Here is a 214,579-nt window from a genome sequence, read left to right as displayed (position 1 = left end):
ATCCGCGCATCCTTTCCGCAGGCAGAGGTGACGATCACCGACCTTGCGGGCGACGGCAACCACTATGCCGCCGAAGTCGTCGATCCCAGCTTCAGGGGCCAGAACCGCGTGCAGCAGCAGCGCGCCGTCTATGCCGCGTTGAAGGGCAAGATGGACGGTCCCGCGGGCGAGTTGCATGCGCTGGCCCTGACGACGCGGGCCCCGGAATGATCGGCGGCCTTGCCACGGCGATCGGCGCGGCGATCCTGGCCATCCTTCTGGCGCGGGCTTTCTGGGTCGTGCGCGCGGAACGTGGCAGGGGACGCGGAAGCGTGCCGGGGCGGGGACATCACCGGCTGCGGTCGGAATACTTCTCGGGCGGCGGCGGGGGCGGACAATCGCGCGACTATACCGTGCCGCGCGACCCACAGGAATATGCACGGCTTTTCGTGCCAGCAGACAAGGACAGGACAAGATGACCGATACGGCCACCGCGCAGGCGGAAATCCGGCAGATCGTCGATGCAAACGACGTGGTGCTTTTCATGAAGGGCACCAGCGCGATGCCGCAATGCGGCTTTTCCAGCAAGGTCGCTGGCGTGCTCAACTATATGGGCGTCGAGTATCGCGATGTGAATGTGCTGGCTGACGAGGGCATTCGACAGGGGATCAAGGAATTCTCGGACTGGCCCACGATTCCGCAGCTTTACGTGAAAGGCGAATTCGTCGGCGGCTGCGATATCGTGACCGAGATGACATTGTCGGGCGAGCTGGATACGCTTCTGGCGGACAAGGGCGTCGCCTTCGACAAAGACGCGGCCGACAAGATCCGGGCCGCGAACGCCTGACCGGCAACGGGCCGGCGCCGTCAGGCGGCGCCGGTTTCCTCGACCCTGTCGGCCAGCGCTTCGGCGCGGGCGGCGAGTTCGGCCATCGAATCGAGGACGGGTGCCGGGATTACCGGCACCTCGACCCGTTCGGGTTTCGGCGGCGGTGCGTTGCGCATCGCCAGCACCGCGCGTTCCAGTTCCGAAATCCGCGCATCGCGCTGACGCAACTGTTCCTCCATCCCCGCCGTGCGGTCGGCCAGCATCAATCCCGCCATCAGCAACATGCGGGCTTCGGGCAGGCGTCCGATCTGCTGCGCCAGCGTCACCGCCTCGGCATCCAGCATCGACGCCGCGCCGTGCAGGTAATGTTCTTCGCCCGGCTGGCAGACGACCTGATAATCGCGGCCCCCGATCGTTACGGTCACGTCAGGCATTGTCTGTTCTCCCCTCGGTTCCGTCCTGAAGCACTGGCGCAAGGGCGGCGATGATCCCGTCCAGTTCCGCCCGGTCGCTGCTGCGCACGGTGCGCAGCGCGTCGAGTTCGGTCAGGATCGCGGTATTCACCAGATGCGGGTCGGACAATCCTTCGGCATTCGCTTCACGCAGCGCCTGATTGCTGTTGCGAAGCGCTTCGTTGGCGGCGCGCAGGCTCTGGCGGTCTTCCTCCATCACCGCGAGCAGCTTGCCGATGCGTTCCACCTCGGACTGCGACGCGGCGTTCTGTTCGTCATGACGGCTCCGTGCCGCGCGCAGACGTTCCTCAAGCTGCGCCGTCGTCGCCCGTTCCGCCTCCAGCTCTGCCCTCAGCGCCTCCAATTCGGGGTTGGTATCGGGCTGCGCGGGCTCGTCCCGTCGAAGGCCGTCCAGTCCCGTGCCGATCCTGTCCAGCGCATGGGCAAGCCGGCGTTGCAGTTCTGCGATGTCGTGCATCGAATCCTCTCTGTCGGCGCCTACAGGCGATTCGCGTTTGGCAGTCTAGGCCGCGGCGCGCGGCGATTGGCACCCTGACGGTGCATCGCCCTGCGGCGCGCTTGATATCGCCTCCATGCCTGCTATCACCCCGCCGACCCTTACGGAAGGACCTGCCGATGGACCTCGACGATCTGCGCAACGCGCATCCCGACCACTGGATGCGCGCCGCCGCCATCCGCTTTCTGGCCATGGATGCGGTCAAGGCGGCTAATTCGGGCCATACCGGCATGCCGATGGGCATGGCGGATGTGGCGACGGTGCTGTTTTCGCGGCATCTGAAGTTCGACGCGTCGCATCCCGATTGGGCCGACCGCGACCGGTTCATCCTGTCGGCCGGCCACGGGTCCATGCTGCTGTATGCGCTGCTCCACCTCACCGGCTATGAGGACATGACACTGGAGGAAATCCGCAATTTCCGCCAATGGGGCTCGAAGACGGCCGGTCATCCCGAATACGGCCATGCCAAGGGGATCGAGACGACGACCGGCCCGCTGGGCCAGGGCATCGGCGCGTCCGTGGGCTTCGCCATCGCCGAGGAAAACCTGCGCGCGCGGTTCGGGTCGAAGATCGTCGATCACCGCACCTGGGTATTCGCCGGCGACGGCTGTCTGATGGAAGGTCTCAGCCAGGAAGCACTGGCGCTGGCCGGACACCTGCGGCTGGGACATCTTACGGTGTTCTTCGACGATAACGACATCACCATCGACGGCCGCGTCAGCCTGACCGACAGCACCGACCAGGCGGCGCGGTTCGCCGCATCCGGCTGGCATGTGCAATCCATCGACGGCCACGATCCCGATGCCATCCACGACGCCATCGAGGCGGCCAAGGCCGACGATCACCCGTCGATGATCGCCTGCAAGACGCATATCGCGCTGGGCACTTCGGCGCAGGATACGGGCAAGGGTCACGGCGCACTGACGGACGACCGGCTGATCGAGGAGGCGCGCCGCGCCTATCGCTGGCCGAGCGCCCCGTTCGAGATCCCGCAGGACATCAAGGCCTGGTGGGAGGAGCAGGGTCGTCGCGGGGCCCCCGCCCGGCGCGAATGGGAAGACCGTGTCGAAGCCCTGGGCGGCAAGTCGCGCGCCCTTTTCGACCGGATGCAGACCGGTGAGCCGCCGCGCAAGCTGACGGCGACGATCCGCGCACTGAAGAAGCAGCTTTCCGAAACCGCGCCCAAGGTGGCTACGCGGGCAAGTTCGGAAACCGTGCTCGAGGTCGTGAACCCGATCATGCCCGAGACCATCGGCGGATCGGCGGACCTGACCGGATCGAACAACACATTGACCCCGGATCTGGGCATCTTCTCGGCCGAGGACCGGAAGGGCCGCTATCTGCATTACGGCATCCGCGAACACGGCATGGCCGCGGCGATGAACGGGCTGGCCCTGCATGGCGGGCTGCGGCCCTATGGCGGCACGTTCATGTGCTTTTCGGATTATTCACGCGGCGCCATTCGCATCGGCGCGTTGATGGGTGCGCCCGTCGTTCATGTGATGACCCATGACAGCATCGGACTGGGCGAAGACGGTCCGACGCACCAGCCGGTCGAACATCTGGCGATGCTGCGCGCCACGCCGAACCTGCACGTGTTCCGCCCCTGCGACGGGGTCGAGACGGCCGAGGCTTGGGAAATCGCCCTGACCGCCGCGCGCCCGTCCGTCCTCGCCCTCAGCCGGCAGGGACTGCCGACCCTGCGCACGGAACACAAGACGAAGAACCTCGTCGCGCAGGGGGCTTACGTGCTGGCTGACGCGGACGGCAAGCGCCAGGCGATCCTGCTGGCGACGGGCAGCGAAGTCGCCGTTGCAATGGGCGCGCGCGATCTGCTGCAAGCGGACGGAATAGGCGTGCGGGTGGTGTCGATGCCAAGCTGGGATCTGTTCGAGGCGCAGGACGAAACCTATCGTCGCCGCGTCCTGCCCGCCGGCCCGGTCCGCGTCGCGGTCGAGGCCGCGTCGCCGATGGGCTGGGATCGCTGGCTTCTGGGTGAACGGGGACGCGAGGCGAAGGCCGCCTTTGTCGGCATGCGCGGTTTCGGCGCGTCGGCCCCCGGCACGTCGTTGTATGAACGGTTCGGGATCACGCCCGAAGCGATGGCCGACAAGGTGCGCGCCCTGCTCTGAGCGGCCCTCGCCGGCACGGGCATCAGGCGCCGTGCCGGCGAAGCCACCTGACCAGCGCGGCGGTGGACGCGTCCTTGTCCGCCGCGTCCGCCTCGCCGGCGATGACGGGTTCGAGCGAGCGGGCAAGCTCCTTGCCCAGTTCGACCCCCCATTGATCGAAGCTGTTGATGCCCAGCAGCACGCCCTCGACGAACACACGGTGCTCGTAAAGCGCCACGATCGCGCCCAGCACGTCCGGAGTCAGCCGGTCGTAAAGCAGCATGACCGAAGGCCGGTTCCCCGGAAAGACGCGGTGCGCGGCCTGACGGTCCAGTTCGGCACCCTCGTACCGGCCCGAAAGCTGCGCCTTCGCCTCGTCCAGGGTGCGGCCCTGCATCAGCGCCTCGGCCTGCGCCAGACAATTGGCGATCAGCAGGCGATGCTGATGCGTCAGTTCCTCCTCGAAGCCGCGCGCGCCGACCATGAATTCGCACGGCACGATCCGCGTGCCCTGGTGGATCAGCTGATAGAAGGCATGCTGCCCGTTGGTTCCCGGCTCGCCCCAGACCACCGGCCCGCTATCCACATTCAGCGGCCGCCCGTCCATCGACACGCGCTTGCCGTTGCTTTCCATTTCGAGCTGCTGAAGATAGGCCGGCAATCGCGCCAGGCGCTGCTCGTAGGGCAGCACCGCGCGGGTGGCATAGCCGCAGCCCTGATTGTGCCAGATGCCCGTCAGGGCCAGCATGACCGGCATGTTCCCGACCGGGTCGGCCGCGCGAAAATGGCGGTCCATCTCGGCGGCGCCGCGCAGGAATGCGCGGAACGCTTCGGTGCCGACGGCCAGCATCAGCGACAAACCGATCGGCCCCCACATGGAATAGCGCCCGCCGACCCAATCCTCGAACCCGAAGACACGCGTTTCGGGGATGCCGAAAGCCGACGTGCGGTCGGGCGCCGAACTCAGCGCGACAAACTGCGCCGTCGGGTCGCGGACATCCTGCGCCATCCATGCCTTCGCCGTTTCCGCGTTGGTCATCGTCTCGGCGGTGGTGAATGTCTTGGATGCGACGACGACCAGCGTCGTACCGGGGTCGAGGGGACGCAGGATATCGGCGATATGCGCGCCATCCACGTTGCTGACGAAATGGCAGCGCGGACCGTCATGCCAGGGTGCCAGCGCCTGGACCGCCATCGCCGGCCCCAGATCGGACCCGCCAATCCCGATATTGACCACATCCGTGATGCGCCCGCCCTGCCCCCGGAACGGTCCTTCCCGCACCGACCGCGCGAACCCTTCCATGCGCGCCAGCGTTCCCAGAACCCGCGGCATCACGTCCTGCCCCGCGACCATCACCCGCCCGCCGTCGAGGTTGCGCAAGGCGGTATGCAGCACGGCGCGGCCTTCGGTGTCGTTGATGGGGCGGCCCGCGAACATCGCGTCGCGGGCGGCGGCCAGACCGGCCGCTTCGGTCATCCCGATCAGAAAATCGCGCGTTTCGGCGTCAATATTGGTTTTCGCATAATCGAAATGCAGCCCGCAGGCTTCGACGGCGAAGTCCCTGGCGCGGTCCTCGTTCAGCAACCCGGCGATACGGCGGTCGCGGACGCCCTCTGCGCGGTTGCGCAGGTCGTCCCACATGGCGGCCCCGACGCTCATGACCGCGCCCAATGCACGTTGGCCTGATCCAGCACAACGGCGATGGGCGCATCCAGCGGGTCGGCGTCCAGCGCCGTATCCAGCGCCGCCCGCTTTGCATCGCCGGTGATCAGCACATGACAGCGCATCGCACCGCGCAGGACGGGGCCGGTCAGCGTGACGCGCCCTTCCAGACCTTCGGGCGGGTCGATCCGCATCACCGGCGGCGCATCGTCGGCAAGTGTCGCCTCAAGCTGGGGCGAGCGCGGGAAAAGCGATGCGGTGTGGCTATCCGCCCCCATTCCGAGCAGCAGGATCGACAGCGGCAATTCATCCGCCAGCGCCTCGGGGTTAGCGGGGTCGAGCGGCACGAAGGTCGCCGCGGCGGCACGGTCGCGCAGAAGGCGTTCGCGCAGCAGGCGTTCGTTGCTGCGCGGATGATCGGCGGGCACCTGCCGTTCGTCGGTCAACATCACATGCACCCGGTCCCAGGGCAGCCGGATGCCCGACAGGATGTCGAAGACCGGCCCCGGCGTCGAACCGCCCGGCACGGCCAGCGTGGCGCGGTCGTGCGCCGCCAGCGTGCCCGAGATTTCGGAGGCCAGGATGTCCGCCACCCGCATCATCATCATCTCGGCATCGGGATATTCGATCAGCTTCATCGCATCATTCCTTGATCTCGCGCCAGCGCCGGTTGGCGCGGTGCATGAGGATCTGCGCTTCTTCCGGCCCCGAGGATCCGGGTTCGTACAAGGCGGGCCGTTCGTCGCGGGCTTCCCACGCATCGACCAGCGGATCGGTCCAGGCCCAGGCCGCCTCGACCTCGTCGCCGCGCATGAACAGGGTCTGGTTGCCCCGGATCACGTCCATGACCAGCCGCTCGTAGGCGTCGGGCACATGCTCGCCCTCGGGGCCGAGCGCATCCGCGAAGGTCATGTCCAGCGGCACATCCACCAGACGCATGCCCCCCGGTCCGGGTTCCTTGATGGTCACGCCCAGCATCATCCCCTCGTTGGGTTGCAGGCGGATGGTCAGGATGTTCCGGTGACGCCCGGCCTCCTCGCCGAAGATGGAATGGGGCGCATCCTTGAAAACCACCGCGATCTCGGATGCGCGGGCGCGCAGGCGCTTGCCCGTGCGCAGATAGAACGGCGTTCCCGCCCACCGCCAGTTGGAAATCCCGACCTTCATGGCGACGAAGCTTTCGGTCTGGCTGTCGGGGTTTTCCACATCCTGCCGATAGGACGGAATGTCGTCCGTCCCCGCATACTGTCCCCGCACGATGTCGTCGGACGGCACGGGGTCGAGCGCGCGGATGACCTTCAGCTTTTCGTCGCGCACGGCGTCCGGTTCGAACCGGCTGGGCGGCTCCATCGCGATGAGGCACAAAAGCTGCATCATGTGGTTCTGCACCATGTCGCGCATGGCGCCCGCCTGGTCGTAGAACGCGCCGCGCCCCGAGACGCCCACGGTCTCGGCCACGGTGATCTGGATGTGATCGACGTATTGCGCGTTCCACAGCGGTTCGAACAACACGTTGCCGAAGCGCACGGCCATCAGGTTCTGGACCGTCTCCTTGCCCAGATAATGGTCGATCCGATAAATCTGCGTCTCGTCGAAATGCCGGGCCAGCGTTTCGTTCAGGGCTTTCGCCGTCTTCAGGTTGCGGCCGAACGGCTTCTCGACCACGATCCGGGATTGCGGCCCGGCAATGTCCTGATCGTGGAGCTTTTGCGCCAGGGCGCCGAAAAGGCTGGGCGCGACCGAGAAGTAGAAGGCCCGGATCACATCGTCGCGCATCAGGTCGCGCAGGTCGGACCAGCCCGCATCGCCGGTCGCATCGATGGACACGAAGTGCAGCCGATCGAGGAACGCCGACACGTCATCCGCGTTCAGATCGCCCGACAGAAACTCGGCCAGCGCGCCGCGCATCTGGTCGCGATAGGCCGCATCGTCCAGATCGCCGCGGGCCGCGCCGATGATTCGCGCCTCGGGCGGCATCTGGCCGGCGATGAACCGGCGATAGAGGGCCGGGATGATCTTGCGGCGCGCAAGATCGCCGGTGCCGCCGAATATGACAAGGTCGAACGGATCGACGGGAATGACGCGGCTGACCATGCATTGGATCCTTCTAGTGCGGTCCCGAGGGGTAGGTCACACGCCGCGGGCTGTCCAGTCGCCGGCGCCTGCCCCTCTTTCGGGTCGCGTCACGCTTCCAGTTCCGCATCCCAGTAAAGGAAATCCGTCCAGCTTTGGTGCAGATGGTTCGGCGGAAAGCGCCGGCCGATATTCTTCAACTCCTCCGCCCCCGGCTCGCGCGGCGGGCGTTGCAGCGACATCTGGCACTGCGCCAGCGCCCGCGCGCCCTTGGCCAGATTGCAGCGCGCGCAGGCGGCGACGACATTCGTCCAGCTCGTCCTGCCGCCGCTCGACCGCGGCACGACATGGTCGAACGTCAGATCGCCGGTGCTGCGGCAATACTGGCAGCAGAATTCGTCGCGCAGGAACAGGTTGAAGCGGGTGAAGGCCACGCGCTTTTGCGGCTTGACGTAATCGCGCAGCACCACGACCGATGGAATGCGGATGCGGGTCGTGGGCGAATGCACGAACTGGTCGTATTCCGCGACGATCTGCACCCGGTCCAACCACGCGGCCTTGATCGCATCCTGCCAGGGCCAGAGCGACAGGGGATAATAGCTGAGCGGGCGGTAATCGGCATTCAGCACCAGTGCCGGATGATGCCTCAGGCTTGTCGGTTCGCGCACGAAGCTGGTTCTGAAGTCGCCTTGCATCGGGTCGGTCCTCGCGCTGCACCCGTCGGGTCCGGTCCGCCGCGGGGCGCAGGCCAGGCCGCGTCGGGTCGCTTCTGCCGCGACTATATATGGGTCCGACCGTCTGGCAAGCGCCTGTCCGTTGTCTGTCCCGCCCGGTTTTCGGTCACTCGGGCGCGCCGATCTCGACCGTGACGGGCGGCAGCCCCTCGATCCGGCCCTCCAGACGGTCGCCCGGAATGACGGCGCCGACGCCCGCCGGCGTTCCCGTCATGATCAGATCACCCGGCCGCAGACGATAGAACTGCGACAGGTGATCGACGATATCCGAAACGGACCAGACCATGTCGGACAGAAGGGCCGATTGCCTTTCCTGCCCGTTGACCGACAGCGTGATCATCTGGCCGCCGATGCCCACGACCTCGGAGGCGGGGACCATCGGCGCCAGCACGGCCGACCCTTCGAAATCCTTGCCCAGATCCCAAGGTTTGCGCCCTTCCTTGGCGGCTGCCTGAAGATCGCGGCGCGTCATGTCCAGCCCGACACCATAGGCCAGCACCGCGTCCTTGCCGCCCAGCCCCTTGAAGACCGGCGCGCCGATGGCAACGACCAGCTCGACCTCGTGGTGCAGATCCTGCGTTCCCGGCGGATAGGGCAGCGTCCGTCCGGTGCGCAGGACGCTGGATGGCGACTTGGTGAAATAGAACGGGGCGTCGCGGTCCACCTCGTTGCCCATCTCGGCGGCATGGGCGGCATAGTTGCGCCCGACGCAGAAAATGCGCCCGACGGGCAGATCGCCCAGCCCCTCGACAGGCAGGGTGGGCGGCGACGGGGGGTCGAAGATCAGCGGCATGGGGGCAGCCTTGCAAAGGGTTTCCGGCCGTGCGTAATACAGGCCCGCGCGACTTGCCAGCATCGGCACGGGGCGATATGTGACGCGTCTGGACCGGCGGGCTTGAACCCTCGGGCCGGGGGGCGTATTGCCGCGCCACACCGATACCCCAGGCCCTGGCCTGCATCTTCCGCAGGGCCGCGGCCCTTGATCCCTCGGGCCAGCGGCCCGCCCACTAGATCGGGCCAGCGGCCCGTCCACAAGCAAGGTCACATCATGGCTGTCCCGCAGAACAAAGTTACCCGGTCGCGCCGCAACATGCGCCGTGCCCATGACGCACTGACGCCCGCCAACCCGGCCGAATGTCCCAATTGCGGCGAACTGAAACGTCCGCACCATGTCTGCGGCGCTTGCGGCCACTATGCCGAACGTGAAGTCGTGGCGCAGACCGACGAAATCGACCTCGACGACGACGCGGCCTGAAGGCTTTTCGCCGGAGGGCGCGATGACCCCGACTGCCGGTTCCGGGCCCGACCGCGTCGTCCTGTCGGTGGATGCGATGGGCGGCGACAAGGGCGCCGCGGCCGTGGTGGCGGGAATGGCGAAGGCCGCGGACAAGAACCGCGGCGTCGCCTTCATCCTGCACGGCCCGGCATCGGAACTGCGTCCGTTGATCGACCGCGCCGGGCTGTCCGACCGGACAGAGATCCGCGATGCGCCCGGCATCGTCGCGATGACCGACAAACCCAGCCAGGTGCTGCGCAAGGGCAAGGACACGTCGATGTGGTCCTGCGTCGAGGCCGTCCGCGCGGGCGAGGCTTCGGTCGCGGTCAGTTGCGGGAATACCGGCGCGCTGATGGCGATCAGCACCATCCGTCTGCGCCGGATCGAGGGGGTCAATCGCCCCGCCATTGCCTGCCTCTGGCCATCGCGCAACGCGGGGGGCTTCAACGTCATGCTGGACGTGGGCGCCGACATCCGCGCCGATCAGGACGATCTGCTGCAATACGCGCTGATGGGGGCATCCTATGCGAAGGCCGGGCTTGGGCTGGACAGGCCGCGCGTCGGGCTGCTGAATGTCGGCACCGAGGAGCATAAGGGCCGCGCCGAATTGAAGGTCGCGCACGACCTGATCGCGCGCATCGCCCCGCGTGCCAATTTCGATTTCGTGGGCTTCGTCGAAGGCGGCGACATTCCCAGCGACCGGGTGGATGTGATCGTGACCGACGGATTTACCGGCAACGTGGCGCTGAAGACCGGCGAAGGCACCGCCACGCTGATCCGCGACCTTCTGGGACAGGCCTTCCGCTATTCGTCGCTGTCGCGGCTTGCCGCCGTGCTGGCGCTGACATCGCTGCGCCGGCTGCAAAAGCGGATCGACCCGAGGCAGGTCAATGGCGGCGTATTCCTGGGTCTTAGCGGAACGGTGGTGAAAAGCCATGGCTCGGCCGACGCGACCGGCATTTCGGCGGCGATCAAGCTGGCATTCCGTCTGGCGGAATCGGGGTTCAACGACCGCGTCGCGGCGCGGGTCGCGGCGGCCAATGCCATGCGCGCCGAAGACGGTTCCGACAACCGGATCGGAGGCGCGGCATGAACGCTTTGTCCCTGCCCCGCGCCGTCGTGGCGGGCGTCGGCCATTACCTGCCCGAGCGCGTGGTCGAGAATGCCGAATTCGAGCAGCGGCTCGATACGACCGACGACTGGATCCGGTCGCGCACCGGGATCGAACGCCGTCACTTCGCGGCGGACGGGCAGACCACCTCGGACCTCGCGGCGCGGGCGGCGCAGGCGGCGCTGGCCGATGCGGGACTGGCGGCCGACGACATCGACGCCATCATCGTCGCCACCTCGACCCCGGACCTGACCTTTCCCAGCGCGGCGACGATGGTGCAATCCGCCCTCGGGCTGACGCATGGGTTCGCTTTCGACATCCAGGCGGTCTGCGCAGGATTCGTCTATGCGCTGTCCACCGCCAATGCGCTGATCGCCAGCGGACAGGCGCGCCGGATCCTGGTGATCGGCGCTGAAACCTTCAGCCGGATCCTCGACTGGACCGACCGCGGCACCTGCGTCCTTTTCGGGGACGGGGCCGGCGCCTTGGTGCTGGAGGCGGCCGACGACACGGATCGCGGCATCCTCGCCGTCGATCTGAACAGCGACGGACGCCACCGCGACATCCTTTATGTGGATGGCGGCGTTTCGACCCAAAGCACCGGCCATCTGCGGATGGAGGGGCGCGAGGTCTTTCGCCACGCGGTCGAGAAGCTGGCCGCGACCGCGCATGCGGCACTGGGCAAGGCGGGGTTGGGCGCCGAAGATGTGGACTGGATCGTGCCGCATCAGGCGAACCTGCGGATCATCCGTGCCACCGCGCAGCGCATGGGGGTGGGGATGGACCGTGTCGTCGTCACGGTCCAGGATCACGGCAATACCTCGGCCGCGTCGATCCCGCTGGCGCTGTCGGTGGCCAAGGCGCGCGGCCAGATCCGCCCCGGCCAGATCGTCGTAACCGAGGCGATCGGCGGCGGGCTGGCCTGGGGATCGGTCGTCCTGCGTTGGTGACAGGCTGACGCCCGCTCATCCATTGCTTGCGCTAGGACCGACAAACCATTGACATTGACATTGAAATCGTCGGCCTGCATCTTTTCGGGATAGTAAAGTTCATTGGGGGACGGCAATGGCGGGCAAGACACTTACACGCATGGATCTGAGCGAGGCCGTCCATGGCGAGGTGGGCCTCAGCCGCAACGAATCCGCCCAACTGGTCGAATCGGTTCTGATGCACGTGTCGGACGCATTGGCGAATGGCGAAACGGTCAAGATTTCGTCTTTCGGAACATTCTCGGTCCGCGAAAAGGCCGCCCGGATCGGTCGCAATCCCAAGACCGGCGAAGAGGTGCCGATACACCCCCGCCGTGTGCTGACATTCCGTCCGTCGCATTTGATGAAGGATCGCGTGGCCGGCGGTAACAAGCGCTAGCGGAATGGCGAAATCCCCCGAAGCGTTCCGCACCATAAGCGAGGTTGCCGAATGGCTGGACGTGCCCACCCATGTCCTGCGCTTCTGGGAATCGCGGTTCACGCAGATCAAGCCGGTCAAGCGCGCGGGGGGACGCCGCTATTACCGGCCCGCCGACATGGAGCTGCTTGGCGGGATCAAGCGGCTGCTGCACGATGACGGCCTGACCATTCGGGGTGTTCAGAAGCTGTTGCGCGAGGAAGGCGTCCGGCGCGTGGCGTCCCTGTCGCCTGCCCTCGACGGTGTCGATGGACGGCCCATTCCAGACCAGGACGGCGACAGCGTGGTGCATCTGCATGTCCGCCCGGCCGTCGGGCCGACGCGATCCGGCGAAAGGACACGGACGTTCGACAACGCCAGGGGGCCGTCCGATGCAGGCCCGGCGCCGCACCCCGAGCGACCCCTCCCGATCGCCGCACTGCTGCGACTGCGCAAGCAGGATCGGTGCGCATCGTCAGACCTGTTGGAACGGACGCTCGACCGGGCACGCGCTTTGGAGCGGGCAATGCTGCGGGACGCCCCGCAATGACCGCAGCCGCGCGCCGGGTCGATCCGGGCTTGCCACTGCCGGCAGGTTCGCTAAAAGCAGCGGCAGTCGGGCTATGGCGCAGCCTGGTAGCGCGTCCGTCTGGGGGACGGAAGGTCGCAGGTTCAAGTCCTGCTAGCCCGACCAACGACCGATTGCCTTCCCCGAGGCATCCGTGAACGCCGGCGTCCTGCCGTGTCAGGCGATCCGTTCCCTTGTCGCTGACGGCAGCATCGCCGCCGACCCCCCCATCACCGACACGCAGATCCAGCCCGCATCGCTCGACCTGCGGCTGGGAAGCTGCGCCTATCGCGTGCGCGCATCGTTTCTTGCCGGAGGCGGGCAGGCAGTGACGGACAGGTTGCGTGAATTTTCCATGCACCAAATCGACCTCGAGTCCGGCGCGGTGCTGGAAAAGGGCTGCGTCTATGTCGTGCCCCTGCAGGAACGGCTCGATCTGCCCGGCGATCTGCGCGCGGTGGCCAACGCCAAATCCTCGACCGGGCGGCTGGATCTGCTGACGCGGACGATCACCGATGGCGGGACCGAGTTCGACCGCGTTCCGCCCGGCTATCGCGGCCCGCTTTATGCCGAGATCTGCCCCCGGTCCTTTTCGGTGCTCGTGCGACCGGGCATGGCGCTGAACCAGATCCGTTTCCGACGCGGCAGCGCGGTTCTGGACGATAGCGAGCTGCGCGCGCTGCACGATGCCGAAGGACTGGTCGATACCGCGCCGGTGATCGAGGACGGTCTGGGGTTTTCCGTCGATCTGGCGCCGCGCGATGGCCCTGTCGGCTATCGCGCGCGGCCGCATACGGGCGTCGTCGATCTGGGCCGGATCGGCGCCTATAAGGCGGCCGATTTCTGGGACGCGCTGCCTGCGGACCGCGAAAGGCTGATCCTCGATCCGGGGGCGTTCTATATCCTCGTCAGCCGCGAATCAGTCACGATACCGCCCGATCATGCGGCGGAAATGGCCCCCTATCTGGCAGTCGCGGGCGAATTTCGCGTTCACTATGCAGGCTTTTTCGATCCGGGCTTCGGTCATTCGGCAGCGGGCGGCACCGGATCGCGCGGCGTGCTGGAAGTGCGCTGTCACGAAGCGCCGTTCGTGCTGGAACACGGCCAGATCGTCGGCCGTCTGGTCTACGAACGCATGACTGAACGGCCCGATGCGCTTTACGGGGCGGCGCTGAAGTCGAATTATCAGGGTCAGCGGCTGAAGCTGGGCAAGCAGTTCTACTAGGTCAGCCGATCCGCAGTTCGGTTTCGGGATCGAACAGCACCGCCTTGTCCATGTTCACCGCCAGATCGGCAATCTGGCCCGCGCGAACCTCGGCATCGGCGCGCAGGCGCCCGATCACATCGCGGCCCGCCAATGTCGTTGTGACGAAAGTGTCGGCGCCGGCGGGTTCGGTCACGTCGATGCGATTGCGCAGCGCCACCACGTCGCGCGCCGCGCGGTCCGCCCCGCCCGGATCGGTCAGCGCCTCGGGCCGGATGCCCAGAACGACCGCCCGGCCGTCCCATCCTGCGAAGTTCCCGCGCACGGGCAGTCGCAGCGGCGCGCCCTCGGCATCCGCGATCTCGGCCACCGCACCCTGCCCCGAGACATGCAGCCGCGCCGGCAGAAGGTTCATCGACGGCGACCCCATGAAGGCGGCGACGAAGATGTTGGCCGGATCGTCGTAGATCTGGCGCGGGGTGCCCAGTTGCTGGATATGCCCGCCGCTCATCACCGCAATGCGGGTGGACAGGGTCATCGCCTCGATCTGGTCATGGGTGACATAGACGATGGTGGTGCCCAGCCGCGCATGCAGCTTCTTGATCTCGGTTCGCATATCGACGCGCAGCTTGGCGTCGAGGTTCGACAGCGGTTCGTCGAACAGGAACACGTCCGGGTCGCGCACCAGCGCCCGCCCCATCGCCACACGCTGCCTCTGGCCGCCCGACAAAGCCGCCGGCTTGCGATCCAGCAGGTTTTCGATCTGAAGCATCCCGGCGACCCGCGCCAGCGCCGCCTCGCGCTGGTCCTTGGGGGTGCCGTGCATTTCCAGCCCGAAGGTGATGTTCTTCGCCACGCTCATGTTGGGGTAAAGCGCGTAGGATTGGAACACCATCGCGATGTTGCGGCGGCTGGGATGGACGCCGTTCATCACCCTGTCGCGGATGCGGATCTCGCCCGAACTGATCTCCTCGAGCCCCGCGATCATGTTGAGCAGCGTGGACTTGCCGCAGCCCGACGGGCCGACGAGGACCAGAAACTCGCCCTCCTCCACCTCGATATCCACGCCGTGCAGAACACGGACCGCGCCATAGGACTTGGTGACGTTGTCGATGCTCAGAAAGCCCATGCCCTATCCCTTGACCGAACCGGACATCAGCCCGCGCACGAAGTACCGCCCGGCGACGACATAGACCAGCAGCGTCGGCAGCGCGGCATAGATCGCCCCGGCGAAATGCACGTTGTATTCCTTCACCCCGGTGGAGGAATTGACCAGGTTGTTCAGCGCCACCGTCACCGGCTGGCTGTCGAAGTCGGCGAAACTGGTCCCGAACAGGAAGTCGTTCCAGATGTTGGTGATCTGCCAGATGACGCTGACCGCGATGATCGGGCCCGATGACGGCAGCAGGATGCGCCAGAAGATGCGGAAGAACCCCGCGCCGTCGATCATCGCGGCGCGCACCAGTTCGGTCGGGAAGGCGGCGTAATAGTTACGGAAATACAGTGTTGTGAAACCGATGCCATAGACGAAATGCACCAGCACCAGCCCCGGCGTCGTCCCGGCCAGCCCGAGGATCCCCAGCGACCGTGCCATCGGGATCAGCACGATCTGGAACGGGATGAAGCACGAAAACAGCATCAACCCGAAGATCAGCGTATCGCCCCTGAACCGCCACTTGGTCAGCACATAGCCGTTTACCGCCCCGAAGATCGTGGACAGCGCCACCGCGGGCACCGCCATTTTGATCGAGTTCCAGAAATAGGGCGCCAGCCCGGTGGGCGAGACGCCGATCTGCGCGGTGGACCAGGCGGCGCGCCAGGGCTCCAGCGTCCAGGTCCGGGGCAGCGCCATCATGTTGCCGCCGGTGATCTCGGACAGCGGCTTGAGCGAGTTGATCACCATGATGCCGAAGGGCAGCAAGTAGAACAGCGCGAACAGCAGCAGCACCAGATAGATCAGCGCGCGGGCCGCATGGCCGGTGCGGCTGGCGCCTTCGACGGTCATGCCTTCTTCTCGCGCAGTTCGGCGTAAAGATAGGGCACCATGATCGCCGCGATGGTCATCAACATGATGACAGCCGACGCCGCGCCGATGCCCATCTGGTTGCGGCTGAACGTATACGAATACATGAACGTCGCCGGCAGCTCGGTCGCCCGTCCCGGCCCGCCCCCCGTCAGCGCGATCACCAGGTCATAGGACTTGACCGCGAGATGCGCCAGGATGACGAAGGCCGACAGGAAGGCCGGGCGCAGCTGCGGCAGGATGATCCGGCGATAGAGGTTCCAGCTGTTGGCGCCGTCCATCTGCGCGGCTTTCAGGATCTCGCCGTCGATGCCCCGCAGGCCCGCCAGGAACATCGCCATGACGAAACCGCTGGTCTGCCAGACCGCCGCGATGACCACGGTGTAGATGGCGAAGTCGCGGTCCTTGATCCAGCCGAAGCGAAAGCTTTCCCACCCCCAAAGATGCATGGTGTGTTCCAGTCCGATGCCCGGATCCAGAAACCACTTCCACGCGGTACCCGTGACGATGAAGGACAGCGCCATCGGATACAGATAGATCGGCCGCAGCACCCCTTCGCCGCGGATCTTCTGATCGAGGAAGATCGCCAGCATCAACCCGATCGCCGTCGAGAACGCCATGTAAAGCGCGGCGAAGACACCGAGATTAACCACCGCCGTCGTCCAGTGCGACAGCCGGAACAGCTTGGAGTAATTCTCGAGCCCGATCCAGTCGTAGCTGGGCAGGATGCGGCTGTCGGTGAAGGACAGGTAGATCGTGAACAGGATGAATCCGTAGACGAACAGAAGAACCAGCGCCGCTGACGGCGCCAGCATCAGGCCCGGCACCAGCGATTGAAGCCGGGTCAGCCGGTCGGGCCGGTGCCGGGCCGCGTTCATGTGCAGAAACGCGGGAGGAAGGCCGCGCCCGGCCGGATCGCGACCGGGACGCGGGCCGTCACTGGGCGATCTCGACCGCCGTGGCCAGTTCCTCGGCCGCCGTCTGCGCATCGAATTCGCCGTTGAAATGCGCCGTCACCACGTCGAAGATCGCGTTCTTCACCGATGCCGGCACCGCATAGCCATGCGCCATCGACCCGTAAAGCGTGCCGTCCGCGGCCGCCTGCGCCAGATCCGCCATGCCCTTCTTGCCGCAGGCGCCGAATTCCTCGTCGCTGACATCGGTGCGTGCGGGGACTGACCCCTTCACCACGTTGAACGCTACCTGAAATTCGGGCGACATGACCGCCTGGGCGAATGCTGCCTGCTGGGGGCTGACTTCGCCGCCCTGGTCGAACATGGCGAACTGGTCGGCATTGAAGGTGACGCTGCCCTGGGTGCCGGGGAACCGGAAGCAGAGGAAATCCTCCCCCTCGGTCATTCCGGCGCCCAGAAACTCGCCCTTGGCCCAGTCCCCCATCATCTGGAACCCGGCCTCGCCGTTGATGACCATGGCCGAAGCCAGGTTCCAGTCCCGCCCCGAGAAGTTGTCGTCGACGAATCCCCGCAGCGTCGCCATCCGCTCGAACGCTTCGACCATCGTATCGGAATTGAGCGCCTCGGGATCGAGGTCGATCAGCGCCGCCTTGTAGAAATCGCCGCCGCCCGTCGACAGCACCACCGCGTCGAACAGCGTCGCGTCCTGCCAGGGCTGGCCGCCATGTGCCAGCGGCGTGATGCCGGCCTCTTGCAGGGTTTCCATCGCAGTCACGAACTCGTCCCACGTCTCGGGCTGCTCGATCCCGTTCTCCTCCAGCACGTCGGCATTGGCCCAGACCCAATTCGTCGAATGGACGTTGACGGGGGCGGCGATCCATTCGCCGTCATACTTGGAAAACGCCTTGATCGCGTCCGGCACGACAGGTTCCCAGCCGTTCTCCTCGGCCACGGGGTTGAGGTTGGCCAGCGCGCCCTCCCTGGCCCAATCGGTGATGTCGAAGCCCAGCATCTGCACGGCCGTGGGCGAATTGCCCGAGGTGACGCGCGCCCGCAGCACCGTCATCGCCTGCTCGCCCCCGCCGCCCGCGACCGGCATGTCTTCCCAGCCGATGCCCTGCGCCGCCAGATCCTCCTTCAGCACGTTCAGCGCCGCAGCCTCGCCGCCCGCCGTCCACCAATGCAGCACCTCGACATCCTGCGCGGCGGCAATACCCGCCGTCAGCGCCAGGATTGCCGTCGATACCTTCAGTCCCCTCGCGATCGCGTTCATGGTCGTCCTCCCCGTTCGTCCGCTTTCCGCGGTCCGGCGTCGAATCGCCGTTTGTGTCGACATCCTGACCGCAAACCGATCAACCACAAAGCTTTTCGATGTCAGGCCGACGCATCATCCATCCCCCGGACAAGGATCGCACGGAAATCGTTGACGTTGGTTCCGGTCGGCCCGGTCACGAACAGCCCGCCCGCCGCGTCATGCGCCGCCCAGGAATCGTGCGCGGCAAGACAAAGGGCAGGATCGACCCCCGCCGCCCGCATCCGTCCCGCGCTGCCACCGTCCACGAAGGCGCCGGCATTGTCCTCGGACCCGTCGATGCCGTCGGTATCGGCGGCCAGCGCCGCGATCCCGCCCTGTCCCTCGACGGCAAGCGCGAATGCCAGCGCGAAGGTGCCGTTCCGCCCGCCACGCCCCGTCTGCCCGCCCAGTGTCACGGTCGTCTCGCCCCCCGACAGCATGACCACCGGCGGAGCGAAAGGGCGGCCGCGCAACGCCGCTTCTCGCGCGATCGCGGCATGGACCAACGCCACGTCCCGCGCCTCGCCCTCGATGGCGTCCGACAGGATGACCGCCCGGATACCACGCGCCTCGGCCGTGCGCGCCGCCGCCTCGAGCGAGACGCGGGCCGATGCGACGATGCGCACCTCGTTGCGCGCGAAGACCGGATCGCCGGGCAAGGGCGGTTCTTCGGCACGGTCCAGATGCGCCATGATCGCAGGCGGCAATGCCAGTCCCCGCGCCCGGATCATCGCACGCGCATCCGCAAGGCGGATGGCGTCCGGCACGGTCGGACCGCTGGCGACCTGCGCGGGATCGTCGCCCGGCACGTCCGACACGATCAGGCTGACGACGCGCGCGGGACAGGCCAGGGCCGCCAGCCGCCCGCCCTTGACCGTGCTGCACATCTTGCGCACCGCGTTCATCACCCCGATGGGCGCGCCCGAAGACAAAAGGACGGCGTTCAGCGCCTGTTCGTCCGCCAGCGTCAGGCCTGGCGCAGGTGCGGCCAGCAGCGACGATCCGCCGCCGCAGATCAGCGCCACCACCAGATCGTCGCGCCCCAGCCCCGTCACCGCATCGACCAGCGCCCGGCTGGCCGACAGACCGGCCACGTCCGGCACCGGATGCGCCGCCTCGATCACCCGAATACGGTCGGTCGGCACGGCATGACCGTGGCGCGTTGCGACCACGCCGGTCAGCGGGCCGTCCCACAGCGCCTCGAACGCCGCGGCCATCTGCGCGGCCCCCTTCCCCGCGCCGATGACCACGGTGCGCCCCTCGGGCCGGTCCGGCAGATGGGCCGCCAGCGCACGCGCCGGATCGGCGGCCCTGACCGCGGCATCGAAAAGCGCCGTCAGGAACGCGCGCGGATCCCTCATGGCATCGCATCGCCGTCGAACAGCCCGTCCTGGACCTTGCTAGGCTCCTCCGACGGCGGCTGATCCAGCAATCCCGCCGCGCGCAGATCGCGCAGCCCCGGCAGATCGCGCGGCGAGGACAGGCCGAAATGATCCAGAAAACCGTCCGTCGTCACGAAGGTCACGGGACGGCCGGGCGTGTCGCGCCGCGGCCCCAGCCTGATCCAGCCCAGTTCCAGCAGTTGATCCAGCGTTCCCCGCCCGGTGCTGACGCCGCGGATCTGCTCGATCCCGGCGCGCGTGACGGGCTGGTGATAGGCGACGATGGCCAGCGTCTCGATCGCAGCGCGGCCCAGTCTACGCGTCTCGACCGTCTCGCGCCGCATGAGGTGCCCGAGGTCCGGCGCCGTCCGCATGGCCCAGGCAGCCCCCACCTGCACCAGCCGCACGCCGCGCCCTGCATAGCGGCGTTCCAGCAACTTCAGCGCCGCCGCCGCATCGCAGCCATGCGGCATCCGCGCGTTGAGTTCCGCCACCGTCACCGGCGCCGCGCTGGCGAACAGGATCGCTTCGACCATCCGTTCCTGTTCGGTCAGGGGCGGCGCAGGGAAAAGCGCAGGCTCATTCATCGCCGCGCCGCCGAATCTCGACCGGGCCGAAGACGGCGGTCTGCCTTATGCTGATCGCGCCGGCCTTGGCCAGTTCCAGCGACGCGGCGAAGTGGCTGGCCATCGCGGATCGTCGCCGCGCCGGATCGCCGATCCAGCCTTGGGGCAGATAGGCGGACAGGTCCGTCCACGTTCCGGCGAACCGCGTCATCGGGCGCAGCCTGTCCAACGCTTCCTCCATGCTCATCATCGCCTCGCGGTCCATGACCAACGGACGGAACTCATCCTTCGTGCGAAGGCGCGCATAAGCCTGCAGCAGTTCCAGCAGCGTCGCGGTACGGCGCACCCGGCGGACCCGTTCCAGCGGCTGCGGGACGCCGCGCGGGAATACGTCGCGCCCCAGCCTGTCGCGCGCCATCAGCCGCGCCGCAGCCTCGCGCATCACCTCCAGACGGCGAAGCTGAAGCGCCAGCTGCGCGGCAAGCGCGTCGCCGGACGGACCGTCCTCTTTCGGGTCGGGCGGCAAAAGCAGGCGGGACTTGAGATAGGCCAGCCAGGCCGCCATCACCAGATAATCCGCCGCAAGCTCGATCCGCAGGCCGCGCGCCGTCTCGACGAAATCGAGGTATTGCCGCGCCAGGGCCAGAACGCTGATCTGCCGCAGATCGACCTTCTGCGACCGCGCCAGCGTCAGCAGCAGGTCGAGCGGACCTTCCCAGCCGTCCACATCGACGATCAACGCTTCGGCGGCCAGCCGTTCGGAAGCATCCGCCTCAGCGATCGGGGTCATCCGGCCTTGCGCGCCCATGCCCGGCAAGCTCGGCCTCGAGCGCGGCGATGTCAACCTCGGCCGAATTTTGGCGGCGGGCCAGCGCGGCATCGGCACGGCGCGTCGCCGCCGGCGACAGCGCGCCGGCTCCCGCCACGCAAGCCGCCGCTTCGGCCCTATCGCCGTTGCAGTGCAGGGCAATGTCGCAACCGGCGGCGATGGCGCGCGCGGCCCTTTCGGCGATGGTCCCGCCCAGCGCGTTCATCGACAGATCGTCGGTCATCAGCAGACCGTCGAACCCGATGCGGTTGCGGACAAGGTCGATCACGGGTTCGGACACGGTGCCGGGCGCATTGTCGAGCGCGGCATACCGGACATGCGCGGTCATCGCCATCGGCATGTCGCGCAGGGCACGAAACGGGGCGAAATCCTCGGCCAAGGCATCAATACCCAGCGTCACGACCGGCAGCGCGTGATGGCTGTCGGCGGTGGCGCGCCCATGGCCCGGAATGTGCTTGAGGATCGGCAGAACGCCGCCGGCCAGCAGCCCCTCGGCCATCGCACAAGCACGTGCCGCAACACTGTCGGCATCCGTCCCCAGACAGCGGTTGCGCAGGAACGGATGGGTATCGAACCGCGCGATGTCGCAGCAGGGCGCGCAATTGGCGTCGATCCCCACCGCCCGCAACTCGTGCGCCAGCAGCCGGCCGCGCAGCCACATCGTGCGGACGGGATCGGCGGCGCTTTCCGCAGCATCCAGCGGCGCTGGCCAGTCGCGCCAATAGGGCGGACGCAGCCGCTGCACCCGGCCGCCCTCCTGATCGACCAGCACCGGCGCGTCCCGACCCACGGTCTCGCGCAGATCGGCGGTCAGACGGGTCAGCTGTGCCGGATCCGCGACATTGCGCGCGAAAAGGATGAAGCCCCAGGGCCGCGCGTCCCGAAAAAAGGCCCGCTCGTCCCGCGAAAGGAGAGGCCCGGCGCATCCCAGGATACAGGCCGCGCCGGTCATGGGATCAGCGCAGTTCGACCGGGATGCAATCGGCCTGTTCGGCCAGCAGCGCGGCACAGAACCGCCGGGCATCGGCCAGATCGGCGAACCCTTCGGCACGCAGGCGATAGAAGACCTGACCGCCCGACTCGGCACGCTGGATCACCCGGCGCTTGCCGACGAAATACTCCTCGAAGCGGCTGCCGATCATACCCCATTGCGCGCGCGCCGTATCCTCGTCGGGATAGGCGCCGAGCTGGGCCAGACCGGTGCCCGGCGGAAGTTCGGTCAGGCTGACCTCGACCGCGCCCGACAGCGGGGCGGAAAGGACGCCCTGCGCCATGCCCGCGCCCGACAGCGCCGCCACCCGCACCGCCGAGGACCGCATCATCGGCCGGGGCGAGCGTTCGAGGATCGCAGCACTCGGAACGGCCAGGGCCGCCGGGGGCACCGCCGTTTCTTCGGCCAGATCCGCAAGATCCAGCGTCGCGCCCAGCGCCTCGGCCACGGCGCGGTCGATGGCCGTGGCGTCGTCCGCCTCGGGCTTGGCCTCGACAATCTCCACGACCTCGGGTTCCACAGCCTCCTCGGGCGCGGGGATGATTTCCGCGACGATCGACGGCGCTTCGGCGATGCCCTCGTCCATGCCTTCCTCGATCAGGTCGCCCAAAACCGACTCGGGCGCGATGTCGGACAGCGGCATCTCGACAGGCGGCACTTCGTCAGCTTCGGCCACAAGCTCGCCCATCGCGACATCGTCGTCGGCCAGCGGCGGCGCGGGCGGGGCCAGATGCACGGCCTCGGCGGTGGCGCCGGCGATGCCCACGGCGGGAATTTCGTTGACGGCCAGACCCTGATGCGCCGCCTGATCGCCGCCCGGATCCTCGGGCTGGATCCGCACCGGACCTTCCAGCGCCAGGATCACCGGGATGCCCGTCACGTCGCGCACCATCAGCTTGTAACCCCAGACGCCCAAACCGGCAATCAGCGCGATCGAGACGATGCCGCCGGACAGGCTGGCCATCCGCTGCATCCGGCCCCCGCGCGCCGTCTGGCTGGCGACGAACGCATCGTCGGCCTCGTAATCAAATTCGGTCATTCTTGCCCCATGACGCCGCCGCACCAAGGCAGGTGCCGCACGACGATCCTCAACGTTTCTGCCCGGACCCGTATCCGCCGCGGCACCGATGTCGAGATCAGCGCATTTCTTCGGCGGGGGTCACGCCAAGAATACGCAAACCGGCCGCGATGACAACGGAAACGGCCAGCGGCAGGCCAATCTTGGCCGCTGTGGCTTCGGTGTCACCCTCCTGAACGAAACGTAAACCATGATCCTCGTTGCCGCGGTTCCACAAGGTGTGAAACTCGCTGGCAAGGTCGTAAAGATAGAAGGCGATGCGATGCGGTTCGTGCGTGCGCGCCGCTATCTCGACCAGACGCGGCCATTCGGCCAGCTTGCGCGCCACGGCCAGTTCCGCCGGATCGTCCAGCGCCGGCGTGGCGGGTTGCAGATCGCCGACCTTGCGCATGACGCTGCGGATGCGGGCATGGGCGTACTGGACGTAGAAAACCGGGTTGTCCTTGGACTGCTCGACCGCCTTGGCGAAGTCGAAATCCAGCGGCGCGTCGTTCTTGCGGGTCAGCATGGTGAACCGCGTCACGTCCGGCCCGACCTCGTCCACCACATCGCGCAAGGTCACGAAGTTGCCGGCGCGCTTGGACATCTTGAAGGGCTCGCCGTTCTTGTAAAGCCGCACAAGCTGGCACAGCTTCACGTCCAGCGGCACGGCGCCGTCCGACAGCGCGCTGACGGCGGCCTTCATCCGCTTGACGTAACCGCCGTGATCGGCCCCGAACACGTCGATCAACTGATCGAAGCCGCGTTCGATCTTGTCGTAATGATACGCGATGTCGGGCGCGAAATAGGTCCAGCCGCCGTCGGACTTGCGCACGGGCCGATCCACGTCGTCGCCATGCGCGGTGGACCGGAACAGCGTCTGTTCGCGCGGCTCCCAGTCCTCGGGCAGCTTGCCCTTAGGCGGCTCCAGCGTGCCGCGATAGATCAGGCCCTTTTCGTCCAGCGCCTCCAGCGCATCCTCGATCCGGCCCGATCCATAAAGCGACTTTTCCGAAAAGAAACGGTCCATGGTCACGCCCAGCGCGGCCAGATCGGCGCGGATCAGATCCATCATCGCGTCGGTCGCGAACTGCCGCAGCTCGGCCAGCCACACGTCCTCGTCCCGGTCCAGCCAGATATCCCCGACCTTGTCCTTCAGTGCCTGGCCGACCTCGACCAGGTAATCGCCCGGATAGGTGCCTTCGGGAAAATCCACGTCGCGGCCGAACGCCTGCAAATACCGCAGATAGACCGACCGCGCCAGCACATCGACCTGCGCGCCGCCATCGTTGATGTAGTATTCGCGCGTCACATCCCAGCCGGCGAAGTCCAGCAGCGATGCCAGCGCGTCGCCGAAGACGGCGCCGCGGACATGGCCGACATGCAGCGGTCCGGTCGGGTTGGTGCTGACGAACTCGACGTTGACCCGCGCGCCCTGCCCCATATCCGACCGGCCGAAATCGGGATCGCTCAGGATATGCGCGACGATGCCCGTCCAGACATCGCGCGACAGCGACAGGTTCAGGAAACCGGGCCCCGCCACCTGCACCTCGGCGATGCGCGGATCGTCCGAAAGGCGCGCGGCCAGCGCCTCGGCGATGGCGCGCGGCGGCGATCCGGCGGGCTTGGCCAGAACCATCGCCGCGTTCGTGGCCATGTCGCCATGCGCGGCGTCGCGCGGCGGCTCGACCGCGACCGCGTCCAGCGTCAGCCCGGCCGGCAGGTCGCCGTCCTGCATCATGCCGTCCAGCGCCGCCAGCACAGCGCCACGGATTTCCGAAAATACGTTCATGCGACCATCCTGCAACTGGCCGTCCTCTAGTCCCGCCTGCCTGCGGGGTCAACGCGGCCCTCAGCCCGGCATGTGGCGTCCGCCCGGCCGGCCTTCGGGGATTCCCGCCATCGCGTCGGGGGCAGTCGCGGCGGCCTTGTCCTTGTCGTCGGGCACGATATCGCCCTCCTTGGCGGGGTCGGCCTTCTTTTCGGCATCGTCGCGCTGCGCTTCCTCGGGCGGCAGCATCGACACCAGCCGAACGCCCGGATCGGTCTTCACCTCGTCGTCCTCGGATACGAAGAAAATCTCTCCGTCCGTGTCGATGAAACCCAGCAACTTGGCCTCGGGCCGCTTCGCGCGCCATTCGGCCATGCCGTATTCCTCGGTCAGGCGGGTGATGCGGAAGGTCCAGCCCTTCCACATCAGCCGGTTCAGCTCGTTATAGGTCGCCTCGCCCGCGAAATTGCGCCCGCCCAGCGATGCGGGCAGCGCATGACGCGCGAAGGCCGCCTTTTCCCGTGCCACCTGATAGATGTTCTCGCGGCCGAATTCGGGCGCCAGTTCGGTGGCGACCAGGGTGTTGTAGGCGTCGTTGTCGGTGGTGGCGATCACGGTCTTGAAGCCCGCGATCTCGATGCGCAACTCGGCCGCCTCGCTCAGCACGTCGCCGAAGAAGGTCGGGATACCCGCATCGCGGGCGCGCCGCAGATGGCCGCGATTGGGGTCGGTGACAAGCACGTCCACATCGGCGCGCTTCAGCGCCTCGGCCAACCCCGACGACCAGTAATTGCCGCCGACGATCAACACCCCCGGCGATTCCGCCGCTAGCAGCCCCATCGCCCGCGCGAAGGGGCCCAGCGTGAAGCCGTGCAACACTACCGTCGCCGCCACCAGCACGAAGGCCAGCGGTCCGATCAGCGCGCCGTCCGCGACGCCCAGACCCAGCAGACGGTCGCCGAACAGGCCCGCCACGGCGACCAGCACCACGCCGCGCGGCCCGGTGAAAGCCACCAGCGCGCGTTCCTTCCAGGGCAGCGTCGTGCTGGCCAGCGCGACCAGCACCGTCACGGGCCGCGCGATCAGCACGACCGCCGCCACGAACAGCGCCGCCCGCCAGTCGAGAGCGGCCAGCGCCGAGAAATCCAGCGACGCCGCCAGCAGGATGAACACCCCCGAGACCAGCAGGACCGTCGCATGTTCCTTGAAGCGGCGCAGTTCCTCGTAGGCGGGAAGGTTGGCGTTGGCGATGACGATCCCCATGATCGTCACCGACAGCAGGCCCGATTCGTGCAGAACCTCGTTCGCGACGGCGAAGACGACCAGCAGCACCGCGAACAGCACCGGCACCTTCATGAATTCGGGCACCCGCGCGCGCCGATAGGCCCAGGTCACGCCATAGCCCCCCGCCGCGCCGATCAGCGTCGCGACGCCGATGCCCGTCCCCAGATCGACGGCGGCTTCGAACCACGTCTCGGCGGTGCGCAGCACCAGCACCGCCTCGAATGCCAGGACGGCGGCCAGCGCGCCCAGCGGATCGTTGGCGATCGCCTCCCATTGCAGCAACGCGGCGGGGCGGCGCGACAGGCGTGCGGTGCGCAGCAGCGGCGCGATAACGGTGGGGCCGGTGACGATCATGATGCCGCCGAACACGGCCGAGGATTCCCAGCTCAGCCCCGCGCCCCATCGCAGGGCCAGCGCACTGGTCAGCCATCCCAGCGGCGCGCCGATGAAGATCAGCCGCCGCACCCCCTGCGTCGCGTCGCGCAGGGTGTGGAAGTTCAGCGTCAGACCCCCCTCGAACAGGATCACCGCGACGGCGAGCGAGATCAGCGGCTTGTAGATCGGCCCGATATCGCGTTCGGGGTCGAAGACGCCCGTCACCGGCCCCGCCAGCAGACCCGCCAGCAGCATCAGCACGATGGCCGGCATCCGCAGCCGCCAGGCCAGCCATTGCGACCCGACGCCCAGCGCGCCCACAAGCGCGATCGCCGTCACCGGGCTGAGAGCGCCGGCCAGTTCCGTTGCCATTCGTGTCCCCTATCCCAGGCGGGTGGCAATTAGCACGGACCCGAATGACCGCCAACCCTCAGCCCAGCAATCTGTCGTGCTGTTGCAACGCGAACCTGTCGGTCATGCCCGCGATATAGTCGGCAACGATCCGCGCCAGCGCGGTTTCGTCCGCGGCCGCGTCCACATCCCGGCGCCATTGTCGCGGCAGAAGGTCGGGCCGCGCCATGTAAAGCGGAAAGAGGTCGCGCACCACGGCGCCCACCCGTTCGCGCATCACCACGACGCTGGGCGCGCGATACATCCGCTGGAACAGGAACTGCCGGATCGTCTGCAAGTCGCGCCAAAGGTCGTCCGAGAAGCGAACAACCGGATGCCCCGCCATTCTGATGTCCTGCGGGGATCGCGGATTCAGATCGGCCAGCGCCGCGCGGGCGGAACCGATCACGTCCTCGACCAGCACGCCGAAAAAGCGGCGCAGCGCCTCGTGCCGCCGGCGGTAAAGGTCGAGGTCCGGCCATTCGGCGTCCACACGCGCGAAACAGGCATCCAGGACCGGCAGCGCGGCCAGATCGGCGGTGCCGAACAGCTCGGCCCGCAGACCGTCATGCAGGTCGTGGTTGTTATAGGCGATGTCGTCGGCCAGCGCGGCGACCTGCGCCTCGGCGCTGGCATGGCTGCCCAGTTCCAGATCGTGCCGCGCATCATATTCGGCCAAGGCATAGGGCACGGTGCCGGTGACGGGGCCGTTATGCTTGGCGATGCCCTCCAGCGTCTCCCATGTCAAGTTCAGCCCGTCGAATCCCGCATAATGGCGTTCGAGCGACGTAACGATGCGGATCGCCTGCGCGTTGTGATCGAACCCGCCATAGGGCGCCATCAGCTCCGACAGCGCTTCCTCGCCCGTATGGCCGAAAGGCGGATGGCCCAGATCGTGCGCCAGCGCGACGGCCTCGGTCAGCTCGCCGTTGAGACCCAGAACGCCGGCAACGGTGCGGGCGACCTGCGCGACCTCGATCGAATGGGTCAGCCGGGTGCGGAAATAATCGCCCTCGTGCTCGACGAAGACCTGCGTCTTGTGCTTGAGCCGCCGGAACGCGCTGGAATGGATGATGCGGTCGCGGTCGCGCTGGAAGGCGCTGCGAAAGGCGCTGCGAAAGGCGCTTTCTTCCTCTGGATGAAGCCGCCCGCGGCTGTCCTCGGGCCGCGCGGCATAGATCGCCTGCATGGCGCCTCACTTGTCGTTGCAAGGCCCCAGCCATATATTCCCCGTGCCGCCTGTCATACGGGAACGCACCATGAACCTGCCCCCCAAAGTCACCGATCGCGCGTTCGAGCGTCTGGCCGAGATCGACGCCGCCGCCCAGGGCCAGGCCCTGCGTGTCGCGGTCGAGGGCGGCGGCTGTTCGGGATTTCAATACGAGATCAAGCTCGACGCCCCCGAAGACGACGACCTTGTGCTGGAAAAGGACGGCCAGAAGGTCCTGGTCGATTCCGTGTCGCTGCCGTTTCTGGCGGGCGCGGTGATCGACTTTTCGGACGAGCTGATCGGCGCGCGGTTCGTCATCGACAACCCGAACGCCGCGTCGTCCTGCGGATGCGGAACCAGCTTTTCCATGTGACCCGCGTGCCCGTAACGGGCGTCGCATGGGTATTTGAAGAAAGATGAAGGCAGGCGCGGTCCCTTGCCTTTCGCGTCCTGCCCCGTCACCAAGACGCCATGAAGATCGCGACGTTCAACATCAACGGCATCAAGGCCCGCCTTCCGGTCCTGACCGACTGGCTGCGCGACAGCGCGCCGGATGTCGCCGTCCTGCAAGAGATCAAGTCGGTCGATCAGGCCTTTCCGCGCGAACAGATCGAGGATCTGGGCTACACCGTCGAGACGCATGGCCAGAAGGGTTTCAACGGCGTCGCCATCCTGTCGCGGCTGCCGCTGGAGGATGTGACCCGCGGCCTGCCGGGCGATCCCGACGACGAACAGGCCCGCTGGATCGAGGCGACGGCGATGGGCGCGCGGCCGGTGCGGATCTGCGGGCTGTATCTGCCCAACGGCAACCCGGCGCCGGGGCCGAAATACGACTACAAGCTGGCATGGATGGCCCGCCTTCAGGCCCGCGTTCACGACATCCTGCAAACCGAGGAGCCGGCGACGATCTGCGGCGATTACAACGTGATCCCGCAGGACGACGACGCGGCCCGGCCCGAGGCATGGCGCGACGACGCGCTGGGGCTTCCCGCGACGCGCGATGCGTTCCGGCGGCTGGTCAATTTGGGACTGACCGACGCCTTCCGCGCGGTCGACCCGGGCGCGGGGCATTACAGTTTCTGGGACTATCAGGCCGGCGCCTGGGACCGCAATCTCGGGATCCGCATCGACCACCACCTGCTGACGCCCCAGGCCGCGGACCTTCTGCAAGCCGCCTGGATCGAGAAGGATCTGCGCGCGCGCGAAAAACCCAGCGATCACGTTCCTGTCTGGGTGGATCTCGACGCCTGAGGGAACCCGACCTCAGGGGCGGCGATTGCCCGTCCATGACGATGCCGAAGACCTTGGCGATCCTGCTCGCGGCGCTGATGGCATCGCCGCCCGTCCCTGCCGCCGCCTGTGCGACGGCGGCAACCGGGGCCGGATGCGCGACGCCGCTTTCGTCGGGGAAGGCCGGCAAATGGCTGCGCGTTCCGCCCCGGCCCACGGCGTTCGCGGTGGGCGATACGCTTCCGACAGACCGTCACATGACCGTCACCGGCACCGAATATCTCGGCCTGCCGCCGGCGCGCGACGGCTGGCTTTATTACCGCGTCGGGCGCGAAATCTATCGCGTGGATCGCCGCACCGGAACCGTGCTGGAGGTGATGCGCCGCTGAAGGTTGATCGCGATCAAGGACCGGTCGGCCGTCCGTGCCCATGCTGGCGCCATGACCGCCATAATCATGGGATGTATCGACATGCACAAGTTCGACGGACGGACGGCCATCGTCACGGGCGCCGCATCGGGGATCGGTGCCGCCATCGCGCGGGATCTGGCGCAGCGCGGCGCGCGGGTCGTTGCGGCGGATCTGGACGCGGACAAGGCGCGCAGCGTCGCGGACGAGATCGGCAACGGCGCGCTGTCGTGCCGCGTCGATACGGCTGATGCCGATTCGGTCGCGGAGATGGTGGCGCTGGCGATGGATCGCACCGGCGCGCTGCATCACCTGGTCAACAACGCGGGCATCGGCGGACCGCAGGCCATCGTCGGAGAGTATCCGCTGGACGGCTGGCGGCAGGTCATCGACATCAACCTTAACGGCGTCTTCTACGGCATGCGCTTCGCCCTGCCCCGGATCGAGGAATCGGGCGGCGGATCCATCGTCAACATGGGGTCGATCCTGTCCAGCGTCGGCATCGCCGAAAGCGCCGCCTATGTCGCGGCCAAGCACGCGCTGATCGGCCTGACGCGCAGCGCCGCCATCGAATACGGCCAGCGCGGCGTGCGTATCAACGTGGTCGGGCCGGGCTTCATCGACACGCCGCTTCTGTCCGCGCTTCCCGAGGACCGCTATGCCGGCCTGACCGCCCTGCACCCGATCGGGCGGCTGGGCACGTCCGAGGAAGTGTCGGCGCTGACCTGCTTCCTGCTGTCGGATGCCGCGTCGTTCATCACCGGCAGCTATCACCTGGTCGATGGCGGCTATACCGCCCCCTGACGGCCGCTTGGCGCTGGAATGTCGCGCGGGCCTTGCATAGGAACGGCGCGACACCCGGCAGAAGGCGGCCACATGACGCGCATCCTCATCACCTCGGCCATTCCCTATATCAACGGGATCAAGCATCTGGGCAATCTGGTGGGCAGCCAGCTTCCTGCCGATCTTTACGCCCGCTATCAGCGCGCGCGGGGGGCCGAGGTTCTGTTTCTCTGCGCCACCGACGAACACGGCACGCCCGCCGAACTGGCCGCCGCCAAGGCGGGCAAGCCCGTGGCCGAATACTGCGCCGAAATGTGGCAGGTGCAAAAGGATCTGTCGGACGGCTTTAGGCTGTCGTTCGACAGGTTCGGCCGGTCGTCCAGCCCGCAGAACCATGCGCTGACCCAGCATTTCGCCGGCCGTCTGGACGCCGCCGGCCTGATCGAGGAACGCGAGGAAACGCAGATCTATTCCCATGCCGACCACCGCTTCCTGCCCGACCGTTACATCGAGGGGACTTGCCCGAATTGCGGCTATGACCGCGCGCGGGGCGACCAGTGCGAAAACTGCACCAAGCAGCTCGACCCGACCGACCTGATCGACCCGCGCAGCGCCATCTCGGGCTCGACCGACCTGGAAGAACGGCGGACCAAGCACCTCTATCTGCGCCAAAGCGCCATGCGCGACCGCCTGCGCGACTGGATCGACAGCAAGACCGACTGGCCGGTCCTGACGACCTCGATCGCGCGCAAGTGGCTGGACGACGGCGCGGGTTTGCAGGATCGCGGGATCACCCGCGATCTCGACTGGGGCGTGCCCGTGCGCAAGGGGACCGAGCCGTGGCCGGGGATGGAAGGCAAGGTCTTCTATGTCTGGTTCGACGCGCCCATCGAATACATCGCCTGCGCCGCCGAATGGGCCGACGCGAACGGTCTGCCCGACGCCGAGTGGGAACGCTGGTGGCGTACCGACAAGGGCGCGCAGGACGTGCGCTATGTGCAGTTCATGGGCAAGGACAACGTGCCGTTCCACACGCTGTCTTTTCCCGTCACCATCATGGGCGCCAATTTCGACGGGGCCGAGCCCTGGAAGCTGGTCGATTACATCAAGGCGTTCAACTACCTGACCTATGACGGCGGCCAATTCTCGACCAGTCAGGGGCGCGGCGTCTTCATGGATCAGGCGCTGTCGATCCTGCCGGCCGATTATTGGCGCTGGTGGCTGCTGTCCCATTCGCCCGAATCGTCGGATACTGAATTCACCTGGGACAACTTCCAGTCGTCGGTGAACAAGGATCTGGCGGACGTTCTGGGCAACTTCGTGAGCCGCGTCACCAAGTTCTGCCGCTCGAAATTCGGAGAGGCCGTGCCTGACGGCGGCCCCTTTGGCCCGGCCGAGGCCGCGCTGATCGCCGATTTGCAGACCCGGCTCGCCGCTTATCAACGTGCCATGGACGCCATCGAGATCCGCAAGGCGGCGGCCGAACTGCGCGCGATCTGGGTGGCCGGCAACGAATACCTTCAGGCCGCCGCCCCCTGGACGGCGATCAAGACCGATCCCGACCGCGCCGCCGCCATCGTCCGCATGGCGCTGAACCTGATCCGCCTCTACGCCGTCCTGTCCGCGCCGTTCATTCCCGATGCCGCCGACCGCCTGACCGCCGCGCTGCGCACGGACCGCGACTGGCCCGACGACCTGCACGCCGCACTTGCCCGGCTGGAACCCGGTCATTCCTTCGACGTGCCCGAGAACCTTTTCGACAAGATAACGGATGACCAGGCCGCCGAATGGGCGGAACGCTTCGCCGGCAATCGCGGTTAAGGTTTTCGGGCGGCGCCGACGGAAACGTAGGGCCGCTCTGCCGGGCGCTATTCGCCCAGAGCCACGGTCGTCGGAACGTCTACGATCCAGGAACCTGCGATATCGCCGGCGAAGAAGGCCATGAACACGCCGGTCCAGAAGAGCAGCGCAGCGCCGAAGGCAAACAGCTTGCTGCGGCTCTGAAACAGATGGATCGTCGTGCCGGCCGGCGGGAACAGTATCGTCGCGATCACGCTCAGGCGGGTTGCGGGCCGGTCGCGGACGGACGCGTCGGCGCGCAGCCAAAGAATGCACAGGGCGATGATCCCCACCATCTGGGTGAAATCATTCAAAGCGACAAGCCCTGCAGACCCCCAGACGTAATAATCGACGATTCCACCGAAGGCGACGAAAGCGAGAAGCAGGACATAGAACGCGTTCCGGCGTGTGGCGGTATCTCTCAACTTTCCGATTCCCCGTGATTCGGATACTTAACTGGCCATCGGGCGCGTCCGAAACGGGGCGCCGGCATGAATTCGCCATTCTCGAAGAACGGCGGCTGGGCACCCTGCGGCATCGTCATCGGCATGGTGCCGGTGGAGGGGTTCGAACCCCCGACCTTCGGTTTACAAAACCGCTGCTCTACCAGCTGAGCTACACCGGCCGGCGCCCTTTCGCGCGACGGGACTTACCGCCCGCCGCACGGCAAGGCAAGGTTCGGCGAATGGCCCGTCACAGCATGCCCAGCGCGGCCTTGTACATCTCCAGCACCGCCTCCTCCTCGGCGATGTCGTCCTTGTCGCGGCGGCGCAGGGCGATGATCTTGCGCAGAACCTTGGTGTCGTATCCGCGGCCCTTGGCTTCGGCCATCACCTCTTTCTGGGCGTCGGCGATGTCCTTCTTTTCCTGCTCCAGCCGTTCGTATCGCTCGATGAACTGACGCAGCTCCTCGGCCGTGACGCCATAGCCGTCGTCGATCACCTGGGGTTCCGCCATGTCCGCACCTTTCGTCCTGTCCGTGGGCGCCTCTCCTATGGCCGGCCCCTTCGCCGCGCAAGCGGCATCGGCACGATGGACGATCCCGCACGATCCGCGCTAAGCACGTCGCTGACGAATACGGGAATATCGAATGGCGGTTCTGGTCTGGGTCGGCGTCTGCCTGTCGCTGGCGGGTCTGGCGGGGCTGATGTGGTGCATCGTGCAGGCCGCGCGCGCGCGCCGCGCCCGGCTGGACGACGTGGCGCTGCGGGCGCGGTTGCAGCGGCTGGTGGCCTGGAACCTCGGTGCGCTGATGCTGTCGCTGCTGGGACTGCTGGTGGTGATGGCCGGCATATTCCTCGCCCCGTGACCCGCACGACCGCCGCCAACCTTCCGCCCCGAGGCCAAGGAAACCGATTTATGGACATCCGCTATCTCACCCCCGATTTCGCCGTCTCGCCGCAGATCGACCCGGCGCAGATGCCGGCCCTGCGCGAAGCGGGCTTCACCGACATCCTCTGCAATCGCCCCGATGACGAGGTCGATGCCGATCTGTCGTTCGCCGCGATGGGCCGGGCCGCCGAGGCCGAGGGCCTGCGCCTTCACGCGAACCCCATCGTCAACGGGGCCATGACCGAAGACAACATCGCCGCGCAACGCCGTGTCGCCGATGCCGGGACCAAGGTGCTGGCCTATTGCCGCTCGGGCACCCGCTCGACCGTCGCATGGGCGCTGGCGATGGCCGGAACGATGCCGACGGACGCCATCGTGACCGCCGCCGCGCAGAGCGGCTATGACATCCGCCCCCTCGCCGCGCAGATCGACCAGCGGGCACCGGGATGACGCGGCGCTGATTGGCATGGACTGATGCGGGTGCGTGTTGAAAGCCAGTCCGGCGCGCCCCTACGGATCCGCCTGTCCGCTTCGACGCTATCCCCCCTCGCCATCCATCGAGACCTCGCCCGTCGCCTGCCCGACGATCCGAACCGCCTTCCGTCCGTCCGATTGCCCCAGCCGGCCCTCCGCCACCACCTCGCCGATGCCGGTCGTGACCTGCACGCGCCCCAGCGCGCTGCGCGGCAGGGTCAGCACCTGACCGACCCGCAGATCGGTGATCTCGCCGGCCGACAGGCTGATCGAGGCCAGCCGCGCGGTCAGCCCGACCTCGGCCCCCATCACCCGCGTTTGCAGCCGGTCGGGCCAGTTCGACGGGGGCAAGCCCGGCGCGGATCGCGGGGGCGGTTCGGGCAGCACGATGTCGAGATGCCCGTGACGCGCGCCGCCGCCCAGCGCGAGGCCGATGCGGACCCGGCGATGCGCGGTCTCGGCCAGGCGCAATCCGATTTCGCGCGGATCCTCGATCCGGGTCGCGAAGCGATAGCCGCGCCTCATTTCCAGCCCCGTCAGGTCGGCGGCCAAAACCTCCTGCGCGGCAAGGATGCGGTCCAGCGGATCGGCCGCCATCGCCGCATCCAGCGCGGTGACGGGGCGGCTGTCGACCGGCCGGGTGCCGACCCGCGCCATCGTCTGCTGTTCGATCACCGCGGCAAGAAAGCCGGGATCCAGCACCGCCAGCCCCCAGCCGTCCGGTCCGTCCAGCAGGACCGCCAGCGCCCCCGGCACGACAAGCGCGGCGGCCGCCGCGGGAAACAGGCGATCCGTCGCGGCATCCTCGGCCACCGCCGCCAGCCCGATGGAATCGTTCAGCCCGTGCACGACCGCGCGGCCCCAGATCCGTTCGGGGCTGAGCGGCGGCGGCGCGTCGGCGCGCCGCCCTTCGCCGATCTTTCGGCGCAGCGGCGACTGGTCGGTCATGGGCGGGGCGATCCTGGCAGCAACACGGGCCCTTGATGGCGCATCCCCGTTACGAAAATCTGAACGAAACCCGGTTTCCGCGGCAAGACATGCTCGACAATGCCGGAACGCGGGCCGAATATCCGCCCAGCCGAGGGAGAGTGCTTATCATGACAGACGCCACCTATCCGCCCAGCGACGACTTTGCCGCCCAGGCCCATGTGGACCGCGCCGCCTATGACCGGATGTATCGCCAAAGCATCGAGGATCCGGCCGGCTTCTGGGCCGAGCACGGAAAGAACATTGACTGGATCAGGCCCTTCACCAAGGTGAAGGATACCAGCTTCGACTTCGGCAATGTCCATATCAAATGGTTCGAGGACGGGACGCTGAACGTCGCGGCCAATTGCATCGACCGGCATCTGGCCACCCGCGGATCGCAGACCGCCATCATCTTCGAACCCGACGATCCCGATGCCACCGAAGGCGGCGGCGCGCAGCACATCACCTATCAGCAACTGCACAGCCATGTCTGCAAGATGGCCAACGTGCTGAAGAAGATGGGCGTCAAGCGCGGCGACCGCGTCGTCATCTACCTGCCGATGATCCCGCAGGCGGCCTATGCCATGCTGGCCTGCGCGCGGATCGGCGCGATCCATTCCATCGTCTTTGCCGGCTTCTCGCCCGATGCACTGGGCGCGCGGGTGAATGGCTGCGACGCCAAGGTGGTCATCACCTCGGACGGGGCGCCGCGCGGGGGCCGCGTGACCAACCTTAAGGACAACGTCAACAAGGCCCTGCTGCACGACACCGACGACGTGAAATGCCTGGTCGTCAAGCGCACCGGCCAGCAGATCGCCTGGCGGCAGGGGCTCGACTTCTGGCTGCACGAGATGGAGGCCGAGGTCGACGATACCTGCGACCCCGAGGAGATGGGCGCCGAGGATCCGCTGTTCATCCTCTATACGTCCGGCTCGACCGGCCAGCCCAAGGGCGTCGTGCATACCAGCGGCGGCTATCTGTCCTATGCCGCGATGACGCACAAATACGTCTTCGACTATCACGACGGCGACGTGTTCTGGTGCACCGCCGATGTGGGCTGGGTGACGGGCCACAGCTATATCGTCTACGGTCCGCTGGCCAACGGCGCGACCACCGTGATGTTCGAGGGCGTGCCGACCTGGCCCGACGCCGGCCGGTTCTGGCAGGTTTGCGAGAAGCACAAGGTCAACCAGTTCTATACCGCCCCCACCGCGATCCGGGCGCTGATCGGCAAGGGCGACGATTTCGTGCAACCCTACGATCTGTCGTCGCTCAAGGTGCTGGGCACGGTGGGCGAACCGATCAATCCCGAGGCCTGGAACTGGTACAACGACAAGATCGGCAAGGGCCGGATCCCCATCGTCGATACCTGGTGGCAGACGGAAACCGGCGGCCACCTGCTGACCCCCCTGCCCGGCGCCATCCCGACCAAGCCCGGCAGCGCGACGCTGCCCTTCTTCGGCATCAGGCCGGTGGTCCTCGAGGCCGAATCCGGCAAGGTCATCGATACTCCCGAAGCCGAAGGCGTGCTTTGCATCGCCGATAGCTGGCCGGGTCAGATGCGCACCGTCTGGGGCGATCACGACCGGTTCGAGGCGACGTATTTCCAGCAATACAAGGGCTACTACTTCACCGGCGACGGATGCCGCCGCGACGCGGACGGGTATTACTGGATCACCGGCCGCGTCGACGACGTCATTAACGTGTCCGGCCACCGCATGGGCACGGCCGAGGTCGAAAGCGCGCTTGTCGCGCACGAGGCCGTCAGCGAGGCCGCCGTCGTGGGCTATCCCCATCCCGTCAAGGGCCAGGGCATCTATGCTTATGTCACCCTGATGAACGGCGTCGAACCGACCGAAGAGCTGCGCAAGGAACTCAGCGACTGGGTCCGCAGCGAGATCGGGCCGATCGCCAAGCCCGATCTGATCCAGTGGGCGCCGGGTCTGCCCAAGACCCGGTCGGGCAAGATCATGCGCCGCATCCTGCGCAAGGTGGCCGAGAACGAATTCGACGCGCTGGGCGACACATCCACCCTGTCCGACCCCGAAGTCGTGGGCGATCTGATCGAACACCGCATGAACCGCGGCTGATCGACCTGCCTGCGTCCGCCATCGTGTCGGCGGGCGCAGGCCGAAAACTGCCGTCAACGGCGCCTGGCCAATCGAATTTCCCTAAAAATTGACCGTGCGAGAGGTTTTCTGGAACCATTTCCCGTCCTGCGCCCTTGATGGCCCAGAACCTAACACGGGAGAACCACATGACCATCAAGGCCTTTCTTCTCGGCTCGGCCGCGGCGCTGACCCTGTCCACCGGCGCCATCGCCCAGGACACCCCCACCGACATCGACAGTGACGGCACCGCCGAGGTCGAAGTCGACAGCGTGGGCACCACGACCGCCGACACGATGGGCGGCCAAATCGTCGTCGAACAGGCCGATCCCAGCGTGTCCGTCGAAGTGGACGATCCGGTCGTCAGCGTCGATCAGGCCGCGCCCGAAGTGACCGTCGAACAGCCGCAGCCCGAAATCACCGTGACCCAGCAGAAGCCTGTCGTCACCGTGCAGCAGCGCGCGCCGGTCATCACGGTCGAGCAGGCCCAGCCGGTCGTCACCGTCAACATCCCCGAGCCCATCGTCACGATCCGCATGCCGGAACCCGATGTCGACGTGGAAACGACCGAACCCCGTGTCAGCGTCGAGCAGCCGCAGCCGGTCATCCGCTTCGTGCGGCCCGAACCGCGCATCGTCGTGAACGAAAGCGAGCCGGACATTCGCATCGAGGAAGCCGAGGCGCAGGTGAACGTCGATGAAGCCGAACAGGCCCGCGTCATCGTTGATCAGGCCGAAGCCGACGTGAACGTCGAAGGCGGCGGCGAGGCGGATATCCGCGTCGAGGATGCCGAACCGGTCGTGAACGTCGAATCCGCCGAAGGTGCCGATGTCAACGTGACCCAGCAGGACGCGCAGGTGAACATCGAGGAAGCGGATGCCGCCGCGATGGAAACGGACGCCAATGCCGACGCGTCCGCTCTGGTCGTGACCGATGGCACCGCACCCGCGGACCGCGCCATGTCGCCCCTGACGGCGCGCAGCGGCTTCATCGTCGTGCCCTATACCGATATCGACACGGCGACCCTGACCGGGGCCAGCGTCTATGACGCCAACGACCGCCGTGTCGGCGAAGTGGGCGATCTGGTGATGACCGCCGATGGCGATCTCGACCGGGCGGTCGTCGATGTGGGCGGTTTCCTCGGCCTCGGTGCCAAGCCCGTCGCAATTGCGATGGAAGACCTGTCGGTGCAGCAGATGGAAAACGGCGGCGAACTGCGGGTCTATGTGGACATGAGCGAGGACGAGATGGAGGCGATGGAGGCTTATCAGTAAGCCCCTACCGACCCATCACGACGCAAAAGGCGGGCTTCGGCCCGCCTTTTTCGTATCAACCGCGCCCGTGGCTGCGATCGTATCCACTGGTTTCGGGCCGCTGCCAACCGGCCGGCGGACCGCCCGGCGGTGCCAGAACGTCCATCCGCAAGGGGTGGCATCGCGCCGCATCGCTGGAATGAACCGTGCCGCAATCGCCGCCCGGACAGGCGCTCAGCACCGCCAGAAGGTCGATCTCGGCCAGCAGGTCCAGCCGATCGCCCGCCCGCACCGGGCTGGCCTTCATGAAATAACGCCCGTCCTCGCGCGTGAAGCCGGTGCACATGAAGACGTTAAGCACATCGTGCACCGAAAGCTCCGCCTGCGACAGAGGCAAACCCGTCGCATCCGCCAGTGCCCGCGTCAGGTTCGAGTGGCAGCAATGATGATAATCCCCGCCGCCCAGCAGCCGCCCGGTATAGGGGTCGCAGCGCGTGCCGATCACGTCATGCACCCGCCCGCCCCAGTCATCCACGCCATACCAGGCCAGGCTGTCCCCCACGACCGTCGCCATTGGGCGCAGATAGGGCAAACACGACCACAGCCTGTCGCCGATGCCGACATGCGTTCCGTGCAGCGCCCGCGTCTTGCCGCTGTAGAACCGTTCGTTCAGATCGTCGGCAGCGAACAGGTTCAGATCGCCGACCTGCGGTCCTTCGGGGCAGACGATGCGCAGCACATGGCCCGCCGGCACCCGTATCGCCCGCCCGTCACGCGGCGGCACCGTCACCGATGCCGTCGTCGCCGGATTGTCCCGCAGCCACACCGTCCGGCCCATATCCGGCTGGGGCAGCGCGTCGGTCGGATAGCAGATCACCGGCGCTACGGCTCGGCGCGCATCGGCGTCCTCCGGCTCCGTCATTCCCGAAGGGCCGGGACCGGCCGCGTGCCGTCCCGGCCCATCGATCACAGGTCCGCCGCCATGTCGGTGATCTCATGCGTCCAGGCGCCGTCGCCCGGATCGGCGGTAATGACCGGATCGGACCCGCCCGACAGCAGCGACTCGACCGTGCGCCGATACGCCGCCGGATCCAGTGTGCCGTCCGATCCGGCGGTCAGCTTCGACACCTCGCGCATCATCCGCTTCTGATGCTTCTCGGTCTGCGCGCCGGTTTCATCGTTCTCCAGCACGATTTCGGCCGCCTCGTCGGGATTTTCCTCGGCGTATTTCCAGCCCTTCATGGATGCCGCGACGAACCGCGCCAGAACGTCCTTCATCCCCGGCTCGGCCAGCGTCTCCTCGGTGACGTAAAGGCCGTCCTCCAGCGTGGCGACGCCCTGATCCTCGTATCGGAACGTCACCAGATCGTCCTCGGTCAGGCCCGCGTCGATCACCTGCCAGTATTCGTTGTAGGTCATGGTCGAGATGCAGTCGGCCTGCTTTTGCAGCAGCGGATCGACGTTGAATCCCTGTTTCAACACCTCGACCCCGTCCGCGCCGCCCTCGGTCGGGATGCCAAGCTGGCTCATCCACGACAGGAACGGATATTCGTTGCCGAAGAACCACACGCCCAGCGTGCGGCCCGGAAAGTCCTCGGGGCTTTCGACGCCGCTTTCCTTGAGGCAGGTCAGCATCATGCCCGACGCGTTGAAAGGCTGGGCAATGTTGACCAGCGGCAGGCCCTTCTCGCGCGCGGCCAGGGCCGCGGGCATCCATTCCACGACCACATCCGCGCCGCCCCCTGCCAGAACCTGCGTCGGCGCGATGTCGGGACCGCCAGGCCGGATCGTCACGTCCAGCCCGACCTCGTCGTAAAACCCCTTGTCCTTCGCCACGTAATAGCCCGCGAACTGGGCCTGCGTGACCCATTTCAATTGCAGCGTCAGGTCGTCCTGCGCCTGCGCCGCCCCGGCCAGCCCCAGAGCCGCCGTCAGAATCGTCAGATGTCTCATGTCGTCATCCTCCCCGCGAACCGTTTCGTTTTCGTTGCGAGGGATGCCAGAACGTCACCCCCCGTTCGACGGCCGCCACCGCCCCGTAGAAGACCGAGCCCGCGACGGCCGCCACCGCAATCTCGGCCCAGACCAGATCCAGCGCAAGCTGTCCGACGGCGGTCGAGATGCGAAATCCCATTCCACGCGTCGGCGAGCCGAAGAATTCCGCCACAATGGCGCCGATCAGCGCCAGCGTCGTCGCGATCTTCAGCCCGTTGAAGATGAACGGCATCGCCGCCGGCAGCCGCAGCTTGATCAGCGCCTGCCCCCAGCTTGCCCCATAGGTCCGCATCAGGTCGCGCTGCATCGCGTCCGCCGCCGCCAGCCCCGCCACGGTGTTCACCAGCACCGGAAAGAACACCATCACCACCACGACCGCCGCCTTGCTCTGCCAGTCGAAGCCGAACCACATCACCAGGATCGGCGCCGTGCCCACGATGGGCAGCGCCGCGATAAAATTGCCCACCGGCAGCAATCCGCGTTTTAGGAACGCCGAGCGGTCGATGGCCACCGCCGTCAGCAGCGCCGCGCCGCAACCGATGACATAGCCCGACAGCGCGCCCTTCACGAAGGTCTGCACGAAGTCGGTCCACAGGATGTCGGCCGAATCCGCGATCCGCGCGCCGATGGCCGAAGGCGGCGGCAGGATCACCCCCGGCACGCCGAACAGGCGCACCGTCAGTTCCCAAAGCACCAGCAGCGTCAGACCGAAGATTGCCGGAACCAGCAGGCGCGGCACCCGTCCCCGCGCCGCCGACAGGCGCGCATTGGCCCACCACGCCCCCAGCCAGACCGCCAGCACGACGCCCAACGATGCCGCGCCGCTCAACGCGCCAGCCCCATGCGGCCCAGCGTCAGCCGCTGGATAAGCCCGATCAGCCCGACCAGCAGCGCGGCGCAGAAGGCGGCCATCAGCAGCGCCGCCCATATCTGCACCGTCTGCCCGTAATAGCTGCCCGACAGCAGCCGCGCGCCCAGGCCCCGCACGGCCCCGGTCGGCAATTCGCCCACGATCGCCCCCACCAGCGACGCCGCGACGCCCACTTTCAACGATGCAAATAGATAGGGCAGCGAGGCCGGAAACCGCAGCTTCCACAGCGTCTGCGCGCGGCTCGCCGAATAGGTGCGCATCAGGTCCAGTTGCGCCGCATCCGGCGACCGCAGCCCCGTGACCATCCCGACCACCACCGGAAAGAACGACAGATAGGCGCTGATGATCGCCTTGGGCAACAGCCCCTGCACCCCGACCGAGTTCAGCACCACGATGATCATCGGCGCGATGGCCAGGATCGGAATGGTCTGCGACGCGATGGCCCAGGGCATCACGCTCATGTCCATCGCGCGGTTATGGACGATGCCGATGGCCAGCGCGATCCCCAGCACCGTCCCGATGCCGAACCCCGTCAACGTCGCGCTCAGCGTCACCCAGGCGTGCCAGACAAGGCTGCGGCGCGAGGTGACGGGTTGCAGCGCAACCGTGTTCCACAGCTCGGCCGCCACCTGATGGGGCGCGGGCAGGACGGGACGCTCCTGGTTCAGCGTACCGCGCAGGATGTCGCCGAACCCCGCCATCCGGTCGGCGCGCGCGGCCTGATCCAGAACCCATTGCGCGTTCAGCCAGACCGTCGCCGCATACCAGATCGCCAGCAGCGCCAGGATGACGGCCAAAACCGGTCCCGCCGCGCCGCTGATCCGCCAGACCAGCAGCCCGACGCGCCCCGACCGGCCCGTTCCGGCGCCCGGCGCGGCCAGCGGCGGGTCAGACATCGTCGCCCATCCCCGCGCGCAGCCCCTCGCGCACCCGGTGCGCCACTTCGATGAAGGCGGCGCTGTCGCGGATGTCCAGCGGCCTCTCGCGCGGCAGCGGACTGTCGATCACATCGGCAATGCGGCCCGGACGCGGCGACATGACGACGATCCGAGTGCTCAGGTAGACCGCCTCGGGGATGGAATGGGTCACGAAGCAGATCGTCTTTCCCGTCCGCGCCCAGAGGTCCAGCAACTGCTCGTTCAGCCGGTCGCGCACGATCTCGTCCAGCGCGCCGAAGGGTTCGTCCATCAGCAGCAGGGCCGCATCGAAGGCCAGCGCGCGGGCGATGCTGGCGCGTTGCTGCATGCCGCCCGACAATTGCCAGGGATACTTGCGCTCGAACCCTTCCAGTTCGACCAGACGCAGCACGTCGCGCATCCGCCGATCCTGCTCGGCCCGGTCGAAGCCCATGATCTCCAGCGGCAGCTTGACGTTGCGCCCGATGGTCCGCCACGGATAAAGCCCCGCCGCCTGAAAGACATAGCCATAGGCCCGCGCGCGCCGCGCCTCGTCTGGGGTCATCCCGTTGACGCTGACGCTGCCGCCCGTCGCCTCCTCCAGCCCCGCGATCACCCGCAGGAACGTCGTCTTTCCACAGCCCGAAGGCCCGATGAACGACACGAAATCGCCCGCCCGAATATCGAGCGACACATCCGACAACGCCTGAACCGGCCCGTCGGCTGTCTGGAAGGTGAGGTCGAGCCGACGAGCCTCAACAACCATCGGCATCCAGACCTAGCAACATGCTATTAGTCCGAAAGATCTCTTCCGCAGAAAAGTAGCTGACCATCAAATTCTCAGGGGCGACTAATACATAATTGGGCCAACCTTTTGAGCAAGAAAAGACAGCACTCCTAATGATAGCCATGGCTTCCAAAAAATTCTTGAATATTAGAAGTTCCGATACTAGTTCATGTCGCCAAGCCTCTTCTCTCCTCCAGATCAACTCCTGCCTCGTCGCACTAACCCTCTGTGGACGAGATATCTTATCTACTAGAATACAGTAGCCATTGGACCCACGCACGACATCCCTGATGATTCCATGGGCAAGTATATTTCGAAGTCTATTTGCAGAAGACAATGCGGGAATATGCAAAGTACTGGGTACTGCCCTACAACATCTTTCGTGCTTGTTCGTTAACTCTGTAATTCTAGTTAACAGGTCAATTTTCTCTACGAAGTTCGTCGGATAGCAGCGTCTGATATTTCGAGCCCCCAATACATCTCCCGCTAGACAGAAAAGATCATCCAGCACAACTTCGAGATGTGCAAAACTTTGGAGAAAGACGCCGATATCTGAAAATATTATCGGCTTGCATTCCTGTATCGACCGACATCGAACCAAGCGAAGATCTCCGTTCATCAAACCCCGCTCGCCGGGATACCCGACCGTTCCACCTTCCTCGGCGCGGTCAGTTCCTTCCAGGACGACAGCGCGCGGTTCACCGGTCCGTTGGCGGGGCGGGGGACGAAGCGGCCGTGGCCTTCCTGCGTGCGGATCTCGCCATCATCGACGGCGACCGCGCCGCGCGTCAGCGTATAGCGCGGCAGGCCGGTCACATGCTTGCCCTCGAACACGTTGTAATCAATCGAACTTTGCTGCGAGCCCGCGGTGATCGTCTTCTCCTTCGCCGGATCCCACACCACCAGATCGGCGTCGGCGCCAACCAGCACCGCCCCCTTCTTCGGATAGATGTTGAGGATCTTCGCGATATTGGTGCTGGTCACGGCCACGAATTCCTGCGGCGTCAGGCGTCCGGTGCGCACCCCATGCGTCCACAGCATCGGCATCCGGTCCTCCAGCCCGCCGGTGCCGTTCGGGATCTTGGTGAAATCCCCGATCCCGGTGCGTTTCTGCTGGGTGGTGAAGGCGCAATGGTCGGTGGCCACCACACTCAGCGATCCGGCCTGCAATCCGGCCCACAGACTGTCCTGATGCGCCTTGTTGCGGAAGGGCGGCGACATGACCCGCCGCGCGGCATGGTCCCAGTCCTTGTCGAAATATTCGGATTCGTCCAGCGTCAGGTGCTGGATCAGCGGCTCGCCCCAGACGCGCTTGCCCTGCGCGCGCGCCCGGCGGATCGCCTCGTGGCTTTCCTCGCAGGATGTGTGCACGACATAGAGGGGCACGCCCGCCATGTCGGCGATCATGATGGCGCGGTTCGTCGCCTCGCCCTCGACCTGCGGGGGGCGGGAATAGGCGTGGCCCTCTGGCCCGTCATTGCCTTCGGCCAGCAGACGCGCGGACAGATCCGCCACCACATCGCCGTTCTCGGCATGGACCAGTGGCAGCGCGCCCAGTTCGGCGCAGCGCCGGAACGACGCGAACATCTCGTCGTCCTGCACCATCAGCGCGCCCTTGTAGGCCATGAAATGCTTGAACGTGTTGATGCCGCGGTCGCGCACGACGGTTTCCATCTCGTCGAAGACCTGCTGGCCCCACCAGGTGATCGCCATGTGAAAACTGTAGTCGCAATTCGCGCGGGTCGATTTGTTGTCCCACATCTGCAACGCGTCCAGCAGCCCCTGTCCGGGGCTGGGCAGCGCGAAATCGACCACCATCGTCGTGCCGCCCGCCAATGCCGCGCGCGTGCCCGATTCGAAATCGTCGCTGGAATAGGTGCCCATGAACGGCATTTCCAGATGGGTATGCGGGTCGATCCCGCCGGGCATCACCAGGCATCCCGACGCGTCCAGCACCCGCCCCCCCGACAGATCCGGCCCGATCTCGACGATATGCCCGTCCTCGATGGCGACATCCGCGTCATAGGTCAGGTCGGCGGTGACGATCGTGCCGCCCTTGATGACCGTGCGCTCAGACATCGCAGACCTGCACGCCCGCCGAATTCAGCAGCGGCACCCCCATCGGCGGATCGCCCTGTTCCAGCGCTATCAGATAGCACCCGTCGCCGCCCTTGATCAGGAAGTCGGGGTTCATGCCCGCGGGCAGCGCCGCCAACGCGGCGGGCGACGGTTGCGGCGGCGCCCGGCGAAAGGCCGACGCGAAGCCCCTGTCGCTGTCGTAACCCGGACCGAAGCCCGTCTGCCCCGGCACGGCGCAGGCCGCCAGCGGCAGCGCCAGCACCGTCAGCGCGATTGTCCTCAACGCCATCAGGCGTCCTCCTCCACGATCTGCGCGGTCTCGACGACCGCATGAAACAACACGTTCGCGCCGGCGGTGGCCCAGCTTTCGCTGATCTCCTCGGCCTCGTTATGGCTCAGCCCGTTCTTGCACGGCGTCATGATCATTGCCGCCGGGGCCACGCGGTTGATCCAGCACGCATCGTGCCCCGCCCCGGAAACGAGGTTGCGATGGCTCAGCCCCAGCCGGTCGGCCGCCGCGCGCACCGCCGCCACGCACCCCTCGTCAAAGGCCACCGGGTCGAACCCGCCGACCTTCTCCATCTCCACCTCCAACCCCATTGCGGCGCAGATTCGCCGCGCGCCCTCGTCCAGCCGCCGTTCCATATCGGCGATCACGTTGATATCGGGTGAACGGAAATCGACGGTGAAAACCGCGCGGCCCGGTATCACGTTGCGCGAATTGGGATAGACGTCGATCTGCCCCGCCGCGCCCACCGCATCGGGCGCGTGGCTCAGCGCGATCTCGTTGACCAGGTCCAGCACCCGCGCCATGCCCAGCCCCGCATCGCGCCGCATCGGCATCGGCGTCGATCCGGTATGCGCCTCGCGCCCCGTGATCGTCAGCTGCATCCACGACAGGCCCTGCCCGTGCGTGACCACGCCGATATCCTTGCCCTCGGCTTCCAGGATAGGCCCCTGCTCGATATGCAGCTCGAAGAACGCGTGCATCTTCCGCGCGCCCGTCTCCTCGTCGCCCTGCCAGCCGATCCGCTTCAATTCGTCGCCGAAGGTCAGCCCCCTGGCGTCCTTGCGCGCATAGGCCCAATCCTCGTCATGCACGCCCGCGAACACACCCGAGGACAGCATCGCCGGCGCGAACCGGGTGCCTTCCTCGTTGGTGAAGTTCACCGCGACGATGGGATGGCGCGTGCGGATCCTCAGATCGTTCAGCGACCGCATCACTTCCAGCGCGCCCAGCACGCCCAGCACGCCGTCATACTTGCCGCCCGTCGGCTGGGTATCCAGATGGCTGCCCATATAGACCGGCAGCGCGTCGGGATCGGTCCCTTCGCGCCGGGCGAACATGTTGCCCATCCGGTCCAGCCCCATCGTCAGCCCCGCCGCCTCGCACCAGTCGCGAAACAGCGCGCGTCCTTCGGCATCGGCATCGGTCAGCGTCTGGCGGTTGTTGCCGCCCGCCACGCCGGGGCCGATCTTCGCCATTTCCATCAGACTGTCCCAAAGCCGCGCACCGTCGATCTGAAGGTTCTCGCCGGGTGCAGCCATTGGATCCGTCCGCATGTTGCCTGCGCGGTCAAAATGTTTGACCGCCTGGTCAGATCGACGCTAGCAGAGCGTCCTATGCAGTCAAGGCGTCCCCCTTTCCGTCCCGCCGGCCCCTTCGCGTGACCGGCGACGGCCCCGTGACGCGCATCCAGAAGCGCAACCATGCCGCCATCCTGGATGCCGCGCTCGATGTCTTCTCGCGGCAGGGTTTCGCCGGCGCCACGCTCGACGCCATCGCCGCGCAGGCGGGCCTCAGCAAGCCGAACCTGCTTTACTATTTCGCGTCCAAGGAAGCGATCTATACCGGCCTGCTGACCCGACTTCTGGCCGACTGGCTGGCGCCGCTGCGCGCGCTGGACCCGCACGGCGATCCGGTGGACGAGATTCTGGGCTACATGCGCCGCAAACTCGACATGTCGCGCCGCCTGCCCCGCGAAAGCCGCCTTTTCGCCGGTGAAATCCTGTCCGGCGCGCCGCGCTTTCTCGACCGGATCGAGGGCGAGTTGCGCGATCTAGTGCTGGAAAAGGCCGCGCTGATCGACGACTGGTCGCGCGGGGGCCGTCTGGCGCCGCTCGACGGGCGGCACCTGATCTTCTCGATCTGGGCGACCACCCAGCATTATGCGGATTTCGACGTGCAGGTGCGCGGCGTGTTGCGGCCCGAATCGGACGAACACTGGATCCAGGCGCGCGACTTTCTCGACGCGCTCTATCGCGGCGCGCTGACCCCCGCGCGTTAACCCTAACGCCCCGCAAGCCAGTTTCCCGCAAACCGCTTTGCGGCGATGCGCGCCATGCTAGGATTGTGCCGCGTGGGGGCGTCAGGAGGAATCATGTTCTCGAACATATTCGGCGGCCTTTTCCGTCCGCGTCCGCCCTTCGGTGCCGCGCAGCAACCGCCGCAGCCCAAGCCCGAACCCCGACCCGAACCCAAGCCCCAGCCGCCCGCCGCCAAGGATCCGGTGGCGCAGGCCCCGGCAAGCACCGCCCCGGCCGAAACGCGGCCCGTCGATCCGGTCGCCCCGGCGGCACCGCCCGCAGCGGCGACGAACACCGCCCCGCCGGCCGCGCCTACTTCTCCGGTCGTGACAACCGCGACTTCAGCGGACGAGGGACCGCTGGCGCCTGCGCCTGCCGTGGATCGCGAGGCGCTGGCATCCGCCATCGTCCTGATGCAGGCCGCACAGGACGAAGACGCGGCGGCCCGCCTTGCCGCCGAACGCACGCGCGAAGCGATCCGCGTCGATACCCTTTTCGACCGCATCGCAGGGCCGGCAGCGCCGCGCATCGTTCCCGACGGCAAGACATCGCCCTACGATCCGCTGGCGCACGGCCCCGCCGACAGCCGCCCGCCCGCGCCGCCGGTCATGGACCGCACGGCCTGAAGCGGGCGCCCCTACTCCGCCGCCGCGGCGGCGGGGTTGTTGGGGTGCTGCGTCCAGTTGGCGTACTCGTCGCGCACCACAAGACCGGTGCGCGGATCGGTGACGCCCGGTTCCAGCTCGATCATCGAGATGCAGTTCTCGACCGGGCAGACATTGACGCACAGGTTGCAGGCCACGCATTCCGCGTCGATCACCTCGAACGTGCGGCCCGGACCGATGCCGATGGCCTGATGCGACGTGTCCTCGCAGGCGGCATAGCAGCGCCCGCACTTGATGCACAGGTCCTGGTCGATCCGCGCCTTGGTGACATAATTCAGGTTCAGATATCGCCAGTCGGTCACGTTGGGCACCGCCCGCCCGCGCAGATCGTCCAGGCTCATGCCCTTCTCGTCCAGATACTGCGACAGACCCGACACCATTTCCTGCACGATCTTGAAGCCATAGGTCATCGCCGCCGTGCAGACCTGCACCGATCCCGCGCCCAGTGCGATGAACTCGGCCGCGTCGCGCCATGTCGTCACCCCGCCGATGCCGCTGATCGGCAGGCCGAGCGTTTCTGCGTCGCGCGCGATCTCGGCCACCATGTTCAGCGCGATGGGCTTGACCGCCGGTCCGCAATAGCCGCCGTGACTGCCCTTGCCGTCGATGCTTGGCTCGGGGCTCCAATCGTCGAGGTTCACCGACGTGATCGAGCTGATCGTGTTGATCAGGCTCACGCCGTCCGCGCCCCCGGCCTTCGCCGCCCGCGCGGGATAGCGCACATCGGTGATGTTCGGCGTCAGCTTGACCAGAACCGGCATCCGCGTGTTCTGTTTGCACCAGCGCGTGACCATCTCGATATATTCGGGCACCTGCCCCACGGCGCTGCCCATGCCGCGCTCGCTCATCCCGTGGGGGCAGCCGAAATTCAGCTCGATGCCGTCCGCGCCTGTCTCCTCGACCAGCGGCAGGATCTGTTTCCAGGCCCATTCCTCGCAGGGCACCATCAGCGACACGACCATCGCGCGGTCGGGCCAGTCGCGCTTGACCTTCTTGATCTCGCGCAGGTTCACGTCCAGCGGGCGGTCGGTGATCAACTCGATATTGTTCAGCCCCAGTACCCGCCGGTCGGCCCCGTAAACGACGCCATAGCGCGGCCCGTTCACGTTGACGATATGCGGATCCAGCCCCAGCGTCTTCCACACCACGCCGCCCCAACCCGCGCGGAAGGCCCGCACGACGTTGTATTCCTTGTCGGTCGGCGGTGCGCTGGCCAGCCAGAACGGGTTCGGGCTGCGGATGCCGACGAAGTTGGTCGCAAGATCGGCCATGCTGGACCTCCGGTCAGGCTGGGGTGAACTGGGCCGGATCGACACCGGCGGAACTCAGCCGCGCTGCCGCGGCATCGCGGGTCTTGTCGTCGAAATCGTCCGGATGGCGCAGGATGATCGCCTCGCCGGTCAGCTCGGGCATCTGCCGCGCAATCAGCATCTCGAAGCCTTGGGTTTCCTTCGTGGCATCGGCGAAATCGGCCAGCGTGCGCACCTCGCCCACGCGGGCAATCTTCTGGCGCGTGCGGGTCAGGCGGATGGTCTTGCCGCGTTCCTCCTTCAGCATCTGCTCGAAGGCATGGACGGTGCGCCAGAAATCGTGCGCGACGGTGCCCGGCTCGGCCTCGGACTGGACATCGACCAGCCGCCGGAACGCGGCGTTGTAGACCTCGGGCACGTTCAGGCGGCGGGCATTGGCCATCAGCGCGCGGATCCGCTCGGGCTCGGTCATGTCGTGGACGCGGGCCAGCGCATCGGCATCGCGCTTGTCGGTGGTCTCGGCGCTCGGCGGCTTGCGCATCGGCTTCTTCATCGGGTGTCCTTCCCCGCGCCCAGCGCGGTGTGAATATCCTCGGCCGCGTCGCGTCCCTGCGCCACGGCCGCCACGGTCAGTCCGGCATTGCCCGCCACGCAATCGCCGCCCGCCCAGACGCCCGCCATCGTGGTGCGTCCGCGCGCATCGGTGCGCAGCCGCGCGCCGTCCCGTTCCAGCCCGTCCGGCGCGTCTTCCAGCCACTGGCCGATCGCCAGCAGCACCTGGTCGGCCTTCAGCACGAAGGTCTCGCCCGTCGGGGCCAGCCTGCCGTCCGTTTCCGCAGTATACGCGAACTCCACGCCGGTTGCACGGCCCTCGCCCAGAACCGCCACCGGCTGCGCGTTATGCAGGATGCGCACGCCCCTGGCCGTCGCGTGCCGCTGCTCCTTGACCGAGGCGGGCATCCGGTCCGGCCCGCGCCGATAGACGATGGTGACATGCTCGGCCCCCAGCAGGCGCGCCTGCACGGCGGCGTCGATGGCGGTCATGCCGCCGCCGATCACCACCACGTCGCGCCCCACGGGCAGCGCGGACAGATCGTCGGCCTGCCGCAGGTCGGCGATGAAATCCACCGCCGCGCGCACGCCCGCCTGCGCCGCGCCCTCCAGCGCATAGGCGGCCGGCAGACCCAGCCCCAGAAACACCGCGTCGAACTCTTCGCGCAGCGTCTCCAGCGACAGGTCGCGCCCCAGCATCCGCCCGGTCTCGATCCCGATGCCGCCGATTTGCATCAGCCACTCCACCTCGGCCTGCGCGAAGCCGTCCACGGTCTTGTAGCTGGCGATGCCGTATTCGTTCAGCCCGCCCGCCTTGGGCCGCGCCTCGAACAGCGTCACCGCGTGACCGTGCAGCGCCAGCCGGTGCGCGCAGGCCAGCCCGGCGGGCCCCGCGCCCACCACCGCCACCTGCCGCCCCGTCGGCGCCGCGCGCACGAATGGATGCACGCCGCGCGCCATCAGCGTGTCGGTCGCATGGCGTTGCAACGCGCCGATGCGCACCGGCTTGCCTTCCGCCAGCTCGCGCACGCAGGCTTCCTCGCACAGGGTCTCGGTCGGGCAGACGCGCGCGCACATGCCGCCCAGGATGTTCTGATCGAAGATCGTCTTCGCCGCGGCCTCGGGCGTGCCGGTGGCGATCTGGCGGATGAACAGCGGAATGTCGATCTCGGTCGGGCAGGCGGTCACGCAGGGCGCGTCGTGGCAGAAATAGCATCGGTCCGCCGCCACCAGCGCCTCGTGCCGGTCCAGCGGCGGATACGCGTCCGAGAAGTTCAGGGCATAGATCTCGGGGCTCAGGCGTCCCGCCCGCAATCCCGGCATCCGGCTGGCATCGTTCATCGGCCTCGCTCCTCCGCTGATAGCGCCAGACTTGCACAGCCCGGCTTTTTATCAAACGGTAAAATTCGCGCCGCCCATGCCACTTTCCACCTTGCGGCACCTGCCCTATACGGGCGGTTCAACGCGCTGGAACGAGGATGGCATGACCGACACCCCGCACAAATCCGATGTGGCCTTCATTCAGGCCCTGGCGGAGCTTCTGCGCGAGAACGATCTGACCGAACTGCGCGTCAAGCGGGAATACGGCGCCGATGACAGCCTCGACGTGCGCGTCAGCCGCGGCGGCGTCGCGGTCGCGCCTCCGGCCCCGCCGCCCGCCGCCCTGCCCGCCGCGGCCCCGCAGGCGCCCGCCGCCGCCGCGCGTCCCCGACCGGCGACCGAGGATCCGGCGGCGCTGCCCGGCGCCGTCACCTCGCCGATGGTCGGCACGGCCTACATGTCGCCCGAACCCGGCGCGCCCGCCTTCGTCAAGCCCGGCGATACCGTGGCCGAGGGCCAGACCCTGATGATCGTCGAGGCGATGAAGACGATGAACCACATCCCCGCCCCCCGCGCCGGCACCGTGCGCCGCATCCTGATCGAGGACGGCGCGCCGGTCGAATTCGGCGCCCCCCTGATGATCGTCGAGTAGGCCGCATGTTCGACAAGATCCTGGTCGCCAATCGAGGCGAGATCGCGTTGCGCGTCATCCGCGCCGCGCGCGAAATGGGTATCCGCAGCGTCGCCGTCCATTCCACCGCCGACGCCGATGCGATGCATGTCCGCATGGCCGACGAATCGGTCTGCATCGGTCCCGCGCCCGCCGCGCAAAGCTATCTGTCCTTCCCCGCCATCATCTCGGCATGCGAGATAACGGGCGCGCAGGCCATCCATCCCGGCTACGGCTTCCTGTCCGAAAACGCCAGCTTTGTGCAGATCGTCGAGGATCACCAGCTGACCTTCATCGGCCCCTCGGCCGAACATATCCGCATCATGGGCGACAAGATCACCGCCAAGGACACGATGCGCAAGCTGGGCGTGCCTTGCGTTCCGGGCAGCGAGGGCGGCGTGCCCGACCTCGACGCCGCGCGGCGCATCGGCGCCGACATCGGCTATCCGGTCATCGTCAAGGCGACGGCGGGCGGCGGCGGGCGCGGCATGAAGCTGGCCCGCACCGCGGACGAGATGGAAAGCGCCTTCCAGACCGCGCGGGCCGAGGCCAAGGCCGCCTTCGGCAACGACGAGGTCTATATCGAGAAATACCTCGGCGCCCCCCGCCACATCGAGGTTCAGGTTTTCGGCGACGGCAAGGGCCGCGCGGTGCATCTGGGCGAACGCGACTGCTCGCTTCAGCGGCGGCACCAGAAGGTGCTGGAAGAAGCGCCCGGCCCCTCGATCACCCCCGAACAGCGCGCCCGCATCGGCGCCACCTGCGCCGACGCCGTGGCGCGCATCGGCTATTCGGGCGCCGGCACCATCGAATTTCTCTATGAAGACGGGGAATTCTATTTCATCGAGATGAATACCCGCCTTCAGGTCGAACACCCCGTGACCGAGGCGGTGTTCGGCGTCGATCTGGTGCGCGAACAGATCCGCGTCGCCGCCGGCCTGCCGATGTCCTTCACGCAGGACGACCTGACGCTGAACGGCCATGCCATCGAGGTGCGGATCAACGCCGAGAAACTGCCGAAATTCTCGCCCTCGCCGGGCCGCATCAGCCAGTATCACGCGCCGGGCGGCCTTGGCGTGCGGATGGACAGCGCGCTTTACGACGGCTATCGCATCCCGCCCTATTACGACAGCCTGATCGGCAAGCTGATCGTGCACGGCCGCGACCGCCCCGAGGCGCTGGCCCGCCTGTCCCGCGCGCTGGGCGAGCTGATCGTCGATGGCGTCGATACCACGCTGCCGCTTTTCGCCGCGCTGCTGGACGATCCGGCGATCCTGCGCGGCGATTACGACATCCACTGGCTCGAACATTGGTTGCAGACGCATCTGCAATGATGCCGCTGGGGCCCGCGCATCTGCTGCGGGCCTATGCCCAGGGCATCTTTCCGATGGCCGAGGCGCGCGACGATCCCAACCTGTTCTGGGTCGATCCGCGCCGCCGGGGCATCGTGCCGCTCGACAACCTGCATCTGTCGCGCAGCCTGCGCCGCCGGTTGCGCCGCGGCAGCTTCACCGCGACGCTGAACGGCGATTTCGCCGGCACCCTCGCCGGCTGCGCGGACCGGGACGAAACATGGATCAACGCGCCGCTGGCCGACCTCTATCTGGCGCTCGCGCGCGACGGCCACGCCCATTCCGTCGAAATCTGGCAGGACGGCGCGCTGGCGGGCGGCATCTTCGGCATCGCGCAGGGCGGCGCGTTCTTCGGCGAATCGATGTTCTCGCGCCGCACCGACGCGTCCAAGGCGGCGCTGGTCTGGCTGGTCGACCTGCTGTGCCGGTCGGGTTTCGCGCTGTTCGACACGCAGTTCCTGACTCCGCATCTGGCCAGTCTCGGGGCGGTCGAGATTCCCCGCGCCGAATACCGCCGCCGCCTTTCGCGCGCGCTGGCCCTGCCCGTCTCCATCCTTCCCGGCCCGCTGCCGCCCGCCTGTCAGGTGGTGCAGCGCATGACCCAGATGTCATAGCGCGGATGCTCCAGCGCGCTCAGCGCCGGGGCCGACGCGATCATCCATCCCTGGAATACCGGCCGGTCCTCGCCCGCCTGCCGGATCACCAGATAGGCGAATGCGTCGCCCGACGGGTTGTCGCGCGGATAGCGGCATTCGCCCAGCGTCACCTGCAACCGGCCCAGCGCCACCGTGTCGCCCTTGGCCAGCGCCAGATCCGTCACGTCGCCCACCCGCTTGTCCAGCCCGCGCAGGATCGCCGCGGGCGCCTCGGCCACCTGCCCGGCCACCGCGGCATCGACATCGGGAAAGATCTGGACCGGCGGCGCGTTCTCGTCCGGTTCGTCGTCGTATTGCTGCGCCCCCGCCGGCAAAGCCAGCAGGCCGCCCAGCGCCAGCGATGCGGCCAGCGCGCGGATCATTCGGGCGTCCACGCCTCGTAATCCTTGCGAACGACCGGATCGACGCGGCGCAGCGATCCCTCGGGCGCATAGGCCAGATCCGTCCCCGTCAGGTTCGGCAGATGCGGCTTTTCCCACGCCTTGCGCAGCACCGGCGCCGTCGTCGGCGGCTCGTCCCAGGTATGGTGCAGCCAGCCGTGCCATTCGGGACCGATGCGGCTGGCCTCGGACAGACCGTTATAGATGACCCAGCGCCGCTGTCCGTCCTTCGTCTGATAGAAGGTGTTGCCCATCTCGTCCTCGCCGACGCGCGTGCCCTTGCGCCAGGACCACAGCCGCGTGTTCAGCGTCGCGCCGTTCCACCAGGTCACCGCGCCCAGCAGCTTGTGCAGAATACCCATCTCGGCCTCCGGTCGGTTGCGCCGGATATGGCCGATCGCGCGCCCCGCGTCCAGTCCCGCCACCCCCGCGCGACCGGAACATCGCGCCCGCCGCGCCGTTCAAGCCCCCGTAAGGACGGCAGCCGGAAATTCTGACGCATGATCGAAGTCCTCGTCTTCGCGCTCGGCGCCCTGACCGTGGCGTTCGCCTTCTTCGATTTCCTGCGCACCACGATCAGTCTGGACGGGCTGGGCTTCATCAGCCACCGCATTGCCCGCGCGTTGTGGAAGACCGGGGGACGCCTCGTCATCGCGGCCGAACGGCGCGGCAGGCCGTCGCTGCGCGGCCTTCTCGGTCCCGGCATCCTGACCGCGATCGCCGGAACGTGGATCGCGCTGCACCTGCTCGGCTATACGCTGATGTATCTGGCCGGCGCCTCGCTTGTCTCGGCGCAGTCGGGCGACCCCGCCAATCTGGTGCAGACCGTCGCGTTCACCGGCTCGGCCCTGTCCACGCTGGGGGCATCGACGGCCAAGGTCACGAACGGCTGGTGGGATGTCCTGTCGATGGTGGCGGCGGTGAACGGCATGGTCGTGCTGACGCTCGCGGTCAGCTTCATCCTGGACATCCTTCAGACGACCACCACGATGCGCAGCTTCGCCGCCCGCTATCACGCGCTGGTGCGAAAGGACCGCTCCGACCCGGACAGCACCTTGCGTCATATCGCGCCGCTCGGCCCGGACCTGTGCGGGGTCGCGGTGAAACTGACGGCATCGCCCTTGCCCGGCGTTTTCGTGCCGGACGATCCGGCGCTGAACTTCGCCGATACCGTCAAGGCCATCTGTCGCCTGCTGGACAACCGCAATCCGGCGGCTCACGACGCAGACCCCCACATCGCCCAGCTTCATCAGGGGCTAATCCTGCTGGGACGCCGTATGAAAGACTGCGAGGACAGGGACGATCTCGCCGCGGCGCGGGCCTGGGCCGACGGCCATACCCTGCCGGACCGGCCCGCCAAACGCCGAGCGTGACGCCGTCGCCAGCCGGGCCGAAGCGACCGCCCCCCCGTCAGTCAGCGGTCAGTCAGCCGTCAGTCAGCCGTCAGCCCGCCGTCGCCGCGCCCTTCTGCGACTTTTCCGAATGGATCAGCAGCGGCTTGGCGTCGCTCGTGACCGCCTCGACATTCACCACGACCTCCTCGACGCTGGTCTGGCCGGGCAGCTCGAACATGGTATCGAGCAGGATATCCTCCATGATCGACCGCAGGCCGCGCGCGCCGGTCTTGCGCTGGATGGCCCGCTTGGCGATGGCCGTCAGCGCATCCTCGGTAAAGGTCAGCTTGGTATCCTCCAGCTCGAACAGGCGCTGGTATTGCTTGACCAGCGCGTTCTTCGGCTTGGTCAGGATCGTCACCAGCGCGTCCTCGTCCAGATCTTCCAGCGTGGCGATCACTGGCAGACGGCCGACGAATTCGGGGATCAGCCCGAATTTCAGCAGATCCTCCGGCTCCAGCTCCTTGAAGAAGTCGCCGATGGACTTCTCGTCGGGGGCCTTCACCTCGGCGCCGAACCCCATCGAGCTGCCCTTGCCGCGCTGCGCGATGATCCGGTCCAGCCCCGCGAAGGCGCCGCCGCAGACGAACAGGATGTTCGTCGTATCGACTTGCAGGAATTCCTGCTGCGGATGCTTGCGCCCGCCCTGCGGCGGAACGCTGGCGACCGTGCCCTCCATGATCTTCAGCAGCGCCTGCTGCACGCCCTCGCCCGACACGTCGCGGGTGATCGACGGATTGTCCGACTTGCGCGTGATCTTGTCGACCTCGTCGATATAGACGATGCCGCGCTGGGCGCGTTCCACGTTGTATTCGCTGGCCTGCAACAGCTTGAGGATGATGTTCTCCACATCCTCGCCGACATAGCCCGCCTCGGTCAGCGTGGTGGCGTCCGCCATCGTGAACGGCACGTCCAAGATCCGCGCCAGCGTCTGCGCCAGCAAGGTCTTGCCGCAGCCGGTCGGCCCGATCAGCAGGATGTTCGACTTGGCCAGTTCGATGTCCGACTTGCCCGCCTGGTTCAGCCGCTTGTAATGGTTGTGAACCGCCACCGACAGAACCCGCTTGGCGTGCATCTGGCCGATCACGTAATCGTCCAGCACGTCGCAGATTTCGCGCGGGGTCGGCACGCCGTCGCCCGACTTGATGCCGGTCGCCTTGGTTTCCTCGCGGATGATGTCCATGCAAAGCTCGACGCATTCGTCGCAGATGAACACCGTCGGCCCCGCGATCAGCTTGCGAACCTCGTGCTGGCTCTTGCCGCAGAAGGAACAGTAAAGGGTGTTCTTGCTGTCGCCCGAATTGCTCGCCATCGCTTGTCCTTCGGGGGCGCATGGCCCCTCTCCCTGGCGGGTGCGGCCGGTTGCCGGACCCTGCGGTCTGCCTGTTCCTTAACGTAGGGAAGCGCTTTTCCCGCCGCAATCGCAAATCCCCTGTCCGCCGACCACATCCCTGCGAGCGGCGAAAGGGCGTCTAGTCCTCGGTCCGGGGGCGGTTCTCGACGATCTGGTCGATATGGCCCCATTCCAGCGCCTCTTCGGGCATCATCCACTTGTCGCGGTCCAGCGCGCGCTGCACTTCTTCGTAATCCTGACCTGTATGCTTGACGTAAAGCCGATACATCCGTTCGCGCGTGTTCTCGATCGACTTGGCCGAAATCAGGATGTCCGCCGCCGTGCCCTGCGCCCCGCCCGAGGGCTGGTGCACCAGAAACTCGGCATTGGGCAGCGCGAACCGCATCCCCTTCTCGCCGCCCACGGCGATCACCGACCCCATCGACGCCGCCAGCCCGCAGACCAGCGTGCTGACCTTGGGCCGGATATACTGCATCGTGTCATAGATGCTCATCCCCGCCACGACGCTTCCGCCGGGGCTGTTGATGTACATCGAGATTTCCTTTTTCGGATTCTCCGCTTCCAGATGCAGAAGCTGCGCCACGATCAACTGGCTCATGCCGTCATGGATCGGGCCGTTAACGAAGATGATCCGTTCCTTCAGCAGACGGCTGAAGATGTCATAGGCGCGTTCGCCCCGGCTGGTCTGTTCGACCACCATCGGCACGAGATTCGCGGTGAAATAGTCTGTCGGATTGTGCATCTCTTGCCTCGGTTTCGCCGGCACGGGGGATACCACACGGCGGTTGCCAGAGTCTTAGTGTCGCCCGCCCGTGGCCGCAAGATGTGCACTCGCGCCGGTTGCGCAAGCGGGGCGCGGCATCAGACCGCCATCGTCGCGCGCACCGCACGGCCCCAGCGGGCGTATTTCGCCGCGCGCACGTCGTCGTCCATCGCCGGGCGGAAGGTGCGGTCGATGGCCCATTTTTCCGCGAACCCGTCCATGTCGGGCCAGATCCCCGCGCGCATCCCCGCCAGCCACGCCGCCCCCAGCGCCGTCGTTTCCAGCACCCGCGGCCGGTCCACCGGCGCGCCGATGATGTCCGACAGGAACTGCATCGCCCAGTCGCTGGCGCTCATCCCGCCATCGACGCGCAACGTCGCCGCCGCGCCCGTGTCCGTCCCGTCCCAGTCGGCATGCATCGCCTCCAGCAGGTCGCGGGTCTGGTATCCGACCGATTCCAGCGCCGCGCGCGCCAGCTCCTCGGGGCCGGTGCCGCGCGTCAGGCCATAGATCGCGCCCCGGCAATCGGCGTCCCAATAGGGCGCGCCAAGCCCGGTGAAGGCCGGCACCAGCACCACGTCCTGCCCCGGATCGGCGCGTTCGGCCAGGGGATGCGTTTCCGCCGCGCTGCGGATGATCTTCAGCCCGTCGCGCAGCCATTGCACCACGGCCCCCGCGATGAAGATCGACCCTTCCAGCGCGAAGGTCCGCTTGCCGTCAAGCTGGTAAGCCACCGTCGTCAGCAGACGGTTGCCCGACGCCACCGGTGCTTCGCCCGTGTTCAGCAGCGCGAAGCACCCCGTCCCATAGGTCGATTTCAGCATGCCGGGGCGAAAGCACGCCTGCCCCAGCGTCGCCGCCTGCTGGTCGCCCGCCACCCCCAGAACCGGGATCGGCCGCCCGAAAAGATCGGGCCGCGTCATGCCGAAATCCGACGCGCAGTCGCGGATTTCGGGCAGCATCTGCATGGGGATGTCCAGCAACCCCGCCATGGTCGTGGACCAGCGGCCCTTGTGGATGTCGTAAAGCAGCGTGCGGCAGGCGTTGGTAGCATCCGTCACATGCGCCGCCCCGCCCGTCAGCTTCCAGATCAGCCAGGTATCCACCGTCCCGAACAGCAGCTCGCCCCGCCGCGCCCGGTCGCGCGCGCCATCGACATGATCGAGGATCCACGCCAGCTTGGTGCCGCTGAAATACGGATCCAGCAGAAGGCCGGTCCGCTTCGTTACCGTCTCCTCGTGCCCCGCATCGCGCAGCCGGTCGCAAAGCGGCGCGGTGCGGCGGTCCTGCCAGACGATCGCGTTGTGGACGGGGCGGCCGGTCTCGCGGTCCCAGACCACCGTCGTCTCGCGCTGGTTGGTGATGCCGATGGCCGCGATGTCGTCGGGCGCCAGCCCCGCCTTCTCGATCGCCGCGCGGCAGGTGGCGGCGGTGGTGGACCACAGATCCGACGGATCGTGCTCGACCCAGCCCGAGCGCGGATAATGCTGGGCGAACTCCTCCTGCGCGCTGGCCACGATCCCCATATCGGGGCCGAAGATCATGGCGCGGCTCGACGTGGTGCCCTGGTCGATGGCAAGTATGTGGCCCATGATCCCCCCTTTTGCCCCGCAGAGTGACGGGGCCCGCGCCCGACCTCAACCCCCGCCGCGGGGCATCTGCCGGGGATGGGTATTTGTGGAAAGATGAAAGGCTATTCCGCCGCCATCGCCATGGCGCCCTGCATCCACCGTTCCAGCGCCGCGATCTGCCCCTCGTCCATGCGCAGGCCCAGCTTGGTGCGGCGCCAGACGACATCCTCGGCGGTGCGGGCGAATTCATGACGCATCAGCCAGCGCACCTCGGCCTCGGTCAGCAGCGGCATGAAGCGGCGTCCCAGATCCTCGGGCCGGACAGCCCCTTCGCAGATCCGCGCGGCATCGGTGCCATAGGCGCGCACCAGCCGCCTTGTATGGGCGTCCTCCAGAAACGGATGCGCCGCCTTCAGTTCGCCCACCAGCCGGTCGTATCCGCCCTGCACCTCGAAATCGCCGCCGGGCAAGGCGACACCGGCGGTCCAGTCGCCCGTCATGGCCGGATAGAACGGCCGCAGCCGGGCCAGCGCCTGTTCGGCCAGCTTGCGATAGGTGGTGATCTTGCCGCCGAAGACGCTCAGTAGCGGCGGCTCGCTGCCCGCGCCGCCATCGGTCGCCGGCCCCGCATCGAGGCTGAGCACATAGTCCCGCGTCGCCGCCGTCGCCGATTTGGCCCCGTCGTCGTAAAGCGGCCGCACGCCGGAATAGGTCCAGACGACATCTGCGCGCGTGACCGGACGTTTCAGATAGCCGCTGGCGAAACGGCACAGGTAATCGGCCTCCTCGTCGGTGCAGACGGCCGGGCGCGACGGATCGTCGCCGTGGTCCTTGTCGGTGGTGCCGATCAGCGTGAAATCGCCCTCATAGGGAATGGCGAAGATGATCCGCCCGTCCTCGCCCTGAAAGAAATAGGCCTTGTCGTGATCGAAAAGCCGCCGCGTGACGATGTGGCTGCCCCGCACCAGCCGCACGCCTTCGGACGTGTTGCGCCGCAGCGCGCCGCGCAGCACGGTCTCGACCCACGGCCCGCCGGCATTGATCAGGCCGCGCGCCAGGATCTCCTCCTGCGCGCCGCTCTCGTGCTCGACCGTGACGCGCCAGTGATCGCCCGCGCGCTCGGCGGCGGTGACGCGGGCGCGCACCATGATCCGCGCGCCGCGTTCGGCCGCGTCGCGCGCGTTCAGCGCCACCAGGCGCGCATCCTCGACCCAGCAATCGGAATATTCCCACGCCTTGGCGAACCGGTCCTGCAACGGCGCGCCTTCGGGCGTGCCCGCCAGCCGCAGCGTCGCGGTGCCCGGCAGGTATTTCCGCCCGCCCAGCGTGTCGTAAAGCAACAGGCCGAACCGCACCAGCCAGCCGGGCCTGCGGCCCTTCATCCACGGCATCGTCCAGCCCAGCAGCCGCGAGGTCGGCGTATCGCCCTCGAACCGCATGTCGGGGCTGTAGGGCAGCACGAAGCGCATCGGCCAGCTGATATGCGGCATCGCTTCCAGCAGCGTCTCGCGCTCGACCAGCGCCTTCTTCACCAGCCCGATCTCGAAGAATTCCAGATAGCGCAGGCCGCCGTGGAACAGCTTGGTGGATGCGCTGGACGTGGCCTGCGCCAGATCGCCCATCTCGGCCAGCGCGACGGTCAGGCCGCGGCCCGATGCGTCGCGGGCGATGCCGGTGCCGTTCACCCCGCCCCCTATGACGAACAGGTCGTGCACGAACGGGGCGGGCGGGGCGGCGTCGGTCATGGCGTCCTTTCGGGGTTGCCCGACACTCTAGCGCCAATCGCGCGGCGGTCCAGCCTCGGGCCGCCGCGCGCCGTCATGCCGGTCAGATGCTGGCATCCACCTTGCAATTGGCCAGCTCGATCTGCGGGCTGTCGGCGCTGCCGCCCATCCGCAGCGCGCAGGTCGTGGCCGAACTGAACGGCCCGGCCAGCGGGCTGTCCTCCATCCCCTCGGGAGCGTTGAGCGATCCGCTTTCATAGAACGCGACCGCCGCCGACACCTTGCCGTCCGGCAATTGCCACGTGTCCATCACCCGCACCTCCAGCGAATACTCCTCGACCATGTCCTGCCGGTCCGACTGCATCCCCATCAGCGCGGCCTGGCCGAACGCCTTCAGGTCGGCGCCCGTCAGGGACGAGGTGAAGGTCGTGCTGGGACCGCCCGACAGGATCACGTCGCCGGCGAAATGCAGCGGCGCGTCGTCGGCCACATGCTGCGACAGCCAGTCCTGAACGCCGTTCCAGTTGCCGTTCTCGACGGCCTGCTGCGCGTCGTCGGCAAGAGGGTTAAGGAAGTTGCGGACGTCGTCGGTGGTCAGCCCGCCATCCTGCGCATGGGCCGCGGTGGCGCCCAGCAGGGCGGCGGCAAGGGTCAGCTTTTTCATCGGTCTCTCCGTTCGGTTGCCTGCGGATCGTCCCTCCGCATCGCCAGCCGAACGGTGCAACGCGCGCCCCGTTCCCCGCTTCGCCCTCAACCTCTTGTGAGGGCGGCCAAATCCCCTACCCCAACTGCGCCAGCAGCGCATCCAGCGACGCCTTGGCATCGCCGTAGAACATGCGCGTGTTCTCCTTGTAGAACAGCGGATTCTCGATCCCCGAATACCCCGTCCCCTGCCCGCGCTTCGACACGAAGACCTGCTTGGCCTTCCACACCTCCAGCACCGGCATCCCGGCGATGGGGCTGTTGGGGTCGTCCTGCGCGGCCGGGTTCACGATGTCGTTGCTGCCGATGACGATCACCACGTCCGTATCGGGCAGGTCGTCGTTGATCTCGTCCATCTCCAGCACGATGTCGTAAGGCACCTTCGCCTCGGCCAGCAGCACGTTCATGTGCCCCGGCAACCGCCCGGCGACCGGATGGATGGCGAAGCGCACGGTCTTGCCGTCCGCGCGCAGGCGGCGGACCAGTTCGCTGACCGATTGCTGCGCCTGCGCCACCGCCATGCCGTATCCCGGCACGATCACCACCGAATCGGCATCCTCCAGCGCCGACGCCACGCCCGCCGCGTCGATCGCGACCTGTTCGCCCTCGACCGCCATGGCGGGGCCGCTGGTGCCGCCCCATCCGCCCAGGATGACGCTGACGAAGTTGCGGTTCATCGCGCGGCACATGATGTAGGACAGGATCGCGCCCGACGATCCCACCAGCGCGCCCGTCACGATCAGCAGGTCGTTGCCCAGCGTGAAGCCGATCGCCGCCGCCGCCCACCCCGAATAGGAGTTCAGCATCGACACCACCACCGGCATGTCCGCCCCGCCGATCCCCATGATCAGATGCCAGCCGATGAAGCCCGCGATCAGCGCGACCAACAGCATCGTCCACAGGCCCGCGCCGGTGAAATAGGCCAGCCCCAGCAGCACGCACGCCGCCAGCGCCCAGACGTTCAGCCAGTGACCCGAGATATAGGGGTTGGCGTTGCCGCCCGGCGGCAGCGCCAGTTGCCGCGGCTTGCCGTCCACGCGCCCCGACAGCTTGGCGAAGGCCACCACCGACCCGGTGAAGGTGATGGCGCCGATGAAGATCCCCAGAAAGACCTCGACCCGCAGGATGTTCACCTCGACATAGGTCTTGGCCCACAGCAATTCGCCGAAGCCGGTCAGCGAAACCTCGCCCGGCGTCAGCCCGCTGGCGCGCAGCGCGTTGACGGTGCCCAGCATGATGTCGGCGTTCAGCCCGATGAACACCGCCGCAAGCCCGACGAACGAATGCAGCGCCGCGACAAGCTGCGGCATCTCGGTCATCTGCACCTTGCCGGCGATGTACCATCCCGCGAAGCTGCCCGCGGCGATGGCGATGACGATCAGGATCCCGTTCTGCACCCCCGGCCCGAAGACGGTGGCGATCACCGCCAGCGCCATGCCGGCGATGCCGTACCAGATCGCGCGCTTGGCGCTTTCCTGATCCTTCAACCCCCCCAGGCTGAGGATGAACAGGATCGATGCGACGATATACGCCGCCGCTTGCAGACCGATTCCCGGTGCCATGACCGACCCCCTAGGATTTCTGGAACATGGCGAGCATCCGGCGCGTGACCAGAAATCCCCCCACGATATTGATGGACGCGATCAGCACCGCGATCAGCGACAGCAGCACGACCCAGAAATTGCCGGCGCCGATCTGCAACAGCGCGCCGACGATGATGATGCCCGAAATGGCGTTCGTCACCGCCATCAGCGGCGTGTGCAGCGAATGCGACACGCCCCAGATCACCTGGAACCCGACGAAGCAGGCCAGCGCGAAGACGATCAGGTGCGACATGAACGACGGCGGCGCGTAGTTGCCCACGATCATCAGCAGCACCGCGCCCACGACCAGCAGCGTCACCTGCCGTTTCGTCGCCGCGCGGAAGGTGGCGACCTCGTGCGCGCGCTTCTCCTCGGGCGTCGGGTCGCGCGGCTTGGCCTTGCGCGGCGCGGCGGCGATGGCCGCGACCTTGGGCTTGGGGGGCGGCCACGTCACCGCGCCCTCATGGGCGATCGTGGCGCCCCGGATCACGTCGTCGTCCATGTTCTGAACGACCGTGCCGTCCTTGCCCGGCGTCAGGTCGGCCATCATGTGCCGCACGTTGTTGGAATAAAGCGTGCTGGCCTGCGCCGCCATGCGGCTGGGAAAGTCGGTATAGCCGATGATCGTCACGCCGTTGTCGGTGACGATCTTCTCGCCCTTCACCGTCAGCTTGCAATTGCCGCCCTTCTCGGCCGCCAGATCGACGATCACGCTGCCGGGCTTCATCGCCGCCACCATGTCGGCGGTCCAAAGCTCGGGCGCCTCGCGGTTGGGGATCAGCGCCGTGGTGATGACGATATCGACCTCGGGCGCCTGTTCGCGGAACAGCTTGAGCTGCGCCTCTCGGAATTCGGGGCTGGACGGCGCGGCATAGCCGCCGGTGCCGCTGCCGTCCTGGTTGTCCTCGAAATCCAGGAACAGGAACTCCGCCCCCATGCTCTCGATCTGCTCGGCCACTTCGGGGCGCACGTCGAAGGCGCGCACGATGGCACCCAGGCTGGTGGCCGTGCCGATGGCCGCCAGCCCCGCGACGCCCGCGCCGACGACCAGCACCTCGGCGGGCGGAACCTTGCCCGCGGCCGTCACCTGCCCGGTGAAGAAGCGGCCGAAATTGGCTCCCGCCTCGATCACCGCGCGATAGCCCGCGATATTGGCCATCGAACTCAGCGCGTCCATCTTCTGCGCCCGGCTGATGCGCGGCACCATGTCCATCGCCAGAACCGTCGCGCCCCTTTCGGCGGCGCGCTTCATCAACGCCTCGTTCTCGGCCGGATAGAAGAACGCGATCAGCGTCTGCCCCTCGCGCAGCATGTCCATCTCGGCCTCGGTCGGGGGGCGCACCTTGGCCACCACGTCCGCCCTGGCAAGGACGGCGGCGGCATCGGGCAGCACCTCGACCCCCGCGGTGCGATAGGCGTCGTCGTCGAAGCCCGCGCGCCTGCCCGCGCCCGCCTCGATCACGCAGTCATGGCCCAGCTTGCGGATCTGCTCGGCCGATGCGGGCGTCATCGCCACGCGCGCCTCGTCCTCTGCCCGTTCCGCGATCGCGCCGAATGTCATGGTCCGCCTCCAGCTTGCCGTCGCGCGTACCAGACCTGCCCGCATGGGGATCGTCAAGGCAACAATGTTGCTTGGCCGTGCGTGTCGCCATTGTATCCGACCGGACCCTGCTGCATCCTCGACGGCATGACGGATCTGACAGGAAAACACGCCTTCATCACCGGCGGCGGCACGGGCATCGGCCTGGCCATCGCCCGCTCGCTGGCGGATGCGGGCGCGCGGGTGACGATCGCCGGACGCAGGCCCGAGGCGCTGGACCATGACGGCCTGCACCCCGCGGTGATGGATGTCACCGACGAAGACAGCGTCGCGGGGGCCATTGATGCCGCCGTCGCCGCGCGCGGCCCCGTCGCCATCTGCGTGGCCAATGCGGGCATTGCCGAAGGGCGGTCGCTGCACCGCACCGACACCGCCTTCTGGCGGCGGATGATGGCGACCAATCTCGACGGCGCGTTCCTGACCATCCGTGAATCGCTGCGCTCGATGCACGGGCTGGACTGGGGCCGGGTGATCGCCGTCAGTTCCATCGCCGGACTGCGCGGATTGAAAGGGGCACCGGCCTATACCGCGTCCAAGCACGGCATGATCGGCCTGGTCCGCGCTCTCAGCGAAGATTACATCGGCACCGGCCTGACCTTCAACGCGCTCTGCCCCGGCTATGTCCGCACCGCCATCGTGGACCGCAACGTCGTCTCGATCCGCGACCGTGCCGGCGTGGACGAGGACGCGGCCATGCGCCTGATGACCGACGCCAACCGCCACCGCCGCCTCATCGAACCGCCCGAGGTCGCGGCCGCCGCCCTCTGGCTCTGCGGCTCCCAAAGCGGCAGCATCAACGGCCAGACGATCGAGATCTCGGGCGGCCAGACCTGACGACCCGCGACTTGTACGTTTCGGGCGCCGAAATGTACAAATTGTACAACTGGGCTTCCGCCGCGCCTTCCGCGCCGGCCCCCCGGCATCGTTATTGCGAACGCACGTCCCGCGATGCCGGCCCTCCGCAACTGCGTTACAGGTCCATCGTCGGGACACCGCGTATCGCGCGGATGAACCTCGTCGCCTTTCTATATCGAAACTTTAAGAGACGCTTTTGATGTATCGCTTTAACGACACACCTCCGGTCGCAGCCCGGTCGGCCTCTACCGAAGCCAAGTATCGTAATCGCTGACCAGCAGATGCATCGGCGCGACATCCTCCTCCACCGCGGCGAACCGCCCGATGGAATCGCGAAAAATGTTATCCGTCAGATCGTTATTGACCGTCGATACCTCTCCGATCAGCACATCGCCCCCCTCTCCCCAGAAGGCGTGCCAATCGCCCGGCCGCAGCGTCACCGACTGCCCAGGCTCCAGCCGCAGCACCTCGCCGGGCGCGAAATCATGAGCGATTCCATCGCGTTCCACGATGCCGCCGATGTTGTCGTCGAACCCGCCGGCCATGCCGGATCCGTAAAGCTGCACCGCCAGCGTGGCACCGCCCCGGTTGATGATATCCTCGACCTTGTCGATATGCGTATGCATCGGGCTCAGCTGATCCTGTCGTGAAATCAACAGCTTTTCGGCATAACACATGCCGCCGCCCCGCCGTAACTCGTTCAGCGACCCGTTGCGCAGGGTGAACAGGAACAGCCCCATCCGGTCGAAATTGCCCGCCCCGTAATCGGTAATGTCCCATCCCATCCGGGCCGACACGATCCGGCCCCGACCCTGCTGACGCTGAAATTCCTCGGGTGTCCAGTAGGCCAAGGGCGGTAAAACAAAGCCGAATCGGCGGATCGTCTCGTCCGCCTCGGCCATGATGGCATTGATCCGCGACCGCAGCATCGGCCTTACGCGATCCGCCGGACCGGGGACGGCCGGCGACCCGCCGCCCATTCCCGCGCGGCATCGCCGAATGCCCCGAACAGCCGCCGCGATACCGGATCGGTGGTTGCACTATACTCTGGATGCCATTGAACCGACAGGGTAAATCCCGGCGCCCCATCGACATAGGCGGCCTCGGGCGTCCCGTCCTCGGCCCTGCCGTCGATCACCAGCCGCGTCGCCGCACGGTCGATGCCCTGCCCGTGCAGGCTGTTGGTCATCACCTCCCGGCTATCCAGCAACGCATGAAACGGCCCGCCTTCCGCGAACCGGACGACATGACGCAGCGCGAACTTTTCCGCCAGCGTTCCGTTGGGCGGCATCCGGTGGTTCATCCGGCCCGGAATCTCGCGGATCTCGGGATGCAGGGTGCCCCCCAGAGCGACGTTAACCTCTTGAAATCCCCGGCAGATGGCCAGGAACGGCTGTCCCGCCTCGACGCAGGCGCGGATCAGCGGCAAGACCAGCGCATCGCGAGGCCGGTCGAACGCACCGTGGGCCGGCGTCTCGTCGATGCCGTATTCGGACGGATGCACGTTCGGCCGCCCGCCCGTCAGAAGGAATCCGTCGCAGGCGTCCAGCAGATCGGCCACGGCGGTGACGGACGGGTCGGCCGGGACCATCAGCGGCACGCAATCCGCGGCCAGGCCGACCGCCTCGCAATTCATCGTTCCCACGGCCATCGCGGGATATTCGTCGTTGATAAGGTGGCGGTTCGAGATGATCCCGATGACGGGGCGGCCCATGCGTCGTCCTTTCCGAATGGTCCGAAGATAGAGGACAGCGCGGCACTTGCAAACGTCCATCGGGGTTTGACGCGGTTTTACAGGCATGCTTGCCTTCGGTTCATCATCGGAGACCGCCCATGCAGTTCGATCCCAAACCCCATATCGCCGCCGCCAAGGCCCGTCTTCGCGATCGGCAGGACGTGAAGGCCAGCTTCGCATCCCTCCGTCAGGCCGCCGAAGCCGAAATAGACGGGATCCGCGAAGAAATCGCGCGCGGCGGCAGCGGCATCCCCGAGATTGCCTATGCCGACATCCATTCGGGTTCGCTGACCGGCGACGACATTCAGGCCATTCTCCGCAAGGGATGCGTCATCGTTCGCGGCGTCTTTACGCGCGATCAGGCGAATGCATGGAACGACGAGATCGGGGCCTATATCGACCGCAACGACTATATGACGAAGGCCCGCGAGAAGGCAGGAATAGACAAGTATTTCAGTCAGTTGGAGAATGCCGTTCCGCAGATTTTCGGGCTTTACTGGTCGCGCCCGCAAGTGATGGCGCGTCAGGCCGAATCGCTGGCCGAGACGCGCCGTTTCCTCAACCGGCTGTGGCGGATCGACGGTCCGGCCGGGACCGAATTCGACCCCGATCTCGACCTGACCTATGCCGACCGCACCCGCCGCAGGGCGCCGGGAGACACGACGCTGGGGCTGTCGCCGCATATGGATGCGGGCAGTTACGAACGCTGGTGCGACCCGGCGTTTCAGGCGGTCTATGCGCCTGTTTTCGAAGGACATTGGCAGGATTACGACCCCTGGCGCGCGGCATTCCGCACCCAGACACGAGAATATGCCAGCCCCGCCGTCAGCAGCATGTTCCGTACGTTTCAGGGATGGACCGGCCTGACCGAACAAGGCCCCGGCGGCGGTACGCTGCAACTAGTGCCGACGGTGCTGTCGATGCCGTGGATGCTGCTGCGGGCCTTGCAAGACGACATCGCCGATGACGATCTCTGTGGCGCTGCGCCCGGTCGTGCACTGGGGGCCGATGCCGAACATCATGCCGAATTGCTGGAAGGGCTGGTGACGATTCCGACGGTGATGCCGGGCGACACGGTCTGGTGGCACACCGACACGATCCACGCGGTCGAGGATGCCAACGCATCCGAAAACTGGGCGAACGTCATCTATATCGGCGCGTCGCCCGATTGCCGCAAGAACCGCGCCTATGCGGCCCGGCAGCAGGCGACGTTCCTCGACGGTCGATCGCCGCCCGACTTCGCGCCCGAGGATTACGAGGTCGATTTCAAGGGGCGGGCCACGTTGGACGATCTGACGCCGCTGGGCCGGCGTCAGATGGGGTTCTAGGCGGCTTTCAGGTCCAGCCGATATCGATGAAGCACGGGTTCGGTATAGCCCGAAGGCTGGACGCGCCCTTCGAAGACCAGATCGCAGGCGGCCCGGAAGGCCGCGCCGTCGAAGTCGGGGGCCATCGGGTGATAGAGCGGATCGTTGGCGTTCTGGCGGTCAACCACTTCGGCCATCTTGCGCATCGCCGTCATCACCCGGTCCTTCGAGACGACACCGTGATGCAGCCAGTTGGCCAGCGCCTGACTGCTGATGCGGCAGGTGGCGCGGTCTTCCATCAGGCCGACATCGTTGATGTCGGGCACCTTCGAAACGCCGATCCCCTGCTGGATCCAGCGCACGACATAGCCGAGGATGCCCTGGGCGTTGTTTTCGATCTCGGCCTCGATTTCCGCGTCGGACCAGTTCGTGCCCCCCGCCAGCGGGATAGTCAGCAGCTGTTCCAGCCCGGCACGCGGCCCACCCGCGGCGATCTCGGCCTGACGGGCGGCGACATCGACGATGTGATAGTGCAGCGCATGCAGCGTGGCGGCGGTCGGCGACGGCACCCAGGCGGTGTTGGCGCCGGCGCGGGGATGGGCGACCTTCTGGTCCAGCATGTCGGCCATCCGGTCGGGCATGGCCCACATGCCCTTGCCGATCTGCGCGCGGCCCCGCAGCCCGCAGGCCAGGCCGATGTCGACATTGCGTTCCTCATAGGCCCTGATCCATGCGGTCGCCTGCATGTCGCCCTTGCGCACCATTGGCCCCGCTTCCATCGAGGTGTGGATTTCGTCGCCGGTCCGGTCCAGAAAGCCCGTATTGATGAAGGCCACGCGGCTTTTGGCGGCGCGGATGCATTCCTTGAGGTTGGCGCTGGTGCGCCGCTCCTCGTCCATGATACCCAGCTTGACGGTGTTGCGCGGCAGCCCCAGCGCGGCCTCGACGCGCGTGAACACGTCGTCGGCAAACGCGACTTCTGCGGGTCCGTGCATCTTCGGCTTCACGACGTAGATTGCCCCGGTGACGGAGTTGCGGGCCTGGTCGCCCGCCTTTCGCAGATCGTGCATGCCGATCAGCGTCGTCATCATCGCATCCATCAACCCTTCGCCCACCTCGCGGCCGTCGCGGTCGAGGATCGCGGGATTGGTCATCAGATGGCCGACATTGCGCACCAGCATCAGCGCGCGGCCCTTCAGCGTCACGGTCCCTTCCGCCGTCCGGCAGGTGCGGTCGGGCAACAGGCGGCGGGTGAAGCTGCGGCCGCCCTTCGTCACCTCCTCGGTCAGGTCGCCTTTCATCAGGCCCAGCCAATTGCCGTAGGCCAGCACCTTGTCGACGGCATCCACGGTGGCCACGCTGTCCTCGCAATCCATGATGGCGCTGACGGCACTTTCCAGCAGGATGTCGGAAACGCCCGCGCGGTCCGTGCTGCCGATATGGTGATCCCGGTCGATCAGGATCTCGGCATGCAATCCGTTGCGGACCAGAACCACCGCCTCGGGCGCGGCCGCATCGCCGCGCCATCCGACGAATTGCGACGGATCGGCCAGCCGCGCACCGCCCGCGACAAGCGCGCCATCCTCGACCCGATAGCTGTCCACATCGAGATGCGATCCCGCATCGAGCGGGGCCATGTCGTCCAGCATCTCCTTCGCGCGCGCCACCACCCGCATGCCGCGCTCGGCATCGAAACCGTCCCCCTGCGGACGGTCGCCCAAGGCATCGGTGCCGTAAAGCGCATCGTAGAGCGATCCCCAACGGGCATTGGCGGCGTTCAGCGCATAACGGGCATTGGTGATCGGCACGACCAGTTGCGGCCCCGCGACGCTGGCGATCTCGGGGTCGGTTCCTTCGGTGTCGATGACGAAATCGTCGCCCTCGGGCACCAGATAGCCGATTTCGGACAGGAATCCGCGGTAGGCGTCCATGTCCGATACCCGACCGGGCTGCGCGCGATGCCAGTCGTCGATCTGCGCCTGCATCCGCGCACGGGTATCCAGCAAATCGCGATTGACCGGCCCCAGATCGTGAACGATGTCGGACAACCCGCGCCAGAACGCTTCGGCCTCGACGCCGGTGCCGGGCAAGGCCCGCGCCTCGACGAATTGGGCCAGTTCGGTGGCCACCTGCAATCCATGCCGTTCGGTGCGATCCGTCATCTGCGTCATTCCTCGACTGCCCGTGTATCCGCCGGGCGCGCCAGCCATAGGGCCGCGCGGCAGAGTCGTGCCGACTTACGGTATCTGCGGCAAGGGCTGCAATACCGGCCGGGCAAATCGTCCGGCCGGGATGAACGGGCGACACACCGGACTGTGCGAATGGCCGAAGTGCCTGTGTGTCAGTCGGTGGCAGCCGGAGCCTGGACCGGGGCGCCCTCGATCTGGACCGGGACCGAATTGTCGGCCGGATCGTTGCCGCGGAAGAACAGCACCGCAATCAGCCCAAGAAGAAGAAGCAGGGCGGCAAGCACCATCGTGCCCATGCCGATCAGCGGTGTCTTGTGCCGTTTTTCCTGCTTGTCGAGATCGGTTTTCGGTGCGGACATCGGTTTTCCCCTCAGATTGCGGTGGTCCGGCTTGAGACCCGGACCCTTCGTTCATAACGTAGTCTTGCCGGGTTCGTTGCCCATTTCCACAAAGGTTTTTCCGATGAGAGAGGCTCAGGCCGCCGTTCACCTTGCCGAATACAGCCCCTGGCCGTGGAAAGTGGACGCCGTATCGCTGCGATTCGTGCTGTCACCCGGCGATACGCGGGTTCATTCGCGCATCGCATTCTCGCCCCGGCCGGGACTTGCCGGGCCGTTCCGGCTGGACGGCGAGCATCTGACCCTGATCGCGGCGAGGATCGACGGCAAGCCGGTGACGCCCTGCGTGAATCCGGGCGGCCTGACCTGCGACGTGCCGGACAAGCCTTTCGTCTGGGAATGCGAGGTGCGGATAGACCCGGCCGCGAATACCGCGCTGAGCGGTCTTTACATGTCGAACGGCATGTATTGCACCCAGTGCTAGGCGGAAGGCTTCCGCAGAATCACCTTCTATCCCGACCGGCCCGATGTGATGGCGCCCTTCGACGTTCGCATCGAGGGATCGCAGCCGGTGCTGCTGTCGAACGGAAATCCGGGCGCCAGGGGCGCCGGTTTCGCCGAATGGCACGACCCCTGGCCGAAGCCCAGCTATCTGTTCGCGCTGGTCGCCGGCGATCTGGTGGCCCATTCGGACACGTTCACGACGATGTCGGGACGAGAGGTCGTGCTGAACGTCTGGGTCCGGCCGGGCGACTTGGATAAATGCGCCTACGCGATGGATGCGCTCAAGCGGTCGATGCGCTGGGACGAAACCGAATATGGCCGCGAATACGATCTGGATCAGTTCAACATCGTCGCCGTCGACGATTTCAACATGGGCGCGATGGAGAACAAGGGCCTCAACATCTTCAACAGCCGCTATGTTCTGGCCAGTCCGGACACCGCGACCGATGCGGATTACGCGCGCATCGAGTCGATCATCGCACATGAATACTTCCATAACTGGACCGGCAACCGCATCACCTGCCGCGACTGGTTCCAGCTTTGCCTGAAAGAAGGGCTGACGGTCTTCCGCGATCAACAGTTCAGCGCCGACATGCGCGGCGATGCCATCCAGCGGATCGCGGATGTGCAGCAGTTGCGCGCGCGTCAGTTCCGCGAGGATGCCGGCCCGCTCGCCCATCCCGTCCGGCCTGAAAGCTATGTCGAGATCAACAATTTCTATACGGCCACGGTCTATGAGAAAGGGGCCGAGGTCATCCGCATGCTGCGGCACCTGGTCGGCGCGGACGGCTATCGCCGCGCCCTCGACCTATATTTCGACCGGCATGACGGACAGGCCTGCACGATCGAGGACTGGCTCGCGGTGTTCGAGGATGCGACCGGCCGCGACCTGACGGCCTTCGCGCGGTGGTATTCGCAGGCGGGCACGCCCGTCGTCACCATGGACGAGGCGTTTGCCGACGGCGCGCTGACGGTCACGTTGCGTCAGACGACGCGACCGACGCCCGGTCAGCCCGACAAGGCGCCGCAGGTCATCCCGCTGGCCTGGGGTGTGCTGCATCCCGACGGCCGCGAGGTGCAGGCGACGCAGCTTGCCGTCATGGAGGGCGAAACGCTTGTGCTGCGATCCTCGGGGCACGATGCGCGGCCTGTCGTGTCGATGCTGCGCGGCTTTTCGGCCCCTGTCATCCTGCGGCGCGAAGGACGCATGGCGGACAGGCTGGTGCTGCTGGCGCACGACACCGATCCCTTCACGCGGTGGGAGGCTGGCCGCGAACTGGCCCGCGAGACGGTGACGCGGGCGATCGTGGACCGCGCGGAACCCGATTCCGGTTATCTTTCGGCGCTGAACCGGGTCGTTGCCGACGACACGCTCGATCCCGCGTTCCGCGCGCTGATGCTTGGCCTGCCGGACGAGGACGATCTGGCGGCCACGCTGCACGGTGCCGACATCGTTCCGGACCCTCTGGCGATCCGGTCCGCGCGCGAAACGCTGATCCTGGCGGGCGCGCGACGGATGGAAAGCGATCTGGCGCGGTTGTTCGACACGATGGCGGTGCCCGGCCCTTACAGTCCCGACGCCGCCGATGCGGGACGCCGGGCCTTGCGCGCCGCCGCCCTGTCGCGCCTGTCCCGCCTGGATGGCGGGGCACGCGCAAGGCGGATGTTCGCCGAAGCCGACAATATGACCGAGACTGTCGCGGCGCTGTCGGCGCTGATCCGCATCGGTCAGGGCGCGGCCGAGCTTGGGGTCTTCCGCGACCGCTGGTCGTCGGACCGGCTGGTGATCGACAAGTGGTTCGCGATGCAGGTGGCGGATGCGCCGGGCGAAACCGCGCCGCAAGTCGCCGCGATGCTGGCCGCGCGCGACGATTTCGACTGGAAGAACCCCAACCGCTTCCGGTCGGTCTTCGGGGCCCTGGCGGCCAACCATGCCGGGTTCCATGCCTCGGACGGGGCGGGATATGCGTTGATGGCGGACTGGATCGTCCGGCTGGATCCGGTCAATCCGCAGACGGCGGCGCGCATGACGACCGCGTTCGAAACCTGGCGCCGCTATGACGCGGACCGCCGCCAGATGGCCGGCGATGCGCTGCGCCGGATCGCGGGCACGGCCGACCTGTCGCGCGACACGACCGAGATGGTGACGCGGATGCTGGCCTGACGGGAACCGGTCGAATGACGGACGGTTGATGGCCGGAATCGACCGAAAGGACAGATCATGACAAAGATAACGGACGCACGGATCCTCATCATGGCGACGGACGGGTTCGAGCAGTCGGAGCTGCTGGTGCCGCTGAAAACGCTACGCGACAAGGGGGCCACGGTGCATGTCGCATCGCCCGGCGGCGACGCCATCAAGGGATGGGATCAGGACCATTGGGGCGATACGGTCGAGGCCGACAAGAACGTCGCCGATGTCAGGGCCGACGATTACGACGCGATCATGCTGCCCGGCGGCCAGATCAACCCCGACATCCTGCGCACCAAGCCCGAAGCGATCACGCTGATCAAGGCGTTCGCATCCGCCGGCAAGACCGTCGCCGCCATCTGTCACGCGCCCTGGCTGCTGATCGAGGCCGATCTGGTGCGCGGCAGGACGATGACCTGCTATACCTCGATCCGCACCGACCTGCGCAATGCCGGCGCCGACGTGGTGGACCGGTCCGTGGTGCAGGACGGCAACTTCATCACCAGCCGCAATCCGGGCGATCTGGACGATTTCTGCAACGCCATCGTTTCCGCCGTCGAAGGCAGCCGCGACGCTGCCGCCTGACCGGTCGGCAGGGCGGTGCGGCTGTCGGATCGCGGGGCATCGGGCGGGATCGTGCCCGGTGCCGCCCATGCGCCCGCCCGCCCTTGCCGAGCGGCTTGCCCCGCGCCATGTTTCGCGGCAGATGCCATCCGATGGTGAATGACGTGGGCATGAAAGAGCGGATCGACGACCAGATCCTCGAACGTGCCCCGTGGCTTGGCCGGGGCGGCCTGACCGCGCTGGCGCTGCGCCCCCTTCTGCACCGGATGCTGAGCTATCAGCGCACCGTGGATCTGGCCGAGGAGATGGCCGACTGGAACGGCGCGCGGCTGATGAACCGGATGGCCGCGATGCTGGCACGGGACGTTCAGGCGACCGGCCTCGACAACGTGCCGCGTCACGGTCGGGCGCTTGTCGTCGCGAACCATCCTACCGGCATCGCTGACGGCGTGATCCTGTGGCATCTGCTGGCCCCGCTGCGGCCCGATCTGTTCGTCTATGCCAATGCGGACATCCTCAAGGTTCTGCCGAACATGGGAACGCTGATCGCGCCGGTGGAATGGCGGCTGGACAAGCGCACCCATGCCAAGACGCGCGAGACGATGGCCTTTACGCGCAAGGCGATGGCCGAGGAACGGCTGGGCGTCATCTTTCCATCGGGCCGTCTGGCCAAACGGCGCGGCCTGCAACTGCACGAACGGCCCTGGATGACCTCGGCGGCGATGCTGGCGCGCAAGTTCGACGCGCCCGTGGTGCCTGTGAACATCCGGGCGCGCAATTCGGTGCTGTTCTATCTGTTCGACCTGATCCATCCCACCCTGCGCGACATCACGCTGTTCCACGAATTGCTGAACAAGGCGCGGCAGCCCTATCGCATCAGCGTGGGCGAGCCGATCTCGCCCGCGTCGATGCCGAAAGGATCCGAGGATGCGATCGAGCTGGCCAAGCGCACGACGCTGGCGCTGGGCGGGCGGCATGCGCCGTCGGTCTCGCTGCTGGATACCAGCCGCCGGCCGGCGGTCTGGACACGCTGAGGGTTCAGGTCGGGTCGCCGGCCGCTTCGTTGATCGCCAGCCGCATCGGCCGCGAAGCCGGGCGCGGCCCCTCCACGATCTGCGTTTCGGGACGAAGGCGCGGGCGTGGGCTGGCGGCGATGGTGCAATAATCCTGACCGCGCAGCCAACCGATCATGTCGGCCTTCTTCAGTTCCGACCGAAGCGGTCCCCAATCGGCGGCCACACCGCTCCATCTGGGGGAACGGGCGTCGATCACGCCGTCGCGCGGAACGGTGCGTGCCATGATCCTTACCGCGCAGGCAAGGTTCGCGGCGCCGGACTTCAGCTCTGCCCCGCTGCCCGCCCGGCAGCCATAGCCGCGGGCCGTGGCGGGCAGGATTTGCAGCAACCCATACCAGCGCCCGTCGCCGCCCACCGCCTTCGGCTTCCACGTGCTTTCGTGCTTGGCCAGGGCCGACAGGAAGCCGACCCAGAAGGCCCGCCGCTGCGGCCGGTCGGCGTCGGCGTAGCCCGGACACCATTCATCGGCATCGCGGGGCGTTTCCTCGATCAGGCGCTTGCCGTGGGTATCGAGGGCATGAAGGACTGCCCTGCTCCACCTTTCGCTCTCGGCGCGATGATCCCAACGCGCCGCGGGGATCGGCTCGGCCGCTGGCCGTGGCTGGGGGCGGATGTCGCCGGCGGCGGGACAGGCCGTCGCAGCGCAAAGAAGGGCCGCCCCGGCAAGATGCCCAAGACGGCCCCAACGCATCAGGCGCTGCCCTTGCCGTTCGGCTGGCAGTAGCTTTGCGCGCGGGTCCACGCCTTCATCTCGGCCCGCTTGTCGGCCGAATGGAACGGGCCCCAATCGCGCATGCCGGTGTTGACGCTACCGCGCCGCGCCACCTGAGCCGAGGCGATTCGCACCGCGCAGCGCAGATTGGCCGCGCCGTCCTTCAGCGCCTCGCCGGTGCGCGCCTCGCAGCCATAGCCGCGCGCGGTGCGCGGGTCGATCTGCACCAGGCCGTACCATGCGCCGCCGCCGCCGACGGCGCGGGGATTCCAGGTGCTTTCATGCTTGGCCAGCGCCGACAGCAATCCGGCCCAGAACGCGGCGCGCTGTTCGGCATCCTGTTCCTTGTAGCCAGGGCACCATTCGGCATAGTCGGCCGGGACCATTGCCGGAAGGGCCGCGCCATGTTCGCGCAGGGCTTCCAGCGTCTCGGCGGTCCAGACTTCGGATTCGGGGCGGAAATCCCAGCGCATGACCGGCATTTCGGCCGTCTGCGCCTGTGGCGACAGGGTGGAACAGGCGCCAAGCAGCAGCAGCGCCAGGGCGGCAACGGATCGTTTCATCGGGCTCACTGTGGCAAGACTGCCACAATTCGGCAGCCAAGGCGACCATACTTCGATTCCCCCCTGTCACAACCCGGCGGGCGGACGGTCGGCAATTCCCCGCCGCAACCTGCCGTTGCCCTTGCCCTGCGACACGTCTAGACCGCTGCAAATCCCTTGCAGATACGGAGTGCGCGCATGCTCGACCTTACCTATGACGCCCCTGCGCCCAAGGTCATTTCCGGCGCGACCGGCGAGTGGGAGCTGGTCATCGGGCTGGAGGTTCACGCCCAGGTCGCCTCGGCCGCGAAACTGTTTTCAGGCGCATCGACCCGCTTCGGGGCCGAGCCGAACAGCAATGTCGCCTTCGTGGATGCGGGGATGCCGGGCATGCTTCCGGTCATCAACGAAGGCTGCGTCGCATTGGCCGTCAAGACGGGGCTGGGACTGAACGCGGCGATCAACCTGCGCAGCGCTTTCGACCGCAAGAATTACTTCTATCCGGACCTGCCGCAAGGGTATCAGATCAGCCAGCTTTACCACCCCATCGTCGGCGAGGGCGAAGTGCTGGTCGATATGGCGCCCGGCATCGCCCGCAAGGTGCGGATCGAGCGGATCCATCTGGAACAGGATGCCGGCAAGTCCATTCACGACATGGATCCGACGATGAGCTTCGTCGATCTAAACCGCACCGGCGTCGCCCTGATGGAGATCGTCAGCCGCCCCGACATCCGTGGCCCCGAGGAAGCGGCGGCCTATGTCGCCAAGCTGCGCCAGATCATGCGCTATCTGGGTACCTGCGACGGCAACATGCAGAATGGCAACCTGCGCGCCGACGTCAATGTCAGCGTCTGCCGCCCCGGCGACTATGAACGCTATCGCGAGACGCAGGATTTTTCGCATCTCGGAACGCGGTGCGAGATCAAGAACATGAACTCGATGCGGTTCATCCAGGCCGCGATCGAGGTCGAGGCCCGCCGCCAGATCGCCATTCTGGAAGACGGCGGGACGATCACGCAGGAAACCCGGCTTTACGATCCCGACCGGGGCGAGACGCGGTCGATGCGGTCGAAAGAGGAAGCGCACGATTACCGCTATTTTCCCGACCCGGACCTGTTGCCGTTGGAAATCGAGCAGGAATGGGTCGAGGGCATCCGGGCCTCGCTGCCCGAATTGCCGGATGCGAAGAAGGCGCGTTTCGTCGCCGAGTACGGGATGACGGAATACGATGCAGGGGTGCTGACCGCCGATGTGGAAAGCGCGCTCTATTTCGAGCGGGTGGCGAAGGGCCGCGACGGCAAGCTGACGGCGAACTGGGTCATCAACGAATTGTTCGGCCGGCTGAAAAAGGACGACCGGACCATTGCCGACAGCCCGGTATCGGCGGATCAGCTTGGCGCCATCATCGGCCTGATCGCGTCGGACGAGATTTCGGGCAAGATCGCCAAGGATCTGTTCGAGACGGTCTATGTCGAGGGCGGCGATCCCGCGCGTATCGTCGAGGAACGCGGTCTGCGGCAAGTCACCGATACCGGCGCAATCGAAACGGCGGTGGATACGGTGATCGCCGACAACCCGGCGCAGGTCGAAAAGGCCAAGGCGAACCCCAAGCTGGCGGGCTGGTTCGTGGGGCAGGTGATGAAGGCGACCGGCGGCAAGGCGAACCCGGCCGCGGTCAATCGCATCGTTGCGCAGCGGCTGGGGCTTTAGCCGCAAGAAAGGGGCGGCGCCCTGCGGCACCGCCCCCATCAATTCTTCAGATTGCAATCAGGATTTCTTGCGGCGACGCATCGCGGCAAGGGCACCCATGCCGCCCAGCATCAGCAGACCGCCGGCCGGCAGCGGAACGGCCGAGATGTCGAAGTCGATCTGCCCACGCTCTGGGCGGTTCGGTTCGTAGACGGCGATACGATAGTTGCCCGCCGACAGTCCGGCATAGAAGAAGCCTTCGGGCCGGGCGGCCGCGTCGCCGTTCTGACCGGATGCACGGTCGCAGGTATAGCCGTCGATCACCGACAGCGCGCCGTTAGTCGTGCACGACCCCATGCTGGTCACGAACGTATTCGTATCGAGGTTCAGGATCGCGAAGCTGGACGCGAAGTTGACGAAATCGGGCTGATAATCCTCGAACCGGATCGTGGTTTCGCCCGTCGTGGTGAAATCGCCATAAGCGAAGGCCGGCGTCGCGTCGCCGAGGTGGCCCAAGCCGCCATTGCTCCACTGGAAGGACAGCTGACCCATGCCTTCGGACGAATTGGTGCCGATGATGGTATAGGTGCCGCCATTCGACACAAACGTGTCCGAATTGACGAACGTCACCGAAGCGGCAGATGCCGCGCCGGCCAACGTCACCGCTGCGATCGTGGTGGCGAGAACAGTTTTCAGTTTCATAGAACCCTCCTTGGTTGCTGTCCCAGCGATACGCGAAACAGGCCGGAATTTCAGGAAGTTCGATGAAAATAGTTAAATACTGTCAGACTGTTATCGGTCAGTTGACGATGGCCGGAGCCAAGTGTTCATTGTTGAAGTCTATGTCGCGGAATGGTTGTTCAGGGCAAAGCAGGCGGCAACCCTGGGGATCGTCCGATTGCCGGGAAGCGCGATTCGAGTAAGCGTCTGGTCCTGCGTGAAGGCGCGACAACGGACCGCCGCTCAATACTTGTCGCTGTGCGAGAACCCATCGGTCGGATGGGCAATGGCGGCGGCGAGGTTGGGCTGCTTGCTGGTGTTGGACAGGTCCGGCGGGGCCGAAGCGCAGGCAGCGAGGGCCAGAAGGGTCGTCAGGATCAGGGCGCGCATGGGGGTTCCTTCGGTCAGGGGGCCGGCTGCGTCGGGGGGCCGACCCCCGTGGGTGCTTATTCGGTGCCGACTTCGTTCTCGAACCCGTCGGTCGGTGCAGCAATTTGTTCGACCGGCTCGGCCATCGTGGTGTCCGAAGTCATGGTCGTTCCCATTCCCTGGGCGCAGGCGCCCAGCGTCGTCAGCAGGCCAAGGATCATCAGGCTGCGCAGCATTGTCGTTCCTCCTCTGTTTGTGGTGACGTAACGGCCGCTGAACAGGCGATGTTCCGCCATCCGGCGTGGACGCTTTCGCGCGGCCTTGCCAAATCGGACCGAACGCTTAGGAATCGCCCTCCAGATCAGCGTGAGGCCCGATGTCGCATTATCAATACAGGGTCGTTCCCGCCCCCCGTGTGCCGGCCCGTATCAAGGGCGTGAAGCGGATCGACCAGCGCTTTGCGCGGACCTTGGCCGATACGCTGAACGCCCTGGCGCCCGAGGGATGGGAATTTCACCGTGCCGAGACGATGCCCGTCGAGGCGCGGCGGTCGTTTCTGGGTACAAGGCAGACCCGCGACGAGACGATGCTGGTCTTCCGCCGCTGGATCGAGGACGCGGACATGGTTCCTGTCCCGTCCGAGCCCGCGCCCGCCCCGCGCGCCGTGCCCGAAGAACCCGATCGCGCAGTGCCGACATTGCAAAGCATCGACCGGCGTCAGGCAACCGCATCGGCGTCTCTGGGCGCCCCCAACCGCAGGGTGCCGCCCGAAGTGCGCCCCTTTCCCGGCCCGTCGACCGACCGCTGATCACCCGTCGAGGTCGAGCGCGAGCGCGTGAACCCGTGCCACGAGGTCGGACCCCAACGCCGCATGCACGGCCCGGTGGCGCTGGATGCGACTTTGGCCCGCAAGGCTGTCGGCGCGCATCCTGACCGAGAAGTGGCTTTGCCCTTCTTCCGGCGCGCCGGCATGGCCGCGATGGGCGGCTGAATCGTCTTGCACATCCAGTTCGCGCGGCTGGAACGCCGCCTGCAACCGGCGGCGGATTTCCTCTGCGACGTTCATGCGGTCGACTCCCTCTTCCCTGTTCCGGCCAAACCAGTAGACTGTCGCGTCCGAGCAGGAAAGGAGCCCCCGATGACCAAGAGCGATCCATTCGGATTCGACATCCGCGTCTCGTCGGCGAAAAAGAAAAACCCCCGCGGCAAGCGCGGCATGTCGGGCGCGTTCGAGACGTCGGTGCGGGTCTGCGAGCATGAGGGATGTCAGGAGCAGGGCCAGTATCGCGCGCCCCGGTCGCCCGATCACCTGGACGAGTATCTGTGGTTCTGCAAGGAACACGTCCGCGAATACAATCTGAAATGGAACTTCTTCAACGGCACCACCGAAGAGGAATTCGCGGACCAGATCGACCGGGACCGGGTCTGGGGCCGCCCGACCAAGCCCTTCGGCAAGCGATCCGACGAACAGCGCGCCTGGGCCCGGCTGGGCGTGGACGATCCGCATCAGGTTCTGGGCGACAACGCGACGCGCAATCCCGGCCGGGGCGGCAACGGCAGCTCGACCCGCCGCCTTCCGCCGACCGAACGCCGCGCCATCGAGATCCTGGATGCGCGCGACCATTGGACGAAGACCGAGATCCGCAAGACCTACAAGGCGCTGATCAAGGTGCTGCATCCCGACATGAACGGCGGCGACCGTGGACATGAGGAGCAGTTGCAGGAGGTCGTCTGGGCCTGGGACCAGATCAAGGACAGCCGCAACTTTACCTGAGGGCGGCTCCTTCCGGCACGTTTACCTTGCGTCAGATTTTGCGTGACGATTTCTTAACTTCTGTTAACCTTTGAGCAGTCCGCGGATGGCGGGCCATTGTCAAAGGGAACGGCATTATGAAGATCGAACGCTATTTCAGGAACATGCGGCTGGGTATCGCGGCCGCGATCTGCCTCGCCCCAGGCGCGCTTCACGCGGCTGGATCGGTGGCATGGATCAGCCCGCCCGACAATTCCACCTTCCCTGTGGGCACTGTCGTATCGCCGACAGGGATCGCCAATGCCCGCGGTACGGTCGGGGGAACCGGACTCGACCTTGCACTGGTTCTCGATTCGTCCGGCTCCATGGGCACTGGGGTCGATACTGACGGCGACGGCGTCAACGACACGACGCGGCAGGAGCTTCAGCAGCAGGCGGCGCTGGCTTTGGTCAATGCGCTGCCGGACTTCGCCCGCATCTCCGTGACCGAATTCGATACCAACGCTGTTCTGCTTCAGGGCCTGACGCCGCTCGACGCAGGCGGGCGCGGGACGACCGCAGCGGCCATCAATTCGGTCGATGCGTCCGGCGGCACCAATCTGGCTGCCGGGGTCAACACTGGCCGTGCTGAACTTGTCGCCAACGGCGCTGCCGGATCGGCGCAGCGGCTGCTGCTGATCTCGGACGGCGAATCGTCCTCGACAAGCGCGACCAATGCAGCGGCCATTGCTGCTGCGGCGGGCATCACCGTCGATACGGTAGGTTTCCCCGGAACGGATGCGCCGACGCTTTCGGCGATCGCGGCCGCGGGCGGCGGGACGTTCTTCGACTTTTCGGGCAATCCCGGCGACATCATCGCAGCGTTCGCCGGCACCGGGGGCGGCACGCCGGTGGGGATCGATTCGATTCAGATCACGGATCCGCTGGGCGTGACCTATAATGTCGGCGCGGGGATCCTCGGCAACTTCACGGCAGCGGGCTTCGGGCTGGCGCTGGGCAACAACGTGTTCAGCGTTCTGGCGAACTTCACCGACGGCACCTCTGCCACGGCGACGCTGAACCTGATCGGCGTCGGCGACCTGCCGCAGGTTCCGCTTCCGGCATCGGGGCTTCTGCTGCTCGCCTCGCTGGCGGGGATCGGCGCGATGCGTCGGCGCAATCGCGGCTAAACGAAGACGAAGGTCGCGCGGCAGTGCCGGGCGGCCTTCACCCCTGCCGGAACCCATATCATGACCCTCAGGAACACCGCGCTTTGCGCCGCCCTCTGGCTGGCCAGCGCCCCCTTTCTGCACGCCGCCAGCTTCGACCTGGCGCCCCTGACCCCGCCCGCAGGCGGGCCGAGTGACGGCGCGCTGACGGCCGGGCGCGATGCCCAGATGGCCGCCGTCGCGCTGCGGGACCGTGCCCTTCTTCCAGATGCGACTCCGCTAGCCGGCCCGCCGGGCCAGGCGCACGCGCTGCAAGCCTTGGGTGCGGCGGCGGCCGGCCAGACGGACATGGCGGAAGCGTTGTTGTCCGAGGCCGATCCGTTCCTGCCCGAAACGGCCATCGCCCGCGCGCTGATCGCCCGGAACGCCGGCGATCTGGCCGGGGCCGAGGCCGCGATCGGCGACGCGCTGCGGATCGCACCCCGACACGCCTATGCGGCAAACGTGATGGGCAGCATCGCCCTGGCGCGCGGGGATGCCGAACGCGCGGCCGATGCGTTCAGCGCCGCTGTCGCTGCCGCGCCCGAAGGCGCGACCTATTGGAACAACCTTGCCGTCAGCGAACTGGCCCTGGGACAGATGTCGGACGCGCAACGCGCTATCAATGCCGCGATCGCGTTGGCACCGCGCAATTGCGTTTACCGCATGACCGAAGCGCGTATCGCGGACGCGGCGCGGGACAGCGCCCGTGCGGCGAAGGCGCTGGACATCTGCCTTGCCGCCGAACCGGGAAACGTCGAGGCCGCGCGCCAATCCGTCATCCAGGCCCGAGATGGCGGCGATCTCGACCGGGCCACGATGTTGCTGGACCGACATGGCGCCGCGATTGCCGACAGGGCGATCCTCGCTACCGATATCGCGCTACGCCAGGCGGACATTGCCGGGGCACGCGCGATGCTGGAGGGTGACAGCGCCGCGTCGCAAGGTCGCGCGGCCCTGATGGCAGCCGTCACCGTGGCAGAAGGCGGCGACATCGCCGGTGCGATCGCGGCCCTGGACGCAGACAGCACGACAGCCCGGACGTTGCAGGCCGCCCTCGCCGTCGCCTCGGGCGCCGAGCCCCTGGCGACTGACCTGCCATCGGTCGATGCCCTTTATTCAGGACTGGCGACCGGCGATGCGGGGCGTCTTGCCCAAGCCGGGCCGGCCTTCGGCATCGACCTGTCCGGCCTCGGGACGGCACCTGAACCGCAGACCGCGCGCGATCTGGCGCTTCCCCTCTGGCTGTGGCTGGCAGGCTACGCCGACCTGGCCGACGAGGGGCTGGCCATCATTGCCGATAATGGCGACGACGCGTTCGCTGCCTTCGCCGCGTTCGCCGCCGCGCGCGATGCGGGGCGTCCGGTTTCCCACCAGCGCGAGTGGTTGCGCGAGGCCGCGCGCCGGGATCCGGGCTTCGCCGCCCCTGCACTCGCCCTAGCGGAAAGCCATCTGGCCGAGGGTGCATTGGCCGAAGCGCTGCCCTGGCTGGAACAGGCAGCGGCCATCCGGCCCGATGCCACGCTGTTGCTGCGTACGGGGTTGGTGGCCGAAACGCTGGGCGACGACAAGACGGCGGAACGGCATTACCGCAAGGCGGCGGAAAGCGCGCCGGACAATCATGCGACGCTCAATCAACTGGCCTGGTTTCTGGCCGAACGCGGGCAGCGGCTTGACGAGGCGCGCAGCCTTGCCGACCGCGCGGCAGACTTGGCACCCGGAAATGCGGCCATCCTCGACACGCTGGGATGGATCGACTGGCAGGAAGGGCACAAGACCGCGTCGCTGGAACGGTTGCGCCAGGCCGACACCCTGCGGCAGGGCCGCGATCCAGACATCCGTTTGCGGCTGGCGACGGTGCTGGCTGCCGATGGGCAGGAAGACGCCGCTTCGGATCTGTTGACGGCGCTGGCCCGCGACGTGCCGGCCTTCCGTCCCGATGCGATCGCGGCCTTGCGGGCCGAGATCGCGGGTCGGTAGGCCGCTCACCGTTGATGGTGCACCTGGGGAGGATCGGCCCGTGCCGATCCCATCGCCGCAGCGTCCGCCGGTCAGGCGTCGTCTACGATCCCCAGACTGTCGCGAAACGTCTCGACCAGCACGGTCTTGAGGATCTTGCCGTTGGGCGAGGTCGGCAAGGCGGTGGTCACGACGATCCGCGATGGCCGCTTGTAGGGCGACAGGCGTTCGGCGACATGGTCGAGCAATTCGCGTTCGCTCAACCCGGCTGGGTCGTCGGTTTCGCAGAAAGCGAGGATTTCCTCGTTGCCGCCGCCGATCTTGCGGCCGATCACGGCGGTCTGGATCACCTTGGGATGATCGTTCAAGGCCGCCTCGACTTCGGGGGGATAGACGTTGAAGCCGCCGCGGATGATAAGTTCGCGCGCGCGTCCCGCAATGTGCAGGTTGCCGGCCTCATCCAGCCGGCCCAGATCGCCTGTGCAGAAGAACCCGTCGGCATCAAACGCCGCCGCCGTCGCCTCGGGGTTGCGGAAATAGCCGGGCATGACGTGCGGCCCGCGTGTCAGGATCTCGCCGACACCGTCGGGACCGGGATCGCGCAAGCGCAGGTCAACCCCTGGCAGGGCACGCCCGACGCTGACATCCGGCACGCCGCGCGGATTGGTCGTCAGCGTCACGCCGGCGGTCGTTTCGGTCAGGCCATAGCCGTTCTGCAAGGCGACGCCATAGAACGACTCGGCCCGCCGCTTCCAGTCGGGATCGAGCGGCGCGGCCCCGGACGAGACGTATCGCAACCGCCCCGGCGCGATGCGCTCGACACCGCGCCGCGCCGCCTCCTCCATGATCAGGGCGTGCATCTGCGGGACGGCGGGCATGACGCTGACGCCGGCGTCGAGCGCATCGAGAACGGCGGCGGCGGAAAACCGCGCGAAAAGCCACAGCTCGGCTCCGGCGATGCCGCTGGCCATCATCATCGAGGTCAGCCCGAACACATGCGTCATCGGCAGCACCCCGAGGATCAGGTCGTCCGGCGACATGTGGCGTATTCGCGCAGACGATCGGCCGCCGAACAGCAGGTTGCCATGGCTGAGCATCACGCCCTTGGGCGTGCCCGTCGATCCGGTCGTGTAAAGGATGACGGCGATCTGGCCATCGTCGGGCCTGACCTCGTCGGGTTCCGACGCATCGCGCGGCCCGGCGATCGCCAGGGTTCCAAGGGGCGTGTGCCATTCCTGCGCGTCCGCGATCCCCGCATGGCTTTGTGCCTGGGGGGAGGCATGCGTCAGATAGATTGTCAGGCGCGGATCGGAATGGCCGGCGATGCGCCGCAATTCGTGATCGGTCATGCGGGCATTGACGGGGACGGCGACGGCGTCGAGCCGCGACGCGGCCATGACGAGCGCGATCAGCGCCGCGCAATTCTCGGCCAGGATCAGCAAGCGGTCGCCGGGCCGCAGCCCCCGATCGACCAGATCGGCGGCCATTGCGGCGATGATGGCGTCCAGTTCGCCATAGGCGATCCGCCGGCCATCGTGGTCGCGCAACGCGGGGGCGTCCGGGCTGGCGATGCTCTGATCGTGGAAGGGTCCATGAATGCGGGATCGCGTCATCGCGGAACGTCCGTCAGGATCGAGGGGGGTACACGCTTGAAGACGCCCGATGCGGTCGCCACCAGCGTTCCGTCGTCATGCATTAGATCGCCCGACACGAACAGCAGGCTGCGTCCGCCGCCGGTGACGCGGCCCGTGGCGGTGACGCCGCCAGGCCTGCCGGCGCCGATGAAATCGACGTGGAACGAGATCGTCAGGAACGGCTGCCGCCCGGTTTCGTCCACCGTCAGGCTGGCCGTCGCGCCGCAGGCGCTGTCCAGCAGCACGGCCGCTATCCCGCCATGCAGGACGCCATGCCGGTTGGTATGCGCTTCGCCCACCGTCAGACGGCAGCGCGCAAGACGGTCGGGCTGCCCGACATCCAGCACATAGCCCACAAGACGTTGGGTTCCGGTCTCGTCCACGATGATGCCGGGCCCGTCGCTCATGCCGCGCCCAGGACGATGAAGCGTTCCAGATGGTGATCGCTGTCGCCAAAGCGCGCATCGGCGGCCAGAAGGCGGCGGACCAGCGGCGCCAGTTCGTATTCCTCGGTCATGCCGATGCCGCCGTGAAGCTGGATTGTCTCCTCGGCCACTTGCAGCGCGACGCGGCCGACCAGCGATTTCGTTGCAGCCACGTGCCGGTCGCGGTCGGGCGCATCCAGATGCCCGGCCAGGTTCCAGACCGCGGACCGGGCCTGTTCGACCTCAGTCAGCAGGTCGGCCATGCGGTGCTGGATCGCCTGGAACGACCCGATGGCGCGACCGAACTGCTTGCGGGTCTTGAGATAGTCGGTGGTCAGCGCAACCGCCGTTTCCATCACCCCCAGCGCGTCCGCGCAAAGCGCCAGGATCGCGGCGGCCATCGGCCGATCCAGCAGAGCGGCATCGCCCAAGCGGCGAGCGGGCGTTTCCTTCAACGTCACTTCGGCCGCGCGCGCGCCGTCGATCAGCGCATAGCTGCGGATCGCCAGACCTTCGGCGCCCGCCTCGACCAGATGAAGGCCATCGGTCGCCAGCACGATCAGATGGCTGGCATCCTCGGCCCCGTGGACCACGGCCTTTTCGCCCGTCAGGTGCCCCCGGTCGGCACGCGTGGCCACCGTGCCGTCATAGCGCTGGCCGGGTTCGTCCAGCGCCACGGCGATCCGCGCGCCGCCCGTCGAGGCGGCTTCGGCCAGCGCGCCCTCGCCTGCAGCGGCCAGGATCCCGGCCCCCAGAACGACGCTGTCGAGCAGCGGCGTGACCGCGGCGGCGCAGCCCAGCGTGCGGAAGACCATCAAGACATCCGGTCCGGTTCCGCCGAAGCCGCCCGCCTCTTCCGGCAGCAGTGCCGCGCCCGTGCCCAGTTCGAACACGGCCGCAGCGTCGCCGCCCCGTTCCAGCGTGCGCGCGAGGCTGTCGCCCAGCATCGTCTGTTCGTCGGTGAACCTGAAATCCATGACGCGATCCCCTCAGAGTCCCAGCAGGGATTTGGCGATGATCCCGCGCTGGATTTCGTTCGAGCCGCCATAGATCGACAGCTTGCGGTTGTTGAGATAGGCCCGCGTCGCCCAGGCGGCTTCGGCAGGACCGGGCGGCGGCGTGTCGTTGGCACCCTCCAGCGCCTCGGACGGGAAGACCAGCGCCCACGGCCCCAGGGCACGGCGGGTCAGGTCGTTGATCGCCTGACGGATCTGCGTGCCTTTCAGCTTGAGCATCGAGCTTTCGGCCATCGGCGCATGCCCCGCCGCCGCCTGGGCCAGCATCCGCAGGTTGGTGGTGGACATCGCCATCAGCTCGATCTCGACATCGGCCACACGCGCGGCGAAAAGCGGGTTGTCGATCAGCGCCTTGCCGTAGGCGACCTGCGCCCGCGCGATCCGCTTCAGCGCGGCAAGGCCCGAAGTGGCGAAACCGACGCCCGCGATGTTCGTGCGTTCGTGGGTCAGCAGGAACTTGGCATAGGTCCAGCCCTTGTTTTCCTCGCCCACCAGGTTTTCGACCGGCACCTTCACGTTGTCGAAGAACACCTCGTTCACCTCGGGCGTGCCGTCCAGCAGGACGATGGGGCGCACGGTGATGCCGGGGCTGGTCATGTCGATCAGCAGAAAGCTGATCCCCTCCTGCGGCTTGGCGGCCGGACCCGTTCGCACCAGGCAGAAGATCCAGTTGGCGTGCTGGCCCAGCGTCGTCCAGGTCTTCTGTCCGTTGACGACATAGTGGTCGCCGTCGCGCACCGCACTCGTCTTGACCGAGGCGAGATCGGACCCCGCGCCGGGTTCGGAATAGCCCTGGCACCACCAGTCCTGACCGTCCAGAATGCGCGGCAGGAACCTGTCCTGCTGTTCGCGCGATCCGAACTTTTGCAGCAGCGGTCCCAGCATGGCGACGCCGAACGGCAGGACGCGGGGCGCATGGGCCAGCGCGCTTTCTTCCTCGAAGATATGGCGCTGAATGGGCGTCCAGCCGGATCCGCCGAATTCGCGCGGCCAGTTTCCGGCCAGCCAGTTCCTTTCCTGAAGGATGGCATGCCATTCCTCCATCTCGGCCTTGGTCAGCTCGCGGTGCTGCCTGACCTTGTCGGACAGCCGCGCGGGCAGCCGGTCTTTCAGAAACTGGCGGACCTCGTCGCGGAAGGCCCGATCGTCGGGCGAAAAGCTCATGTCCATCGCGTGTTCCTTTCAGAAGATTTCGATCAGGCCGGCGGCACCCTGGCCGCCGCCGATGCACATGGTGACGACGCCCCATTTCGCGCCGCGCCGCCTGCCTTCCAGCAGGATGTGGCCCGCCATGCGCGCGCCGGTCATGCCGAACGGATGGCCGATGGCGATGGACCCGCCGTTCACGTTGAACCGCTCGGGGTCGATCCCCAGCCTGTCGCGGCAATAGAGGGCCTGGCTGGCGAACGCCTCGTTCAGCTCCCACAGGTCGATGTCGTCCACCGACAGCCCCGCGCGCTCCAGAAGGCGGGGCACGGCGAAGACCGGACCGATGCCCATTTCGTCCGGCTCGCACCCCGCCACGGCAAAGCCCCGGAAGGCGCCCAGCGGCGTCGCGCCCTCGCGCGCCGCTACCGCGCCGTCCATCACGACCAGCGCGGCGGCCCCGTCCGACAGTTGCGACGCGTTGCCAGCGGTGACGAACTGTCCCTCGCCCTTGACCGGCTTCAGCGCCGCCAGGGCGTCGAGCGTGGTGGATGGGCGATTGCATTCGTCGCCGTCCAGCGTGACAACTTCATGCCGCATCTCGCCCGTGGCCTTGTCGGTGACGGCGCGCGTGACATCCATCGCCACGATCTCGTCCGCGAAAAGCCCCGCCCTCTGCGCCGCGGCGATGCGTTGCTGCGATCGCAGGGCGTATTCGTCCTGGCGTTCGCGGCTGACGCCGTAGCGGGCGGCCACAATATCGGCGGTGTCGATCATCGGCAGGTAGAGGTCGGGCTTGTGGTCCTCGATCCATGCCTCGCGCGACAGGCGGGGGGGCGGCTGCACCAGGCTGATCGATTCCACGCCGCCGGTCAGGATGGCGCCCGCGCCTTCCTGCTGAACCATATGCGCGCCCATCGCCAGCGCCTGAAGGCCCGATGCGCAGAAGCGGTTGACCGTGGCCCCCGCGATGCTGACGGGCAGGCCCGCGCGGATCACGATCTGGCGCGCGATGTTGCCGCCGGTGACGTATTCGGGATAGCCGCAGCCCCAGATGCTGTCCTCAATCAATGCGGGGTCGATGCCCGCACGTTCGACGGCCATGGCGGCGACATGGCCGCCCATGGTCGCGCCGTGGGTCAGGTTCAGGCTGCCGCGCGCGGCCTTGCCGATGCCTGTGCGCGCGGTCGAGACGATGACGGCATCCTTCATTTCGCGTCCTTTCGCTGGTTCAGGTCGGCAAACCGCCCGCCCCTGGCGGCGAGATCCGCCAGCAGGGGGGCGATCTGCCAGAAATAGGCATCGTGCTCGGCATAGCGGGCGATATCGTCCGCGATGCGGTCCAGCCCCTGCGCGTCGGCCCAGTGCATCGGCCCGCCCTTCCAGCGCGGAAAGCCGTAGCCGTGCAGCAGCACCACGTCGATGTCGGATGCGCGCGCGGCGATGCCTTCGTCCAGGATGCGCGCGCCTTCGTTCACCATCGCCGCCATATAGCGGGACTGGATCTCCTCGTCGGAAAACTGGCGCGGCGCGATGCCCAGATCGGCGCGGATCCCGTCCAGCATCGGTTCGACCTCGGGGTCGGGGCGGCCGGCGGGGGTCTCGTCGTCGTAAATGTAGTAGCCGCGCCCGGTCTTGCGGCCCAGCCGCCCCGCCTCGACCAGGCGGTCTGCAAAGACGGGCACCCGTTCGCGCGGATCGCGCGTCGCCGCCTTGCGCTGGCGGGTGGCGTGGCCGATGTCCAGCCCGGCCAGATCGCCCACCTGATAGGGGCCCATCGGAAAACCGAAAGCGACCATCGCCCGGTCGATGTCATAGGGCGACGCGCCATCCAGCACCATGTGATCGGCCGCCGCGCGATAGGTCGACAGCATCCGGTTGCCGATGAAGCCGTCGCAGACCCCCGAACGCACGCCGATCTTGCCCATCCGCTTGGCCAGCGCGAAGGCCGTCGCCGCGACCTCGGGCGCGGTGCGGTCGGCGACCACGATCTCGAGCAGGCGCATGACATGCGCGGGCGAGAAGAAATGCAGCCCGATCACGTCCTGCGGCCGCGCCGTCGCATCGGCGATCCGGTTGACGTCCAGATAGGACGTGTTCGTGGCCAGCACCGCGCCGGGGCGACAGATGCCGTCCAGCGTGCGGAACACGTCCTGCTTGACCTCCATGTTCTCGAACACCGCTTCGATGACCAGATCGGCCTGCGCCAGCGCATCGTAGCGGGTCACGGCGCGAAAGCTGCCGTCCATCAGCGCGGCGGGCGCGTCCTGTGCGATCTTGCCGCGCCTGGCGGCCCCGTCCAGCATCTTGCCGATGCCGCCGCGCGCCTTTTCCGCCGCGGCATCGTCACGCTCGACCAGCGTCACATCGAGGCCCGCCATGAGCGCCGAGGCGGCGATCCCCTGCCCCATCGTGCCGCCGCCGATGACGCCGATGCGGTCCACCTTGCGCGGCTTGACGCCGGCCAGATCGTCCTGCTGCGCCGCGCGGCGTTCGGCGAAGAACGCATGGATCATCGCCGCGCGTTCGGGCGTCCGCATCAGGTCCATGAACGCCTGGCGTTCCATCGCCATGCCGTCCGCGAAGGGCATCGCCAGACCGTCCGCCACGACATCGAGTGCGCGCAGCGGCGCCACTTGCCCGCGCGCCGATTTCGCCACCCTGGCGCGCCAGCGATCCAGCGTCTGCGGGTCGGCATCGGGCGCGGCGGTTTCCGACAGCCGGCGGGGTGCGCGGCCCTCGTCCAGCCAGCGCCGCGCCTCGGCCAGACCGGCGGCGCGGGGATCGTCCCCTTCGGCCAGCGTGTCGATCAGCCCCAGCTTCAGCGCCTCGTCCGCGCTGATCTGGCGGCCCGACGTGACAAGATCCAGCGCCGCCTCGACCCCCACGGCGCGCGGCAGGCGCTGCGTGCCGCCCGCGCCGGGCAGAAGGCCCAGCGTCACTTCGGGCAAGCCCATGCGGGTGCCGGGCAGCGCGATGCGGCCATGCGCGCCCAGCGCGACCTCCAGCCCGCCGCCCAGCACCGTGCCGTGCAGGGCCGCGATCACCGGCTTGGCGGCCCCCTCGATCTGGCCGATCAGGTCGGGCAGATAGGGTTCGACCGGGGGCTTGCCGAACTCGGAAATGTCCGCACCCGCGATGAAGGTCCGGCCCTTACAGCAGATCACCGCCGCGCGCGCCCCGGCATCGCCGGCCAAACGGGTCATCGCCTCGGCCAGCCCCTTGCGCACGGCGGCGGACAGCGCGTTGACGGGCGGATTGTCCACCTCGATCACGGCGATGTCGCCGTCGCGGCGATACTGGACGGGGGATTGTTGGGACATGATCATGCCTCTCTGCGGGACAGGGTGGAGGGCTGGCCGGTCAGTCGTTCCAGCGACCGGACGGCTTCGGCCAAGCGCGGGCCGATCTCGGTTTCCATACGGACGGCATCCGCGGCATCGGGCAGCGCGCCGCAAGTGAAAACCACCGGCTCGGGCAGGTTCGGACCACGGAACGGCACCGACACCGCGTTATAGGGCGCGGCGGCGTCAGGGCCACCGGGGGTAAAGACGAAACCCCGCGCAGTCAGTTCGGCCCCGGCACGGTTGCGCACCTGCGGCATCGGACCGAACGGCTCGGCCTCGGATGCGGGGAACTCGGCGGCCACGCGGGCCAGTTCCGCAGGCGTCGCCGCCGCCACGAAGGCGCGGGCCGACGAAAAGCCCCGCAACGCGACCGGCTGTCCGACTTCCAGCCAGATCGACGACACGCGGGCGGGCCGCCAGGTGCGGATCAGCACCAGCCGCGTGCCGTCGCGCACCGCCAGCACGACCAGCGCGCCGGTTTCGTCCGCCAGCCGCGCCATCAGCTCCTGCGCAGGCACCAGAAACGACAGCGACGCCGACGCGACCTGCCCCACCGCCACCAGCGTCGGGCCGGGACGGAAGCGATCGTCGCGCGGCGATTGCGTCAAATAGCCCAGCGTGCCCAGCGTCCAGGTCAGCCGCGACACGGTCGATTTCGGCAGGCCGGTGCGCTGCGCGATCTCGGCATTGCTCAGCCCGTCATCGGTCGGGCGGAAGGCACGCAGCACCGACAGGCCGCGGGCAAGCGTGGTGGCGAAACGGGGATCGTCGGGCGGCAGGATCATCATGCGCTCACATGCCGTTCGGAATGAAGGTCGAGATCGCCGGCACCAGGATCAGGACCGCCAGCACCACGAGGTCGATCAGCAGGAACCGCACGACGCCGGCAAAGATCTGATCGACCGTGATCGCTCCGCGCACGACGTTGCCGATGACAAACACGTTCAGCCCCACGGGCGGCGTGATCAGCCCGATTTCCAGCAGCTTGACGACGATGACGCCGAACCAGATCAGATCCAGTCCCATGCCGTCGACCAGCGGAATGACGAAGGGCAGCGTCAGCACGATGATCCCGATCGGATCGAGGAACATGCCCAGCAACAGGTAAAGCAGACTGATCGCGATCATCAGCCCCAGCGGCGGCAGGCCCGCATCCGTGACCCATGCCACGACAAGCCCCGCCGATCCGGTCAGCGCCACGAACGACACGAAGATCTTGGCGCAGGCGGCGATCAGGAAGATGGCCGCCGTCTGGATCAGGCTTTCGCGGATCGCGGCCCACATGGTGGCCAGTGTCAGCGTGCGCTGCGCGAAGCCGATCAAAATGGTCAGTATGACGCTGACCGCCGCTGCCTCGGTCGCGGTGAAGATGCCGCCATAGATGCCGCCGATGATGACCAGGAACAGCAACAAGGCAGGCCAGGCCGCCAGCGCCGCCGCCATCCGCGCGCCCGGTTGCAAGGGCTGCGGGTCGACGGGGGCCGCGGCCGGGTTGCGGCCCGCCCACCACAGGATGAGCAGCACATAGCCGGCCAGGCTGAGCAGGCCCGGCAGGATCCCCGCCAGAAACAGCTTGCTGATCGAGGTTTCGGTGAAAATGCCATATAGGATGAACAACACCGATGGCGGGATCAGCGAACCCAGCGTGCCGCCCGCCGCCACGCTGGCCGAGGCCAGCCGCGGATCGTAACCCAGCCGCAGCATTTCGGGCACGCAGATGCGCCCCATGGTCGAGGCGCAGGCGATGGACGACCCCGAGATCGCGGAAAAGCCCCCGCATCCCATGACCGACGCCACGCCGACGCCGCCCGGAATGCGCCGCAGCCAGACATTCGCCGCGTCATAGATGCGGGTGGTGATCCCGGCGCGATAGGCAATGTTCCCCAGCGCTACGAACAGCGGGATCATCGACAGGTCATAGGAGTGGATCAGCTCGAAAAAGCTGTTCATCACTAGGGACGTGACGGGATTGATCGCACGTTCCGGCGTGAACGTGCCGGTTCGCAGTGAATAGACCAGAAACCCGCCGACCGTCGCCACGCCCGCCAGCACGAAGGCGATGGGAACCCGCAGCGCCAGCAGGACGAGAACGGATGCGAAGGCGATCAGTCCGATGGTGGATGCGTCCATGTCAGATCGCCTCGTCTTCGGTATGGGGGCGGTCGGTCACGGCGCCGGTGCGGCGCAATTCAGCCCAATCGGCGACGGCGACCATCGCCAGACGGACCCACATCGCGATCAGGCCCAGCAGGAAGACCAACCGCATCGGCCAGCGCGGCAGGGCCAGTTGCCCGTCATAGAATTCGCCCGAACTCCACGCCGCGGAAAGGTCGCGCGCGCTGGCATAGATCAGCGGCAGCAGCGCCAGCAGCGCGACGATCCATCCCATGACGATCAACCGCCCGCGCATCGCCGGCGACATCCGGTCGGTGATGAAGGTCACGGCGATATGCGCCCGGTTCGCCGTCGCGGCGGCCAGGGGCAGCATAATCGTGGGAATCATCAGCTCGCGCACCATGATCACGACATCCGGCACGGTCCATCCGAACAGCGCGCGCGCCAGGACGTTGCCGGTGATCATCAGCGCCAGCGCCAGCGTCGATACGACCGCCAGTTCCAGCATGATGCGTTCGATGGCCTTCATGGGCGGGCCTCTTGCGACAAGGATCGGCGTCCCGTTGCATAGGGGGACAGGAAGGCAGGGCGACGGCAGGGCCGCCCCGCCCCGTTACGATCAGTTCTTCGGTGCCCAGGGATAGCCCTGCTCGTCACGCTGTTGGGCATACTGGTCGATCAGGGACTTGTATTCCTCGACCATCGCGGCGCCATCCAGCCCGGCCGCGTCGGCGCGGTCGATCCACTCGGCGATATAGGGCTGGCTCGCCTCGATCAGCGTCTGACGGTCGGTGTCGGAAATCTTCGTCACCTCCTTGCCCTGGTTGCGCAGGATCTGAACCGATTCCTCGTTCGCGGCGGTCAGGATACGGCCGAATTCGTCGGCCAGCCCCTCGCCCGCCGTCATGATGGCCTGCTGATCTTCGGGCGGCAGCGCGTCGAAGCTGTCCTTGTTCATCATGATGCCCAGTGCGCCGATCTGACCCCAGTCCAGCTCGGTATAACTGTCGAAGACCTCGTCAAACTTCAGCGCCTTGACTAGATAGGGATAGGTCTGCGTGCAGTCGATCAGCCCGGTCTCAAGCCCCTGATACGCTTCGTAGACGCTCATATCGACGGGCGTGGCGCCCAGATCGTTGAACACCTTGCCATAGGCGCCCACGCCGCGGACTTTCAGTCCGGCAAGATCGTCCAGCGATTTGATCGACTTGCCCTTGCAGCCGACCTGCACAGCCGAGGTCGTGTAGGTGCCGATATAGACAAGGTTCTGGTCGGCAAGGTTCTTCTGGACCTGCGGATCGGTCCGCATGATCCGGTCGGTGGCCTTCATCCCGACCCATGCGTCGTCGTTCGGAATCGGTAGGTCGGCCAAGCCATAGGCCACCATGTCCTGCGGGAAATAGACGCCGATGACGCTGCCCAGATCGGCCACGCCGTCGCGGATAGACTGGACGGCCGCCTTTTCGGAAAACAGCGCCCCGCCCCAATTGACGTCAATGGTGACATCGCCCTCCGACAGCCTTTCAACCTCGTCGACGAACCATTTGGTGCCTTCCGCGCGAACGCCCCGGTTCGGCCCCGCCTCGCCATAGAACAGCGTCGTCTGGGCAGTTGCGCATGTCGCCGCCGCGAGCAGAGCGGTCGTGGCGAGAGCCGTCTTTATCAACAATTTCATTCAGCATCCTCCCTGATGTTCCGCATAATGGCACAGCGGTTTGCACAATGGAACGATTATGTGAAGCTTTACGATCTGACTGCGGGGACGAGCCCGTCGTCAGGCGGAAACGGGTTTTTCCGACTGACACTTATGGGTGACTGGCCTGCACACGCCCCCAGCACAAGCACCAGCGTGCTATGTCGCCAGAGCTGGCAGTGTCATACGAGGGAAAAGGTGATTTGCTGTCATGTGCGGACGGCGAAGCCAGCACGACATCGTCTGGGGTCTGGTGCGGTCGAGAAGACTCGAACTTCCACGGGTATTACCCCACAGCGACCTCAACGCTGCGCGTCTACCATTCCGCCACGACCGCACGTCCCGGCTTGGACAGGGCGGCTTCTAGCGAAGGCCGCCCTGCTTCTCAAGCGGAAAGGTGCTATTGGCTGATGTCGAGCGTCGGAAGGGCCGGGGCAGCGGCATCGCTCGAAACAGGCACCACCTTGTCGGCGGGCGTGCCGCCCAGTTCGGCGGCGGCGGCGCGGATCAGATCCGCGCGCTCGGGCTGACCGGGGGCGAAGACCGGGGCGGCCTGCCCGGCCATCTCGTACCAGTCCATCGCCAGATCGACCCGCTGCGACGTGCCGAAGCCCTGCCCCAGATGGTGGCCCATCAGCTCAGCATATCCCTTTTCGCCCAAGGTGGCGAGGATGAGTGCGGAGCCCAGCGCCTCGTCCATGTCGTCGGTCCGGTACCCATTGGCCAGGCACACCTTCGCGGTCGATACCAGATCGGCGGGCGGCACGCCGGCCTCCAGCACGAATGCGGCCGTCTGGCGGATCACCTCGTCGCGCGGCGCGACCGACAGGGCCTGCACCATCGGCGCAAGACGGTCGCCATAGGCCGCGCAATGCTGGGATATCTGGTCGGGGCTGGCATTGGTCCGCGCGGTCAGCTCCTCGCCCGTGGCGATCGCGTAGGTCCGGGCAAGGCAGAATTGCTCGGACATCACGAAGCCCGCATCGGTCATGGCGGCCTGGGTCGTGAAGCCGCCATTGCCCGAGGTCAGCAGGCTGACCTTGTTGCAATGCGACGCTAGCGATGCCTGCGTAGTCTGCGTTCCGCCGAAAAGGTTGGGCAGCGTCGCGTCGGCCTCGGGGATCGCTTCGGGCAGCGGCAGTTCGGTCGCGGCCTCAAGTGCGGCTGCCGCCGGGACGGCCGCCGCGGCCACGGGGGCGGCGGCCATGACCGTGGGCGGGGTGGGCGCGGCGGGACCGGTGGGGTTGCCCGCCATCTCGGCCCGCCAGGTCCGAAGCAGGCCGCGCATGCCGTCGGGGCTGGCGGCCGCAAGCTGTTGCGTCGCATAGCCGCCCGCCTGCGCGCGCGTCCAGGACGAGACCAGCAGGTTCTGCTCGAACGGCGTCAACTGGCCGGTCGCGGCATAGCCCATATACGACTGATAGGACGAAATCGCATTGCGCGACTTGCGGCCCAACTGCCCGTCCACCGTGCCTGCGTCGAAGCCGAAATAGTTCAGCGAGGATTGAATCTCGCGTCCCGACTGGGTGGCCGGGATCGACGGACGCTTCTGGACATAGGTCTTGCGCTTGGTCGTATAGACGCGCCGCTGCGGCTGCTGACGGACGGCATGGCCCAGGACGCCGCCGATGATCGCGCCGGCGACAAAATCGCCCGCATCGGCGGATACGCGGGTCGCGGGCAGCGCAAGGATCGACGCGGCGAGGATCGTGGAGGTGAGGAAATGGATACGCACTGGAAAATCTCCCATGGCTGGTGCAGGCGTGGCGCGATCCTAGCACGGTCCGGCGGAATCGCCGCGCAAAAAGTGCCCTTGCGTCAACCGAGGAGCAACCATTGGTAGAATGGCGAACGGAAGCTGCGCCCGTAGGTTTTGCCGAGGCGCTTTCGGTCATGGAACGGCGCGCCGCCGACATCCGCGAAGGCCGGGCGGACGAACTGATCTGGCTGCTGGAGCATCCGCCGCTTTACACCGCAGGAACCAGTGCACGGCCCGAGGATCTGTTGCAGCCGGACCGCTTTCCGGTGCACGAGGTGCGGCGTGGCGGCCAATACACCTATCACGGGCCGGGACAGCGCGTCGTCTATGTCATGCTGGATGTGGCCGCGCGGGGTCACGATGTCAGGTGTTTCGTGCGCGATCTGGAACGCTGGGTGATCGCAACGCTGGCCGAGTTCAACGTCACGGGCATGATCCGGGCCGGGCGCGTCGGCGTCTGGGTCGAGCGGCCCGAAAAACCGCGGCAACCCGATGGCAGCCCCGCCGAGGACAAGATCGCCGCCATCGGCATCAAGCTGCGCCGCTGGGTCAGCTTTCACGGCCTGTCGATCAACGTCGAACCGGATTTGACCCATTTCGACGGAATCGTTCCCTGCGGCATCCGCGCTCATGGCGTCACCAGCCTGGTCGATCTGGGCCTGCCGGTGACAATGGCCGATATGGACACGGCGTTGCGGCGGCAATTCGACGCGACGATGCAGCGCCGTTAGCGGCGCGCGGCGAAGAACGCGGTCAGCAGCGCCTGTGCATCGGTCGCGGCGATGCCATCATAGATTTCGGGGACGTGATGCGTTTGCGGGTGGCTGAAGACCCGCGCGCCATGCATCACGCCGCCCGATTTCGGGTCCGACGCGCCGTAGATCAGGCGCGCGATGCGGGCCGCGGCGATGACGCCCGCGCAGGCCGCGCAAGGCTCCAGCGTGACGAAAAGCGCACAACCGGGCAGCCGGTCAGTCTCCAGCGTGCGGCAGGCGGCGCGGATCGCCAGAACCTCGGCATGGGCCGAGGGATCGTGCAGCGCGCGGGTGGCGTTTCCCGCCTGCCCCAACACCCGACCGTCCGGGCCGACGACGACCGCGCCGACCGGCACTTCGCCGCGGGCGGCTGCGGCGCGCGCCTGATCCAGCGCCATCGCCATGTGCGGGGTCAATTGCATGGGCGCCGGTCTGGCCCTATGCCGGTGCGATGACAAGTCCCGCACCCCCTTCCGGCGACCGCATCGCCAAGGTGATCGCCCGCGCGGGCCGCGCCAGCCGCCGCGAGGCCGAGCGGCTGATCGCCGAAGGCCGCGTCGCGGTGAACGGCCGGATCATCGACGGCCCCGCGCTGAACGTGACCGATGCCGACCGAATCGCGGTGGACGGAACGGAACTGGCCCCGGCGGACGAACCGCGTCTGTGGCTCTATCACAAGCCCGCGGGCCTGGTGACAAGCGCGCGGGACGAAAAGGGCCGCCGCACGGTGTTCGACGCGCTGCCGCCCGACCTGCCCCGCGTGATGTCGGTCGGACGGCTGGATTTGACCAGCGAAGGGTTGCTGCTGCTGACCAATGACGGCGCGCTCAAGCGTCGGCTGGAGCTGCCTTCGACGGGCTGGCTGCGTAAATACCGCGTCCGCGTCAATGGCAGACCCGAGGATGCCGTCTTTGCCCCCCTGCGCCGCGGGCTGGTGCTAGAGGGCGAGAAGTTCCAGCCGATGATCGTGACGCTGGATCGCCAGCAGGGCGCCAACGCCTGGATCACCGTCGCCATCCGCGAGGGCCGCAACCGCGAAGTGCGCCGCGCGATGGAGCATGTCGGCCTGCCCGTGAACCGCCTGATCCGCATCAGCTATGGTCCCTTCCGGCTGAACGACCTCAAGCCCGGCGAGGTCGAGGAGGTCAAGGCGCGGGTGCTGCGCGACCAGCTTGGGCAGGGCGGCGACGCGCCCCCCCGGGCAGAGGCAAAACCGAAACCCGTGCGCCGCAGGCGCTGACGGACCCATTCCCCAAAGAACAGGGACGACGATGACCGACCTTCTGACGGCCGAAAACGCGCTGAACCTGGTGATGCTATTGTTTCTTCAGGCCGTGCTGGGCTTCGACAACCTGCTTTATATCTCCATCGAATCGCAGCGCGCGCCCGTGGCGCAGCAAAAGGCGGTGCGCTTCTGGGGCATCGTCATCGCCGTGGCGCTGCGGGTGGTGCTGCTGTTCGTGATGATCCACCTGATCGACCTGCTGAACGAGCCGTTCTTCATCATGGACTGGGACGGGATCCTGACCGGCGGCGTGAACTTCGCCACCTGCGTCTTCCTGATCGGCGGCGCGTTCATCATGTATACCGCGGTCAAGGAAATCAGTCACATGCTGTCGATCGAGCATCTGGGCACCGACATCAAGGCGGGCAGCGGCAAGTCGGCGGCGCAGGTCGTGGGGCTGATCGTGTTCATGAACTTGGTCTTCTCGTTCGATTCGGTGCTGTCGGCGCTGGCGATCAGCGATGTGTTCGCGATCCTCGCCACCGCCATCGTGCTGAGCGGGTTGGCCATGCTGCTGCTGGCCGAAAAGGTGACGGATTTTCTGAAGAAGAACCGCATGTACGAAGTCCTTGGCCTGTTCGTCCTGCTGATCGTCGGTGTCGTGCTTCTGGGCGAGGCGGGCCAGGCGGCGGTGCACGGAATGGAAGCGGCGGGCATGGCCCACGAGGATGCAAAGGCCCTGGCGCTGCATGTCTTCGGCTACGAAATCGTGCCGATGTCGAAATCGACCTTCTATTTCTCGGTCGCGGTGCTGTTCGTGGTCGAGATCATCCAGTCCCGCTACAAGCGCAAATTGACGGCCGAACGCAGCGCCGTGGCGCGAAGGGTCTGACACCCGCCCGCTGGCAAGACCCCATGCGCGGCCTTATATAGCGCGCAACGCCGCAATCAGGGATCGGCAATGGCGCGCATCGTCCTCGTTCTTCTGGTGCTGGGCTGCGTCAGCGTCGCGGGCCTTGGCATCGCCCTGGCCGTCAGAAACCTGCGCGGCACCGGCGGCGGCGATGGAAAGGGATTCGCGATGGCAAAGATCTCGTTCGTGCTGCTGGTGGCGCTGATCCTTTACGTCTCGCTTTGGGGGGGCGCCTGATGGCGCGGCGCTTCGGCGGCAAATACAGCCCGACCGACGTTCCGCCGGCAGGTTCCCGGCCCGTCGGGCGCGACTGGACCGGACGCCGCCCCGTGCCGTCGGGCGCCCGGCTGAACGCGCTGTTTCTCGCACCCGCGCCGCTGGTTCTGCGGGCCTTCGGCAGGGATCCGGTCGGCCTTGCGCTGAATCTTGCGGCATTCGGGATCCTCATGGGGGCGGCCTATCTGACGCGCGAAGGCGTGCGGGCGCAGGAAGCATACGACGGCCGCCGCGTCGCCCGCCGCCCTGCCCTCCCGCGCAAGATACTGGGCAGCCTTCTGACCGGTGCGGGCCTTGCCGTGGCCGCGGCCGCCAATCCAATTGCCGCGGCCATCTTCTTCGTGCTGGGCACCGCATTGCATTTCCTGTCGTTCGGTGCCGATCCGCTGCGCGACAAGGGACAGGACATCGACCGCGCGCAGGCCGACCGCGTCGCGCGCGTTGTCGACGAAGGCGAAGCGCATCTGCGTGACATGATCGCCGCCGCCGAACGCACCGGGGACCGCACCGTCATCGACCGCGCGCACGCCTTCGCCGCCACCGCGCGCACCATGTTTCGCACCGTCGAGGACGATCCGCGCGATCTGACCGGCGCGCGGCGGTGGCTGGGCGTCTACCTTCAGGGCGCGCGCGACGCGACGGTGAAATATGCCGATCTGGTCGCCGCCCGGCCCGACGCGCCGGCGCGGGCCGCCTATCTGTCGCTGCTCGACGATCTGGAGACCGGTTTCGCCACGCGGACGCAAAAGATGCTGACAGAGGATCGCGGTGATCTGGAAATCGAGATAGAGGTTCTGCGCGACCGGCTGGACCGCGAAGAAATCAACGCCCGGCGCGACGCCTGACCGCCACTGGAAGGAACGACACATGGCCGAGACGACGCGACGCAAGGCAGCCGACAGCATCGCCGCGGTGGACGAGGTGACGGGCACCGTGCTGCCCGAACCACAGGCCGACGTGGTCCCGTTCGAGCGGGCCGACCCGCAGCTTGCCCAGCAGATCGAGCGCCGGATCTCCGAGATCGACATCGACGACACCCAGTCCATCGTCACCTTCGGCGGCGCGGCACAGGCCGAGTTGCAGCAGATCAGCCAGTCTATGCTGGCGGATGTCCGCAACAAGGATGTCGGGCCCGCCGGGGGCGCGCTGCGGCAAATGGTGACGACGCTACGCGGTTTTTCGGTGTCGGAACTGGACATGCGCGGCAAGCGCACGCTTTGGGAACGTCTGATGGGACGCGCGGCGCCGCTGGCCCGCCTGACCGCCCGCTTCGAAGAGGTTCAGGGCCAGATCGACAAGATCACCGGCGAATTGCTGAACCACGAGCATCGGTTGCTCAAGGACATCAAGTCGCTCGACCGGCTCTATGACAAGACGCTGGCCTTCTATGACGAGCTTGGTCTCTACATCGCCGCCGGCGAGGAGAAGCTGCGCCGCCTCGACGCCACCGAGATCCCCGAGGCCGAGGCGCATCTGGCCGCCTCGCCCGAGCAGGAGGGCGTGATGGCGGCGCAGATCCTGCGCGACCTGCGCGCGGCGCGCGACGATCTGGAACGACGCGTGCACGATCTGCGGCTGACCCGGCAGGTGACGATGCAGTCCCTGCCCTCGATCCGGCTGGTGCAGGAAAACGACAAGTCGCTGGTGATGAAGATCAACTCGACGCTGGTGAACACCGTGCCGCTCTGGGAAACGCAACTCGCCCAAGCCGTCACCATCCAGCGCGGTGCCGACGCGGCCGAGGCGGTGCGCGGCGCCAACGATCTGACGAACGACCTGCTGCGCGCCAACGCCACCAATCTGCGTCAGGCCAATTCGGCCATCCGCACCGAGATGGAGCGCGGCGTCTTCGACATCGACGCGGTCAAGACGGCCAATGCCGAACTGATCGCCACGATCGAGGACAGCCTGCGCATCGCCGACGAGGGACGCGCGCGCCGCGGTGCGGCCGAGGAGGATCTGGTGCGGATGGAGGCTGAACTGAAATCCGCGCTCGGCGCGGCCCGGTCGCGCGGTGCGGGAACCGGCGACGATGCCGCCACGTCTGCACCCGCGGTCTGACATGGCCGTCTGTCGCCTTGCGGCGGCCGTTCTGCTGGCGGCGCTTACGGTCGCCTGCGCGCCGGTCCCTTCGCCCGACGAAGACGTGCCTGTCGTCGCCGAGGATCGGCCGTCGTTGCCGCCCCAGCGAAAGGCCAAGGTGGCCAACGGCCCGTCAGCGACAAGCCAATTGCTGACGCAGTATTACGCCCGCGTCGAACGCTCTTTGCTGGCCAAGGGATTGCTGCGGACGGACGGCGGCGGACGCGATACCCCGTTCGATGCAGCGACGCTTGCCGATACGTTCATCCGGGTGGCCCTATTCGACGAATATTCGGAAGTGGGCGGACAGCTTGTCGCCAAGCAGACCGCCAGCCGCCTGCATCGCTGGACGGTGCCCGTGAACGTCACGCTGGACTTCGGCCCGTCGGTGGCGCCCGAGGTCGTGGCGCGCGACACCGCGCTGGTCCGCGCCTATGTCGCGCGCCTTGCCCGCGCGACGGGGCACCAGATGCAACTGTCGGACGGCCCCGGAAACTTCAACGTCTTCATCGTCAACGAGGACGAACGCCGCGCTTTGGCGCCGCGTCTGCGCGACCTGATCCCCGGCCTGTCGGACGCGGCCTTGCGTCTGGTGACGGACCTTCCGCAATCCAATTACTGCATCGCCTATGCCCTCGACGGCACCGACAGCGGCAGCTATTCGCGCGCCATCGCCATCGTGCGGGCCGAGCATCCCGATCTTCTGCGCCTGTCCTGCCTTCACGAGGAAATCGCCCAAGGGCTGGGGCTGAGCAACGACAGCCCCCTGGCCAGACCGTCGATCTTCAACGACGACGAGGAATTCGCGCTTCTGACGCCGATGGACGAGATGATGCTGAAAATGCTCTACGATTCCCGTCTTCGTCCTGGGATGACCGCCGCCGAGGCGGCCCCCATCGCGCAAGGGATTGCGCTGGAGCTGTTGGGCGGCGATGTCTGAACGGCGCGCCGGCCGCGCCGGCCCGCTCAACGTTGTCCCGCCCGCCTGAAAGGAGGCACGTCCATGTCCATTTTCGACTTCCTGTCCGGCCAGTTCATAGACGTCATCGAATGGACGGACGACACCCGCGACACGCTGGTCTGGCGGTTCGAAAGGCAGGGTCACGAAATCAAGTACGGCGCCAAGCTGACCGTGCGCGAAGGTCAGGCGGCCGTCTTCATCCACGAGGGGCAGTTGGCCGACGTATTCATGCCCGGTCTTTATCTTCTCGAAACCAACAACATGCCGGTGATGACGTCGCTTCAACACTGGGATCACGGGTTTCGCTCGCCCTTCAAGTCCGAGATTTACTTCGTCTCGACCAACCGGTTCACCAACCTCAAATGGGGCACGCGCAACCCCGTCATCCTGCGCGACCCCGAATTCGGACCGACGCGCGTGCGCGCCTTCGGCACCTATGCGCTGAAAGTGACCGATCCGGCCCGCTTCCTGACCGAGATCGTCGGCACCGACGGCGAGTTCACGTCGGACGAAATCACCTATCAGCTTCGCAACATCATCGTGCAGGAATTCAGCCGCGTCATCGCATCGTCCGGCATTCCGGTGATGGACATGGCCGCCAACACCGCCGATCTGGGCAAACTGGTGGCCGAGCGGATCGCCGCGACGATGACCGAATACGGCGTCACCATCCCCGAGCTTTACGTCGAGAACATCAGCCTGCCCGCCGCGGTCGAGGCCGTGATGGACCGCCGCACCGGAATGGGCGTCGCGGGCGATCTGGACCGCTATGCGCGCTTCCAGACGGCCGAGGCGCTGGGCCAGCCGGGCAGCGGCGCAGGGTCGGCAATGGGCACGGGCCTGGGTGCCGGGATCGGCATGGCGATGGCGCAGCAGATGGGGCCGTGGGGCCCGCGCCCCGTGCAGCCTGCGCCGCCGCCCCTGCCACCCGTCGAACGGGTCTGGCACATCGCCGAGAACGGCGCGACGCAGGGGCCTTTCAGCATGGCGCGACTGGGGCGCATGGCGGCCGAGGGCGGTCTTGCCCGCGAAACGCTGGTCTGGACCGCCGGGCAGGACGGCTGGATGCGCGCGGACGAGACGGATCTGGGGCGGCTCTTTACCGTCATGCCGCCGCCGCCGCCCGCCCCGCGGCAGGGGGATTGACGATGCCCCGGCACATGCGCGACCGCGGCACGTCGCCGGCCGCCCCTGTCGCCGTCGTTGCGCGTCTCTGGCGTCCGACGCTCAAGCTGCTGCACTGGGGCGCGCTTGCGCTGGTGCTTGCCGTCTTGCTGGTGGGCATCAACCCGGTCACGCGCTGGGGCGTTGTCGCCGTGGCGATCCTTTGGGGGATCGCGGCGCTGACGCTGGGCATTTCCGCGCGCCCCGGTCCCAAGCTGTCCGGCTGGGTTCGGCGGGCCTTCGTTCCGCTCCATGCCGCGTTGATCGGGCTGCTGGCCGTCGCGGCGGTCATCGTGTTGCGCGCCGATCCCGGTCCTGCGACGGGTGTGACGCGCGGCATGGGTCTGACGTTGCTGGCCGCCGTCATCGTGCATGGCGGCTTTCACGTCTGGCGTCACGTCGCACTGCATGACGGCGCGCTGCGCGCCATGCTGCCGCGCGCGATGCATCGCTGGCTGTGAACGGCACCATGCTGGGCGATCTCTTCGATCCGGGTCCGGCGGCCTACGGGCTGCGCGGCGACATGCATCTTTGGACCGATCTGGCGCGCAGGTTCGCGGACGTCCCGATCCCCCCGGATGCCGCCAGCCTGCGCCAAGCCTTGCGCGCGGGGTTCGAGGATTTGACTGGGCACGCCTGGAACGGCGACGGGCCGATCGTGGTCGCGGCCTATGTGCCGTTCGGCGGCATGTCGGCGGGGCATATCGACCGCCGTTTCTGGCACGGCCGCGCGATGGAGTTGCTGGAAGACCGTCGCGTCGCCCGGATGCGGAACAAGGGATGACAGGGGCCGACCGGCGCTTTCCCTGCGATGCCTGCGGGTCCGAGATGCGGTTCGATCCCGCAAGCGGCGACATGGTGTGCGACCATTGCGGCAAACATACCGCCATCGCCACACCGCCGGCCCCTGCCGCCATCCGCGAGCTCGATTTTCAGGCGGCGCTGTTATCTGCCCTGCCCCTGGCCGAGACCGAGGCGGTCCGCATCAGTCACTGTCCCAATTGCGGCGCCGATCTGCGTCTGACCGAAGCGGTCCATGCCGGAAATTGTCCTTTCTGCGCCACGCCGTTCGTCGCAGGCACGGGCGAGTTGCGGCAGATCAAGCCGCGCGGCCTGCTGCCCTTCGCGCTGGACGAGGCCGCGGCGCGCCGGGCCATGACCGACTGGCTGGGCCGGTTGTGGTTCGCGCCGGGCGGGTTGCAGGCTTATGCGCGCAAGGGACGGCGCATGCAGGGCGTCTATGTGCCCTACTGGACCTTCGACGCGGCGACCCGATCGTCCTATCGCGGCCAGCGTGGCACGATCTATTACGTCACCCAGCGCGTCATCCGCGACGGCAAGGCGACGAACGTGCAGGTCGCCAAGGTCCGCTGGACGCCGGTGGCGGGCCGGGTCGCGCGGTTTTTCGACGATGTGCTGGTGCTTGCCGCCAATACCCTGCCCAAGGGCCTGACCGACGGGCTGGAGCCCTGGGATCTGTCCGACCTGCGCCCCTATGCGCCCGAATGGCTGTCGGGGTTCGGCGCCGAGGGATATCAGGTGGACCTGCGCGACGGATTTGCCGAGGCGCGTCGACGGATGGACGCCCAGATCGCCCGCGACGTGCGCTTCGATATCGGCGGCGATCAGCAACGCATAACGTCCATCGACACCGACATCCGCGACGTGACCTTCAAGCACATCCTGCTGCCGGTCTGGGTCGCCGCTTACAAGTATCGCGGGCAAAGCTTCCGTTTCGTCGTCAACGGCCAGACCGGGCGCGTCCAGGGCGAGCGTCCCTATTCCACGTGGAAAATCGCGCTGGCGGTCGTTGCGGGGCTGATCCTCGCGGCGATTGTCGGCTATGTCTATGCCATGAACGGTTAGGGGACCGAGATGATCCTGTGCTGCGGCGAAGCGCTGATCGACATGCTGCCCCGGCGGGCCGAGGGTGGCGGCGATGCCTTCGCGCCCCATCCGGGCGGATCCGTTTTCAACACGGCAATCGCGCTGGCACGGCTGGGGGCACGGACCGGGTTCTTTTCCGGCCTGTCCACCGATCTGTTCGGGCGCATGCTGACCGACGCGCTGGCGCGGGACGGCATCGACACGACGCGCGCCGCTTTGTCCGACCGGCCCACCACCCTCGCCTTCGTCACGCTGCGCGAGGGCCACGCAGCCTATCTCTTCTATGACGAGAATACCGCCGGCCGGATGCTGGACAGTGGCGACCTGCCGGATCTCTCGGGGGTAAGGGCCGCGTTTTTTGGCGGCATCTCGCTGGCGGTCGAACCCTGCGCCACGGCTTACGCGACGCTTTGCGACCGCCTAGACGGTGTGCCGGTAATGCTGGATCCGAACATCCGCCCCGGTTTCATCCGCGACGAAGCCGCCTATCGCGCCCGGCTGGACCGCATGTTGCGCCAGGCCGCCATCGTCAAGCTGAGCGACGAGGATCTGCATTGGCTGGAAGGCGCGGGCGATCAGGACGTGCTGGCGCGCAAATTGCTTGATCGCGGGCCTCGGCTGGTCTGCATCACCCAAGGTGCGAAGGGTGCAATTGGTTATTTCGGGCGGGACAGCGTCTTCATGCCCTCGCGCCGTGCCACGGTGGTGGATACGGTCGGCGCGGGCGACACGTTCAACGCCGGGATACTGGCCGCACTGGATGGTGGCGGACGGCTGACGGATGGCGGGCTGACGGACCTTGACCGTGACACGGTTGCCGCGGCGCTCGACCTTGGGGTGCGCGCAGCAGCAGTGACAGTCGCGCGCGCCGGAGCGAACCCGCCCCGACGAAACGAGCTTGCATAACCCGCAATACGCTGGCGATACGTCAGGCTGCCACCGGCGTGAAGGTCAGACTGACACCATTGATGCAATGCCGCTTGCCCGTAGGGGCCGGGCCGTCGTCGAAGACATGCCCCAGATGCGACCCGCATCGCGCACAGTGGACTTCGGTTCGCGTCATGAACAGGCCACGGTCCGGCTTGGTCCCGACGGCACCGGGCAGCGCGGCGGTGAACGAGGGCCAACCCGTCCCGCTGTCGAACTTCGCCTCGGACGAATAGAGCGGGCGGTCGCAACCTTTGCAGTTGAACACCCCGGCTTCCTTCACATCGTTCAGCGGCGACGTAAAAGCGCGCTCCGTTCCCATCTCGCGCATAACCTTGTATTCCAGGTCGGACAGCATCGCGCGCCACTCGGCCTGGGTCCGCGTCACCTCGAAGGCGTCGGCGCGCAAGATGGTCGGCAGCGCGGCGGTCGACAGGGCCGCGGCAAGGAAGGTGCGTCGTTTCATGGCAAGCCTTTCATGTCTGATGCCTCATTATAGCAGCACTAGCCGCCCAACGCAGTCCGCTCGCACAGACGTGAAGGTTGAGAGGCAGGGGTTGCCACGTCCTCTGGCCCTTTAACTTGCAGACCCCGGCGATATGTTGCACCACGCGCAGCGGGGCCGCGACCCGGCTGCTTTTCGCGCGACGGAGGGATTTCATGGCCGACGGCACAATCGACATCGACGCCAAACCGACAAGGGAGATCGCCGTCCGCGATGTCTTCGGCATCGACACCGATATGAAGGTCAGCGGCTTTTCCAGGCGCACCGACCGCGTGCCCGAAATCGACACGACCTATCGCTTCGACCGCGACACGACGATGGCGATTCTCGCCGGGTTTCAGTATAATCGCCGCGTGATGATCCAGGGTTATCACGGCACCGGCAAGTCGACCCACATCGAACAGGTGGCCGCGCGATTGAACTGGCCATGCGTGCGCGTGAACCTGGACAGCCATATCAGCCGGATCGACCTGATCGGCAAGGACGCGATCAAGCTGAAGAACGGCGTTCAGGTGACGGAATTCCAGGAAGGCATTCTGCCTTGGGCACTGCGCAACCCGACCGCCATCGTTTTCGACGAATACGATGCGGGCCGGGCGGACGTGATGTTCGTCATCCAGCGCGTGCTGGAGGTGGACGGCAAGCTGACGCTGCTGGACCAGAACGAGGTGATCCATCCCAATCCTTATTTCCGGCTGTTCGCCACGTCGAACACCGTCGGTCTGGGCGATACGACCGGCCTTTATCACGGCACGCAGCAGATCAATCAGGGGCAGATGGATCGGTGGAGCCTTGTGGCCACGCTGAATTATCTGCCTCACGACGCCGAGGCCGAGATCGTGCTGGCCAAGGTACCGGGTTACGACACCGACAAGGGTCGGCGGATCGTCGGACAGATGGTGACGGTCGCCGACCTGACGCGCACGGCCTTCATGAACGGCGACCTTTCGACCGTCATGTCGCCGCGCACGGTCATTTCCTGGGCGCAGAACGCCAACATCTTCGGCGATGTCGGCTATGCGTTCCGCCTGACGTTCCTCAACAAATGCGACGAGTTGGAGCGCGAGACGGTGGCCGAATTCTATCAGCGCTGTTTCGACGAGGAATTGCCGGAAAGCGCCGCCAGCCTCAGCCTGGGGTAGGCAAATGAAATTAGGGCGGCCCGCTTGAGCCGCCCTTTTTCAAATCTCGCAACGTCAGTTCGACTGGTTCTGCTGGTCGCGCATCAGCCGGTCGATGAAGGCCTGCGGGTCGACGCCTTCCGGCAACACAATGATGGACCCACCGGGGCGCGCCGCCACTTCGCCGCTGATGGGCGGATTGCCCTGTTGCATCTGGCCCTGCTGCTGTCCTTGCATCATCTGGCCGTGCTGCTGGGGCTGCTGCATCTGATCGCGCAACTGCTGGCGCATGTTGTTGCGTTGACCACGATCGCCGCGCATCTGACGCTCCTGATCCTGCTGCATCTGCTGTTGCATCATGGAACGGCGCGCATCCGCGACACCCCGGAGATAACCTTGGCGGAAGGCACGTTCATAGACGTCCTGCCCGAACCGCTCCAACTCCATCTCGAAGGCCATCGCCTGTTGCTGGCGGGCCCTTTGCTGATCACGGGTCATATCCTGACCGGGATCGGAATAGCCCTGCATGGTGTCATTCGACATCGTGTCGTTCTGCATGGCGTCCGATGCCATGCCGGTTGCTGCCGTATCGCTGCGGCCCGTGTTCTGGCTGTCGGCGGTGCCATTCCCCGAGGGTGCCCCGCCGGAAGTCGATGACGAGCCGCCGGCAGTTGCCGAAGACGGGCTGCCGGACCCGCCCGTTCCCGTGCCGCCATCCGAAGAAGCCGCGTCGGTCTGCGAGGATCCGCCGCTGTCGGAAGCCGATCCGCCGACGGTCGTGGTGGCGCCGGTTGTCGTGCTGCCGGTCGGGGCGCTGTCGGTCGTCGTACTGCTGCCGCTGGTGGCGCTGGAACCGCCGCTATCGCTTCCGTCGGACGTGGTCTGCGCCGCGGCGGGCAAAGCCAGCGCAAGCGCCAGAATGGAGGCCGCAAGGGTTGCGGGGGCCTTGATGTTGAACGATGTCATGGTTTCATCCTCCCTCAGAGTTGAAAGTCACATGTCAATGCAATGGGGGGCGGGTTTTGTTCCCCGCACAGCCGTCCGATGCCGGACCCTCGACGCGGGTTCGCCGCTGTGATTGACAGATCGCGAGTGCAGACAGGATCGACCATGGCCAGCCAGCCCGACAATCCAGCCGACCCGTTCAAGAAGGCCCTAGCCGAAGCGACGCGCGTTCTGGCGAACGATCCCGACCTCGGCGTCACCTATTCCGTCGATCCGCCGGGACTGTCGAACGACAACCTGCGCCTGCCGCAGATCAGCCGACGCGTCACGCGGGACGAGGTGCTGCTGGCGCGCGGGACGGCGGACGGTTTCGCGCTGCGCAGACGCTATCACGATGACGCGACCAACACGCGATACGCGCCGCAGGGGCAGATGGCGCGCGACCTTTACGACGCGATGGAAACGGCCCGGTGCGAGGCGATGGGCGCGCGCACCATGCCGGGCACCGCGGGCAACATCGACGCCCGGATCGGCGCCGACGCGGCGCGCAAGGGCTATGCGCAGATCACCGACCGGGCGGATGCGCCCCTGTCGGTCGCCGCCGGCTACATGATCCGCCAGCTCGCCACCGGGCGGCCGCTGCCCGAGGGGGCCGACAACGTGATGCGCCTGTGGCGCGAGGTGTTTGAGGGACAGGCCGGACAGACGCTGTCCAACCTAGGCGAAAGCCTGGACGATCAAGCCGCGTTCGCCCGCATCGCGCGTCAGGTGATCGACGATCTGGGTTACGGCGACCAGCTTGGCGACGACCCCGATGCCGCGGATCCCGACGACGAGGACCAGGCACAGCCGGACGATGCCGAGGACGAGACCGACCAGGGCGGCGATCAGGACGAGGGCGAGGAAGCCGAGACGACACCCCAGAGCAGCCAGGACCAGACGCAGGACGCCGCGCAGGCCGAAGTTTCGATGGACGACATGGCCGAAGGCGAGTCGGGCGAGGAAACCGAACTGCCCGAAGGGGATGCGCCGCTGCAACCCCCGCCGCCCGCGCCCGTCAGCGAGGCCGATCCGGGATACGAGGTCTTCACCCAGGACTTTGACGAGGAAATCCGCGCCGAGGATCTGGCCGAGCCTGCCGAACTGGACCGGCTGCGCGCCTATCTGGACCAGCAACTCGATCCGCTGAAAGGCGCGGTCGGGCGTCTGGCCAACAAGTTGCAACGCCGCCTTCAGGCCAAGCAGAACCGAAGCTGGGAATTCGATCGCGAAGAAGGCATCCTCGATGCCGGGCGTCTCGCGCGCGTCGTCGTGTCGCCCACCACACCGCTGTCCTTCAAGGTCGAGAAGGATACCGAGTTTCGCGATACCTGCGTCACGCTGCTGCTGGACAATTCCGGCTCCATGCGGGGTCGGCCGATCAGCATCGCGGCAATCTGCGCGGACATTCTGGCGCGCACTCTGGAACGCTGTCAGGTCAAGACCGAGATTCTGGGCTTCACCACCCGCGCGTGGAAGGGCGGCCAGTCGCGCGAACGCTGGCTGGCCGAGGGGCGTCCGGCCCAGCCCGGCCGCCTGAACGATCTGCGGCACATCGTGTACAAATCCGCCGACGCGCCGTGGCGGCGGGCGCGGCCCAATCTGGGCCTGATGATGAAGGAAGGGCTGCTGAAGGAGAATATCGACGGCGAGGCGCTGGAATGGGCGCATCGGCGGATGCTGTCGCGCCCCGAATCGCGTCGGATCCTGATGGTGATCTCGGACGGGGCGCCGGTGGACGACAGCACGCTGTCGGTCAATCCCGCCAACTATCTGGAAAAGCACCTGCGCGACGTCATCGCCATGGTCCAGCGCCGCCGCGCCGTCGAACTGATCGCCATCGGCATCGGCCACGACGTGACACGCTATTACGACCGGGCGGTCACGATCACGGATGTCGAGCAACTGGCAGGCGCCATGACCGAGCAACTGGCCGGGCTTTTCGACAGCGATCCGCGCAAGCGCGCCCGCGTCGTCGGCATGCGCCGCGTCCGCTGAAAGATCGAGGTCATCGCCATGTTCCAGTCCTTCGACACCCCCACGCGCCCCGAACAGGGGCCGCCGCGTCTGGCCCTGTTGCGTGACCGTCTGGCCCAGGACGGTCTGGATGCGTTTCTGGTGCCGCGTGCCGACGCGCATCAGGGCGAATATGTGGCGCCGGCCGATGCGCGACTTGAATGGCTGACGGGGTTCACCGGGTCGGCGGGTATGGCCGTCGTCACCCGCGATGCCACCGCCCTGTTCGTCGACGGTCGCTACCGCATTCAGGGACGCGCCCAGGTCGCGGACGAAATCGCGATCCGAAACCTGCCGGGTGACCGGCCCGAGGAATGGCTCGCGCACGAATTGCAGGCCGGCGGCCGCGTCGGGTTCGATCCCTGGCTGCATACCGCGGCCGAGATCCGGCGGTTCAACAAGGCGCTGGAGGCGCGGGACATCGCGCTTCTGCCGGTAGACAATCCGCTGGATGCCGTGTGGACGGACCGCCCGCCGCCGCCAAGCGGCAAGGCCGAATTCTATCCCGACAGGCTGGCGGGGGCGACGGCGGCGGCCAAGCGCCAGCGCATCGCCGGTATCCTGCGCGATGCCGGTCACGCATGGGCCGTCCTGACCCTGCCCGACAGCATCTGCTGGTTGCTCAACATCCGCGGCCACGACATCCCCCGCATTCCCGTCGTCCAGTCCTTCGCGCTGATCGAGGCGGATACGGCGCGTGTGCGGTTGTTCGTCGATCCGGCAAAGGTCGCGCAGCTGACGCTGGACGGGGTCGATTGCCTGCCGGCGGATGGCCTGCTGGCGGCGCTCGCCACGCTTTCGGGGCCGGTCCACGTCGATCCGGCGACCGCCCCGTTCGTCGTCCTCGACACGCTGAACGCATATGGCGTTGCGGTGGCCGAGGGGGACGATCCCTGCATTCTGCCCAAGGCCGTCAAGACCAATGCCGAACTGGCCGCCACCCGCACTGCGCATCTGCGCGACGGCGCGGCGCTGTGCGGCTTTCTCTGCTGGCTTCATGCGCGCACGGCCGAGGTGGCGCAGGGTCGCGCCCGCCTGACCGAGATCGACGTGGTGACGAAGCTGGAGGAGTTTCGCAGACAGACGGGCGCCTTGCGCGACATCAGTTTCGATACCATCGCCGGATCCGGGCCGAACGGCGCCATCGTGCATTACCGCGTCACCCGCGACAGCGATCGTGCGCTGCAACCGGGCGATCTGCTGCTGGTGGACAGCGGCGGGCAGTATCTGGACGGCACCACGGACATCACCCGGACGATCGCTGTCGGCGACCCCGATGCCGACCAGATCGCTGCCTATACCCGCGTTCTGCAAGGCCTGATCGCCGTCAGCCGCGCGCGGTTTCCAAAAGGTCTGGCCGGACGCGATCTGGACGCCCTGGCGCGCGCGCCCCTGTGGATGGCCGGTCAGGATTACGACCACGGTACCGGCCATGGCGTCGGCGTCTATCTCTCCGTTCACGAAGGCCCCCAGCGCCTCAGCCGCATTGGCGAGACGACGCTCCGGCCCGGCATGATCCTGTCGAACGAGCCCGGCTATTACCGCGACGGCGAATGGGGCATCCGCATCGAGAACCTCGTCGCCGTGCAGCAAGCGCCGGACCTGTCCGGCGCCGATGCCGGACGCGCGATGCTGGCCTTCGAGACGCTGACCTGGGTGCCGCTCGACCGCAGATTGATAAACGCATCGGCGCTGTCGGCGGATGAAACAGCGTGGATCGACGGCTATCATGTCGAAATCGCTGAAAAGATGCGTGCGTTGGTGCCCGCCGAGGTTGTGGAGTGGCTGGCCGGGGCGACGGCACCTCTCTGACTGGCGCCTTGCAGCGTCGCCCCGTTCGGCTAGGCTGCCACGAAACAGGAGAGAGCGATGGCGAAGGATTATATCCGGGTCGAGAAGTCGGGCGGGAAGTGGGTCGTGCGGGCCGGCGGTGCCGTGATCGGCGAATCTTCGGCTGTCTTGCTGCTGCACGAGGGCAATCTGCCGGTCGTCGCCTATTTCCCGCGCGACGACATCGCCATGGCCTTCCTGGACCGCAGCGACAGCACCACTCATTGCCCCCACAAGGGGGACGCCAGCTATTATTCCATCGAGACCAAAAGCGTGACCATAGACGACGCGGCCTGGAGCTATGAGGATCCAATCCCGGCGGCGGCGGCGATCAAGGGATATCTGGCCTTCGTCGAGGACGAGGTGACGGTCGAGGAGATCTGATCGTCACGAATGTTCTTCGGCCGCCGTCGCGGCCAACGCGCGGTTATAGGCGCGCAGGGCATCCACGTGAAACAAGGCGCCCAGGATCTCGGGCGCCTCGCCCCGGCCGCCCAGGCGCACGACGGGGATGAACGTGCGCCCGGTTTCGTCGAAGATCGGCAGCGCCGTCGCAAGCGTCGCGTTGCCATCGACCGATATGCCTTCCTCGATGGCTTCCCACAACGCGTCCGGCGGGGCTGCACGGGCATGGTCCGAGGTGCGCATCACGTTGGCGACGCGGAACATGGACAGAAGATAGGCCTGCGGTCCCTTCGACAGCGTGATCTTGCGCCGTTCCAACTGGCTGAGGAAAAAGCTGCGGTCGACCAGCCGAGACGCCAGCGCGGTGGACATGCTGACCGCCACCATGACCGCCAGCCCGGTCTGCCAGTCGCCCGTCAACTCGAACACGATCAGCGTCGTGGAGATCGGAGCGCCCAGGACGGCCCCGGCGACCGCACCCATCCCGGCCAGCGCATAAAGCGTTCCCGACCCCGATATGTCGGGAAAGATGCCGGTCGCGATCGCCCCGAAGGCAAGACCCGTCAGCGCGCCCACCATCAGCGACGGCGAAAAGACCCCGCCGCCCATCCGTCCGCCCATGGTGATCGCCACCGCCGCCGTCTTGACGACGCAGAAGACAATCGCCTGATACCACAGAAGCTGCCCGGTCAACGCGCGCGACGTCGTCTCGTAGCCCACGCCGATGACATGGGGGAACCAGATCGCGATCAGCCCCAGCAGCGCGCCGGCGATGGCGGGCCGCAGCCAGCGGGGAATGCCCAGCCGCCTTTGCCAGCGGGTGCCAAGATCGTCCGTCCAGAAGATCGCGCGCATGAAAACCACCGCGACCAGCCCGCAAAGCAGCCCCAGCAAGAGGAACGCCGGCAACTCGCCGTAAAATCCCATCGCCCCCTCGGTGGGCAGGCGGAACTCGGTCAGGCCCCCGAACTCGACGCGGTTGATGACGGTCCCGACGGCGCTGGCGATGACGATGGGTGCGAAGGATTTGACGGCGAAGTGCCTCAGCACCACCTCCATCGCGAACAGCGCGCCGGCGATGGGGGCGTTGAACGAAGCCGATACCGCCGCGGCGACGGCACAGCCCAGCAATTCGCGCGCGGTGATCCCGTCGGCGGAAATCATGCGGTTGACCCAGGTGCAGATCACCGCTGCCAGCAGCACGACCGGCCCCTCGCGCCCCGTCGATCCGCCGGCGGCCAGCGTGACAAGCGACGCGGCGGTCGATGCCATGCCTTCCTTCGTCTCGACCTGTCCTTCGTAAAGCGCCGATCCCTCGATCACATGGGCGACCGACCGCGCCTGCCCGTCCGGCGTGAAAAGGTGCAGGATCATCCCCACGACCAGCCCGCCGCCGATGGGGACCGCCAGAACCCAGAACCACGGCAATCCCGCCGCGAAGCTGTGGATGTGATCGACATCGTTCGTGCCGTAAAGGATCGCCTGAAGCGCGTTGATCGCCTTGCGAAAGAACAGCGCGGCGAAGCCTGCCGCGATGCCGACGGCAAGCGCGATGAACCAGAACTGGATCTGCCCCGGCCCGCGATGCCTGAGCACATCCCATGCCCCGCGCGAGGATCGCGCCGCCCGGTCGAGCCAGCCCAGACGGGGGGATGCGGCCTTGGTCATGCTCCACTCCGGCGGGCGGCAGGACGCGGCGGCCGCGCCCGCCCTGCCCGGCCCCTTCCGCTGCATAGGACATCGCGCGCCGTGCCGGAACCCCGGCGGCACCCTCAGGTCAGGCGGCCGGCCGCCATGCGCACGGTGCGGTCCATCCGCGCGGCAAGATCGAGGTTGTGGGTCGCGATCAGCGCGGCCAGTCCGGTGTCGCGCACCAGCGACAGCAGGGCGGCGAAGACGGTGTCGGACGTGCCGGGGTCGAGGTTGCCGGTCGGCTCGTCCGCCAGCAGCAGACGCGGGGCATTGGCCAGCGCCCGGCAGACCGCCACGCGCTGCTGTTCGCCCCCCGAAAGCGCGCCCGGACGATGCCCCGCCCTTCGGTCGAGTCCGACGCTGTCCAGCAGCATCCGCGCACGGTCGAGGGCTTTGGCCTGCGGCACACCGGCGGCAAGCTGCGGCAGCACGATATTCTCGGCCGCGGTGAATTCGGGCAGAAGGTGGTGGAGCTGATAGACAAAGCCGATATCCGCCCGCCGCGCCTGCGTGCGGCGACGATCCGACAGGCGCGTCATGTCCTGCCCCGCCAGCAGCACCCGCCCCGCATCGGCCGTGTCGAGAAGCCCGGCGATGTGCAGCAGCGTCGATTTGCCCGCGCCGGAGGGCGCGACGAGCGCCACAAGCTCGCCCGCCGCGACGGTGAGCGAGGCGCCGCGAAGCACCGTCACCTCGGACGGCGCGCCGGGATTGTAGCGCTTTTCGATCCCGTCCAGCGTCAGCACCGCGTCACTCATAGCGCAAAGCCTCCACCGGGTTCATGCGCGCGGCGCGGCGGGCGGGAAAGATGGTGACGACGAAGGACAGACCCAGCGACAGCGCGACCGCAGACAGCACGTCGCCCGCTTCCAGCCGGGCGGGCAGGAAGCTGATGCCGCGTATCGACGGATCCCACACGTCGCCGCCCGCCAGCCCGTCCACGATGGCGAAGATGGGGTCGATCCAGATCGCAAAGGCGCAGCCCAGCGCCACGCCCATCGCCGTGCCGACAACGCCCGTCAGCGACCCGCAGATGAAGAAGACGCGCAGGATCGACCCTTCTGTCAGGCCAATGGTGCGCAGGATGCCGATGTCGCGGCCCTTGTTCTTGACCAGCATGATCAGGCCCGACACGATGTTCATGGCCGCGATCAGCACCAGCACCGACAGGATAACGAACATCACGTTGTCCTCCATGTCGAGCGCGCGCAGGAAGCTGCCGCTGGCATCCTTCCACGTCCAGACCAGCGCCATGTCGCCCGCGGCCTGGGCGATCGGCAGGGCCATGGACTCGGCGTCGTCGGGATCGGCGACCATCACCTCGATTTCGTCGGCGGCGCCTTCGCGGTTGAAATAGACCTGTGCCTCGTCGAAGGGCATATAGACGCGGGTGCGGTCGATGTCCCAGCGCCCGGCGGTGAAGATATAGACGATGGGATAGTTCGACACGCGCGGACTGGTGCCGAAAGCCGTGCGCGCCCCGTCCGGGGAAATCAGCTTGAGCGTATCGCCAAGCCCCACATTCAGTTCGCGCGCGATGCCGGACCCGATGGCGATGCCCGGAATGTCGCCCGTGCCGAAATCGGCCAATGTGCCTTCGGCTTCCTGCGGGTCGGCGATGCGGGGAATGGCGGCCAGATCGTCGGGGGCGATGCCATAAACCTCGACCCCCGCATTGGCGCCGCGATGGGTGGCCATGACCTGTCCCTTGACCAGCGGGGCGGCGTGGACGACGCCCGGCACCGCGCGCACGCGGTCGGTCATGGCGACGTGATCCTCGATCACGCGGCTGGTGCCGCCGCCCGGCGTCGCATGCGGCACGGCATAGACCGTCAGATGCGCGTTGGTCCCCAGGATGGTATCGACGAATTCCTCGCGGAACCCGGACCGCACGGCCAGCGTCGCGATCAACGCGAAGACCGCCAGGGTAATGCCGATCAGGCTGATCCAGGTCATCACGCTGACGCCGCCCTCGGCGCGCCGGGCGCGCAGATAGCGCCAGGCGATCAGCCATTCGAAGCGCGAGAACGGGGCGGGACCGGACAAGGCGAACCTCCTGCCTAGGGACCGGGGAGCCATGGGGGATGCGCCGGGTCCGGTCAAGCCTCGCCCCGGCAGCGCGCAGGCGTTAGGAAGACCGCATGAAACAGGTGATCTGCATCAACTGGGGCAGCAAATACGGCGCGCCCTTCGTCAACAGGCTTTACGCGATGGTGGCGCGCAACATCACGCCGCCTTTCCGCTTCACATGCTTTTGCGACGACGCGACCGGCTTCCGCGCCGAAGTGGACGCGCAGCCGCTGCCGCCCATCGACTATGCGCTGCCCGTCAATTCGCGCGGCATCTGGCCGAAATCGCGGCTTTGGGGGCCGAAGCTTGCCGATCTGACGGGGCCGGTGCTGTTTCTGGACCTCGACCTGGTGATCGTCGGGTCGCTGGATGCGTTCTTCGCGTTCGGCGATCCGTCCGACATCGTCCTGACGCGCAACCATTCGACCCCGTTCGAACGCTTGGGCCAGACATCGTGCTTTCGCTTCCCCGTGGGCGCGCTGGCCCCGATGCAAGCCGCCTTCGCCGCCGATCCGCAGGGCATCGCGGACGCCTACGAGTTCGAGCAGCGCTTCGTCACGCGCAACGCGCCGGGCGGCATCCGCTTCTTTCCGCGCGCCTGGGTCCGGCACTTCCGCCAGAATTGCCGCCGGACCTTTCCGTTGAACTACTTTCTGGAACCGCGCCTGCCCCGCGATGCCCGCATCGTCATCTTTCCCGGCGGCCTGCATCCGCAGCACGCCATCGACGGCCGCTATGGCCCGGCCTATCCGCAGGCCACGCCGATGCAGCACCTTCGCGGCCTCATGGCCCCCGACCGGCCGGAGCCGCCCGCGCGCTATCTGCGCCACTACATGCGCCCCTCGTCCTGGGTGGCGGAGCATTGGCGCGAGTGATAACGCCAAGCCCGACGCCAACCCCGGAGATCCCGATGCGCCTGAGCCGCTATTTCCTGCCCGTCCTGAAAGAGACCCCGTCCGAGGCGCAGATCGTCAGCCACCGCCTGATGCTGCGCGCGGGCATGATCCGTCAGGCAGCGGCCGGCATCTATTCCTGGCTTCCGCTGGGCTATCGCGTGCTGCGCAACATCGAGCGGATCGTGCACGAGGAACAGCAGCGCGCGGGCCACATCCCGATGCTGATGCCGACGCTGCAGCCGGCGGAATTGTGGCAGGAATCGGGGCGATATGACGATTATGGCAAGGAGATGCTGCGGATTTCCGACCGCCACGGTCGCGACATGCTGTATGGCCCCACCAACGAGGAGATGATCACCGACATCTTCCGGTCGGGCGTCAGCAGCTATCGCGAACTGCCCCTGACGCTTTACCATATCCAGTGGAAGTTCCGCGACGAGGTGCGGCCCCGCTTCGGCGTCATGCGGGGGCGCGAGTTTCTGATGAAGGACGGCTATACCTTCGACACCACAAAAGAGGGCGCGCTGCATGCCTACAACCGCCACCTGGTCAGCTATCTGCGGACCTATGAACGGCTGGGGCTGAAGGCCATCCCGATGCGCGCCGATGGCGGACCGATCGGCGGCGACTACACGCACGAGTTTCTTGTCCTGGCCGAGACCGGCGAATCCGAGGTTTTCTATGACAGCGAGGTGACGGATCTGACCTTCGGCGACCGCGTCATCGACTATGACGACGTGGACCAGTGCGCCGCCGTGTTGGAAGAGTTCACGACCCGCTATGCGCGCACGGACGAAACGCATGACGAGGCGATCTTTGCCGAAGTTCCCGAAGATCGCCGCCGCAGCGCGCGCGGGATCGAGGTTGGGCAGATCTTCTATTTCGGCACCAAGTATTCCGACGCGATGGGCGCGACCGTCACCAATGCCGACGGCCAGGCCGTGCCGGTGCATATGGGCAGCCACGGCATCGGCGTCAGCCGCCTTGTCGGCGCGATCATCGAAGCCAGCCATGACGACAAGGGCATCGTCTGGCCCGAAGGCGTGACCCCCTTCCATGTCGGCATCGTCAATCTGCGCCAGGGCGACGCCGCCTGCGACACGGCCTGCGAGGGGATTGAAGCGGCCTTGGAGGCGCACGGCCTCGATCCGCTCTATGACGACCGCGAGGAACGGGCGGGCGCCAAGTTCGCCACGATGGACCTGATCGGCCTGCCCTGGCGCCTCACCGTCGGCCCGCGCGGCATCGCCAACGGTCTGGTCGAGCTGACGAACCGCCGCACCGGCGAAAGCGAGGAGATGAGCGTCGAGGACGCGGTGGCGCGGGTGGCCGCGATTTACGCAAGGTAGCGTCGGGTTCAGGGCATTGTGCCCTTACCGGGATCGACCGCCCCACCTTACCGGCAGCCCGGTCCATGACCGCTTGAGGTGGACAGGCGTCTGCACCGCATCACATTGCCCTCCGTCAATGCAGGAGGAGCATCCATGACCCGCTTATCCCTCATCGCCCTGTCGATGGCGCTGACCGGCCCCGCGCTGGCCCAGCCCGTCGAGCAGGGACCAAAGAACGTGCCCGAGTTCGAACCCGCCTGGCCCACCCAGACGCGCGCCCCGGCACAGGACAGCGGCGTGACGCTGGACGTGCAGACCGTGGCCGACGGCCTGTCGCATCCCTGGGGGATCGAGGTGCTGCCGGACGGCGGCTATCTCGTGACCGAGCGGCCGGGCCGCCTGCGGGTCATCGAACCGGACGGCACCCTGCGCGACGCCCCCGTGGACGGCGTGCCCGAGGTCATGTCGCAGGGCCAGGGCGGGCTGCTGGATGTGAAGCTGGCCGAGGATTTCGCCGAAAGCGGTCTGATCTTTCTCAGCTATGCCAAGCCGATGGATGGTGGCGAATCGGCCACCGCCATGGCGCGCGGCATCCTGAACGACGACCGGACCGCGTTGACGGACGTGCGCGACATCTTCGTGCAGGAACCGGCCTATGCGAACGACAAGCATTTCGGCAGCCGGATCGTCACGCATGACGGCAACCTGTTCATCACGACGGGCGAACGGTCGGATCTGGCCACGCGCGAACGGGCGCAGGATTACGACAAGACCTATGGCAAGGTGGTCCGCGTCACCCCGACCGGATCCGCCCTGCCCGACAACCCGTTCGTAACGGTCGAGGATGCCATCGACACGATCTGGACGCTGGGGCATCGCAACGTCCAGGGCGCCGACATGCGACCCGGCACCGACGAGCTCTGGACGCTGGAACACGGGCCGAAGGGTGGGGACGAGCTGAATCTGATCCAGAAGGGCGCCAATTATGGCTGGCCGGTCGTCAGCTATGGGCAGCGCTATTCGGGCGAACCTATCGGCAGCGGCGAGCCGCGTCTGCCGCAGTTTCGAGAACCGCAATATTACTGGGATCCGGTCATCGCCCCCGGCGGCTTCCAATTCTACGAAGGCGATCTGTTCGAGGGCTGGAACGGCGACGTCATCGCCAGTTCGCTGCGTCCGGGCGGGATCAGGCGGCTGGTGCTGGATGGCGACCGCATCGTCGGCGAGGAGAAGTTTCTGGAGGATCGTGGCCGGATCCGCGATGTCGAGATCGACAGTGACGACAGCATCCTGCTTCTGACCGATTACGACGACGGTGCCGTCCTTCGGGTGACGCCGCAGCGGTGATACGCGCCTGCCCCCTTCGTAGGGGCAGGCGCGACAGGCATCAGGCGGCGAGGCCCAGCCTGTAAAGATGCAGCTCGAAGGTCGGGTGCTGTTCGGCACCCACGATACCGGGCTTCGCGTGCCGGAAGGTCGAGCGCCAGTAGGGCTGCGTGACGACCCCTTCGTCGCGCAGCAACTGCTCCAGCTCGGCCATCACCTCGCGACGGGCATCGACATCGGCGATGGACAGCGCGTCGGCCACCAGTTCGTCGAAGCGCGCGTTCGAGAAGGCGGTCTCGTTCCAGGGCTCGCCGCTGCGATAGGCCAGCGCCAGCGTCTGGATGCCCAGCGGGCGGTGCGCCCAATCGGTGACGCTGAACGGAAAGCCGGTCCAGCCGTTCCAGAAGGTACTGCCCGGCAAGATCGTGCGCTTGACCTTGATGCCCGCATCGCGAAGCTGCGCGGCCATCGCGTCCGCCGTGTTGCGCCGCCACTCATCGTCGATCGAAATCAGCTCATGCTCGAAATCGGCCATGCCCGCTTCTTCCAGAAGCGCCAGGGCCGCGTCCGGGTCGAAGACGGCGGGGCCGATATCGGCGTAGGCGGGGTGGATGGGGGCAACGTGGAAATTGGCCGCGACGACCCCGTTCCCCGAATAGCCCAGTTCCAGCAGCACGTCGTTGCTGACCGCCATGCTAAGCGCGCGGCGCACGCGCACATCGGCATAGGGCTTCATGCCGTTCACTTCGGCCGCCTGGTTGGGGCGGATGACCAGCGTGGCGGCGGTCAGGGATTCGCTTTCCTCCCATCCCAGCGCGTCGAACAGTTCCCGGAATTCGCCGACGCTTTCATAGATCATGTCGATCTCGTCCGCATCCGCCGCCGCGAAGATGGCCGACTGATCGGGGCCGAAATCCAGAAACTCGATCCGGTCCAGCGTCGCGGGGCCGAACACATCCGTTCCCCACCAGTCAAAATCCGCGTTCCGAACCAGCACGGCGCGCTGTCCCACCTCGTAGGCTTCGGGCAGATAGGGTCCGGTGCCGATGGGCGAGGCCAGCGGATCGCCCGAGAACGATTGATGCACGATGGCCGCGGGAAAGTCGGTGAAGCCCGCGATGATAGTGATGTCGGGCATGCCCGGACGCAGGATCACCGTCATATCGTCGGCAACCTCGATAGCGCCCTCGCGCGCGGTGCCGGTCGCCTCGTCGATCAGCGTCGCCATGCGGCTGACCATCGAATTGCCCTCGACGCTCTTGTCGCACCAGCGCCGGATGTTGAAGGCCACGTCCTCCGCGGTGAACGGATCGCCGTTGGTCCAGGTGATGCCGGGGCGCAGATGCAGGACGTATTCGGTCGCGTCCTCGTTGACCTCCCAGCTTTCCAGCAGCATGGGCGTGATGGACCCGTCGCGCTGGTATTCGGCCAGATATTCCAGCCAGCCGCGCGTCACGTTCGACATCTGCGGCCAGTCGAACAGCCGCGGGTCCTTCAGCGCCATGACCTGCTGCTGGATGCGCAGCGTGCCGCCGTCCTGCCTGTCCTGCGCATAGGCGGGCGCCCGAAGGCCCAGCATGCCATAGGCACCCGCGGCGGTCAGGCCCAGCGACGTGGCGCGGGCCAGAAACTCGCGCCGGGACAGTTCGCCGCGCGCGACCTCGTCCGCATGGCGCGCGATGGCGGGATGGGGATTGTCGGGGATCATTCGGTCTTCCTTCGCGGCGTGTTGGATCCAGCATCGAAGCATAGCCCCCTTCGCACCCGGATCAATCCGGCGCGCGTCGTCGCGCCGCCCTTGCGCGGATGGGACCGATGGGTGACAAGGATCGCGTTTCCTTCTGTCCGAGTAGCCAGATGGCCCTGCCTGTCCGCGATCAGCTGAAATACTGGGGGATCGCGGCGGCGGTCTTCCTGTTCCTGCTGTGGTGGCTGGGCGACGTGATCGTGCCGTTCCTGCTGGGCGCGGCCATCGCCTATCTGCTGGACCCCATCGCCGACCGGCTGGAACGTCTGGGGCTCAGCCGCGTGCTGGCGGTCGCGGTGATGACGGTGGCCAGCATCGTACTGCTGGTGGCGCTGATCCTACTGGTCATTCCCACGCTGATCAGCCAGGCCGCCAGCCTGGCCGAACAACTGGCCCGCGTCGCCGAAGCCGCGCCTGCCCTGCTGGCCGAGTTCCAGCTTTGGCTGACCACGCGGTTTCCCGCCCTCGCCGACAGGTTTCCCGGCCTCAACGATCTTGAGGCGACGCTGCGCCAGTCGCTGGTCAGCCTCGGCGACGGAATCAGGGCGCGGGGCGGCGCGCTTCTCGAAGGGGTGATCTCGTCGGCCAGCGGCATCCTGAACGCGGCGCTGCTGTTCGTCATCGTGCCGGTCGTCGCTTTCTACATGCTGCTGGACTGGGACCGGCTGGTCGCGCGGATCGACGCGCTGCTGCCGCGCGATCATGCGCCGGTCATCCGCCATGTCGCCGGGCAGATCGACGAGACGCTGGCCGGGTTCATTCGCGGACAGGGCACGGTCTGTCTGATCCTGGGCATCTATTACGCCGTGGCGCTGATGGCGGTGGGGTTGCAATTCGGGCTGGTCATCGGCGCGCTGGCGGGTTTCCTGACCTTCATTCCCTATGTCGGCGCGCTGGTCGGCGGTGTGCTGGCCATCGGCTTTGCGCTGTTCCAGTTCTGGGGCGACTGGCTGTGGGTCGTTCTGGTCTGGGCGATCTTCCAGTCGGGCCAGTTCGTCGAAGGCAACATTCTGACCCCTAAGCTGGTCGGCGGATCGGTCGGGCTGCACCCGGTCTGGCTGCTTTTCGCGCTGTCGGCCTTCGGCGCGGTCTTCGGGTTCGTCGGCCTGCTGGTCGCCGTGCCGGTCGCGGCCGCCTTGGGCGTGGTCGCGCGGTTCCTGACCGCGCGCTACAAGGAAAGCGAGCTTTACCGCGGCGTCACGGACGGATCCGCGCTGCCGCAGCGCTATCTGCCGGAGGAGAAATGACCGCGCAGATGGCGTTCGACCTGCCCGTCAGGCCCGCCTTCGGACGCGAAGATTTTGTCGTCTCGCCCGCCAATGCCGCGACCGTCGCCATGGTCGAGACGCCGAAGCTGTGGCCCGGCGGACGGCTGGCGCTGACCGGGCCCGAAGCGTCGGGCAAGTCGCATCTGGCGCAGGTCTGGGCGACGGGCACCGATGCCGTGATCGTCGCGGCGCGGGATCTGGCGCGGCTCGACGTGCCGACGCTGGCCAGTGCGCGGCGTCTGGTCGTCGAGGACGTGCCGCTGATCGGCGGGCAGCGCCGGGCCGAGGCGGCGATGTTCCACCTCTATAACCTGCTGGGGGCGGCCCATGGCAGGCTGCTGTTCACCGGGCGGGGGCCGGTCGCGGGTTGGGGGCTGTCGCTGCCCGATCTGGCCAGCCGCCTGCAATCGGCAACGGCGGTGGCCCTGCCGCCGCCCGATGACGCGCTGTTGCGCGCACTGCTGGCCAAGCATATGCGCGACCGGCAGGTGCCCCTGACCGAAGCGGTCGCGGATTACGTCGTCTCGCGCATGACCCGAAGTGCCGCGCGCGCCCATGCGCTGGCGGTCGAGCTGAACCGGCTGTCGCTGGCGCGGCGCCGGCCGGTGACGATTCCGCTGGCGCGTGACGCCTTGCTGGCGCTTGGCGACGGGGGATGACGCGATGACGGCAACCGATTTCCTGAACGCGCCCTTCCCCGATCCCGTCCCCCCGGCCGAGGGCGAGGACATCGCCGGCCCGGCGCGGTTCTTCAACCGCGAGCTGAGCTGGCTGTCCTTCAACTGGCGTGTGCTGGAAGAAGCAGAGAACGCGCGCGTTCCCCTGCTGGAACGCCTGCGGTTCCTGTCGATCAGCGCAAACAACCTCGACGAATTCTATACCGTCCGCGTCGCGGGTCTGCGCGAACTGGCGCGGGCGGGCAATTCGGTGCCCGCCGCCGACGGGCTGACGCCGGCGGAGCAACTGGCCCTGATCAATCGCGACGCCCGCGACCTGATGGCGCGCCAGCAGCGCGTCTATTCGGACCTGCGCGCCGAGATGGCGACGGCGGGCGTTTGCATCCTGCATGGCGAGGATCTGACCGAAGCCGATCGCGCCCATCTGCGCGACGTTTTCATCGCGCAGGTCTTTCCGGTTCTGTCCCCGCTGGCAATCGACCCCGCGCATCCCTTTCCGTTCATTCCCAACACCGGCTTTTCGCTGGCGCTGCAACTGGAACGGACGGGCGACCGGCGGCGGCTGCGCGCCCTGCTGCCGATCCCCGCGCAGATCCCGCGCTTCGTCAGGCTGGCATCCCCCGATGGGCAGCAAAGGTTCCTGCCGCTGGAAGACCTGCTGCTGCTTCACCTCGACATCCTCTATCCCGGCTATGTCCGGCGCGGCCATTGCACCTTCCGCATCCTGCGCGACAGCGATCTCGAGCTTGAGGACGAGGCCGAGGATCTGGTGCGCGAGTTCGAGGTCGCGCTGAAGCGTCGCCGCCGGGGCGAGGTGGTGCGCCTGACCATTTCGCCCAATGCGCCGCCGGCATTGCGCCGCGTCATCATGACCGAGCTGCCCGTGACCGAGGCCGAGATCGTCGAGGTCGAGGGCATGATCGGCATTTCTGACCTGTCCGAGCTGGTGCTCAAGGAACGGCCCGACCTTCTCTGGCCCGCCTTCCTGCCCCGGATCCCCGAACGGGTGCAGGACCATGCGGGCGACATGTTCGCGGCGATCCGGCAAAAGGACATGCTGCTGCATCACCCCTACGAAACGTTCGACATGGTGGTGCGTTTTCTGGTGCAGGCCGCCGCCGACCCGGATGTCGTGGCGATCAAGCAGACGCTTTACCGCACGTCCTATGACAGCCCTATCGTGGACGCCCTTTGCGCCGCGGCCGAGGCTGGAAAATCGGTCACGGCGCTGGTCGAGCTGAAAGCGCGCTTCGACGAAGCCGCCAATATCCGCCAGTCGCGCAAGCTGGAACGCGCGGGCGCGCATGTGGTCTATGGCTTCATCGACCTCAAGACCCATGCCAAGATCAGCACCGTCGTGCGCCGCGAAGGGGACAGCCTGCGCACCTACACCCATTACGGCACCGGCAACTACCACCACATCACCGCACGCATCTATACGGACCTGTCGTTCTTCACCTGCGATCCGGCGCTGGGCCGCGATGCGACGCGCGTCTTCAACTATCTGTCGGGCTACGCGCAGCCTGCCAGCCTGGAGAATCTGGCAATTTCGCCCATTTCGCTCAAATCGACGATACTGGAACGGATCGCCGAGGAGGCGGCGAACGCCCAGGCGGGCAGGCCCGCCGCGATCTGGGCCAAGATGAACGCGCTGATCGACGCCGATGTGATCGACGCCCTTTACGACGCGGGGCGCGCAGGGGTGAAGATCAGCCTGGTCATCCGCGGCATTTGCGGGCTGCGGCCGGGCATTGCGGGGCTCAGCGACAACATCCGCGTCAAGTCCATCGTCGGGCGCTTTCTGGAACACAGCCGCATCGTGTGCTTCGGCAACGGTCAGGCCCTGCCATCGAAGAAGTGCCGCGTCTATATATCCAGCGCGGACTGGATGGGCCGCAATCTGGCGCGCAGGGTCGAAACGCTGGTCGAATGCACCAACCCCACCGTCAAGGCGCAGATCGTCAGTCAGATCATGGCAGCGAACATGGCCGATGTCGCGCAAAGCTGGATCCTCGCCCCCGACGGCCGTTCCGAGCGGCTGTTGCCGGAGGACGGGCGCGCCTTCTCGTGCCATCGCTTCTTCATGGAAAACCCCTCGCTGTCGGGGCGCGGGTCGGCCGGCGCATCCGATGTGCCCGCCCTGACCCATTCCGACGAATGACCCCATGCCGCGTTGACGCCCGGTCCTCGTCGCGGCATGGTCGCGCCGCACCGGCCGCGACCCTGGGACCATGACGCAACACATCCCCGACCGTCACGACCCGGACGCGGCATCCGATGATTTCGGGCCGTTCGGACGGCCGCTTTTCGACGATCCCGATGCGCGGGCGCTGGAACGCGTCGGCGTCATCGATATCGGATCGAACTCGGTCCGGCTGGTGGTTTTCGACGGCGCGGCGCGATCGCCGGCCTATTTCTTCAACGAAAAGGTGATGTGCGGCCTCGGGCGCGGCTTTGCCGCCACGGGCCGTCTGGATCCCGAAGGACGGACGCGCGCGCTGGCTGCCCTACGGCGCTTTGCCAAGTTGGCCAGCGGCATGGGCGCGTCGCCGGTCATCGCCGTGGCCACCGCCGCCGTGCGCGAGGCGTCGGACGGCCCCGAGTTCCGGGCGGAAGTCACGCGCGAGACGGGTCTGCGGATGTGGGTCGTCAACGGCCGCGAGGAGGCACGCCTGTCCGCGCAGGGCGTTCTGCTGGGCTGGCCGGGCGCCGAAGGGCTGGTCAGCGACATCGGCGGATCCTCCATGGAACTGGCGAAGATCGGCAAGGGCAAGGTCGGGGCGCGCGTCAGCACCCGGCTGGGTCCGCTGCGGCTTCAGGGGCTGGGCAGCAAGAAGGCCATCCGCGCCGAGATCGAAGAGACCATCGCCGCGCAGGTCGCCGAGATGGGCATGCACCACAAGCGGCTGTTCCTCGTCGGCGGATCGTGGCGGGCCATCGGCCGGATCGACATGGAACGGCGCGGCTATCCGCTGCATGTCCTGCACGAATACCGCATGGATCCGGCCGATATCCGCGCCACCATCGCCCATATTCACGAGACCGGCATCGACGCGTTGCGCGCGCAGACCGGCATCGGCGAGGCGCGAATGGCGCTGGTGCCCTTAGCATCCCTGGTGCTGGGAACGCTGGTGCGCAAGCTCAAGCCGCGCGAGATCGCCGTCAGCAGTTACGGCATCCGCGAAGGCATGCTCTACCAGCAGATGCCGCAGCATCTGCGCGACCGCGATCCCCTGATCGAGGCATGCCGCTTTGCCGAGCGCAAGGATGCCCGGATGCCGGGATTTGGCCGCGCGCTCTACAAATTCGTCGCGCCCCTGTTCAAGAAAGAGCCCGAAAGCCGCCACCGCATCCTGCGCGCGGCCTGCCTGCTGCACGACGTCAGCTGGCGCACCCATCCCGATTACCGGCACGAAGCCTGCTTCGACAATGCCACGCGGGCCAATCTGGGCGGCCTGACCCACCCCGAGCGTGTGTTTTTGGGGCTGGCCCTGTTGCACCGATATAAGAACAGCCGCGCGGGCACGCGGTTCGAGGGAATGATCGGCATCCTGTCCGAGCCCGAGATTGCGCAGGCCGAGGTTCTGGGCCGCGCCATGCGGTTCGGCGCCATGTTTTCGGCGCAGAAACCGAACGATCTGGGCGAATTGCGCTGGTTTCCCAAGCGCCGGCATCTGGAACTGCGGTTGTCCGACAGCGCCCGTGATCTGATGGGCGAGGTGGCCGTCGCCCGCTTCAAGTCGCTGGCCGCCGCGCTTCAGGCAACCCACGACATCGGCCGCCGCGTTCCCTGATCGCTAAAGCTCGACCTCGCCGCCTTCGGGAATGTCCTGCGGCACCGGCGTCAGCTTTTCCTTGCGGCGGATGATGATGTCGCCGTTCGGCAGAACCTCGGGCGGGTGATACCGGCTGAGGTCGTCCACGGTGATACCCTGGAAATCCCATTCCTTCAGCGCTTCGGCCAGATCGCGCATCTGCGGCTCGACCTCGCCCATCAGGCCGCGCAGCAGGCGGCGCGCCCCGTCGGACAGAAGGCCAAGCCCTTCGTCTATATCCGAACGGTCGTCCGGCTGCGGCATGTCGGGACCGGGTTGCTGCGCCGCCAGCGGCGACGCGACAGCCCCCAGAGCGAGCACAAGAAGGATGCGTTTCATGGCGCTCAATCTAGGCGCTTCCACCCTCCTGTCGAGGGGGCCGCGTCAGCCGGCCTTGCCGGCGATCTCCTCCCACGCGGCGTTAAGGGCGATCAGCCGGCGTTCGGCCATGCGCACGGCCTCGGCCGGAAGGCCCCGCGCGGCAAGGCGGTCGGGGTGGGTCTCGCGCACCATCCGCCGCCACGCGGCCCGCGCCTGGGCGACGGTCGCGTCGGGGGGCAGGCCCAGAACCTCCCAAGGGTCGGGGCGGGCATCGGGGACGAACCGGGTGCGCAGCGACCGGAACTCGCGCTCGCTCAGCCCGAAGATTTCGCGCACGCGCGACAGGAACGTGTCTTCGTCAGGATGATAGGTGCCATCGGCCACGGCGATGTGGAACAGCCCTTCCATCAGATCGCAAAGCGCGCGGTTGCCCGTGCCATACATCGCCCGGATACGCGCCGCGTATTCCTCGAACCCGGCGACATCCTGCCGGGCAAGGTCGAAGACCCGTGCCGCCGCGGCCTCGTCCTCGGGGGGGATGTGGAACACCTCGCGGAAGGCCGTCACCTCGTCGCGGGTCACGCGGCCATCGGCCTTGGCCATCTTGGCCCCCAGCCCGATCACCGCGATGGTGAAGGCGACCGACCGTTCGGGAGGGGTGCGCAGCCGGTCGAATATGGCCGACAGCCCCTCGCCCGAGGTCAGGGCCGACATGGCGGCGGCGATGCGTTGCCAGATGCTCATGCGGCCTTCTAGCGCAATCGCGCGGGGACGCCACCCGATCCTCGGGCCGGATCACGTCAGCAGACGCCGTCCCCCTAGCGTCGCGATCTCGGCGCTCAGCCCCACGGACCCGCGGGAAAACACAACCTGCGCCAGACCGCGCAAAGCTGGCCAGTCCTCAAGCAGCGCGTCGATCCGCGGATGGCCGACCGTCAGCCCCGTCAACCGCAGACCAGTGTCGGGCAGGATGCTTGCGGCACCCCTGCCCCGCCATGCGATCAGGCCCGGCGCCGCGCCGTCCAGCGGAAGGCATCCGTCGCGTGGCACCGCCATGCGCCACCGCAGATCGCCGCGCGCAAGATCCATCGGAACGCCGATACCGGGCGGGGCATGTTCCAGCGCCGCGTCCAGATCGTCGCAGGCGGCGACCCAGTTGGTCAAGGCCGGCGCGCCCGAATGGCGGTCGAGGTCGAACCACCGCGCGCGCCCCGGATCCGGTGCGTCGGGATCGACGGCGATGACCTCCAGATAGCAGGCGGGGCCGAGCGACAGCAGCAGGTTATGCGTTCCCATCGCCGCGTGGCGACCGCCCGGACCGGGACGCACGCCAAGCGCCGCCGCGACCCGCTCCGCGCCTTCGGCCACGGTCGCGGCCGTCACCACCAGGTGATCGAGCCGCAGCGCCGCCCCTGCTGTCATGCGGTTTGCCGGGCCGAGCGGATCAACGCCAGAACCTCGGCCGCGGCAGCGGGAATATTGGTGCCCGGCCCGAAGATCGCGGCGACGCCCGCATCCCTTAGGAAGGCATAGTCCTGTGCCGGAATGACGCCGCCGCACACGACCAGGATATCCCCTGCGCCCGCCGCCTTCAGTTCGGCGATCAGCCGCGGCGCAAGCGTGCGGTGCCCGGCAGCCTGCGAGGAAATGCCGACGACATGCACGTCGTTGTCCACCGCGTCGCGGGCCGCTTCCTCGGGGGTCTGGAACAACGGGCCGACATCCACGTCGAAGCCGATATCGGCGAAGGCCGTGGCGATGACCTTGGCGCCCCGGTCGTGCCCGTCCTGTCCCATCTTGACGACCAGCATCCGGGGGCGGCGGCCTTCTTCATCCGCGAATGCCTCGACATCCTTCTGGATGCGCGCGAACCCCTCGTCGCCTTCATAGGCCGCGCCATAGACGCCCGACAGGGTTCGCACCTCGGCGCGGTGCCGGCCGAAGGCGCGTTCCATCGCATCGCTGATCTCGCCCACCGTCGCCCGTGCGCGGGCCGCATCGACCGCCAGGTCGAGCAGGTTCGCCTCGCCGCGCGCGCCCTCTTCCAGCGCTTTCAGCGCCGCATCGCAGGCCGCCTGATCGCGGGTGGCGCGGATCCGGTCCAGCCGGGCCACCTGCGACGTGCGCACGCCCGCATTGTCCACCACGCGGATATCCAGCGCATCCTCGGTTTCCAGACGGAAGCGGTTGACGCCGACGATCACCTCCTCGCCCCGATCCACGGCGGCCTGACGGCGCGCGGCGGCTTCCTCGATCCGCAGCTTGGGCATGCCGCTGGCGACGGCCTTGGTCATGCCGCCCAGCTCGTCCACCTCGGCCATCAGCTCGCGGGCCGCGTCGATCAGATCGGCGGTCAGTTTCTCGACGTAATAGCTGCCGGCCAGCGGATCGACGACCCTGGTGACGCCGGTTTCGTTTTGCAAGATCAACTGCGTGTTGCGGGCGATGCGGCTGCTGAAATCGGTCGGCAGCGCGATGGCTTCGTCGAAACTGTTGGTATGCAGCGACTGCGTGCCGCCCAAAACCGCGCTCATCGCCTCGTAGGCGGTGCGCACGATGTTGTTATAGGGATCCTGCTCGGCCAGGCTGACGCCGCTGGTCTGACAATGGGTGCGAAGGACGCTGCTGCCGGGTTTCTTCGGCTGAAATTCCTGCATGATCTCGTGCCAGAGGAACCGAGCCGCGCGCAGTTTGGCGGCTTCCATGAAGAAGTTCATGCCGATGGCGAAGAAGAACGACAGCCGCCCGGCGAAAGCGTCCACATCCATGCCGCGGGCAACGGCGGTGCGGACGTATTCCTTGCCGTCGGCCAGCGTGAAGGCCAGTTCCTGCACCAGGTTCGCCCCGGCTTCCTGCATGTGATAGCCGCTGATGCTGATCGAATTGAAGCGCGGCATCTCGCGCGCGGTATAGTCGATGATGTCGGCCACGATCCGCATGGAGGGTTCGGGCGGATAGATATACGTATTGCGGACCATGAACTCCTTGAGGATGTCGTTCTGGATCGTGCCCGACAGGCGTACGCGGTCCACGCCCTGCTCCTCTCCGGCGACGATGAAGGAGGCGAGGATCGGGATCACCGCGCCGTTCATCGTCATCGAGACGCTGATCTCGCCCAGCGGAATGCCGTCGAACAGGATCTTCATGTCCTCGACCGAATCGATGGCGACGCCCGCCTTGCCGACATCCCCCTCGACGCGGGGATGGTCGCTGTCGTAACCGCGATGCGTGGCCAGGTCGAAGGCGACGCTGACCCCCTGCTGTCCGCCCGCCAGGGCGCGGCGATAGAAGGCGTTGCTTTCCTCGGCGGTGCTGAAGCCCGCATATTGACGGATCGTCCAGGGCCGCCCCGCATACATCGTGGCCTTGGGGCCGCGCGTATAGGGCGGCTCGCCCGGCAGCGATCCCAGTTGCGGCAGATCGCGCAAATCGTCGGGACCGTGAACCGGGGCCACGTCGATCCCTTCGGCCGTATGCCAGACCAGATCGTCCGGCTTGCGGCCTTTCAGTTCCTTTTCGGCCAGCGCCTTCCACCCATCCATGTCGTGCATTCCCTGCCCCTTGCTGTCCGCTCGGCCATGCGCGCATCCCGCGACGCGGCGCTCTCTTCGTTTTCGGCTATCGGCGACCTATATCCAAGCCATGATCCTTGCATCGCGCGCCTTTTCCGTCGTCTGTCTTCTGGGCATGCTGGCTGCACCGCCGATAGTTGCGCAAGGCCTGCCCGCGCCCGAGACCGCGCAGACCGTCGCCGCCGAAGCCAGCGATGCCCCCGCGACCAGAACGCCGGTGCTGCTGGCGCCGGTGGATCGCTGGCGCGAGGATCCGAAAGTGATGCTGGAATCGGTCGAAATCGACCTGGACGATTTCATGTGGATCGCCCGTCCGGTCGTGGTCTTTGCGGAAACGGCGGCCGATCCGGCCTTCCAGCGGCAGATCGAACTGCTGGCCGGTCGGGCCGACGACCTGGTGCGCCGCGACGTGGTCGTCATCACCGATACCGATCCCGCCGCGATGTCGTCCCTGCGGCGCAAGCTGCGGCCGCGCGGCTTCATGCTGGTGCTGATCGGCAAGGACGGCGAGGTCGAGCTGCGCAAGCCGTTCCCGTGGGACGTCCGCGAATTGTCGCGCAGCATCGACAAGATGCCGCTGCGCAAGCAGGAACTGCGCGAACAGCAGAACGCGAACCAATAGACGCGGACTGCGCGCCGGTCACTCGAATTCCAGGATCACCTCGTCCACCGCCAGCGAATCGCCGGCCCCGGCATTGATCTTGGCGACCCGGCCCTTGCGTTCGGCGCGCAGGATGTTTTCCATCTTCATCGCCTCGATGGTGCAAAGGGGCTGCCCTTCCTGCACCTCGTCGCCTTCGGCCACATCCAGCTTCACCAGAAGGCCCGGCATGGGGCACAGCAGCAGCTTGGCGGTGTCGGCGGCTTCCTTCACCGGCATCAGCCGGGCCAGCGCCGCGTGACGCGGGCTGAGGACGCGCACGAACATATCTGCCCCGCGGGTCCGCACACGGTAGCCCGCGGTGCGGGGCGCCACCTTCAGCACCAGCGGCTTGCCGCCGACATCCATCCGCGCCAAGGGTTGACCCGGTTGCCAGTCGGACACCACGCGCAGAGACTGGCCGTCGTCGAACGTCACGGTCGCCCCGTCCCTGTCGGCGGCAATGCGCACGGGAAATTCCCGGTCAGCGGCGAACACCACCCAGTCCGCCCCGACATGGCGTTCGTGATTGTCCATCCGCCCTTCGATCCGGGCGCGCCGGATTTCGTCCACGCGGTTCATGGCGGCGGCGGCGGCGGCGACGCGGCGCAACTCGTCCTCGGGCAGATCGACCCCGTCGAACCCGCCTTCGTATTCCTCGGCGATAAAGGCGGTCGTCGCCTCGCCCGCGATGAATTTGGGGTGATCCATCACCGCGCTGAGGAACGGCAGATTGTGGCCGATCCCTTCAAGCTCGAAACTGTCCAGCGCGACGCGCATCCCCTCGATCGCGGCCGCACGATCCGGCCCCCAGGTGCACAGCTTGGCGATCATCGGGTCGTAATACATCGAGATCTCGCCGCCCTCGGTCACGCCGGTATCGTTGCGGACCACATGGGTTTCGGTGGCGACCTCGGCGGGCGGGCGATAGCGCGTCAGTCGCCCGATGGACGGCAGAAAGCCGCGATAGGGGTCTTCGGCGTAGAGCCGCGATTCGATCGCCCAGCCGTTCAGCGTCACGTCGTCCTGCCCGAAGGACAGTTTTTCGCCGGCGGCGACGCGGATCATCTGTTCGACCAGGTCGATGCCGGTAATCAACTCGGTGACGGGATGTTCGACCTGCAACCGGGTGTTCATTTCGAGGAAATAGAAATTTCGCTCGCCGTCCACGATGAACTCGACGGTGCCTGCGCTGGTATAGCCGACGGCGGCGGCAAGCGCGCAGGCCTGTTCGCCCATCGCGCGCCGCGTCTCGGAATCGAGGAACGGCGACGGCGCTTCCTCGATGACCTTCTGGTTGCGGCGCTGGATTGAGCATTCCCGCTCGCCCAGATAAAGCGTCGTGCCATGGCTGTCGGCCAGCACCTGAATCTCGATATGCCGGGGCTGGGTGACGAACTTCTCGATGAAGATGCGGTCGTCGCCGAAGGAATTGGCCGCCTCGTTCTTGGACGACTGGAAGCCTTCGCGCGCCTCGGAATCGTTCCAGGCGATGCGCATGCCCTTGCCGCCCCCGCCCGCGCTGGCCTTGATCATGACCGGATAGCCGATGCCGGACGCGATCCGCACCGCCTCATCGGCGTCGGCGATCAGCCCCATATGGCCCGGCACGGTGCTGACCCCTGCCTCGGCCGCGATCTTCTTCGACGTGATCTTGTCGCCCATCGCCTCGATCGCCTTGACGGGCGGGCCGATGAACGCGACGCCTTCCTTATCCAACGCCTGGGCGAATTTGGGGTTCTCGGACAGAAAGCCATAGCCGGGATGCACGGCGTCCGCACCGCTGGACCGGATCGCGTCCATCACCTTGTCGATGACGATATAGGACTGGTTCGCCGGGGCCGGGCCGATATGCACCGCCTCGTCCGCCATGCGCACATGCAGCGCATTGCGGTCGGCGTCGGAATAGACGGCGACGGTCGCGATCCCCATGCGGCGGGCTGTCTTGATGACGCGGCAGGCGATCTCGCCGCGGTTGGCGATCAGTATCTTGCGGAACATGCGGACCTCGGAATGACGATCAACGGGGGCAGAGCTGGGGCACGACGCCGTTGCACGGATCGCCGGGATAGACTTCCGGCCCGGTGGCGACCGGACCGGTTGCAGCCGGCGCGCAGGCCGACAGCATCAGCACGACAAGGACGAACCCGCCCGGTGATAGCTTCATGGCTGGTCAATCCCTGTTCGCCCCGCTGAGGGATGCTTGCCACAAGCAGGGCCGGGCGGACAATATCAGAAACCGCCCCCGCCCGAATGAGTTGTCCATGAAAAAGGGCGGCCAGCGTCAAGCCGACCGCCCGAAGATACGCGATTGCGGGTCGTCAGTTGGTCAGCGCACCCGCCGCGCCGCCGACAGCCGCACCGGCCAGCGGTTCGTCGAACACGGCCTCGCCCACGACGCCGCCAGCCACCGCCCCCGTCGCGCCGCGTTCCAGCGGGGTGTTTCCGCAGGCCGTCAGGGTAACGGCCGAAAGGGCGCCGATAAGGAATAACTTCATAGACATCGGGGGTCTCCGTGATTGTTGAAGCTGCGTTGCCTTTGCGAACGTGCGCATGCGCCAGGGGTTCCAGTCCGCGCAATCCGGGCGGAAAACCGCCAAGCGAAGCAAATCCGTGTCTTATCGGGCGTCGAACAATTCGGGGAACGACGTTCGTGCCTGGTTCATGTCGATGCGCAGAAGCGCCTCGTAATCGGCCGCATCGAAGGGGTCGGATGCCGGCACGACCTCGCGTCCCAGAAGCCATGACAGGCGCCCGGCATCGAGATTGCCGCGCGGGAACGGGTCCGACCCGAAATGGTCGATCAGCGCGGCAAGGAACGCCGCGTCCGCGCGCCGGTCCGCGGGCCGGCGATCGGCATGCCGGGCGCGGGCGGTCAGGGGCGTGGCCCCACGCGGATTCGCGCGACGGATGGTGAACTGGAAATCGGTCCCCGGAAGCCTGCCCGGAAAGCCACGATGCTTGATCATGTCGATATCGCCGCAAACGGTATTCGGGCCGCGACGATGCGCGGCCCGGCGGCCTTCTGCAACACCCTGATTAAAAGGGCGCGGACCTCAGTACTTGCTATAGACAGGCTCGGCCGCGATGGGCTGCACCGGTTCGACATAGACGACTTCTTCGGCCTTGCGCGCGCAACCGGCGGCGAAGGCGACCAGGCACAGGCCCAGAACGATGGTTTTGCTCTTCGACATCTCTGTCTCCTCTTTGATGGGCCGCGCACGCTTGCTGCCGCGCTTTCGCCCCGCGTCCGACACGGACATGCCGCTGGTAATCCAACGCCAGAATAACGCAACGCGGAAAGCGGCCCCTGGGGTGCAAGGCGCGGAATCGTTGCATCGGATCGCCGCTTCAGAACGGGTCGGGCGTGCAGCTGTCGGAACCCGGCAGGAAGGCCGCGAAATATTGCACTGCGTCCGGTGCCGTGTCGCCGAAGGCGACGGGTTCCGACGACAGCGAAACGACGACCTCGTCCGGCGCCGCGCCGCGATCCGCAATGTGGCGCAGGGCGAAGACGGTGCACAGATGCAACATGTCGTCATGGGCCAGTTCCGCTTCGATATCCGGCAAGGACGGGGCGAGGAAGCGAAAGCGATAGACGATGCCGTCGCCGGGCGCGTCCGTGACGATACCCAGCAAGCTTAGCGGCTGGCCCGACGGAACCTCGGGCACGGCATCCTGGGCGCGCGCATGCTGGCTGACGGCGAGTGCGAGCATACCCACCGCCAGCCACCGCATCACAGCGGGATGTTGTCGTGCTTTTTCCATGGGTTCTTCAGCTGCTTGCCGCGCAGGGCGGCGAAGGCGCGGCAGACGCGGCGGCGGGTGGAATGGGGCAGGATCACCTCGTCGATGAAGCCACGTTCGGCCGCCTTGAAGGGATTGGCAAAGTTCTTCTCGTAATCCGCCGTCCGCGCGGCGATCTTGTCGGCGTCGCCCAGTTCGCTGCGATAAAGGATCTCGACCGCTCCTTTCGCGCCCATCACCGCGATTTCCGCCGTGGGCCAGGCATAGTTGAAATCGCCGCGCAGGTGCTTGGACGCCATGACGTCATACGCGCCGCCATAGGCCTTGCGGGTGATGATCGTGACCTTGGGCACCGTCGCCTCGCCATAGGCAAAGAGCAGCTTGGCACCGTGCTTGATGACGCCCCCGTATTCCTGGCCCGTTCCGGGCAGGAAACCCGGCACATCCACCAGCGTCAGGATCGGGATCTCGAACGCGTCGCAGAACCGCACGAAGCGCGCGGCCTTGCGGCTGCTGTCGATGTCGAGGCACCCCGCCAGCACCATTGGCTGGTTCGCCACGACGCCGACGGTGCGGCCTTCCAGCCGGATGAAGCCGGTGATGATGTTCTTGGCGAAATCGGCCTGAATCTCGAAGAAGTCGCTTTCGTCGGCGACCTTCAGGATCAGCTCCTTCATGTCGTAGGGCATGTTCGGGTTGGCCGGGATCAGCGTGTCGAGGCTGTCGTCCAGCCGCCCCGGCGCGTCGAAGAACGGCCTGACGGGCGGCTTCTGGCGATTGGACAGCGGCAGGAAGTCGAACAGCCTGCGCACCTCCAGCAAGGTCTCGACATCGTTCTCATAGGCGCCGTCCGCGACACTGGACTTGCGCGTATGGGTGCTGGCGCCGCCCAGCTCCTCGGCCGTCACCACCTCGTTCGTGACGGTCTTGACCACATCGGGCCCGGTCACGAACATATAGCTGCTGTCCTTCACCATGAAGATGAAGTCGGTCATTGCCGGGGAATAGACGGCCCCGCCCGCGCAAGGCCCCATGATGACGCTGATCTGCGGCACCACGCCGCTGGCCAGCACGTTGCGCTGGAAGACCTCGGCATAGCCCGCCAGCGACGCCACGCCTTCCTGGATGCGCGCGCCGCCCGAATCGTTCAGACCGATGACCGGAGCGCCGTTTTGCAGGGCCATGTCCATGATCTTGCAGATCTTGTTCGCATGCGTCTCGGACAGCGATCCGCCCAGAACGGTGAAATCTTGACTGAAGACATAGACCTGCCGACCGTTGATCGTGCCCCAGCCCGTGACGACGCCGTCGCCCGCGACCTTGTTCTCGGCCATGCCGAAATCGGTGGCGCGATGGGTGACGAACATGTCGAATTCCTCGAACGATCCCTCGTCCAGCAGCACCTCGATCCGTTCGCGCGCGGTCAGCTTGCCCTTGGCGTGCTGCGCATCGACCCGTGCCTGCCCGCCGCCTGCCCGCGCTTCGGCGCGCCGCGTCTCGAGCTGCTCAAGAATATCCTTCATGCGGTCCCTCGTCGTTTTGCGCAGGTTAGGGATGTCGCGCCGCCTGCGAAAGGACTTTCCGCCGTTGGCAAGACCGGCGGGCGGCGCTGGACGGGCCGGCGGGGCGGGGCTAGAGCGGCGGGATGGTCCAGCCGCCCGCCGCCCGCTTCCTCGATTCGCGCACGCCGCCCCACATCGCGACGCTGATCCTGGTCACGTCGCTGGGCGCGCTGTCGATGAACCTGTTCCTGCCGTCGCTGCCCAACATGACGCGCTATTTCGAGACTGAATACAGCGTCATGCAGATCGCGGTCGCGGGCTATCTGGCCGTCAACGCGCTGTTGCAACTGGTGATCGGGCCGATCTCGGACAGGTTCGGCCGCCGCCCCGTGCTTCTGGCATGCGTTGCGGGCTTCGTTCTGGCCTCGGCGGGTTGCGTGTTGGCCACCAGCGTCGAGGCGTTCCTTGCCTGCCGCCTGCTTCAGGCCGTCATCGTCGCGGGGCTGGTGCTGCCGCGTGCCGCGATCCGCGACATGGTTCCGCAGGCGCAGGCGGCGTCGATGATCGGCTGGGTCACGATGGGCATGTCGGTGGCACCGATGGTCGCGCCGGCGCTCGGCGGGGTGCTGGACGACGCGCTGGGATGGAAGGCGAACTTTGCCGCACTGGGACTGCTCGGGGTCGTGGCGTTCTGGCTGATCTGGCGCGACATGGGTGAAACGGCGACGATCCGGCGGGTGTCGTTCCGCAGCCAGATCGCCGACTATCCGGGGCTTCTGAGATCGCGACGCTTCTGGGGGTATTGCGCGACGGCGACCTTTTCCAGCGGCGCGTTCTTCGCCTATCTGGGGGGCGCGCCCTTCGTCGGCAGCCGCGTCTACGGCCTGTCGCCGGCGATGCTGGGCGCCTATTTCGGCGCGCCGGCCATCGGCTATCTGATCGGCAACGGCCTGTCGGGGCGTTATTCCGCGCGGCTGGGCATCAATCCGATGATCCTGGCGGGCACGCTGGTGACATCCGCGGGAATGGTGGCCGCGATCGCGGTCTTTCTGGCAGGGTTCGGAACGGCGGAAACCTTCTTCGGGTTCATGGTTTTCGTGGGGCTGGGCAACGGCCTGGTGCTGCCCAACGCGACGGCCGGAATGCTGTCGGTGCGACCGCAGCTTGCGGGAACTGCCAGCGGGCTTGGCGGCGCAATCACCATTGCCGGAGGGGCAGCGCTGTCGGCCCTCGCCGCCACGATGCTGGAACGCGGCGGCGGGGCCATTCCGCTGCTGGAGCTGATGGCCGTCACATCGCTGCTGTCGCTGGCCGCGATTGTCTACACCATCCGCCGCGACCGGACGCTGCCGGCCGGTTGACTGGCGCCCTGCCCCTGAAACCCCCGGCAGTTGACCCGATCAAGCCTGCTGTTACCTTTGCCGGCAATCATGAACAGGGAAGGAAACCATATGCTGCGCTCAACGATTGCCGCTTTGGCGCTTGCTGCCGGCACAGGCACCGCCGCCGCCGATTGCGAGGAGATCGTCTTTTCCGATGTCGGCTGGACGGACATCACCGCCACCACCGCCGTCGCGGCGACGGTGCTGGACGCGCTGGGATACGAGACCGACATCAAAGTGCTGTCGGTGCCCGTGACCTATACGTCGCTCGCCTCGGGCGACGTTGACGTGTTTCTGGGCAACTGGATGCCCACGATGGAAGCCGACATCGCCCCCTACCGCGAAGCCGGCACCGTCGACACTGTCCGCGCCAACCTGGAAGGCGCGAAATACACGCTGGCCGCCAACGCGGCGGCGGCAGAGCTGGGTATCGACGGTTTCGAAGATCTGGCGGCACATAGCGACGCCCTCGACAGCAAGATTTATGGCATCGAGCCCGGCAATGACGGAAACCGCCTGATCATCGAGATGATCGCCGCCGACGCCTTCGGTCTGGGCGATTTCGAGATCGTGGAAAGTTCCGAACAGGGCATGCTGGCGCAAGTGGCGCGCGCCGATCGCCGGGATCAGCCTGTCGTCTTCCTTGGGTGGGAGCCGCATCCGATGAACGCCGCGTTCGACCTGACCTATCTTGAAGGCGGCGACGACTGGTTCGGCCCCAATCTGGGCGGGGCGACCGTCTATACGAACACGTCGCAAGGGTTTGCCGAGCAATGTCCGAATATCGGGCAGTTCCTGAACAACCTCGAATTCACCCTGCAACTCGAGAACGAGGTCATGGCCGCGATCCTGGATGAAGGAAAGGGACCGCGCGCCGCGGCACAGGCGTGGCTCAAGGCCAATCCCGACGTGCTGGACGGCTGGCTGGACGGCGTCACGACCGAAGGCGGCGACGACGGTCTTGCGGCGGTGCGCGACAGTCTGGGCGTCTGACGCAAGGCAATGCGCGTCTTCGTCGCGATCGACCTGCCCGAAGACGCGCGGGACCATCTGGACCGGATCGCCGGCCTGCTGCCGGTGGGCCGGCACGTTCCGGCGGACGACATGCATCTGACGCTGGCGTTCCTCGCCGACGCGCAGCGTGACCTGCTGGCCGAAATCGACATGGCGCTGGACATGCTTCCGCCGCCGACCTTCGGCTTGCGCGTGGCAGGGCTGGACCTGTTCGGCCCGCAGGATGCACCGCGATCGCTGCATGCCGTCATCGACGGCGGCCCGCCCCTGATCGCCTTGCAGGCCAAAGTCGCCACGCTGGTGCGACGGGCGGGTGCCGATCTGCCCCACCGGCGCTTCGTCCCGCATGTGACGCTGGCGCGCTTTACACGGCACATGCCGCCCGACGATTTGGCGCGGCTCGGCCGTTTCCTTGCCGCAAGGGGCGACACGGCCTTCGGTCCTTTCGCTGCCGATGGCCTGTCGCTGGTTCAGTCCACGCTGATGCCGGACGGCCCCCGATACGACATTCTGGCCTGCTATCCCGAACGCACGATCTAAGCCCCGAACCGCCCGTCAGCCGCCGGCATACCAATCGGCCTGCCGCACCTCGACCTCGCTGTTCCTGTCGGCCAGCATCCGCGCGAATTCCTGCGGATCCTGCGTTCCGCTGTCACGGCCGCGATAGTGGTAGGGATAGACGTATTGCGGCGCGAACTCGGCCACCGCATCCGCCGCCTGTTCGGCATCCATCGTGAAGGGCAGGTTCATCGGCACGAACGCGATGAAGATGTCATCCAGCGCGCGCATCTCGTCCGTGCCTTCGGTGTCGCCGGCCACATAGACGCGGCGGCCGTCGATGTTCAGGACATAGCCATTGTCGCGCCCCTCGGGATGGAAGTCGAGCCGGCCTTCGGTGATGTTGTAGGCCGGAACGGCCTCGACGGTCATGCCCAGCACGTCGGTGCTGTCGCCGTTGGCCAGCTTCTGCGCCCCGACCTTCAGCGCCTCGGGCAGCATGTCGTAAACGGCGATATTGGCGACGATTTGCGTTGCGAGGTTTGACAGGGTCGTCAGCGTGTCGGGGTCGTAATGATCGGAATGTTCGTGCGTGATCAGGATCAGGTCCGGTGTGCCGAACCTGTCGTACCGCGCCGCATCGCCGACCGGATCGACGAAAATCGTCCCGGCGGGCGTTTCCATGACGAAACTGGCATGTTCGACGGGGTGAACGACAATCTCGCCGCTATCCGTTTCGTAGGTATCCCCGCCCTGCCCGTCCTGCGCCAGCGCTCGCCGGGGCGGAAGGGAACTTGCGCCCAAGACAGCCGCCCCAGCGGCTAGAAACATGCGGCGTGTCGTCATGGCTGTCTCCTTCGATGCGTGGTCGGGGACAAGGATAGCACGCGGTCGCGTCCTGTCATCAACCGCGGGCGCTTATGGCTTCACATCCCGCGCCGCTGCCGTCATTCTGCGCGGATGGACTGGCTGACCGAGAACAAGATCCCCGTGGGCAGGACCGCCCGCACCCTGTTCGACTGGCTTCAGGATTCAGGTGCCGCGGCCTTCGATTCCATCTCGATCTTCATGGAGGCGCTGATCGCCGGCCTGCTGGCCGTTCTTCAGCTTCCTCCCGGCATCGGCTGGCTGACGGGCGCGGACGGCTATGTGCCGCTCTATCCGGTCTCGTGGCATCCAGTCGTCGTCATCGCCGTTCTGACCGCGCTGACCTGGGTCTTGCAGCGGCGCTGGACAACCTGCCTGCTGGTGGTGCTGGGATTTCTGTTCATCATCAATCAGGGGTATTGGGAGGAGACGACCGAAAGCCTGACGCTGGTCATCAGCGCCTGCGTGGTCTGCATGGGCGTCGGCGTTCCGATCGGCATCGCCGTGGCCCATAGGCCGCGCCTGTATTCATGGATGCGTCCGGTTCTGGATCTCATGCAGACGCTGCCGACCTTTGTCTATCTCATCCCGGCCATCGTCTTTTTCGGCATCGGCATGGTGCCGGGCCTGATCGCCACCGTCATCTTCGTGCTGCCCGCCCCCATAAGGCTGACGCAACTCGGCATCGCCTCGACCCCCCGCCCGCTGGTCGAGGCGGCGCAGGCCTTCGGTGCCACCCGCAAGCAGCTTTTGTGGAAGGTCGAACTGCCAAGCGCGACGCCCCAGATCATGGCCGGGCTGAACCAGACCATCATGCTGTCGCTGTCGATGGTCGTCATCGCGGCGCTGGTCGGCGCGGACGGTCTGGGCGTGCCCGTGGTGCGCGCGCTGAACTCCGTCAACACGGCCTTGGGGTTCGAGAGCGGCTTTGTGATCGTCGTTGTCGCGATCATGCTGGACCGCATGCTGCGCGTGCCGGACCGCAAGCAATGAGCGACCCCGCCGTCATATTCGACCGGGTGTCCATCGTCTTCGGCGACGATCCGGGCCGCGCGCTGCCGCTGATGGATGCCGGGAAGGACCGGGCGGAAATCCAGCAGGAAACCGGCCAGGTCCTCGGCGTGCACGATTGTTCGCTGGCCGTCCCCAAGGGCGAGATGCTGGTTCTGATGGGCCTGTCGGGATCGGGGAAATCGACCTTGCTGCGCGCGGTCAACGGCCTCAACCCCGTAACGCGGGGCGAGGTGCGGGTGCGCGAGAACGGGCGCGAGGTCAGCGTGACCCATGCCGACCGGCAGACGCTGCTGCGCCTGCGACTGTCGCATATCGCGATGGTCTTTCAGCAATTCGGCCTGCTGCCCTGGCGCACGGTCGCGCAGAATGTCGGGTTGGGGCTGGAACTGGGCGGCATGAAGAAAAGCGCCCGGCGCGAGAAGGTTCTCGAACAGCTCGACCTGGTGGGGCTGGCGGATTGGGCCGACCGCAAGGTGGGCGATCTGTCGGGCGGGATGCAGCAGCGCGTGGGGCTGGCACGGGCCTTCGCCACCGACGCGCCGATCCTGCTGATGGACGAGCCGTTTTCGGCGCTCGACCCGCTGATCCGCACAAGGTTGCAGGACGAACTGGTCGATCTTCAGCGAAAGCTGGGGCGGACGGTGATCTTCGTCAGTCACGATCTGGACGAAGCCTTCAAACTGGGCGACCGTATCGCCATCATGGAAGGCGGTCGCATCGTTCAGCACGGCACACCGCGCGACATCTATCAGGCCCCCGCCAGCGAATACGTCGCCGAATTCGTGGCGCATATGAACCCGCTGGGCGTTCTGACGGCGCGCGACGTGATGCGCCGCGTCGAAGGCCCCGAGCCCGCGCTGACGGTCGGGGCCGATACCGTGATCCGCAAGGTCATGACGGAAATGGCGGAAACCGACGCGCCGATGGGCGTCGTCGAGGACGGTGCCGTGATCGGCCAGATCACGCGCCAATCCATCCTCGACCGGCTGGCCGCGCCGGGGCAGGCCTAGTCTACTATACGGTCCCGCGCTGCATCGGTTTTCCGGCGCGGTCGCTCAGATCCCCCTTGCAGCCGCCGATGGAGGATTGTACATCGCCCCCACCAAAAGGATGCGGGCGTAGCTCAGGGGTAGAGCATAACCTTGCCAAGGTTAGGGTCGTGAGTTCGAATCTCATCGCCCGCTCCATTTGGTTCCCTCAACAGGTCTCGGTCGCGGACGTCCCGTCGTTCTGCGAGTTCCAGCAAAGCCGTGCGGTTTGCCTGGGCCGGACGACGACGAAGTTTTCCAGCGTCATCGGGTCCAGCCCAAAATTCACCGGCGGACTGTAATCGGTGAAGGTTTCCAGCAGAATCATCTGGTCGCCATCCGCGATCAGCGGCAACCGGGCGCGCAGCGTGGCCGCTTGCAGGTCGGATTGTTGCAGGGCGCCGAGCGATCCGCTGGTTTTGGACCAACGCAACTGGTAATCCGCCGCGGCCTTGTTCCATCCGATGACCGATGTTCGGATGCGGGTGTCGAACCGGGCATTCGACAGAACCTTCTGCACGTTGTGAAGCGCAGTGAGGTATTCCGGCGTCACATAGCTTTTCTCGCGGCTCAGCATGTCGGAAATGGCATAGGCTGCGCGTTCGCTGTCGGAACTGCTGCGAAAGGCGTCGAAGAACACATACATGCCAAGCGTCGCCCAGATCAGCAGCGGAAAGACGATCACCGCCTCAAGCGACAGCGTCCCGGATTCGTCGCGCAGAAACCCGGTCATCATCTGGTCAGCCGCAATTCGGCGATCCGGCGGCCGATGACGGAAAATGCCTCCTCGATCTCGCGGTCCTTCACGTCGAAATAATAGCCGGGCTTGGACGCACAATCGGACATCAGCGTTTGGGCATCCTTGCTGGGTGCATTCATTGCGATGGTGTAGACTGCAATGCCCTGATTTCTTGCCAGGGAACAAAGCTGCAACAGCCGCGCCTTCGCTTTCGTGTTGTCGTTATAGCTGACATCAGGGGACCCGTAGATGGTCCATTCATCGCTGGAGAAAAAGGACTTGTTGGGTTCGAACACCATCGCCTTTACGCTGGCCAGGTGCAGGCGGTCGAAAACATCGGGATGATCGAGGCGGTTCAGCCCATTATGCGGACCCGTGCCGTTATCCGTGTTCGTCCAACGCCATTTGTCGCCCAAGGCCGTGTCCGGGTAATCGACCGGCCCCTTGCCCGCCTCGATATGATACCAGAGATCGGGCTGGGTGTCGTCCTGATTGCCTTTCTTGAGGCGCACGACCTTCTTGCCCCGCAGCAGCAGCGAATGACGGTTCGTCTTGGGATCGTAGAAGATGTTCGATGCGCCGCCGCGAAGCTCCTTTCTCAGGTTCTTGTCCGACACCATTTCGCCATCGGTCATCAGCACGACGACCTTCGACACGTTCTTGGGATCGTAGGAAAGCGGAAAACCCTTGAGCAGCGTCGCCCGGCCATCTTTGGCGACAGTATCGGTGACGGCGCTGCGCACGCTGGGATCGACCAGGGCCGTTCCCCATCTGAAGCCGATGTCGATGCCCGTCCGGCCATCGGCCGTCAGCCCGTTTATCGCGGCCAGCAGCGGCGCCCGAGCAGTGGCCCAGGGCAGGATCGCGTTCTTTTCTGTCCCGCCGGTCGGCGCCGCGCGGGGGCAGGTCGGCGTGGCGATCCTGTAAAGTCCCCCGCCGGAGGGATGCGGTTCCAGATCGGACCCCGACAGCGCCACATGTTCCAACTGGTCGATGGCGTCCGACGGCGGCAGGGCGAGTTTTGCGAAGACTTCGGGCTTGAAGAAGACGCAGTTCGAATAGCCGTGAAACCGATTGACCGTGAACCGCGACAGCAGGTCGCGTCCGACATTGACGGTCGTGGCATAGGGCACGATGGAGATCGCGGTCAGGCCATCGGCCGGGTCGACCTGGTTTTCCGGCATCACAAGCTCGACGAATTTTCGCGCGGCATTTTGCAGGTCGTTGATCCGCGACCCCCGCATGGACCCCGAAACGTCGAGGACCAGCGCGACCTCGAGATAATCCACAGCTTCCTCGGCCGTCGTCGTGGCGACAACCGGCAGCGTGTCGAGACCGACCAACCCGAGGAAGAAGGTCCGCTCCATCAGCTTGGCCGTCGCCGAAACCTGCCTTGCGCCCAGCGCGCTGGCGACCTTCACCTCGGTCAGATGCTGTTCCATCCCGGCCTTGGCCATGTAGTCGCGCAGCACGGTTTCGGGGTCGCGCTTCTGGTCGATCGCTGCGGCGGCAAGCACCGCGCGGTCGAGCGCCGCCTGCAACCGGACCCGGTCACGCTCTACCCGCATGAAATCGACGCCCAGACCGCCGACAATCAGCATCAGGACGAACATGTAAAGCGAGAAGATCGTGAAGCCGCCATCGGTGGACCGACCGAACCGGCCGAGCGCCGCCGTCAACAATCGCCATGCCTGTCCCATGTCAGGTCTCCGTCGGTTCGAGCACGAATGCGGAAAGCGTGACCACGGCAAAACCCGCCCCTTGGGACGTCACCAGTTTCTGGCCCAGCAACGATCCGGGCAGGATCGGATCGAACAGCGCGCAGACGCGCAACAGCATCAGCTGGTTCGACTTTCCGAAGACCACGGTGCGGTCGCCGCGGTCGGGGTCGCCGCGGTCGACACAATCGGGCGTGGTCGGCAAGGGGCGCCAGTCGCGTGGATCGACGCGGACCATCTCGACCTTCACGTCGGCCATGCAATTGCTCATCACGCTGACGTTCCGGCAGATGCTTTTCTTCAGTTCCGCGACGGTCGGCGCCGGTACCATGTTCAGCCGGATCTCGCGCACGGCCCTGTCCACGCCGTGTTCCAGCAGCATCTGCCGCGTCATGGTCACGCCGCTTTCGATGGCGACCAGCATGAGCGTCATGAAGACCGGAAACAGGATCACGAACTCGACCGTCGCCGATCCGTCGCGGTCCCGCAGGAACCTGCGGACCGGGCCGGGGCGCCGGGGCGCCTGGTGATCGACTGGCCGAAAAGACATGCCGCCTTCCCTTTCGCGGAAAAGTCCGCTGAACTCCGATATGTCCACCCCAATGCGGCGCAATTATGGCGACCGAGAGCCGAAACCGCCCCTTCGTCCCGTTCACGCCGGGACAGGCTGGCAAAACCGTCGCCGGGCGGCCATCTTCGAGCGGGAACGAAGACCGAGAGGTGCCCGATGTCCGACGACGACCTGAAGCAGCCCGTCATCCGCAAATCGCCCTCGCGCGGTGGAAACAGCCCGGATGTCTGGGGCATCTACGAACCCGATACCGGGTCGATCCAGTATGTCTGCGCCGACCCCGGATCGCGCGAGGCGGCGCTGATCGACGTCGTGTGGGATTTCGATCCGGGCAGCTATGCGTTTTCGACCGAAAGCTGCGATCAGGTGCTGAAGGTCGTCGCCGATAACGGTCTATCGGTGCGCTGGATCCTCGACACACATCCTCATGCCGATCACGTCATGGCTTCGGCGCTGCTTCGGCAGCGGACGGGCGCCCCCAACGCCATCGGCGCAAAGGTGCGCCAGATCGCCGGCATCTGGGCCGGGATTTACAACGCGCCGACACTGTTCGACCCGGATCGCGACTTCGACCGCCTGCTGGAGGATGGCGAGACGCTGCTCCTGGGTGCGCTGGCGCTGCGCGTGATGCTGTCGCCCGGCCATACGCTGGGCTCTGTCAGCTTCGTCTGCGGCGATGCGGCCTTCACGCATGACACGCTGATGCAGCCCGATTCGGGCACGTCGCGCACGGACTTTCCGGGGGGTAATGCGGCCGAGTTGTGGGAGTCCATTCAGAACATCCTGACCCTGCCCGACGACACGCGTCTGTTCGTGGGGCACGATTACGGCACGTCCGACCGGCACCGCCCCGAATGGGAGGCGAGCGTGGCAGACCATCGCGCCAACAACATCCATGTGCGCGAGGGCACGGATCGCGCCGACTGGATCCGCCGCCGGAAGGAGCGCGACGCGACGCTGCCCCTGCCCGACCGGATGCTGGCCGCGTTGCAGATCAATCTGCGCGGCGGGCGCTTGCCGGATGCCGAAGCCGACGGCCACCGCTACCTCAAGCTGCCGGTGGATCGCTTCTAGTCACGCCTTGGCGTCGGCCTGGCGGTTTGCGTCGGGCAGCAGGCGTTCGTGACGGCGCATGGCCGTCACCGCGTCGCCGAAGGTGCGGATATTCTGCGCTTCCAGCATCGGGATCAGTCGCAGCAGGACAGTGGCCGTCGCGATCGCATCGCCCAAGGCCGTATGCCGGGCAGAACCGTCGATGCGCACGTTCAGACGCTCGGCGATGGCGTCCAAAGTATGCGTTTCGGCCTGTCCGAACAGGGCCGCCGACAGAAGCACCGTGTCGAGCACCGGGTTGTCGAAGGCCAGGCCCAGCCCCTCCTCGCGCCGGCGCAGGAAGGCCAGATCGAACGGCGCATTATGCGCCACCAGCACCGCATCGCGGGCGAAATCATGGAAACGCCGCAGGGCGGTTTCGACATCGGCCGCGTCGCGGACCATGTCGTCCGTTATGCCGTGAACGCGGGCAGACAGGGGGGGAATGGGGCGGCCGGGATTGACCAGCATGTCGAACCTTTCGCCCGGCACGACCGTCCCGTTCAGCACCCGCACCGCGCCGATCTGCACGATCTCGTCCCGCGCGGTATCGAGGCCGGTGGTCTCGGTGTCGAAGATCACGCAGGCGAGTTCCGACAGCGGCGTTTCGCCGACGCTGCCGCGCAGATGGCCGGCATTGACGTCGAACTCGAACACCAGCGGTCGTTCGGCGACGACGTCGTCCTCCACCTCCATCGCCAGCATATAGCCGCGCCCCTGCGCCGCGGGCCGGATCCGCGTCGCCACGACCGTCCGGCCGTCGCGCAGCAGCAGATCGACATCGGCAAAGCTGCGTTCGTCCAGCAACTCCAGCGCCGCGCGCAGGGAATCGCGGTCGAACCAGTCATGGACCGACCGGCCCAGACACAGCGCCGAGACATGGCCGAGGACATGGACGCATTGACGGTCGTAAAGGCGGATGCGGTCCCGTTCGTCCACTACCATGATGGCCACGGGGATCTCGGACAGGATCGCGGCCAGATGGGCGTTGTCGGCTGCCATCCTGCGCGTCTGGTCCGCAAGGCGGGTCGCGGCGCGCGCCTCGGCCTGGGCAAGCTGCGCGCAGATCGCGGCGGCGGCGGGCCCCAGATCCCCCAGATGCCGGACCGGCCCCGAATCCAGATCCGCGACCACCCCGCCATGCGCCCGCGCGCGCAGCCCTGCCGCCAGCCGCGTGACGCCTTTCGCCACATGTTCGTCGAACAGCAGCCAGACCAGCATCGTGACCAGCGCGATCCCGAATGCCGACATCGCGCCGGCCGACAGCAGCGCCGGCAAAGCCTCGGGCATTCGGCGCCAAGCGAGCCAGGCACCCAGCCCAACCGCGGCGATCGAGGCGGCGGCGACCAGAAGGAAGAAGGCGAAAATCCTCAGCCGCAAGCCCGCGCGCATGTCATCCCCCTTCGCAGACCGCTGCCGCCACCGCATCGTCGGGCGCAAGGCTGCGCCAGGCGTGTTCGGCGACGATCCCGTCCTCGCCCATCGCGTCGGCAGAGGTCAGATCGGCGCGCCGCCGACCCGCGCAATCGAAGACCGCCCGCATCCGGCGGGTCGGCGTCCAGCGACCGAAAACATAGAGGTTCGCCAGGCGTTGCCCCTCGGCCGCATCGTTGCGCAGAATGCCGGCCCGGTCCACCGCGATGAAGCCATCGACGAAGGGCACCGCATAGGTCCAGGGCCGCCAGAAGGCGCGGTTCTGCCGCTGGCTCGCCACCTCCACTCCTTGCGGGAGGGCGGCCTCGGTCCGTGGAAACCACGAATATTCCAGCGAAATCGACACGGCCAGCATCGCGGCGCCGGCGACCACGGGCATCAGCCAGCGCGGCAGAGGCGGCACGATCCGCCGCACCAGCAGCACGACGCCGCCCGCCCCGACGCCTGCCGTGATCACGGCGACAAGCTCCAGTATCATCGGGGCGCCGTCGGCAGCGTCACGGGATGCCCCTTCCCTGCGCCGCCGCGGCCTGCATCGTGCGGACCACGACAAAGGCATCGCGCAGATGGCTGCGCTCGAACTCGCTCAGATCGGCGGGCGCCATGAAGTTGTCAGGCGCCTGCCCGGCCCTGACCTGCGCCGCCTGATGATCCAGCCGTGTCGCGGCGATCAGGTCGTAGGCATCCAGAAGATCGCGCCCCCCGCTGTCGGAAATGACCCCCGCCTCGCGCGCGGCGGCGATCCGCGCGCGGGTGCCCACATCGCCGATCCGCCCGCGCAAGGCATAGATACGGCCCAGGTCGACGACCGGAACGACGCCGTTCATCTTCAGGTCGATCCGGGCACGGTGTTCGCCCGACCGCACCGTGGCAAGCCCGCGCCAGATGTTCAGCGGCGGCGCATGCGACAGCGAATTGGACACCATATGCGCCACGAAGATCGAATTGCGCGATGCCGCCTCCAGCGTTTCGGCCTGAAGTCCGGCGAACAGGCTGCGGTCGCCGCCGATGGGGCGCAGGTCGAACATGACCGAGGCCAGCATCTGCGCCATCGGATCCGGCGTGGCGATCCACCCCTGGAAATAGCGCCGCCAGACGCGCACCGGCTGACGCCAGCGCGGGTTGGTCGCCATCATGTCGCCCGGACAGAAGACATAGCCGCAGCGGTCCAGCCCTTCGGATACGAACCGCGCCAGTTCCGCGAACCACGAATCGTCGGCATCGGTCGCGTCGTCGGACAGCATCAGCACGTTGTCCTGATCCGACCGGCCCGTCTGTTCCTGCCGGCCCTGGCTGCCGCAGGCAAGCCACAGATAAGGCACCGGGGGCGGGCCCAGCCGGGCCTCGGCCAAGGCCAGCAGGCGGCGTGTGACGGCATCGGCAACGTCGGTGATCAGCCGCGTCACCGTGTCGTGCCGGCTGCCCGCCGCGACAAGCTGCGCAAGAAGCTGGGGGATACGGGCGGTGATCCGGGCCAGCGCCTCGGTATCGGGCGCATGGGCGGCATCGCCGATGATCTGGGCCGAGGTATCGGCCTGAAACCGGGTCAGGTCGGTCTGGGTGACGATCCCGACAAGACCGCCCGCCCCGACGATGGGCACATGGCCGATGCCGCGCTCCATCATCAGATGCAGCACGTCCGACCCGATGGCATCGGGCGGCAGGGTCACGGGATCGCGCGTCATCACGCGCGCGACGGGGGACTGGGCATCCAGCCGTTCGGCCACGACGCGGTTGGACACGTCGCGCACCGTCAGGATGCCTTGCAAAGTGCCGTCCTCAACCACCATCAGCGATGAAATGCGGTCGTCCCGCATCAGCCGCGCGGCGTCGCAAAGCGGCAGATCGGGGGCGATCGTCCGGGGTCGGGCGGTCATCAGCGTTTCGACCCGCGTCTCGGCCAAGGCCGGCCGGCGAACGGGCGCGCCGCGCTGGCGGCTGAAAAAGGCATGCAGGGCCGGATCGCCGTCCGTCAACGCCCTGAACCGGGCGGCGGGCAGCAGCAACAGTTTCGTCGGCGCAATCGCATGGACGGTGGTGGCGGCAAGGCCGTCGCGGATCAATCCGCGTTCGCCGAACGTATTGCCTGCGGTCAGCGACGACAGCCGCGCGCCAGAGGCATCCGTCACCTCGACCGCGCCGGATCGCAGCACGTAAAGTCCGTCAAGCGGCTCGCCTATGCGGAAAACGGTATCGCCGGGCGCGAATTGCCGCGTCTCGAACGACGAGGCGACATCGGCCAGGCGGTCTTCGGGCAGACGGTTCCACGGCGGCACATCGGCAAGAAAATCGCGCATGGTCATCGTGGACGGTCCGCTATTGCGGTCCCCACCCGCCGGGGCGGATGGGGACGGGATCGTTGGGTCAGTGGGCCGTCGCCGCCCCGGCGCCGCGCGGAACGCGGACGCTTTCGACCAGCTCCTTGATATGCTCGGGCGTCGGGCTGGTGCTGCGCGCCACGATGAAGGCGACGATGAAGTTCAGGATCGCCCCCACCGCGCCGATGGCCGTGGACTGGATGCCCAGCAGCGACCCGGTCAGCGTATCCTCGAACTGGTTGGTGCCGGGGATGAAGAACCAGCCCTTGTGCAGGAAGATGTAGACCACCGTGAAGATCAGGCCGGTCAGCATCCCCGCCACGGCGCCCGAATTGTTGATGCGCGTGGAAAAGATGCCCATCATCAAGGCCGGGAAGATCGTCGCCGCCGCGATCCCGAAGGCCAGTGCCACGGTCTGCGCCGCAAAGCCCGGCGGGTTCAGGCCCAGCCACGTCGCCACCGCGATCGCCACCGCCATCGAGATCCGGGCGGCCAGCAATTCCCCCTTTTCCGAGATGTTGGGATTGATCGACGCCTTGATCAGGTCGTGGCTGACCGCCGACGAGATCGCAAGCAGCAGCCCCGCCGCCGTGGACAGCGCCGCCGCGAGACCCCCCGCCGCGATCAGCGCGATGACCCAGCCGGGAAGCTGCGCGATCTCGGGGTTGGCCAGCACCAGGATGTCGTTGTTGACGGTCAGCTCGTTGCCCTCCCAGCCGCGCGCAGCGGCCGCTTCGGCAAAGGCGGGGTTGGCTTCGTTGTAGTATTCGATCCGGCCGTCGCCGTTCTTGTCCTCGTAGTTGATGAGGCCGGTGACTTCCCAGTTGCGGATCCAGTCGGGCCGCTCGTCATAGGCGATGGGCTCGGCCGAGACGCCGTTGGGATAGATCGTATCGACGATGTTCAGCCGCGCCATCGCGCCCACGGCGGGGCAGGTCAGGTAAAGCAGCGCGATGAAGACCAGCGCCCATCCCGCCGACCACCGCGCATCGGCCACGCGCGGCACGGTGAAGAAGCGGATGATGACGTGCGGCAGGCCTGCCGTGCCGATCATCAGCGACAGCGTGAACAGCACCATGTTCATCACCGCCAGCGGCGATCCGTCCTGCCCAGTATAGGAGGTGAAGCCCAGCTCCTGCACCACTTCGTTCAGCCGCGACAGCAACGGCTCTCCGGTCGGGGTGTAGTCGCTGAACAGGCCCAGCGGCGGCAGCGGATTGCCGGTCAGTTGCAGCGAGATGAAGATCGCCGGGATCGTATAGGCGACGATCAGAACGACATACTGCGCCACCTGCGTATAGGTGATGCCCTTCATGCCGCCCAGAACCGCATACATGAAGACGATGGCCGCGCCGATATAGAGCCCCGTTTCGTTCGACACTTCCAGAAAGCGCGAAAAGGCGACGCCCGCGCCGGTCATCTGCCCGATGACATAGGTGGTGGACGCGATGATGAGGCAGATCACCGCCACCAGACGCGCGCCCGAACTGTAGAACCGGTCGCCGATGAATTCGGGCACGGTGAACTTGCCGAATTTGCGCAGATAGGGCGCCAGCAGCAGCGCCAGCAGCACATAGCCGCCCGTCCAGCCCATCAGATAGGCGCTGGCCGGATAGCCCGCGAAGGCGACGATGCCGGCGAGCGAAATGAACGACGCGGCCGACATCCAGTCGGCGGCGGTCGCCATGCCGTTCATTACCGGATGCACGCCGCGTCCGGCGGCATAGAATTCGGCCGTGGTTCCGGCCCGCGCCCAGATGGCGATGCCTATATAAAGCGCGAAACTGGCGCCCACGACCAGCAGGTTGAGGGTATACTGATCCATGATGCCTTATTCCTCCTCGACGCCGAAATCGCGGTCGAGCTTGTTCATGCGCCAGGCGTAGAAGAAGATCAGCGCGAGGAAGACCAGGATGCTGCCCTGCTGCGCGAACCAGAAGCCCAGATCCGTCCCGCCGATGCGGATGCCCGACAGCAGCGGGCGCAGCAGGATGCCGAAGCCGAAGCTGACCAGCGCCCAGATGGCGAGGCAGATATAGATGAGGCGCAGGTTCGCCTTCCAGTATCCTGACCCGTCTGTGCGGGCTCTTGTGTGGGTGTCAGCCATAGGGCCGGTCTCCTCCCGATATGTTGGTGCTTCGGTCAAAGCACCCTTCACGAATCGTTGCAACGCTCGTGAACGCTAACGCGCATATGGGCAGGGAACTGCGCGCCTTTCGCCGCAATTCGCCCGCCCGGATCCGCTTTTCGCGGTGGACGGGGCGATGTAAGACATGCGGCGGGTGAAAGTTGCGGGGACGACCGATGACGGATGAGAGCAGGGGCGCGAGACGCAAGGCATGGGCTGCCGGCCTGGGTATCGTGCTGCTTGCCGCGGGTTGTCAACCGGTCGGAAACAGCGCGCAAATCGCCGACACCCCGCGCGCGACGGCCGCGACCCAATCCGTCGATGTGGAAGCGCCCGATGTCTTTCGCGCGGAAGCGCAGGGCCTTTGGGACGGGCGGCCGTCCCTTGGCGGCACCTGGGTTGCCTATCCGGGCGTCGCCACGCCCGAACGGGTGGTGATCCGCAATACCGAAACGGGCAAATCGGTGAACGGCGCCCTTTTCCGGCGCGAACGGGAAAATCCCGGCCCGCCCTTCCAGGTCAGTTCGGACGCCGCCGATGCGCTGGGAATGCTGGCCGGCGCGCCCGCGCCGCTGATTGTCACCGCCTTGCGCCGCGAAGCGCCTGATCCTGCCGAGGTTTCGACCGATACCGTCACCACCGAAACCCTGGCCGACGATGAAGGCTAATCCGCGACCCTGCGGGCAGACCCAACCATTCCGATCGCGAAAGGAAACGCCATGATCCTCCGCCTTGCCCTGGCGCCAGTTCTGGCGCTGATGCTGGCCGTGCTGCCCGCGCAGGCCGCGTTCGAAACGCGCGCTTCCGCCGCTTGGGTCTATGACCTGACGACGGATACCGTTCTGCTGGCCAAGAACGCCGAAACGCCCTTGCCGCCCGCGTCGATGTCCAAGCTGATGACGCTGAACATGCTGTTCGAGGCGTTGCGCGACGGACGCGTGGACATGGACACGCGGTTCGGCGTCTCGTCCACCGCGCGCGCGATGGGCGGATCGACCATGTTCCTCAACGAACGCGACCGCCCCACCGTCGAGGAGCTGATCCAGGGCATCGTCGTCATGTCGGGCAACGATGCCTGCGTCGTGGTGGCCGAGGGGCTGGCCGGATCCGAGGAAGCGTTCGCGCGGATGATGAACCAGCGCGCCGCCGATCTCGGCATGAACGATTCGCACTTCGTCAACTCGACCGGCTGGCCTGCCCCCGAACACCGCATGTCGATGCACGATTTGGGGCTTCTCGCGACGCGGCTGATCACAGAATTTCCCGAATATTACGGCTATTTCGCGGAAAAGGAATTCGCCTGGGACAACCGCGCGCCGCAGAACCGCTTCAACCGCAACCCGCTGCTCAAGCTTGGCATCGGGGCCGACGGGCTGAAGACCGGGCACACGCAGGAAGCCGGTTACGGTCTTGTCGGATCGGCCGCGCAGGGCGACCGGCGGATCATCTTCGTCATTACCGGCCTGCCCACCGACACGGCCCGCGCCGAGGAAGCCGAAAGCATCGTCAACTGGGCCTTCCGCCAGTTCGTGCAGAAACAGGTCGTCAGGCAGGGGCAGCCCATCGCCACGGCGTCCGTCTGGCTGGGCGAAAGCGACAGCGTCGGCCTGGTCGCGGCGCGCGACGCGGCCCTGCTGATCCCCGCGCTGGAACAGGGCGGCATCAGCGCCGAGGCGACCTATCTCGACCCCCTGCCCGCTCCGCTGGAGGCCGGTCAGGAAGTCGGCACGCTGACCATCAGCCTGGCCGGGCTGCCCGATACGACAGTGCCGCTGCTGGCCGAGAACGCCGTGCCGGTCGGCGGGTTCGTGCCGCATCTGCGCACGGCGGCCGAGGTTCTGATGGCGCGCGCGCTGCGGGACCGTGCCGCCGACGCGCCCGCCGAGACGCCCGCGGTCCCGGCCGAGTGAGCGGCCGCGGCCTGTTCGTCAGCTTCGAGGGCATCGACGGATCGGGCAAGACGACGCAGGCCCGCCTTTTGTCCGACGCGCTGCGCCGGACCGGGCGCGACGTTGTGCTGACGCGCGAACCGGGCGGATCGGACGGGGCCGAGCAGATCCGCCGGCTGGTGCTGAACGGCCCTGCCGAACGCTGGTCCGCCGAGACGGAACTGCTGCTGTTCACCGCCGCCCGCCGCGACCACCTGGAGCGCGTCGTCTGGCCGGCGCTGGATCGCGGCGCGACCGTCATCTGCGACCGCTTCGCCGACAGCACCCGCGTCTATCAGGGCACCACACGCGGCGATCTGCGGCAAACCGTGGATCGGCTGCACGAACTGACGATCGGCACCGAGCCTGACCTGACCTTCCTGGTGGACATGGATCCGGTCGCGGCCCTTTCCCGTGCTGATGCGCGCGGCGGCGAATCGCGGTTCGAAAGCATGGGCGCCGCGATGCAGACCCGCATGCGCGCGGCTTTCCTCGACCTCGCAAAGTGTCATCCCCGGCGCATCGTGGTCATCGACGGCAACCGCCCGGCCGATGCTATCGCGCAGGACGTGTTTGCCGCTTTCCGGGGTCGAAGCCTTGGCTGATCCCGTCGAATACGAACCCGACCGTGTCGCCGGTGTGCCCCATCCGCGCCACACCGTCCGGTTGCTGGGCCAGCAAACCGCCGAACGCGCGTTCCTGTCGGCCTTCATCGGGGATCGGCTGCACCATGCCTGGCTGATCACCGGGCCGCGCGGCGTCGGCAAGGCCACGTTTGCCTGGCGGCTGGCGCGCTTCCTGCTGGCGGCCCCGCAATCCGCCGAAACCCTCGACATCGCTGACGATCATCCGGTCGCATCGCGCATCGCCGCCTTGTCGGAACCTCGGCTTTTCCTGCTGCGGCCGGGCGCGGATCCCCGCACCGGGACGCTGCGCCGCGATATCACGGTGGACCGTGCCCGCGCGCTTAAATCCTTTTTACAGATGTCCAGCGCCGATGGGGGACGCCGCGCGGTCATCGTGGACAGCGCCGATCAGTTGAACGTGCAGGCTGCCAACGCCATCCTCAAGCTGCTGGAAGAACCGCCTGCCGATACGGTCTTCTTTCTGGTCAGCCATGCCCCTGCCCGCCTACTTCCGACAATCCGCTCGCGCTGCCGGGTGCTGCGATGCGGGCCGCTGAACGCATCCGACATGGCCGATGCGCTGAAGGCGGCCGGTCTCGATCCGGGCGGCGACGGTCCGGTTCTGGCGCAGCTTGCCGCCGGGTCGGTGGGCGAAGCGGCGCGGCTGCTGCAAGAGGACGGACCGGCCATCTATGCCGACCTCGTGGCGCTTTTCGCTGACGACGGAATAGACCGCCCCCGGCTGCTGAAACTGGCCGATGGCCTTGCCGGGGCCGCCAACGCGGCGCGCTTCGATGCGCTGGTGCGGCTGATCGACCTGCTTCTGGCGCGGTTGGCGCGGCAGGGGGCGGGGATCGCGCCCGACGCCGAAGCTGCGCGGGGCGAGGCGGGGATGCTGAAACGGTTCGCACCCGATGCCGCCGCCGGGCGGGCCTGGGCGCAGGTGCAGCCGCAGATCGCCGGGCGGCTGGCGCATGGCACGGCGGTCAACCTTGACCCTTCGGCGCTCATCCTCGATACGATCCTGACGATGGACGAGACCGGCCGCGCGATCCTGCGGACCTGATCCGCAAGGCATTCTATGATCACTTTGACCGACAGCCATTGTCACCTCGACTTCCCCGATTTCGACGGCATTCGGGACGATGTGGTTGCGCGCGCCGTGGATGCCGGGGTGCGGCGGATGGTGACGATCTGCACCCGCCTGCACGACGCCCCGAAAATCCGTGCAATCAGCGAGGCTTACGATCCGGTCTTCTGGGCCGCAGCGACCCATCCGATGAGCGTCGCCAAGGATCCGATGGCCGGCGTGGACCAGCTTGTCGAACTTGCGTCGCATCCCAAGATGGTCGGGATCGGCGAGACGGGGCTGGACTACCACTATACGTCGGACAGCGCCGAGGCGCAGAAGGAAAGCCTGCGCATCCATATCGAGGCCGCGCGCCGCACCGGGTTGCCGCTGATTGTCCATGCGCGCGACGCCGACGACGACATCGCGCGGATCCTGACCGACGAGCATGACGCGGGGGCGTTTTCCTGCGTGATGCATTGTTTCTCCTCGTCGGAGGCGCTGGCGCGCGCGGCGCTGGACCTCGGATTCTACCTTTCGATCTCGGGCATCGCGGCGTTCCCGAAATCGGGGGTCTTGCGCGACATTTTCGCCGCCGCGCCACGCGATCGGCTGCTGGTCGAGACGGATAGCCCCTATCTGGCCCCGCCGCCCCATCGCGGCAAACGCAACGAACCTGCCTTCACCATGCTGACCGCCGGGATCGTGGCCGAGCATCTGGGGCTCGACCTGGCCGCGCTTGCGGCAGCGACCGAAGCCAATTTCGACCGTCTTTTCAACAAGGCAGCCGCGTGGCGGCCCGCATGACCGACACGCTGCGCTTTACCGTCCTGGGATGCGGATCGTCGGGCGGGGTGCCGCGGCTGGGCGGGCTGTGGGGCGATTGCGACCCGGCCGAGCCGCGCAACCTTCGCCGCCGCTGTTCGATGCTGGTGGAACGAATCGGCCCCGACGGCACGACGCGGGTGTTGATCGACGCGTCGCCGGATTTGCGCGCGCAACTGCTGGATGCGGGGGTGGGGGTGCTGGATGCGGTGCTTTTCACCCATTCGCATGCCGATCATTGCCATGGGATCGACGATCTGCGGATGATCGTCTTCAACACGGGCGAGCGGCTGGCGGTCTGGGCCGACCATTTTACCCGTAAGGCATTGGAACAACGGTTCGATTACGTTTTCGTCACGCCGGAAGGGTCGTCCTATCCCCCCATCCTGCAAATGAACGAGATTGCCGGGCCGGTGCGCGTAAGCGGCAAGGGTGGCGAAATCGTGGCCGCGCCTTTCACGGTCGGACATGGCGGAATCGACGCGCTGGGGTTTCGGATCGGCGGGCTGGTCTATCTGCCCGATGTCGCGACGATGACGGACGCGGCCTGGAAAGCGCTGGAAGGCCTGGATATTCTGGTCATCGACGCGCTGCGGCGCAAGCCGCATCCGACCCATTCGCATCTGGCGCAGACCCTGGACTGGATCGCGCGGGTCGAACCGGAGCGGGCAGTCGTGACGAACATGCATGTCGATCTGGATTACCGGACGCTGCTGGACGAGTTGCCGGAGGGGGTGGAGCCTGCCTTCGACGGAATGGTGCTGACCCTGCCCGCGCCTGCCGATTGAGCGCGCTTCTGGACGTCATCCTGCCGGTCTTTCTGGTGATCGGTTTCGGCTACCTTGCTGTCTGGAAAGGGTTTTTCAGCGACAGCGGGGTGGACGGGCTGATGAAGTTCACGCAGAACTTCGCCATTCCCTGCCTTTTGTTCCAGTCCATCGCGACGCTGGATCTACAGGCCGGGTTTCCGGCGCCGTTGCTGGCCAGCTTCTATCTGGGGGCGGCGTCGGGGTTCGTGGCGGGGCTGCTGGGGGGGCGGCTGATCTTCGGGCGGTCGTGGGCGGACAGCGTAGCCATCGGATTTTGCGGGCTTTTTTCCAACTCGGTGCTGCTGGGTCTGCCGATCACGGAACGCGCTTTCGGCGACGGGACGCTGCAATACAACTATGCCATCATCGCGATGCATGCGCCGTTCTGCTATCTGGTGGGCGTCACCGCGATGGAGCTGGTCCGGTCGGGGGACGAGCCGCTGAAATCGTTGCCGATCAAGGTGTTGCGGGCCATGTTTCGCAATGCGCTGGTGATCGGGATCGCGCTGGGGCTGGCGGTGAACCTGACAGGGCTGCCCCTGCCCGGCATCGTCGCGGATGCGCTGGATCTGATCGTTCGCGCGGCCCTTCCGGCCGCCCTGTTCGGGCTGGGCGGGGTGCTGGTTCGTTATCGGCCCGAGGGGGATATGCGTGTCATCCTGTGGGTTTGCGGGGTATCGCTGATCCTGCATCCGACGGTTGCATTCGGGCTGGGAACGGCGATGAAGCTCTCTGTAGAACAATTGCGCGCGGCGGTTCTGACGGGGGCGATGGCGCCTGGGGTCAACAGCTATATCTTTGCCAACATGTATGGCGCGGCCCGGCGCGTGGCAGCGTCGGCGGTGCTGATCGCCACGGTGCTGAGCATCGGCACGGTGTGGATCTGGCTGCTGATCCTGCCCTGAAACGTACAATTTGTACATCTCAACGCCCGAAACGTACAACTCGGCAGCATATGGCCTGTCCGTTCGATTTCGTACTTTACTCGCCGTTGAGGAGACGGCTAGCTAATCATTAACGTTGTATCAATCTGGCCCGTTGTCTGGAGGGACGCAGATGCCGCATTCGAGCGTCGCCCGAAATTTGGAAGCCGAGTTGGAAGCCTGTCACGCCAGGTTGGCGGAACAGGCGCGCGAACGGGGCGAGGTCGATCACCGGATCGCCAACGGCCTGCAACTGGCGGCGAGCATGCTGGCGATGAAGCGGCGCGAGGTTGCCGACAGCGAGGCGCGGGCGGCGCTGGTCGAGGCGGAAACCCGACTGAAGGCGATGTCGCGGTTCCACATGCATCTGGCGCGGCTGAACGACCGGGGGCCGCTGGATCTGGGCGCGCTGCTGGACGAGCTGGGGTCGGTAATGGGGTCGGCGGCCGGCACGGTGCTGAGCCTGCGGTCGCGGCCCGTGGTGGTGCGCGCGTCGGTGGCGATCAAGCTGGTGGTGCTGGTGAACGAACTGGTGCTGAACGCGGCCAAGCACGGGCGCGAGGATGGCGGCAAGGTGAACATCGTCGTCTCGATCCTTCCGGTCGGGGCGCGGCGGCTGATGCTGTCGGTGATGGACGACGGCGCGGGGCTGCCCGAGGGGTTCGACATCGCGTCCTGCAACGGGATGGGGCTGAAGATCGTGCAGGCGATCCTGGAAGAGCTTGACGGAACCATCGGCGTCATTCCGACGGATCGGGGCGCCTGCTTCCGGGTTGACTTGCCTCTCGAAATGATCCCTCGAATCGCATGAGGCGCATGTATTCGCGTTCGGCGCGGCCGTAGCTGCCGGCGGCGGCCTGTTCCAGACCGTCGCGATCCTCGACCCGGATCCGGCCGCGCATGGCACGGATCAGGCCGCGGCGTTCCAGTGTCTGAAGCGCCACGGTGACGCCGGGCCGCCGGACGCCCAGCATGACCGAGATGAAATCGTGGGTGAGCGTCAGAACGTCGTCCTCGGTCCGGTCGTGGCACATGAGCAGCCAGCGGGCGAGCCGTTCTTCCAGCGTGTTGCGACCGTTCGACAGCGCGGTCTGCGACATCTGGACGATGGAGGCCTGAACATAAAGCAGCATCCGTTCGCGCAGGGCGGCGCATTCGGACGCCGCGCGGCGCAGGGTGTCGGACGGCATGCGGAAGCCCCGGCCGGGCACCTGCATGTAGGTTTCGTTCGGGGTGCGGTCGGCGCCCAGAAGGACGGCGGCGCCCGACATGCCGTCGCGGCCGTAAAGCGAAACCTCGATCCGGTGATCGCCGACGCCGCGCGCCACGGTCGAGGCGACGCCGGTGATGGGGAAATAGGCATGGTCGATGGGCCGGCCGGCCAGTTCCAGCGGCATCCGGCGCGTCAGTTCGACGGGTTCGAGGTGGGCTTTCAGAACGCCCAGCGTCGAGGGCGGAAGATCATGAAGGATCAGGTTCCGCGTCAGGTCCGAGTCGCTGGAAGAAACGTTCTGTGGCACGACAGGCCCGCCGGATCGTTGGTGGGCAAGGGCGCGCGCCGAACCCCTGGCACCCGCGCCCGGAAAGCGTGCGGATACTGTCGTCAGCTAACATATTGGCAATATTCGATTACAGAAGCGAGTTGGTACGGTTTCCGACGATCACGCGGGCGAGAGGCCGCGCAGGCGTTCGGATCGGCGCCGCAGAAGTTCCACCACGGTCAGCAGCGCGATGGAGATCACGACAAGGATCGTCGCTACGGCCAATATGGTGGGCGATATCTGTTCGCGCAACCCTATGAACATCTGCCACGGCAAAGTCTTTTGCGCCGCGGATCCGACGAACAGCACGACGACCACCTCGTCGAAGGACGTGATGAAGGCGAACAGCCCGCCCGAGATGACGCCGGGCAGGATCAGCGGCATCTGCACCCGGAAGAAGGTGCGCACCGGCCCCGCCCCCAGATTGGCCGAGGCACGGGTCAGCGAGCGGTCGAAGCCCACCAGCGTCGCCGTCACGGTGATGATGACGAAGGGGATGCCCAGCGCCGCATGGGCCAGCACGACGCCCAGATAGGTGCCCTGCAACCCGATGCGGCTGTAAAAAAAATACATCCCGGCGGCCGAGATGATCAGCGGGACGATCATGGGCGAGATCAGGATCGCCATGATCAGCCGGCGGAACGGCACGTGCGATTGCGACAGGCCCACCGCCGCCAGCGTGCCCAGCGTCACCGACAGCAGCGTCGCCACCGGCGCGATGCGGACGGAATTGGCCAGCGCCTGCTGCCAGTCGGGATTGGTGAAGAAGTCCCGGTAATGCTTGAGCGAATAGGCGTCCGGGTCGAAGGCCAGCATACCGGGGGTGAAGGTAAAGAAATTCTCGGCGTTGAAGGATAGCGGGATGATCGTGACGATGGGTGCGATCAGGAAGAAGAAGATCAACCCGCAGATGACGAGGAACGTGTAGTGCCAGATTTTCTGGCCGGTGCTGGCATAGGGGGGAAGGCCCATCTGTCTCTCCTATCCCAGGCTGACGTTGTCGATGCCGACGATGCGGTCGTAGATCCAGTAGAGCGCCAGCACGAAGGCCAGCAGGATCGTGCCCAGCGCCGCGGCGAGGCCCCAGTTGAGCGACTGGCTGATGTGATAGGCGATCCGGTTCGAGATGAACGTGCCCGTCGTGCCGCCGACCAGTTCGGGGGTGATGTAGTAGCCTATGGACAGGATGAAGACGAGGATGCATCCCGCCCCGATGCCCGGCACCGATTGCGGGAAATAGACGCGCCAGAACGCCGTCCAGTCGGTCGCGCCCAAAGATTTGGCGGCGCGCATGTAGCTGGGCGGGATGGTCTTCATCACCGAATAGAGCGGCAGGATCATGAAGGGCAACAGGATATGCGTCATGGCGATGATCGTGCCGGCCTGATTGTTGATGAGCGCCAGCCGGTTGCCGTCGGATACGAGGCCGATCCAGACGAGGATGTCGTTGATGACGCCCTGTTCCTGAAGCAGCACCTTCCATGCCGAGGTCCGCACCAGAAGCGAGGTCCAGAAGGGCAGCAGCACCAGGATCAGCAGGATGTTCGAGGTGCGCATCGGCAGGTTCGACAGAAGGAACGCGATGGGATAGCCCAGCAGGATGCAGCAGCCCATGATGGTCAGCGACATGAACATCGTGCGCCCGAACAACGTGGCGTAGATGCGCGTCTCTTCGGGTTCGCGCTGGATGCCGTCGGGGGTCAGGCGCAGATCGGCGGCGGTCAGGAAATAGCCCGACGTATAGGGGCCGGAAAAGGTCTTGATCGTGCGCCATGTCGCGGGGTCGGTCCAGCCGTCGTCGATTTCGGCAAAGCCTTCGCGCGCGGGGAATGTGGCGAAACCCGGCACGGCGGCCGCGGCTTCGGCCAGAAGCGGGGGGCCGTCGATCTGCGGCGCATCCATCAGGTCGAGATAGAGCATCTGATAGACAATGGCCCAGGGTTCTTCGTCGGCCGGATTGTCGTTGTCGACCGTCTGCACGATGTCGGCGAAGGCGGTATAGGCATCGGCGGTGCGCGGCAGGATCTCGTCGATGCCGGCCGCCAGTTCGAACCGGGGGCCGGCGCCGTCGGCCTCGCGCGCCTGGGCCAGCCAGGCGGGATCGCCCATCAGCTCGGCCCAGACCAGCGGATCCTCCCAAGCGGGGTTCACGGCGACGAACTGGTCGAGATAACCCTCGCCGATCTCGTCCACGCCGCGGCCCGACTTGCGGAAAAGCGACGACAGGCCGGTGTTTTCATAATTCAGGCGGCTGCCTAGGCGGGTATGGGTCTTCAGCTCGGCCGCGACGGACAGATCGACGGACAGGGCCTGAAACGTCGCGTCGTCCGGAAGGCCGTCGCCGTCCCATTCGTCCAGCGTGGCGACCGTGCGGGGAAGCGTTTCGACGACGATCTGATTCTCGACCGAGCGGAACAGCATGTCGGCGATGGGCGCGATGAAGGTGATGACGACGAACAGCAGCAGCGGCGCGATCAGCGCCAGCGCCCGCAGCTTCTGCGCCCGAAGCGCACGGTTCAGAGACCGCTTGAGCGGCGTCCCGTCCGCGGCCAGCATCGCGCCCTTCTGTTCGGCATCCGCCGTGCGCAGGGCCGTGTCGGGCGTGGTGCCGGTGAAGGCGTCGGGGCCGGTGACGCTGGATCGGCTCATTCGGTGCCCTCGACCAGGATGATGGTGCTGTCGGCGGTGCGGCGGCGGATGTCGGCGACTTCCTGATAGGCAGGGTCGTCATAGGCGGCGCGGGCGGCGGCGTAGCTGTCGAACTCGATCACCACATGGCGGTTCTGCGACTGGCCTTCGGGGGTTTCGGACGCGCCCCCCCGCACGATGAAGCGGCCGCCCAGGGCCGTCAGGATCGGCGTGTCACGTTCGACATATTCGCGGTAAGCGTCGGGGTCCGTGACGGTGATGTGGCCGATGATGTAGCCTTTGGGCATCTGCGCCTCCTGCGGGTGAAGGGGCGGCCGAAGCCGCCCCTGCCGTCCGGTTTACTGGGCCAGCCACGACTGGAAGCGGGCATCCAGATCGTCACGGTAATCCGCCCACCATTCATAGTTGATCACGAAGGCGTTGCTGGCATTGTCGGGGTTCGTCGGCATGTGCGGCGCCATGTCGATGCCAAGATCGGCATGCTGGCTGACCATCGGAGCCGAGGATTTGCGCGCCGGACCATAGGAGATGTATTTCGCCTGATCCGCCAGACGCTGCGTGTCGGTGGCGAAATAAAGGAAATCCTTGACGCGGGCGAGCGTCGGTTCGTCCAGCCCTTCGGGGATCACCCAGCCGTCGAGGTCATAGGCCTGCGCATCCCACATCATGTCGACCGGCTGATCCTGCTCCACGATCACGCTGAACAGACGGCCGTTATAGCTGGAGCCGAACACGACTTCGCCATCGGCCAGAAGCTGCGGCGTTTCGGCGCCAGAGGTCCACCAGACGGTTTCGTCCTTGATGGTGTCGAGCTTGTCGAGCGCCATCTGGATGCCCTCGTCCGTCTCGAGCTTGTCATAGACTTCGTCCATCGGAACGCCGCTGCACATCAGCGCCCATTCGAGGTTGTTGTGCGGCCGCTTTTCAAGGCTGCGCTTGCCCGGAAACTTCTCGAGGTCGAAAACGTCGCAGATTTCCGTGGGAACCTCGCCGTTCCATTCGTCAACGTCCGTGCGATAGCCGAACGTGTAGGAATAGGCGATCTGGGGGATGAAACAGTCGCTGACCAGCATCTCCTCGCCGAAATCCTCGGATGCGGGGGTGCCGTCGGGGGCTTCGGCCAGCAATTCGTCGGGGTCGATCTCCATCGCCAGCCCTTCGTCGCATAGGCGCATGGCGTCGGCGGCGGTGACGTCGACCAGATCCCAGGTCAGGTTGCCCGCCTCGTTCTGGGCGCGCAGCTTGGCCACCGCCTCGGCCGAGGACTCGTCCCAGACGACCTTAACCTCGGGGTGCATTTCCTGATACGGCTCGACATAGGCCTTGAGCTGGCTGTTCTGATAGGCACCGCCCCAGCTGACGATCGTCATCTCGTCGGCCATGTCCTGCGCCAGTGCGGGGGACGCGGCCAGCGCGGCGCTTGCCAGAAGCATCGAAGTCGTGCGTTTCATGTCGTTCTCCTTGTTGTCATGCCCGTTCTTGTTGTCGCCGTCGCCGCCGGGCCGGGGCGATGGGTATGCGGCTAGCGGTCGAGCGCGCGACAATCCTGCGGCAGCCAGCCGATGCTGACCTGCTGTCCGGGGTTCAGGCGCACCTGATCGGCGCGGTTGCGGGTCTTGACGATGAAATCGTCGCGCCCCGCCACCCGCAGGCGCGTGCGGAACACGTCGCCCATGTAGATGAATTCCAGCACCTCGGCCTGAAGCGTGTGGGCGTTCGGGCCGAGCTGCGGGTCGATCTCCACCCGTTCGGGGCGGATGCTGATCAGCGTCGTCTCGCCCACCTCGGTCACGTTGACGGGCACGGCGTCGATCTCCTCGCCGCTGTCGAGGCGCACGACGCAGGTCCTGGCGTCGATCTTCGACACGGTGCCGGTCAGGGTATTGTTTTCGCCGATGAACTGCGCGACGAAGCTGTTCTGCGGCTGTTCGTAGAGCTCGTCCGGCGGGGCGAGCTGCTGGATGCGCCCGTCGTCGAAGACGGCGACGCGGTCGGACATGGTCAGCGCCTCGGTCTGGTCGTGGGTGACATAGACCGTGGTGATGCCAAGCTGGTGCGCCAGATTGGTGATCTCGAATTGCAGCGTCTCGCGCAACTGCTTGTCGAGCGCGCCGAGCGGTTCGTCCATCAGCACCAGTTCCGGTTCGAACACCAGCGCGCGGGCCAGCGCGATGCGCTGCTGCTGGCCGCCCGAAAGCTGGGCGGGGCGGCGACCGGCGAAATCGCCCATCTGCACCATGTCGAGCGCGCGCTTGATCTTCGCCTCGCGGTCAGACTTGCCGATCTTGCGGACCTCGAGCGGGAAGGACAGGTTCTCGGCCACGCTCATATGCGGAAAAAGCGCGTAGTTCTGGAACACCATGCCGATGCCGCGCTTGTGCGGCGGGATGTTGTTGATCTCGCGCCCGTCAAGCCGAATCTCGCCGTGGGTGGCGGTCTCGAACCCCGCCAGCATCATCAGGCAGGTGGTCTTGCCGGACCCCGACGGCCCGAGCATCGTCAGAAATTCGCCCCGCGCGATGTCGAGGTTCAGATCCTTCACGACGAGGTTTTCGCCGTCATAGCTTTTCTGCACCCGTTCGAACGCGACGAAGGCGTGCTGGTCGTCCCTGGCCTTGAGCATCGAGGCTCCCTGTTGCGGGGCGATCTTGAGTGCCGCCATGCGCAAAGCAAAACAGACCCCCGCCCGGAACGCAACCGGTTTGCCGGATCGTCCTTTCGCGCCGCGGCCGGGCAGGCTAGTGGGCGGCATGATCGCGGCGATCTTCGACCTCGACGGCACGCTGATCGACAGTGCGCCCGACATCCATGCGGCCTGCAATGCGGTGCTGGCGGAAGCGGGCGGCCGGACGCTGAGCCTGGCGCGCATGCGCGATTTCATCGGCGACGGCGCCCCGGCGCTGATCCGGCGCGCGATGGCCGAAGCGGGGCTGGGCCGCGACGACGCGCTGCATGCGCGGCTGCTGGCGGCGTTCCTGGACAGATACGAACGCGCGGTCGATCTGACGCGACCCTATGCGGGCGCGTTGGCGGCGCTGGACAGGCTGGCGCGGGCGGGCCACCCGCTGGGACTTTGCACCAACAAGCCCATCGCCCCCACCCGCGCGGTGCTGGCGCATTTCTGCATCGCCGACCGCTTCGGCGCGATCGTCGGCGGCGACAGCCTGCCGCAGCGCAAGCCCGACCCCGCCCCCTTGCGCGCGGCGATGCGCGACCTGCACGCGGATCGGTGCATCTTCGTCGGCGACAGCGAGGTGGACGCGCAGACCGCGCGCGCGGCGGGGATGCCCTTCGCGCTGTTCACGCGCGGCTATCTGCATGCGCCGCTGGCCGAGACGCCGCACGACGCCGCCTTCGACGACTGGACGACGCTGCCCGGCCTGATCGAGGCCCTGGCCTAGCTTTCATCTTTCCACAAATACCCATTCCGACCCTGCCTCAGCGCGCGGCGGCGATCAGGGCCGCCACGTCGAGATGCGATTCGAGATGCCGGGCCAGCGCGTCGAGCGTGGCATCGACGCCGGCCTCGTAGCCGCCCCGCGACGGCGTGCCGAAGCCCGCAAGCCACGCGGCGCGGAAGGCGTCGTCGCGGAACATGCCGTGCAGATAGCTGCCCGCCACGCGGCCATCGGCGCCGACCGATCCTTCGGGCGCGCCGTCCACATGCGCGAAGGGCCGTGCGCGGTCGGGGCCTTCGGTGCGGCCGATATGGATTTCATAGCCGCGAAAGGGCGTGCCGGTGGCGGCATGGACGGCGCGGCGTTCGGTCAGATCCTTGCGCGGCATCATCGTCGTCCCGACATCCAGAAATCCCAGACCGGGCGTGTCGCCCGCCGGCCCTTCCAGCCCCAGTGGATCCGCGACCTTGCGCCCCAGCATCTGATACCCGCCGCAAATGCCCAGGATATGGCCGCCGCGCCGCAGATGCGCGGCCAGATCGCCGTCCCATCCCTGCGCGCGCAGGAAGGCCAGGTCGCCGCGGGTCGATTTGGTGCCGGGCAGGATCGCGATGTCGGTATCGCCGGGCAGCGCGCGGCCCGCCCCGAGCATCGTCAGGCGCACGCCCGGTTCCTGCGTTAGCGGATCGAGATCGTCGAAATTGGCGATCCGCGACAGGCGCAGGCAGACGATGTGAAGCCCCCCCCTGCCCCTGCCCCGCCCCCTGGCCGCGTCCGCCGGCGCGCGCGGCGATGTCCTGCGCGTCTTCGGCGGGCAGTTTCCACGCATCCGCGAACCACGGCACGACGCCGTAGCCGCGCCAGCCGGTGCGCGCCCCGATCATCGCATAGCCGTCGTCGAAAAGGCGCGGATCGCCGCGGAAGCGGTTGACGACGAAGCCCGCGACGCGGGCGGCATCGGCGGCGTCCAGCACCGCCTGCGTGCCGACGATCTGCGCGATGACGCCGCCCCGGTCGATGTCGCCCGCAAGGATCACCGGCACGTCGGCGGCGGCGGCGAATCCCATATTGGCGATGTCGCCTTGTCGCAGGTTCACCTCGGCCGGGCTGCCGGCGCCCTCGACCAGGACCAGATCGTGCCGGGCGCGCAGGCGGGCGAAGCTTTCCAGCACCGGGGCCATCAAGGCAGGCTTCATCTCGGCGTAGTCGCGGGCGCGCAGGCTGGCCACGCGGCGGCCTTGCACGACGACCTGCGCGCCCGTCTCGGTTTCGGGCTTGAGCAGGAGGGGGTTCATGTCGGTATGCGGGGCCAATCCGCAGGCCAGCGCCTGCAACGCCTGCGCGCGCCCGATCTCGCCGCCATCCCCGGTCACGGCGGCGTTGTTGGACATGTTCTGCGGCTTGAAGGGCGCGACGGACAGCCCGCGCAGGCGCGCCGCGCGGCACAGCCCCGCCACCAGCAGCGACTTGCCGACATTCGACCCGGTGCCCTGGATCATCAGCGCGCGCGCCACGGCGTCAGCCCCCGGACCCGCGGTGCGTCAGAACTCGATCCCCTTCTGCGCCTTGATCCCGTCGCGGAACGGGTGCTTGACCACCTCGAACTCGGTCACGAGGTCGGCGGCCTCGATCAGTTCGGGCTTCGCGTTGCGGCCGGTCAGCACGACATGGGTCATGGGCGGCTTTTCGGTCAGCAGGAAATCCACCACCTCGTCGATGTCGAGGTAATCGTAGCGCAGCGCGATGTTGATCTCGTCCAGCAGGACGAAGCGGATGGCGGGGTCGCGGATCTGGTCCTTGGCGATGCGCCAGCCGTCCCGCGCGCGGGCGATGTCGCGGTCGCGGTCCTGCGTTTCCCATGTGAACCCCTCGCCCGAAACGAAAAAGCGGCATTCCTCGGCGAAGCGGTCACGCAGAAGCGTCCTCTCGCCCGTTTCCCAGTCGCCCTTGATGAACTGCACGACGGCGCAGGGCATGGAATGAGCGATGCAGCGCATGACCATGCCGAACGCGGCCGACGACTTGCCCTTGCCCTTGCCGGTATGGACGACGATCAGGCCCTTTTCCTCGGTCTTCGACTTCATCATCTCGTCGCGCGCGGCCTTGATGCGCTTCATCTTCTCGTTATGGCGGGCGGTCGTGTCATCCATGGCGGGGCCTTGCGCTTGACAAGTTCGGTCGTTGGGCCGCATGTCGCATTCCGATGGTGCCTGTGTAAACAGGTGAAAAGGGAATGCGCGACCGGGACCGCCCGGCAGGGCGCAGCCGCCCCCGCGACCGTGACCGAAGGGGTCGCCCGATGCCACTGGCCGACAGGCCGGGAAGGCGGGCGACCGTCAGGATCCCTGACCTTCGCAAGCCGGGAGACCTGCCATCGGCGACGACGAAACCGGGCGGGGTGCCCTGGTGTCGGGGGGATGGATTGCAACCGCCCGTCATCCGGCCCGGTCCAAGGCGATGGGCTGCGACATGTGCGATGCCGGGAATGCCGAAGATGCGGTCGAGCTGCTTGTCTGCGTGAAGTGCCGCCGCGGCACGGACGCGCCAGACGACGCGCGCCGTCCCGGCCAGGCGCTGCACGACAACCTGCGCGCGGCGGGCGCCTCGGTGGCGGTCACGGGCGTCGAGTGCCTTCAGAATTGCGAAGGCGGCTGCACTGTGGCTTTGCGCGGGGCCGGACGCTGGACCTATGTCTATGGCGCGCTGCACGAGGATCGCGATGTGGCGATGCTGCTGGAGGGGGCGGCGCTTTATGCCGCGACCGCCGACGGGCTGATCCCCTGGCGCGCCCGGCCCGACCATTTCAAGCGCAACTGCATCGCGCGCGTCCCACCCCCCACCTTGAAGGAGAAGGCCGATGTCTGATTTCAAATCCGGGCTGGAAAAGCTGCCCGTCACCGTCGTCACCGGATTTCTGGGATCGGGCAAGACGACGCTGATCCGGCATCTGATGTCCGATCCGCAGGGCCGGCGGCTGGCGGTGATCGTCAACGAATTCGGCGATGTGGGCGTGGACGGCGAGATCCTGAAGGGCTGCGCCATCCCCGACTGCCCCGAGGAGAACATCGTCGAGCTTGCCAACGGCTGCATCTGCTGCACCGTGGCCGACGATTTTATCCCCACGATCGAGGCGCTGATGGCGCTGGTTCCGCGCCCCGACCACATCCTGATCGAAACCAGCGGCCTGGCGCTGCCCAAGCCGCTGCTAAAGGCGTTCGACTGGCCCGATATCCGGTCGCGCATCACCGTGGACGGCGTGATCGCGCTGGCCGATGCCGAGGCGGTGGCGGCGGGGCGCTTCGCGCCTGACGTGGCGCGGGTGGACGCGCAGCGGCTGGCCGATGACAGCCTCGACCACGAAACGCCCTTGTCCGAGGTGTTCGAGGACCAGATCGCCTGCGCCGACATCGTGCTGCTGACCAAGCCCGATCTTGCCGGGCCGGACGGCGTGGCCCGCGCGCGGCAGGTCGTGCTGGCCGAGGCGCCGCGCCCGCTGCCCATCGTCGAGGTGGCCGAGGGCGCCGTCGATCCGCGCATCGTGCTGGGGTTGGGCAAGGCCGCCGAGGACGACATCGCCGCGCGCCCGTCGCATCACGACGGTGCCGCCGATCACGATCACGACGATTTCGAAAGCGTGGTGATCGAGATCCCCGAACTGGCCGATCCGGCCGACCTGGCCGCGCGGATCGAGACGCTGGCGCGGACCCGCAACATCCTGCGCGTTAAGGGCTATGCCGCCGTCGCGGGCAAGCCGATGCGGCTGCTGGTGCAGGCGGTGGGGGCGCGGGTGCGGCATCAATACGACCGGCCCTGGAAGCCGGGCGAGGACCGGCGCGGACGTCTGGTCGTCATCGCCGAGCACGACGATGTGGACGCGGGCGCGATCCGTGCCGCGCTGGTGCCGCAGCGCGAACCCGCCGAATAGACGATGCACGTTGTCTTCCGTGAAAACCACGGTCTGGACGAGACCGAGACGCCGACCGATCCGGGGCAGTCGCCCGCGGATCTGGTCGTGCTGTCCTTCTCGGATTCGGACCTTGGCGCTTTCGCGGCGGGATGGATGCGCGGCGGCGGCCGCGAGGGGCGGATGCCGACGCTGCGGCTGGCCAGCATCGCGGCGCTGAAGCATCCGCTGTCGGTCGATACCTATGTCGAACGGACGCTGAGCGGGGCGCGCGGCATCCTGATCCGGCTGATCGGGGGGATGCCCTATTGGCCCTATGGGCTGACCCATATCCGCGCGCTGGCGCAGGCGCGCGGCATCGCGCTGGCGGTGCTGCCGGCGGACGGGCGGCCCGATGCGCGGCTGGACGCAATGTCGACGGTGCCCGTATCCACCCTGCGGCGGCTGGCGCATCTGTGCGATACCGGCGGCGCGGTGGCGGCGCAGGCGGCGCTGGCGCAGATGGCGCTGGCGGCGGGGCTTTACGCGGGGCCGGTCGCGGGGTCGAAGGCGCTGCCCTTCGTCGGGGCCTGGACGCCCGAGGACGGGGTCTGCTGCCCCGCGCGCACGGCGATGGGCGAGAGGGGTGCGCCGCTGGCGCTGGTCGTCTTCTATCGCGCCTGGCTGGTGGCGGCCGATACCGCCCCCATCGCCGCGCTGATGCAGGCGCTGCGCGACCGGGGCTTTCGCGCGCTGGGGCTGTTCGTGCCGTCGCTGAAGGCGCCCGGCGCGGGGCCGTGGCTGGCCCGGCAGGTGCGGCATCTGGCGCCCGCCGCGATCGTGAACGCCACGTCGTTTTCGGGCCGGGGCGCGGACGGCGCGTCGCCGCTGGATGCGGGCGGCGTGCCGGTGTTCCAGGTCGCCCTGTCCACCGCCACACGCGATGCCTGGGCCGGATCGGACCGGGGGCTGTCGCCGGCCGATCTGGCGATGCATGTCGTGCTGCCCGAGGTGGACGGCCGCATCCTGGCCGGGGTCGCGTCGTTCAAGGAACCGGGCGCGCGCGATCCCGACTTGCAGGTCGCGCTGGCCGCGCATCGCCCGCACGAGGGCCGCATCGCCGCCATCGCCGACCGGGTGGCGGGATGGCAGCGGCTGGCCGCGACGCCGTGCGCCGCGCGGCGGGTGGCGCTGGTGCTGTCCACCTATCCGGGGCGACCGTGGAACATGGCGCATGCGGTCGGGCTGGACCCGCTGGCCTCGGCCGGGGCGATCCTGTCGGATCTGGCGGGTGCCGGCTATGAAACCGACGGCGCCCCCGTCGATGGCGCGGCGCTGGCCCAGGCGCGGATCGTCTGGCCGATGGACGCCTATCGCGCCGCGCTGGCGCGTCTGCCGCAGGGGTTGCGCGACGATCTGGCAGCGGCCTGGGGCGCGCCCGAGGACGACGCGGATGCGGCCGGGGGCGGCTTCGTCTTTCGCGCGAAGCGGCGGGGCCGGGCGACCCTGGCGCTGCAACCCGAGCGGGGCGCGCCCGCCCGGCGCGACGGCGAGTATCACGATCTGTCGCGCGTGCCGCGTCACGCCTATGTGGCGTTCTATCTGTGGCTGCGCGATCAGGCCGACGCGCTGGTGCATGTGGGCGCGCATGGAACGCTGGAATGGCTGCCGGGCAAGTCGGTGGCCCTGTCCGAGACCTGCTGGCCCGAGGCGCTGACCGGGGCGATGCCGGTGATCTATCCCTTCATCGTCAACGATCCGGGCGAGGCCGCGCAGGCCAAGCGGCGCATCGGCGCGGTGACGCTGGGCCATGTGCCGCCGCCGATGCGCGTCTCGGGCACGCCCGCGCGGCTGGCGCGGCTGGAATCGCTGCTGGACGAGTTTTCCAGCGCCGACGGACTGGATCCGCGCCGACGCGACCGTCTGACGGCCGATATTCGGGACGAGGCGCGCGCGCTGGGGGTGGAGGACGATCTGGGCCTGGACGGTGCGGCCTGCCCGGCGCAGGCCATCGGCCGCATCGACCGTTTCGTCTGCGACGTGAAGGAAAGCCAGTTCGGCGACGGGCTGCATGTCTGGGGGCGGCCGCCGCCGGTGCGGACCGCCTTCGACGCGGACCTGTCGGCGGGGGCCGAGCGGCGCGCGCTGCTGGATGCGCTGGACGGGCGGCGGATCGCGGCGGGGCCTTCGGGATCGCCCTATCGCGGACGGCTCGACGTGCTGCCGACGGGGCGCAACCTTTATACCACCGATCCGCGCGGCGTGCCGACGCGGGCGGCTTACGCGCAGGGCGTGGCGCTGGCGGAAGAGCTGATCCGCCGGCATCTTCAGGACGAGGGCGACTGGCCGCGCGGCCTGATCGTCGATCTGTGGGGATCGGCGACGATGCGCACGGCGGGCGAGGATTTCGCCATGGCGCTGGCGCTGCTGGGCGTGCGGCCCGTCTGGGATGCGAGATCCGAGAGGGTGTCGGGGATCGAGGTGCTGCCGCTGGCCGAGATGGACCGCCCGCGCATCGACGTGACGCTGCGGGTGTCGGGGCTGTTCCGCGACGTGTTCCCGGTGCTGTCGGCGCTGTTCCAGCAGGCGGTGCGCGCGCTGGCCGCCCGCGACGAGGCGCCCGACTGGAACCCTTACGTGCATGGCGCGGGCGCCCGCGTCTTCGGGCCTGCGCCGGGCAGCTTCGGGCTGGGGATGGGCGCGGTTCTGACGGATTACAGCGACGAGGGGCGGGTTGCCGCGGGCGAGGCATGGATCGCCGCATCGGCCTGGGCGCTGGACGGCGACGGCGCGTCGCGCGACGAGGCCGGTCTGCGCGACCGGGTGGCGGCGGCGGATGCGTTCGTGCATGTGCAGGATCTGCCCGAGACCGACCTGCTGCTGGCCGAGGATTACGCCGGGCACGAGGCGGGGTTCGCCGCCGCGCAGGCGGTGGCGGGCGGGGCGGGGCGGCTTTATCATTTCGACAACACCGATCCCGCGCGGCCCCGCGCCCGCGCCCTGACCGAGGAGATCGCCCGCGTCGTGCAGGCGCGCGCGGCCAATCCGGGCTGGATCGCGGGGATGCGCCGCCACGGGTTCCGCGGCGCGGCCGAGATCGCGGCGACGCTGGAAAACATGGCTGCCTTCGCGCATCTGGCGCGGGCCATGCCGGCGCATCTGTTCGATCTTTATTATGACGCGACGTTGGGGGACGCGGATGTGACCGCGTTCCTGCACGACGCCAATCCCGGCGCTCTGGCCGCGATGCGCGACCGCTTCGCGCAATTGCGGGCGGCGGGGCTTTGGCGATCGCGGCGCAACGCCATCCTGGCCGACATGGCGGACGCGCCATGAGCGGGCCTGTCGTCAGGGGCTGGTGCCCCGGCGCGCATCGCCCGATGGCGTCGGGCGACGGGCTGGTCGTGCGGGTGCGGCCCCGCGCCGGCGCGCTTTCGGCGGACGCGCTGCGCGGGCTGGCGGATCTGGCGCAGCGGCATGGGTCGGGTCTGATCGAGGCGACGGGCCGCGCCAACCTGCAACTGCGCGGCGTGCGTGCCGCCGATCATCCGGCGCTGCTGCGCGGGCTGGACGCGCTGGGGCTGCTGGACGCGGACGGGGCGGTCGAGGCGCGGCGCAACATCGTCGTCGATCCGTTCCGCGAGGGGCCGCTGGGCGATCTTCTGGCCGGGATCGCCGAGACGCTGGCGGCCGGGCTGGGGCGACTGGCGGGGTTGCCGGCCAAGTTCGGCTTTGTCGTCGATGGCGCGGGCTGGGCGCGGCACCTGGCGGGGGTCAGCGGCGACGTGCGGATCGAAACCGGCGCGGGCGGCCTGCTGCTGCGGCTGGACGGGGCGGCGCGCGGCGTGGCGGTGGCGCCCGGCGATGCGGCGGCGCTGGCGCTGGAGGCGGCACGCTGGTTTTCTGGCCTCGGGCGGCGTCGGCGCGGACGGGCGGGGGCGCATGGCGCGGCATCTGGCGGCGGGCGCGGTGCCGCCCCCTGCCCTGCGGGGCGATGCCCTGCCCGCGCCCGCCGCGCCCGATGCGCGGCCGGGGCGGCGCGCGTCGGGCATCGGCGTCGGCGCGGCCTTCGGCACGTTCACCGCGGCGCAGCTTCGCGCCGTGGCCGATGCGGCGGGGCGGGACGGTGTGCGGGTGACACCCTTCCGCCTGCTGTATCTGCCGGGGACGGATGCGGCGATGCCGCGCTGCGACGATCTGCTGACCGATCCGCACGATCCGCTGCTGCGGGTGCGGGCCTGCATCGGGGCGCCCGTCTGTCCGCAGGCGCGGGCCGTCACGCGCGAGGCGGCGCGCGCCATCGCGCCGCTGCTGGCGGACGGGATGACGGCGCATGTATCGGGCTGCGCCAAGGGCTGCGCGCATCCCGGCCCCGCCGATCTGACGCTGGTGGGGCGGGCCGGCGCCTTCGACGTTGTGGCGGACGGCGCGGCATGGGATGTGCCGCAGCGCCGGGGCGTCGCCGCCGCGCGGCTGGCGGAACTGTTCGGGGCCTGACATGCGATATTCCTACGAAACGGACGGCGCGGCGATCTATGCGCAGAGTTTCGCCATCATCCGGGCCGAGGCCGATCTGGGGCGCTTCGATCCCGACGAGGAAGGCGTCGCCGTGCGGATGATCCATGCGGCGGGGATGGTCGGGCTGGAACGGCATCTGCGCTTTTCGCCCGGCATGGCGGCGGCGGCGCGGCGGGCGCTGCAAGCGGGCGCGCCGATCCTGTGCGACGCGCATATGGTCAGCGAAGGGGTGACGCGCAGCCGCCTGCCCGCGCACAACGATGTGGTCTGCACCCTGCGCGATCCAGCGGTGCCCGAACTGGCGGCGCGTCTGGGCACCACGCGGTCGGCTGCCGCGCTGGAGCTGTGGCGCCCCCGGCTGGGCGGCGCGGTGGTGGCCATCGGCAACGCGCCGACGGCGCTGTTCCGTCTGCTGGAAATGCTGGACGATCCCGGCTGCCCCCGCCCCGCCGCCATCGTCGGCTGCCCCGTGGGGTTCGTCGGCGCCCGCGAATCGAAGGAGGCGCTGTGGGACGCGCAGCCCTGCCCCTGCCTGATCGTCGAGGGGCGGCTGGGCGGCAGCGCCATCACCGTCGCCGCGATCAACGCCCTTGCGAGCCGCGCCGAATGACCGGGACGGTGCATGGCGTGGGCCTCGGCCCCGGCGACCCCGACCTGATGAGCGTGCGCGCCGACAGGCTGGTGCGCGGCGCGCGCAACGTCGCGTTCTTCCGCAAGGCGGGGCGGGCGGGCCGCGCGCGCGCCATCGTCGCCGACATGCTGCGCCCCGACGTGGCAGAGATCGCGATGGAATACCCCGTCACGACCGAGATTCCGCTGGACGATCCGCGCTATAACGCCTGTCTGTCGGCGTTCTATGCGGACGCTGCCGACCGGCTGGCCGCCCTGGCCCAAGCGGGCGAGGATGTGATCGTGCTGTGCGAGGGCGATCCGTTCTTCTACGGCTCGTTCATGCATCTGCATGTGCGGCTGACGGGCCGCGTGCCGGTCGCGACGGTGCCGGCGATCACCGGCATGTCGGCCGCCTGGACGGCGACGGGCCAGCCGATCACCTGGGGCGACGACGTGCTGTGCGTGCTGATGGCGACGCTGCCCGAGGACGATCTGGTGCGCGGCATGGACGGCGCGGACGCGGTCGTGGTGATGAAGATCGGCCGCAACCTGGACCGGGTGCGCCGCGCGCTGGACCGCGCCGGCATGACCGACCGCGCCTGGCTGGTGCAATGCGCCGCCATGCCCGAGCAAAGCGTGACGCGGCTGGCCGATTTCGACGGCCGGACGGTGCCCTATTTTTCCATCGTGCTGGTGCATGGGCGGGGGCGGCGGCCGTGACCGGGTGGCTGGCCATCGCGGGGCTGGGGCCGGGCGGCGACGGGCTGGTGACGCCCGAGGTGCGCACGGCGCTGGATGCGGCCAGCGATGTCGTCGGATACATTCCCTATGTCCGCCGCGTCGCGCCGCGTCCGGGGCTGGTGCTGCACGAAAGCGACAACCGGGTCGAGATGGATCGCGCGCGTCATGCGCTGGGCATGGCCGCCGCCGGGCGGCGCGTCGTCGTCGTCAGTTCGGGCGATCCGGGGGTCTTCGCCATGGCATCCGCCGTGTTCGAGGCGGTCGAGGCGGGACCGGCCGGCTGGCGCGATCTGGACATCCGCGTTCTGCCGGGCATCACCGCGATGCTGGCGGCGGCGGCGCGGACGGGCGCGCCGCTGGGCCACGATTTCTGCGCGATCAACCTCAGCGACAACCTCAAGCCCTGGGCGCTGGTGGCGCGGCGGGTGGCGCTGGCGGCCGAGGGAGATTTCGCCATGGCGTTCTACAACCCCCGCTCGCGCGCGCGGCCCGAAGGGTTCGGACGGGTGCTGGACCTGCTGCGCGGCCTGTGCGAGCCCGAGCGCGTCGTGATCTTCGCCCGCGCCGTCACCACCCCCGACGAGGCGATCCGCGTCGTGCCGCTGGCCGAGGCGCGCGAAGACATGGCCGACATGCGCACGGTCGTGCTGGTCGGATCGTCGGCGACGCGCATCGTCGCGCGCGAGGGCGGCCCCTGGGTCTATACGCCCCGGTCGGTTCCGGCATGAAGCCAGTCGAGCACGCCCTGCACTTGCGCCGTTTCGGCCCTGTCGGGGGTGGCCGGGCGGTCGATCATCACCACCGGCAGCCGCAGGCGGCGCGCGGCCTCGATCTTGGCAAAGGCACCCGTGCCGCCCGCGTTCTTGGAAACGATCAGGTCGATGGCGCGGTCGCGCAGCAGCGCGGTATCGGCGGCGGCGTCGAACGGGCCGCGATCCACGACAACGTGGACCCTTGGGAAGGGCAGCGCACCCTGCGGCGGATCGACGAGGCGCAGCAGATAGAAATGCTGCGGATTGCCGGCGAAATCGGCAAGGTGCATCCGGCCCACGGCCAGCATCACCCGTCTTGCGGGACCGTCCAGCGCGGCGGCGGCGGCAGCCATGTCGGGCACGCGGATCCAGCGGTCCTCGGGGGTTTGCCGCCAGGGCGGGCGGCTCAGCGCGATCAGCGGCACGTCCGCATCGGCGCAGGCCAGAACGGCATGGCGGTGCATCTGCGCTGCGAAGGGATGCGTCGCATCGACGACATGGGTGACGCGGTGCGCACGCAGCCAGTCGGCAAGGCCCGCCACGCCGCCGAACCCGCCGACGCGCTGCGGCAGGGCCTGCGCGCGCGGATTGGCGACGCGCCCCGCCAGCGACACGGTGCCCGCGATGCCGCCGCCCGCCAGCGCCGCGGCAAGCGCCGTGCCTTCGGTCGTGCCGCCGAGGATCAGGACATTGGGACGCATGGCTGAGGATCCGTGGCTGACCATCGTTGGATTGGGCGAGGATGGCGCGGACGGGCTGCCGCCCGCAAGCCACCGCGCGCTGGACAGGGCCGAGATCGTCATGGGGCCGCCCCGCCATCTGGCGCTGCTGCCCGATATCGGCGCCCGACGGATCGTCTGGCCGGTGCCCTTCGCGGACGGGTTGCCGGTGCTGCTGGGCTTGCGCGGGCGGCGGGTGGCCGTGCTGGCCTCGGGCGATCCGTTCTGGTTCGGCGCGGGACGGGCCATCGCCGCCATGCTGGAACCCGGCGAATGGCGCGCATTGCCTGCGCCGTCGGCCTTTTCGCTGGCGGCGGCGCGGCTGGGATGGGGGCTGGAAACGGTGCGGTGTCTGGGCCTGCATGCCGCGCCGGCCACGCGGCTGCGTCCGCATCTGGCGGCGGGGCGGCGGCTGATCGTGCTGGTGCGCGACGGGGAGGCCGTGGCCGAGATCTGCGCATGGCTGGCCGAGGTGGGCTTCGGTCCGAGCGTGGTGCACGCGATGGAGGCGCTGGGCGGTCCGCGCGAGCGTGTGACGACCGCCCGCGCCGATGCGCTGCGGGGCGATTTCGCGCATCCCGTCTGTCTGGGGGTCGAGGTGGCGGGCGACGGCCCCCCCCTGCCCCGGACCGGCGGCATCGACGATTCGTTCTTCGACAGCGACGGGCAGATGACCAAGCGGCCGGTGCGGGCGCTGACGCTGTCGGCGCTGGCGCCGCGGCCGGGCGAGCGGCTGTGGGACATCGGCGGCGGGTCGGGATCGGTGGCGATCGAATGGCTGCTGGCCGATCCCGCGATGCATGCCGTCAGCATCGAGGCGCGGGCCGACCGCGCGCGGCGCATCCGCGCCAATGCCGACCGGCTGGGCGTGGACCGGCTCTGCGTGGTCGAAGGCAGGGCCCCCGCCGCGCTAGAGGGGCTGAAGCCGCCCGACGCGGTGTTCATCGGCGGCGGGCTGACCCGCGCGCTGCTGGACGATCTGGCCGGACGGCTGGCGGCCGGCACGCGGCTGGTCGCCAATGCCGTGACGCTGGAGGGCGAGGCGCTGTTGGCGGACGCGCAGGCGCGGCTGGGCGGCGATCTGCTGCGGATCGACCTGGCGCAGGCGGCGCCCTTGGGGTCGCGGCGGGGATGGCGCGCATCCTATCCGATCGTGCAATGGCGGGGGGTGGTGTGATCGTCGCGGGCTTTGGTTTCCGGTCGGGGGCAGGCGTGGCGTGCCTTGCGGACGCGCTGGCCCGCGCCGGCGGCGCGCCCGACCGGCTGGCCACCGCCGCCGCCAAGGTGCGCGCGCCGGCCATCCGGGCCCTCGCGGAACGGCTGGATCTGCCGCTGATCGGGGTGGACGCGGCGGATTTGGCGGCGCAGGAGACGCTGACCCACGGGGCCGCCAGCCGGGCGGCGCACGGCACCGGCAGCGTGGCCGAGGCGGCGGCGCTGGCGGCGGCGGGACGGGGCGCGCGGCTGACGGGGCCGCGCGCGGTGTCGCAAAGCGGCAGGGCGACCTGCGCGCTGGCGGAAGGAGACGGAACTTGACGGTGCATTTCATCGGCGCGGGCCCCGGTGCGCCCGACCTTCTGACGCTGCGCGGACGCGACCTGATCGCGGCCTGCCAGGTCTGCCTTTATGCCGGATCGCTGGTGCCGCGCGCGGTGCTGGGGCATTGCCCTGAAGGCGCGCGCATCGTGAATACCGCGCCGCTGGATCTGGACGCGATCATGGCCGAAATCGGGGCCGCGCACGAGGCCGGGCAGGACGTGGCGCGGCTGCATTCGGGCGATCTGTCGGTCTGGTCGGCGATGGGCGAACAGGCGCGCCGTCTGCGCGCGTCGGGCATCCCCTATACCGTCACGCCCGGCGTGCCCGCCTTTGCCGCCGCTGCGGCCAGCCTGGGGACGGAACTGACGCTGCCGGGGCTGGCGCAATCGGTGGTGCTGACGCGCACGCCCGGCCGCGCCTCGGCCATGCCCGAGGGCGAGACGCTGGCCGCCTTCGCCGCGACCGGCGCGACGCTGGCGATCCACCTGTCTATCCAGAACCTCGCGACGGTGGTGGCCGATCTGACCCCGCATTATGGCGGCGATTGTCCCGTCGCGATCGTCTGGCGGGCAAGCTGGCCGGACGAACGCATCGTCCGCGCCACGCTGGACACGATCGAGCAGGCGATGGATCCCGGCATCTCGCGCACCGCGCTGATCCTGGTGGGGCGCGCGCTGGCGGGCGAGGGGTTCGGCGAAAGCAGGCTTTACTCCGCCGGATACGACCGCCGCTATCGCCCGCAGACCGGGGACAGCCGCTGGGCCGGGTGGACCGACGACGGAAGCCCCGCATGACCCCGCCCCCCGGCCTGATGGTGTCGGCCCCCGCATCGGGCACCGGCAAGACGACGGTGATGCTGGGCCTGCTGCGCGCGCTGGTCGAGGACGGGCTGGTGGTGCAGCCCTTCAAATCGGGACCGGATTACATCGACCCCGCCTTCCACCTGGCGGCCAGCGGGCGGGCGTCCTTCAACCTCGATGGCTGGGCGATGGACGAGCGGCTGCTGTCGGCCATCGCCGGGCGGTCGGCGGGGGCGGATCTGTGCGTCGCCGAAGGGTCGATGGGGCTGTTCGACGGGGTGGCGACGCGGGGGCTGTCGGGGTTCGGATCCAGCGCCGAGACGGCGATGCGCATGGGCTGGCCGGTGGTGCTGGTGCTGGATGTGAGCGGACAGGCGCAATCGGCGGCGGCGACGGCGCTGGGTTTCGCGCGATACATGCCGGATCTGCGCATCGCGGGGGTGATCCTGAACCGGGTGGCCAGCGCGCGCCACGAGCGGCTGATCCGGGCGGGGATGGACCGGGCGGGGCTGGCGGTGCTGGGCGTGCTGCCAAGGCGCGGCGACCTGACCCTGCCCGAACGGCATCTGGGGCTGATCCAGGCGGTCGAGCATCCCGATCTGGAAGCCGCCATCGCCGGATACGCGGCGTTCCTGCGCGGCCATGTCGATCTGGGCGTGATCCGGGCGGCGGCGATGGCGGGGGCCGCGCCGGTGGGGGCGCGTTGCCGCCGCCGCCCGGCCAGCGCATCGCCCTGGCGCGGGACGCGGCGTTTTCGTTCACCTATCCGCATCTGGTCGAAGGGTGGCGCGATGCGGGGGCCGAGATCGTGCCGTTCTCGCCCCTGGCAGACGAAGCCCCGGATGCGGACGCCGATCTGGTCTGGCTTCCGGGCGGCTATCCCGAGCTTCACGCCGGCCGTCTGGCCGCCGCGGGACGGTTCCGCGACGGACTGACAAGGTTCGCGGCGCAGAAACCCGTTCACGGCGAATGCGGCGGTTACATGGCGCTGGGGCAGGCCTTGATCGACAAGGACGGGGCGACGCACCGGATGGCGGGGCTGCTGGGACTGGTCACGTCCTATGAGACGCGGCGGTTCCATCTGGGATACCGGCGCGCGGTGCTGGACGCGCCCATCCCCGGCCACGGCACGGGCGCTGCGCTGCGGGGGCACGAGTTTCACTATTCGACCATCCTCGACCAGCCGGACGCGCCGCTGGCCCGCGTCACCGACGCCGACGGCAACCCCGTGCCCGAGACCGGGTCGCGGCGCGGCAGCGTCAGCGGCACGTTTTTCCACCTGATTTCGGCCGAGCGGCCATGAGCGGGTTCGTCAGCTTCGTCGGCAGCGGGCCGGGCGACCCCGGATTGCTGACGCTGAAGGCGGTGGACCGCCTGCGCCGCGCCGATGCGGTGCTTTTCGACGATCTGTCGTCCGGCCCGATCCTGGCCCATGCGCGGGCGGGCGCCGATCTGGTGGGCGTGGGCAAGCGCGCCGGGCGGCCCTCGCCCCGGCAGGCGCATGTGTCGCGGCTGCTGGTCGATTACGCGCAGCAGGGCGGCCGCGTGGTGCGGCTGAAATCGGGCGATGGCGGGCTGTTCGGGCGGCTGGAGGAGGAGGTTCTGGCGCTGAGCGAGGCCGGCATCGCGTTCGAGATCGTGCCGGGCGTGCCGTCGGCCTGCGCGGCGGCGGCGGCGGCGGGCATTCCGCTGACCCGGCGGATGACGGCGCGGCGGGTGCAGTTCGTCACCGGCCACGATGCCGACGGCCGCCTGCCCGCCGACCTGAACCTCGCCGCGCTGGCCGATCCGGGGGCCTGCACGGTCGTTTACATGGGCAAGCGGACCTTCGCCGCACTGGCCGAGGCGCTTGTCGCGCGCGGCCTTCCGCCCGGCACCCCGGCCCTGCTGGCCGAGGCGGTGGGCACGCCGCAACAGCGGCTGAGGCGCGGCACGGTCGGCGATCTGCCCGGCCTGCTGGCGCGGGACGATGCCGGGCTGCCGGCGCTGATCCTTTACGGGCCGCTGGCCGGGGGCGGCGATGACTGAGCTTTGGCTGATCGGCATCGGCACCGGCAACCCCGATCACGTCACGCTGGAAGGCCGCCGCGCGCTGCGCGACGCGGCGCTGATCCTGGTGCCGCGCAAGGGGCCGGGCAAGGACGACCTGGCCGCGCTGCGCCATGCGATCCTGCGCGATGCGGGGGCCAAAGGCCGGATCGCCGCATTCGACATGCCGGTGCGCGACGACGCCCTGCCCTATCTGGACCGTGTGCGCGACTGGCACGACCGGATCGCGGCGATCTGGGCGCGGGTCATCGACGCCGAAGCGCCCCGTGGGCCGGTCGCGCTGCTGGTCTGGGGCGATCCGGGGCTTTACGACAGCACACTGCGGATCGCCGCGCGGCTGCGCCCCGTGCCGCGCCTGCGCGTCGTGCCGGGCATCACCGCGTTGCAGGCCCTGACCGCCGCCCATGCAATCCCGTTCAATACGGTGGGCGGGGCCGTGACCGTGATCACCGGCCGCCGCCTGCGCGATCATGGCTGGCCCGGAGGGGCGGAAAGCGTCGCGGTGATGCTGGATGGCGAATGCAGTTTCACGGCGCTGGATCCGACCGGGGTGCATATCTGGTGGGGGGCGTTTCTGGGAATGCCCGAGCAGATCCTGTATGACGGTCCGCTGGCCGAGGCGGGACCGCGCATCGCCCGGATGCGCGATGCGGCGCGGGCGCGGCACGGCTGGATCATGGACACATACCTCATGCGGCGCAGGCGATGAGCGGCGCGGTGCTGCGGCTTTGCGGGACGTGCCGGGGGTCCGATGCGGACCGCCTGCGCGACCGTATCGCCGCGGCGGGGTTGCCGGTGCGGATCGTGGCGCAGGACTGCCTGAACGCCTGCGGCAACCCGGTGGCGATGGCGTTGCAGGGCAAGGGGCGCGCGACGTATCTGTTTGCGGGCGTGGCGCCCGAAAGCGACGCCGAGGACATCGTGGCGACTTTGCGCCTTTATCTGGACGCGCCCGCCGGCTGGATCGAGGATGCGCGCCCCTGCGGACGGCTGCGCCGATGCCTGCTGGGGCGGATCTCGGCGCTTTAGTTGTCGATGGTCAGCCTGCGGGCGACGGGCGTGCCGTTCACCGCCAGCGCGCGGTGATCGTTGGCGTTCAGCGTCACCGCAACCTCGACCGGGCCATCGGGCAGCGCGTCGAGATGCACCCAGGGGCCATAGAAGCGGCCGATCTTGGCGCCGTTCACATAGACATGCGCGTGCCCCTGCCCGGCTCGGTGGGCCAGGCCGGCGCTTTGCGGGGCGAAGGCGAAATTGGCGGTCCGCATGTGCAGGTTCCAGCCGGCGACGGGATCGCGCGTCAGGTTCACGTCCAGCGTCGGGGCATCGGGGCCTTGGGGCAGCGACAGAAGCGCGGCGTGATCGTGCGATGCCGCCCCCGCGTGGTGGGCAGGGTCGGCGTGGTCGTGGCCGCCCAGCGTCACGCCGTTGGCGGCGGCGACGGTGAAGCCGATGCCGCCGCCGAAAACCAGCCCGATCAGCAGCAAGGGGATGGACCGGTCCATGCCGCGCCGGTCACTCTGCCGGGACGGCATCGGCCGCGCGCATCTCGCGCGACCAGAAATAGCCCGCGAACCCGCCCAGCATGACCCAGGCGGCCATGCCCACGCCGAAGGCCCGCGCCGCGAAAAGCGCGCCGATCTCGGTCGGGACGGGGCCGGTCAGCACATCGGGTTCGGGCGCGCCGATGACATGCGGCGCCAGCAGCAGCACGATCGCCGCCGCCCAGGTGCCCCAGTTGCGGCCGAAGGCGATCAGCCATAGCGCAGCCGCCGCCGCCAGCACGGTCGCGAACCACCAGATCTGGCGCGCGCCGACATCGGCCGCCGCGACACCGGGCACTTCGGGCGCCAGCGTGAAGCCGGGCGCGAGATGCACCGCGACGAAGCCGCACAGGCCCCAGATCAGGCCGTTGCGCGCGTCGATCCGCGCGCCGCGATCCTGCGCCAGCGCCATCAGCGGCACGAGGATCAGCGCATAGCCCGAATAGACCAGCATCGCGAACAGCACGCTGAGCCCGTCGCGCAGCGGGTCGATGCCGCCCACATCCTGATGGGCCGGCACGGTCGAGGCGCTGCCGAAATGCACCAGCGCCCCGGTTTCGTAGAGTTCGGCATGCAGTAGCACGGGCTGCACGAACCACAGTTGCAGCAGGGCGGCGATCAGCCCCGCGGCAACGCCAGCGAACAACGCGCTGGCCAGCATCCGCGTGAACATGGCGTCAGTGGCAGGGAAAGCCGGTGGCGTGGCGCACGTCGTGCGCCGCGTCGTGCAGCGTGTCGGCCTGCACGTGGCCCGTGACCACCACGAGGCCGAGGCCGATCAGCATGGCGAACGTCGCGGCGGCAAGCGTGCCGGTGCGCGAGGCGGGGGCGGTCTGGATATGGGCGTTCATGTCTTGGTTCCTTGCCTTCTCACCCGAGGGCGGTTTCATCGTCGCGACAGGCAGGTCTCCTGGCTTGCGGGTCATCGCGACAGGCCGGCCTTCCCGGATCGCTCCAGTGGCGTCGTCGGCCCTACTCGCCGCTTACAGTTGCGGGGGCAGCTACAGATTTGGCGCGCGGGCCGCACTGCATTCCCTTGTCTCCTCCGGCATGGGCCGGAACCTTTCGCGTCCCACCCATGCCAGAGAATCCGGCCGCCGGTCAATGACGGTCACGCGGCCTTCAGCGCCCCGGCCAGATCGGTGCGTTCCCAGCTGAAGCCGCCATCGTCTTCGGGCGGCCGGCCGAAATGGCCATAGGCCGCCGTGCGCTGATAGATCGGGCGGTTGAGACCCAGATGCTGGCGAATGCCGCGCGGGGTCAGGTCCATCGCGCGGGCGACGGCGCGCTCGATCTCGGCCGGCTCGACCTCGCCGGTGCCGAAGGTGTCGGCATAGATCGACAGCGGCCGGGCCACGCCGATGGCGTAGGAAAGCTGGATTAGGCAGCGCCGCGCCATGCCCGCCGCGACGACATTCTTGGCCAGATAGCGCGCGGCATAGGCGGCCGAACGGTCCACCTTGGTCGGATCCTTGCCGGAAAACGCGCCGCCGCCATGCGGGGCGGCGCCGCCATAGGTATCGACGATGATCTTGCGCCCCGTCAGCCCCGCGTCGCCGTCCGGCCCGCCGATGACGAAGGTGCCCGTCGGATTGACCCACCATTCGGTTTCGGGCGTGATCCAGCCGTCCGGCAGGACTTCGCGGATGTAGGGTTCGACGATGGCGCGGATGTCGTCGCTGGTCTGCGCCTCGTCGGCGTGCTGGGTGGACAGCACGATGGAGGTGACGCCGACCGGGCGGCCGTTTTCATAGCGCAGCGACAGTTGCGACTTGGCGTCGGGGCGCAGCGTCGGTTCGGCGCCCGACTTGCGCGCCTCGGCCAGACGGCGCAGCACGGCATGGGCATAGTGGATCGGCGCGGGCATCAGTTCGGGCGTCTCGTCCACGGCGAAGCCGAACATGATGCCCTGGTCGCCGGCGCCTTCGTCCCTGTTGCCGCGCGCGTTCACGCCCTGGGCGATATGGGCCGATTGCGGATGCAGCAGGTTGGTCACCTCGCAGGTCGCGTGGTGGAACTTGTCCTGCTCATAGCCGATGTCGCGGATGCACTCGCGGGCGATCGCCTCGATCCGGCCCATATAGTCGTCGAGTCGGCCCCTGTCGGACAACCCCACCTCGCCGCCGATAAGCACGCGATTCGTCGTGGCGAACGTCTCGCAGGCGACGCGGGCCTCGGGTTCTTCGGCCAGAAAGGCGTCGAGGACGGCATCGGAAATGCGGTCGCAGACCTTGTCGGGATGGCCTTCGGACACGGATTCCGACGTGAAGACGTAATTCTGGCGGGTCATGGGGAACGCTCCGGTATCAGGGTTGCGCCCGCACGCCAGGAAGCCGTTGTGCGGGTCGATGCGCCCGCTTACGGACAAGACGCCGCGTTTACAATCGCCTTCGCCAGCGCAGGGCGACCATGACCGCCAGTAGCGCGATCATCGCCGCCAGCCACGGCAGATCCCCTGTCCGCGCGTAGATCGTCGGCGGACGCGGCGGCGGCAGGCGGGCGTCGATGCGCCCCGCCTCGCCCAGGGGCAGCGCGGCCAGCACCCGCCCCTCGACGTCGATCAGGGCCGAGACGCCGGTATTGGCGACGCGCACCATCGGCAGGCCCTGTTCGATGCTGCGCATCCGCGCCTGCGCCAGATGCATGTAGGGCCCCGAGAAGGTGCCGAACCACGCGTCGTTGGTGATCTGCAACAGCCAGTCGGGCCGCGCCGGGGCGGCGGCCACGTCCTGCGGAAAGATCGCCTCGTAGCAGATCAGCGGCAGCGCGGTGCCCGCCCGCCCCAGATCCAGCAGGCGGGGACCGGGGCCGGCGCTGAAGCCGAACCCGTCAAGCGCGTCATAGCCCCGCAGGCCGATCAGGCGCGGCAGGCCGCCCAGCGGAATGAACTCGCCGAAGGGGACGAGGTGATGCTTGTCGTAGACATCGGCGATGCGACCGTCGGAGATGACGGCAAGGCTGTTGAAGAACCGCCAGCCATCCGTCCGTTCGACCCCGAAGGCCAACGGCGTTCCGTCCGCCGCATCGGCCATCCGCGCCAGGCCGGGTTCGGCGGGATCCAGCCGCCATGTCACCGCCGTTTCGGGCCAGACGATCAGGTCGGGCGGACCGTCCGCACCCGGCGCGGAGGTCAGGCGCAGCATCCGGTCGAAGTGGCCGGGCGCCTTCGACGGATCCCATTTTTCGGCCTGCGGGACGTTGGGCTGCACCAGCCGGATCAGCGGCGCATCGGCGGGCAGCGGCGCCGGCGGCGGACGCAGCGCCAGCCCGAGGCCCAGCGGCAGCGTCAGCGCGCCCGCGAAGGCCAGCGCGCCCGCGATCCAGCCCCGCATGACCGCGATGGCGATCGCGGCGGCCAGCAGCAGCGTGATCCATGTCAGCCCGAAGGATCCGGCAAGGGAGGCGATCTGCGCGGCGGGCGTTTCCGTCCAGACATAGCCGACCAGCGCCCAGGGGAAACCGGTCAGGACATGGCTGCGCGCCAGTTCCGCCAGCGCGATGGCCGTGGCGAAGGCCAGCGCGCGCGCAGCAGGGCTGCGGGCCGTCACATGGGCCAGCGCCCCGGCGGCGGCCCAGAACAGCGCGAAACCGCCCGCGCAAAGCAGCAGCGCGAAGGGCGCCATCCAGCCATGCCGGGCGATGTCGATGAAAAAGGGCTGAACGATCCAGTGCAGGGTGATGGCGAAATGGCCCGTGCCGATCAGCCAGCCGGCCAGCGCTGCCCCGCGCCATGACGGCGCCCGGCAGACCAGCAGGCAGGCCGCGGCCAGCCCCGCCAGGGACACGGCGACCAGAGAGAAGGGCACTTGCCCCAGGCCCGCCATGGCGCCCGCGCCGAGGCAGGCACCGATGCCGGTCCAGCCGCGCGACACGCGCCGCGCGATCGCCGCCTCAGCCACCCGCCGTCTGCGGCATCCGCACCCGAAGCCGCTTCAACCGGCGCGGATCGGCATCCACGATCTCGAATTCGGGACCGGCGGGATGGGGGATCACTTCGCCACGCGTGGGAACGCGGCCGGTCATCACCACGATAACGCCCCCCAGCGTGTCGATTTCCTCGTCGTCGTCAGGGTCGGTCAGGCGCATGCCGATCTCGGCCTCGAACTCGTCCAGCGGGGTCTTGGCCTGCGCCAGATAGACGCCGGCCTTCTCCTCGGTCCAGAACTTGTCCTCGTCGGTGTCGTGCTCGTCCTCGATCTGGCCGATGACCTGCTCGATCAGATCCTCGATGGTCAGCAGGCCGTCCACGCCGCCGTATTCGTCGATCACCAGTGCCATATGCGTGCGTTCGGTCTGCATCCGTTGCAGCAACACGCCGATGGGCATCGAGGGCGGGCAATAGATCAGCGGCCGCATGATCGCGCGCAGGTCGAACGGTTCTTCTTCCGTGCCGGGGGCGGGGCCGAAACCGTGGCGCAGCGCGAAATCCTTCAGATGCGCCATGCCGACGGGATGGTCGAGCGTGCCGTCATAGACCGGCAGGCGCGTCATGCCGCTGTCGCGGAACACGGCGACGAGGTCGTCTTTGGAGATGTCCACGGGAACGGCCACGATCTCGACCGTGGGGATGGCCACATCCTCGACCCGCATCCGGCGCAGGTTCAGCAGGCCGGGCGGCATGCGCGGCATGGGGTGATCGCCGGGTTGCGCGGGCTGGTCGCCGTTGCCGTCGGGCGGGATCAGCGCGTTCATGATCCGTCCGAAAAAGCCCCGTTCGGGACTGTCGCCTTCGGCGTCGTCCTGAGCGTCGTTCGGGGGCTGTCCCCCCTCGGCGCGCGCTGCGCCCAATTCGCCTTCGGTCATCGGCCCTTTCCGATCAGACAGGCCCCACCGGACCATGATCCCTATATGGGTCCTTGAGACCTAGTGTTGCAAGTATCTCGGCCTCGAGCCGTTCCATCAGCGCCGCATCGCCGTCGCGTTCGTGATCGTAGCCCAGCAGGTGCAGCGTCGCGTGAACCAGCAGATGCGTGACGTGATCGCGCAGCGGCAGGCCCGCCGCCTCGGCCTCGGCGCGGCAGGTGCCCCAGGCGATGGCGATGTCGCCAAGCTCGGGCCAGGCGGGATCGGGCGACGGGGGCGTCTGCCCCTCGATCCGCGCGGCCCGGTCCGCGCTGGGCCAGGACAGCACGTTGGTGGGCTGTCCCTTGCCGCGGAAATCGGCGTTCAGGGCGGCGATGCGGGCGTCGTCGCAGCCCAGAACGCTGACCTCCCATGCGGGGCCGAGTCGCAGATGCGTCAGCGTCGCGCGCACCGCCTTCGTCGCCAGCCGGTCGAGGCCCTGCCCCTGCCAGGCCTTCGATTCCAGCATCGTGTCGATCCGCAAAGCCAATTTCGATCCGTTCATGGGTTGGTCAGGCCGTCCTGGAAGGGCGGCGGCGGGACGGCAAGCCGGGGTTGCGGAGCGCGGAAATCATTCGCCCGCAGCCTCGTAGGCTTCGATGATGCGCGCGACGAGGGGGTGACGCACCACATCGCGCGAGGTGAAGTAGTTGAAGCCGACCTTGTCGATCCCCTTCAGCAACCGTTCGGCGTCCGCCAGTCCCGAAGGCTGGCCGCGCGGCAGATCGACCTGGGTGCGGTCGCCGGTGACGACCATGCGGCTGTTCTGGCCCAGACGGGTCAGAAACATCTTCATCTGCATGGCGGTGGCGTTCTGCGCCTCGTCCAGAACGACAAAGGCGTTGGACAGGGTCCGGCCGCGCATGAAGGCCAAAGGCGCGATTTCTATCTGCTTTTCCTCGATCAGGCGGGCGACCTGCTTGGACGGCAGAAAGTCGTTCAGCGCGTCGTAAAGCGGCTGCATGTAGGGATCGACCTTGTCCTTCATGTCGCCGGGCAGGAAGCCCAGACGCTCGCCCGCCTCGACGGCGGGGCGCGACAGGATAATGCGATCGACCTGGCCGCCGATGAACATGTTCACTCCGACAGCCACGGCGAGATAGGTCTTGCCGGTGCCCGCGGGGCCGATCCCGAACGCAAGTTCATGGGCATAGAGGGAGCGCACATAGGCGCGCTGGGCGTCGGTGCGCGGTTCGACCAGCTTCTTGCGGGTCTTGATCTCGGACCCGTCGCCCTTGACGGGTTCGGGCCGATTGCCGTTGTCGGAACCGTCACCGGCAGGGGTCGCGTTCATGCGGAGGGCGCCGTCGATATCGCCGGATTCGACCGGCTTGCCCTGCTCAAGACGTTGATAAAGAAGCGAAAGAACATCCGCCGCGCGGGACCGGGCGGCGGTGTCGCCCATCACCGCAAGGTGGTTGCCGCGCCGCAGGATCTGCACGTCGAGCGCCTGTTCGATCCGCGCCAGATTGGCGTCGAACTGACCGCAAAGGTCGATCAGAAGGCGGTTGTCGGGGAAATCGAGCAGGGTTTCGGCGGGGGGTCCGGGCTCGGGCTGGGTCAGGGCGGCCATGGGGCCGAGGGTGGGGCGTATGGCCAAATGGCGCTCCGTTCTGGGTTCAGCCGCGGTTACGGGGACAACGTGGGGATCGGCAAAAGGATGCACAAGCCGCGAACCGACGCGGCGAAACGTACAATTTGTACAGGTCGCGGCCCCAAACATACAAGTCGCACGGAACGCTCAGACCGGCACCCCCGCAAGCGAGTTGGTCGCCGTCGCGGTGATGCGGACGCGACGCAGATCGCCCGGCGCGATGCCGGGATCCGCGACGAAGACCGGGTGCAGGTGTTCGGACTTGCCGACCGTCTGGCCCGGTTCGCGCCCCGGCTTTTCGAACAGCACGTCCGTCTCGCGTCCGACCATGCGGTCCTGAACGGCGCGCTGCTGGTCGCGCAGAAGCGCCTGGAGCGTCTGAAGCCGGGCGTCCGCGACGGCCGGATCGACCTGCGCCCTTTCGGCGGCGGGCGTTCCGGGGCGGGACGAATAGCGGAACGAATAGCACGCCCCGTATTCGACCGCGCGCACCAGATCCAGCGTGGCCTGAAAATCCTCGTCGGTTTCGCCGGGAAAGCCGACGATGAAATCGCCCGAGATCAGGATGTCGGGACGGGCGGCGCGAATGCGCGCGATGAGGGCGACATAGCTTTCGGCGGTATGCTTGCGGTTCATCGCCCGAAGGATGCGGTCGCTGCCCGATTGCACGGGCAGGTGCAGATAGGGCATCAGCGCCGGTACCTCGCCATGCGCGGCGATCAGCGCGTCGTCCATGTCGTTGGGATGGCTGGTGGTATAGCGGATGCGCGCCAGACCGTCGATCCGCGACAGATCGCGGACCAGCCCGGCCAGCCCGCCGTCGTGGCCGTGATAGGCGTTGACGTTCTGGCCCAGCAGCGTGATCTCGCGCACGCCGCGCGCCACCAGATCGCGCGCCTCGGCCAGCACGCGGGCGGCGGGCCGGCTGACCTCGGCGCCGCGGGTATAGGGGACCACGCAGAAGGCGCAGAACTTGTCGCAGCCTTCCTGCACGGTCAGGAACGCGGTCGGCCCGCGCGCAGCCCTGGGGCGGGCGGCGAGGTGGTCGAACTTGTCTTCCGCGGGGAAATCGGTGTCGAGGGCGGGCTGGCCCGCCCGCGCGCGCGCTTCCAGCTCGGGCAGGCGGTGATAACTTTGCGGGCCGACGACCAGATCGACCAGCGGTTGACGGCGCAGGATCTCGGCCCCTTCGGCCTGGGCCACGCAGCCCGCGACGCCGATGCGCAGATCGGGATTGGCGGCCTTGAGCGGTCGCAGGCGGCCCAGTTCGTGATAGGTCTTTTCCGCCGCCTTTTCGCGGATGTGGCAGGTGTTGAGCAGGATCAGGTCGGCATCCTCGGCATTGCCGGTCGCGACATAGCCCTGCGGCGCCAGCGCCTCGGCCATCCGTTCGCTGTCATAGACGTTCATCTGACAGCCATAGGTCTTGATGAAAAGCTTGCGCGTCCCGGTCATGCCGCCCCCTTTCGGTGCAGGGTGGCGGTGTAGCGGGTTCGGTGCGGCGGGGCAATGCGGGGGGCGACAGCCGGCGCTGCACGGTTTGTTAATGCGAATCTCGGATATTAAGGGGCGTGATCGGGAAGGGAGGGGCCATGTCGGGTGCTTTAGGTGCAATCAGGATGGTCGTGGCCTGTCGCCGGTCGCGGTACGGCGCCGGGAACGCGGACCGCTGCGGAAGACCGCGCAAGGTCATCCGCCGCGATCCGCACGGGGCGGCGGCGCGGCTGACAGAGCGGTTCAGGGGATCGATGCGTATTCTGGCGTAAAGGCATCGTCGGCAGCATGACGGGGCGCATACCGACGCGTTTGAAAGAACGGGCTGACATAAGCAGGTGGGCGGGTCGGCATATGCACGGCCAAGGCTGCTAGGCAGCCAGGTTCGGCCTCGATCAGGCGACGGGTCGATTGCCTTCGATGCGCTGGACCCCTGGCTGCGACAACGACGCTGCTGGATCAAATGGCGGTTGCCGCTTCGTCGCGGGATAGAATTGCCGCTGGATCGGGTAGCAGGATCGCCGCGGGATCGCGTGATGCGGTTGTCGCTGGATCGGGTAGCAGGATCGCCGTGGATCGCGTGATGGGACGGCGGCCCGTATGACAGGCCGCCGGTCCGCGGGGCAAGCGAGCGGTCAGCGGACCGTCAGCACCGGGCAGGTGGCGTGGGAGGCGAGCTTTTGCGAGACGGACCCTTGCAGCAGGCCGCGCAGGCCGCCGAAGCCGCGACGGCCCGACACCATCAGGTCGGCGCCCTTTTCGTCCACGGCGTCCAGGATCGCCTGCGCCGCGTCGCCGCGCAGGATGCTGACGGAATCGGGCGTGCGGCCCGCGGCCTCGGCCCAGCCGCGCGCCTTGTCGGCGACGGGGCGGCCCAGCGCCTCGATCCGGTCCTCGGTCGGCAGGATGTCCATGGCGGCGGCGCCCAGCGTCAGGGTGCTGACCTCGATCTCGGGGACATGCACGACATGCAGGGCGGCATCGTATTTGTTGGCCAGATCGCAGGCATAGCGAACGGCCTTGTGCGAATGGTCGGACCCGTCGACGGCAACCAGAATAGTCTTGAACATGAAACGGCGCTCCTATGGTTCGGGGAAGGGCTAGGCCGGCCGGCGCGGGCCCGCCTTGACCGGGATCAAGGTTGCGCCGGAAAACGCCGCGGCGTCACTCGGAGACGGTCGTGCAATCCTGCGCCGAGCCGTCCTGCAACTGGTCGGTCAGCGTGGCGTCGTCGCCCTTCACCCACCATTCATGGGACCCCGAGACATAGCGCGACCCCGAGCCGGACACGACATTCACGAAAACCCGCCCTGCCCCGTCGATCGGGATAAGCGCAAGGGTGTTGGCGTCGGTGTTCACATACTGGACCGTGAAGGGATCGCCGCCGGCGCAGGAATAGCGCGAGGTCAGGATCTGGCTGTCGGGCCCGAGCGTCAGGGGAATGGAAAGCGTCGCTTCGGCCATGGCGGCGGCCGGGGCGGCGATCAGGCAGAAAGCCGCGATCAGGCGGGCGGTCTTCATCGGGTCAATCCTTCTTGCGCAGGCGGATGACGACATCCACGCCGACGATTTCGGCCCCGTCGGGCGGGGCGGGTAGACGGGTGATCTGCATCTCGGTCGCCGGCGCATCGACGAGCGACGCGCTGTCTTCCCAGAAGAAATGCGGATGGTCGTCCATGCGGGTGTCGAAATAGCTGCGCGCGCCGTCCACCGTGACTTCCTGCATCAGCCCGGCGCCGCAGAAGGCGCGCAAGGTGTTGTAGACGGTGGCCAGCGAGACGGATTCGCCTGCCGAACGGCTGGCGGCATGCAGGCTTTCGGCGGTGACGTGGCGATCCTGCCCGTCGCCCACCAGAAGGGCCGCCAGCGCCACGCGCTGCCGCGTCGGGCGCAGATCGGACCGGCGCAGCCAGGCAGCGCCCTTGCGGGCCGCATCGGGCGGGAGGGAGGTCGGCGTTCTGTCCATAAGTCCCATATAGCCGGGGGGAGGCCCCGGTTTCAATGGCCATTCCCCCTTCCCGCCCGCCCCGGCCTTGCACCGCCCGGATGCCGGGTGGTAAACCGTGCGTGATCGGCCACAGCCCCGGAGGGACCATGCCGCAGACACTGCGCACCGCCTTTGACCGCGACGACCTGCTGGCCTGCGCGCGGGGCGAGCTGTTCGGCCCCGGCAACGCGCAATTGCCGCTGCCGCCGATGCTGATGATGGACCGGATCACCGACATTTCGGGCGATGGCGGGGCGCATGGCAAGGGGCATGTCGTGGCCGAGTTCGACATCGCGCCGGATTTGTGGTTCTTCGAGTGTCACTTTCCGGGCAATCCGATCATGCCGGGATGCCTGGGGCTGGACGGGCTGTGGCAGTTGACGGGGTTCAACCTTGGCTGGCGCGGCTGGCAGGGGCGCGGCTATGCGCTGGGGGTGGGCGAGGTCAAGCTGACCGGCATGGTCCGTCCCGACCGCAAGATGCTGCGCTATTTCGTCGATTTCACCAAGGCCGTGCAAAGCCGCCGCCTGACCATGGGCGTCGCCGACGGCCGCGTCGAGGCGGACGGCGAGGTGATCTATCAGGTCAAGGACATGAAGGTGGCATTGAGCGAGAGTTGAGGCGCCCGTCAGGTCCGCTTGCCACCACCCGCATTCGGCCAATAGAACGGATCGGCGATCTCGTTCAGGTGCTCCAGCCATTTGTCCACCTGCGCCTCTTTCAGGATATGGCGGCGGTGAGCGGGCTGGCGCCCAACCAGAGCGAGGAAATCCTCGCACAGGGCGGCGGCGCGCCGTATCTTCGACCTGCTGCCCTTCGTCAGGACAGGGCGCAGTCCGGCGGCCCTGCATTTCCTCAGCCTGTCTACGGGATGTTTCAGACCGCCGGCGGTTCGCAGAAGAAACCTGAAATCCGACCAATCGTTCATCTCTTCACGCGTCGCGCCGGTAAAGGTCATCGGGATCGACGCCGTTCCGTCATAAGTCGTCCATGCCGGATAACCCTCGGTCGGAAGGATTTCGCGCAGCGTTTCGGCGATGAGCTTGAGGTCGTTCCATTCGTCGATGATCCGTTGCCCCGTAAGCGACTGCTTCAATGCGTCGGCCTGATCGCGCAGCGCGTCGGACTGGCCTTCGAGATGACGCATCTGCCTTTTCAGGGTGACGGACTGCTCCTTGGTCGCCTCGCCGAGCGTATTGAGCGCGGAGGTCTGGTTCGCGAGTTCCTTCGCCTGACCTGCCAGTTCCGTTCCTTGCCGATGCGTCGAGATCACGACCCAGATCAATGCCAGAGTTCCGCAGATACCGGCAAGGAAATCGCCCCATTCGTTGAAAAGCAGAGACGAAACGGGCGTCCAGTCGAGGCCGTTCCCGTCCAGGCCGCCGATCTTCCACCAGATCAGGGCACCCACAGAAGCAATTACGATCACGCTCACGGCCCAGCCGATCGCCTCGGGGAACCTTTTTCTCATCGTTCGCATCCTCGCGCATTGTCGCTTTTGCAACCGCTAGGACGCATGCCGGGTACGGGCAAGCCTGACCGCTTGCCCCGGTCTTGCCGGTTCCTCTACAAGCGTGTTCGACAGAACAAAGGAGCGTTCATGCGCCGCGTCGTCGTCACAGGTCTGGGCATCGTGTCGCCCATCGGGAACAATGCCGCCGAGGTTGCGGAGGCGCTGAAGGCCGGGCGGTCGGGGATCGAGGCGTCGGCCGAGATGGCCGAGCACGGGTTTCGCAGCCGCGTCGCGGGCACGCTGAAAATCGACGTGGCCGACCATGTGGACAAGCGCGCGCTGCGGTTCATGGGGCCGGGCGCGGCCTATGCCCATATCGCGATGGGGCAGGCCATCGCCGATGCGGGGCTGACCGAGGCCGAGGTCTCGACCCCCTCGACGGGGCTGATCGCGGGATCGGGCGGGCCGTCCACCAGTGCGATCTTCGCGGCGCACCAGACAGTATTGCAGACGGGTGCCACCAAGCGGATCGGGCCGTTCGCGGTGCCCAAGGCGATGTCGTCCACCGTCAGCGCCAACCTGGCGACGGCGTTCCGCATCAAGGGGATGAACTTCTCGATCACCAGCGCCTGTTCGACCTCGCTGCATTGCATCGGGATGGCGGCGCAGCAAATCCAGCTTGGCACGCAGGACGTGATGTTCGCGGGCGGCGGAGAGGAGCTGGACTGGACGCTGTCGTGCCTTTTCGACGCGATGGGCGCGATGTCGTCCAAGTTCAACGACACGCCCGAACGCGCCAGCCGCGCCTTCGACCGCGACCGCGACGGGTTCGTCATCGCCGGCGGCGGCGGCATGGTGGTGCTGGAGGATCTGGAACGCGCGCAAGCGCGCGGCGCCCATATCTATGCCGAGGTCACGGGCTTCGGCGCCACCAGCGACGGGCACGACATGGTGGCCCCGTCGGGCGAAGGCGGCGAGCGGGCGATGCGGCTGGCGATGAAGACGCTGCCCGAGGGGCGGCGCGTGGGCTATATCAACGCGCACGGCACCAGCACGCCGGTGGGCGATGTGGGCGAGGTCGAGGCCGTGCGCCGCGTCTTCGGCGACGACCAGCCGCCGATCAGTTCGACCAAGTCGATGACCGGCCACAGCCAGGGCGCCACCGGCGCGCAGGAGGCCGTCTATTGCCTGTTGATGCTGAAGGACGACTTTATCGCGCCGTCGATCAATGTCGAGAACCTGGACGACGGGATCCGGCCCGGTGAGATCGCGACGCGGACGGTGGCCGATGCTGGGCTGGATACCGTGATGACCAATTCGTTCGGGTTCGGCGGCACGAACGGGTCGATGCTGCTGTCGAAGCTGAAGGACTAGGCACATGGAAGCACTGGCGGGCAAGCGCGCCCTTGTCATGGGGGTCGCCAACGACCGCTCGATCGCGTGGGGCATCGCCAGGGCGCTGTCGCAGGCGGGGGCGGCGCTGGCCTTCACCTATCAGGGCGAGGCGTTCGGCAAGCGGGTGGAGCCGCTGGCCGCGTCGCTGGGATCGACGCTGCTGATGGATGCGGACGTGACCGACGACGCGTCGATGGAGGCGGTTTTCGACCGGCTCGGCCAGGAATGGGGCGGGCTGGACATCGTCGTCCATGCCATCGCGTTTTCGGACAAGGCCGAATTGTCGGGGCGGTTCGTGAATACCAGCCGCGCCAATTTCGGCCGGTCGCTGGAGATAAGCTGCTATTCGCTGATCGACGTGGCGCGGCGGGCAGCCCCGCTGATGACGGATGGCGGCACGATCCTGACGCTGACCTATCAGGGCAGCAACCGCGTGACGCCCTTCTACAACGTGATGGGGGTGGCCAAGGCGGCGCTGGAATCGGCGGTGCGGTATCTGGCCAACGATCTCGGCCCGGACGGCATCCGCGTCAACGCCATCAGCCCCGGCCCGATGAAGACGCTGGCAGGCGCGGCCATCGGCGGCGCGCGGCGGACCTTCAAGCACACGGGCGAAAATGCGCCGTTGCGCGCCAACGCGACGCTCGAGGCGGTGGGCGGCACTGCCGTCTGGCTGGCCTCCGACGCGGGCGCCTGCACGACCGGCGAGATCGTGCGCGTGGACGGCGGCTATCACGTGCTGGGGATGCCGCAGGCGGAGGGGTTGTGAGGGCAAATTAACGGTTTCTTAGCACCTATCCAAGACGGTGTCGCGCGGAGGGCGCGATGATGCCGAATTATTACTGGACGAAGGTTTGGGGAGGTCCGGGCGAACCGGCGACCGAGGCGTTACTTTTCAGTAAGAAGGGTGCGCGAGACAGTGCGCTGAAGAAAGTGAGAAGGGGCGATATCGTCGTGTATCTCACATCGGACGCGGCAGAGGCGGACAGCATGCTTCGGGGCCGGGTATGCGGTGCAGTCGAAATTGCCGGAGCGCCTGTCTTGGCAGAGGATTTGGATCTACCCGGCCGGGCGCGGGACGTCGATTTCAACGACCGAGGCGATTTTCGATGGCCCTTCGGAATTACGATCCGCCGAAGCTGGCGAGTAATGGATAAGGAAGCCAACGACGCGCTTATACCGGGGCATCGGAAGTTGGGATTACAAGGCGCTGCAACCATTCACGAGATGCAGCCTGACGAAATAGCGCGCTTTCAGGGTTTGCGGGTACAACAACAGGTTGAAGGTACGAGCCAGCCGGGTCAGGAAATCTTCGCAATCGCTCAAAATCGGCCGTGGATGCAGAAGGAAGGTCCTCAGAAGGCGCCATACAAGGTTCCGGGATGCGATCTCTATGTTGCGGTGATCCACGATTGTCACGGCATGACCTTCAAGGTCGGTTCCGGCAAGCATGAAGACCGGATCGACGCGCTGAACCTCTTCCGCCGCCGATCGCAGGGCGAAGCGACGTGGTCGCTTCTGAAAGGACATCTATATGGCTTTCACAGCCCCAATGCTGCACAGGCAGCGGAATATCATATCATCGAGCATGCGAGAAAGCGCGGTTTCGGTACGAAGGATCATTCCGAGTTCATCGCGGGCATCGACATGAAGGACTTGGCTGCACTGTTTGTCGAAGCCGTCAAAGTCGGAATTGCCAAGGACGCCGAGTTTGCAGGGGTTCGGAATGATGACGCTATCGAAGCCTGACGTCTGAACGGTCGAGATCGCCGCTGGCGATCCCGACTTTGTGCAAACCTTACGCCGCCTTCACCTCGACCAGTTCGACCTCGAAGGTCAGGTCCTGGCCTGCGAGGGGGTGGTTGGCGTCGAGGGTGACTTCGGCTTCGGAGGCGTCGGCGATGGTGACGGGCAGGGTCTGGCCGTCGGGCGTCTGCATCTGAAGCTGGGTGCCGGGGTCGGTGGGGATGTGGTCGGGGAAGTGTTCGCGCGGCACGGCCTGAACGCGGGCGGGATCGCGCTGGCCATAGGCGTCGTCGGCGGCGATGCGGACGACCTTGGTTTCGCCCGTCTTCATGCCGGCGACGGCGGCGTCGAGGCCGGGGATGATCTGGCCGGATCCGAGCGTGAATTCCAGCGGCTCGCGGCCTTCGCTGCTGTCGAACTTGCTGCCGTCCGACAGGGTGCCGGTATAGTGCAGGCGAACGGTATCACCGGGCTGTGCCTGGCTCATGCGATGTCCTTTCGGGTGGGGGATGAATTTCGGGGCCGCCAACCTCGGCGGGTGCCCTGCGCGGTCAACAGATGGGGCCTTGGGGGCGCATGACAACCGCCAGACGCCAATTCGGTGCCAGTTCGGCGGCCCCTTTTCGGGACGGCGCGGTTGTGGCAGGGTCGGCGTCATGGACGATCTTCACGCGATAACGGGCGTTTGCGGCCCGGACGGGGGGCGATGATGGCGCGGTTCACCTCGCCAGACGGGCTGTCGCTACATTACGAGGACCAGGGCGGCGGAATGCCGCTGCTGTGTCTTTCGGGGCTGACGCGGAACGCCACCGATTTCGCCTATCTGCTGCCGCATCTGGCGGATTGCCGGGTGATCCGGCCCGATTACCGGGGGCGCGGCCGTTCGGACTGGGGCGCGCCCGAGACCTATACGCTGCCCGTCGAGGCGGGCGACGTGCTGGCGCTGCTGGATCATCTGGGGATCGAGCGGGCGGCAATCATCGGCACGTCGCGCGGCGGACTGATCGCGATGTTCCTGGCGGCGACGGCGAAGGACAGGCTGCTGGGCGTGTGCCTGAACGATATCGGGCCGGAACTGGCGCCCGCCGGGATGGCGGCGATCCGGGGCTATGTCGGGCAAAACCCGGTGCAGAAAACGCTGGCCGAGGCGGCGGCGGCGCGCGCCACGCTGATGGCGGGGTTCGAGGGGGTGCCCGAGGACCGCTGGCGGCAGGAAGTCGCGCATCATTACGTCGAGGGGCCGGAGGGGCTGCGGATCAATTACGATCCGGGGCTGGCGGCGGCGGTGGCCGAGGGGGCTGTGCCCGACCTCTGGCCGCTGTTCGACGCGCTGGACGGGCTGCCGCTGGCGGCGATCCGGGGGGCCAATTCCGACCTGCTGAGCCGCGAGACGCTGGCCGAGATGCGCCGCCGCCGGCCCGACATGATCGTGGCCGAGGTGCCGGGGCGCGGGCATGTGCCGTTTCTGGACGAGCCCGAGGCGCTGGACGCCATCGCGGCGTGGCGGGCGCTGCTGTGAACATCGACGCGATCCGCGCGGCGGCGGACCGCGCGGCGGGCGTGGTGCGGCGCACGCCGATGCTGTCGTCGCCCCGGCTGGACGCCATCGCCGGGCGGCGCGTGCTGGTGAAGGCCGAATCGTTGCAGCAGACCGGCAGCTTCAAGTTCCGGGGCGGATGGGCGGCGGTGTCGGCGCTGGATCCCAAGACGCGCAGACGCGGCGTTCTGGCCTGTTCGTCGGGCAATCACGCGCAGGGCGTAGCGATGGCGGCGCGGATGCACGACGCGCCCGCGGTGATCGTCATGCCCGCCGACGCGCCGCGATCCAAGATCGACGGCACGCGGGCGCTGGGCGGCGAGGTGGTGCTTTACGACCGCGCGACCGAGGACCGCGACGCCATCGCCGCCGATCTGGCGCATCGGCGCGACCTGACGCTGATCCTGCCCTTCGACGATCCGCAGGTGATCGCCGGGCAAGGCACGGTGGGGCTGGAAATTGCGGAAGAAGCGGGCCGGGACGGCCGGGCGGATGTGCTGGTCTGCTGCGGCGGCGGCGGGCTGGCGTCGGGCGTGGCGCTGGCGCTGGAGGCCGAGGCACCCGGATTGCGGGTGCGAACGGTCGAGCCCGCGGGCTTCGACGATGTGGCGCGGTCGCTGTCGGCGGGGCGGATCGTGCGCAACGGGCGGCTGTCGGGTAGCCGGTGCGACGCGATCCTGACGCCGCAGCCGGGCGCGCTGACCTTTCCGATCCTGCAACGGCTGTGCGGGCCAGGGATGGCGGTGACGGACGACGAGGCGATGCAGGCGATGGCGCTGGCCTTCGCGCATCTCAAGCTGGTGCTGGAACCTGGGGGGGCGGTGGCGCTGGCCGCCGCGCTGTTCCGGCCCCAGTCGGTGACGGGCGACACGGTGATCTGCGTGGCGACGGGCGGCAATGTCGATGCCTGCGCGTTCACCGTCGCGCTGATCACCCATGCGGATTGAGGGGCTGCGATGCAGATAGCGACGCTGGGCGACATCCATGTGCATTACCGCGACGACGGCGATCCGGCGGGGGCGCCGGTGGTCTTCGCGAACTCGCTGGGGACGGATCTGCGGCTATGGGATGCAGTGCTGCCGCTGCTGCCGCCGGGGCTGCGGCTGATCCGCTACGACATGCGGGGCCACGGCCTGACCGACGCGCCGCCGGCGCCCTATTCGATGGGCGGGCTGATCACGGATGCGGAACGGCTGATCGACCATCTGGGGGTCAGGGATTGCGTGTTCGTCGGGCTGTCCATCGGCGGGATGATCGCGCAGGGGCTGGCGGCCAAGCGGCTGGACCTGATCCGCGCGCTGGTGCTGAGCAATACCGCCGCACGCATCGGCACGCCCGCCATCTGGGGCGAACGGATCGCCGCCGTCGCGGCCGGCGGGGTGGAGCCGCTGGCCGATGCGGTGATGGAGCGGTGGTTTTCCAAGCCGTTCCGCGCCACGCCCGGGATGCGGTTGTGGCGCAACATGCTGACGGGGACGCCGGCGCAGGGCTATGCGGGCTGTTCGGCGGCGATCAGCGGCACCGACCTGATGACGCCGACCAGCGGGCTGCGCCTGCCGACGCTGGCCATCGCGGGCAGCGAGGACGGATCGACGCCGCCCGATCTGGTGCGCGAGACCGCCGACCTGATCCCCGGATCGCAGTTTCACCTGATCCGGGGCGCCGGGCACCTGCCCTGCGTGGAGCGGCCCGACGCGTTCGCCGCCGTGCTGACGGATTTCCTGACACGAATCGGACATGCGGCACGTTGACCGGGCCGCCCGTCAGGCGGCGACGACCGGGCCGCCGGTCAGGCGGCGATGCGCGCGGCCAGAAGGGCGCGGGCGGCGGCGCGGGCCTCGTCCGTGACGGTATCGCCCGACAGCATCCGCGCGATTTCGTCCACCCGCGCCTCGGCGTCCAGCGGCAGGACGGCGGATGTGGTCACGCCGTCCGTCACCGATTTCGCCACGCGCCAGTGATGCTGTCCCAGCGCCGCGACCTGCGGCGAATGGGTTACGACCAGCACCTGCGCGTCCTGCGCCAGCGCCGACAGGCGGCGGCCCACGGCATCGGCGGTGGCGCCGCCGACGCCGCGGTCGATTTCGTCGAAGATCAGCGTCAGGCCGGCGGCATCGCGGGTTAGGCAGACCTTGAGCGCCAGCAGAAAGCGGCTGAGTTCGCCCCCCGAGGCGATCCGGCCCAGCGGACCGGCGGGGGCGCCAGGATTGGTGGATATGGTAAATTCGACCTGATCGGCCCCGTCCGGCCCCGGCGGCGCATCGGTGACGACGGTGCGGAAGGTCGCACGTTCCATCCGCAGGGGCGCCAGTTCGGCCGCCATCGCGGCATCGAGGCGGTCGGCCCCCTCGGTCCGGGCGGCGCGCAGATCGGCGGCGGCGCTGTCATAGGCCGCTTCGGCGGCTGTCAGCGCCTTGGTCAGCGCGGCGATGTCGCCCTGCCCCGCATCGAGCTGCGCCAGACGGTCGCGCAGAAGCCGGGCGTGATCGCCCAGATCGTCGGGCAGCACGTCGTACTTGCGCGCCAGCCCGCGAATGGCGAACAGCCGCTCCTCGGTCAGTTCCAGATCGCGCGGGTCGAAATCCATCGCATAGAGGGCCGAGCCGACGCCCTGTTCGGCCTCGGCCAGCGCGTCGGCGGCGCGGCCCAGCGCCTCGATCGCGGAATCGAGGCGGCCTTCGGCCTCGGGGGCGGCGGCGTCGAGCCAGCGCGCGGCGTCGCCCACCAGCCCTTCGGCGCCGGCGGGACCGAGCACGTCATGCGCGCGCTGAATATCCTCGCGGATGCGGGCCGATGCCTGCATCGCGCGGCGCGCGGTATCGAGGCGCGCTTCCTCGCCCGGTTGGGGATCGAGATGATCGAGTTCGCCCACGGCGAAGCGCAGATATTCCTCCTCGGCATGAAGGGCGTCGAGGGTGGCGCGCGCCTGCGACAGACGGGTCGCGGCGGCCTGACGGGCGCGCCAGGCGGCGCGCACCGCGTCGAGAAGCGGGGCGGCGCGGGCGAAATCGTCCAGCAGGGCGCGATGGCCGCGCGGATCGAGCAGACCGCGATCGTCGTGCTGGCCGTGCAGTTCGACCAGCGTTTCCGACAGCCGGCGCAGAACCTCGCCCGACACGCGGCGGTCGTTGATCCAGGCGGTCTTGCGCCCTTCGGCGGTGTTGACGCGGCGCAGGATCAGATCGTCCTCGCCGTCGTCGATGCCCGCTTCGGCCAGCACGGCGCGGCCGGGATGGGATGGCGGCAGGTCGAAACCGGCCGTGACCTCGCCCTGCGCGGCACCGCTGCGGACCAGATCGGCGCGGCCGCGCCAACCCAGAACAAAGCCCAGCGCATCGAGCAGGATGGATTTGCCGGCCCCCGTTTCGCCGGTCAGGACGTTCAGCCCCGGCTGAAACTCGAGCTCCAGCCGGTCGATCAGCAGCAGGTCGCGGATGTCGAGGTGACGCAGCATGTCAGGGCCGGGCGCGACGAATGGCGGGGGTCAGAGCCACTCGCCCCGGACGACCTGACGATAGGTGGTCTGAAGCCAGCCGTCGCCCACGGGTTCCAGCGTCAGGCCCCGCCCCGTCAGCAGCGCGTAGGCGTCGCGATACCATTCCGTGCCCTGGTAGTTGTAGCCGAGGATGGCGCCGGCGGTGCGCGCCTCGTCTTCCAGGCCGAGACTGAGATACGCCTCGACCAGGCGCAGCAGCGCCTCGGGGGTGTGGGTGGTGGTCTGGAACTGTTCGACGACGACGCGGAAGCGGTTGATCGCGGCGGTGTAATGCCCGCGCTTGAGATAATAGCGCCCGATTTCCATTTCCTTGCCGGCGAGGTGGTCGAAGGCAAGGTCGAACTTGAGCGCGGCCGAGCGGGCATAGTCGCTGTCGGGATACCGTTCGATCACGACGCGCAGGGCCTGAAGGGCCTGGAAGGTCAGCCCCTGGTCGCGGCCCACGTCGTCGATCTGGTCGTAATAGCTGAGCGCCAGAAGATACTGGGCATAGGCCGCATCCTCGCCGCCCGGATAGAAGTCAATGTAACGCTGGGCGCTGGCGCGGGCGGATTCGTAGTCGCGATCCCGGTGGAACGCCAGCGCCTGCATCACCAGCGCGCGCTGCGCCCATTCGGAATAGGGATAAAGACGCTCGACCTCGCCGAAGAAGCGGGCGGCCTCGGCGGGCTTTTGCGACGCAAGCTCGACCTCGCCGCGATTGTAGATGTCCCTGGCGGAGAAGTCTTCGAGCGGCAGGTTGCGGCTGGACGTGCCGCCGCCGCAGCCCGCCAGAAACAGCGCAAGGCCGATGGGCGCGGCAAGGCGGATGCTGGACTTGAATTGGCGCATCGGTCCTGTTTCCCCGGTCCCGGTTCCCTCACCGGGTCGCGTCTAGCACAGATATTCGGGGCGCAAAACGTCTTGTCGCCGCGCGCGATGCGGGTCAGGCATGCAGCGGCGCATCGACGGCACGCAGGCCCGCGCCCGGCAGACGCGCGGCCAGGGCGGGGTCGGCGACCACCATGCGGAACGCCTGCGGACGGGCGAAAAGCGCCCGAAGCAGCGCGTTGGTCATCGCGTGGCCCGCCCGGTTGCCGGTATAGCGCGCCAGAAGCGGCGCACCGGCCAGCGCCAGATCGCCCAGCGCGTCCAGCATCTTGTGGCGCACGGGTTCGTCGGCATGGCGCAGGCCGCCGGGGCTGAGGACGATGGGGCCGTCCACAACGACCGCGTTGTCCAGCGTGCCGCCCAGCGCCAGACCGCGCGCCTGCATGGCGCTGACATCCGCCTGCCGGCAGAAGGTGCGGCTGTCGCAGAGTTCGTGGACGAAGCTGCCGTTCGCCAGGCGCAGGAACTTGTCCTGCACGCCGATGGCGGCATCCGCGAAGTCGATGTGGAAATCCATTTCCAGCGTATCGGCGGGGTCGAGACGGGCGATGGCGTCGCCGTTGCGCACCTCGACCGTCTGAAGAACCTCGATCGCGCGGACGGGCGTGTCCTGACGGCGCAGGCCGCGCGCGAGGATGCCAGCGACGAAGGGCGCGGCAGATCCGTCGAGGATCGGAACCTCGGGGCCGTCGATCTCGATCATGGCGTTGTGGATGCCGCAACCGGCGATGGCGGCCATGACGTGTTCGATCGTCGAAACCTCGACGCCCGAGGCATTGGCGATCAGTGTGCAAAGCTGCGAGGGGCGCACGGCATCCCAACGGGCGGGAACCAGCGGATCGCGGTCCACCACATCGGTGCGGCTGAACCAGATGCCGAATTCCGCCGAGGCAGGCCGCAGCACCATGCGGACGGGCCGCCCGGTATGCAGGCCGATGCCGGTGAACGTCACCGGCCCTTTCAAGGTCGTTTGCATGTCACTGTCCCGCTTGCTGCCCGTCGGACCGATCGTGCGATGCCGGTCCGTTAACGATTAGCTAGGCGCGGGGGGCCGGAAGCTCAATTCAACCTTTGCAACGGTCTGTAACAGAGAGCCTGCGGGATGAGGAAAGGGGCCGGTACGAAGCCGGCCCCCGTCGTCCGTTCCGGTGCCGCGTCAGTTGGCCTGACGGCGCAGGAAGGCCGGAATTTCGATTCGGTCCTGTTCGCTGACGTCTTCTTCGTCCTCGAAACGGTGCACCTGCGGCTGCGCGCGGCGCGCGGGCTGCGACTGGCTTGGGGTCGGGCGCTGATGCTCGCCCTCCTGATGGCCGGTCATCCGGTTGATGAGCGAGTTTATGCCGAAGCGCGGCCGTTCCACCGGGGGCTGCTGCCCCTGCGGCTGACGCGCGCCCGAGGCGTTGGCCTTGCCGACGACGGCCTGGAGACGCGCCAGCGCTTCGGGCGTGGGCTGGCCGGGCGCGCCGCGGCGCGCGGCGACCGCCTGAGATACGGGGTTGGCGGGCGCCTGCGGGGCGGCGGCGGCGGGGCGATAAGCCGGGGCGGGCATATCGTCCTCGGCCGCGGTCTGGGATCCCTCGTCCTGGTCGGCCGTGTCGTGGACCGGCGTGTAGTCGGCGAAGAAGTCCTGATCGGGGGCGGCAGGCTCGGCCCGCTCGGCCCGTTCGGCAGGTGCGGCGCGGCGGGCGGCGACGACCTGTGCCGCGGTCGGGCGCGACGATGCCGCGGCGAGACGGGCGGGTGCCGGGGCGGGCGCTGCCGCCGGTTCCTCAACGCGCGGCGTCACCAGCGGTTCGGCCATGCGACGGCGCGGGACGGGCACGTCGCCGACCTGGACCGACGCGTCGATGCCGGTGGCCACGACGCTGACGCGGACCTTGCCCGACATGGTTTCGTCCAGCGTCGAGCCGACGATGATGTTGGCGTCGGGATCGACCTTTTCGCGGATGACGTTCGCCGCCTCGTCCAGTTCGAACAGGGTCAGGTCGTGCCCGCCGGTGATGTTGATCAGCACGCCCTTGGCGCCGTTGAGGCTGATTTCGTCCAGCAGCGGGTTGGCGATGGCCTTTTCGGCGGCCTGAAGCGCCCGGTCGTCGCCTTCGGCCTCGCCGGTGCCCATCATCGCCTTGCCCATCTCGTCCATCACGGCGCGCACATCGGCGAAGTCGAGGTTGATGAGGCCCGGACGCACCATCAGGTCGGTCACGCCCTTGACGCCCTGATAGAGCACGTCGTCGGCCATCGCGAAGGCGTCGGTGCAGGTGGTCTTTTCGTTGGCCAGACGGAACAGGTTCTGGTTGGGAATGATGATCAGCGTATCGACCATCTTCTGAAGCGCCTCGACGCCTTCCTCGGCCTGACGCATCCGCTTGGCGCCTTCGAACTGGAAGGGCTTGGTCACGACGCCCACGGTCAGCACGCCCAGCTCGCGCGCGGCCTGCGCGATGATGGGGGTGGCGCCTGTGCCGGTGCCGCCGCCCATGCCGGCGGTGATGAAGCACATATGCGCCCCGGCCAGATGGTCGATGATGTCCTCGATGCTTTCCTCGGCGGCGGCGGCGCCGACGGCGGCGCGCGCGCCGGCCCCCAGACCTTCCGTCACCTTGACGCCCATCTGCACCTTGGCGGGGGCGAGGCTTTGGGCCAGCGCCTGCGCGTCGGTGTTGGCGACCACGAACTCGACCCCTTCGAGCTGCTGCGCGATCATGTTGTTGACCGCGTTGCCGCCTGCGCCGCCGACGCCGAATACTGTGATTCGCGGCTTCAGTTCGTCCTGATGGGGCAGGTCGAGATTCAATGTCATGCTGTGTCCGCCTGTAAATTTGCCCGCTTGCCGGGGCATTTCCGCCACTCGTTGCAGCTGATTCTAACGATCATGCGCGCGCGCGTCACCTGCAAATCCGCGATTCGGCGCAGATTCCCGACGACAGTTCAAAGACTTCGGCGACATCCCGCCTGCACTTGAAGGTCTGGCCGTTACCAGTTGTCCTTGAACCATTTTACCGCCCTGCGCAGGGACCGCGCCGGGTATCTGTCCATCGGAATCTCGAAATCCCACCATTCGTCCTGGGGATTGGCGGCGAAAAGACACAATCCGACCGCGCTGGCGAAAGCGGCGCCGGTCGCCTTTTCGGGCAGGCCGGACACCCGCAGGGGGCGGCCGATTCGGACCTGCTGGCCCAGGATTCGCGGCGCCAGACCGTCGAGGCCGGGGATCTGGCTGGTGCCGCCGGTCAGCACGATCTGCTGGCTGCGCAGCGCGTCGAAGCCCGCCGCATCCAGCCGCGCGCGGACCTCCTCGAGGATTTCCTCGACCCGCGGGCGCATGATGCCGATCAGCTCGGCCCGGCTGGCGCTGCGGCGGTCGCGTTCCCAGTCGCCGCTTTCGCCGCCCAACTCGATCATCTCGCGGTCGTCCATGCCGGTGGCGACCACGCCGCCATGCCGCGTCTTCAGCCATTCGGCCCGCGCCAGCGGCACCTGAAGGCCCTTGGAGATATCGCTGGTCACATGATCGCCGCCCAGCCGGACGCTGTCGGCATAGATCATGTGCTTCTTCATGAAGATCGATACGCCGGTCGCGCCGCCGCCGATGTCGATGCAGGCGGCGCCCAGTTCCTGTTCGTCCTCGACCAGGCTGGAAATGCCGCTGACATAGGCCGAGGAGGCCAGACCGGCGAGTTCCAGATCGCAGCGCTTGACGCAGTGGATGAGGTTGGCCAGCGTCGTTCCGTCCACCGTCAGCAGGTGCATGTCGCAGGCCAGCATCTGCCCCGCCTGCCCGCGCGGATCGTTCAGGCCGCTGCGATGGTCCAGCGCGAAGTTCACCGGCTGGGCATGCAGCACCTCGCGCCCCTCGCCGATGGGCGGCATGTCGCAGGCGGCCAGGACGCGGGCCACGTCCTGTTCGCTGACATGGTCCTGTTCCAGTTCGACCTGCCCCGCCAGACCGTAGCTGCGCGGATCGCCGCCCGCGACGCAGGCGATGACGTGATCGACGCGCAGTTGCGCGGCCTTCTGCGCGGCCTGGACGACGGTGCGGATCGCGCGCTCGGTCTCCTGCATGGCGCTGACTTCGCCGAAGCGGACGCCGCGCGACCGGGTGGTGGCGGCACCGATGACGCGGAAGGCGCTTTGACCGGCCATCGGGCCGACGCCTTCGCTGGGGCGGAAGGCGTCGGGACCGTCGAACCGCAGCACGAGGCAGGCGATCTTGGACGTGCCCACGTCCAGAATGGCGATCACGCCCCGCTGCATGGCGGCGCGCCGCATCGCCCGCATCGCCCGCTGCGACTGATAGAGGTCCGTCATTCCTAGTCGACTCCGAGTTCGGTCAGCTTGATGTTGCGCAGCCGCAGCGCCGTCGCGGCGCCCAGCCGCAGCGTGGGCCGGGCGGGGTTGCGCATGTCCACCGCCGCCACGTCGCGGTCCAGCAGATCGCGCGCAGCGTCGAGGGCGACGACGCGTTCCAGCGCCGGAACGGGATCGGCGCGCGGCAGCAGGATGCGCTGGCCGTTATCCAGCACCACGTCCCAGCGGCGTTCGCCCATGCGGGTCAGGCCGCGGATGCGTCCGGCGATGGGGCGCGCGGCATCGAGGATGCGAAGCGCCTCGGGAACGGCGCGTTCCGCCCCCTCGCCGGCCAGAAGCGGCAGTTCAGGACGGTCGGCGCGGCGCGGCAGCAAGGCCACCCGCGCGCCATCGGCATCGAGAAGGTGCAGCCCTGTCGGCCCGCGCCAAATGGCGGCCGGAACGCGCTGGACGACGCGCACTTCCAGCACGCCGCCGGGACGCACGCGCAGATCGGTCCGCGACACGGCATCGAGGCGCGCCACCCCGTCATAGAGCGCTTCGAGGTCGAGATCGAAGGAGCTTACCGGCAGGTCGAGCGCCAGCGCCCGGCCGATCTCAGCGGCCACGAGGTCGGACGCGCCGTCGATGCGGATTTCATGGACCATGAACTCGTCGCGCTGCTGGATCTGCATCCGCAGATCGGCGATCCGGTCGGTCAGCACGGCGCGGCGGTCGGCATCGCCCAGCAGGACGGCCAGCACCAGAAGAAGCGCCAGAAGCGGCAGGCCCCGCCGCACCGCCACGCGCACCATCGGCGTCAGCGCCAGCCGTTGCAGCCGGTAGCTGAGCCGCGACGGCGCGGGATCGCGGCGGGGGGCGGTCAGCGACCGCATGACGCGTCCCTGATCATCCAGTCGCAAAGCGCGCCGAACGACAGGCCGCAATGCGCCGCCTGTTCGGGGGTCAGCGAGGTGGGCGTCATGCCGGGCTGGGTGTTGGTTTCCAGCAGGATCAGCCCATCCAGGCCGCGCCCCTCGTCCCAGCGCAGGTCGGTGCGCGTGACGCCGCGGCATCCCAGCGCCTCGTGCGCGCGCAGGGCGTAATCGGCGCAGGCCGACGCGATTTCGGCAGGCACCTCGGCGGGCAGGACATGGCGCGACCCGCCGGGGCGATACTTGGCGTCGTAATCGTACCAGCCGTCGGTCACGATGTCGGTGACGCCAAGGGCCCGCGCCTCGCCCAGGGGGCCGGCGCCCAGCACCGTCACCGTCAACTCGCGCCCCGGCGCAAAGCGTTCGACCATCACCGTTTCGGGCATCGTGTCGGCCAGATGGGGGGGGCCGTTTGCGGCCTCGTGGACGATATAGACGCCGACCGAGCTGCCTTCGTTGTAGGGCTTGACGACATAGGGGGGGGTCCATGACGTGACTGGCACGCACATGGCGGGACAGCGCCAGGATCGACGGCACCACCGGCAGCCCGGCGCGGCGATAGGCGTCCTTGGTGCGTTCCTTGTCCATCGCCAGCGCCGAGGCCAGCACCCCCGAATGGGTATAGGGCAGGCGCATCCATTCCAGCAGGCCCTGAACGCAGCCGTCTTCGCCCAGGGGGCCATGCAGGGCGTTGAAGACGATGTCGGGCCGGATGTCGGACAGCCGCAGGGCGAGGTCGGACTGGGCGTCCACCTCGGTCACGTCGTATCCCTGCCCCCGCAGGGCCGCGGCGCATTCGCGCCCCGACGACAGCGACACCTCGCGCTCGGCCGAGGGTCCGCCCATCAGTACGGCCACCTTGGGGTTTGTCCTGCTCGACATACCCGCCATTCGTCTTCCCGCGGCCCGTTTGCGGACCTTGTTATCTGTCAGGCGGCCGGATCGCCCACGCGCCTGATTTCCCATTCTAGCCGAATCCCGCTGTCATGGAATACCTTTTCGCGCACCTCCTCGCCCAGGCCTTCCAGATCGGCGGCGGTCGCGTTCCCGGTATTGACCAGGAAGTTCGGGTGCATCGGCGACATCTGCGCGCCGCCGCGCCGCGCGCCGCGCAGGCCGGCATCGTCGATGACCTTCCACGCCTTCAGATCGTGCGTGTCGTCGGCCCGCCCGGTGCTGGAATGGCCGACCGGATTGCGGAAGGTGCTGCCGGCGCTGCGATCCTTGACCGGCTGGCTGGAATCGCGGCGCGCAAGCTGATCGCCCATGCGCGCGGCCAGCGCGGCGGGATCGCCCGGCGGCGCGTCGAACGTGGCCGCTACGATCACCGTATCGTCGGGCAGGTCCGAATGGCGATAGGTAAGGTTCAGGTCGGCGGCGGGAATGTCGCGGCGCGTGCCTTCGCGCGACACGGCTCGGACCGAGACCAGCCGGTCCGCGACATAGCTGCCATAGCAGCCCGCGTTCATCCGGACCGCGCCGCCGATGCTGCCGGGGATGGTGCGCAGGAAGGTCAGGTCGTGCCCCGCCTCGGCCGCGCGGATCGCCACGCGGCTGTCGAGTGCCGCCGCACCCGCGACGACGCGGCCGCCCGAGACGTCGATCTCGGCGAAGGGACGGCCCAGCCGGATCACCACGGCGCGCAGGCCGCCGTCGCGCACGATCAGATTGCTGCCGACGCCCATTGGAAAGACCGGCACGGACGGATCCAGCGCGCGCAGGAAATCGGCCAAATCGTCCTCGTCCGCGGGCTGGAAGAACCAGTCGGCCGGGCCGCCGACGCGCAGCCATGTCAGATCCGACAGGGCGCGGTCGGGCGTCAGGCGGCCCCGGACCTGCGGCAGCGGGGCGGTCATTCGCCGGGCGGCAGCAGGCGGCGGTCGCGGCGCGGCGCCGAGGGCGGCCAGCGCAGCACCAGCGCGCCCGCCAGCAACATGGCAAGGCCGATCCACGGTCCGTTCTGCACCGTGATCCAGCCCGACAGCGGCACGCCCGCCGCGATCAGCGCACCCGCCAGCGCCCAGTGGCCGGGACGCGCGGCGCGCAGGCCGGTCAGACCCGCCGCGACCAGCCAGATCACCGCGCAGATCAGCGAGGGCGTCATGCCGCCCCCTCCTCGGCGCGGGCCAGTCGTGCGGGCAGGCGGTTGGCCCAGGCGCTGATCGTGCCGGCCCCGAGGCAGACGACCATGTCGCCGGGACCGGCCTGTTCGCGCACCAGACGCAGCAGATCGTCCTCGTCCGTCACCGCGCGGGCGTGGCGATGGCCGTGGCGGATCAGCCCCGCGACCAGATCGTCGCGGCCCGCGCCTTCGATGGGCGCCTCGCCGGCGGAATAGACATCGGCGATGGCCACCACGTCGGCCTCGTTGAAGCAGCCGCAGAAATCGTCGAACAGGCTGGACAGGCGCGTGAAGCGGTGCGGCTGGTGCACGGCGATCACGCGGCCTTCGGTCGCCTGCCGCGCGGCCCGGAGAACGGCGGCGATCTCGACCGGGTGATGGCCGTAATCGTCGATGACGGTGACGCCGTCCACCTCGCCCACGCGGGTGAAACGGCGGTTGACGCCGCCGAAACGGGCCAGCGCGGTGCGGATCTCGTCCAGCTTGAGGCCCAGATGCCGCGCGACGGCGACGGCGGCCAGCGCGTTGCTGACGTTGTGATCGCCCGGCATCGGCAGGCGGCAGCCCTCGATCACCGCATCTTCGGCCTGAAGGGCGACGTCGAAGCAGGTGACGCCCTTGTCGTAGCGCAGGTTCAGCGCGCGCACGTCGGCCTGCGCGTTGAAGCCGAAGGTGACGACACGGCGGTCGGTCAGCCGGCCGACCAGGGCCTGAACCTCGGGGTGGTCGGTGCAGCAGACGGCGAGGCCGTAGAA

At 67.6% G+C, this 214,579-nt stretch carries 213 protein-coding genes, 4 tRNA genes, 6 pseudogenes and 3 riboswitches (1 of these 226 running past the window's edge); of the genes and pseudogenes, 98 read left to right on the top strand and 125 right to left on the bottom strand.

The features are described from left to right. The 3 genes from OCGS_RS03300 to grxD all read left to right on the top strand — a co-directional run. A partial coding sequence (locus tag OCGS_RS03300) for a BolA/IbaG family iron-sulfur metabolism protein (RefSeq protein WP_083848181.1) occupies window positions 1–210 on the top strand: 210 nt, incomplete at its 5' end. Then, window positions 207–458 carry a hypothetical protein gene (locus OCGS_RS03295; RefSeq protein ID WP_007425811.1) on the top strand — a complete coding sequence of 84 codons (252 nt, stop codon included), beginning with the start codon at window positions 207–209 and terminating at the stop codon, window positions 456–458. The genes OCGS_RS03300 and OCGS_RS03295, both read left to right, overlap by 4 nt. Next, window positions 455–826: a Grx4 family monothiol glutaredoxin gene (grxD, locus tag OCGS_RS03290; protein WP_007425810.1), complete on the top strand. Its 372-nt coding sequence runs from the start codon at window positions 455–457 to the stop codon at window positions 824–826. Before OCGS_RS03295 ends, grxD begins: the two co-directional genes overlap by 4 nt. 20 nt (window positions 827–846) lie before the next feature. Here the strand turns inward: grxD and OCGS_RS03285 are convergent, their stop codons facing one another. Continuing rightward, on the bottom strand, window positions 847–1,242 hold the full coding sequence (locus OCGS_RS03285; RefSeq protein WP_007425809.1) for a cell division protein ZapA: 396 nt from the start codon (window positions 1,240–1,242) through the stop codon (window positions 847–849). Beyond that, window positions 1,235–1,738 carry a hypothetical protein gene (locus OCGS_RS03280; protein ID WP_007425808.1) on the bottom strand — a complete coding sequence of 168 codons (504 nt, stop codon included), beginning with the start codon at window positions 1,736–1,738 and terminating at the stop codon, window positions 1,235–1,237. The genes OCGS_RS03285 and OCGS_RS03280 overlap by 8 nt, the downstream gene beginning before the upstream one ends. A gap of 158 nt (window positions 1,739–1,896) precedes the next feature. Between OCGS_RS03280 and tkt the strand changes: the two genes are divergently transcribed. Continuing rightward, on the top strand, window positions 1,897–3,909 hold the full coding sequence (gene tkt, locus OCGS_RS03275; RefSeq protein WP_007425807.1) for a transketolase: 2,013 nt from the start codon (window positions 1,897–1,899) through the stop codon (window positions 3,907–3,909). A gap of 22 nt (window positions 3,910–3,931) precedes the next feature. On the opposite strand, the gene pgi is transcribed toward tkt, so the two are convergent. The 5 genes from pgi to OCGS_RS03250 form a co-directional block, all read right to left on the bottom strand. Next, complete coding sequence (gene pgi / locus OCGS_RS03270) at window positions 3,932–5,530, bottom strand: glucose-6-phosphate isomerase (RefSeq protein WP_040610434.1); 1,599 nt, start codon at window positions 5,528–5,530, stop codon at window positions 3,932–3,934. A gap of 14 nt (window positions 5,531–5,544) precedes the next feature. Next, window positions 5,545–6,189 carry a 6-phosphogluconolactonase gene (pgl, locus tag OCGS_RS03265; RefSeq protein WP_007425805.1) on the bottom strand — a complete coding sequence of 215 codons (645 nt, stop codon included), beginning with the start codon at window positions 6,187–6,189 and terminating at the stop codon, window positions 5,545–5,547. Between the two features lie 4 nt (window positions 6,190–6,193). Further along, window positions 6,194–7,645 carry a glucose-6-phosphate dehydrogenase gene (zwf, locus tag OCGS_RS03260; protein ID WP_007425804.1) on the bottom strand — a complete coding sequence of 484 codons (1,452 nt, stop codon included), beginning with the start codon at window positions 7,643–7,645 and terminating at the stop codon, window positions 6,194–6,196. 89 nt (window positions 7,646–7,734) lie between these two features. Beyond that, window positions 7,735–8,319 (bottom strand): HNH endonuclease, encoded by a 585-nt coding sequence (locus OCGS_RS03255; RefSeq protein ID WP_007425803.1) that lies wholly within the window; start codon window positions 8,317–8,319, stop codon window positions 7,735–7,737. Between the two features lie 145 nt (window positions 8,320–8,464). Further along, window positions 8,465–9,151: a fumarylacetoacetate hydrolase family protein gene (locus tag OCGS_RS03250; protein WP_007425802.1), complete on the bottom strand. Its 687-nt coding sequence runs from the start codon at window positions 9,149–9,151 to the stop codon at window positions 8,465–8,467. Between the two features lie 255 nt (window positions 9,152–9,406). Here OCGS_RS03250 and rpmF point away from each other — a divergent pair, with 255 nt between their 5' ends. The 7 genes from rpmF to OCGS_RS03215 all read left to right on the top strand — a co-directional run bounded on the left by rpmF (window position 9,407) and on the right by OCGS_RS03215 (window position 13,924). Further along, the gene (gene rpmF / locus OCGS_RS03245) at window positions 9,407–9,613 is read left to right on the top strand and encodes a 50S ribosomal protein L32 (protein WP_007425801.1); all 207 of its coding nucleotides are present in this window, start codon (window positions 9,407–9,409) and stop codon (window positions 9,611–9,613) included. A gap of 22 nt (window positions 9,614–9,635) precedes the next feature. Next, entirely contained in the window at window positions 9,636–10,727 is a 1,092-nt protein-coding gene (gene plsX, locus OCGS_RS03240; RefSeq protein WP_007425800.1) for a phosphate acyltransferase PlsX, read from the top strand. After that, window positions 10,724–11,695, top strand: a complete 972-nt coding sequence (locus tag OCGS_RS03235) for a beta-ketoacyl-ACP synthase III (RefSeq protein ID WP_007425799.1) — start codon at window positions 10,724–10,726, stop codon at window positions 11,693–11,695. The genes plsX and OCGS_RS03235 overlap by 4 nt, the downstream gene beginning before the upstream one ends. A gap of 115 nt (window positions 11,696–11,810) precedes the next feature. Next, window positions 11,811–12,113 carry an integration host factor subunit alpha gene (gene ihfA / locus OCGS_RS03230; protein ID WP_007425798.1) on the top strand — a complete coding sequence of 101 codons (303 nt, stop codon included), beginning with the start codon at window positions 11,811–11,813 and terminating at the stop codon, window positions 12,111–12,113. Between the two features lie 4 nt (window positions 12,114–12,117). Then, a complete protein-coding gene (locus tag OCGS_RS15390; protein ID WP_007425797.1) occupies window positions 12,118–12,681 on the top strand; it encodes a MerR family transcriptional regulator in 564 nt (187 codons plus the stop codon). 67 nt (window positions 12,682–12,748) lie between these two features. After that, window positions 12,749–12,825: transfer RNA gene (locus OCGS_RS03220), tRNA-Pro, on the top strand. A gap of 28 nt (window positions 12,826–12,853) precedes the next feature. After that, entirely contained in the window at window positions 12,854–13,924 is a 1,071-nt protein-coding gene (locus OCGS_RS03215) for a 2'-deoxycytidine 5'-triphosphate deaminase (RefSeq protein WP_007425796.1), read from the top strand. A gap of 1 nt (window position 13,925) precedes the next feature. Here the strand turns inward: OCGS_RS03215 and OCGS_RS03210 are convergent, their stop codons facing one another. The 12 genes from OCGS_RS03210 to OCGS_RS03155 all read right to left on the bottom strand — a co-directional run bounded on the left by OCGS_RS03210 (window position 13,926) and on the right by OCGS_RS03155 (window position 27,968). Next, the gene (locus OCGS_RS03210) at window positions 13,926–15,032 is read right to left on the bottom strand and encodes an ABC transporter ATP-binding protein (protein WP_007425795.1); all 1,107 of its coding nucleotides are present in this window, start codon (window positions 15,030–15,032) and stop codon (window positions 13,926–13,928) included. Window positions 15,033–15,035: 3 nt separating this feature from the next. Further along, window positions 15,036–15,908 carry a carbohydrate ABC transporter permease gene (locus OCGS_RS03205; RefSeq protein WP_007425794.1) on the bottom strand — a complete coding sequence of 291 codons (873 nt, stop codon included), beginning with the start codon at window positions 15,906–15,908 and terminating at the stop codon, window positions 15,036–15,038. Then, window positions 15,905–16,804: a carbohydrate ABC transporter permease gene (locus OCGS_RS03200; protein ID WP_007425793.1), complete on the bottom strand. Its 900-nt coding sequence runs from the start codon at window positions 16,802–16,804 to the stop codon at window positions 15,905–15,907. The genes OCGS_RS03205 and OCGS_RS03200 overlap by 4 nt, the downstream gene beginning before the upstream one ends. 58 nt (window positions 16,805–16,862) lie before the next feature. Further along, a complete protein-coding gene (locus OCGS_RS03195) occupies window positions 16,863–18,113 on the bottom strand; it encodes an ABC transporter substrate-binding protein (RefSeq protein WP_007425792.1) in 1,251 nt (416 codons plus the stop codon). Window positions 18,114–18,214: 101 nt separating this feature from the next. Continuing rightward, the gene (locus OCGS_RS03190; protein WP_007425791.1) at window positions 18,215–19,495 is read right to left on the bottom strand and encodes a glycerate kinase type-2 family protein; all 1,281 of its coding nucleotides are present in this window, start codon (window positions 19,493–19,495) and stop codon (window positions 18,215–18,217) included. Then, on the bottom strand, window positions 19,492–20,103 hold the full coding sequence (scpB, locus tag OCGS_RS03185) for an SMC-Scp complex subunit ScpB (RefSeq protein WP_007425790.1): 612 nt from the start codon (window positions 20,101–20,103) through the stop codon (window positions 19,492–19,494). The genes OCGS_RS03190 and scpB overlap by 4 nt, the downstream gene beginning before the upstream one ends. After that, window positions 20,096–20,872, bottom strand: a complete 777-nt coding sequence (locus tag OCGS_RS03180; RefSeq protein ID WP_007425789.1) for a segregation and condensation protein A — start codon at window positions 20,870–20,872, stop codon at window positions 20,096–20,098. Before OCGS_RS03180 ends, scpB begins: the two co-directional genes overlap by 8 nt. Continuing rightward, window positions 20,856–21,863, bottom strand: a complete 1,008-nt coding sequence (locus tag OCGS_RS03175; RefSeq protein ID WP_007425788.1) for a glycoside hydrolase family 3 N-terminal domain-containing protein — start codon at window positions 21,861–21,863, stop codon at window positions 20,856–20,858. Before OCGS_RS03175 ends, OCGS_RS03180 begins: the two co-directional genes overlap by 17 nt. 4 nt (window positions 21,864–21,867) lie before the next feature. After that, complete coding sequence (locus tag OCGS_RS03170) at window positions 21,868–22,941, bottom strand: SPOR domain-containing protein (protein WP_007425787.1); 1,074 nt, start codon at window positions 22,939–22,941, stop codon at window positions 21,868–21,870. 97 nt (window positions 22,942–23,038) lie between these two features. Continuing rightward, a complete protein-coding gene (argS, locus tag OCGS_RS03165; protein WP_007425786.1) occupies window positions 23,039–24,751 on the bottom strand; it encodes an arginine--tRNA ligase in 1,713 nt (570 codons plus the stop codon). Between the two features lie 60 nt (window positions 24,752–24,811). After that, complete coding sequence (locus OCGS_RS03160; RefSeq protein WP_007425785.1) at window positions 24,812–26,761, bottom strand: cation:proton antiporter; 1,950 nt, start codon at window positions 26,759–26,761, stop codon at window positions 24,812–24,814. A 58-nt stretch (window positions 26,762–26,819) separates the two neighbouring features. After that, on the bottom strand, window positions 26,820–27,968 hold the full coding sequence (locus OCGS_RS03155; RefSeq protein ID WP_007425784.1) for a deoxyguanosinetriphosphate triphosphohydrolase: 1,149 nt from the start codon (window positions 27,966–27,968) through the stop codon (window positions 26,820–26,822). Window positions 27,969–28,038: 70 nt separating this feature from the next. Between OCGS_RS03155 and OCGS_RS03150 the strand changes: the two genes are divergently transcribed. From OCGS_RS03150 to metG, 5 genes are all read left to right on the top strand, one after another. Beyond that, window positions 28,039–28,362: a HesB/IscA family protein gene (locus OCGS_RS03150; RefSeq protein WP_007425783.1), complete on the top strand. Its 324-nt coding sequence runs from the start codon at window positions 28,039–28,041 to the stop codon at window positions 28,360–28,362. Between the two features lie 98 nt (window positions 28,363–28,460). Beyond that, window positions 28,461–29,240: an exodeoxyribonuclease III gene (gene xth, locus OCGS_RS03145; protein ID WP_007425782.1), complete on the top strand. Its 780-nt coding sequence runs from the start codon at window positions 28,461–28,463 to the stop codon at window positions 29,238–29,240. 35 nt (window positions 29,241–29,275) lie between these two features. Then, window positions 29,276–29,608 (top strand): hypothetical protein, encoded by a 333-nt coding sequence (locus OCGS_RS03140; protein ID WP_007425781.1) that lies wholly within the window; start codon window positions 29,276–29,278, stop codon window positions 29,606–29,608. Between the two features lie 51 nt (window positions 29,609–29,659). Beyond that, window positions 29,660–30,430 carry an SDR family NAD(P)-dependent oxidoreductase gene (locus OCGS_RS03135; protein ID WP_238538210.1) on the top strand — a complete coding sequence of 257 codons (771 nt, stop codon included), beginning with the start codon at window positions 29,660–29,662 and terminating at the stop codon, window positions 30,428–30,430. A 72-nt stretch (window positions 30,431–30,502) separates the two neighbouring features. Further along, complete coding sequence (gene metG, locus OCGS_RS03130) at window positions 30,503–32,230, top strand: methionine--tRNA ligase (RefSeq protein ID WP_007425779.1); 1,728 nt, start codon at window positions 30,503–30,505, stop codon at window positions 32,228–32,230. A gap of 47 nt (window positions 32,231–32,277) precedes the next feature. Here metG and OCGS_RS03125 read toward each other — a convergent pair whose 3' ends face one another. The 3 genes from OCGS_RS03125 to OCGS_RS03115 form a co-directional block, all read right to left on the bottom strand. Then, window positions 32,278–32,673, bottom strand: a complete 396-nt coding sequence (locus tag OCGS_RS03125) for a hypothetical protein (RefSeq protein WP_007425778.1) — start codon at window positions 32,671–32,673, stop codon at window positions 32,278–32,280. A 124-nt stretch (window positions 32,674–32,797) separates the two neighbouring features. Continuing rightward, window positions 32,798–32,873: transfer RNA gene (locus OCGS_RS03120), tRNA-Thr, on the bottom strand. Between the two features lie 68 nt (window positions 32,874–32,941). Next, window positions 32,942–33,205, bottom strand: coding sequence for a DUF2312 domain-containing protein (locus OCGS_RS03115; RefSeq protein ID WP_040610346.1), 264 nt, complete (start codon window positions 33,203–33,205; stop codon window positions 32,942–32,944). Between the two features lie 133 nt (window positions 33,206–33,338). Here OCGS_RS03115 and OCGS_RS03110 point away from each other — a divergent pair, with 133 nt between their 5' ends. Both OCGS_RS03110 and OCGS_RS03105 read left to right on the top strand, forming a co-directional pair. Continuing rightward, window positions 33,339–33,557 carry a hypothetical protein gene (locus OCGS_RS03110; protein WP_007425776.1) on the top strand — a complete coding sequence of 73 codons (219 nt, stop codon included), beginning with the start codon at window positions 33,339–33,341 and terminating at the stop codon, window positions 33,555–33,557. A gap of 50 nt (window positions 33,558–33,607) precedes the next feature. Beyond that, window positions 33,608–34,030 carry a protein tyrosine phosphatase family protein gene (locus tag OCGS_RS03105; RefSeq protein WP_007425775.1) on the top strand — a complete coding sequence of 141 codons (423 nt, stop codon included), beginning with the start codon at window positions 33,608–33,610 and terminating at the stop codon, window positions 34,028–34,030. Window positions 34,031–34,117: 87 nt separating this feature from the next. Here OCGS_RS03105 and OCGS_RS03100 read toward each other — a convergent pair whose 3' ends face one another. Beyond that, window positions 34,118–35,002 carry a FliM/FliN family flagellar motor switch protein gene (locus tag OCGS_RS03100; protein WP_007425774.1) on the bottom strand — a complete coding sequence of 295 codons (885 nt, stop codon included), beginning with the start codon at window positions 35,000–35,002 and terminating at the stop codon, window positions 34,118–34,120. Between the two features lie 149 nt (window positions 35,003–35,151). Here OCGS_RS03100 and acs point away from each other — a divergent pair, with 149 nt between their 5' ends. Beyond that, window positions 35,152–37,113, top strand: coding sequence for an acetate--CoA ligase (gene acs, locus OCGS_RS03095; protein WP_040610425.1), 1,962 nt, complete (start codon window positions 35,152–35,154; stop codon window positions 37,111–37,113). Window positions 37,114–37,280: 167 nt separating this feature from the next. Beyond that, entirely contained in the window at window positions 37,281–38,405 is a 1,125-nt protein-coding gene (locus tag OCGS_RS03090; protein ID WP_007425772.1) for a PRC-barrel domain-containing protein, read from the top strand. A gap of 55 nt (window positions 38,406–38,460) precedes the next feature. Here OCGS_RS03090 and OCGS_RS03085 read toward each other — a convergent pair whose 3' ends face one another. From OCGS_RS03085 to OCGS_RS03050, 8 genes are all read right to left on the bottom strand, one after another. Continuing rightward, window positions 38,461–39,306 (bottom strand): urea carboxylase-associated family protein, encoded by an 846-nt coding sequence (locus tag OCGS_RS03085; protein ID WP_040610344.1) that lies wholly within the window; start codon window positions 39,304–39,306, stop codon window positions 38,461–38,463. Between the two features lie 44 nt (window positions 39,307–39,350). Further along, a complete protein-coding gene (locus tag OCGS_RS03080; protein ID WP_007425770.1) occupies window positions 39,351–40,337 on the bottom strand; it encodes an ABC transporter substrate-binding protein in 987 nt (328 codons plus the stop codon). A gap of 4 nt (window positions 40,338–40,341) precedes the next feature. Next, complete coding sequence (locus OCGS_RS03075) at window positions 40,342–41,181, bottom strand: ABC transporter permease (protein WP_040610421.1); 840 nt, start codon at window positions 41,179–41,181, stop codon at window positions 40,342–40,344. A 23-nt stretch (window positions 41,182–41,204) separates the two neighbouring features. Continuing rightward, window positions 41,205–42,146: an ABC transporter permease gene (locus OCGS_RS03070; RefSeq protein ID WP_007425768.1), complete on the bottom strand. Its 942-nt coding sequence runs from the start codon at window positions 42,144–42,146 to the stop codon at window positions 41,205–41,207. Next, window positions 42,139–42,918 carry an ABC transporter ATP-binding protein gene (locus OCGS_RS03065; protein WP_040610343.1) on the bottom strand — a complete coding sequence of 260 codons (780 nt, stop codon included), beginning with the start codon at window positions 42,916–42,918 and terminating at the stop codon, window positions 42,139–42,141. The genes OCGS_RS03070 and OCGS_RS03065 overlap by 8 nt, the downstream gene beginning before the upstream one ends. A 633-nt stretch (window positions 42,919–43,551) precedes the next feature. Beyond that, the gene (gene hydA / locus OCGS_RS03060) at window positions 43,552–45,012 is read right to left on the bottom strand and encodes a dihydropyrimidinase (RefSeq protein WP_007425766.1); all 1,461 of its coding nucleotides are present in this window, start codon (window positions 45,010–45,012) and stop codon (window positions 43,552–43,554) included. Beyond that, entirely contained in the window at window positions 45,005–45,301 is a 297-nt protein-coding gene (locus OCGS_RS03055; protein ID WP_007425765.1) for a hypothetical protein, read from the bottom strand. Before OCGS_RS03055 ends, hydA begins: the two co-directional genes overlap by 8 nt. Beyond that, window positions 45,301–46,560 carry a Zn-dependent hydrolase gene (locus OCGS_RS03050; RefSeq protein WP_007425764.1) on the bottom strand — a complete coding sequence of 420 codons (1,260 nt, stop codon included), beginning with the start codon at window positions 46,558–46,560 and terminating at the stop codon, window positions 45,301–45,303. The genes OCGS_RS03055 and OCGS_RS03050 overlap by 1 nt, the downstream gene beginning before the upstream one ends. A 119-nt stretch (window positions 46,561–46,679) precedes the next feature. On the opposite strand from OCGS_RS03050, the gene OCGS_RS03045 reads away from it, so the two are divergent. Both OCGS_RS03045 and OCGS_RS03040 read left to right on the top strand, forming a co-directional pair. Further along, on the top strand, window positions 46,680–47,300 hold the full coding sequence (locus OCGS_RS03045) for a TetR family transcriptional regulator C-terminal domain-containing protein (RefSeq protein ID WP_007425763.1): 621 nt from the start codon (window positions 46,680–46,682) through the stop codon (window positions 47,298–47,300). A gap of 93 nt (window positions 47,301–47,393) precedes the next feature. Beyond that, complete coding sequence (locus tag OCGS_RS03040; RefSeq protein WP_007425762.1) at window positions 47,394–47,945, top strand: hypothetical protein; 552 nt, start codon at window positions 47,394–47,396, stop codon at window positions 47,943–47,945. Between the two features lie 11 nt (window positions 47,946–47,956). Here the strand turns inward: OCGS_RS03040 and preA are convergent, their stop codons facing one another. Genes preA through OCGS_RS03025 form a run of 3 tightly spaced genes read right to left on the bottom strand, consistent with a single transcriptional unit; the run spans window position 47,957 to window position 51,127 of the window. Next, window positions 47,957–49,255 (bottom strand): NAD-dependent dihydropyrimidine dehydrogenase subunit PreA, encoded by a 1,299-nt coding sequence (gene preA / locus OCGS_RS03035; protein ID WP_007425761.1) that lies wholly within the window; start codon window positions 49,253–49,255, stop codon window positions 47,957–47,959. Window positions 49,256–49,268: 13 nt separating this feature from the next. After that, window positions 49,269–49,787: a hypothetical protein gene (locus OCGS_RS03030; protein ID WP_007425760.1), complete on the bottom strand. Its 519-nt coding sequence runs from the start codon at window positions 49,785–49,787 to the stop codon at window positions 49,269–49,271. Beyond that, a complete protein-coding gene (locus tag OCGS_RS03025; RefSeq protein ID WP_007425759.1) occupies window positions 49,784–51,127 on the bottom strand; it encodes an NAD(P)-dependent oxidoreductase in 1,344 nt (447 codons plus the stop codon). The genes OCGS_RS03030 and OCGS_RS03025 overlap by 4 nt, the downstream gene beginning before the upstream one ends. Window positions 51,128–51,269: 142 nt before the next feature. Here OCGS_RS03025 and accB point away from each other — a divergent pair, with 142 nt between their 5' ends. Genes accB through aat form a run of 3 tightly spaced genes read left to right on the top strand, consistent with a single transcriptional unit; the run spans window position 51,270 to window position 53,742 of the window. Continuing rightward, window positions 51,270–51,758 (top strand): acetyl-CoA carboxylase biotin carboxyl carrier protein, encoded by a 489-nt coding sequence (gene accB / locus OCGS_RS03020; protein ID WP_040610341.1) that lies wholly within the window; start codon window positions 51,270–51,272, stop codon window positions 51,756–51,758. Window positions 51,759–51,763: 5 nt separating this feature from the next. Further along, window positions 51,764–53,110, top strand: coding sequence for an acetyl-CoA carboxylase biotin carboxylase subunit (accC, locus tag OCGS_RS03015; RefSeq protein ID WP_007425757.1), 1,347 nt, complete (start codon window positions 51,764–51,766; stop codon window positions 53,108–53,110). Next, on the top strand, window positions 53,107–53,742 hold the full coding sequence (aat, locus tag OCGS_RS03010) for a leucyl/phenylalanyl-tRNA--protein transferase (protein WP_007425756.1): 636 nt from the start codon (window positions 53,107–53,109) through the stop codon (window positions 53,740–53,742). Before accC ends, aat begins: the two co-directional genes overlap by 4 nt. Here aat and OCGS_RS03005 read toward each other — a convergent pair. Beyond that, window positions 53,709–54,158, bottom strand: coding sequence for a DUF2155 domain-containing protein (locus OCGS_RS03005; protein ID WP_238538209.1), 450 nt, complete (start codon window positions 54,156–54,158; stop codon window positions 53,709–53,711). The genes aat and OCGS_RS03005 overlap by 34 nt on opposite strands. After that, entirely contained in the window at window positions 54,143–54,526 is a 384-nt protein-coding gene (locus tag OCGS_RS03000; protein ID WP_040610416.1) for an NADH:ubiquinone oxidoreductase subunit NDUFA12, read from the bottom strand. Before OCGS_RS03000 ends, OCGS_RS03005 begins: the two co-directional genes overlap by 16 nt. Before the next feature lie 138 nt (window positions 54,527–54,664). On the opposite strand from OCGS_RS03000, the gene OCGS_RS14465 reads away from it, so the two are divergent. Next, window positions 54,665–55,537 carry a hypothetical protein gene (locus OCGS_RS14465; RefSeq protein ID WP_007425753.1) on the top strand — a complete coding sequence of 291 codons (873 nt, stop codon included), beginning with the start codon at window positions 54,665–54,667 and terminating at the stop codon, window positions 55,535–55,537. A gap of 70 nt (window positions 55,538–55,607) precedes the next feature. Here OCGS_RS14465 and clpX read toward each other — a convergent pair whose 3' ends face one another. From clpX to OCGS_RS02960, 7 genes are all read right to left on the bottom strand, one after another. Then, the gene (gene clpX / locus OCGS_RS02990) at window positions 55,608–56,870 is read right to left on the bottom strand and encodes an ATP-dependent Clp protease ATP-binding subunit ClpX (protein WP_007425752.1); all 1,263 of its coding nucleotides are present in this window, start codon (window positions 56,868–56,870) and stop codon (window positions 55,608–55,610) included. Window positions 56,871–57,030: 160 nt separating this feature from the next. Further along, on the bottom strand, window positions 57,031–57,654 hold the full coding sequence (locus tag OCGS_RS02985; protein WP_007425751.1) for an ATP-dependent Clp protease proteolytic subunit: 624 nt from the start codon (window positions 57,652–57,654) through the stop codon (window positions 57,031–57,033). 119 nt (window positions 57,655–57,773) lie between these two features. Next, the gene (gene glpK, locus OCGS_RS02980; RefSeq protein ID WP_007425750.1) at window positions 57,774–59,267 is read right to left on the bottom strand and encodes a glycerol kinase GlpK; all 1,494 of its coding nucleotides are present in this window, start codon (window positions 59,265–59,267) and stop codon (window positions 57,774–57,776) included. A gap of 101 nt (window positions 59,268–59,368) precedes the next feature. Beyond that, window positions 59,369–60,991 (bottom strand): glycerol-3-phosphate dehydrogenase, encoded by a 1,623-nt coding sequence (glpD, locus tag OCGS_RS02975; RefSeq protein WP_007425749.1) that lies wholly within the window; start codon window positions 60,989–60,991, stop codon window positions 59,369–59,371. A gap of 82 nt (window positions 60,992–61,073) precedes the next feature. Further along, on the bottom strand, window positions 61,074–61,634 hold the full coding sequence (locus tag OCGS_RS02970; protein WP_007425748.1) for a hypothetical protein: 561 nt from the start codon (window positions 61,632–61,634) through the stop codon (window positions 61,074–61,076). Window positions 61,635–61,749: 115 nt separating this feature from the next. Further along, window positions 61,750–63,234, bottom strand: coding sequence for an NAD(P)(+) transhydrogenase (Re/Si-specific) subunit beta (locus OCGS_RS02965; RefSeq protein WP_007425747.1), 1,485 nt, complete (start codon window positions 63,232–63,234; stop codon window positions 61,750–61,752). 10 nt (window positions 63,235–63,244) lie between these two features. Further along, window positions 63,245–64,816 (bottom strand): Re/Si-specific NAD(P)(+) transhydrogenase subunit alpha, encoded by a 1,572-nt coding sequence (locus OCGS_RS02960; RefSeq protein WP_007425746.1) that lies wholly within the window; start codon window positions 64,814–64,816, stop codon window positions 63,245–63,247. Window positions 64,817–64,942: 126 nt separating this feature from the next. On the opposite strand from OCGS_RS02960, the gene OCGS_RS02955 reads away from it, so the two are divergent. Beyond that, window positions 64,943–65,689 (top strand): SDR family NAD(P)-dependent oxidoreductase, encoded by a 747-nt coding sequence (locus tag OCGS_RS02955; RefSeq protein WP_040610337.1) that lies wholly within the window; start codon window positions 64,943–64,945, stop codon window positions 65,687–65,689. A gap of 266 nt (window positions 65,690–65,955) precedes the next feature. On the opposite strand, the gene OCGS_RS02950 is transcribed toward OCGS_RS02955, so the two are convergent. Both OCGS_RS02950 and OCGS_RS02945 read right to left on the bottom strand, forming a co-directional pair. Continuing rightward, entirely contained in the window at window positions 65,956–66,639 is a 684-nt protein-coding gene (locus OCGS_RS02950) for a D-lyxose/D-mannose family sugar isomerase (protein ID WP_007425744.1), read from the bottom strand. 5 nt (window positions 66,640–66,644) lie between these two features. Beyond that, entirely contained in the window at window positions 66,645–67,424 is a 780-nt protein-coding gene (locus OCGS_RS02945; protein WP_007425743.1) for a gamma-glutamyl-gamma-aminobutyrate hydrolase family protein, read from the bottom strand. Between the two features lie 119 nt (window positions 67,425–67,543). Here OCGS_RS02945 and OCGS_RS02940 point away from each other — a divergent pair, with 119 nt between their 5' ends. After that, window positions 67,544–68,773: a YbiU family protein gene (locus OCGS_RS02940; RefSeq protein ID WP_007425742.1), complete on the top strand. Its 1,230-nt coding sequence runs from the start codon at window positions 67,544–67,546 to the stop codon at window positions 68,771–68,773. Here OCGS_RS02940 and OCGS_RS02935 read toward each other — a convergent pair. Both OCGS_RS02935 and OCGS_RS02930 read right to left on the bottom strand, forming a co-directional pair. Then, the gene (locus OCGS_RS02935) at window positions 68,770–70,914 is read right to left on the bottom strand and encodes a malate synthase G (protein ID WP_007425741.1); all 2,145 of its coding nucleotides are present in this window, start codon (window positions 70,912–70,914) and stop codon (window positions 68,770–68,772) included. The genes OCGS_RS02940 and OCGS_RS02935 overlap by 4 nt on opposite strands. 179 nt (window positions 70,915–71,093) lie before the next feature. Beyond that, window positions 71,094–71,300, bottom strand: a complete 207-nt coding sequence (locus OCGS_RS02930; RefSeq protein WP_007425740.1) for a hypothetical protein — start codon at window positions 71,298–71,300, stop codon at window positions 71,094–71,096. A gap of 103 nt (window positions 71,301–71,403) precedes the next feature. Between OCGS_RS02930 and pepN the strand changes: the two are divergent. From pepN to OCGS_RS02915, 3 genes and pseudogenes are all read left to right on the top strand, one after another. Then, a pseudogene (gene pepN, locus OCGS_RS02925) lies at window positions 71,404–73,947 on the top strand (aminopeptidase N). 57 nt (window positions 73,948–74,004) lie between these two features. Beyond that, window positions 74,005–74,559, top strand: a complete 555-nt coding sequence (locus OCGS_RS02920) for a type 1 glutamine amidotransferase domain-containing protein (protein WP_007425737.1) — start codon at window positions 74,005–74,007, stop codon at window positions 74,557–74,559. Window positions 74,560–74,708: 149 nt separating this feature from the next. Next, a complete protein-coding gene (locus OCGS_RS02915) occupies window positions 74,709–75,572 on the top strand; it encodes a 1-acyl-sn-glycerol-3-phosphate acyltransferase (protein WP_156800943.1) in 864 nt (287 codons plus the stop codon). Between the two features lie 4 nt (window positions 75,573–75,576). Here the strand turns inward: OCGS_RS02915 and OCGS_RS02910 are convergent, their stop codons facing one another. Then, window positions 75,577–76,305, bottom strand: a complete 729-nt coding sequence (locus tag OCGS_RS02910) for a transglycosylase SLT domain-containing protein (RefSeq protein WP_007425735.1) — start codon at window positions 76,303–76,305, stop codon at window positions 75,577–75,579. Further along, on the bottom strand, window positions 76,305–76,889 hold the full coding sequence (locus OCGS_RS02905) for a transglycosylase SLT domain-containing protein (protein WP_007425734.1): 585 nt from the start codon (window positions 76,887–76,889) through the stop codon (window positions 76,305–76,307). The genes OCGS_RS02910 and OCGS_RS02905 overlap by 1 nt, the downstream gene beginning before the upstream one ends. Window positions 76,890–77,066: 177 nt before the next feature. On the opposite strand from OCGS_RS02905, the gene gatB reads away from it, so the two are divergent. Then, window positions 77,067–78,578 carry an Asp-tRNA(Asn)/Glu-tRNA(Gln) amidotransferase subunit GatB gene (gene gatB / locus OCGS_RS02900; RefSeq protein ID WP_007425733.1) on the top strand — a complete coding sequence of 504 codons (1,512 nt, stop codon included), beginning with the start codon at window positions 77,067–77,069 and terminating at the stop codon, window positions 78,576–78,578. Window positions 78,579–78,635: 57 nt separating this feature from the next. Here the strand turns inward: gatB and OCGS_RS02895 are convergent, their stop codons facing one another. The 3 genes from OCGS_RS02895 to OCGS_RS14980 form a co-directional block, all read right to left on the bottom strand. Beyond that, window positions 78,636–79,259 carry a VPLPA-CTERM sorting domain-containing protein gene (locus OCGS_RS02895; protein ID WP_007425732.1) on the bottom strand — a complete coding sequence of 208 codons (624 nt, stop codon included), beginning with the start codon at window positions 79,257–79,259 and terminating at the stop codon, window positions 78,636–78,638. Window positions 79,260–79,520: 261 nt separating this feature from the next. Next, the gene (locus OCGS_RS14985) at window positions 79,521–79,667 is read right to left on the bottom strand and encodes a hypothetical protein (protein WP_007425731.1); all 147 of its coding nucleotides are present in this window, start codon (window positions 79,665–79,667) and stop codon (window positions 79,521–79,523) included. A gap of 56 nt (window positions 79,668–79,723) precedes the next feature. Continuing rightward, window positions 79,724–79,882 (bottom strand): hypothetical protein, encoded by a 159-nt coding sequence (locus OCGS_RS14980; protein ID WP_007425730.1) that lies wholly within the window; start codon window positions 79,880–79,882, stop codon window positions 79,724–79,726. Window positions 79,883–80,022: 140 nt separating this feature from the next. Here OCGS_RS14980 and OCGS_RS14460 point away from each other — a divergent pair, with 140 nt between their 5' ends. Continuing rightward, window positions 80,023–80,454 carry a DUF4177 domain-containing protein gene (locus OCGS_RS14460; RefSeq protein ID WP_007425729.1) on the top strand — a complete coding sequence of 144 codons (432 nt, stop codon included), beginning with the start codon at window positions 80,023–80,025 and terminating at the stop codon, window positions 80,452–80,454. Here OCGS_RS14460 and OCGS_RS02885 read toward each other — a convergent pair whose 3' ends face one another. After that, the gene (locus OCGS_RS02885; RefSeq protein ID WP_007425728.1) at window positions 80,455–80,712 is read right to left on the bottom strand and encodes a BolA family protein; all 258 of its coding nucleotides are present in this window, start codon (window positions 80,710–80,712) and stop codon (window positions 80,455–80,457) included. A gap of 72 nt (window positions 80,713–80,784) precedes the next feature. Here OCGS_RS02885 and OCGS_RS02880 point away from each other — a divergent pair, with 72 nt between their 5' ends. The 3 genes from OCGS_RS02880 (at window position 80,785) to OCGS_RS02870 (ending at window position 84,566) form a co-directional block, all read left to right on the top strand. Beyond that, window positions 80,785–81,420, top strand: a complete 636-nt coding sequence (locus OCGS_RS02880) for a DnaJ domain-containing protein (RefSeq protein ID WP_007425727.1) — start codon at window positions 80,785–80,787, stop codon at window positions 81,418–81,420. A gap of 116 nt (window positions 81,421–81,536) precedes the next feature. Beyond that, window positions 81,537–82,568, top strand: a complete 1,032-nt coding sequence (locus OCGS_RS02875; RefSeq protein WP_007425726.1) for a VWA domain-containing protein — start codon at window positions 81,537–81,539, stop codon at window positions 82,566–82,568. Window positions 82,569–82,628: 60 nt separating this feature from the next. Next, window positions 82,629–84,566 (top strand): tetratricopeptide repeat protein, encoded by a 1,938-nt coding sequence (locus OCGS_RS02870; RefSeq protein ID WP_007425725.1) that lies wholly within the window; start codon window positions 82,629–82,631, stop codon window positions 84,564–84,566. A gap of 71 nt (window positions 84,567–84,637) precedes the next feature. Here OCGS_RS02870 and OCGS_RS02865 read toward each other — a convergent pair whose 3' ends face one another. The 12 genes from OCGS_RS02865 to OCGS_RS02810 form a co-directional block, all read right to left on the bottom strand. After that, entirely contained in the window at window positions 84,638–86,158 is a 1,521-nt protein-coding gene (locus OCGS_RS02865; protein ID WP_007425724.1) for a class I adenylate-forming enzyme family protein, read from the bottom strand. Beyond that, on the bottom strand, window positions 86,155–86,586 hold the full coding sequence (locus tag OCGS_RS02860; protein ID WP_007425723.1) for a PaaI family thioesterase: 432 nt from the start codon (window positions 86,584–86,586) through the stop codon (window positions 86,155–86,157). Before OCGS_RS02860 ends, OCGS_RS02865 begins: the two co-directional genes overlap by 4 nt. Beyond that, window positions 86,583–87,581, bottom strand: coding sequence for an acyl-CoA dehydrogenase family protein (locus OCGS_RS02855; protein WP_007425722.1), 999 nt, complete (start codon window positions 87,579–87,581; stop codon window positions 86,583–86,585). The genes OCGS_RS02860 and OCGS_RS02855 overlap by 4 nt, the downstream gene beginning before the upstream one ends. A 12-nt stretch (window positions 87,582–87,593) precedes the next feature. Further along, a complete protein-coding gene (locus OCGS_RS02850; RefSeq protein WP_007425721.1) occupies window positions 87,594–88,790 on the bottom strand; it encodes an acyl-CoA dehydrogenase family protein in 1,197 nt (398 codons plus the stop codon). A 12-nt stretch (window positions 88,791–88,802) separates the two neighbouring features. Continuing rightward, window positions 88,803–89,978: an acetyl-CoA C-acyltransferase gene (locus OCGS_RS02845; RefSeq protein WP_007425720.1), complete on the bottom strand. Its 1,176-nt coding sequence runs from the start codon at window positions 89,976–89,978 to the stop codon at window positions 88,803–88,805. Beyond that, a complete protein-coding gene (locus OCGS_RS02840) occupies window positions 89,975–92,089 on the bottom strand; it encodes an FAD-dependent oxidoreductase (RefSeq protein ID WP_007425719.1) in 2,115 nt (704 codons plus the stop codon). Before OCGS_RS02840 ends, OCGS_RS02845 begins: the two co-directional genes overlap by 4 nt. Window positions 92,090–92,091: 2 nt before the next feature. Beyond that, entirely contained in the window at window positions 92,092–92,901 is an 810-nt protein-coding gene (locus OCGS_RS02835; RefSeq protein WP_007425718.1) for an IclR family transcriptional regulator, read from the bottom strand. A 4-nt stretch (window positions 92,902–92,905) separates the two neighbouring features. Beyond that, complete coding sequence (locus OCGS_RS02830; protein WP_007425717.1) at window positions 92,906–94,243, bottom strand: TRAP transporter large permease; 1,338 nt, start codon at window positions 94,241–94,243, stop codon at window positions 92,906–92,908. A gap of 1 nt (window position 94,244) precedes the next feature. Then, window positions 94,245–94,757, bottom strand: a complete 513-nt coding sequence (locus OCGS_RS02825) for a TRAP transporter small permease (RefSeq protein WP_007425716.1) — start codon at window positions 94,755–94,757, stop codon at window positions 94,245–94,247. A 90-nt stretch (window positions 94,758–94,847) separates the two neighbouring features. Then, entirely contained in the window at window positions 94,848–95,903 is a 1,056-nt protein-coding gene (locus OCGS_RS02820; RefSeq protein ID WP_007425715.1) for a C4-dicarboxylate TRAP transporter substrate-binding protein, read from the bottom strand. 269 nt (window positions 95,904–96,172) lie between these two features. Continuing rightward, window positions 96,173–96,258 (bottom strand) — tRNA-Leu (locus tag OCGS_RS02815). A 63-nt stretch (window positions 96,259–96,321) separates the two neighbouring features. Continuing rightward, window positions 96,322–97,656, bottom strand: coding sequence for a peptidoglycan-binding domain-containing protein (locus OCGS_RS02810; protein WP_007425714.1), 1,335 nt, complete (start codon window positions 97,654–97,656; stop codon window positions 96,322–96,324). A gap of 20 nt (window positions 97,657–97,676) precedes the next feature. Here OCGS_RS02810 and lipB point away from each other — a divergent pair, with 20 nt between their 5' ends. Further along, entirely contained in the window at window positions 97,677–98,411 is a 735-nt protein-coding gene (gene lipB / locus OCGS_RS02805) for a lipoyl(octanoyl) transferase LipB (protein WP_083848178.1), read from the top strand. On the opposite strand, the gene OCGS_RS02800 is transcribed toward lipB, so the two are convergent. Continuing rightward, window positions 98,408–98,857 (bottom strand): nucleoside deaminase, encoded by a 450-nt coding sequence (locus OCGS_RS02800; RefSeq protein ID WP_040610331.1) that lies wholly within the window; start codon window positions 98,855–98,857, stop codon window positions 98,408–98,410. The genes lipB and OCGS_RS02800 overlap by 4 nt on opposite strands. Window positions 98,858–98,886: 29 nt before the next feature. On the opposite strand from OCGS_RS02800, the gene OCGS_RS02795 reads away from it, so the two are divergent. From OCGS_RS02795 to OCGS_RS02745, 11 genes are all read left to right on the top strand, one after another. Then, the gene (locus tag OCGS_RS02795) at window positions 98,887–99,675 is read left to right on the top strand and encodes a pseudouridine synthase (protein ID WP_007425711.1); all 789 of its coding nucleotides are present in this window, start codon (window positions 98,887–98,889) and stop codon (window positions 99,673–99,675) included. A 31-nt stretch (window positions 99,676–99,706) separates the two neighbouring features. Continuing rightward, window positions 99,707–100,552, top strand: coding sequence for a TerC family protein (locus tag OCGS_RS02790; protein ID WP_007425710.1), 846 nt, complete (start codon window positions 99,707–99,709; stop codon window positions 100,550–100,552). A gap of 69 nt (window positions 100,553–100,621) precedes the next feature. Further along, the gene (locus OCGS_RS02785; protein ID WP_007425709.1) at window positions 100,622–100,810 is read left to right on the top strand and encodes a hypothetical protein; all 189 of its coding nucleotides are present in this window, start codon (window positions 100,622–100,624) and stop codon (window positions 100,808–100,810) included. Then, window positions 100,810–101,694 (top strand): 5-bromo-4-chloroindolyl phosphate hydrolysis family protein, encoded by an 885-nt coding sequence (locus OCGS_RS02780; RefSeq protein ID WP_007425708.1) that lies wholly within the window; start codon window positions 100,810–100,812, stop codon window positions 101,692–101,694. The genes OCGS_RS02785 and OCGS_RS02780 overlap by 1 nt, the downstream gene beginning before the upstream one ends. A gap of 22 nt (window positions 101,695–101,716) precedes the next feature. After that, the gene (locus OCGS_RS02775) at window positions 101,717–102,910 is read left to right on the top strand and encodes a toxic anion resistance protein (protein WP_007425707.1); all 1,194 of its coding nucleotides are present in this window, start codon (window positions 101,717–101,719) and stop codon (window positions 102,908–102,910) included. 1 nt (window position 102,911) lies between these two features. Beyond that, a complete protein-coding gene (locus OCGS_RS02770; protein ID WP_007425706.1) occupies window positions 102,912–103,871 on the top strand; it encodes a DUF2927 domain-containing protein in 960 nt (319 codons plus the stop codon). Between the two features lie 63 nt (window positions 103,872–103,934). After that, window positions 103,935–105,038, top strand: a complete 1,104-nt coding sequence (locus tag OCGS_RS02765) for an SPFH domain-containing protein (protein WP_007425705.1) — start codon at window positions 103,935–103,937, stop codon at window positions 105,036–105,038. 2 nt (window positions 105,039–105,040) lie between these two features. Beyond that, a complete protein-coding gene (locus OCGS_RS02760; protein ID WP_007425704.1) occupies window positions 105,041–105,517 on the top strand; it encodes a hypothetical protein in 477 nt (158 codons plus the stop codon). An 8-nt stretch (window positions 105,518–105,525) separates the two neighbouring features. Next, window positions 105,526–105,840 (top strand): hypothetical protein, encoded by a 315-nt coding sequence (locus OCGS_RS02755; protein WP_007425703.1) that lies wholly within the window; start codon window positions 105,526–105,528, stop codon window positions 105,838–105,840. After that, window positions 105,837–106,922, top strand: coding sequence for a TFIIB-type zinc ribbon-containing protein (locus OCGS_RS02750; RefSeq protein ID WP_007425702.1), 1,086 nt, complete (start codon window positions 105,837–105,839; stop codon window positions 106,920–106,922). Before OCGS_RS02755 ends, OCGS_RS02750 begins: the two co-directional genes overlap by 4 nt. A 9-nt stretch (window positions 106,923–106,931) precedes the next feature. Further along, on the top strand, window positions 106,932–107,849 hold the full coding sequence (locus OCGS_RS02745; RefSeq protein ID WP_007425701.1) for a carbohydrate kinase family protein: 918 nt from the start codon (window positions 106,932–106,934) through the stop codon (window positions 107,847–107,849). A 22-nt stretch (window positions 107,850–107,871) separates the two neighbouring features. Here OCGS_RS02745 and msrB read toward each other — a convergent pair whose 3' ends face one another. After that, window positions 107,872–108,336 (bottom strand): peptide-methionine (R)-S-oxide reductase MsrB, encoded by a 465-nt coding sequence (msrB, locus tag OCGS_RS02740; protein WP_007425700.1) that lies wholly within the window; start codon window positions 108,334–108,336, stop codon window positions 107,872–107,874. Window positions 108,337–108,530: 194 nt separating this feature from the next. Between msrB and cobS the strand changes: the two genes are divergently transcribed. Continuing rightward, a complete protein-coding gene (gene cobS / locus OCGS_RS02735) occupies window positions 108,531–109,517 on the top strand; it encodes a cobaltochelatase subunit CobS (protein WP_007425699.1) in 987 nt (328 codons plus the stop codon). Window positions 109,518–109,571: 54 nt separating this feature from the next. On the opposite strand, the gene OCGS_RS14975 is transcribed toward cobS, so the two are convergent. Next, window positions 109,572–110,462, bottom strand: coding sequence for a hypothetical protein (locus OCGS_RS14975; RefSeq protein WP_156800942.1), 891 nt, complete (start codon window positions 110,460–110,462; stop codon window positions 109,572–109,574). A 144-nt stretch (window positions 110,463–110,606) separates the two neighbouring features. Here OCGS_RS14975 and cobT point away from each other — a divergent pair, with 144 nt between their 5' ends. From cobT to OCGS_RS02710, 3 genes are read left to right on the top strand one after another with little or no spacing between them, the layout of a single operon-like run. Continuing rightward, window positions 110,607–112,478 carry a cobaltochelatase subunit CobT gene (cobT, locus tag OCGS_RS02720; RefSeq protein WP_007425696.1) on the top strand — a complete coding sequence of 624 codons (1,872 nt, stop codon included), beginning with the start codon at window positions 110,607–110,609 and terminating at the stop codon, window positions 112,476–112,478. Between the two features lie 18 nt (window positions 112,479–112,496). Next, a complete protein-coding gene (locus OCGS_RS02715) occupies window positions 112,497–114,308 on the top strand; it encodes an aminopeptidase P family protein (protein ID WP_007425695.1) in 1,812 nt (603 codons plus the stop codon). Window positions 114,309–114,365: 57 nt separating this feature from the next. Beyond that, window positions 114,366–114,710: a DUF427 domain-containing protein gene (locus OCGS_RS02710; RefSeq protein ID WP_007425694.1), complete on the top strand. Its 345-nt coding sequence runs from the start codon at window positions 114,366–114,368 to the stop codon at window positions 114,708–114,710. A gap of 3 nt (window positions 114,711–114,713) precedes the next feature. Here OCGS_RS02710 and OCGS_RS02705 read toward each other — a convergent pair whose 3' ends face one another. The 3 genes from OCGS_RS02705 to OCGS_RS02695 all read right to left on the bottom strand — a co-directional run bounded on the left by OCGS_RS02705 (window position 114,714) and on the right by OCGS_RS02695 (window position 118,502). Continuing rightward, the gene (locus tag OCGS_RS02705) at window positions 114,714–116,399 is read right to left on the bottom strand and encodes a chloride channel protein (protein ID WP_007425693.1); all 1,686 of its coding nucleotides are present in this window, start codon (window positions 116,397–116,399) and stop codon (window positions 114,714–114,716) included. Between the two features lie 104 nt (window positions 116,400–116,503). Beyond that, a complete protein-coding gene (locus OCGS_RS02700; RefSeq protein ID WP_007425692.1) occupies window positions 116,504–117,181 on the bottom strand; it encodes an ABC transporter ATP-binding protein in 678 nt (225 codons plus the stop codon). Beyond that, window positions 117,174–118,502 carry a lipoprotein-releasing ABC transporter permease subunit gene (locus OCGS_RS02695; protein WP_052026110.1) on the bottom strand — a complete coding sequence of 443 codons (1,329 nt, stop codon included), beginning with the start codon at window positions 118,500–118,502 and terminating at the stop codon, window positions 117,174–117,176. The genes OCGS_RS02700 and OCGS_RS02695 overlap by 8 nt, the downstream gene beginning before the upstream one ends. A 62-nt stretch (window positions 118,503–118,564) precedes the next feature. Here OCGS_RS02695 and OCGS_RS02690 point away from each other — a divergent pair, with 62 nt between their 5' ends. The 3 genes from OCGS_RS02690 (at window position 118,565) to OCGS_RS02680 (ending at window position 122,067) form a co-directional block, all read left to right on the top strand. Further along, window positions 118,565–119,368, top strand: coding sequence for a hypothetical protein (locus tag OCGS_RS02690; protein ID WP_007425690.1), 804 nt, complete (start codon window positions 118,565–118,567; stop codon window positions 119,366–119,368). 35 nt (window positions 119,369–119,403) lie between these two features. Then, the gene (gene proS, locus OCGS_RS02685; RefSeq protein ID WP_007425689.1) at window positions 119,404–120,738 is read left to right on the top strand and encodes a proline--tRNA ligase; all 1,335 of its coding nucleotides are present in this window, start codon (window positions 119,404–119,406) and stop codon (window positions 120,736–120,738) included. A gap of 135 nt (window positions 120,739–120,873) precedes the next feature. Continuing rightward, on the top strand, window positions 120,874–122,067 hold the full coding sequence (locus tag OCGS_RS02680; RefSeq protein WP_007425688.1) for a PQQ-dependent sugar dehydrogenase: 1,194 nt from the start codon (window positions 120,874–120,876) through the stop codon (window positions 122,065–122,067). Between the two features lie 40 nt (window positions 122,068–122,107). On the opposite strand, the gene OCGS_RS02675 is transcribed toward OCGS_RS02680, so the two are convergent. Further along, a complete protein-coding gene (locus tag OCGS_RS02675; RefSeq protein WP_007425687.1) occupies window positions 122,108–123,754 on the bottom strand; it encodes an ABC transporter substrate-binding protein in 1,647 nt (548 codons plus the stop codon). Window positions 123,755–123,903: 149 nt separating this feature from the next. On the opposite strand from OCGS_RS02675, the gene OCGS_RS02670 reads away from it, so the two are divergent. The 4 genes from OCGS_RS02670 to OCGS_RS02655 all read left to right on the top strand — a co-directional run bounded on the left by OCGS_RS02670 (window position 123,904) and on the right by OCGS_RS02655 (window position 129,532). After that, complete coding sequence (locus OCGS_RS02670; RefSeq protein ID WP_007425685.1) at window positions 123,904–125,040, top strand: AI-2E family transporter; 1,137 nt, start codon at window positions 123,904–123,906, stop codon at window positions 125,038–125,040. Then, window positions 125,037–125,720, top strand: coding sequence for an HdaA/DnaA family protein (locus tag OCGS_RS02665; RefSeq protein ID WP_007425684.1), 684 nt, complete (start codon window positions 125,037–125,039; stop codon window positions 125,718–125,720). Before OCGS_RS02670 ends, OCGS_RS02665 begins: the two co-directional genes overlap by 4 nt. A gap of 4 nt (window positions 125,721–125,724) precedes the next feature. Beyond that, window positions 125,725–127,899 (top strand): RNA degradosome polyphosphate kinase, encoded by a 2,175-nt coding sequence (locus OCGS_RS02660; RefSeq protein WP_007425683.1) that lies wholly within the window; start codon window positions 125,725–125,727, stop codon window positions 127,897–127,899. 70 nt (window positions 127,900–127,969) lie between these two features. Beyond that, window positions 127,970–129,532, top strand: coding sequence for a Ppx/GppA family phosphatase (locus OCGS_RS02655; RefSeq protein ID WP_007425682.1), 1,563 nt, complete (start codon window positions 127,970–127,972; stop codon window positions 129,530–129,532). 3 nt (window positions 129,533–129,535) lie between these two features. Here the strand turns inward: OCGS_RS02655 and OCGS_RS02650 are convergent, their stop codons facing one another. From OCGS_RS02650 to scpA, 4 genes are read right to left on the bottom strand one after another with little or no spacing between them, the layout of a single operon-like run. After that, on the bottom strand, window positions 129,536–129,892 hold the full coding sequence (locus tag OCGS_RS02650) for a hypothetical protein (protein WP_007425681.1): 357 nt from the start codon (window positions 129,890–129,892) through the stop codon (window positions 129,536–129,538). Window positions 129,893–129,937: 45 nt separating this feature from the next. Further along, complete coding sequence (locus OCGS_RS02645; protein WP_007425680.1) at window positions 129,938–130,618, bottom strand: molecular chaperone DjiA; 681 nt, start codon at window positions 130,616–130,618, stop codon at window positions 129,938–129,940. Window positions 130,619–130,669: 51 nt separating this feature from the next. Next, window positions 130,670–131,296 carry a VOC family protein gene (locus OCGS_RS02640; protein WP_007425679.1) on the bottom strand — a complete coding sequence of 209 codons (627 nt, stop codon included), beginning with the start codon at window positions 131,294–131,296 and terminating at the stop codon, window positions 130,670–130,672. Next, the gene (scpA, locus tag OCGS_RS02635; RefSeq protein ID WP_040610326.1) at window positions 131,293–133,425 is read right to left on the bottom strand and encodes a methylmalonyl-CoA mutase; all 2,133 of its coding nucleotides are present in this window, start codon (window positions 133,423–133,425) and stop codon (window positions 131,293–131,295) included. The genes OCGS_RS02640 and scpA overlap by 4 nt, the downstream gene beginning before the upstream one ends. Window positions 133,426–133,516: 91 nt before the next feature. Here scpA and OCGS_RS02630 point away from each other — a divergent pair, with 91 nt between their 5' ends. After that, a complete protein-coding gene (locus tag OCGS_RS02630) occupies window positions 133,517–134,068 on the top strand; it encodes a DUF4174 domain-containing protein (RefSeq protein ID WP_007425677.1) in 552 nt (183 codons plus the stop codon). Between the two features lie 18 nt (window positions 134,069–134,086). On the opposite strand, the gene OCGS_RS02625 is transcribed toward OCGS_RS02630, so the two are convergent. The 7 genes from OCGS_RS02625 to OCGS_RS02600 form a co-directional block, all read right to left on the bottom strand. Continuing rightward, window positions 134,087–136,087, bottom strand: coding sequence for an acetyl-CoA carboxylase biotin carboxylase subunit (locus OCGS_RS02625; protein WP_007425676.1), 2,001 nt, complete (start codon window positions 136,085–136,087; stop codon window positions 134,087–134,089). A gap of 19 nt (window positions 136,088–136,106) precedes the next feature. Further along, a complete protein-coding gene (locus tag OCGS_RS14970) occupies window positions 136,107–136,253 on the bottom strand; it encodes a hypothetical protein (RefSeq protein WP_007425675.1) in 147 nt (48 codons plus the stop codon). Between the two features lie 154 nt (window positions 136,254–136,407). Further along, window positions 136,408–136,590 (bottom strand): hypothetical protein, encoded by a 183-nt coding sequence (locus OCGS_RS14700; protein ID WP_007425674.1) that lies wholly within the window; start codon window positions 136,588–136,590, stop codon window positions 136,408–136,410. A 114-nt stretch (window positions 136,591–136,704) separates the two neighbouring features. Next, the gene (locus OCGS_RS02615; protein WP_007425673.1) at window positions 136,705–137,055 is read right to left on the bottom strand and encodes a hypothetical protein; all 351 of its coding nucleotides are present in this window, start codon (window positions 137,053–137,055) and stop codon (window positions 136,705–136,707) included. Between the two features lie 87 nt (window positions 137,056–137,142). After that, on the bottom strand, window positions 137,143–137,280 hold the full coding sequence (locus tag OCGS_RS15280) for a hypothetical protein (protein ID WP_007425672.1): 138 nt from the start codon (window positions 137,278–137,280) through the stop codon (window positions 137,143–137,145). A 157-nt stretch (window positions 137,281–137,437) separates the two neighbouring features. Continuing rightward, the gene (locus tag OCGS_RS02605) at window positions 137,438–137,803 is read right to left on the bottom strand and encodes a DUF6497 family protein (protein WP_007425671.1); all 366 of its coding nucleotides are present in this window, start codon (window positions 137,801–137,803) and stop codon (window positions 137,438–137,440) included. A 20-nt stretch (window positions 137,804–137,823) separates the two neighbouring features. Beyond that, the gene (locus tag OCGS_RS02600; protein WP_007425670.1) at window positions 137,824–139,356 is read right to left on the bottom strand and encodes an acyl-CoA carboxylase subunit beta; all 1,533 of its coding nucleotides are present in this window, start codon (window positions 139,354–139,356) and stop codon (window positions 137,824–137,826) included. A gap of 122 nt (window positions 139,357–139,478) precedes the next feature. On the opposite strand from OCGS_RS02600, the gene OCGS_RS02595 reads away from it, so the two are divergent. The 3 genes from OCGS_RS02595 (at window position 139,479) to thpR (ending at window position 142,271) form a co-directional block, all read left to right on the top strand. Continuing rightward, a complete protein-coding gene (locus OCGS_RS02595; RefSeq protein WP_007425669.1) occupies window positions 139,479–140,696 on the top strand; it encodes a multidrug effflux MFS transporter in 1,218 nt (405 codons plus the stop codon). Window positions 140,697–140,786: 90 nt separating this feature from the next. Beyond that, window positions 140,787–141,710 carry a choline ABC transporter substrate-binding protein gene (gene choX / locus OCGS_RS02590; protein WP_007425668.1) on the top strand — a complete coding sequence of 308 codons (924 nt, stop codon included), beginning with the start codon at window positions 140,787–140,789 and terminating at the stop codon, window positions 141,708–141,710. Window positions 141,711–141,719: 9 nt separating this feature from the next. Continuing rightward, window positions 141,720–142,271 (top strand): RNA 2',3'-cyclic phosphodiesterase, encoded by a 552-nt coding sequence (gene thpR, locus OCGS_RS02585; RefSeq protein WP_007425667.1) that lies wholly within the window; start codon window positions 141,720–141,722, stop codon window positions 142,269–142,271. A 15-nt stretch (window positions 142,272–142,286) separates the two neighbouring features. Here the strand turns inward: thpR and OCGS_RS02580 are convergent, their stop codons facing one another. Further along, window positions 142,287–143,075 (bottom strand): MBL fold metallo-hydrolase, encoded by a 789-nt coding sequence (locus OCGS_RS02580; RefSeq protein WP_007425666.1) that lies wholly within the window; start codon window positions 143,073–143,075, stop codon window positions 142,287–142,289. A gap of 114 nt (window positions 143,076–143,189) precedes the next feature. Here OCGS_RS02580 and choW point away from each other — a divergent pair, with 114 nt between their 5' ends. The 3 genes from choW (at window position 143,190) to OCGS_RS02565 (ending at window position 145,297) form a co-directional block, all read left to right on the top strand. Next, a complete protein-coding gene (choW, locus tag OCGS_RS02575) occupies window positions 143,190–144,089 on the top strand; it encodes a choline ABC transporter permease subunit (protein ID WP_007425665.1) in 900 nt (299 codons plus the stop codon). After that, on the top strand, window positions 144,086–145,120 hold the full coding sequence (choV, locus tag OCGS_RS02570) for a choline ABC transporter ATP-binding protein (protein ID WP_007425664.1): 1,035 nt from the start codon (window positions 144,086–144,088) through the stop codon (window positions 145,118–145,120). Before choW ends, choV begins: the two co-directional genes overlap by 4 nt. A 102-nt stretch (window positions 145,121–145,222) precedes the next feature. Next, window positions 145,223–145,297: transfer RNA gene (locus tag OCGS_RS02565), tRNA-Gly, on the top strand. A 10-nt stretch (window positions 145,298–145,307) separates the two neighbouring features. Here the strand turns inward: OCGS_RS02565 and OCGS_RS02560 are convergent. Genes OCGS_RS02560 through OCGS_RS02550 form a run of 3 tightly spaced genes read right to left on the bottom strand, consistent with a single transcriptional unit; the run spans window position 145,308 to window position 148,145 of the window. Beyond that, the gene (locus OCGS_RS02560; protein ID WP_156800941.1) at window positions 145,308–145,871 is read right to left on the bottom strand and encodes a TadE/TadG family type IV pilus assembly protein; all 564 of its coding nucleotides are present in this window, start codon (window positions 145,869–145,871) and stop codon (window positions 145,308–145,310) included. Then, a complete protein-coding gene (locus OCGS_RS02555) occupies window positions 145,871–147,577 on the bottom strand; it encodes a pilus assembly protein TadG-related protein (protein WP_007425662.1) in 1,707 nt (568 codons plus the stop codon). Before OCGS_RS02555 ends, OCGS_RS02560 begins: the two co-directional genes overlap by 1 nt. A gap of 1 nt (window position 147,578) precedes the next feature. Beyond that, complete coding sequence (locus OCGS_RS02550) at window positions 147,579–148,145, bottom strand: TadE/TadG family type IV pilus assembly protein (protein WP_007425661.1); 567 nt, start codon at window positions 148,143–148,145, stop codon at window positions 147,579–147,581. A 177-nt stretch (window positions 148,146–148,322) separates the two neighbouring features. Between OCGS_RS02550 and OCGS_RS02545 the strand changes: the two genes are divergently transcribed. Further along, on the top strand, window positions 148,323–149,240 hold the full coding sequence (locus OCGS_RS02545) for an MBL fold metallo-hydrolase (protein ID WP_007425660.1): 918 nt from the start codon (window positions 148,323–148,325) through the stop codon (window positions 149,238–149,240). Here OCGS_RS02545 and OCGS_RS02540 read toward each other — a convergent pair whose 3' ends face one another. The 5 genes from OCGS_RS02540 to OCGS_RS02520 form a co-directional block, all read right to left on the bottom strand. After that, window positions 149,241–150,650: a 3'-5' exonuclease gene (locus OCGS_RS02540; protein ID WP_007425659.1), complete on the bottom strand. Its 1,410-nt coding sequence runs from the start codon at window positions 150,648–150,650 to the stop codon at window positions 149,241–149,243. Window position 150,651: 1 nt separating this feature from the next. Beyond that, entirely contained in the window at window positions 150,652–151,170 is a 519-nt protein-coding gene (locus tag OCGS_RS02535; RefSeq protein ID WP_007425658.1) for a hypothetical protein, read from the bottom strand. Window positions 151,171–151,189: 19 nt separating this feature from the next. After that, window positions 151,190–152,995, bottom strand: coding sequence for a DUF294 nucleotidyltransferase-like domain-containing protein (locus tag OCGS_RS02530; protein WP_007425657.1), 1,806 nt, complete (start codon window positions 152,993–152,995; stop codon window positions 151,190–151,192). Between the two features lie 61 nt (window positions 152,996–153,056). Next, window positions 153,057–154,835 carry a sodium:solute symporter family protein gene (locus OCGS_RS02525; RefSeq protein ID WP_007425656.1) on the bottom strand — a complete coding sequence of 593 codons (1,779 nt, stop codon included), beginning with the start codon at window positions 154,833–154,835 and terminating at the stop codon, window positions 153,057–153,059. A gap of 6 nt (window positions 154,836–154,841) precedes the next feature. Next, complete coding sequence (locus OCGS_RS02520; RefSeq protein WP_007425655.1) at window positions 154,842–155,117, bottom strand: DUF4212 domain-containing protein; 276 nt, start codon at window positions 155,115–155,117, stop codon at window positions 154,842–154,844. A gap of 197 nt (window positions 155,118–155,314) precedes the next feature. Here OCGS_RS02520 and OCGS_RS02515 point away from each other — a divergent pair, with 197 nt between their 5' ends. From OCGS_RS02515 to OCGS_RS02480, 8 genes are all read left to right on the top strand, one after another. Continuing rightward, window positions 155,315–155,806 carry a hypothetical protein gene (locus OCGS_RS02515; protein WP_420798909.1) on the top strand — a complete coding sequence of 164 codons (492 nt, stop codon included), beginning with the start codon at window positions 155,315–155,317 and terminating at the stop codon, window positions 155,804–155,806. Window positions 155,807–155,857: 51 nt separating this feature from the next. Beyond that, window positions 155,858–157,048 carry a D-alanyl-D-alanine carboxypeptidase family protein gene (locus OCGS_RS02510; RefSeq protein ID WP_007425652.1) on the top strand — a complete coding sequence of 397 codons (1,191 nt, stop codon included), beginning with the start codon at window positions 155,858–155,860 and terminating at the stop codon, window positions 157,046–157,048. Then, a complete protein-coding gene (gene tmk / locus OCGS_RS02505) occupies window positions 157,045–157,671 on the top strand; it encodes a dTMP kinase (RefSeq protein ID WP_007425651.1) in 627 nt (208 codons plus the stop codon). The genes OCGS_RS02510 and tmk overlap by 4 nt, the downstream gene beginning before the upstream one ends. Continuing rightward, the gene (locus OCGS_RS14965; RefSeq protein ID WP_040610397.1) at window positions 157,664–158,758 is read left to right on the top strand and encodes a DNA polymerase III subunit delta'; all 1,095 of its coding nucleotides are present in this window, start codon (window positions 157,664–157,666) and stop codon (window positions 158,756–158,758) included. Before tmk ends, OCGS_RS14965 begins: the two co-directional genes overlap by 8 nt. Window positions 158,759–158,773: 15 nt before the next feature. Beyond that, window positions 158,774–159,568, top strand: a complete 795-nt coding sequence (locus OCGS_RS14960) for a TatD family hydrolase (RefSeq protein ID WP_007425649.1) — start codon at window positions 158,774–158,776, stop codon at window positions 159,566–159,568. Then, window positions 159,565–160,374 (top strand): MBL fold metallo-hydrolase, encoded by an 810-nt coding sequence (locus OCGS_RS02490; RefSeq protein ID WP_040610396.1) that lies wholly within the window; start codon window positions 159,565–159,567, stop codon window positions 160,372–160,374. Before OCGS_RS14960 ends, OCGS_RS02490 begins: the two co-directional genes overlap by 4 nt. Next, window positions 160,371–161,300 carry an AEC family transporter gene (locus OCGS_RS02485; RefSeq protein ID WP_007425647.1) on the top strand — a complete coding sequence of 310 codons (930 nt, stop codon included), beginning with the start codon at window positions 160,371–160,373 and terminating at the stop codon, window positions 161,298–161,300. The genes OCGS_RS02490 and OCGS_RS02485 overlap by 4 nt, the downstream gene beginning before the upstream one ends. 151 nt (window positions 161,301–161,451) lie before the next feature. Further along, window positions 161,452–162,129, top strand: a complete 678-nt coding sequence (locus tag OCGS_RS02480; protein ID WP_083848177.1) for a histidine kinase dimerization/phosphoacceptor domain -containing protein — start codon at window positions 161,452–161,454, stop codon at window positions 162,127–162,129. Here OCGS_RS02480 and OCGS_RS02475 read toward each other — a convergent pair. From OCGS_RS02475 to OCGS_RS02450, 6 genes and pseudogenes are all read right to left on the bottom strand, one after another. Continuing rightward, a complete protein-coding gene (locus OCGS_RS02475) occupies window positions 162,059–162,838 on the bottom strand; it encodes a Crp/Fnr family transcriptional regulator (protein WP_238538208.1) in 780 nt (259 codons plus the stop codon). The two genes, OCGS_RS02480 and OCGS_RS02475, sit on opposite strands and share 71 nt — an antisense overlap. 141 nt (window positions 162,839–162,979) lie before the next feature. Further along, window positions 162,980–163,834 (bottom strand): annotated as a pseudogene (locus OCGS_RS02470) (ABC transporter permease); the annotation flags it as partial. 6 nt (window positions 163,835–163,840) lie between these two features. Continuing rightward, window positions 163,841–165,508, bottom strand: a complete 1,668-nt coding sequence (locus OCGS_RS02465; protein WP_007425644.1) for an ABC transporter permease — start codon at window positions 165,506–165,508, stop codon at window positions 163,841–163,843. Beyond that, window positions 165,505–165,795 carry a DUF1330 domain-containing protein gene (locus OCGS_RS02460; RefSeq protein WP_007425643.1) on the bottom strand — a complete coding sequence of 97 codons (291 nt, stop codon included), beginning with the start codon at window positions 165,793–165,795 and terminating at the stop codon, window positions 165,505–165,507. Before OCGS_RS02460 ends, OCGS_RS02465 begins: the two co-directional genes overlap by 4 nt. A 51-nt stretch (window positions 165,796–165,846) precedes the next feature. Then, window positions 165,847–166,959 (bottom strand): extracellular solute-binding protein, encoded by a 1,113-nt coding sequence (locus tag OCGS_RS02455; RefSeq protein WP_007425642.1) that lies wholly within the window; start codon window positions 166,957–166,959, stop codon window positions 165,847–165,849. A gap of 71 nt (window positions 166,960–167,030) precedes the next feature. Continuing rightward, complete coding sequence (locus tag OCGS_RS02450) at window positions 167,031–168,131, bottom strand: ABC transporter ATP-binding protein (RefSeq protein WP_007425641.1); 1,101 nt, start codon at window positions 168,129–168,131, stop codon at window positions 167,031–167,033. A 127-nt stretch (window positions 168,132–168,258) separates the two neighbouring features. Here OCGS_RS02450 and gph point away from each other — a divergent pair, with 127 nt between their 5' ends. Continuing rightward, window positions 168,259–168,909: a phosphoglycolate phosphatase gene (gene gph, locus OCGS_RS02445; protein WP_040610323.1), complete on the top strand. Its 651-nt coding sequence runs from the start codon at window positions 168,259–168,261 to the stop codon at window positions 168,907–168,909. A 37-nt stretch (window positions 168,910–168,946) separates the two neighbouring features. Here gph and OCGS_RS02440 read toward each other — a convergent pair. Further along, a pseudogene (locus tag OCGS_RS02440) lies at window positions 168,947–170,405 on the bottom strand (cobyric acid synthase). Between the two features lie 42 nt (window positions 170,406–170,447). After that, window positions 170,448–171,056 (bottom strand): cob(I)yrinic acid a,c-diamide adenosyltransferase, encoded by a 609-nt coding sequence (gene cobO, locus OCGS_RS02435; RefSeq protein WP_007425637.1) that lies wholly within the window; start codon window positions 171,054–171,056, stop codon window positions 170,448–170,450. 37 nt (window positions 171,057–171,093) lie between these two features. Then, a riboswitch (cobalamin riboswitch) is annotated at window positions 171,094–171,296 on the top strand. Window positions 171,297–171,363: 67 nt separating this feature from the next. Here cobO and OCGS_RS02430 point away from each other — a divergent pair. The 8 genes and pseudogenes from OCGS_RS02430 (at window position 171,364) to cobJ (ending at window position 179,388) form a co-directional block, all read left to right on the top strand. Then, window positions 171,364–171,771 (top strand): DUF1636 family protein, encoded by a 408-nt coding sequence (locus tag OCGS_RS02430; protein ID WP_007425635.1) that lies wholly within the window; start codon window positions 171,364–171,366, stop codon window positions 171,769–171,771. Beyond that, entirely contained in the window at window positions 171,764–172,831 is a 1,068-nt protein-coding gene (cobW, locus tag OCGS_RS02425) for a cobalamin biosynthesis protein CobW (RefSeq protein ID WP_007425634.1), read from the top strand. The genes OCGS_RS02430 and cobW overlap by 8 nt, the downstream gene beginning before the upstream one ends. Before the next feature lie 3 nt (window positions 172,832–172,834). Next, window positions 172,835–176,125 carry a cobaltochelatase subunit CobN gene (gene cobN / locus OCGS_RS02420; protein ID WP_007425633.1) on the top strand — a complete coding sequence of 1,097 codons (3,291 nt, stop codon included), beginning with the start codon at window positions 172,835–172,837 and terminating at the stop codon, window positions 176,123–176,125. Beyond that, window positions 176,122–176,304, top strand: a pseudogene (locus OCGS_RS15385) (cobalamin biosynthesis protein CobG); the annotation flags it as partial. The gene cobN and the pseudogene OCGS_RS15385, both read left to right, overlap by 4 nt. A gap of 427 nt (window positions 176,305–176,731) precedes the next feature. Next, complete coding sequence (locus OCGS_RS15380; RefSeq protein WP_238538213.1) at window positions 176,732–177,286, top strand: hypothetical protein; 555 nt, start codon at window positions 176,732–176,734, stop codon at window positions 177,284–177,286. 1 nt (window position 177,287) lies between these two features. Then, window positions 177,288–177,917: a precorrin-8X methylmutase gene (locus OCGS_RS02410; protein WP_007425631.1), complete on the top strand. Its 630-nt coding sequence runs from the start codon at window positions 177,288–177,290 to the stop codon at window positions 177,915–177,917. Continuing rightward, window positions 177,914–178,639: a precorrin-2 C(20)-methyltransferase gene (locus tag OCGS_RS02405; protein WP_040610321.1), complete on the top strand. Its 726-nt coding sequence runs from the start codon at window positions 177,914–177,916 to the stop codon at window positions 178,637–178,639. Before OCGS_RS02410 ends, OCGS_RS02405 begins: the two co-directional genes overlap by 4 nt. Then, entirely contained in the window at window positions 178,636–179,388 is a 753-nt protein-coding gene (cobJ, locus tag OCGS_RS02400; RefSeq protein WP_007425629.1) for a precorrin-3B C(17)-methyltransferase, read from the top strand. Before OCGS_RS02405 ends, cobJ begins: the two co-directional genes overlap by 4 nt. On the opposite strand, the gene OCGS_RS02395 is transcribed toward cobJ, so the two are convergent. Further along, complete coding sequence (locus tag OCGS_RS02395; protein ID WP_007425628.1) at window positions 179,361–180,113, bottom strand: cobalt-precorrin-6A reductase; 753 nt, start codon at window positions 180,111–180,113, stop codon at window positions 179,361–179,363. The genes cobJ and OCGS_RS02395 overlap by 28 nt on opposite strands. Here OCGS_RS02395 and OCGS_RS02390 point away from each other — a divergent pair. The 7 genes and pseudogenes from OCGS_RS02390 to OCGS_RS02355 all read left to right on the top strand — a co-directional run bounded on the left by OCGS_RS02390 (window position 180,112) and on the right by OCGS_RS02355 (window position 185,548). After that, window positions 180,112–181,308, top strand: coding sequence for a bifunctional cobalt-precorrin-7 (C(5))-methyltransferase/cobalt-precorrin-6B (C(15))-methyltransferase (locus OCGS_RS02390; protein WP_007425627.1), 1,197 nt, complete (start codon window positions 180,112–180,114; stop codon window positions 181,306–181,308). The genes OCGS_RS02395 and OCGS_RS02390 overlap by 2 nt on opposite strands. Continuing rightward, complete coding sequence (locus tag OCGS_RS02385) at window positions 181,305–181,667, top strand: cobalamin biosynthesis protein (protein WP_007425626.1); 363 nt, start codon at window positions 181,305–181,307, stop codon at window positions 181,665–181,667. The genes OCGS_RS02390 and OCGS_RS02385 overlap by 4 nt, the downstream gene beginning before the upstream one ends. Continuing rightward, window positions 181,664–182,464, top strand: coding sequence for a precorrin-4 C(11)-methyltransferase (gene cobM, locus OCGS_RS02380; RefSeq protein ID WP_007425625.1), 801 nt, complete (start codon window positions 181,664–181,666; stop codon window positions 182,462–182,464). The genes OCGS_RS02385 and cobM overlap by 4 nt, the downstream gene beginning before the upstream one ends. Continuing rightward, window positions 182,461–183,773 (top strand): annotated as a pseudogene (locus OCGS_RS02375) (cobyrinate a,c-diamide synthase). Before cobM ends, OCGS_RS02375 begins: the two are co-directional and overlap by 4 nt. Beyond that, the gene (gene cobA / locus OCGS_RS02365) at window positions 183,770–184,498 is read left to right on the top strand and encodes a uroporphyrinogen-III C-methyltransferase (protein WP_007425622.1); all 729 of its coding nucleotides are present in this window, start codon (window positions 183,770–183,772) and stop codon (window positions 184,496–184,498) included. The pseudogene OCGS_RS02375 and the gene cobA overlap by 4 nt, the downstream one beginning before the upstream one ends. Beyond that, window positions 184,491–185,228 carry a precorrin-6A synthase (deacetylating) gene (cobF, locus tag OCGS_RS02360; protein ID WP_007425621.1) on the top strand — a complete coding sequence of 246 codons (738 nt, stop codon included), beginning with the start codon at window positions 184,491–184,493 and terminating at the stop codon, window positions 185,226–185,228. Before cobA ends, cobF begins: the two co-directional genes overlap by 8 nt. After that, window positions 185,225–185,548, top strand: a complete 324-nt coding sequence (locus tag OCGS_RS02355) for a DUF1636 family protein (RefSeq protein WP_007425620.1) — start codon at window positions 185,225–185,227, stop codon at window positions 185,546–185,548. The genes cobF and OCGS_RS02355 overlap by 4 nt, the downstream gene beginning before the upstream one ends. Here OCGS_RS02355 and OCGS_RS02350 read toward each other — a convergent pair. From OCGS_RS02350 to irrA, 12 genes are all read right to left on the bottom strand, one after another. Next, entirely contained in the window at window positions 185,545–186,024 is a 480-nt protein-coding gene (locus OCGS_RS02350) for a hypothetical protein (protein WP_007425619.1), read from the bottom strand. The two genes, OCGS_RS02355 and OCGS_RS02350, sit on opposite strands and share 4 nt — an antisense overlap. Window positions 186,025–186,034: 10 nt before the next feature. Beyond that, window positions 186,035–186,736 (bottom strand): CbtA family protein, encoded by a 702-nt coding sequence (locus OCGS_RS02345; RefSeq protein ID WP_007425618.1) that lies wholly within the window; start codon window positions 186,734–186,736, stop codon window positions 186,035–186,037. A 4-nt stretch (window positions 186,737–186,740) separates the two neighbouring features. Continuing rightward, window positions 186,741–186,914, bottom strand: coding sequence for a CbtB domain-containing protein (locus tag OCGS_RS14690; protein ID WP_007425617.1), 174 nt, complete (start codon window positions 186,912–186,914; stop codon window positions 186,741–186,743). A 32-nt stretch (window positions 186,915–186,946) separates the two neighbouring features. Continuing rightward, a riboswitch (cobalamin riboswitch) is annotated at window positions 186,947–187,144 on the bottom strand. 30 nt (window positions 187,145–187,174) lie between these two features. Continuing rightward, the gene (gene metK, locus OCGS_RS02340; protein WP_007425616.1) at window positions 187,175–188,353 is read right to left on the bottom strand and encodes a methionine adenosyltransferase; all 1,179 of its coding nucleotides are present in this window, start codon (window positions 188,351–188,353) and stop codon (window positions 187,175–187,177) included. 6 nt (window positions 188,354–188,359) lie between these two features. Next, window positions 188,360–188,411, bottom strand: a riboswitch (SAM-SAH riboswitch). 30 nt (window positions 188,412–188,441) lie between these two features. Further along, entirely contained in the window at window positions 188,442–189,887 is a 1,446-nt protein-coding gene (gene lnt / locus OCGS_RS02335) for an apolipoprotein N-acyltransferase (RefSeq protein WP_083848182.1), read from the bottom strand. 67 nt (window positions 189,888–189,954) lie between these two features. Further along, window positions 189,955–190,866, bottom strand: a complete 912-nt coding sequence (locus OCGS_RS02330; RefSeq protein WP_040610319.1) for a hemolysin family protein — start codon at window positions 190,864–190,866, stop codon at window positions 189,955–189,957. 13 nt (window positions 190,867–190,879) lie between these two features. After that, the gene (ybeY, locus tag OCGS_RS02325; protein ID WP_007425613.1) at window positions 190,880–191,410 is read right to left on the bottom strand and encodes an rRNA maturation RNase YbeY; all 531 of its coding nucleotides are present in this window, start codon (window positions 191,408–191,410) and stop codon (window positions 190,880–190,882) included. Between the two features lie 66 nt (window positions 191,411–191,476). Then, window positions 191,477–192,478: a PhoH family protein gene (locus OCGS_RS02320; protein ID WP_040610317.1), complete on the bottom strand. Its 1,002-nt coding sequence runs from the start codon at window positions 192,476–192,478 to the stop codon at window positions 191,477–191,479. Window positions 192,479–192,646: 168 nt separating this feature from the next. Further along, complete coding sequence (miaB, locus tag OCGS_RS02315; protein WP_007425611.1) at window positions 192,647–193,954, bottom strand: tRNA (N6-isopentenyl adenosine(37)-C2)-methylthiotransferase MiaB; 1,308 nt, start codon at window positions 193,952–193,954, stop codon at window positions 192,647–192,649. A gap of 674 nt (window positions 193,955–194,628) precedes the next feature. Beyond that, on the bottom strand, window positions 194,629–195,063 hold the full coding sequence (locus OCGS_RS02310) for a universal stress protein (RefSeq protein ID WP_007425609.1): 435 nt from the start codon (window positions 195,061–195,063) through the stop codon (window positions 194,629–194,631). 94 nt (window positions 195,064–195,157) lie between these two features. After that, the gene (locus OCGS_RS02305) at window positions 195,158–195,514 is read right to left on the bottom strand and encodes an MliC family protein (RefSeq protein WP_007425608.1); all 357 of its coding nucleotides are present in this window, start codon (window positions 195,512–195,514) and stop codon (window positions 195,158–195,160) included. A gap of 4 nt (window positions 195,515–195,518) precedes the next feature. Next, window positions 195,519–195,959, bottom strand: a complete 441-nt coding sequence (gene irrA / locus OCGS_RS02300) for an iron response transcriptional regulator IrrA (RefSeq protein ID WP_007425607.1) — start codon at window positions 195,957–195,959, stop codon at window positions 195,519–195,521. Between the two features lie 128 nt (window positions 195,960–196,087). On the opposite strand from irrA, the gene fabA reads away from it, so the two are divergent. Further along, window positions 196,088–196,600, top strand: a complete 513-nt coding sequence (fabA, locus tag OCGS_RS02295) for a bifunctional 3-hydroxydecanoyl-ACP dehydratase/trans-2-decenoyl-ACP isomerase (protein ID WP_007425606.1) — start codon at window positions 196,088–196,090, stop codon at window positions 196,598–196,600. Window positions 196,601–196,608: 8 nt separating this feature from the next. On the opposite strand, the gene OCGS_RS02290 is transcribed toward fabA, so the two are convergent. Next, window positions 196,609–197,460 (bottom strand): hypothetical protein, encoded by an 852-nt coding sequence (locus tag OCGS_RS02290; protein WP_156800939.1) that lies wholly within the window; start codon window positions 197,458–197,460, stop codon window positions 196,609–196,611. Window positions 197,461–197,580: 120 nt separating this feature from the next. Here OCGS_RS02290 and fabB point away from each other — a divergent pair, with 120 nt between their 5' ends. From fabB to OCGS_RS14955, 3 genes are read left to right on the top strand one after another with little or no spacing between them, the layout of a single operon-like run. Beyond that, the gene (fabB, locus tag OCGS_RS02285) at window positions 197,581–198,807 is read left to right on the top strand and encodes a beta-ketoacyl-ACP synthase I (RefSeq protein WP_007425604.1); all 1,227 of its coding nucleotides are present in this window, start codon (window positions 197,581–197,583) and stop codon (window positions 198,805–198,807) included. A 4-nt stretch (window positions 198,808–198,811) separates the two neighbouring features. Beyond that, the gene (locus OCGS_RS02280; RefSeq protein WP_007425603.1) at window positions 198,812–199,597 is read left to right on the top strand and encodes an enoyl-ACP reductase FabI; all 786 of its coding nucleotides are present in this window, start codon (window positions 198,812–198,814) and stop codon (window positions 199,595–199,597) included. Window positions 199,598–199,656: 59 nt separating this feature from the next. Further along, window positions 199,657–200,577, top strand: coding sequence for a hypothetical protein (locus OCGS_RS14955; protein WP_156800938.1), 921 nt, complete (start codon window positions 199,657–199,659; stop codon window positions 200,575–200,577). A 49-nt stretch (window positions 200,578–200,626) separates the two neighbouring features. On the opposite strand, the gene OCGS_RS02270 is transcribed toward OCGS_RS14955, so the two are convergent. After that, window positions 200,627–201,061, bottom strand: coding sequence for an FKBP-type peptidyl-prolyl cis-trans isomerase (locus OCGS_RS02270; protein WP_007425601.1), 435 nt, complete (start codon window positions 201,059–201,061; stop codon window positions 200,627–200,629). A 222-nt stretch (window positions 201,062–201,283) separates the two neighbouring features. Here OCGS_RS02270 and OCGS_RS02265 point away from each other — a divergent pair, with 222 nt between their 5' ends. From OCGS_RS02265 to pcaD, 3 genes are read left to right on the top strand one after another with little or no spacing between them, the layout of a single operon-like run. Then, window positions 201,284–202,093, top strand: coding sequence for an alpha/beta fold hydrolase (locus OCGS_RS02265; protein WP_040610388.1), 810 nt, complete (start codon window positions 201,284–201,286; stop codon window positions 202,091–202,093). Further along, on the top strand, window positions 202,090–203,058 hold the full coding sequence (locus OCGS_RS02260) for a threonine ammonia-lyase (RefSeq protein WP_007425599.1): 969 nt from the start codon (window positions 202,090–202,092) through the stop codon (window positions 203,056–203,058). Before OCGS_RS02265 ends, OCGS_RS02260 begins: the two co-directional genes overlap by 4 nt. A 9-nt stretch (window positions 203,059–203,067) precedes the next feature. Continuing rightward, window positions 203,068–203,862, top strand: coding sequence for a 3-oxoadipate enol-lactonase (gene pcaD / locus OCGS_RS02255; RefSeq protein WP_007425598.1), 795 nt, complete (start codon window positions 203,068–203,070; stop codon window positions 203,860–203,862). A 38-nt stretch (window positions 203,863–203,900) separates the two neighbouring features. Here the strand turns inward: pcaD and recN are convergent, their stop codons facing one another. From recN to murC, 10 genes and pseudogenes are all read right to left on the bottom strand, one after another. Next, window positions 203,901–205,565: a DNA repair protein RecN gene (gene recN, locus OCGS_RS02250; RefSeq protein ID WP_007425597.1), complete on the bottom strand. Its 1,665-nt coding sequence runs from the start codon at window positions 205,563–205,565 to the stop codon at window positions 203,901–203,903. Window positions 205,566–205,595: 30 nt separating this feature from the next. Then, window positions 205,596–206,438 carry an outer membrane protein assembly factor BamD gene (locus OCGS_RS02245; protein ID WP_007425596.1) on the bottom strand — a complete coding sequence of 281 codons (843 nt, stop codon included), beginning with the start codon at window positions 206,436–206,438 and terminating at the stop codon, window positions 205,596–205,598. Between the two features lie 94 nt (window positions 206,439–206,532). Beyond that, complete coding sequence (gene lpxC, locus OCGS_RS02240; RefSeq protein ID WP_007425595.1) at window positions 206,533–207,453, bottom strand: UDP-3-O-acyl-N-acetylglucosamine deacetylase; 921 nt, start codon at window positions 207,451–207,453, stop codon at window positions 206,533–206,535. A 180-nt stretch (window positions 207,454–207,633) separates the two neighbouring features. Next, a complete protein-coding gene (ftsZ, locus tag OCGS_RS02235) occupies window positions 207,634–209,280 on the bottom strand; it encodes a cell division protein FtsZ (protein ID WP_007425594.1) in 1,647 nt (548 codons plus the stop codon). Between the two features lie 173 nt (window positions 209,281–209,453). Beyond that, the gene (ftsA, locus tag OCGS_RS02230; RefSeq protein WP_007425592.1) at window positions 209,454–210,788 is read right to left on the bottom strand and encodes a cell division protein FtsA; all 1,335 of its coding nucleotides are present in this window, start codon (window positions 210,786–210,788) and stop codon (window positions 209,454–209,456) included. A 2-nt stretch (window positions 210,789–210,790) separates the two neighbouring features. Continuing rightward, window positions 210,791–211,663: a cell division protein FtsQ/DivIB gene (locus OCGS_RS02225; protein ID WP_007425591.1), complete on the bottom strand. Its 873-nt coding sequence runs from the start codon at window positions 211,661–211,663 to the stop codon at window positions 210,791–210,793. Beyond that, window positions 211,651–212,548, bottom strand: a pseudogene (locus OCGS_RS02220) (D-alanine--D-alanine ligase). Before OCGS_RS02220 ends, OCGS_RS02225 begins: the two are co-directional and overlap by 13 nt. Before the next feature lie 83 nt (window positions 212,549–212,631). Beyond that, window positions 212,632–213,558 carry a UDP-N-acetylmuramate dehydrogenase gene (gene murB / locus OCGS_RS02215; RefSeq protein ID WP_007425589.1) on the bottom strand — a complete coding sequence of 309 codons (927 nt, stop codon included), beginning with the start codon at window positions 213,556–213,558 and terminating at the stop codon, window positions 212,632–212,634. Next, window positions 213,555–213,806, bottom strand: a complete 252-nt coding sequence (locus OCGS_RS02210) for a DUF2484 family protein (protein ID WP_007425588.1) — start codon at window positions 213,804–213,806, stop codon at window positions 213,555–213,557. Before OCGS_RS02210 ends, murB begins: the two co-directional genes overlap by 4 nt. Further along, window positions 213,803–214,579 carry the 3' portion of a UDP-N-acetylmuramate--L-alanine ligase gene (murC, locus tag OCGS_RS02205; RefSeq protein WP_007425587.1) on the bottom strand. It continues 642 nt past the right edge of the window, so only the last 777 of its 1,419 coding nucleotides appear in the window; the start codon falls outside the window, past its right edge — the gene reads right to left on this strand; the stop codon is at window positions 213,803–213,805. Before murC ends, OCGS_RS02210 begins: the two co-directional genes overlap by 4 nt.

The sequence above is a fragment of the Oceaniovalibus guishaninsula JLT2003 genome (genome assembly GCF_000299575.1).
GTDB lineage: Bacteria > Pseudomonadota > Alphaproteobacteria > Rhodobacterales > Rhodobacteraceae > Palleronia > Palleronia guishaninsula.
The sequence above is the reverse complement of the archived record's forward strand: the minus strand, read 5'-3'. Positions and strand labels throughout refer to the sequence as shown.

What these genes read in the sequence shown, in the direction of transcription:
- OCGS_RS03295 (WP_007425811.1), top strand. Translation starts at nt 207, where the DNA reads ATGATCGGCGGCCTTGCCACGGCGATCGGCGCGGCGATCCTGGCCATC.
- grxD (WP_007425810.1), top strand. Translation starts at nt 455, where the DNA reads ATGACCGATACGGCCACCGCGCAGGCGGAAATCCGGCAGATCGTCGAT.
- OCGS_RS03285 (WP_007425809.1), bottom strand. Translation starts at nt 1,242, where the DNA reads ATGCCTGACGTGACCGTAACGATCGGGGGCCGCGATTATCAGGTCGTC.
- OCGS_RS03280 (WP_007425808.1), bottom strand. Translation starts at nt 1,738, where the DNA reads ATGCACGACATCGCAGAACTGCAACGCCGGCTTGCCCATGCGCTGGAC.
- tkt (WP_007425807.1), top strand. Translation starts at nt 1,897, where the DNA reads ATGGACCTCGACGATCTGCGCAACGCGCATCCCGACCACTGGATGCGC.
- pgi (WP_040610434.1), bottom strand. Translation starts at nt 5,530, where the DNA reads ATGTGGGACGACCTGCGCAACCGCGCAGAGGGCGTCCGCGACCGCCGT.
- pgl (WP_007425805.1), bottom strand. Translation starts at nt 6,189, where the DNA reads ATGAAGCTGATCGAATATCCCGATGCCGAGATGATGATGATGCGGGTG.
- zwf (WP_007425804.1), bottom strand. Translation starts at nt 7,645, where the DNA reads ATGGTCAGCCGCGTCATTCCCGTCGATCCGTTCGACCTTGTCATATTC.
- OCGS_RS03255 (WP_007425803.1), bottom strand. Translation starts at nt 8,319, where the DNA reads ATGCAAGGCGACTTCAGAACCAGCTTCGTGCGCGAACCGACAAGCCTG.
- OCGS_RS03250 (WP_007425802.1), bottom strand. Translation starts at nt 9,151, where the DNA reads ATGCCGCTGATCTTCGACCCCCCGTCGCCGCCCACCCTGCCTGTCGAG.
- rpmF (WP_007425801.1), top strand. Translation starts at nt 9,407, where the DNA reads ATGGCTGTCCCGCAGAACAAAGTTACCCGGTCGCGCCGCAACATGCGC.
- plsX (WP_007425800.1), top strand. Translation starts at nt 9,636, where the DNA reads ATGACCCCGACTGCCGGTTCCGGGCCCGACCGCGTCGTCCTGTCGGTG.
- OCGS_RS03235 (WP_007425799.1), top strand. Translation starts at nt 10,724, where the DNA reads ATGAACGCTTTGTCCCTGCCCCGCGCCGTCGTGGCGGGCGTCGGCCAT.
- ihfA (WP_007425798.1), top strand. Translation starts at nt 11,811, where the DNA reads ATGGCGGGCAAGACACTTACACGCATGGATCTGAGCGAGGCCGTCCAT.
- OCGS_RS15390 (WP_007425797.1), top strand. Translation starts at nt 12,118, where the DNA reads ATGGCGAAATCCCCCGAAGCGTTCCGCACCATAAGCGAGGTTGCCGAA.
- OCGS_RS03210 (WP_007425795.1), bottom strand. Translation starts at nt 15,032, where the DNA reads ATGGGCTTTCTGAGCATCGACAACGTCACCAAGTCCTATGGCGCGGTC.
- OCGS_RS03205 (WP_007425794.1), bottom strand. Translation starts at nt 15,908, where the DNA reads ATGACCGTCGAAGGCGCCAGCCGCACCGGCCATGCGGCCCGCGCGCTG.
- OCGS_RS03200 (WP_007425793.1), bottom strand. Translation starts at nt 16,804, where the DNA reads ATGAACGCGGCCCGGCACCGGCCCGACCGGCTGACCCGGCTTCAATCG.
- OCGS_RS03195 (WP_007425792.1), bottom strand. Translation starts at nt 18,113, where the DNA reads ATGAACGCGATCGCGAGGGGACTGAAGGTATCGACGGCAATCCTGGCG.
- OCGS_RS03190 (WP_007425791.1), bottom strand. Translation starts at nt 19,495, where the DNA reads ATGAGGGATCCGCGCGCGTTCCTGACGGCGCTTTTCGATGCCGCGGTC.
- scpB (WP_007425790.1), bottom strand. Translation starts at nt 20,103, where the DNA reads ATGAATGAGCCTGCGCTTTTCCCTGCGCCGCCCCTGACCGAACAGGAA.
- OCGS_RS03180 (WP_007425789.1), bottom strand. Translation starts at nt 20,872, where the DNA reads ATGACCCCGATCGCTGAGGCGGATGCTTCCGAACGGCTGGCCGCCGAA.
- OCGS_RS03175 (WP_007425788.1), bottom strand. Translation starts at nt 21,863, where the DNA reads ATGACCGGCGCGGCCTGTATCCTGGGATGCGCCGGGCCTCTCCTTTCG.
- OCGS_RS03170 (WP_007425787.1), bottom strand. Translation starts at nt 22,941, where the DNA reads ATGACCGAATTTGATTACGAGGCCGACGATGCGTTCGTCGCCAGCCAG.
- argS (WP_007425786.1), bottom strand. Translation starts at nt 24,751, where the DNA reads ATGAACGTATTTTCGGAAATCCGTGGCGCTGTGCTGGCGGCGCTGGAC.
- OCGS_RS03160 (WP_007425785.1), bottom strand. Translation starts at nt 26,761, where the DNA reads ATGGCAACGGAACTGGCCGGCGCTCTCAGCCCGGTGACGGCGATCGCG.
- OCGS_RS03155 (WP_007425784.1), bottom strand. Translation starts at nt 27,968, where the DNA reads ATGCAGGCGATCTATGCCGCGCGGCCCGAGGACAGCCGCGGGCGGCTT.
- OCGS_RS03150 (WP_007425783.1), top strand. Translation starts at nt 28,039, where the DNA reads ATGAACCTGCCCCCCAAAGTCACCGATCGCGCGTTCGAGCGTCTGGCC.
- xth (WP_007425782.1), top strand. Translation starts at nt 28,461, where the DNA reads ATGAAGATCGCGACGTTCAACATCAACGGCATCAAGGCCCGCCTTCCG.
- OCGS_RS03140 (WP_007425781.1), top strand. Translation starts at nt 29,276, where the DNA reads ATGACGATGCCGAAGACCTTGGCGATCCTGCTCGCGGCGCTGATGGCA.
- OCGS_RS03135 (WP_238538210.1), top strand. Translation starts at nt 29,660, where the DNA reads ATGACCGCCATAATCATGGGATGTATCGACATGCACAAGTTCGACGGA.
- metG (WP_007425779.1), top strand. Translation starts at nt 30,503, where the DNA reads ATGACGCGCATCCTCATCACCTCGGCCATTCCCTATATCAACGGGATC.
- OCGS_RS03115 (WP_040610346.1), bottom strand. Translation starts at nt 33,205, where the DNA reads ATGGCGGAACCCCAGGTGATCGACGACGGCTATGGCGTCACGGCCGAG.
- OCGS_RS03110 (WP_007425776.1), top strand. Translation starts at nt 33,339, where the DNA reads ATGGCGGTTCTGGTCTGGGTCGGCGTCTGCCTGTCGCTGGCGGGTCTG.
- OCGS_RS03105 (WP_007425775.1), top strand. Translation starts at nt 33,608, where the DNA reads ATGGACATCCGCTATCTCACCCCCGATTTCGCCGTCTCGCCGCAGATC.
- OCGS_RS03100 (WP_007425774.1), bottom strand. Translation starts at nt 35,002, where the DNA reads ATGACCGACCAGTCGCCGCTGCGCCGAAAGATCGGCGAAGGGCGGCGC.
- acs (WP_040610425.1), top strand. Translation starts at nt 35,152, where the DNA reads ATGACAGACGCCACCTATCCGCCCAGCGACGACTTTGCCGCCCAGGCC.
- OCGS_RS03090 (WP_007425772.1), top strand. Translation starts at nt 37,281, where the DNA reads ATGACCATCAAGGCCTTTCTTCTCGGCTCGGCCGCGGCGCTGACCCTG.
- OCGS_RS03085 (WP_040610344.1), bottom strand. Translation starts at nt 39,306, where the DNA reads ATGACGGAGCCGGAGGACGCCGATGCGCGCCGAGCCGTAGCGCCGGTG.
- OCGS_RS03080 (WP_007425770.1), bottom strand. Translation starts at nt 40,337, where the DNA reads ATGAGACATCTGACGATTCTGACGGCGGCTCTGGGGCTGGCCGGGGCG.
- OCGS_RS03070 (WP_007425768.1), bottom strand. Translation starts at nt 42,146, where the DNA reads ATGTCTGACCCGCCGCTGGCCGCGCCGGGCGCCGGAACGGGCCGGTCG.
- OCGS_RS03065 (WP_040610343.1), bottom strand. Translation starts at nt 42,918, where the DNA reads ATGCCGATGGTTGTTGAGGCTCGTCGGCTCGACCTCACCTTCCAGACA.
- hydA (WP_007425766.1), bottom strand. Translation starts at nt 45,012, where the DNA reads ATGTCTGAGCGCACGGTCATCAAGGGCGGCACGATCGTCACCGCCGAC.
- OCGS_RS03055 (WP_007425765.1), bottom strand. Translation starts at nt 45,301, where the DNA reads ATGGCGTTGAGGACAATCGCGCTGACGGTGCTGGCGCTGCCGCTGGCG.
- OCGS_RS03050 (WP_007425764.1), bottom strand. Translation starts at nt 46,560, where the DNA reads ATGGCTGCACCCGGCGAGAACCTTCAGATCGACGGTGCGCGGCTTTGG.
- OCGS_RS03040 (WP_007425762.1), top strand. Translation starts at nt 47,394, where the DNA reads ATGTTCTCGAACATATTCGGCGGCCTTTTCCGTCCGCGTCCGCCCTTC.
- preA (WP_007425761.1), bottom strand. Translation starts at nt 49,255, where the DNA reads ATGGCCGATCTTGCGACCAACTTCGTCGGCATCCGCAGCCCGAACCCG.
- OCGS_RS03030 (WP_007425760.1), bottom strand. Translation starts at nt 49,787, where the DNA reads ATGAAGAAGCCGATGCGCAAGCCGCCGAGCGCCGAGACCACCGACAAG.
- OCGS_RS03025 (WP_007425759.1), bottom strand. Translation starts at nt 51,127, where the DNA reads ATGAACGATGCCAGCCGGATGCCGGGATTGCGGGCGGGACGCCTGAGC.
- accB (WP_040610341.1), top strand. Translation starts at nt 51,270, where the DNA reads ATGACCGACACCCCGCACAAATCCGATGTGGCCTTCATTCAGGCCCTG.
- accC (WP_007425757.1), top strand. Translation starts at nt 51,764, where the DNA reads ATGTTCGACAAGATCCTGGTCGCCAATCGAGGCGAGATCGCGTTGCGC.
- aat (WP_007425756.1), top strand. Translation starts at nt 53,107, where the DNA reads ATGATGCCGCTGGGGCCCGCGCATCTGCTGCGGGCCTATGCCCAGGGC.
- OCGS_RS03000 (WP_040610416.1), bottom strand. Translation starts at nt 54,526, where the DNA reads ATGGGTATTCTGCACAAGCTGCTGGGCGCGGTGACCTGGTGGAACGGC.
- OCGS_RS14465 (WP_007425753.1), top strand. Translation starts at nt 54,665, where the DNA reads ATGATCGAAGTCCTCGTCTTCGCGCTCGGCGCCCTGACCGTGGCGTTC.
- clpX (WP_007425752.1), bottom strand. Translation starts at nt 56,870, where the DNA reads ATGGCGAGCAATTCGGGCGACAGCAAGAACACCCTTTACTGTTCCTTC.
- OCGS_RS02985 (WP_007425751.1), bottom strand. Translation starts at nt 57,654, where the DNA reads ATGCACAATCCGACAGACTATTTCACCGCGAATCTCGTGCCGATGGTG.
- glpK (WP_007425750.1), bottom strand. Translation starts at nt 59,267, where the DNA reads ATGGGCCACATACTTGCCATCGACCAGGGCACCACGTCGAGCCGCGCC.
- glpD (WP_007425749.1), bottom strand. Translation starts at nt 60,991, where the DNA reads ATGACCGACGCCGCCCCGCCCGCCCCGTTCGTGCACGACCTGTTCGTC.
- OCGS_RS02970 (WP_007425748.1), bottom strand. Translation starts at nt 61,634, where the DNA reads ATGAAAAAGCTGACCCTTGCCGCCGCCCTGCTGGGCGCCACCGCGGCC.
- OCGS_RS02965 (WP_007425747.1), bottom strand. Translation starts at nt 63,234, where the DNA reads ATGGCACCGGGAATCGGTCTGCAAGCGGCGGCGTATATCGTCGCATCG.
- OCGS_RS02960 (WP_007425746.1), bottom strand. Translation starts at nt 64,816, where the DNA reads ATGACATTCGGCGCGATCGCGGAACGGGCAGAGGACGAGGCGCGCGTG.
- OCGS_RS02955 (WP_040610337.1), top strand. Translation starts at nt 64,943, where the DNA reads ATGACGGATCTGACAGGAAAACACGCCTTCATCACCGGCGGCGGCACG.
- OCGS_RS02950 (WP_007425744.1), bottom strand. Translation starts at nt 66,639, where the DNA reads ATGCTGCGGTCGCGGATCAATGCCATCATGGCCGAGGCGGACGAGACG.
- OCGS_RS02945 (WP_007425743.1), bottom strand. Translation starts at nt 67,424, where the DNA reads ATGGGCCGCCCCGTCATCGGGATCATCTCGAACCGCCACCTTATCAAC.
- OCGS_RS02940 (WP_007425742.1), top strand. Translation starts at nt 67,544, where the DNA reads ATGCAGTTCGATCCCAAACCCCATATCGCCGCCGCCAAGGCCCGTCTT.
- OCGS_RS02935 (WP_007425741.1), bottom strand. Translation starts at nt 70,914, where the DNA reads ATGACGGATCGCACCGAACGGCATGGATTGCAGGTGGCCACCGAACTG.
- OCGS_RS02930 (WP_007425740.1), bottom strand. Translation starts at nt 71,300, where the DNA reads ATGTCCGCACCGAAAACCGATCTCGACAAGCAGGAAAAACGGCACAAG.
- OCGS_RS02920 (WP_007425737.1), top strand. Translation starts at nt 74,005, where the DNA reads ATGACAAAGATAACGGACGCACGGATCCTCATCATGGCGACGGACGGG.
- OCGS_RS02915 (WP_156800943.1), top strand. Translation starts at nt 74,709, where the DNA reads ATGAAAGAGCGGATCGACGACCAGATCCTCGAACGTGCCCCGTGGCTT.
- OCGS_RS02910 (WP_007425735.1), bottom strand. Translation starts at nt 76,305, where the DNA reads ATGCGTTGGGGCCGTCTTGGGCATCTTGCCGGGGCGGCCCTTCTTTGC.
- OCGS_RS02905 (WP_007425734.1), bottom strand. Translation starts at nt 76,889, where the DNA reads ATGAAACGATCCGTTGCCGCCCTGGCGCTGCTGCTGCTTGGCGCCTGT.
- gatB (WP_007425733.1), top strand. Translation starts at nt 77,067, where the DNA reads ATGCTCGACCTTACCTATGACGCCCCTGCGCCCAAGGTCATTTCCGGC.
- OCGS_RS02895 (WP_007425732.1), bottom strand. Translation starts at nt 79,259, where the DNA reads ATGAAACTGAAAACTGTTCTCGCCACCACGATCGCAGCGGTGACGTTG.
- OCGS_RS14985 (WP_007425731.1), bottom strand. Translation starts at nt 79,667, where the DNA reads ATGCGCGCCCTGATCCTGACGACCCTTCTGGCCCTCGCTGCCTGCGCT.
- OCGS_RS14980 (WP_007425730.1), bottom strand. Translation starts at nt 79,882, where the DNA reads ATGCTGCGCAGCCTGATGATCCTTGGCCTGCTGACGACGCTGGGCGCC.
- OCGS_RS14460 (WP_007425729.1), top strand. Translation starts at nt 80,023, where the DNA reads ATGTCGCATTATCAATACAGGGTCGTTCCCGCCCCCCGTGTGCCGGCC.
- OCGS_RS02885 (WP_007425728.1), bottom strand. Translation starts at nt 80,712, where the DNA reads ATGAACGTCGCAGAGGAAATCCGCCGCCGGTTGCAGGCGGCGTTCCAG.
- OCGS_RS02880 (WP_007425727.1), top strand. Translation starts at nt 80,785, where the DNA reads ATGACCAAGAGCGATCCATTCGGATTCGACATCCGCGTCTCGTCGGCG.
- OCGS_RS02875 (WP_007425726.1), top strand. Translation starts at nt 81,537, where the DNA reads ATGAAGATCGAACGCTATTTCAGGAACATGCGGCTGGGTATCGCGGCC.
- OCGS_RS02870 (WP_007425725.1), top strand. Translation starts at nt 82,629, where the DNA reads ATGACCCTCAGGAACACCGCGCTTTGCGCCGCCCTCTGGCTGGCCAGC.
- OCGS_RS02865 (WP_007425724.1), bottom strand. Translation starts at nt 86,158, where the DNA reads ATGACGCGATCCCGCATTCATGGACCCTTCCACGATCAGAGCATCGCC.
- OCGS_RS02860 (WP_007425723.1), bottom strand. Translation starts at nt 86,586, where the DNA reads ATGAGCGACGGGCCCGGCATCATCGTGGACGAGACCGGAACCCAACGT.
- OCGS_RS02855 (WP_007425722.1), bottom strand. Translation starts at nt 87,581, where the DNA reads ATGGATTTCAGGTTCACCGACGAACAGACGATGCTGGGCGACAGCCTC.
- OCGS_RS02850 (WP_007425721.1), bottom strand. Translation starts at nt 88,790, where the DNA reads ATGGACATGAGCTTTTCGCCCGACGATCGGGCCTTCCGCGACGAGGTC.
- OCGS_RS02845 (WP_007425720.1), bottom strand. Translation starts at nt 89,978, where the DNA reads ATGAAGGATGCCGTCATCGTCTCGACCGCGCGCACAGGCATCGGCAAG.
- OCGS_RS02840 (WP_007425719.1), bottom strand. Translation starts at nt 92,089, where the DNA reads ATGTCCCAACAATCCCCCGTCCAGTATCGCCGCGACGGCGACATCGCC.
- OCGS_RS02835 (WP_007425718.1), bottom strand. Translation starts at nt 92,901, where the DNA reads ATGATGATCCTGCCGCCCGACGATCCCCGTTTCGCCACCACGCTTGCC.
- OCGS_RS02830 (WP_007425717.1), bottom strand. Translation starts at nt 94,243, where the DNA reads ATGGACGCATCCACCATCGGACTGATCGCCTTCGCATCCGTTCTCGTC.
- OCGS_RS02825 (WP_007425716.1), bottom strand. Translation starts at nt 94,757, where the DNA reads ATGAAGGCCATCGAACGCATCATGCTGGAACTGGCGGTCGTATCGACG.
- OCGS_RS02820 (WP_007425715.1), bottom strand. Translation starts at nt 95,903, where the DNA reads ATGAAATTGTTGATAAAGACGGCTCTCGCCACGACCGCTCTGCTCGCG.
- OCGS_RS02800 (WP_040610331.1), bottom strand. Translation starts at nt 98,857, where the DNA reads ATGCAATTGACCCCGCACATGGCGATGGCGCTGGATCAGGCGCGCGCC.
- OCGS_RS02795 (WP_007425711.1), top strand. Translation starts at nt 98,887, where the DNA reads ATGACAAGTCCCGCACCCCCTTCCGGCGACCGCATCGCCAAGGTGATC.
- OCGS_RS02790 (WP_007425710.1), top strand. Translation starts at nt 99,707, where the DNA reads ATGACCGACCTTCTGACGGCCGAAAACGCGCTGAACCTGGTGATGCTA.
- OCGS_RS02785 (WP_007425709.1), top strand. Translation starts at nt 100,622, where the DNA reads ATGGCGCGCATCGTCCTCGTTCTTCTGGTGCTGGGCTGCGTCAGCGTC.
- OCGS_RS02780 (WP_007425708.1), top strand. Translation starts at nt 100,810, where the DNA reads ATGGCGCGGCGCTTCGGCGGCAAATACAGCCCGACCGACGTTCCGCCG.
- OCGS_RS02775 (WP_007425707.1), top strand. Translation starts at nt 101,717, where the DNA reads ATGGCCGAGACGACGCGACGCAAGGCAGCCGACAGCATCGCCGCGGTG.
- OCGS_RS02770 (WP_007425706.1), top strand. Translation starts at nt 102,912, where the DNA reads ATGGCCGTCTGTCGCCTTGCGGCGGCCGTTCTGCTGGCGGCGCTTACG.
- OCGS_RS02765 (WP_007425705.1), top strand. Translation starts at nt 103,935, where the DNA reads ATGTCCATTTTCGACTTCCTGTCCGGCCAGTTCATAGACGTCATCGAA.
- OCGS_RS02760 (WP_007425704.1), top strand. Translation starts at nt 105,041, where the DNA reads ATGCCCCGGCACATGCGCGACCGCGGCACGTCGCCGGCCGCCCCTGTC.
- OCGS_RS02755 (WP_007425703.1), top strand. Translation starts at nt 105,526, where the DNA reads ATGCTGGGCGATCTCTTCGATCCGGGTCCGGCGGCCTACGGGCTGCGC.
- OCGS_RS02750 (WP_007425702.1), top strand. Translation starts at nt 105,837, where the DNA reads ATGACAGGGGCCGACCGGCGCTTTCCCTGCGATGCCTGCGGGTCCGAG.
- OCGS_RS02745 (WP_007425701.1), top strand. Translation starts at nt 106,932, where the DNA reads ATGATCCTGTGCTGCGGCGAAGCGCTGATCGACATGCTGCCCCGGCGG.
- msrB (WP_007425700.1), bottom strand. Translation starts at nt 108,336, where the DNA reads ATGAAACGACGCACCTTCCTTGCCGCGGCCCTGTCGACCGCCGCGCTG.
- cobS (WP_007425699.1), top strand. Translation starts at nt 108,531, where the DNA reads ATGGCCGACGGCACAATCGACATCGACGCCAAACCGACAAGGGAGATC.
- OCGS_RS14975 (WP_156800942.1), bottom strand. Translation starts at nt 110,462, where the DNA reads ATGACATCGTTCAACATCAAGGCCCCCGCAACCCTTGCGGCCTCCATT.
- cobT (WP_007425696.1), top strand. Translation starts at nt 110,607, where the DNA reads ATGGCCAGCCAGCCCGACAATCCAGCCGACCCGTTCAAGAAGGCCCTA.
- OCGS_RS02715 (WP_007425695.1), top strand. Translation starts at nt 112,497, where the DNA reads ATGTTCCAGTCCTTCGACACCCCCACGCGCCCCGAACAGGGGCCGCCG.
- OCGS_RS02710 (WP_007425694.1), top strand. Translation starts at nt 114,366, where the DNA reads ATGGCGAAGGATTATATCCGGGTCGAGAAGTCGGGCGGGAAGTGGGTC.
- OCGS_RS02705 (WP_007425693.1), bottom strand. Translation starts at nt 116,399, where the DNA reads ATGACCAAGGCCGCATCCCCCCGTCTGGGCTGGCTCGACCGGGCGGCG.
- OCGS_RS02700 (WP_007425692.1), bottom strand. Translation starts at nt 117,181, where the DNA reads ATGAGTGACGCGGTGCTGACGCTGGACGGGATCGAAAAGCGCTACAAT.
- OCGS_RS02695 (WP_052026110.1), bottom strand. Translation starts at nt 118,502, where the DNA reads ATGGCTCCCCGGTCCCTAGGCAGGAGGTTCGCCTTGTCCGGTCCCGCC.
- OCGS_RS02690 (WP_007425690.1), top strand. Translation starts at nt 118,565, where the DNA reads ATGAAACAGGTGATCTGCATCAACTGGGGCAGCAAATACGGCGCGCCC.
- proS (WP_007425689.1), top strand. Translation starts at nt 119,404, where the DNA reads ATGCGCCTGAGCCGCTATTTCCTGCCCGTCCTGAAAGAGACCCCGTCC.
- OCGS_RS02680 (WP_007425688.1), top strand. Translation starts at nt 120,874, where the DNA reads ATGACCCGCTTATCCCTCATCGCCCTGTCGATGGCGCTGACCGGCCCC.
- OCGS_RS02675 (WP_007425687.1), bottom strand. Translation starts at nt 123,754, where the DNA reads ATGATCCCCGACAATCCCCATCCCGCCATCGCGCGCCATGCGGACGAG.
- OCGS_RS02670 (WP_007425685.1), top strand. Translation starts at nt 123,904, where the DNA reads ATGGCCCTGCCTGTCCGCGATCAGCTGAAATACTGGGGGATCGCGGCG.
- OCGS_RS02665 (WP_007425684.1), top strand. Translation starts at nt 125,037, where the DNA reads ATGACCGCGCAGATGGCGTTCGACCTGCCCGTCAGGCCCGCCTTCGGA.
- OCGS_RS02660 (WP_007425683.1), top strand. Translation starts at nt 125,725, where the DNA reads ATGACGGCAACCGATTTCCTGAACGCGCCCTTCCCCGATCCCGTCCCC.
- OCGS_RS02655 (WP_007425682.1), top strand. Translation starts at nt 127,970, where the DNA reads ATGACGCAACACATCCCCGACCGTCACGACCCGGACGCGGCATCCGAT.
- OCGS_RS02650 (WP_007425681.1), bottom strand. Translation starts at nt 129,892, where the DNA reads ATGAAACGCATCCTTCTTGTGCTCGCTCTGGGGGCTGTCGCGTCGCCG.
- OCGS_RS02645 (WP_007425680.1), bottom strand. Translation starts at nt 130,618, where the DNA reads ATGAGCATCTGGCAACGCATCGCCGCCGCCATGTCGGCCCTGACCTCG.
- OCGS_RS02640 (WP_007425679.1), bottom strand. Translation starts at nt 131,296, where the DNA reads ATGACAGCAGGGGCGGCGCTGCGGCTCGATCACCTGGTGGTGACGGCC.
- scpA (WP_040610326.1), bottom strand. Translation starts at nt 133,425, where the DNA reads ATGCACGACATGGATGGGTGGAAGGCGCTGGCCGAAAAGGAACTGAAA.
- OCGS_RS02630 (WP_007425677.1), top strand. Translation starts at nt 133,517, where the DNA reads ATGATCCTTGCATCGCGCGCCTTTTCCGTCGTCTGTCTTCTGGGCATG.
- OCGS_RS02625 (WP_007425676.1), bottom strand. Translation starts at nt 136,087, where the DNA reads ATGTTCCGCAAGATACTGATCGCCAACCGCGGCGAGATCGCCTGCCGC.
- OCGS_RS14970 (WP_007425675.1), bottom strand. Translation starts at nt 136,253, where the DNA reads ATGAAGCTATCACCGGGCGGGTTCGTCCTTGTCGTGCTGATGCTGTCG.
- OCGS_RS14700 (WP_007425674.1), bottom strand. Translation starts at nt 136,590, where the DNA reads ATGTCTATGAAGTTATTCCTTATCGGCGCCCTTTCGGCCGTTACCCTG.
- OCGS_RS02615 (WP_007425673.1), bottom strand. Translation starts at nt 137,055, where the DNA reads ATGATCAAGCATCGTGGCTTTCCGGGCAGGCTTCCGGGGACCGATTTC.
- OCGS_RS15280 (WP_007425672.1), bottom strand. Translation starts at nt 137,280, where the DNA reads ATGTCGAAGAGCAAAACCATCGTTCTGGGCCTGTGCCTGGTCGCCTTC.
- OCGS_RS02605 (WP_007425671.1), bottom strand. Translation starts at nt 137,803, where the DNA reads ATGCTCGCACTCGCCGTCAGCCAGCATGCGCGCGCCCAGGATGCCGTG.
- OCGS_RS02600 (WP_007425670.1), bottom strand. Translation starts at nt 139,356, where the DNA reads ATGAAGGATATTCTTGAGCAGCTCGAGACGCGGCGCGCCGAAGCGCGG.
- OCGS_RS02595 (WP_007425669.1), top strand. Translation starts at nt 139,479, where the DNA reads ATGGTCCAGCCGCCCGCCGCCCGCTTCCTCGATTCGCGCACGCCGCCC.
- choX (WP_007425668.1), top strand. Translation starts at nt 140,787, where the DNA reads ATGCTGCGCTCAACGATTGCCGCTTTGGCGCTTGCTGCCGGCACAGGC.
- thpR (WP_007425667.1), top strand. Translation starts at nt 141,720, where the DNA reads ATGCGCGTCTTCGTCGCGATCGACCTGCCCGAAGACGCGCGGGACCAT.
- OCGS_RS02580 (WP_007425666.1), bottom strand. Translation starts at nt 143,075, where the DNA reads ATGACGACACGCCGCATGTTTCTAGCCGCTGGGGCGGCTGTCTTGGGC.
- choW (WP_007425665.1), top strand. Translation starts at nt 143,190, where the DNA reads ATGGACTGGCTGACCGAGAACAAGATCCCCGTGGGCAGGACCGCCCGC.
- choV (WP_007425664.1), top strand. Translation starts at nt 144,086, where the DNA reads ATGAGCGACCCCGCCGTCATATTCGACCGGGTGTCCATCGTCTTCGGC.
- OCGS_RS02560 (WP_156800941.1), bottom strand. Translation starts at nt 145,871, where the DNA reads ATGACCGGGTTTCTGCGCGACGAATCCGGGACGCTGTCGCTTGAGGCG.
- OCGS_RS02555 (WP_007425662.1), bottom strand. Translation starts at nt 147,577, where the DNA reads ATGGGACAGGCATGGCGATTGTTGACGGCGGCGCTCGGCCGGTTCGGT.
- OCGS_RS02550 (WP_007425661.1), bottom strand. Translation starts at nt 148,145, where the DNA reads ATGTCTTTTCGGCCAGTCGATCACCAGGCGCCCCGGCGCCCCGGCCCG.
- OCGS_RS02545 (WP_007425660.1), top strand. Translation starts at nt 148,323, where the DNA reads ATGTCCGACGACGACCTGAAGCAGCCCGTCATCCGCAAATCGCCCTCG.
- OCGS_RS02540 (WP_007425659.1), bottom strand. Translation starts at nt 150,650, where the DNA reads ATGCGCGCGGGCTTGCGGCTGAGGATTTTCGCCTTCTTCCTTCTGGTC.
- OCGS_RS02535 (WP_007425658.1), bottom strand. Translation starts at nt 151,170, where the DNA reads ATGATACTGGAGCTTGTCGCCGTGATCACGGCAGGCGTCGGGGCGGGC.
- OCGS_RS02530 (WP_007425657.1), bottom strand. Translation starts at nt 152,995, where the DNA reads ATGACCATGCGCGATTTTCTTGCCGATGTGCCGCCGTGGAACCGTCTG.
- OCGS_RS02525 (WP_007425656.1), bottom strand. Translation starts at nt 154,835, where the DNA reads ATGGATCAGTATACCCTCAACCTGCTGGTCGTGGGCGCCAGTTTCGCG.
- OCGS_RS02520 (WP_007425655.1), bottom strand. Translation starts at nt 155,117, where the DNA reads ATGGCTGACACCCACACAAGAGCCCGCACAGACGGGTCAGGATACTGG.
- OCGS_RS02515 (WP_420798909.1), top strand. Translation starts at nt 155,315, where the DNA reads ATGACGGATGAGAGCAGGGGCGCGAGACGCAAGGCATGGGCTGCCGGC.
- OCGS_RS02510 (WP_007425652.1), top strand. Translation starts at nt 155,858, where the DNA reads ATGATCCTCCGCCTTGCCCTGGCGCCAGTTCTGGCGCTGATGCTGGCC.
- OCGS_RS14960 (WP_007425649.1), top strand. Translation starts at nt 158,774, where the DNA reads ATGATCACTTTGACCGACAGCCATTGTCACCTCGACTTCCCCGATTTC.
- OCGS_RS02490 (WP_040610396.1), top strand. Translation starts at nt 159,565, where the DNA reads ATGACCGACACGCTGCGCTTTACCGTCCTGGGATGCGGATCGTCGGGC.
- OCGS_RS02480 (WP_083848177.1), top strand. Translation starts at nt 161,452, where the DNA reads ATGCCGCATTCGAGCGTCGCCCGAAATTTGGAAGCCGAGTTGGAAGCC.
- OCGS_RS02465 (WP_007425644.1), bottom strand. Translation starts at nt 165,508, where the DNA reads ATGAGCCGATCCAGCGTCACCGGCCCCGACGCCTTCACCGGCACCACG.
- OCGS_RS02460 (WP_007425643.1), bottom strand. Translation starts at nt 165,795, where the DNA reads ATGCCCAAAGGCTACATCATCGGCCACATCACCGTCACGGACCCCGAC.
- OCGS_RS02455 (WP_007425642.1), bottom strand. Translation starts at nt 166,959, where the DNA reads ATGAAACGCACGACTTCGATGCTTCTGGCAAGCGCCGCGCTGGCCGCG.
- OCGS_RS02450 (WP_007425641.1), bottom strand. Translation starts at nt 168,131, where the DNA reads ATGCTCAAGGCCAGGGACGACCAGCACGCCTTCGTCGCGTTCGAACGG.
- gph (WP_040610323.1), top strand. Translation starts at nt 168,259, where the DNA reads ATGATCGCGGCGATCTTCGACCTCGACGGCACGCTGATCGACAGTGCG.
- cobO (WP_007425637.1), bottom strand. Translation starts at nt 171,056, where the DNA reads ATGGATGACACGACCGCCCGCCATAACGAGAAGATGAAGCGCATCAAG.
- OCGS_RS02430 (WP_007425635.1), top strand. Translation starts at nt 171,364, where the DNA reads ATGGGCTGCGACATGTGCGATGCCGGGAATGCCGAAGATGCGGTCGAG.
- cobW (WP_007425634.1), top strand. Translation starts at nt 171,764, where the DNA reads ATGTCTGATTTCAAATCCGGGCTGGAAAAGCTGCCCGTCACCGTCGTC.
- cobN (WP_007425633.1), top strand. Translation starts at nt 172,835, where the DNA reads ATGCACGTTGTCTTCCGTGAAAACCACGGTCTGGACGAGACCGAGACG.
- OCGS_RS15380 (WP_238538213.1), top strand. Translation starts at nt 176,732, where the DNA reads ATGGCGCGGCATCTGGCGGCGGGCGCGGTGCCGCCCCCTGCCCTGCGG.
- OCGS_RS02410 (WP_007425631.1), top strand. Translation starts at nt 177,288, where the DNA reads ATGCGATATTCCTACGAAACGGACGGCGCGGCGATCTATGCGCAGAGT.
- OCGS_RS02405 (WP_040610321.1), top strand. Translation starts at nt 177,914, where the DNA reads ATGACCGGGACGGTGCATGGCGTGGGCCTCGGCCCCGGCGACCCCGAC.
- OCGS_RS02390 (WP_007425627.1), top strand. Translation starts at nt 180,112, where the DNA reads ATGGCTGAGGATCCGTGGCTGACCATCGTTGGATTGGGCGAGGATGGC.
- OCGS_RS02395 (WP_007425628.1), bottom strand. Translation starts at nt 180,113, where the DNA reads ATGCGTCCCAATGTCCTGATCCTCGGCGGCACGACCGAAGGCACGGCG.
- cobA (WP_007425622.1), top strand. Translation starts at nt 183,770, where the DNA reads ATGAGCGGGTTCGTCAGCTTCGTCGGCAGCGGGCCGGGCGACCCCGGA.
- cobF (WP_007425621.1), top strand. Translation starts at nt 184,491, where the DNA reads ATGACTGAGCTTTGGCTGATCGGCATCGGCACCGGCAACCCCGATCAC.
- OCGS_RS02355 (WP_007425620.1), top strand. Translation starts at nt 185,225, where the DNA reads ATGAGCGGCGCGGTGCTGCGGCTTTGCGGGACGTGCCGGGGGTCCGAT.
- OCGS_RS02350 (WP_007425619.1), bottom strand. Translation starts at nt 186,024, where the DNA reads ATGGACCGGTCCATCCCCTTGCTGCTGATCGGGCTGGTTTTCGGCGGC.
- OCGS_RS02345 (WP_007425618.1), bottom strand. Translation starts at nt 186,736, where the DNA reads ATGTTCACGCGGATGCTGGCCAGCGCGTTGTTCGCTGGCGTTGCCGCG.
- OCGS_RS14690 (WP_007425617.1), bottom strand. Translation starts at nt 186,914, where the DNA reads ATGAACGCCCATATCCAGACCGCCCCCGCCTCGCGCACCGGCACGCTT.
- metK (WP_007425616.1), bottom strand. Translation starts at nt 188,353, where the DNA reads ATGACCCGCCAGAATTACGTCTTCACGTCGGAATCCGTGTCCGAAGGC.
- lnt (WP_083848182.1), bottom strand. Translation starts at nt 189,887, where the DNA reads ATGGCGGGCCTGGGGCAAGTGCCCTTCTCTCTGGTCGCCGTGTCCCTG.
- OCGS_RS02330 (WP_040610319.1), bottom strand. Translation starts at nt 190,866, where the DNA reads ATGACCGAAGGCGAATTGGGCGCAGCGCGCGCCGAGGGGGGACAGCCC.
- ybeY (WP_007425613.1), bottom strand. Translation starts at nt 191,410, where the DNA reads ATGAACGGATCGAAATTGGCTTTGCGGATCGACACGATGCTGGAATCG.
- OCGS_RS02320 (WP_040610317.1), bottom strand. Translation starts at nt 192,478, where the DNA reads ATGGCCGCCCTGACCCAGCCCGAGCCCGGACCCCCCGCCGAAACCCTG.
- miaB (WP_007425611.1), bottom strand. Translation starts at nt 193,954, where the DNA reads ATGACCGGGACGCGCAAGCTTTTCATCAAGACCTATGGCTGTCAGATG.
- OCGS_RS02310 (WP_007425609.1), bottom strand. Translation starts at nt 195,063, where the DNA reads ATGTTCAAGACTATTCTGGTTGCCGTCGACGGGTCCGACCATTCGCAC.
- OCGS_RS02305 (WP_007425608.1), bottom strand. Translation starts at nt 195,514, where the DNA reads ATGAAGACCGCCCGCCTGATCGCGGCTTTCTGCCTGATCGCCGCCCCG.
- irrA (WP_007425607.1), bottom strand. Translation starts at nt 195,959, where the DNA reads ATGGACAGAACGCCGACCTCCCTCCCGCCCGATGCGGCCCGCAAGGGC.
- fabA (WP_007425606.1), top strand. Translation starts at nt 196,088, where the DNA reads ATGCCGCAGACACTGCGCACCGCCTTTGACCGCGACGACCTGCTGGCC.
- OCGS_RS02290 (WP_156800939.1), bottom strand. Translation starts at nt 197,460, where the DNA reads ATGCGAACGATGAGAAAAAGGTTCCCCGAGGCGATCGGCTGGGCCGTG.
- fabB (WP_007425604.1), top strand. Translation starts at nt 197,581, where the DNA reads ATGCGCCGCGTCGTCGTCACAGGTCTGGGCATCGTGTCGCCCATCGGG.
- OCGS_RS02280 (WP_007425603.1), top strand. Translation starts at nt 198,812, where the DNA reads ATGGAAGCACTGGCGGGCAAGCGCGCCCTTGTCATGGGGGTCGCCAAC.
- OCGS_RS14955 (WP_156800938.1), top strand. Translation starts at nt 199,657, where the DNA reads ATGCCGAATTATTACTGGACGAAGGTTTGGGGAGGTCCGGGCGAACCG.
- OCGS_RS02270 (WP_007425601.1), bottom strand. Translation starts at nt 201,061, where the DNA reads ATGAGCCAGGCACAGCCCGGTGATACCGTTCGCCTGCACTATACCGGC.
- OCGS_RS02265 (WP_040610388.1), top strand. Translation starts at nt 201,284, where the DNA reads ATGGCGCGGTTCACCTCGCCAGACGGGCTGTCGCTACATTACGAGGAC.
- pcaD (WP_007425598.1), top strand. Translation starts at nt 203,068, where the DNA reads ATGCAGATAGCGACGCTGGGCGACATCCATGTGCATTACCGCGACGAC.
- recN (WP_007425597.1), bottom strand. Translation starts at nt 205,565, where the DNA reads ATGCTGCGTCACCTCGACATCCGCGACCTGCTGCTGATCGACCGGCTG.
- OCGS_RS02245 (WP_007425596.1), bottom strand. Translation starts at nt 206,438, where the DNA reads ATGCGCCAATTCAAGTCCAGCATCCGCCTTGCCGCGCCCATCGGCCTT.
- lpxC (WP_007425595.1), bottom strand. Translation starts at nt 207,453, where the DNA reads ATGCAAACGACCTTGAAAGGGCCGGTGACGTTCACCGGCATCGGCCTG.
- ftsZ (WP_007425594.1), bottom strand. Translation starts at nt 209,280, where the DNA reads ATGACATTGAATCTCGACCTGCCCCATCAGGACGAACTGAAGCCGCGA.
- ftsA (WP_007425592.1), bottom strand. Translation starts at nt 210,788, where the DNA reads ATGACGGACCTCTATCAGTCGCAGCGGGCGATGCGGGCGATGCGGCGC.
- OCGS_RS02225 (WP_007425591.1), bottom strand. Translation starts at nt 211,663, where the DNA reads ATGCGGTCGCTGACCGCCCCCCGCCGCGATCCCGCGCCGTCGCGGCTC.
- murB (WP_007425589.1), bottom strand. Translation starts at nt 213,558, where the DNA reads ATGACCGCCCCGCTGCCGCAGGTCCGGGGCCGCCTGACGCCCGACCGC.
- OCGS_RS02210 (WP_007425588.1), bottom strand. Translation starts at nt 213,806, where the DNA reads ATGACGCCCTCGCTGATCTGCGCGGTGATCTGGCTGGTCGCGGCGGGT.